Source organism: Streptomyces sp. NPDC046985 (assembly GCF_040644415.1).
GTDB lineage: Bacteria > Actinomycetota > Actinomycetes > Streptomycetales > Streptomycetaceae > Streptomyces.
On record NZ_JBEYWK010000005.1, the window covers coordinates 1 to 230,686 of the forward strand.

Consider the following 230,686-nt stretch of genomic DNA (forward strand, 5'->3'; position numbering starts at 1 on the left):
CGCCCGGTCACATTCCGAACCCGGAAGCTAAGCCTCACAGCGCCGATGGTACTGCAGGGGGGACCCTGTGGGAGAGTAGGACACCGCCGAACAATATTTGGAGGACCCCTGGTCCCAGCGTTCACGCTGGGACCAGGGGTCCTTTTGTTTTTCCGGAGCGCGCCGGGTACTCGGCTGCGCGAGAACGAATTTGCGGTACCGAAGACAGGAGTCACCGATGTCCACCAACTCTCCCGATGAGCGCCCGGAGCGCGATCAGCGCCGCCGGGACGGTGGTGACCGCGGTGACCGTGGCGGCTACCGCGGAGGCCCGCGCCGTAGCACCGACCGTGGCGGCTTCGGTCGTCGCGACGACGACCGTGGCGGTTTCCGTCGTGATGACCGGGGTGGTTTCGGTCGTCGTGACGACCGGCCCGAGCGTTCTGACCGGCCCGACCGTGGCGGCTTCCGTCGCGACGACCGCAGGGACGACCGTCGTGACGACCGCCGTGACGACCGCAAGGATGATCGCCGTGACGACCGTCGCGACGACCGGCGTGAGGGCGACCGTGGCGGGTTCGTCCGGCGGGACGACCGCGACCGTGGCGGGTTCCGTCGTGACCACAACCGCCCCGCCTACCGCCGCGATGACCGTCGCGAAGGCGATCGACGCGAGGGCGACCGTCGAGAGGAGCGCCGTGACGACCGCGGCGCCCGCCCCGGCGGCTTCCGCAGGGACGACCGGCGCGACGACCGCCGCGATGACCGTAGGGACGACCGCCGTGACGACCGGCGCGGCTTCCGTCGCGACGACGACCGCGGTGGCTTCGGCCGCCGTGACGATGACCGCGGTGGATTCGGCCGTCGCAATGACGACCGCGGTGGCTTCCGTCGTGACGACCGGCCCGAGCGTTCCGACCGGCCCGACCGTGGCGGCTTCCGTCGCGACGACCGCAGGGACGACCGTCGCGATGATCGCCGTGACGACCGCCGTGACGACCGGCGTGAGGGCGACCGTGGCGGGTTCGTCCGGCGGGACGACCGCGACCGTGGCGGGTTCCGTCGTGACCACGACCGCCCCGCCTACCGCCGCGACGACCGTCGCGAAGGCGATCGACGCGAGGGCGACCGTCGAGAGGAGCGCCGTGACGACCGCGGCGCCCGCCCCGGCGGCTTCCGCAGGGACGACCGGCGCGACGACCGCCGCGATGACCGTAGGGACGACCGCCGTGACGACCGGCGCGGCTTCCGTCGCGACGACGACCGCGGTGGCTTCGGCCGCCGCGATGACGACCGCGGTGGCTACGTCCGTCGCGACGACGACCGCGGTGGCTTCCGGCGTGACGACCGCGGCGGACGTCCGGGCGGTTTCCGTGGGCGTGACGACCGCAGGGACGACCGTCGCGATGACCGGCGTGACGACCGCCGGGGAGGCGGCCGCTTCCGCGACGACCGGGAGCGCGACCGCGACCGCGAGCCGATCAAGCGGCTGCCGATCCCCGAGGACGTCACCGGCGACGAGATCGACAAGGACGTGCGGCAGGAGCTTCAGAGCCTGCCCAAGACGCTCGCCGAGGACGTCGCCAGGAACCTGGTGATGGTCGCGCGGCTCCTCGACGAGGACCCCGAGGGCGCCTACGGCTACTCCCGGGTCGCCCTGCGGCTGGCGTCCCGTGTCGCCGCGGTGCGGGAGGCGGCCGGTTTCGCCGCGTACGCGACCCAGAAGTACAGCGAGGCGCTGGCCGAGTTCCGGGCCGCCCGGCGGATGACCGGGAACGTGGAGCTGTGGCCCGTCATGGCCGACTGCGAGCGCGGGCTCGGGCGGCCGGAGAAGGCGCTGGACATGGCCGGAGCGTCGGAGGTGCACAAGCTCGACAAGGCCGGCCAGGTGGAGATGCGGCTGGTCGCGGCGGGCGCGCGGCGCGACATGGGGCAGTTGGACGCGGCGATCGTGACGTTGCAGAGTCCCGAGCTGGCCGCCAGCTCGGTGCAGCCGTGGACGGCCCGGCTGCGCTACGCCTACGCGGACGCGCTGCTCGCCGCCCACCGGGAGAGCGAGGCGCGGGAGTGGTTCGCCAAGGCCGTGGAGGCCGACCGCGACGGCAGCACCGACGCCTCCGACCGGCTGGCCGAGCTGGACGGCGTCGAGTTCACCGACGCGCTGGACGAGGAGGGTGACGAGGACGCCCCCCAGGGCGCCGCCCAGCACCGCGACGACGACCGCGGCGAAGACCGCAGTGCAGACCACGGCGAAAGCCGTAGTGCAGACCGCGGCGATGACCGAGGTGAACAGCGCGGCGAGGACCGCGACGACGACCGCACTGGAGACCACGGCGAAAGCCGCAGTGCAGGCCACGGCGAAAGCCGTAGTGCAGACTGCGGCGACGACCGCGGAGAACAGCGCGGCGAGGACCGCGACGAGGACCGCAGTGCAGGCCGCGGCGAAAGCCGCAGTGCAGACCGCGGCGACGACCGCGGAGACGACGGCGACGAGCACTGACCCGAGCCGGGTGACGGAGGGCGGCCCCGAGGGGGGTCGCCCTCCGTTCGTGTGCGGCGGATCGCCGGTCCGGCCGTCCGCTCAGAGGTCCAGGGCCCTGAACACCAGTCCCGAGGCCGGCTTCGGCCCGAAGGACGTCGACTTGCGGGGCATCGTGACGCCTTGACGGGCCAGGTCCCGCACGACCTCCTCGCGCACCGGGTGCATCAGGACGGCCGTGCCGCCGTCCTGCTCGGCCTTCGCCACGGTGGCGGCCGCGTCGTGGATGTAGGCGATGCGGGCCGGGTCGTCCTCGGGGATGCGCCAGACGTGTCGCAGCAGCGCGGCGTGCAGGACCGTCGCGTCGAGCGTGCGCCAGGCGTCCGGGCGCCCGGCGGGGACCGTACGGGCCAGCAGGGACGGGTCGGGCCGGTCCAGGAGGTGGAAGGCGCCGTCCCCGGCGAGCAGGAACGCGTTGCCCTCCTCGGCCGCGTCCGCCAGTTGCTCCAGGGCCTTGGTCAGGCACAGTTCCAGGCGCCGCACGCGGAACAGGCCGCCCAGCGGGGACAGCGCGTCGGCCACCGGCAGGCCGTGCAGGAGCCGGTGGATGGCGCGGACGCGCAGCGGATAGCGGGCGGTGTCGACCAGCAGGACGAGTCCGTGGTCCCAGGCGCTGGGGGAGGGGTGCTCGGCGCGCAGCCGCCGGTAGGTGGCCCAGCGGTGGTGGCCGTCGGCGATCAGCGCCTGGTGCTGGGCCAGGTCCGCCCGGACGGCGGCCAGGTCGGCGGGGGCGGTGATGGCCCACAGGCGGTGGCAGAAGCCGTCCTCGGTGGTCGTGGACAGCAGCGGAGGCTGTTCGGCGGTGCGTTCGAGGATCACGGTGGTGGCCGCGTCGGCGCCGTCGCCGCGGTAGGTGAGCAGCAGCGGCTCCAGGTTGGCGCGGGTGGCGCGCATCAGTGCGGCCCGGTCGGCGACGACGAGCGGCATCACGTCCTCGTGCGGCAGCACCACGCCCTCCGCCGGCTCGGACAGCCGCAACGCGCCGATCAGGCCGCGTTGCAGCAGGCCCGCGTCGTCGCGCTGCTCGTAGACGTACAGGCCGGGATCGGGGTCGGCGGTCAGGACGCCCTCGGACAGCCATCGGCGCAGGGTGTCGGCCGCCTGCTCGTTGCGGGCGTCGGGCGTGCCCGCCTGCGGCAGGATCAGCCGGACGATGTTGTGCGGGTCGGCCGACTCGAGGTGGTGCAGGCCGTCCGGGCGCACGACGACGTCGTAGGGCGGCGACGTCACGGCGGCCAGGCTGCCGACGCGGTCGGGGTCGTAGCGAAGGCCCCGGAACGGGGCGAGGTCGAGGCCACGGCGCGTGGCGACCGGCGAGTGACCTGCTGTCTTCATCTCGGCATCGTACGTCGCCGAGGGCATGAGGGATGATCGGGGAAAACCGGTTTCACGAGGAGCGATGCGCGATGAGCCAGGGTGTGCGGACCAGTCCCGAGGGCAGCGGACGGCCCCTGAACGAGGCGTACGACACGGCGCTGCTCGACCTGGACGGTGTGGTGTACACGGGCGGCGAGGCCGTCGCGCACGCCGTCGACTCGCTGAAGACCGCCCGGACGGACGGCATGCATCTGGCGTACGTCACCAACAACGCGCTGCGCACTCCGGAGGAGGTGGCGGCGCACCTCACCGAGCTGGGCGTGCCGGCGCGGCCGTCCGACGTGGTGACGTCGGCGCAGGCGGTGGCCCGGCTGATCGCCGACCGTGTGCCGGCCGGGGCGCGGGTGCTGGTGATCGGCGGCGAGGGGCTGCGGGCGGCGCTGCGCGAGCGCGGGCTGGCCCCGGTGGAGTCGGCCGACGACGACCCGGCCGCGGTGGTGCAGGGCTACGGTGGCCCGGAGCTGCCGTGGGGCCGGTTCGCGGAGGCGTGTTACGCCATCGCCCGGGGGGTGCCGTGGTTCGCGTCCAACACCGATCTGACGATCCCGAGCGCGCGGGGGATCGCGCCGGGCAACGGCGCGGCGGTGGAGGTGGTCCGGATCGCCACGGGCGCCGAGCCGGAGGCGGCGGGCAAGCCGCTGCCGCCGATGCACCGCGAGACGATCCTGCGCACCGGCGCCGAGCGTCCCCTGGTGGTGGGGGACCGGCTGGACACGGACATCGAGGGCGCGTTCAACGGCGAGGTCGACTCGCTGCTCGTGCTGACCGGGGTGACGGACGGCGCGCAGCTCCTGGCCGCGCCGCCGCGGCGCCGGCCCACGTATGTGGACGCCGATCTGCGCGGGCTGCTCACCGGGCAGCCCGAGGTCGCGGCGGAGGGCGACGGGTTCGGCTGCGGCGGGTGGACGGCGCGGGCCGGTTCCGGGGAGCTGGAGCTGACGGGCGACGGCGGGGCCCTGGACGGGCTGCGCGCGCTGTGCGCGGCGGCGTGGACGGCGGGCGGCGAGGAGGCGTGCGCTCTGGACGGCGCCAAGGCACTGGCGCGGCTGGGTCTGTGAGGTCGTTCCGGACACCCGGTCGAGCCGAGAAGAGAGGGTAGGCTAACCTAACTGCGTGTTGGTCGACAGTCCTCCCGAAGAACGCGCGGCGGCGGCCGCGGCGCCCCCGACGCGTCGGGCGGCGCGCTCCGCCGGGCTGCTGCTCTCCGCCGTGATCCTCGTCCTCGTCGCCCTGGCGAGCATCGCCGTCGGCGCCAAGGGTCTCTCCCCGGAGCAGGTCCTGCACGGGCTGTTCCAGGACTCGGGCACCTACGGCGACGCGGTGGTCGGCCAGCGGCTCTCCCGCACGGTGCTCGGCCTGCTGGCCGGGGCCGCGCTCGGCCTGTCCGGGGCCGTGTTGCAGGCGCTGACCCGCAATCCGCTGGCCGATCCGGGCGTCCTCGGCATCAACGCGGGCGCGTCGGCCGCCGTGGTCACCGCGATCACCTACCTCGGCGTGACCAGCCTGAGCGGCTACGTCTGGTTCGCCTTCCTGGGCGCCGCCGCGGTGGGCGCGCTGGTGTGGTTCCTCGGCGGCGCCCGCAGCGCCACGCCGGTGCGCCTGGCCCTGGCCGGAACCGCGATCAGCGCGGCCCTCTACGGCTACCTCCAGGCCGTGATGATCACGGACGGCGCGGCGCTGGGCAGGATGCGCTTCTGGACCGTGGGGTCCCTGGCCTCGGCCACCGACGCGACCATCGCCCAGGTACTGCCGTTCTGCGCGGTCGGCGCCGTCCTCGCCCTGCTGCTCGCCCGCCCGCTGAACGCCGTGGCGATGGGCGACGACACCGCCCGCGCGCTGGGCGCCCGCCTGAACCGCACCCGGGCGCTGGCCATGCTCGCCGCGACCCTGCTGTGCGGGGCGGCCACCGCCGCCTGCGGGCCGATCGTGTTCGTGGGCCTGATGGTCCCGCACGCCGTCCGCTCCTTCACCGGCCCCGACCTGCGCTGGATCCTGCCCTACGCCACGATCCTGTCGCCCGTGCTGCTGCTCGGCGCCGACGTGATCGGGCGGGTGGCCGCCCGGCCCGCCGAGGTCCAGGTCGGCGTCGTCACCGCGCTCATCGGCGGCCCGGTGTTCATCCTGCTCGTACGGCGGCGGAGGTCGGCCCAGCTATGAAGACCGCCCACGCCTCCCGGCCCGGCTCGCCCGCCGGGCCCGCCCGCGCCCCGCGCCCGCCGCGGACCGTGCGCGCCCCGGGCGGCCTCGCCCTCCGGCTCGACGGCCGGGCGCTGGCCGTCGTCGCCCTGCTGACGCTGGTCGCGCTCGCCGCGAGCGTCGCCCTGATCGGCGCCGGCGACTTCCCGGTCTCCGCCTCCGACGTGCTGCGCACGCTGCTCGGGCAGGGCGACCGGGGCCAGGAGTTCGTCGTCCGCGAACTGCGCCTGCCGCGCGCCCTGGTGGGACTGCTCGTCGGGGCCTGCCTCGGACTGGGCGGCGCGCTGTTCCAGTCCGTCTCCCGCAACCCGCTGGGCAGCCCGGACGTGCTCGGCCTGTCCCAGGGCGCGACCGCCGGCGCCCTGACCGTGATCGTGCTGCTCTCCGGCGGCGCCGCCGCCGTCACCCTCGGCGCGCTCGTCGGCGGCCTGGCGACCGGGCTCTGTCTCTACCTCCTCGCCTGGAAGCGAGGCGTGCACGGCTACCGGCTGGTGCTGGTCGGCATCGGCGTCAACGCGGTCGTCACCGCCGTCGACGGCTACCTCGTCACCAAGGCCGACTTCGTGGACGCCGCCCGCGCCGTCGTCTGGATGACCGGCTCGCTCAGCGGCCGGGACTGGACGCAGGTGTGGCCGCTGCTCGCGGTGTGCGCCGTGCTCCTGCCGCTCGTGCTCGGCAACGCGCGCGGCCTGCGGATGCTGGAGATGGGCGACGACACGGCGTACGCCCTCGGGGTGCGCGTGGAGCGCGTACGGCTGCTGACGACGGCCGCCGCCGTGCTGCTCACCGCCGCCGCCACCGCCGCGGCCGGCCCCGTCTCCTTCGTCGCGCTGATCGCCCCGCAGCTCGCCCGGCGGCTGACCCGCTCGCCCGGCCCGAACCTGGCGCCCTCCCTGTGCATGGGCGCCGTGCTGCTGGTCACCGCCGACTGGGCCGCGCAGCGCGCCTTCGGCGCCGACCAGTTGCCGGTCGGCGTGGTCACCGGTGTGCTCGGCGGGGTCTACCTGCTCTGGCTGCTGGTCACCGAGCGCAGGAAGGGCCGGATATGAGCGACCGCCACCCGCACGACCGTCAGAGGAGCACCGTGAACCGCCTGTCCGCCGACGACGTCACCCTCGCCTACGACCAGCGGGTCATCGCCGAACACCTGTCGGTGGAGATCCCCGACCAGTCCTTCACCGTGATCGTCGGCCCCAACGCGTGCGGCAAGTCCACGCTGCTGCGCGCGCTGTCGCGGATGCTGAGGCCCAGCGAGGGCCGGGTGCTGCTGGACGGGCAGGTCATCCAGTCGATCCCGGCCAAGAAGGCGGCCCGCACGCTCGGGCTGCTGCCGCAGACGTCGATCGCGCCGGACGGGATCACCGTCGGCGACCTGGTGAGCCGCGGCCGCTACCCGCACCAGGGCATCCTGCGGCAGTGGTCCGCCGAGGACGAGCGGGTGGTGCGCGCGTCCATGGAGCAGACCGGCGTGGCCGAACTGGCCGACCGGCACGTGGACGAACTCTCCGGCGGTCAGCGCCAGCGCGTGTGGATCGCCATGGCCCTGGCCCAGCAGACGCCGCTGCTGCTGCTCGACGAGCCGACGACGTACCTGGACATCCAGCACCAGATCGACGTCCTCGACCTGTGCGCCGAACTGCACGAGGAGCAGGGGCGCACCCTGGTCGCCGTGCTGCACGACCTCAACCACGCCGCCCGCTACGCCACCCATCTGATCGCCCTGCGCGAGGGCGAGGTCGTCGCCGAGGGCGCGCCGCACGACGTCGTCACCGCCGAGCTGGTGGAGCACGTCTTCGGGCTGCGCTGCCAGGTCATCGAGGACCCGGAGACGGGGACGCCCCTGGTGGTGCCGGCGGCGCGGGCCGCGCGCCGGACCGCCGCGCGGGCGACGGCCGCTGCCGAAGCCCTGGCCGCCACAGAAGCCTAGGCCGCTACAGAAGCTTTCTGAGCTGGAAAAGGTCCACCAGCCCGGCCTCCAGCTTGATCCGTCCCGAGCCCCAGGCCGTGGCGAAGTTCAGCTCGCCGCTGACCAGGGCGATCAGGTCGGGGGCGGTCATCGCGAGCCGGATCCGGGCGCGGTCCGGCGGCGGTCCCGGCACGGTGTCGAGCACCTCGATGCGGCCGCCGGTCAGGCGGCCCACGAAGGTGACGTCGAGATCCGTGAGGTGACACGTCACCGACCGGTCCAGTGCGGCGGCCTTCCGGACGTCGCCGTCGGCGGTCGCCATGCTGTCCGAGAGCTTCTCCAGTGCGCGGCGGCACTCCTCGATCGTGGCCATCGCGGACGACGGTACCCCAGGGCGGCGCGGTAGCGTCGGGGCATGAGCGACTCAGTGCCCGAGACGGAGGTACCGGCGCCCCGTCAGGAGGACGCCGAGGCCGCCGCGGATCCGGCGTACGACCCCGCCGTGGATCCGGCGCACGACCGTGCAGTGGATCCGGCGCACGCCCCCGCCGGGGATCCGGCGCACGCCCCCGCCGCCCCGGCCCCGCTGCACGTCCCCCGCACGCCCACCGGCGAGTCCGCCGTGGACGCGGCCCTGGAGCGGCTCGGCGACGTCGACCGCCTCGCCGCGGACGGGCACGCCGCGGTGTACGAGGATGTGCACCGAGGGCTGCGCGACGCGCTCACCGCGCTGGACGAGCGGCCGGGACCGCCGCCCCCGGCGCCCGCGCCGGCGCGCCCTCACCAGGCGCCGTGACCCCCGTCCCAGGCGCCGCACCACCCGTCGAACCGACCCAGGAGCTGAACCGAACGTGGTAGGAGTCGCACGCCGCCGTCTCGACGCGGAGCTGGTCCGCCGGAAGCTCGCGCGCTCGCGCGAGCACGCCGGCCAGCTCATCGCCGCCGGGCGGGTCACCGTCGGCAGGAACGTCGCGACCAAGTCCGCCACGCAGGTGGAGACCGCCGCCGCCATCGTGGTCGCCGCCGACGACGGCGATCCCGAGTACGTCTCCCGGGGCGGCCACAAGCTGGCCGGCGCGCTGGCGGCGTTCGCTCCGCTGGGGCTGGCCGTCGAGGGGCGCCGCGCCCTGGACGCCGGCGCCTCCACCGGAGGCTTCACCGACGTGCTGCTGCGGGCCGGCGCCGCGCACGTCGTCGCCGTCGACGTCGGCTACGGACAGCTCGCCTGGTCGCTGCGGAGCGATGAACGCGTCACCGTCAAGGACCGTACGAACGTACGTGAGTTGACGCTGGAGTCGATCGACGGGGAACCTGTGGACCTCGTCGTCGGAGACCTGTCCTTCATCCCGCTCGGCCTGGTCCTGCCCGCTCTGGCGGGCTGCGCGCGACCGGACGCCGACCTGGTGATGATGGTCAAACCGCAGTTCGAGGTGGGGAAGGAGCGGCTGGGCAGCGGGGGCGTCGTACGGAGTCCGCAGCTTCGGGCGGAGGCCGTGCGGGGCGTGGCCGGCCGGGCGTGGGAGCTGGGGCTCGGGGTGAAGGGCGTCACCGCCAGTCCGCTGCCGGGGCCGTCCGGGAACGTCGAGTACTTTCTGTGGCTGCGTGCCGGGGCGCCCGCCCTGGACCCGGCCGACGTTGACCGTGCAGTGGCGGAGGGGCCGCGTTGACACAGACCCAAGCTCGTACCGTTTTCCTGCTGGCCCACACCGGCCGGCCGGCCGCCGTCCGCAGCGCCGAGCTGGTCGTCAAGGGGCTGCTGCGCTCCGGGATCGGCGTCCGCGTGCTGGAGGCGGAGGCGTGCGACCTGCCGCTGCCGGGCGAGGTCGAGCTGATCGCCGAGGCCACCGCGGAGTGCCTGGACGGGTGCGAGCTGCTGATCGTGCTGGGCGGCGACGGCACCCTGCTGCGCGGCGCCGAGTTCGCCCGCGCCTCCGGCGTGCCCATGCTCGGCGTGAACCTCGGACGCGTCGGCTTCCTCGCCGAGGCCGAGCGCGACGACCTGGACAAGGTCGTCGACCGGGTGGTGTCCCGGTCCTACGAGGTCGAGGAGCGCATGACCCTCGACGTGGTCGTGCACCGCAACGGCGACATCGTGCACACCGACTGGGCGCTGAACGAGGCGGCCGTGCAGAAGATCTCCGCCGAACGGATGCTCGAAGTCGTGCTGGAGATCGACGGGCGGCCGGTGACCGCGTTCGGCTGCGACGGCATCGTGTGCGCCACGCCCACCGGATCGACCGCGTACGCGTTCTCCGCGGGCGGCCCGGTGGTGTGGCCCGAGGTCGAGGCGCTGCTGATGGTGCCGATCAGCGCGCACGCCCTGTTCGCCAAGCCGCTGGTCACCTCGCCCGACTCGGTGCTCGCGGTGGAGGTGCTGCCGCACGTGCCGCCGGGCGTGCTGTGGTGCGACGGGCGGCGCACGGTGGAGCTGCCGCCGGGCGCCCGCGTGCAGGTGCGGCGCGGCGCCGTGCCGGTGCGGCTGGCCCGGCTGCACCACGCCTCGTTCACCGACCGGCTGGTGGCCAAGTTCGCACTGCCGGTCTCGGGCTGGCGCGGGGCGCCGCACTGACCCGGACGCCGCACTGACCCGGACGCCGTACTGATCCAGGCGCCGCACTGACCCGGCCGCCGCTCGTCCGGCGGGCGGCGGACACGCGTCGTGGAGCGGCGATCCGCACCCCGCGGGCGGCCCGCCGCGGCCGCGGTCGAGTGGGGCGCGTCGCACAGCGCGGGCAAAACCTCGTATGGTCGGGTTCGTGTTGGAGGAGATGCGGATACGGTCGCTCGGAGTGATCGACGACGCGGTCGTCGAGCTGTCACCCGGCTTCACCGCCGTCACGGGTGAGACGGGCGCGGGCAAGACCATGGTCGTCACCAGCCTGGGACTGCTGCTGGGCGGACGCGCGGACCCGGCGCTCGTGCGGATCGGGGCGGGCAAGGCGGTCGTCGAGGGGCGGGTCTCCGTGCCCCCGGGCGCCGCCGCGGTCGTCCGGGCCGAGGAGGCGGGCGCCGACCTGGACGACGGCGCGCTGCTGATCAGCCGCACCGTCTCCGCCGAAGGGCGCTCCCGGGCGCACCTGGGCGGCCGGAGCGTGCCGGTGGGACTGCTCGCCGAACTGGCCGACGACCTGGTGGCCGTGCACGGACAGACCGACCAGCAGGGCCTGATGAAGCCGTCCCGGCAGCGGCAGGCGCTCGACCGGTACGCGGGCGACGCCGTCGCCGTGCCGCTGGCCAAGTACACCGGGGCCTACCGGCGGCTGCGGGCCGTCTCCGCCGAGCTGGAGGAGATCACCGCCCGCGCGCGGGAGCGGGCCCAGGAGGCCGACCTGCTCCGCTACGGCCTGGAAGAGGTCGCCGCCGTCGCGCCGCGGGCGGGCGAGGACGCGGAACTGGCCGAGGAGGCGGAGCGGCTGGGGCACGCCGAGGCCCTGGCCTCGGCCGCGACGGCCGCGCACGCCGCCGTGGCGGGCAACCCCGAGGACCCCGAGAGCATCGACGCGGGCGCCCTGGTCGCGGGCGCCCAGCGGGCCCTGGAGGCCGTGCGCGCCCACGATCCGGCGCTGGCCGCGCTCGCCGACCGGATCGGCGAGGTCGGCATCCTGCTCGCCGACGCGGCCGGGGACCTCGCCGGATACGCCGACGACCTGGACGCCGACCCGCTGCGGCTGGCGGCGGTCGAGGAGCGGCGGGCCGCGCTGACCGCGCTGACCCGCAAGTACGGTGACAGCGTCGACGCGGTGATCGGGTGGGCCGAGCAGGGCGCCGTCCGGCTCACCGAGCTGGAGGGCGACGACGAGCGGATCGGGGAGCTGACCGCCGAGCGGGACGCGCTGCGCGCCGAGCTGGGCGGCCTCGCCGAGGCGCTGACCGACGCGCGGACCGAGGCCGCCGAGCGGTTCGCGGGCGCCGTGACCGCCGAGCTGGCCTCGCTGGCAATGCCGCACGCGCGCGTGTCGTTCGACGTACGGCAGACCGAGGACCCGGACGGCGTGGAGGTCGGCGGCCGCGCGGTCGCCTACGCCGCGTGGGGCGCCGACGAGGTGGAGCTGCTGCTCGCCCCGCACCCCGGGGCGCCCCCGCGGCCCATCGCCAAGGGCGCCTCCGGCGGTGAGCTGTCGCGCGTGATGCTGGCCGTCGAGGTGGTCTTCGCGGGCACCGACCCGGTCCCCACGTACCTGTTCGACGAGGTCGACGCGGGCGTCGGCGGCAAGGCGGCGGTGGAGATCGGCCGAAGGCTGGCGAAGCTCGCGAAGACCGCCCAGGTCGTCGTGGTCACGCACCTGCCGCAAGTGGCGGCGTTCGCCGACCGGCAGCTCCTGGTGGAGAAGACCGACGACGGCTCGGTGACCCGGTCGGGCGTGAAGGTCCTGGAGGGCGAGGAGCGGGTCCGCGAGCTGTCGCGGATGCTGGCCGGTCAGGAGGACTCCGAGACGGCCCGCGCGCACGCCGAGGAACTGCTCGCCACCGCCCGCGCGGACGAGTGACCGTACCGCCGGGCCTGGCGGTACGGTCGCTGATCCGCGCCGCCGGGCCTGGCGGTACGGTCGCTGATCCGCGCCGCCGGGCCTGGCCGGGCCGCAGGACGCTCGTCCGGCCGCCCGCCCGGCCCCGTATTCACTCGTGATTCACTCGTATGAGTGGTGTCGGTGCACCGTTCGGACCCCCTCCGCCGTCCCTGCCGCACCCGCGGACGCCCGGAACACCCGTGCGCCCTGGCATCCTTGGTGCGGGGGCGGCGCGCGGAGCGGGCGCGCGCACTCCGGCTCCCGGCCCGGCGCCCGCCGCACGCACTCCGGTACGTTTTCCGTGATTCCCGACGTGAACCAGGAGCAACGGCCGCGTGAGCCCCGTGACCAGCCGCGTATCGCACGGTCAGTCGCCGCTGCGCACCGTGCAGGTGCTGGGCGGGGGCGACGCCGGCAGCGGCGCGCACGTGCGGTCGCTGACCGCCGGACTGGTCGCGCGGGGCGTGCGGGTCACGGTGTGCGCCCCCGTCGAGGCCGACCGCGCCTACGGGTTCACCGCCGCCGGCGCCGAGCACGTCCCCGTGCCGCGCAGCAGCGACCCGGTCTCCGTGGCCGCGCTGCGCGGGGCCTGCGCCGGCGCCGACCTGGTGCACGCGCACGGGCTGCACGCCTCGTTCCGGGCGGCGCTGGCGCTCAGCGGACGCGGCGCCCCGCTCGTCGCCACCTGGCACACCCACGTCCACGCCGACGGCCCGCGCGCCCACCTGCTGCGCGCACTGGAGCGGCGCGCGGCCAGGGCGGCCACCGTGGTCCTGGGCGCCACCTCCGAACTGGTCGACCGGGCCCGCCTGCGCGGCGCGCGGGACGCCCGGCTCGCCGCCGTCGCCGTGCCGGCGCCGCGCCCGGGACACGAGCCCTCCGACCGTGCGCACACCAAAGTGCGGGCGGACCTGGGGGTCATGGGGCGTCCGCTGCTCGTCGCCGTCGGCGCCCTGGACGCGCGCCGGGGCCACGATCTGCTGCTGGACGCCGCCCGCCGCTGGCGCCCGCTGGACCCCGCGCCGCTGGTCGTGCTCGCCGGGGAGGGGCCGCTGCGCGCCCGGCTCCAGCGGCGGATCGAGGACGAGGGGCTGCCGGTCCGGCTGGTCGGCCGGCGCGACGACGTGGGGGAGCTGCTGGCCGCCGCCGATCTCGCGCTGCTGCCCGGCAGCGCGGAGGCCCGCTCGGTGCTCGCGCAGGAGGCCCTGCACGCGCGGGCGCCGCTGGTCGCCGTGCGCACCGCGGGCATCCGCGAACTCGTCGGTGAGGCGGCCGAACTCGTGCCCCCGTCCGACCCGGCCGCGTTCGCCGCCGCCGTGATCCGGCTGCTCGGCGACCCCGAACGCCGCCGCACGCTGCGGGAGCTGGGCGCCCGCCAGGCCGCTGCCTGGCCCACCGAGGAGGAGACGGTCGCCCAAGTGCTCAGCGTCTACGACGAGCTGACCCAGCCCCGACCGCTCAGCCGGAGTTGAGAGCGGGGCTCAGGAACCACCGAGTCCCTGGGCCACGTGCCGGCGGGCGCGCAGCGCGAGGCTCAACGCCAGCACCGTCTGCGGGTCGTCGAGGTCGGTGCCGAGCAACTCCCCGATGCGGGCCAGGCGGTTGTAGAGCGTCTGCCGGTTCAGATGCAGCTCGCGGGCCGTCTCCGCCTTGCGGCCCGCGTGCGCCAGATACGTCTGCAGGGTGGGCAGCAGCGGCGGCTTGGAGCGCTGGTCGTGAGCGCGCAGCGGGCCGATCGCGCGGTCCACGAAGGCCGCCAGGTCCGGGTGGTCGCGCAGCCGCCACAGCAGCAGGTCGATGTCGAGCCTGCGGGCGTCGTACCAGTCCTGCTCGGGCAGGCCCTGGGCCGCCGTCGCCGTCTCGGCCGCGTGCCGCAGGCCCGCCGAGGCCGCGGCCCAGCCGCCCGCCACCCCGACCACCACCACCGGCGGCTGCCCGCCCGGCCGCCGCATGCCCGCCCGCTCCGCCCCGGCGCGCAGGCCGAGCGCCACCCGGTCCGCGACCGCCGCCCGCTCCGCCTCCGCGCGCAGCCCGACCAGCAGCGGCACCCGGCCTTCGAGCGGACGCACGCCCAGCAGCACCGGCACGCCCACCGCCGCCAGCTCCTCGGCGACCGCGCGGGCCAGCACCGCCCAGCCGCCGGCCCCGCCGTCCGGCGCCAGCGCGTCGCCCAGCCGCATGACCACCGGCAGCAGCGGACTGCGGCCCGGCTTGAACCCGAGGACCCGGGCCTGCGCGGGGGCGTCCTCGGCGCTGACGCGGCCCTCGGCGAGATCGGTGAGGAAGTCACCGCGGCCGCGGGCCGCCAGCTCCTCCTCCTGCCGGGCCTGCATCAGCACCACGGCCAGGATCCCGGCCGCCCGCTCCACGGCCATCCGGTGCACTGGGGCCAGCGGCCCGCGCACCGGCAGCAGCACCAGCCGGGCACGGACCGAGCCCGCCCCCGGTCCGCCGCCGGGCACGTCCACCAGCACCGAGCCCGCCAGGGGCGCGGCGCCCTTGTGCGATCCGCGCAGCCCCTCCCAGACCTGGAGCGGGTCGGCGCCCTCCGGCCCGGCGCCGGCCGCGTACAGCAGGCGGCCCTCCGGGGTCTCCAGGAAGACGGGGTTGCCGCAGAAGTCGGCCAGGATGCCGAGCACCTGCGGCGTCCCGCCGCCGCCGAGCAGCGCTCCGGTGCACCGGCGGTGCACCTCCTCGGCGCGCTGGAGCAGCGCGTAGTGGCCGTTGACGATCTCTGTGTGGATCTCCTCGGTGACCGTCACGAACGGCACCTCGCGGTGGAGCTGGACCAGCGGCAGACCGGCGGCGCGGGCGGTCTCGACCAGGGCGGCGGGCAGCCGCGCGAAGCGGGGGCCCAGCTCCACCACGAGGGCGGCGATGCCGCGCTCGGCGAGGGCGCGCACGAACGCCCGCTGCTCGGCCGGGCGGGCGCCCAGACCGTAGCCGGTGGTCAGCAGGAGTTCGCCGCCCTTGAGCAGGGAGGCGATGTTGGGGACCTCGCCCGCGTGCACCCAGCGGACGGTGCGCGTCAGCCGGTCCGCGCCGGCGAGGACCTCCGGGAGGCCGCTGCGCAGGCCGGGCAGTTCGAGGGCGCGCCGCACGGTGATGCCGGCGCCCTCGGTGTCGGCTCCGCGGTCCATGGACTCCATGAATCCGGACGCTACCTGGGGAAACGGCGCCGGGACAGTGCCGGGCGCCCGGCGCGCGCTCCCCGCGGCCGTGGGTTCCCTTCAGGCCGTCCCGTTCACTCGGTCTCCGCAGGCTGTGTGAGGGACAGGCGGGCGCCCACGTGGTCATCGGCTCGCGCGACGCGGAAGCGTGCGCTCTGCCGCGCGGTGGACGTCGCCGGTGGGAGAAGGGCACGGGATCCGGGATCCCCCAGCGGCTCAGCCTCCGTACGCTCCGCTGGCCGTGAGCCGCAGCGCCGTGTCGATCAGCGGCACGTGGCTGAAGGCCTGCGGGAAGTTGCCCACCTGCCGCTGGAGGCGCGGGTCCCACTCCTCGGCGAGCAGGCCGACGTCGTTGCGCAGCGCGAGGAGCCTTTCGAACAGATTGCGGGCCTCGTCCACCCGGCCGATCATCGCCAGGTCGTCGGCCATCCAGAACGAGCAGGCCAGGAAGGCGCCCTCGTCGCCGGGCAGGCCGTCCACGCCCGCGTGCGAGCCGTCGGTGGGGTAGCGCAGGATGAAGCCGTCCGACGTGGACAGCTCGCGCTGGATCGCCTCGATGGTGCCGATCACCCGCTTGTCGTCCGGCGGCAGGAAGCCCATCTGCGGGATCAGCAGCAGCGAGGCGTCCAGCTCCTGGGAGCCGTAGTACTGGGTGAAGGTGTTGCGCTCCTTGTCGTAGCCCTTCTCGCACACCTGGCGGTGGATCTCCTCGCGCAGGTCCTCCAGTTCCTCCAGCGGGCCCTCGACGTCGCCGGACTGCATGAGCTTGATCGTGCGGTCCACGGCGACCCAGGCCATGACCTTGGAGTGCACGAACTGGCGGCGCGGTCCGCGCACCTCCCAGATGCCCTCGTCCGGCTCCTGCCAGTGCTGCTCCAGGTAGCGCAGCAGCTTGAGCTGGAGCAGCGAGGCGTAGTCGTTGCGGGCCAGGCCGGTCATGTGGGCCAGGTGCAGCGCCTCGATGACCTCGCCGTAGACGTCGAGCTGGAGCTGGTGCGCCGCGCCGTTGCCGACCCGCACCGGGCGGGAGTTCTCGTACCCGGACAGCCAGTCCAGTTCGGCCTCGCCCAGCTCGCGCTCGCCGGCGATGCCGTACATGATCTGGAGGTTGTCCGGGTCGCCGGCGACCGCCCTCAGCAGCCACTCGCGCCAGGCGCGGGCCTCCTCGCGGTAGCCGGTGCGCAGCAGCGAGGACAGGGTGATCGCCGCGTCCCGCAGCCAGGTGTAGCGGTAGTCCCAGTTGCGCACCCCGCCGATGTCCTCGGGCAGGGAGGTGGTGGGCGCCGCGACGATGCCGCCGGTGGGGGCGTAGGTGAGCGCCTTCAGCGTGATCAGGGAGCGGACCACCGCCTCGCGGTAGGGGCCGTGGTAGGTGCAGTGCCCCACCCACTCGCGCCAGAAGTCCTCCGTCGCCTCCAGCGACTGCTCCGGCTCCGGCTCCGGCGGCGGCTCCTTGTGCGAGGGCTGCCAGGAGATGGTGAACGCCACCTTCTCGCCGGGTTCGACCGTGAAGTCCGCGTAGGTGGTCAGGTCCTCGCCGTAGGTCTCCGCGGTGGTGTCCACCCACACGGAGTCCGGGCCGGCCACGGCCACCGTCCGCCCCTCGTGGCGGTGCACCCAGGGCACCACCCGGCCGTAGGAGAAGCGCATGCGCAGGGTCGAGCGCATCGGGACGCGGCCGGAGACGCCCTCCACGATCCGGATGAGCTGGGGAGCGCCGTCGCGCGGGGGCATGAAGTCGGTCACACGGACGGTGCCGTGCGGGGTGTCCCACTCCGACTCCAGGATCAGGGAGTCGCCGCGGTAGCCGCGCCGGGCGGCGCTGGGCGGCTCGGTTCCCTCCTCGTGGGCGGGTCCGACCCGCCAGAAGCCGTTCTCCTCCGTGCCCAGCAGGCCGGCGAAGACGGCGTGCGAGTCGAAGCGCGGCAGGCACAGCCAGTCGGCCGTGCCGTCCCGGCAGACCAGGGCGGCGGTCTGCATGTCTCCGATGAGTGCGTAGTCTTCGATGCGCCCGGCCACGTGCAACTCCAGTCGAACGGCCACGTCACACCCCGCTGAAAGGGGCTGTCGCTAGTGCGGTCAAGGGATCGTTGTAAAGCGTCGTCGATGAAACTACCGCCGGTCGGCCGCGTGGGCAGAACGACGATCTTCACCCGACGGACTGACGAGCTCTCGTTGTTCCGGTCTGCACGGACTGGGGTGGCGCCGTGTCGCAGACCGGGCTCGGCAGTGAGTGTCCGAGCAGGATACGACGCACGCAGATGATCTGCGTGCCGCTCCGGGCAACCCGCGTGTGCCGAACGGGTGAGCCATGGGTGAGGGAACCGCAGCCGGTGCGCGCCCGTGCCCGCCCGTGCGCGGAGCGTGGCCGGAAGCCGCCGCCCCACGGCGCTGATACCCTGGTAGCCCGTGGACCGGTGGGCTCGAAACCCCCGAACCGCAGCGACGGCGCCCCAGCCGGACCATCCGGGTTCCCCGGACCGGACCGCCGTACCGCACGACAGACCGCGACCACGGGAGCCCCCTCTTGGCCATGACGCCCAAATCCACGACGACCAAGCACATCTTCGTCACCGGGGGTGTCGCCTCCTCGCTCGGCAAGGGCCTCACCGCCTCCAGCCTGGGCATGCTGCTCAAGGCGCGGGGCCTGCGGGTCGTGATGCAGAAGCTCGACCCCTACCTGAACGTCGACCCGGGCACGATGAACCCGTTCCAGCACGGTGAGGTGTTCGTCACCAACGACGGCGCCGAGACGGACCTGGACATCGGCCACTACGAGCGCTTCCTCGACCGCGATCTGGACGGCTCGGCCAACGTCACCACCGGCCAGGTCTACTCCACCGTCATCGCCAAGGAGCGGCGCGGCGAGTACCTGGGCGACACGGTGCAGGTCATCCCGCACATCACCAACGAGATCAAGCACCGCATCCGCCGCATGGCCACCGACGAGGTGGACGTCGTGATCACCGAGGTCGGCGGCACGGTCGGCGACATCGAGTCGCTGCCGTTCCTGGAGACCGTCCGCCAGGTGCGCCACGAGGTCGGCCGGGACAACGTGTTCGTGGTCCACATCTCCCTGCTGCCCTACATCGGCCCCTCCGGCGAGCTGAAGACCAAGCCGACCCAGCACTCGGTCGCCGCGCTGCGCAACATCGGCATCCAGCCCGACGCGATCGTGCTGCGCTGCGACCGCGAGGTGCCCACCGCCATCAAGCGCAAGATCTCGCTGATGTGCGACGTGGACGACGCCGCCGTGGTCGCCTGCCCGGACGCCCGCTCGATCTACGACATCCCGAAGGTCGTGCACACCGAGGGCCTGGACGCCTACGTGGTGCGCAAGCTCGACCTGCCCTTCCGCGACGTGGACTGGACCACCTGGGACGACCTGCTCGACCGCGTCCACCAGCCCGACCAGGAGGTCACCCTGGCCCTGGTCGGCAAGTACATCGACCTGCCCGACGCCTACCTGTCGGTCATCGAGGCGCTGCGCGCCGGCGGCTTCGCCAACCGGGCCCGCGTGAAGATCAAGTGGGTCACCTCCGACGACTGCAAGACCCCGGCCGGCGCCGAGGCGCAGCTCGCGGACGTCGACGGCATCTGCATCCCGGGCGGCTTCGGCGACCGCGGCGTGCGCGGCAAGGTCGGCGCGATCCGCTACGCCCGGGAGAACGGGATCCCGCTGCTGGGCCTCTGCCTGGGCCTCCAGTGCATCGTGATCGAGGCCGCGCGCAACCTCGCCGGCGTCTCGGACGCCAACTCCACCGAGTTCGACCCGGCCACCGCCCACCCGGTCATCTCCACCATGGCCGAGCAGATGGACATCGTCGCCGGAGAGGGCGACATGGGCGGCACCATGCGTCTGGGCATGTACCCGGCGAAGCTGGCCGAGGGCTCGATCGTGCGCGAGGTCTACGACGGCAAGGAGTACGTCGAGGAGCGCCACCGCCACCGCTACGAGGTCAACAACGCCTACCGGGCGGAGCTGGAGAAGAAGGCCGGCATCCTCTTCTCCGGCACCTCCCCGGACGGCAAGCTCGTCGAGTACGTCGAGTACCCGCGCGACGTGCACCCCTACCTGGTCGCCACCCAGGCCCATCCCGAGCTGCGCTCGCGCCCGACCCGGCCGCACCCGCTGTTCGCCGGGCTGGTGAAGGCCGCGGTCGCGCGGAAGATCGCGGAGTAGGAAGCGAGTTGTACGGTGGCCGGGGCGCCCCCTCCCGCGCGGGAGCGGGCGCCCCGGGCTCATCCGCGCACGGGGAAGGACAGGGCATGACCATCGAGGACACCCGCGAGGAGTGGGAGATCCGGGCGACCGCGACCCCGTTCACGGGCAAGAAGACCTCCGTCCGCACGGACGACGTGGTCATGCCCGACGGGTCGGTGGCCCGCCGCGACTACCAGGTGCACCCCGGCTCGGTCGCCGTCCTCGCGCTGGACGAGGAGGACCGGGTCCTGCTCGTCAACCAGTACCGCCACCCGGTCCGGCACAAGCTGTGGGAGATCCCGGCCGGCCTGCTCGACGTGCCCGGCGAGAACCCGCTGCACGCCGCCCGGCGGGAGCTGTACGAGGAGGCGCACGTCAAGGCCGAGGACTGGCGGGTGCTGATCGACGTCTACACCACCCCCGGCGGCTGCGACGAGGCCGTCCGCGTCTTCCTCGCCCGCGGCCTGTCCGACGCCGAGGGGGAGCGCTTCGCGGCAGAGGACGAGGAGAGCGACATGCAGCACGCCCGGGTGCCGGTCGACGAGCTGGTGCGCGGGGTGCTCGCGGGCGACCTGCACAACAACTGCCTCGCGGTCGGCGTCCTGGCGCTGACGGCGGCCCGGCGGGGCGACGGCCTGGACGCCCTCCGCCCAGCCGAGGCGCCCTGGCCGGCCCGGCCCTTCCCGGCCTAGTGCGGCGCTCCGGAAGGCGTGCCGGCACGCCTCCCGGACCACCCGCACCAGGCCGGGTCCGACTCGTCCGCAGGCCGGTGTGACCATCGCTTGATCCGATCGGGCGAAGCGTCCGCCCTGCCCCGCCGCGCTCCTCACGGATCGTCGCAGAGCGTGAACTAGGCTCGGGAAGACGCCCGTTCCGGAGTCCCGGCGGGCTTGCGCGTGCGGTGGGACGGGAGCGTGGCCCGTGACGGATCAGGCGGTGGACGCGGCGACCCTCATCGTGGGCCGCTCGCGGGAGTTGAAGGAGCTGCGGGCCGACATCGAGCGCGCCGGGCTCGACACCCTCTCCGGCCGCAAGGCGCCGCGCGCCCGCGTGCTGCTCATCGCGGGACGGCCCGGCTCCGGCCGCAGCGCGCTCGCCGAGGAACTGGTCCGGCAGGTCGCGGACCGCTACCCCGACGGCGTGCTGCGGGCCCGGCTCACCGAACCCGACGGCGCCCCCGTGCCGGTCGGCCGCGCGGCCCGCGACCTGCTCACCGCGCTCAGCCTGCCCACCCCGCCCGGCGCCGCCGACAACGAGCTGACCGCCGCCCTGCGCGGCGCCCTCGCCGAGCGCCGCTCGCTGCTGCTGCTCGACGACGCGGCCGACGCCGCCCAGGTCGACGCCCTGCTGCCGGACAACGCCGACAGCCTGCTCGTGGCGGTCGCCCGGGGCCCGCTCACCGGCATCCCCGACGTCCGCCCCTGCACCCTGGGCGGGCTGCACACCAAGTCCGGGGTGGAGATGCTGGCCCAGCGCATCGACCCGGTGCGCATCACCGTCGACCCGCGCTCCGCCGAGAGCCTGGTCGAGGTCTGCGAGGGCCATCCCGCCGCCCTCGCCCTGGCCGGAGGCTGGCTCGCCGCCCACCCCACGGCGGCCGTCTCCGACCTCGCCAAGCGGCTGCACGCCGACCTGGACGAGGACAGCGCGCTCGGCCGCGTGCTGCGGCTCGTCCACGACGGCCTGCCGGGCGCCGCGGCCCGGATGCTGCGCCTGCTCTCCCTCGCCCCGGCCGGGGACGTGGACGCGCACACCGCCTCCGCGCTGGCCGGCTGCTCGGTGGACGCCGCCCGCACGCTGCTCGACGACTTCGCCGCCCTCGGCCTGCTGCGCCCCGTCCCCGGACCGGCGCCGCGTCACCTGGTCCCCGGCTGCCTGCACCCGATGCTCAAGCGGCTCGCGGAACGCCGGGACCGCCCCGCCGAACTCCAGCTCGCCCGAGCCCGGATGCTGGAGCGGACCGTGCGGCTGCTCCACGCCTGCCGCGCGGCCGCCGAGGCCGACGGCCCCGAGACCGGAGAACGGCCGGGCGGCGGCCCGCCCCCCGCGCTGCGCTTCGCCGACGCCCAGGCCGGCGCGGACTGGCTGCGCGCCCGCCGGCCCGCCCTGCTCGCCTCCGCACGCCTCGCGGTCGCGGACGGCGAGCTGGACACCCTGGCCCGCCGCCTGATGTCCCAGCTCGTCCGCGCCATGGTCGCCCACCTCGGCACCCAGGCCGCCGCCGGGGATCTGTACGGGGTCCACCGGCTGGTCCTGGACGTGGCCGAGCGGCGGAACCTGCCCCGCGAGCAGGCCGCCGCCCTGCTGAACCTCGCCGACCTCGACGCCCGCACCGGCCGCTCCGTCCAGGCGCTGACCCGCTACCGGGCCGCGCTGGACGCCGGACGCGCGGCGAACGACCCCTACGCCACCGGCCGCGCGATGGAGTCCGTGGGCGGCGCCCACCAGGAGCTGGGCGACTACGAGCGGGCGGCCGACTGGTACGGCCGCGCCCTCGTCGAGCGGCAGGCGCGCGGCGAACACGGCGACGCCGCCCGGCTGTACGGCCGGATCGCCACCGCGCACACCTACGCCGGGCGCTACGGCGAGGCGCTGCGCAACTGGCGGGCCGCCGTCGCCGCGCACCGCAGGACGGACGACGTCGCCGCCCACGCGCGGGCGCTGAGCGAACTGGCGCGCGTCCAGGAGTACGCGGGACGTCCCGAGGAGTGCCTGCGCACCTGCCAGGAGGCCGTCGAGTGGGCCCGGCGGGCCGAGGACGAGCGGCTTCAGGCCGCCCTGCAACTGCGGCTCGCCGACACCCTGGACCGGCTGGGCGATCCGGCGGCCGCCGGGCTGCACCGGAGCGCGGCCGAGCGCATGCTCGCGGACGGGGACCGTCCGGCCGAGGCGGCTCCGCCGGGCGGGGACGGCCCGGCCGGGACCGCTGCGTCGGGCGGGGAGGGTTCGACCGACGCCGCTCCGGTCGGCGGCGCGACGGTGACCTCGGACGACACATCACGGGAACACGGCTCTGACGCCTGCGAAACCCGCAGCACATCTCGTGAAGATTGATGCAATGAAAGGCTAGACACCGAGAACGCCTTCCTTAGACTGGCTTTACCGCTCGTTCTCCCGCGGTGTCTCCTGGTATGCCCCGGCGTGCCGGGGTACGTCTTCATTGCCCCACCATCCCTGAGTCAAGGACCGTGATCGACGTGAAGGTCGGCATCCCCCGCGAGGTCAAGAACAACGAGTTCCGGGTGGCCATCACCCCCGCCGGCGTGCACGAGCTGGTGCGCTTCGGTCACCAGGTCGTCGTGGAGCGGAACGCCGGCGTCGGCTCCTCGATCCCCGACGAGGAGTACGTGACGGCCGGCGCCGAGATCCTGGACACCGCCGACGAGGTCTGGGCCGTCGCCGACCTGCTGCTCAAGGTCAAGGAGCCGGTCGCCGAGGAGTACCACCGCCTGCGCAAGGACCAGATCCTCTTCACCTACCTGCACCTGGCCGCGTCCAAGGAGTGCACGAACGCCCTGCTGGAGTCCGGCGCCACGGCGATCGCGTACGAGACGGTCGAGCTGCCCGGCCGCGCGCTGCCGCTGCTCGCCCCGATGTCCGAGGTGGCCGGCCGGCTGGCCCCGCAGGTCGGCGCCTACCAGCTCATGGCCGCCAACGGCGGCCGCGGCGTGCTGCCCGGCGGCGTCCCGGGCGTGCCGGCCGGCAAGGCCGTCGTCATCGGCGGCGGCGTCTCCGGCTGGAACGCCGCGCAGATCGCCATCGGCCTGGGCTTCCACGTCACTCTGCTCGACAAGGACATCAACAAACTCAAGGAAGCCGACAAGATCTTCGGGACGAAGATCCAGACCGTCGTCTCCAACGCCTTCGAGCTGGAGAAGGCGTGCCTGGACGCCGACCTCGTCGTCGGCGCCGTCCTCATCCCCGGCGCCAAGGCGCCCAAGCTGGTCACCAACGAGCTGGTGTCCCGGATGAAGGCGGGAAGTGTTCTTGTCGACATCGCGATCGACCAGGGCGGCTGCTTCGAGGACTCCCGCCCGACCACGCACGCCGAGCCGACCTTCCGGGTGCACGACTCGGTCTTCTACTGCGTCGCCAACATGCCCGGCGCGGTGCCCAACACCTCCACCTACGCGCTGACCAACGCGACGCTGCCGTACATCGTCTCGCTGGCCAACAACGGCTGGGTCGAGGCGCTGCGCCGCGACGCCGCTCTCGCCAAGGGCCTCAACACCCATGACGGCAAGGTCGTTTACCGGGAGGTAGCCGAGGCCCACGGCCTGGAGCACCTCGACCTGGAGACCCTGCTCGGCTGAGCCTTCCGCCGCGCGACCTGCCAAGTCTCCGTGAGGGACAAGGCGATACGTCAACATGTGCCGTCAACGCGGCGCATTCGGCCGGACCTTGTCCACAAGGTCCGGCCGGATGTGTGTATGGTCACTTCGCCGCACTCGGTCAACTCGCCTCGAACGCAACCATTCGACCGATTCACGCACCGGTGAAACCTGTTGTGCGACGGTCGTACGCCCTTGACAGAGGGGCGGTTCATTGCCGACACATCCGGTCGGGTACGGCGGATTGTGTTGCTGCGGACCGCCGACACGCCATAGAGTCGCCAATCGTCGGCATGGCGCCACGCTGACCTGTCTAGAAGGTTCCTGGTCACCAAGGAGGTAAGACGACTTGTGAATGAGTCGACATTTACTCCCGGGGGTGGTCAACCAGGAACGCCTGCGCGGGGTCAGAGCCCCACGGGGCGCGAGGCTGTCGGCTCCGTCGCTGTGCGCACCTTCGCAGCCCACCAGGGTCACCAGAACGCAGCCCACCAGGGTCACCGGAATCCCGGGGTGACCCCGCCAGTACACCAGAGCATGGATGGCCATCACGTGAACGCCATGACCGGCGACGGAAGTGGCGCGCCCCGCAACCACTTCGCCGACTACGACGAACTGCCCGAGGGGCACTTCTACGACCCCGACGCCGAGTACGAGCCCGATCCGGAGTACGCGGCCACGCTCGCGCCCGACGCGGCCCGCCAGCGCCGTGAGCGCATCGGCCCGACCGGGCGCCCGCTGCCGTACTTCCCGATCCCGGGACCGCTGACCGACCACGGCCCCGCGAAGATCATCGCGATGTGCAACCAGAAGGGCGGCGTCGGCAAGACGACGTCGACCATCAACCTGGGCGCCGCGCTCGCGGAGTACGGGCGGCGGGTGCTGCTCGTGGACTTCGACCCGCAGGGCGCCCTGTCCGTGGGCCTCGGCGTCAACCCCATGGAGCTGGACCTCACCGTCTACAACCTGCTCATGGAGCGGGGCATGTCCGCGGACGAGGTCCTGCTGAAGACCGCGGTCCCCAACATGGACCTGCTGCCCAGCAACATCGACCTGTCGGCCGCCGAGGTCCAGCTCGTGAGCGAGGTCGCGCGCGAGTCGACGCTCCAGCGCGCCCTGAAGCCGCTGATGGACGACTACGACTACGTCGTCATCGACTGCCAGCCCTCGCTCGGCCTGCTCACCGTGAACGCGCTCACCGCCGCCCACAAGGTGATCGTGCCGCTGGAGTGCGAGTTCTTCGCGCTGCGCGGCGTCGCGCTGCTGACCGAGACCATCGAGAAGGTCCAGGAGCGCCTCAACCCGGATCTGGAGCTGGACGGCATCCTCGCCACGATGTACGACTCGCGCACCGTGCACAGCCGCGAGGTGCTCGCCCGCGTCGTCGAGGCGTTCGACGACCACGTGTACCACACGGTCATCGGGCGCACGGTCCGCTTCCCGGAGACCACCGTCGCCGGCGAGCCGATCACCACCTACGCCTCCAACTCCGTCGGCGCCGCCGCCTACCGCCAGCTCGCCAGGGAGGTGCTCGCCCGGTGTCACGCCGAGTGAGTCTGCCGGGGGCCGACGAACTGTTCCGTACCACAGGGGGGACGGCGCTCCAGGCGTCCACTCCCCGCCGCCAGACGGGCGGCGAAGCCCGGGTGCCGCCTCCCGCGGGCGAGGGCGACGCGCTGGCGTCCGGGCCGGAGGACGCCCCGCAGTCGGTGCCCGCGCGGGGCGGCGACGGCGAGGGCGCCGAGCACGTGGCCGCCGACGCCGCGCCGGCCGAGGCGGGCGAGTCCCGCAGCCGGGGCACGGCGAACGCGGCGGCCGACGGCGCCGGGCGCCGCCAGGCGCCGCCGGAGGCCACCGCCCCGGGCGGCGCGCAGCAGCGCAAGCGGAACCGTGCCCCGGCACGACGGCCCAGCGGCCGGGAGCGGCACGACGAGAAGATCACGGTCTACGTCTCCGCCGAGGAGCTGATGGACCTGGAGCACGCCCGCCTGGTGCTGCGCGGCGAGCACGGGCTTGCCGTCGACCGGGGCCGGATCGTCCGCGAGGCGGTCGCCGTCGTCCTCGCCGACCTGGAGTCGCGCGGGGACGCCAGCATCCTCGTGCGCCGGCTGCGCGGGCGGTAGCGGTAGCCTGCGGGGGCCATGACCTCGAACGACGGATCCGCTCCCGGCCCGCACGCCGGTCACCGGCGTGCGTTGGGGCGCGGCCCCGGCGCCGCCCCCGCCCCGCCGGCGCCGACGTCGGCACAGCCGTCACCGGCCCGTGCCGCGCCCCCGGAGCCGACTCCCGAGGACGTCGCAGCACCGCCGCCTGCCGCGCCCGCTGAGACGCCGCGCCCGGCGCCCGGGGGAGCCGAGGCGGCCGACGCCTGGGCGCCCGGCGCCGCTGTCACGGCCGGAGGAGTCGACGCGCCCGAAGCCGGGGCGCTCGGGGACGCCGTAGAGCCCGGAGGACTCCGGGCGGCCGGAGGAGTCGGGGCGCCTGGGGACACCGCACAGCCCGCAGGAGTCCGGGCGGCCGGGGGAGTCGGGGCGCCCGGGGACACCGCACAGCCCGGAAGAGTCCCGGCCGCCGGGGGAGTCGGGGCGTTCGCGGACGCCGAGGCGCCCCAAGGCGTCGTCGGGGACGGTGTCTTCACGGTGCGGCTGTCCAACTTCGAGGGGCCCTTCGACCTGCTGCTCCAGCTCATCTCCAAGCACAAGCTGGACGTCACCGAGGTCGCCCTGTCCAAGGTGACCGACGAGTTCATGGCGCACATCCGGGCCATGGGGCCGGACTGGGACCTGGACCAGACGACCGAGTTCCTCGTCGTGGCCGCCACGCTGCTCGACCTCAAGGCCGCCCGGCTGCTGCCCGCCGCCGAGGTGGAGGACGAGGCCGACCTCGCGCTGCTGGAGGCCCGTGACCTGCTGTTCGCGCGGCTGCTCCAGTACCGCGCGTACAAGCAGATCGCCGACATCTTCAACCGGCGACTGGACGAGGAGGGCCGCCGCTACCCCCGTACCGTCGGCCTGGAGCCCGAGTACGCCGAGCTGCTGCCCGAGGTCGTCATCAGCATCGGACCCGAGGGGTTCGCCCGGCTCGCGGTCAAGGCGATGCAGCCCAGACCGAAGCCGCAGGTGTACGTCGACCACATCCACGCGCCGCTGGTCAGCGTGCAGGAGCAGGCCGGGATCATGGTGGCGCGGCTGCGGGAGCTGGGCGAGGCCGATTTCCGCACTCTGGTCGAGGACACCGACGACACCCTCACGATCGTGGCCCGCTTCCTCGCCCTGCTGGAGCTGTACCGCGAGAAGGCCGTCGCCCTCGAACAGGAGACGGCGCTCGGCGAGCTGACCGTGCGCTGGACCGGCGGGGAGGGGAACGCGGCGCCGGTGGTCACCGACGAGTTCGACCGGCCGCCCGAGGACCCGAAGAAGCCCGAAGATCCGAAGAAGCCCGAGGACCCGAAGGAGAAGGAGACGAGGAAGCCGTGAGCGAGCAGACCGCCCAGGCCCCTGCGGCCGTAGCCGCCCTCGACCTCAGACCCGCCCTGGAGGCCGTCCTCATGGTCGTGGACGAACCCGCGACCGAGGAGCAGTTGGCGAAGACGCTCCAGCGGCCCCGGCGGCAGGTCGCCGACGCGTTGCGCGCGCTGGCCGACGAGTACACCGCTCAGGGGCGCGGCTTCGAGCTGCGGCTGATCGCGGGCGGCTGGCGCTACTACACCCGCCCCGCGTACGCGGCGGCCGTCGAGGGCTTCGCGCTGGACGGCCAGCAGGCCCGGCTGACCCAGGCCGCGCTGGAGACCCTGGCGGTGGTCGCCTACCGGCAGCCGGTCAGCCGCAGTCGGGTCTCGGCGGTGCGCGGAGTCAACTGCGACGGCGTGATGCGCACCCTGCTCCAGCGCGGCCTGGTCGAGGAGGCGGGCGCGGAACCTGAAACAGGTGCGATCCTGTACAGGACGACGAACCACTTCCTGGAGCGGATGGGCCTGCGCGGTCTGGACGAGCTCCCGGAGCTCGCGCCCTTCCTCCCGGAGGCGGAGGCGATCGAGGCCGAGACCCAGGAGGGGGTGCCGTCGTTCGACCCGGACGCACCCGATGACGGCCCGGGGGGCCCCGGCACCGTCCGGGGATTCGACGACGCAGACGATCAGACGGACATGTGATGCGAAGCAGCGGCAGGAACGGCGGACAGGGCGGGCGCGGCGACTACCGCGGCGGCAGCGGCAGCGGCAGCGGCGGCAGCGGCGGTGGGAGGGCCGACAAGCAGGGGCAGAAGGGGCAGGAACGCCCCCGCAAGCCCCGCCCCGAGGAGCGCCGCTACGACGTGGGCCCCGGCGCCACGGCGGACGGACCGAAGTCGGGGCGCGGCGGCGCGGCCCGCGGCGGCGCCAAGGGCGGCCCGAAGCGCGGCCAGCCCCAGGGCGGCCGCACGGCGCCCGCGCGCTCCCGCGAGTACGAGGCGCGCGCCGAGGAGCGCAACCGCGAGCGGTACGCGGAGAAGAAGGACGTCAAGCCGCCCAAGACCTTCCCGGGCGCCGAGCAGGAGGGCGAGCGGCTCCAGAAGGTGCTCGCCCGCGCCGGTTACGGCTCGCGCCGCGCCTGCGAGGAGCTGATCGAGCAGGCCCGGGTCGAGATCAACGGCGAGATCGTGCTGGAGCAGGGCCGCCGCGTCGACCCGGAGAAGGACGAGGTCAAGGTCGACGGCCTGACCGTGGCGACGCAGTCGTTCCAGTTCTTCTCGCTGAACAAGCCCCCGGGCGTCGTCTCCACCATGGAGGACCCGGAGGGCCGGCAGTGCCTGGGCGACTACGTCACCAACCGGGAGACCCGGCTCTTCCACGTCGGCCGGCTGGACACCGAGACCGAGGGCGTCATCCTGCTCACCAACCACGGCGAGCTGGCGCACCGCCTCACCCACCCCAGGTACGGCGTGAAGAAGACCTACCTCGCGCACATCGTCGGGCCGATCCCGCGCGACCTCGGCAAGCGCCTCAAGGACGGCATCCAGCTCGAGGACGGCTACGCGCGCGCGGACCACTTCCGGGTCGTGGAGCAGACCGGCAAGAACTACCTGGTCGAGGTCACGCTGCACGAGGGCCGCAAGCACATCGTGCGCCGCATGCTGGCCGAGGCCGGCTTCCCGGTCGACAAGCTGGTCCGCACCGCCTTCGGGCCGATCACCCTCGGCGACCAGAAGTCCGGCTGGCTGCGCCGCCTGTCCAACACCGAGGTCGGCATGCTGATGCAGGAAGTCGAACTCTGAGCGCTGAGTTCTGAGCCCTGCCGCCGGGCCTCTGCCGTCAGGCCCCGGTGCGGCCGGGACGCGTACCGCCCGGGGCCGGGCGGTACGCGTCCCGACCGCACCGGGGCGCAGGCCCTGTACGTCCCCGTACCGGGCCCAGGACCCCAGGGCCCGGTGCCCCCGGCGGGCCGGGCGGCGGGCTCGCGGGGCTGGCGCCGCGACCCGGTCCGGGCCCCGAACCAGGTCCGCAGACCGTGGTCCGTGGTCCGTGGGCCGCGTCCGCGTGCTGTGGGCCGTAGGGGAGCGTGCGGGGAGGCTCAGGCCAGGCGGATGGACGTGCCCTGCACCGTGATCTTCCGCTCGGCCAGCGGCCGTTCCGCCGGGCCGTTCGCCACCGAGCCGTCGGTGATGTGGTAGCGGCTGCCGTGGCAGGGGCAGTCGATGGTGCCGTCGGCGACCTCGGCCACCGTGCAGCCCTGGTGGGTGCAGATCGCCGAGAACGCCTTGAACCGGCCCTTCGCCGGCTGGGTCACCACGACCTTCTGGTCCGCGAAGACCTTGCCGCCGCCCTCCGGGATGTCGGAGACGTCCGCCAGCTTCTTCGCCGCGCCCGAGGCGGCCGCCGAGGCGCCGGCGGACGGGACGGTCCCGGCGGCGGACGTCCCGGCGGGGGACGGTTCGGAGGAGGCCGCGGCGGAGTTCTGGGCGCCGCCGTCCGTGCTGCCGCATCCCGCCGCCGCGAGTGCCACCGCACTCGTGGCCAGAACCGTGCGTCGCGTCGAACCGTGGGTCATGGGGTCGCTCCGTGGGTGACGAGAGAAAGACGCTGAAGAGAGCAATCGAGCACCCGTATCTTCGCATTCCGGGCATGCAGGACGAAGTAAATCGGATGCAAGTGCCACAAAAGGGCTACGCGCGGTCGCCGCGGGCCGTCTCAGCGAGCGGGCGGCCGCGCGCCCCTCACGGGCGGCCTGACTAGGCTGGACGCCCGAGAGTCGACACACCTCAGCAAGGAGCAGCGCCGTGGCGGTACGAGCGGTCCGGGGGGCCGTCCCACTGGAGCGGGACGAGGCCGGTCACATGAAAGAGCAGGTGGAGGCCCTGCTCACCGCCGTCCTGGAGCGCGACGACCTCACCGTCGACGACCTGATCAGCATCTGGTTCACGGCCACGCCCGACCTGCACAGCGAGTTCCCGGCCGCCGCCGCCCGCGGGCTGGGCATCGTCGACGTGCCGCTGATCTGCGCGGCGGAACTGGACGTCGGGGGGGCGATGCCCCGCGTGGTGCGCGTCCTCGCGCACGTCGAGTCCGACCGGCCGCGCACCGGGATCGCCCACGTCTGCCTCGGCGCCGCGGCCGCCCCGCGCGAGGACGTCGCCCCGTGAGGACCGCGCTCGTCATCGGCACCGGCCTGATCGGCACCTCCGCCGCCCTCGCCCTGACCCGGCGCGGGGTGCGCGTGCACCTGGCCGACCACGACCCTGAGCAGGCCCGGACCGCGGCGGCGCTGGGCGCCGGCACCGACGAGGCGCCGGAGGGGCCCGTCGACCTCGCGATCGTGGCCGCCCCCCCGGCGCACGTGGCCGAAGCGCTCGCCGACGCCCTGCGCCGGGGCCTGGCCCGTGGCTACCTGGACGTCGCCAGCGTCAAGGGCGGCCCGCGCCGGGAACTCCAGGCGCTCGGCCTGGACCTCGCCCGCTACATCGGCACCCACCCCATGGCGGGCCGCGAGAAGTCCGGCCCGCTGGCCGCCACCGCCGACCTGTTCGAGGGCCGCCCCTGGGTGCTCACCCCGACCCGCGACACCGACACCGAGGTGCTCAACCTCGCCCTGGAACTGGTCTCGCACTGCCGGGCGGTCCCGGTCGTCATGGACGCCGACGCCCACGACCGCGCCGTGGCGCTGGTCTCCCACATGCCGCACCTGGTCTCCAGCATGGTCGCCGCGCGCCTGGAGCACGCCGAGGAGGCGGCGGTGCGGCTGAGCGGCCAGGGCATCAGGGACGTGACCCGGATCGCCGCCTCGGACCCGCGGATGTGGATCGACATCCTGTCCGCGAACCCCGGCCCGGTCGCCGACCTGCTCTCCGACGTCGCCGCCGACCTGGAGGACGCCGTCCGCGCCCTGCGCGCGCTCCAGTCCTCCGACGAGGACAAGCGCCGCGAGGGCAGCGCGGGCATCGAGGACGTGCTGCGGCGGGGCAACGCGGGCCAGGTCCGGGTCCCCGGCAAGCACGGGTCCGCGCCCCGGACGTATGAGGTGGTGACCGTGCTCATCGACGACCAGCCCGGCCAGCTCGCCCGGATCTTCGCGGACGCCGGGACGGCCGGGGTCAACATCGAGGACGTGCGCATCGAGCACGCCACCGGGCAGCAGGCGGGCCTGATGCAGCTCACGGTCGAGCCGACGGCGGCGCCGGTGCTCACGGCGGCCCTGCGGGAGCGGGGCTGGGCGATCCGCCAGTAGCACGGGCGGCCCGGCCGCGGGGAGGGCATCCGGCCGCAAGAAGGGCCTCGGGGAGCCAGTAACCTTGTGTCGGGGCGTTTCCGCTCCCCGACACCCGCCCCTCACCCTTCACCAGGAAGGTGCCCCGCTGTGGAAAACGGCGCCGCCCGGACCGCCCCGCCCGTCATCGTCGCCATCGACGGCCCCTCGGGCACGGGCAAGTCCAGCACGTCCAAGGCCGTGGCCGCGCAGCTCGGCCTGAGCTACCTGGACACCGGCGCCCAGTACCGGGCGATCACCTGGTGGATGGTGACCAACGGGATCGACATAGACGACCCCACGGCGATCGCCGCCGTGGCAGGCAAGGCCGAGATCGTCTCCGGCACCGACCCCGCCGCGCCGACGATCACCGTCGACGGCGTGGACGTGGCCGCCGCGATCCGCACCCAGGAGGTCACCGGCCAGGTCAGCGCGGTCAGCGCCGTGCCCGAGGTGCGGGCCCGGATCACCGAGTTGCAGCGCTCCCTTGCCTCCGGCGCCGAGGACGGCATCGTCGTCGAGGGCCGCGACATCGGCACCACGGTGCTCCCGGACGCCGACCTGAAGGTCTTCCTCACCGCCTCCCCGGAGGCCCGCGCGGCCCGCCGCAGCGGCGAGCTGAAGGGCGCCGACGTCGCCGCGACCCGCGAGGCCCTGATCAAGCGGGACGCGGCCGACTCCGGCCGCAAGACCTCCCCGCTGGCCAAGGCCCGTGACGCGGTCGAGGTGGACACCACCGACCTCACGCTGGCCCAGGTCATCGAGTGCGTCGTCACCCTCGTCGAGGAGAAGCGGGCCGCGAAGTGAGCCTTCCGTCCGAGCGGGGCGCCGAGGTCGGGCGGCGCATCGGCGTCGGCCTGATGTACGGGCTGTGGCGTCCGCGCGTGCTCGGCGCCTGGAGGACGCCGGCCGCCGGCCCGGTGATCTTCGCCGTGAACCACTCGCACAACATCGACGGCCCGATGGTCATGGGCGTGGCGCCCCGGCCGACGCACTTCCTGATCAAGAAGGAGGCGTTCGTCGGCCCGCTGAACCCCTTCCTGACCGGCATCGGCCAGCTCAAGGTGGACCGCCGGGCCGTCGACCGCACGGCGATCTCCCAGGCGCTCGGCGTCCTGGAGCAGGGCGGGGCGCTGGGCATCTTCCCGGAGGGCACCCGCGGCGAGGGCGACTTCGCCTCGCTGCGCGCCGGACTCGCCTACTTCGCGGTGCGCAGCGGGGCGCCGATCGTGCCGGTCGCCGTGCTGGGCAGCGCCGAGCGGCCCGGACGGCTGATCAAGGCGCTGCCGCCGCTGCGCTCGCGGGTGGACGTCGTCTTCGGCGACCCGTTCGAGGCGGGCGACGGCAGCGGCCGGCGCACCCGCGCGGCGCTGGACGAGGCGACCGAGCGGATCCGCAAGCAGCTCGCCGGCCACCTGGAAAACGCCAGGCGCCTCACCGGGCGCTAAGCGACACTTGAGTAGTGGAACCGCCCGAGCAGGGAGTTCCACCGATCACCACGATGAACGACGAGGTACGGACTTCATGAACGACCAGAACCAGCCCGACGGCTCGGCCGAGCACGAGTACGAGCACGGGGCGCTCGGCGACGCCGAGTACGCGGAGTTCATGGAGCTAGCCGCGGAGGAGGGCTTCGACCCCGAGGACGTGGAAGGCGCCATCGAGGCCGCCGGACACGGCCCGCTCCCCGTGCTCGCCGTCGTCGGCCGCCCCAACGTCGGCAAGTCGACTCTGGTGAACCGCATCATCGGCCGCCGCGAGGCGGTCGTCGAGGACAAGCCGGGCGTCACCCGGGACCGGGTCACCTACGAGGCCGAGTGGGCGGGCCGGCGCTTCAAGGTCGTCGACACCGGCGGCTGGGAGCAGGACGTCCTCGGCATCGACGCCTCCGTGGCCGCCCAGGCCGAGTACGCCATCGAGGCCGCCGACGCCGTGGTCTTCGTCGTCGACGCCAAGGTCGGCGCCACCGACACCGACGAGGCGGTGGTCCGGCTGCTGCGCAAGGCCGGCAAGCCCGTGGTGCTGGCCGCCAACAAGGTGGACGGCCTGAGCGGCGAGGCCGACGCCGCCTCCCTGTGGTCGCTGGGCCTCGGCGAGCCGCACCCGGTCTCCGCGCTGCACGGCCGGGGCACCGGCGACATGCTGGACCGCGTCCTGGAGGCGCTGCCGGAGGCCCCGCGCGAGACGTTCGGCGGGGTCGGCGTCGGCGGCCCGCGCCGGGTGGCCCTCATCGGCCGCCCGAACGTCGGCAAGTCCTCCCTGCTCAACAAGGTGGCCGGCGAGGAGCGCGTCGTCGTCGACAAGCTGGCCGGCACCACCCGCGACCCGGTGGACGAGCTGATCGAGCTGGGCGGCAAGACCTGGAAGTTCGTCGACACCGCAGGCATCCGCAAGCGCGTCCACCTCCAGCAGGGCGCCGACTACTACGCCTCGCTGCGCACCGCGGCCGCCGTGGAGAAGGCCGAGGTCGCCGTCATCCTGATCGACGCCTCCGAGTCGGTCTCCGTGCAGGACCAGCGGATCATCACCATGGCCGTGGAGGCCGGCCGCGCGCTGGTCGTCGCCTACAACAAGTGGGACACCCTCGACGAGGAGCGCCGCTACTACCTGGAGCGGGAGATCGAGACCGAGCTGGCGCAGATCGCCTGGGCGCCGCGGGTGAACGTCTCGGCGCGCACCGGGCGGCACATGGAGAAGCTGGTCCCGGCGATCGAGACGGCCCTGGAGGGCTGGGAGACCCGGGTGCCCACCGGCCGCCTCAACGCCTTCCTGGGCGAGCTGGTCTCCGCCCACCCGCACCCGGTCCGGGGCGGCAAGCAGCCGCGCATCCTGTTCGGCACCCAGGCGGGCACCAAGCCGCCGCGGTTCGTGCTGTTCGCCTCCGGCTTCATCGAGGCGGGCTACCGGCGCTTCATCGAGCGCCGGCTGCGCGAGGAGTTCAGCTTCGAGGGCACGCCGATCCACCTCTCGGTGCGGGTGCGCGAGAAGCGCGGCGCGAAGAAGAAGTAGCCCACGACGGCGCCGGGCACGGCGAAGGGCGGCCCCCACTCTGCGGGGGCCGCCCTTCGCCGTTCACCTGCCGCGCGCCTCACACGCCGCGACGCGGGGCGGGCGGCAGCGCCGCCGGGACGTGCTGCGGCCCGTTCCCCTGCCGCCCGACGACGCCGATGCGCTGCCACTGGGCGTGCTGCTGCCCGGCGCCGTGCCGCAGGCCGTAGGCGCCGACGCTGTAGGCGACGTACGCGTGCGAGCCGGTGCTGTGCGGGAGGTTGCCGAACGCGACGAAACCCAGGTCCTCCTCGCCGGTGCGGTCGCCCGGCGGCGTGCGGTACGACTGCACGTACTCGGCGTAGAGCGCGTCGAAGATCGGCGTGGCCGAGGGGCCGCCCTGGGGGTTCTGGACCGGCCGCACGGACCGGATCGGCGGGTAGGACGGGCGGCGGGAGACGTCGTATGCGTGCACGTATGTCCAAACGAACCCGGACCGGAAGGGATGCGGCTCAGGTCCCGGCCAGCGGCAGCACGGCCCCCACCAGCCTGCCCGCCGCCGCGGCCCTGTCCAGGGCGTCGCGCAGCAGGTCCTCGCGCGGCTGGCGTCCGATGGAGCCCACCGGCGCCGCGCACAGCAGCACCTGCTGGTGCTTGTTGGCGGCGGCCCGCCAGCCGTCGCTGACCTGGAGCGGCTGGTGCGCCTGCCACCAGGCCGCCGACTGGCCGCCGTTCGCGTGCGGCTGGAGGACGGCGTGCAGTTGGCCCATGGCGAGCAGCACCGACCAGCCGTGCAGCACGGGCGGCACGGAGTCGAGGTGCGCCATGGGCTGGTAGCCCTGCTCGACGAGCAGCGTCAGGAACTCGTCGTGGGACCCGGTCGATCCCGGGCGCACGATGGGCGCGGTCGGCTCGACGACCAGCGCGGGGTGCAGCTCGCCGGCGATCAGGATGAGTCCGCTGGTCACGCCGAGGACGGCCTGCTCGGTCGCCGCCCGCGGCTGGGGCGCCTGCTGCTGGGGCACGCCCTGCGCGGGCGGGGCGCCGGGGGCGTCGGCGTTGATGGAGCGGACCGCGCCCCGCAACTGGTCCTCGGTGACCTGGACGACCTGCGAGGGCAGGCAGGTGGCGTGGGCGAAGGCCAGGACGGCGGTCTCGTCCCCCACGAACAGGACGGTGCTGGTCCGCTCCTGTGCGGAGTCGCCGGGGGTGCGGCAGGACGTGCAGTCGTAACTGCCCGGGGCGTTCTCTCCGGCGACCAGCCGGTCTGCTTCTTCGTCGCCGATCTCGGCGCGGACGGCGTCGCTGACGTCGAGCATGCGCGGCACGGGCGGGCTCCCTCGGGATGCGTGCGTGGCGGCGCCGGGTGGCTCCCGGCCCCGGGAGCCGGGGAGGTCCCCGGCTCATGAAGAAGACAACGGGCGATCTGTGGCGGGAGTCACGCCCTGCGGGATACGGAATCGAACCATCCTGCGCACACGGTCACGAGCGCGCCGGAATCCGGCACTCACCGTCAACTCGGCGGATGTCAAGAGGTGTTGGTCAGGTGAAGTGAGTCACACGGACATCGTGCTCTTGGTCGACAAATCAGGAAATCAGGCAATGAAGTGGGTGGCCGGAAAAAGACGATACCTGCGGTAACCGTCAACTGGCCTGCTGCGAAGGGGCGTTGCTTGATCCGTGCTCCACAAGTTCCTTACATTCCTCCGCCGTGTGCACCGAGCACCGCCCGGGAACGCCCGCCGACCGCACTGCCCAGCACGTCCAGCACGACCCCAGCCGGCGGGCGGGGCGAGCGCGCCGACCGCGTCTCCGCGCGGCAGGCGCGTCCCGTCCTGGGGGACCCCGGGTCCTCAGAAGGGGATCTTCATGTCCGATTGTGCCCATACCCACGCCGCTGCCCGCACCGGCGCCCCGCGCGACGGCGTCCGCAGGACGCGCGGCGCCGCGGTCCTCGCCGGAGCGGCCCTGCTCGCCCCGCTCGGGCTGCTGGCCGCGTCCGGCGACGCCCAGGCCGCCGACGGCGGCGTGTGGGACCGCATCGCCCGGTGCGAGAGCGGCGGCGACTGGCACATCAACACCGGCAACGGCTACTACGGCGGACTCCAGTTCGCCGCCGGCACCTGGCGCGCCTACGGCGGCGCCGCCTACGCGGGCCGCGCCGACCTGGCCACCCGGTCCCAGCAGATCGCCGTGGCCGCCCGGGTCCAGCAGGCCCAGGGCTGGGGCGCGTGGCCGGTCTGCTCGGCGCGGGCGGGGGCGTCCGGGACCGCCCCGGCGGCGCGCCCGGCCTCGTCCGGGACGGCGCACGCCTCGCAGCAGCGGGAGAAGACCTACAAGTCCCGCACGTCGTACGAGTCGGCGCGCCGGGCGGCGCACGAGCAGCCCCTGCGCTCCGCGCGGCACGCGGCCCCGGTCCGGCAGGCGGGCGGCACGGACCGCGGCGCCTCCCACGGCGTGTACACCGTGCGCGCCGGCGACACCCTCAGCCGCATCGCCGCCCGGCACGGCAGCACCTGGCAGCGGCTCTTCGCCGCCAACAGGGCCGTCATCGGCGACGATCCCGACCTGATCGTGCCGGGACAGCGCCTGGCGCTCTGAGCCGTCGCGGTCCCCGCCCGTCACCGGACCGGGCGGGGACCGCCCGCCCACACCCGCGTGGCCGCCCCCGCACCCGCCTTCAGGGCCGCGCGGCGGGCAGGCCGCGTGCGGAAACGGTGAATTTCCTGTGACGCGCCGGGCTGCTCCCGCCCCGCCGAATGACGGCCGCGCCGCGGCGCAATGGCCCGCCGCTCGCGCCCGGCGGAGGGAAAGGCTTCCGCTCTCCGAAACTTTCCAGCGAACTATTCCGCGCGCTGTGCCGGTGCACGGCAATTGAGTTCGAATACCCGCGAAAGGGGGAGGGAACACGCCTTGAAACTGACGGAGTTCGGCCATCGTGGGCGCTCGCGCTCCTGTGACGGACGTGTGACGGAGCGAACTCGCCCCCAGCCTGGTCCGGCGCCCGGCCGACGGGCTTTCGCGCTACCGGGACCAGGGCCTAGCGTGGCGGTATGGCCCCGATTCCCACTCCGCCCGCGGAGCCCCAGGACAGTCCGGAAGCGTACGTCGGCCTGGAGGCCGAGCGGGCCGAACAGCTCGCCCGCGAACAAGGCTGGTCCACGGTCCGGTCACTGCCGCCGGGCACGGTCATCACCATGGAGTACCGGACCGGCCGGATGAACTTCGAGGTCAGGGACGGCCGGGTGGCGCGCGCCTGGAAGGGCTGACCTGACCCCGGCCGATCCCTGACCCCTTGTCGCTGATCCTTGATCGCTCCAGGTCGTCTTCCGAGATCCCGGACGGCCCCCGGCGCGCCCCGAACCGTCCCAGAGCCGCCGTCCGGCGGCCCGCCCGTCAGGAGCGGGCTCCGTCCGTCAGGACCGGGCCGCGGAGGTGGCGCCGCGCACCACGCGGTCGGGCGGCTGCGGCCGGCGGCTTCCGGTCGGGGTGACGGGAGTGCGCTCGGATCGGGCCGTGTGCCCCTGCGCGAAGTGGAACGGACTCCGGGACGCGCGGGCGGCGCCGACCGTCTCGCGGACGGTGGACGCCGCCTCCGCGGCGGCCGCCGAAGGCGCGAGCGCCGCGGACGACCCCACCGGGGCGGCGGCGGGCGCGGGCGCCGGCGCGCGTACGGGCGCACGGCGGCCGAGGCGGTCGCGCCCCCGGTCGCGCAGCTCGAAGAGGGCCTGCTCGACCCGTGCGATCAGCGGCTCGCACCAGGGCAGCGCCAGCATGATCAGCACACCGGCGGCCCAGCCGAGCAGCACGTCGCTGAGCCAGTGCGTCCCCAGGTAGACGGTGGTGAGGCCGACCCCGAGCGCGGTCATCGCGGACAGCGCCGACAGCCAGCGCCGAGCCCTCGGGGTAGAGGCCAGATAAGCCAGGATGCCCCAGGTGACCACGGCGTTCGCGGTGTGGCCGCTGGGAAATATATCGCCGCCCAGCCCCATCTCGTTCGAGCCGATGACGGTGGCGTAGTGCGGTCCGAGGCGTCCCATGCCGAGTTTCGCGGCGCCGACCGTCGCGTTCAGCAGCAGCAGCGCGGTCGCGAGGGTGAGCAGGGGGCGCAGGGTGTGCTGCCGCCAGGAGCGCCAGCCCAGCCAGGAGGCGATCATCACGGCGGTGGGGCCGCGCTGGCCCAGCACCACGTAGTAGTCGAGGAACGCGTGGATCTGCGGCCACTGCTGGTACGGGCGGAAGAACATGACCTGCCAGTCCAGCCGGACCAGCCAGGAGGTCGTCACCACGGCCCAGACGATCGCCAGGTAGAAGGCCAGGGTCGACGAGAACAGCACGACCCGGTGCCGGCTCATGGTCGGCATGTCGAGGTGCGCCGGCCGGTGCCGCTCACGGTCCAGCCTGGCGAACACCCGGTCCAGGCGGGCGAGGGTTCCTTCGATACGCACCTAATCGACGTTACAGCGAGTGAGCTGTGTTCCCGGACGAATCACAGGGTTTGTGATGACGATGTGATGTGGGATTGCTCTCAACGGGCCTTTATTTCCACGGATTCCGTAATCCGCGCGCCCTCCGGCCTGCATTTACTTTGATCATTCCGTCAGGTTCTTATCTCGCGCTTATCAATACGGCGACGCGAACGCGCGCCCCGAATTCACCGCGTGTACACGGCGAGTCCGGGCCCGCTCCAGGCGCCGGTCAGGGCGGCCCCGAACCGTTCAGCCAGAACGCCCCGTACACCGCCGAGGCCGCCGCGACGCCCCCCACCGTCAGCGCCGCCCGCCCCACCCGGGCCCGGCCCAGCGTCGCCGCGAGGGGCAGCAGCAGCGGGAAGGCGGGCAGCAGCAGACGCGGCTTGGAGCCGAAGTAGCTGGACGCGCACAGCGCCAGCGCGGTCACCGCGCCGGTGTACACGAGCAGCGGCAGCGGCTGTCCCTGCCGCACTCCGAGGACGTACAGCCAGATCACCAGGCCGACCCCGAGCAGCAGCGCGAGCCCGGCCAGGGCCGAGGGGAAGGCGGTGAGACGGGCGGCGACGAAGCGGGCGAACGCGTAGCCGCCGTCGAAGCCGTTGCGCCAGCCCGCCTGGACGTCGAGATAGCCGAAGAGGCCCCCGCCCGTGCGCCGGCCCACCCACAGGACGTAGCCGACGGCGCCGAGCGGGGCGAGCAGCACGCCGAGGAGGCGACGGGCGAGGAGGCGGCGGGCGAGGGGGCCCGCCGGGACCTCGGCGGCGCCCGCGCCGTTCGCGCCGCACGGAGGCGCCGCGACGGCAGGGCGGCCGCAGAGCTTCCCGGCGCCGCGCGCGGACAGCTTCCCGGCGCCCGGGGAGGAGACGAGGGCCGCCGTCCAGACGGCGGCGACCACGGCGAGTCCGGCCGGCCGGGTCAGCCCGGCGAGCACGGCCACCGCGCCCGCGCTCACCCAGCGGCCGGTCAGCGCGCAGTACAGCGACCAGGCGGCGAGCGCGGTGAACAGCGACTCGCTGTACGCCATCGACTGCACGATCCCCACCGGCAGCGCCGCCCACAGCAGCACGGCCCACACCCCGACGCGCCCGTCCGCCGCCGCCCGGCCCAGGCCGCGTCCCGCCCCCGAGTCCTCCGGTCCCGTCGGCTCTCCCGGCCGTCCCGGCTGCCTCGGCCGTCCCCCCGGCCGACCCCCTCTTCTGTAGACGTGATCGACCACCGCGAAGATCCCCCACGCCGCGGCCGGCGAGGCGAGCGCGGAGACGGCGAAGCCCGCGTCCGCGTACGACAGCGGGCCCACCGAGGCGAGCAGCCGCTCCAGCCGCGGCAGCAGCGGAAAGAACGCCAGGTCGGAGTGGACGTCGCCGCTGGGCAGCCGCACCTCGTAGCCGTAGCCGCCCGCGGCGACCCGGGCGTACCAGAGGGAGTCCCAGCGGGCGGTCAGCAGGGTGTACGCGCTCCTGCCGCGCGCGGCGCTCCAGACGGCTAGGACCGCCAGGCCCAGGGCGCGGACGGCCGCGTACCCCAGCAGCGCGGGAGCGGCCCGGCGCAGGGCGGTGGGACGGACCGCCGCCGCGCGTGTCGCAAGATCGGTCACGGCCCCGATTATCGACCGGCGGTCCCCTCGCGCGGGCATCCGGACGGCGCGAGCGGGCAAGAGGAGTGGCATACGCCACACGGGCCGGGCCAGGAGTCTGAGAGGTGGGCCACAGGGGCCCGGCCGCTCCCTCGCGTACGCTGACGTGTCACTCACGCATCGCCGCGCGGCCGGAGACCACCGCTTCTCTCCCGCCGAGCCCCGGGGACGTCCCCCGCCCCGCGGGCCCGCCGATGGCGAGGGATCACCTGGGAGGTGCCTACATGTCCGGGACGACCACGGCCGCCGCACGCCTGCGCCGCTGGGCGGCCGGGGCCGGTGCGAACCGCTGGATCGTCCTGGTCGTGCTCTGCGCCAGCCTGCTGCTCGTCGCGGTGGACGCGACCGTGCTGCACGTGGCGGCGCCCGCCGTCACCGAGGACCTGCGGCCCAGCGGCATCGAACTCCTCTGGATCGTCGACACCTACCCTTTGGTCTGCGCGGCGCTGCTGATCCTCTTCGGCACGCTGGGCGACCGGGTGGGCCGCAGACGGATCCTGCTCCTCGGCTACGCACTCTTCGGCGTCGCCTCCGCCGTGGCCGCCTTCGCGCCCGACCCCCGCACGCTGATCCTCGCGCGAGGACTGCTCGGGGCCGGCGGCGCCATGATCATGCCGGCCACGCTGTCGATCCTGCGGCAGGTCTTCCCCGACCGGCGCGAGCGCGCGCTCGCGATCGGCGTGTGGAGCGCGGTCGCCGCGGTGGGCGCGGCGATCGGGCCGCTGCTCGGCGGGTTCCTCCTGGAGCACTTCTGGTGGGGGTCGGTCTTCCTCGTCAACATTCCGCTGATGCTGGTCAGCCTGCCGGTGGGCCGGCTGCTGCTGCCGGAGTCGACGGGGGAGCGGGACGGGCCCTGGGACGTGGCCGGCGCGCTGATGGCGGCGATCGGGCTGTTCTCCGCGGTGCTGGGCGTCAAGCAGCTCGGCGGCGGCCGGTTCGGCCCGCTCGCCGCCGCGTCGCTGCTGGTGGGCGCGGTGCTGCTGACGGCGTTCGTCCGGCGGCAGCGGCGCCGCGCGCATCCGCTGGTGGACCTCGGGATGTTCGCGCGGCCCGCGTTCGGCACGGCGGTGGGCTGCATCGTGCTGGCGATGCTGGCGCTGGTCGGCTTGGAGCTGATCGCCGCGCAGTACCTTCAGCTCGTGCTCGGGCTGTCGCCGCTGGACACGGGGCTGCGGCTGCTCCCGCTGACCCTCGCCGCGATGGCCGCGGGACTGGCGGGGGCCCGGGTGCTGCGCCGGTGGGGGCCGCGGCGGATGGTGTGCGCCGGCTTCTGCGTGACGGCCGCCGCCGTGGCGCTGCTGACCGCGATGGGCGGCAGGGACGACGAGCGGCTGCTGCTGTCCGGCTTCGTGCTGCTCGGCTTCGGCCTGGAGACCACGCTGTTCGGCGCCTACGAGTCGATGCTGAGCGAGGCGCCGGCCGCGTCGGCGGGCGGGGCGGCGGCGATCGGCGAGACCTCGTACCAGCTCGGCGGCGGCCTGGGCATCGCCCTGCTCGGCTCGGTGATGAACGCCGCCTACGCCCCCGGTGTCGCCGGGGTCCCCGGCGTCCCGGCGGGGGCGTCGGCCCAGGCGTCGCGTTCGCTGGGGGAGGCGTACGACGCGGCTCGGCGCCTGGGCGGACCCGCGGGCCAGGCGCTGCGCCGGGCCGCCCGCGACTCCTTCGTGCACGGGCTGCACGTGACGCTGCTGGTGAGCGCGGGACTGCTGCTCCTCGGCGCGCTGGCGGCGCTGCGGCTGCCCCGGACGATGCAGTGCGAGGACGCCGGGGACGGCGGGGGGAGCGGTGAGCCCGAGGCCGGGAAGGCCGGGGACGCCGGGAAGGCCGGTGGCACCGGGAAAGCCGGTGGCGCCGGGGGCCTCAAGGAGACCGGTGGCGTCGGGAAGGCCAGGGACGCCGGGGACCCCGAGGAGACCGGTGTCGCCGAGAAGACCGGGCGTCTGGAGGCTCACGAGGCGCAGGAGGGCGGCGGAGGCCGCGGCCGGGAGGACGGGGCGGCGGGGCTGTCCGTGCCGCGGGAGTCCGGGCGACCGCGCGTGTCCGCGTGAGGCCGGTCGGCGCAGCCATGCACGTGAGCCGGTCGAGGTGACCAGGCGCGTGCGGCCGGTCGAGGTGAGCGGGCGCGGGCGCGTCCGGTTGCGCGGCCGGTCGGGGTGGACGTGGGCGGCGCCGCGTCGTACCGTCGGGCCAGAGTCGCGTAACTAGCGGTGCTAGTTTAAGTCGCCGTCCCGGAGGGTGCCCCGCATGTCCTCGTCGTCGAAGCCGTCCCCGCCCCCGTTCGACCCCGCCGACCCCCTCGGGATCGACGACCTGCTGGAGCCGGAGGACCTCGCCGTCCGCGCCACCGTGCGCGGCTGGGCCGCGGACCGGGTGCTCCCGCACATCGCCGAGTGGTACGAGAACGGCGAGCTGCCCTCCGTGCGGGAGCTGGCGCGCGAACTGGGCTCTCTCGGCGCCCTCGGGATGTCGCTCGACGGGTACGGCTGCGCCGGGGCCAGCGCCGTGCAGTACGGGCTCGCCTGCCTGGAGCTGGAGGCGGCCGACTCCGGCATCCGCTCCCTGGTCTCGGTGCAGGGCTCCCTCGCCATGTACGCCGTCCACCGTTTCGGCAGCGAGGAGCAGAAGCAGCAGTGGCTGCCGCGTATGGCCGCGGGCGAGGTGATCGGCTGCTTCGGCCTCACCGAGCCCGACCACGGCTCGGACCCGGCGGCGATGACCACCCGCGCCAAGCGCGACGGCGGCGACTGGATCCTCGACGGCCGCAAGATGTGGATCACCAACGGCTCGGTGGCCGGGATGGCGGTCGTCTGGGCGCGCACCGACGACGGCGTGCGCGGGTTCCTCGTACCGGCCGGAACGCCCGGGTTCTCCGCCCCGGAGATCAAGCACAAGTGGTCCCTGCGGGCCTCGGTCACCAGCGAACTCGTGCTCGACGACGTCCGGCTGCCCGCCGACGCCGTGCTGCCCGGCGTGACCGGGCTGCGCGGACCGCTGAGCTGCCTCTCCCACGCCCGTTACGGCATCGTCTGGGGCGCCATGGGCGCGGCCCGCTCCTGCTTCGAGACGGCCGTCGACTACGCCAAGGGGCGCGAGCAGTTCGGCAGGCCCATCGGCGGATTCCAGCTCACCCAGGCCAAGCTCGCCGACATGGCGGTCGAGCTGCACAAGGGGATCCTGCTCGCGCACCACCTGGGGCGGCGCATGGACGCGGGACGCCTGCGTCCCGAGCAGGTCAGCTTCGGCAAGCTCAACAACGTGCGGGAGGCGATCGAGATCTGCCGCACGGCCCGCACCGTTCTGGGCGCGAACGGCATCTCGCTCGAATACCCCGTGATGCGGCACGCGACCAACCTGGAGTCGGTCCTCACCTACGAGGGCACCGTCGAGATGCACCAGCTCGTGCTGGGCAAGGCGCTCACCGGCCTCGACGCCTTCCGGTGAGCCCCAGGCGAGGCAGGGCCGGCGAGCGGCCCTGCCTCAGCTCTGGTTGAAGAAGCCGTCCGAGCGGTGCGCCCCCGGGTCGCCGCTGACGATCTCGGTGTCGGCGGGGGAGAGCAGGAACACCCGGGTGGACACCCGGTCGATCGAGCCGCGCAGCCCGAAGACCAGCCCGGCGGCGAAGTCCACCACGCGCTTGGCGTCCGTGGCCTCCATCGCGGTCAGGTTCATGATCACGGGCACGCCCTCGCGGAACAGCTCGCCGATGGCGCGCGCGTCGCGGAAGCTGTCCGGGGTCACCGTGCCGATCCGGCGGCCCTTGTCCTCGGCGGTGTCCGTCGCCACCTTGACCCGCGGGTCGGTGACCCAGGCGTCCCCGGACTCGGTGCCCTCGGAGTAGTCGTCGTCGTAGTAACGCTCGTCTTCGTTGTCGTCGACGAGGCCGAGCCACGCACTCGCCTTGCGTACCGATCCCATGGACGCCTCCTCTCACAGCGGTCTTTCTTGCTTTCCGCATCCCTATGGTCATCCATGATGCGGACGTCGCGCCAAGTGGATAGACGCCGCGCGGGGGGTTTGTGACGGTACTGGTGCACAGCCGATCCGTCGAGGGCCTTGTGCCCCAAGGGCTCTTTCCCACACCGCTACTGACTGTGAGTGAAATATGATTGTCCACGGCACACGGGTGAGTGACGGGGCGTACGGGTGAACGAGAGGTCTCCGCCGTGCCGCGGCACACGTCGTACGCACCGCGTGAGAGCGCATTGTGAGGAACCGTCAGGCTGTGCCGCCCACCGGCGCGGGGCGAGGCGACGGCGCATGGCGCGGGGCGACGGCGCATGGCGCGGGGTGACGGCGTACGGCATGAGGCGGCGGCGTACGGCGGGACGGCGTCGGTCCTCCCGGCGGCGCCCGACCGAAAGGCGCCCTTGCGCCGACCGGTCGTTCGGCCGAATACTCCCCCCACAGCGCTTGTCAGGGACACAACGTTTCTGGATCCGGATGGACGGGACGCTCCCTGGCTGCGCCTCACGGCCCCCGACCCCACGCGGGCCCCCGACTTCCTTTGTGGAGGAACGAAACGTGAGGATCAAGCGCACTTCCCCGCACCACGGCATCGCGAGACGGACTCGGCTGATCGCCGTCGCCTCCGGCCTCGTGGCCGCCGCCGCGTTCGCCGTCCCCAGCGCGAACGCGTCCGACAACAGCGCCTTCAGCGCCGCGCAGCTCACCGGCGCGAGCGCCTCGGTGCTCAAGGCGGACGTCCCCGGCACCGCCTGGGTGGTCGACAGCAGCACCCACCATGTGGTCGTCACCGCCGACAGCACGGTCAGCAAGGCCGAGATCGCCGCCATCAAGCGGCAGGCGGGCGCCGACGCCGGCGCTCTGACCATCAAGCGCACGTCCGGCCAGTTCAAGAAGCTGATCTCCGGCGGCGACGCGATCTACGCGGACAACTGGCGCTGCTCGCTGGGCTTCAACGTCCAGGACTCCAGCGGGAACTACTACTTCCTGACCGCCGGTCACTGCACCGACGGAGCGGGCTCCTGGTGGACGAGCACCTCGCACTCCACCACGCTCGGCACCACCGCCGGCTCCTCCTTCCCCGGCAACGACTACGGCATCGTGCGCTACACCAACGGCTCGGTGGCCAAGCCCGGCGCCGTGGGCAGCGTGGACATCAAGAGCGCCGCCACGCCTTCCGTCGGCACCACGGTCACCCGCCGCGGCTCCACGAGCGGCATCCACAGCGGCAAGGTCACCGCGCTCAACGCCACGGTCAACTACGGCAACGGCGACGTCGTGAGCGGCCTCATCCAGACCACGGTCTGCGCCGAGCCCGGCGACTCCGGCGGTCCGCTGTACTCCAACAGCGGCGTCGCCTACGGTCTCACCTCCGGCGGCAGCGGCGACTGCACCTCCGGCGGCACGACCTTCTTCCAGCCGGTGACCGAGGCGCTGAGCGCCTACGGGGTGCACGTCTACTGACGCACCCTCCCGGCGCCGGGCCGCGGGCACGGTCCGAACCGTGTGAACCGCCCCTGCGGCCCTCGCGGTCGAAGAGCCCCCGCACGCGACCAGCGTGCGGGGGCTCTGCCGTTGTCTGTGCCTTCGTCCCGCTCCGCGCGGTTCGCGGCTCCGCTCTGGAGGGGCGAGAACAAGACAGGACTAGACCTCACAGAGCGCACAACGGCTACTCGCGCGTAGTGTTTGCTGCGCGAACAACGACGTGGTGACCTCGGAAGGTCAAAGTGCCGCGGAGGCAACCGAGTTGTCGTACGCCCGTCCAGAACTCGACCTTGTGTGCCGACTGTGGGCCTCGGAATAGTGGGCGCTGTTCAACCCGCCTTCCGGTCCGTGAGGTCCCCACAACCTCCCGGATCGATCCCCCACAGGAGGACGTCAGTTGAAGCACCGACGCATACCCAGGCGCCGTGTGACCGTGGCCGCCGCGGGCGTCGCCGCCCTCGTCGCCGCTGGAGTCACCTTCCAGAGTGCGAACGCCAGTGAGCCCGCGAAGACCCCGACGGCGCGCACCCTGTCGGCGCCCGAGGCCGGAAACCTCGCCTCGACGCTGCTCGGGCGCCTCGGCGGCGACGCCGCGGGCACGTACTACGACGCGAAGGCCAAGGCCCTCGTGGTCAACGTGGTCGACCAGAACGCGGCGCACTCGGTCGAGCAGGCCGGAGCGAAGGCCAGACTCGTCGAGAACACGCTCGCCGAACTGGACGGCGCCCGTGCTGCCCTGAAGAAGGACGCGACCATCCCGGGCACCTCGTGGTCGACCGACCCGGTCTCCGACAAGGTCGTCGTGACCGCCGACAAGACGGTCTCCAAGGACGGCTGGGCCAAGCTGTCCAAGGTCGTCGACGGACTCGGCGGCAAGGCCGAACTCAAGCGCGCGAAGACGGAGTTCAAGCCCTTCATCGCGGGCGGCGACGCCATCAGCGGCTCGGGCGGCCGCTGCTCGCTCGGGTTCAACGTGGTCAAGGACGGCCAGCCGTACTTCCTGACCGCCGGCCACTGCACGCACGCGATCTCGAGCTGGTCGGACTCCAGCGGCAACGTGATCGGCGAGAACGCCGACTCGCAGTTCCCGGACAACGACTTCGGTCTGGTCAAGTACACCGCGAGCACCGACCACCCGAGCGCGGTCGACCTCTACAACGGCTCCACCCAGGCGATCACCCGGGCCGGGGACGCGACCGTCGGGGAGAAGGTGACCCGCAGCGGCTCCACCACCCAGGTGCACGGCGGCACGGTCACCGGCCTGAACGCCACGGTGAACTACTCCGAGGGCACGGTCAACGGCCTGATCCAGACCGACGTGTGCGCCGAGCCCGGGGACAGCGGCGGCTCGCTGTTCGACGGCGACACCGCGATCGGCCTCACCTCCGGCGGCAGCGGCGACTGCACCTCCGGCGGCGAGACCTTCTTCCAGCCGGTGACCGAGGCGCTGTCGGCGACCGGTTCCCAGCTCGGCTGACCGTCCGGTCGCGCACATCCCCCACACATCCCCCCACGGGATCTCCGAGCCCCGCCCTCGCGCACGAGAGGGCGGGGCTCGGCTGTGTGCGGGTGCGGGTGCGGGTGCGGGTGCGGGACGCGACGTGTCCTCACGCTGCGTGGCGGGAGGTGTTTGCGCAGGTGGGACGGGCCCGTACGGCTTTCGTACGCACGTTCGAGAATGGAGTTATGGTGGGGATGAGCGAGCAGTGAACTGATGTTCGAAAGCCGTCGCCGTCCGTCCCCGTGCGGACGGGGCACGAGCGCGGGAGGTGCGGATGCCGGGCTTCACGCATCTGCATACCGTCTCCGGGTTCTCCCTGCGCCATGGCGCCTCGCACCCGGAGCGGCTGGCCGAGCGCGCCGCCGAGCGGGGCATGGACGCCCTCGCGCTCACCGACCGCGACACCGTCGCCGGCGCGGTCCGCTTCGCCAAGGCATGCGCGGCGCAGAGGGTCCGCCCGCTGTTCGGCGCGGACCTGGCGGTCGCCACGCCCGCACGGCCGGACGCGTCCGCACGGCCGGACGCGTCCGCACGGCCGGACGCGTCCGCACGGCCCGGCGCGCCCGGCCGATCCGGCGGCGCGGCGGGGCGGGAGCGGCGCCGGGCGCCGGTGCGCGGCGGCGCCTTCGTCGACGAGTCGGCGCCCCGCGTCACCTTCCTCGCCCGGGACGGCGCCCGCGGCTGGGCCGACCTGTGCCGCCTGGTCACCGCCGCCCACCGCGCCGAGGACCCGGTCCCGCACGGGCGAGAGGCGCCGCTGCCTCCGGGCGCCCCCCTGCTGCCCTGGCCCGACAACCGCGCCGACGGCCTGACCGTGCTGCTCGGCCCCGCCTCCGACGTGGGCCGGGCGCTGGCCGCGGGCCGCCCCGACCGGGCCGCGAGGCTCCTCGCCCCCTGGCGCGAGGTCTACGGCGACGCCCTGCGCCTGGAGGCCGTATGGCACGGCCGCGAGGGCGCCGGACCCGGCTCCCTGCGCCTGGCCGCACGCACCGTGGGCTTCGCCGCCGAGCAGCGCATCCGGCCCGTGCTCAGCAACGCCGTCCGCTACGCCGACCCCGGTCAGGGCCCGGTCGCCGACATATTGGACGCCGCCCGCCGCCTGGTCCCGCTCGCCGCCGCCGGGGAACCGGACTCCGGCGAGGCGTGGCTGAAGGACCCGGCCGCCATGCTGCGCGCGGCCGAGCGGATCGTCGAGGCCGCGGGCTTCCGGCGGGACACCGCCCACCGCCTGCTGGAGCAGACGCGGGCCACGGCCGCCGAGTGCCGGGTGGACCCCGTGGACGACCTCGGCATGGGCGTCGTCCACTTCCCCGAGCCGCGCCTCGTGGGCGCCGCCCGGCGCACCGCGCAGCGCACCCTCGCCTCCAAGGCGGCGGCGGGCATGGTGCTGCGCGGCTACACGGGCCGGCGCCGCTACTGGGAGCGGATGCACGAGGAACTGGACGTCATCGCGTACCACGGTTTCGCCTCCTACTTCCTCACCGTCGCCCAGGTGGTGGACGACGTGCGCAGGACGGGCATCCGGGTCGCGGCCCGGGGCTCGGGCGCGGGCTCCCTCGTCAACCACCTCCTCGGCATCGCCCACGCCGACCCGGTCGCGCACGGACTGCTGATGGAGCGCTTCCTGTCCAGGCAGCGGTTCGTCCTGCCCGACATCGACGTCGACGTGGAGTCCGCGCGCCGGCTGGAGGTCTACCGCGCGATCATCGGCCGGTTCGGCGCCGAGCGGGTCGCGACGGTCGCCATGCCGGAGACGTACCGCGTCCGGCACGCCGTGCGCGACGTGGGCGCCGCGCTGTCCATGGACCCCGCCGAGATCGACCGCATCGCCAAGTCCTTCCCGCACGTCCGCGCCCGCGACGCCCGCGCGGCGCTCCGTGAGCTGCCCGAACTGCGGGCGCTGGCAGGGGAGTCCGAGCGGGGCGGCGCGCGCTACGACAGGTTCTGGGAGCTGGTCGAGGCGCTGGACGCCCTCCCGCGCGGGGTCGCCATGCACCCCTGCGGCGTGCTCCTGTCCGACGCCTCGCTGCTCGCCCGCACCCCGGTCGTGCCCACCGGCGGCGAGGGGCTGCCGATGTCCCAGTTCGACAAGGAGGACGTGGAGGACCTGGGGCTGCTCAAGCTGGACGTGCTGGGCGTGCGGATGCAGTCGGCGATGGCGCACGCCGTGGCGGAGACGGAGCGCGCCGCGGGGGAGCGGATCGACCTGGACGCCCTGCCCGAGGGCGACCCGGCGACGTACCGGCTGATCCGGTCCACCGAGACGCTGGGCTGCTTCCAGATCGAGTCGCCGGGCCAGCGGGACCTGGTGGGGCGGCTGGCGCCGGAGAACTTCCACGATCTGGTGGTCGACATATCCCTGTTCCGGCCCGGACCGGTCGCCGCCGACATGGTGCGGCCGTTCATCGAGGCCCGGCACGGGCGGGCGCCGGTGCGCTATCCGCACCGGGACCTGCGGGAGGCGCTGCGCGAGACGTACGGGGTGGTCGTCTTCCACGAGCAGATCATCCACATCGTCCACGTCATGACCGGCTGCGAGCGCGACGAGGCGGACCGGGTGCGGCGCGGGCTGTCCGACCCGGAGTCGCAGGGGCGGATCAAGGTGTGGTTCGCCCAGCGGGCGGCGGCGAAGGGGTACGACGCGGAGACGATCCAGCAGACCTGGCGGATCGTCGAGGCGTTCGGCTCCTACGGCTTCTGCAAGGCGCACGCGGTCGCCTTCGCGGTGCCGACGTACCAGTCGGCGTGGCTGAAAGCCCACCACCCGGCCGCCTTCTACGCGGGACTGCTCACGCACGATCCGGGGATGTACCCCAAGCGGCTGCTGCTGGCGGACGCGCGGCGGCGCGGGGTGCCGATCCTGCCGCTGGACGTGAACCGGTCGGGCGTCGCCTATCGCATCGAACTGGTGTCTGATGCGGAGTCCGGTTCGCCGGACGTGTGGGGACTTCGGCTGGCCCTGGACGACGTATACGGCATCAGCGGCGCCGAGGCGGCGCGGATCGCGGACGGACAGCCGTACGCCTCGCTGCTCGACTTCTGGGAGCGGGCCCGCCCGAGCCGCCCCGTCGCCGGACGACTCGCCCAGGTGGGCGCGCTGGACGCGTTCGGCGCCAACCGCCGCGACCTGCGACTGCACCTGGCCGAAATGCACCGGGGCGTCCGGGGCGCCGGCGGCGGCCAACTGCCGTTGACCGGAGGGAGGGAGACGGCTGCGGCCGGGCTGCCCGACCTGTCCGACGCCGAGCGGCTCAGCGCCGAGCTGGGAGTGCTGTCCATGGACGTCTCGCGCAACCTGATGGACGATCACCACGGCTTCCTCAAGGAGTTGGGCGTGGTCTCCGCGCGCCGCCTGCGCGAGGTCCGGCACGGGGAGACGGTGCTGGTCGCGGGCGCCAAGGCGGCCACCCAGACGCCGCCGATCCTTCACCGCACCAAGTCAAGCCCGTACGGGGAGGCGACCGCGCGGGAGCCGCAGCGGATCATCTTCGTCACCCTCGACGACTCGACCGGCCTGACAGACCTGGCTTTCTTCAACGACAGCCAGGCCGACTGCGCGCACACGATCTTTCATAGCTGGCTGCTGCTGGTCCGCGGGAAAGTCCAACGCCGTGGACCGCGTTCGCTCAGTGTCGTCGGCTCTGCCGCGTGGGATCTGACGGAACTGGCGGAGTTGCGTCGGTCCGGAGGTCTCGATGCTGTGGCGGACCGATTGGCGGAGCGTCAGGAGCGCCCTGGCCCTGAGACGGGAAGGCGTGGCCGAACGATTCAAGTGGCCGACGGCGTCGAAATGAATGCATGGGCGGATATCAAGCCCGCAGGCGGTGACTCCAAGGAAAGCCGCAAGTTCTGGCACTCCAGTCCCGGAAGCGCAGGGTGATCGAGATGGCCGTCATCTATGTCCAGGCGCCAGGACCGCCTCGGGAGACGTGGCAGGCGCTTCTTCAGGTCCTGGGCGACATCACCCCGGTCGTCGAGGCCCTTCCCCCCGACGCCGCATTGGCGGATGTGGGCGGGAGCGTTCGCTATTTCGATTGCGACGCCGTTGAGATTGCGCGACGTGTGCGTGTGCGTGTGCTGGCGTTGTACGGCCTTGACTGTGCTGTCGGCGTGGCTCCCAATCCCATGCTCGCCAAGATGGTCGGGCGTCACGGACCGCCAGGCGCCGTTCGCTGCATCCCGGATACCCCACAGGGAATCTCCGGCTTCCTGAATCAAAAACCAGTAGCGGTCTTGTACGGAGTGGGGCCGAAGACGGCTCGGGTGCTCTGCGAGTACGGGTTGGACAGTATCGGCAAGGTGGCAAGAACTTCTGAGGTCACCCTACAAAGGATCCTGGGCGCGAAAATGGGGCGTCTTGTGCGGGAACGGGCCCATGGCATCGACCGGACCCGTGTGGTGTCACACGCTCCGCCCAGGTCGGCCAGCGCTGAACTGCGATTCGACAGGCATGAGGTCGATGAATCCGTACGCCGCGGCGCACTGCTTGGACTTGCCGTTGACGTCGGGAGGCAATTGAGAACGGACGGCCAGGTGGCCCGCGCGCTTACGCTCACAGTTCATTACGCGGATCGGTCTACGACCACCCGGACGCGAGTGCTTCCAGAACCCACGGCTCACACTCCAGTACTGACGGGCGCCGCACAAGCGCTGCACGACGCCTTGGGACTTCAGCGGGCACGGGTGACAGCCCTCTCCCTGAGAGCCGAGGATCTGACGAACGTTCGGCTCTCCAGCCAGCAGCTCACCTTCGATCGGCAGACGGAAAGCGCCCGTCGCCTTGAACCGGTTCTCGATCGTATTGCCGCAAGATGGCCTGGCTCGGTGGGGCCGGCGACCCTCGTCCGATCGTGACAGTGTCTGCCACGCCAACTCGTATCAAGGCTGTCCCGAAGTCGGTCGGGTCAGGCTCAGGAGCCTTCCGAGGCAACGGTGCGACTCATTGCCTTCTGGACGGCGGGGATCAGGTCTGCGATCCGTTCGAGCTGGTCGCGCTGGGAGCGCAGGTCCAGGGCGCCGAGTCGGGCGACGATGTGCTGGGCGCCGGCGGCGACGTACTGTCCCAGGCGCTGGAGCACTTGGTCGGCGGAGCCGGTGACAACCGCCTGGATCCTCTCCAGCTCCTCCAGTGGCATGCCGTATGTGGCGCGTGCGTAGGCGTCCAGTGCGCGACGTCCGCTCTCGGTGTCGTCGTCGATCCGGACCGAGACGAACAGTGCGGGGGTGATGCCCTCGGCCGCACGCCCGGCGTCGGCCGCGGCCTGGCGGACATCGCGGAGGCCGGATGCGTAGTCGGCGGGGTCGGGCGGGTAAGGAAGCCATCCGTCGTACGTCCGGCCGGTGCGGGCCAGCGCTGAGGGGGTCGCGCCGCCGAGCCAGAGGGGCGGGCCACCGGCTTGGGACGGTCTGGTCGTGGGCGGGATGTCATCGAACCGGAGGATCTCGCCGTGGAAGGAGTCGGCGCCGTCCCATAGGGCCCGCCACAGCGCGACAGTCTCGTCCAGGCGGGCGAAGCGCCTTTCCCACGGCAACTCGGACAGCGTGTAGAGAGGGCGTCCGAACGGGCCGGGGAAACCGGCGCCGACGGCCACGGTGAGTCGGCCACCAGACAGCACGTCGATCGACCCGAGTGACTGCGCGGCCTGGACCGGCCGACGCAGGAACGGCATCAGTGCGGCCGTGCCCAGTGTCACGGTCTCGGTCGCCGGAGCGAGCGCGGCCAGCATGGTGAGCGCCTCGATGCGCGGGCTGATCAGGGAGTCGTTGACGAAGAGCGAGGAGAAGCCCAGGCGTTCGGCCTGGCGGCCGAAGGCGACCAGCTCGCGGGGGTCGTCGGCCGGGCCCCACTGCGCGGTTCCGGTCGGAAGCAGTACACCGATGTCCATGTCGGCGATGTTCACGACCGGCGCGGGTGGCGCCAATTCCCCGCGGGGAATGGCCTGGGGCCCCCGCCGCCGTTACAACAGGTCCGTGGACTTCCCCCGTGTGCTTCGCGAACGGCGTACCCGCCGTCATCTCAGCCAACTCGACCTCGCGCTTCGGGCGGGCACCACGCAGCGCCATCTCAGCTTCATCGAATCGGGCAGGTCCGCCCCCGGTCGGAACATGGTCGTGCGCCTGGCCGAGTCGCTGGAACTGCCGCTGCGGGAGCGCAACGAGCTGCTGTTGGCCGCGGGATACGCACCCGCCTACCCCGAGAGCGCACTCGACGACCCGGTGCTGGCTCCCGTGCGCACGGCGATCGGCCACATCCTCCGCGGGCATCTGCCGTATCCGGCGTTGGTCGTGGACCGTGGCGGTGACCTGATCGCCGCGAACACCGCGTTCGACCTGATCACCGAGGGGGCGGCCCCCGAGCTGGTCGGCCCGGGTACGAACGTTTACCGTCTTGCGCTGCATCCCGACGGCCTGGCTCCCCGCATCCGCAATCTCGCCGAATGGGCCCGCCACATCCTGGCCCGCCTCGGCTGTCTGGAAGAGTTGCGTGCCGAGCTGACTCGGTACGTTCCCCATCTGGATCCGTCTGCCGGGCTACTCGGTTTCGCGGTTCCGCTCCGACTTCAGTCCTCGTACGGCGAGCTGCACTTGATGACGACCGTGACCACCTTCGCCACCGCCGTCGACGTAACGCTCGCCGAGCTGAAGCTGGAGGCGTTCCTGCCGGCCGATGCGGCGACAGCCGCGGCGCTCTCGGCGGCTGCCGGGCCGATGGTCGCCGTTGCCGCTGCGGATCAGGCCTCCGGGAACAGGTAATCGGCCTTGATCCTGCCGCAGCTCGCTCGCGGTCCTGTGGCAGCCCTGATCAGGGACGAGGTTACGAAGGAAGGGATCCCGAGGCCGACCGAGCGGCCCGGTTGCTCGGACCTCAGAGCTTGCGCTAACTGCACCTGCTCAAACGGCGGTTGGCGCACCTCGTGTCGCGCGGGCCGGTGAGCGCGGATGCAATGACGATGCGCCGGTTCGCTTATCACGTGCCCCGGACGCCTTCGGGCGTCCCGGGGATTTTTTACTGACGCGTAACTTCCCACGCGGGCCTACTCGCCCGTAACTTGACGAGTGAACAGCATCCTGGTGATCCGGATCACAGGGCGCAGTGCCGTCGCACCTCCCTTGAGCCGCAAGGAGACCACACGATGCTGCCCTTCCCGCGTGCCCGGAGACACCTGGCCGCCTTGTTCCTCGCCGCCGTCGCCGTCGCCACTGTCCCCGCTGCCACCGCCGCTGCCGCAGGCGCACCCAGCAGCGGCTGGAACGACTTCGGCTGCAGACCGTCCGCGTCCCACCCCCGCCCCGTCGTCCTGGTCCACGGAACCTTCGCCAACTCCGTCGACAACTGGCTGTCCCTCGCTCCCTACCTGAAGGACCGCGGGTACTGCGTCTTCTCCTTCGACTACGGCCGACTGCCGGGCGTCCCCGTCTTCTACGGCCTCGGCCCCATCGACGAGTCGGCCGGCCAGCTCTCCGCCTTCGTCGACAAGGTGCTCGCCGCCACCGGCGCCGCCAAGACCGACCTCGTCGGCCACTCGCAGGGCGGGATGATGCCCCGCTACTACCTGAAGTTCCTCGGCGGCGCCGCCAAGGTGAACACCCTCGTCGGCATCGCCCCCGACAACCACGGCACCACTCTCGACGGCCTGGCCAACCTGCTGCCGTACTTCCCGGGCGCGGGCTACCTGCTCTCCACCGCCACCCCCGGCCTCGCCGACCAGGTCGCCGGATCCGCTTTCATGAACCGGCTCAACGCCGGCGGCGACACCGTGCCCGGCGTGCACTACACGGTCATCGCCACCCAGTTCGACGAGGTGGTCACCCCCTGGCGCAGCCAGTACCTCACCGGCCCCGACGTGCACAACGTCCAGTTGCAGGACCTGTGCGCGGCCGACCTGTCCGAGCACGTGGCCATCGGCACGGTCGACCGCATCGCCTTCCACGAGACGGCCAACGCACTCGACCCCGCGCACGCCACCGCCACCACCTGCGCGTCCGTGTTCGACTGAGGCGAACCGTCTCGGGGACCTGTCCGGCCTGAGCCGCCGGACAGGCCCCGGCCGCTTCTCACCCCTCCTGGAGGGGCGTCTCCTCGAGGAACGGTCCGGATCCCCCGGTCCGGACCGTCCCGCTGCGGGTGCGGATCCCGTGGGGTGCTCAGACGCTAGCCCGGCCGGAACGCGCGCACGCCCGCCGAGGGCGGTCGCGGGACATCCTTATGCCGGCGTTAAGGCCGCGCTGAGGCTGCGCACAGGCGGCCGTGACCCGCACGGCCCGCACGGGGGTGATTCCGGCCCCGCACGACTCGTCCCGCACGACCCGCCTCACGGTGACCGGCCCGGCACGACTCGCCTCGCGGTGAATGATCCGGCGGCGCCACGTCCGGCACCCGGTCCGGCCCGCCGGTCAACCCTCGGGCCACCATGTGCGCGCGATGTCCTTGCGGACCTCCGGCCGCACGGCGGGACGTTCGTCCGTTTCCTCACGGACCCGGCGCGTGTCCGTCTTTCTCAGGGGCTTCTGCACTGTCACACGGCGCATCTGTGCCTCCTTCAACGCCTACCGGGTTCCGTGATGTCACGGAGGTAGACCTTTCGGGCGAGAGTTCCTCATCGGTGCGGGTCTGTCTGTGGCGGCTGTCACGATCCGAGTGTCAGTGGGGGGTGTCACTCTGGGACGCATGAGTGAACAGACCATGACCGACGGTGACACGGCGAGCGGGGTTACGGCCCCGGTGGACTGGGACGCGCAGGCGGCCGTCTTCGACGACGAGCCCGATCACGGACTGCGCGACCCGCAGGTGCGCGCGGCCTGGGCGAAGCGGCTGCGCGCCTGGCTGCCCGAGGGCCCCGCCGAGATCCTCGACCTCGGCTGCGGCACGGGCAGCCTGGCGCTGCTCGCCGCCGAGCAGGGACACCGGGTGACCGGCGTCGACCTCTCCAGGAACATGGTCGACCGGGCCCGCGCCAAGCTCGCGGGCCGCGCCGCGGTCTTCCTGGTCGGCGACGCGGCGAGCCCGCCGGTGGGCGAGCGCCGCTTCGACGCCGTCCTCGTCCGCCACGTGCTGTGGGCGCTGCCCGACCCCGCCCGCGCCCTACGGCGCTGGCGGGAGCTGCTGCGGCCCTCGGGGCGGCTGGTCCTCGTCGAGGGCGTCTGGGGGACGGTCACGCCGGTCGGCATACCCAGCGAGCGGCTTCTCACTCTCCTCGCCCCTCTCACGGACCACACACGCGTGGAACGGCTGTCAGCGGACGCCCCCCTGTGGGGCAAGGAGGTGCGGGACGAGCGGTATGCGGTAGTGGCGACCGTGTGAGTCCCGGAGAGCGGCCCCGGGGTCAGCCGCCCGCGTCGCCTAGTGCTGTGGCGGGAAGGAATGCGCCCGGGAAGCCGCCTGGCGTCGCGAGCCGGTGAACCCTTCCGGTCACAGGTCCAGCAGCGCGGTGAAGCCGTCCGTGCGGGCCAGCGCCTCCAGCTCGTCGAGCGCGGCCACGGCCGCCGCGGGATCGCGCTCGGCCAGGCCGCTCGCCGCGAACTCGTCCTCGTCCAGACGGAGCACGTCGGCGCCGTCCGCCGAGCGCCACAGGTCCAGGTCGAGATCCTCGACGACCAGCTCCGCGCCCGTGCGGACCGCCGGACGGGTGACGTCGCCGTACCAGCCCTTCAGGCGGCCGTCCGCGTCGCGGACCTCCTTCACCGCGTACCAGCGGTCCCGCCAGCAGTGCTCGGTGAAGACGTCGCCCGGCTCGAAGCGCGCGAAGCCGAAGTCGCGCCCGCCGTCGCCCGCCCAGGCAGCCCGGACGGCGATCCGCGTGCCGTCGTCGGCGACGAGCGCGCTCGGGTAACGGATCTTCACGCGGTCCCCCTTGACGAGGACGACGTCCACCGTCCCCGTCGTGTCAGCCGAGTTCGCGGACATACCGCACCTCGGTGGCGCACACCTCGTACCCGAACCACTCGTTGATCGCGAGCATCGGTCCGTTGCCGGTGTCGTTGCCCGTGAACGCCTCGGTGCACCCGGCGGCGCGGGCGCGGTGCAGCGACTCGTTCTTGGCCAGCTTGGCCAGTCCTCGGCCGCGGTACGCGCGGGCGGTGCCCGTCGCGGAGGTGCTGTACCGGGAGGCGCCGTCCGTGTGAGCCGCGGAGAACGCCGCGGGACGGCCGTCGACCACGGCCACCGAGGTCAGCGCGGGATCGTGCAGCGGGTGGCGCCAGATCTCCTCCAGCCACGCCTCGTAGTCGGTCAGCTCAACGTCCACGTCGCTCGGCTCGTCCGCCGCGGCCTCCGCGTCCAGGGCGAACAGCGGACGCAGGTCGCCGGCGAAGTCCGAGCCCTGGCGCAGCTCGACGCCAGGCGGCGGGTCCTGCCGCGGCGGGAGCGCGCCGTGCGCCAGGTCCAGGCGCAGGAAGTGCGCGGAACGGCTCGGGCGGTACCCGCGGCGCTCGGCGAAGGCGCGGTTGTCCGGCGCGTCCAGCACCCAGGAGTGCAGCCTGACCGCCTGGTGCGCGGTCAGATGCTCCTCGGCGGCCCGCACGAGCAGGGCGCCGGCGCCGCGGCGCGTGTGGTCGGGGTCCACGTACACGTTCACATGGCCCTGGCCCGGTTCGGCGGAGTCGTGGGACAGGCGCACCTGGGCGGTGCCGATCACCTCGCCGTCCGCCACGGCGACGAGCGGGCGGTAGCGGGCCTCGGGAGGCAGGTGGGCCAGGTCGTGGGCGACGGAGTCGGCGGTGAGCACCAGGAAGGGGAGCGCGCGATGCCGGACCCGGGCGAAGCCCTCCAGGTCGGCGGGCGCGTCGGGGCGCAGATCACGTACGGTCACGTTCATGGGCGGGCACGCTACGGGAGCGGCGGGGCAGGTCGCCTCCCCATTTCCGCCGGGCCGTCGGCTCTGGCCGCCGGGCCGTCCCGGGCCGGGGTTCGTCCGGGTCCGGGGCGGGGGGCGCCGCAGGTGCGGGAGAATCAGCCGGTGACCTTGCAGATCCACATCGACGACGGCACGCCTCCCTATGAGCAGGTGCGGGCGCAGATCTCCGAGCAGGCACGGGCGGGGGAGCTGCCGGTGGGCTACCGGCTGCCCACCGTGCGCGGCCTGGCCGAGTCGCTCGGGCTCGCGGCGAACACGATCGCCAAGGCGTACCGGGCCCTGGAGGCGGACGGGGTGATCGAGACCCGGGGGCGCAACGGCACGTTCGTGGCCGCCTCGGGCCCGGCGGCCGAGCGCGAGGCGGCGGCCGCCGCGCGGGCCTACGCCGAGCGGGTCCAGCGGCTCGGACTCACCAGGGACACCGCACTCGACGCCGTACGAGACGCACTGCGCGCGGCCTACGGGAACTGAGCCGCCCCCGGCGCGACGCCCTCTCCGGCGAGGCGCCAGTCTGGTGCGGCGCCCTTCCGGCGCGGCGGCCCTCCGGTGTGAGGCACCCGCCTGGCGAGGCGCCCCCTCCGGCGGTGCGGTCCCCCTGGCGCGGCGCTCTCCGGTGCGGCGCCCTTCCGGCGCGGCGGCCCTCCGGTGTGAGGCGTCTGTCCGGCGGCGCCCGTCTGGCTGGGCGCTCGTCTGGCGAGGCGCCCCCTCCGGCGGTGCGGCTCCTCCAGTGCGGCACCCTTCCCGCGCGGCGCTCCTCCAGTGCGGTGCCCCTCTAGTGAGGCACGGCTCCGGCGGGCACCCCTTCAGGCGAGGCGCCCGGCCGGTGCGGCGCCCCTTCCGTGAGGCGCCCGGCTCGGCTGCGCTCAGCCCGGGAGCGGCAGCGGCAGCCGCCCCGGCGTGCGCGTCGTCGTCAGGCCCGCGCGCCGCGCCGCCCCGGCGAACGCCATCGCGTCCTCGACCGCCGCCCCCGTCGGGTCGTTGTTGAAGTAGGCGTACACGTCCGCGTCCCGCCCGCTCGGCCAGGCCGTCGCGATCCGGTCGGCCCAGGTCTCCAGGGACCGTCGCCCGTAGTGCGGCCAGGCCCGCGCGCGGCCGTGGTGGAAGCGGACGTAGCCCCAGTCGGCGGTGGCCCACAGGGGCGTGACCGGGCGGCCGCCCGCGTCCGCCCAGCACAGCGCCGCGCCCCGCCGCTCCAGGACCTCGCGGACCTCCCGCGTCCACCACGACGCGTGGCGCGGTTCGACCGCGACCCGGATGCCGGGCGGGAAGCACGCGAGGCAGTCGTCCAGCAGCGCCGCGTCGGCCCGCAGCGTGGGCGGCAACTGGAGCAGCACCGGGCCGAGCCGGTCGCCGAGGCCCGCCGCGTGCGACATCAGCCGGCGCACCGGCTCGGCGGGCTCCCGCAGCCGTCTTACGTGCGACAGGTAGCGGCTCGCCTTGACCGCGACCGTGAAGTCCGGCGGCACCCGCTCCCGCCAGACGGCGAAGGTCTCCCGCGACGGCAGCCGGTAGAAGGCGTTGTTCACCTCCACCGTGGCGAACGCGGCCGCGTACTCCTCCAGCCACCGCCGCACCGGGCAGCCCTCCGGGTACAGCACCCCGCGCCAGTCCGCGTACTGCCAGCCGGACGTCCCCACGTACAGGGTCATACGCCCATCAAAGCACCGTGCACCGCACGCGTCAGGGCGCAGAGCCTCAGAGGCGGCTCAGAGGTACAGGCCCGCCTCGGCGCCCTCCCGGGGCTCGGGCAGCGCCGTCGGGGAGACGCCCCGGCGCAGCGCGTACAACTCGGCCAGGGTCGCGCCCTCGCGGCCCACCCCTTCGTCCGTGCCCAGCCAGTTCACCGCCTCCGGCCGGGTCAGCCGGCCCACCTCGACGCGGGCCAGGCAGCGTCCGGGCCGGACCACGGCCGGGTGCAGGCGCTCCAGGTCCTCGTTGGTGGTCACGCCGACCAGGACGTTGCGGCCCTGGCCGAGCAGGCCGTCGGTCAGGTTCAGCAGGCGCGAGAGCGCCTGGCCCGCCGTGTGCTTGGCCTCGCCGCGGATCAGCTCGTCGCAGTCCTCCAGCAGCAGCAGCCGCCAGCGGCCCTTGCCCGAGGGGTCCTCCTCGCCGATGGCGATGTCCATCAGATAGCCCACGTCGCTGAACAGCCGCTCGGGGTCCAGCACGCAGTCCACCTGGCACCAGTCCCGCCAGGACCGGGCCAGCGTGCGCAGCGCGGAGGTCTTGCCGGTGCCCGGCGGCCCGTGCAGGAACAGCAGCCGGCCCGCGATGTCCTGCGGCGTCGTCTTCATCAGCCGGTCCATCGCCTCGGCGACCGGCGCCGTGTAGTTCGCCCGGACGTCCTCCCAGGCGCCCGCCGAGATCTGCCGCGTGGTGCGGTACGGACCCCGCCGAGGGGAGACGTACCAGAAGCCCATCGTCACGTTGTCCGGCTGCGGCGCCGGTTCGTCCGCGGCGCCGTCCGTGGCCCTGCCCAGCACGTCCTGGGCCAGTTCGGCGCTGGTCGCCGTGACCGTGACGTCCGCGCCCCGGTTCCAGCGGGAGACCAGCAGGGTCCAGCCGTCGCCCTCGGCGAGCGTCGCGCTGCGGTCGTCGTCGCGGGCCGCCCGCAGCACCCGGGCGCCGTCCGGCAGCAGGGTGGCGCCGGAGCGCACCCGGTCGATGTTGGCCGCGTGGGCGTACGGCTGCTCGCCCGTCGCGAAGCGGCCGAGGAACAGCGCGTCGACGACGTCGGACGGCGAGTCGGAGTCGTCGACGTTGAGCCGGATCGGCAGCGCGTCGTGTGGGTTCGCAGACATGCCGCCATGATCTGCCACCCGACCCCCGTACGCACCCCGTTTCCGGCGGGAACGTCCCGTGTCGCCCCGGGCGAACCTGCCCGAATCGCGCCCGGCGCGCGCATCCCGCCCGTACTGTGGTCCTTGATGGGACGTCATCAGCGTTTCTCAGCGGCGGCGCGGTGGCGGTTCACCGCGCTGTTCGGCGTGGCCGCGGTCGTCGTGGCCCTGGTGGCGGCCCTGATGCACGCGACGCCCGACGGCGCCGCCGCCGAGGGCACGACCCGGAACGGCGACGCGGTGCACGGCACGCCCGCGGTCCCGCGCCACCCGGACCAGCCCTCCGTCGGCTGGGGCTTCACGCACACCCAGTTCAGCGCCGACGAGGGCGGCGGCGCCGCCGTGGACCGCGCGCGCACGCTGCTGGCGCGGGACGGCGGACTCCCGCAGGACCAGGCCGTCATGGGCTGGGGCGCCGACAACCCCGAGCCCGTCCAGAGCCGTTACGACTTCGCCGCCCTGGACCGCCGCGTCGACTTCATCCGCGCCTCCGGCGGCACGCCGGTGATCACCCTGTGCTGCGCCCCGGACTGGATGAAGGGCGGACGGGCGGGCGTGGACAGCACCGACTGGAGCCAGTCCGCGCTGGAGACCGCCCCGCTGCCCGGCCACTACGCGGACTACGCCGCGCTCGCCGCGACCGTCGCCCGCCGCTACCCGGACGTACGCCACTTCATCGTCTGGAACGAGTTCAAGGGCTTCTGGAACGACTCCAAGGCCCGCTGGGACTACGAGGGCTACACCGAGCTGTACAACCTGGTCTACCGGGCCCTGAAGAAGGTCGACCCCACGATCATGGTGGGCGGCCCGTACCTGTCCATGGACAGCGTCGACCCGCGGCAGGACAACGCCTCCACCGTCCTGCGGGGCCCCTGGGGCGCCATGGACCAGCGGGTCCTGGACGCCTTCTCCTACTGGAACGCGCACAAGGCGGGCGCCGACTTCGCCGTCGTGGACGGCTCCAGCTACACCAAGGACGACGAACTGCTGCCCGACGAATTCGCGGCCGCGGACAAGTTCACGGCCGTCGGCCGCTGGGTGCGGCGGGAGACCGGCGGCCTGCCGCTGTGGTGGGCCGAGTACTACGTAGAAACCGCGGCGAGCGCGGCGACCGCGGCGTCCGCCGACGGGCACGCGGACCGCACGGGCTGGTCCGAGGCGCACCGCGTCGCCGTCCAGGCCGCCGGGATGATCGCCATGGTCCGCGGCGGCGCCTCCTCCGGTTTTTACTGGAACCCGGAGACGCGGAAGGGCCCGGACTGCCCCGGCTGCCTGTGGACGCCGACCGGGGACGACGACGGGGGCAAGGCCCTGCCCATGTACGGCCTGGTCTCGCGGTTCGCACGGGCGTTCCCGCCCGGCAGCCGGTACGAGACCGTGGCCGTGGCCCCGGACTCCGCGCCCCGGGTGCGCGTCCTGGCCACCGCCGCGGTCGCCGTGGTGGTCAACGCCTCCGACCGGCCGCTCAGCGCCGAGGTCGACGGGAAGCGGTTCGGCATGCGGGCCTACGAGGTGAAGTGGCTCGCCCGGTGAGCCGCTGCCGCCGCCCCGCGGCGACCGGTCGCGCCAGTCGCCACGAGGCGGTCACTTCAGGGTGAGGAACCGCAGCGCCAGCGAGGCGGCCAGCACCGCCAGCAGCGGCAGCGAGAACCAGAAGCTGCCCTGAAGCCACCGCAGTCGCCGCACGCTCGGCGGCAGCGCCACCCGCACGACCTCACGGGCGGTCAGCAGCACGGTCAGCGCCAGCGCCGCGAGGGCGCCCACCACCGACCACGGCGTCCAGGTCACCTGCGGCCCGATCGGCCCCGGACGCGGTGCGGGAACCGCGCCCGCGGGCTGCTCGCGCAGTCGGTACAGGACCGCGTCCCCGTCGCCGAAGACCTTCCGCAGCTCCCGCCGGCCGTCGAGGCCGCGCACGAGCCGCGCCTGGTAGGAGGCCGGATAGCCCGCGTCCATCCGCAGATACGTCGACTGGCTCTCGCCCGCCATCAGATACGAGTTCGGGCCCGCGTCCCTCAACGCCTTGACCAGGCCGGCCACCAGCGCCGGGTCGGCCGGCGCCAGGGTGGGCACGTAGTCGACGCGCTCCATGTCCCGTGCGCCCCACGGCATGGCCGGGGTGACGTCGTTCACCGGGTCGTCGCTCAGCCACAGCAGCCGCACGGTCGGCCGGTCGTGGGCGTACACGTAGTCCATGGCCGCGACCTCGCCCGTGCGGGTCCGCTCGAACGGCTCGTTGCCCCACCGGGCCACCAGGAAGCCGCCCGTCAGCACCAGCCCCGCGAGCAGCGCCGCCGCCGGGGCCAGGGCTCTGCCGCGGCCCGTCCGGGCCGGGCCGCCGCGCGTGCCGCCCTCCGCGGGGCCGTCCTCCGCGGGGCGGTCCTCGCCGCCTCCCGCCGCGCTGTCCGGGCGCGGGAAGAACGCGAGGGCGGCGAGCAGGGCGGCGCCGGGCAGGGCGAACATGAAGACGCGCAGCGCCATTTCGCCGCCGTAGGACTGCATGCCGAAGCCGAGGAACGGGACGAGGGCGAGCACCGGCAGGGACCGCTCGCGGTAGCCGCGCCGGCGCCGCCGCAGCCAGCCCCAGCCGCCCAGGGCCAGCACCGAGCCCGCCATCGCCACCCGGGTGTAGAGCACCAGCCGGTGCGTGGGGTCGCCGCCGTCCTGGATGCGGCCCGACACGGACGTCGTGACGTTGCCGCCGACCCCGCCGACCCCGCCGAACAGCTCGTCGAAGTGCCCGGACCAGTACGGCTCGGCCATGAAGCCCAGCCAGAACACGACGAGCACCGCGCACAGCACGGGCAGGCCGCGCAGTTCGCAGCGGCCGGTCAGGACGAGCACGGCCAGCACGCCCAGCATCATGAACGGCGTGAGCTGATGCGCCGGGACGCTGGCGGCGAACAGGCCGATCACCACCGCCAGCAGCACGGCCCGCTGCCGTCGGCCTGCCGGTTCGACCTCCGCCTCCCCGGGGCGGCCCGCGCCCCACAGCATGCGCGGCGCCCGGAACCAGACCAGCAGGACGGCGACGAAGACCAGGTAGAGCAGGTAGGTGAAGCCCTGCGGGGAGAAGTAGTCCTGGCCCACCCAGCCGCCGAGCACGAAGAACCACACGCCGGTCCACCGGGCCCGCCAGCCCGCCCGTAGCGAGCGGGTCAGCAGGAACATCGGGGGCAGATACAGCAGTTGGACGGTCAGCGGCCACCAGCGGATGACCTCGGTGAAGTCGGTCGCCCCGCAGGCGCGGGCGGCGAACGCCGCCACGGCGAAGAAGCCGGGCCAGCTCCAGCGCGCGTCCAGGTCGGGCACGGCCGAACCGGTCCGGTCGACGTAGTCGATGAACCCGAGGTGCTGCCAAGCCGTCGCGAACCGCGGCTCGTTCTCGATCACCGCGGGCAGGGCGTGCAGGGAGACGACGGTCGCCAGCAGGGTGACCAGCAGCAGCGTCCGGTGCTCGCGGCGCCGCCCCAGCAGCGCGGCGAACACCGCGACCAGCAGCGCCGCGCCGGCCAGGGTCGGCAGCGGCAGCACCGAGACCAGGCCGAGGCCGCCCATCCGGTCCAGGCGGCCGTCGTCGAGCCGCAGCGCGGGCAGCCAGTACAGCAGCAGCGCGCCGACCAGCAGCCCGCCCAGCACAGCCCCGTGCCGGGTCGGGCCCCGGCGCTTGCGCGGGGGTGCGTCCGGCGCCCCGTCCTCGCCGCCCCGCGCGAGCGAGGTGCGCCCGGCCGCGACGGCGGCCTTCCCGGCCTCCGGCCGCGCCGCCGCCTCACCGCGCGGAACCGCGCGCCCGGCCGCGACCGCGGGGTTCTCCGTTTCCGGCCACGCCGTCTTCTCACCGTGCGGGAGCGCGGACCCGACCGCGGACTTTCCGGTCTCCGGCCACCTCGTCTCCTCGCCGTGCGAGAGCGCGGTCCCGGCGCCGGCCGTGGGTTTCTCCGCCTCCGGCCGCGCCGCCGCCTCCTCCGTCGGCGCGGGCACTCCCGATGCGGCCAGCAGGGACGCTCCCGTCGCGGCGCCGGTGTCCGGCTGCCGTGCCCCGGGCAGCGGCCCCACGGCGGCGCCTCCCGGTGGGGCGCCGGGACCGGGGCGTACGTCGGGGCGGCGTTCCGCGTGGTCGAAGTCGACGTGCACGCCCAGCGGCAGCGTGGCGGAGTCCAGCGCCCACGTGGGCCGCCTGCGGGCCCCGGAGGGACCCGAGGACGCAGAGGACGCCGAGGCCGCGGACGACGCCGAGGACCGCGAGGACGGCGGGAATCCCGACGCTCTCGAAGACCCGCCCGCCGTCAGGCCGGCGAGGTCCGCGAGGTCTCCGTCGGGGGCCACGTCGTCCGGGACGCCTGCGGCGGGCGCGGCCCTGATCGTCCGGTACAGCCGGGGCGCGGCGACGGCGACGATCACGGCGAGGCTGGAGATCTCCGCGACCCCCGCCCCGGTCAGCCCCATCCGGGGCAGCAGCAGCAGCGTCAGGCCGAGCACCAGCGCGCACAGCAGCCCCTGGAGCCAGGCCAGCCCGGCGGTGCGGCTCTGCGCGCGCAGCACCGCGAAGTAGGTCTCCATCACCACCCGCAGCAGCGCGCCGACCGCGAACCAGCGCAGCAGCCCGGTGGCCGCGTGCGCGTAGCCCGCGCCGAAGACGTGCAGGATGCGCGGCGCGAGCAGGAACAGCAGCCCGCAGACCGGCACCATGATCCGGGCCATCCGGCCCAGCGCGGCCCGGGTGTCGGAGGCCAGCCGCGCCGGGTCGTGCGCGCCTTCGACGGTGAGCGAGGCGCCCATGTTGATGGCGAGCAGGTTGACCGTCCCGCCGATGGTGGTGGTGACGTAGAAGTAGGCGTTGTCCGCCGAGCTGACCTGCGAGGCGATGATCACCGGGACCAGGTAGACCACGGCGAGCGAGAACAGCGAGCCGGTGTAGTCCCCGGCCAGGAAGCGCCCCAGCTCCTTCGCCGACGGCGGCCTGGCCTGCCCCTCGGTCTCCCGCATGTGCCGGGGCGCCAGGCGGCGGAACACCAGCCAGCCCAGCGGCAGGATCGAGAAGCCGATCGCCAGCACCCAGGAGACGAAGACGCCGGCGACGGGCGCCGCCGCGGCCAGCCCCACCAGCAGGGCCAGCTTCACCGCCGAGAACACCGTGTTGCCGACCGGCACCCAGGGCGCGCTGCGCAGCCCGGTCAGCACCCCGTCCTGGAGGGTGAGCAGGTTCCAGGCCATCACGGCGGCCAGGAAGCCCAGTCCGTGGCCCAGGCCGTGCAGGAAGCCGTACGACGGCCCCCAGGTGCGCAGGGTGAGCAGGAAGACCGCCGCGGCGCACGCCACGACCAGTGAACTGCCCGCGTACGTCCGGGCGATCAGCCGTCTGGTGGCCGCTCCGGCGACCGGGATGAAACGGGCCAGGGCGCCGGTCAGCGTGACCGCGGTCAGTCCGGCGAGGAACTTCATCGCGGCGATGGCGGCGGAGCCTTGGCCGACGGCGGAGGCGGTGTAGTAGCGGGCGGCGATCAGCCAGAAGCCGAGGCCCAGCACCGCGGAGATCCCGGTGTTGAGCATCAGCGCGTAGGCGTTGCGGAAGAGCTGGCTGCCGCCGGGGGAGCGGTCCCGCCGGGGGAGGCGCAGCCGGCGCCCCGGCCGCGCGGGCGCCTCGGGTGCGTCGGTCGTCGCCTCGGTGGCGGTGGTCGTGTCAGACACGGGCAAGGATGGCCTTTCGGCGGACCTGTCGGGCTCTGCGGACCAGGGCGTAGCCGCGGGTGAGGGCTCGGTCCCGGGCGAAGTCCCGGGCGAGCGAGCGGCCCTGGACCATCCGCCGGAACTGCTCGGCGGTGGTGGAGCGGCGCACGGTGAGCCGCCGCAGCGCGTACGGTCCCTGGTCGCGGCGGGCGAGGGCGTTGCCGACGGCGAGCGCCTGCGCGAAGCCCGCCGCCCGCACCCGGGCCCGGACACGGCTGCTGGAGTAGCCGTACGGGTAGGCGAACGAGGCGGGCGCGCAGCCCAGTTCGTCGGCGGCGATCTCCTGGCAGCGGATCAGCTCCGCCCACAGCCGCTCGTCGTCGAGCTGGTCGAGCTGCGGATGGGTGTGGCTGTGCCCGCCGATCTCGACTCCGGCGGAGGCCAGTTCGCGCACCTGGTCCCAGTCGAGCATGGAGTCCAGACCGCCTCCGGTGTCGTAGGGCCCGCGGATCCAGCCGGTGGAGACGAACAGCGTGGCCGGGAAGCCGTGTGCGGCCAGCACCGGCAGGGCGTGCCGGTGGACGCCCTCGTAGCCGTCGTCGAAGGTGATCAGGACCGGGTCGGGGGGCAGCGGGCGAAAGCCCTCCGTGCGCCAGTGGGCGGCGAGTTCTGCGGTGGTGACCGGGCGCAGGCCCAGGTCCGCGAGGATCGCCATCTGCTCGGCGAACGCCTCGGGCGACACGGACAGCGCGTGTACGGCCCGGTTCGGCGCCCAGGCCACGGCGTGATACATGAGCACCGGCACGGACGCGTTCACGCGCTGACCTCCTGATCCGTCGCCTCGTCGCGCACCGCGCCCGCCTCCCGCTCGGGAGCCGCGGCCGCGAGCGGCGCCACGTGGAAGCGGGCGCCGCCCCGGCGGGCCCGGAGGCTGCCGACGGCGTAGCCGCCCGCCGCGGTGAGCACCCCGGCGACGATCGCCCCGGCCCGGCCCGCGCCGCCCGGCCGGCCCAGCAGCGCGTCGCGCAGCCCGCGCGCCACCCCGGCGGGCAGCACCCGGGTGGCGTAGCGGCGTTCGGACTCCAGGCCCTTGGCCGCGCCGACGCTGCGCGCCACCAGCGCCTTGGACAGGCCCTCGGCGTAGGCCCGGACGCGGAAGTAGCCGAAGCGCTCGCGGGCCCTGGGCACCCGGTGATGGATCACCGCGCGGTCGTCGATCAGCAGGACCGCGTCCGGCCGTGCCCGGGTGAGCCGGATGCACAGCTCCGTCTCCTCGCAGCCCAGCGGGCGCCTGTCGCCGTCCCGGCCGATGCCGGTGGCGAAGCCGCCCGCCGCGTCGAACGCCGTGCGCCGGAAGGAGGCGTTGCCGCCCAGCACGTTGCGCACCCGGACCCGGCCGGGCGGCAGGCCGCGGTAGGTGCAGCCCACCACCCAGTCGAACTCCTCGGGGAACCAGGCGGGTCGACGCCCGGACGCCCAGACGGGGACCGTCCGCCCGCCCACCGCCAGCACCCGCGGGTCGGCGTACGCCTCGGCGAAGCGGCGCAGCCAGTCCCGCTCGGCGACCGCGTCGTCGTCGAGGAAGGCGACGACCTCGCCCCGGGAGGCGGCGATCCCGGTGTTGCGGCCGGCCGACAGGCCGCGCGGGCCCGCGTTGGCCAGCACCCGTACGTCGCCGGCCCCCCGGTACTCGCCGGCGAGCCGCTCCAGCAGCGCCGGGTTGTGGTCGACGACCAGCAGGGTCTCCAGTGCGGGCCGTGCCTGCGCCCGCACCGAGGAGACCGCCGCGCGCACGTCCTCCCAGCGGTCCTCGGTGTAGGCGCAGATCACGACCGAGACGCCGGGACCGGTCAAGACAGCTCTCCCGGGTACGAGCCGAGCAGCCGGGCGTCCCGTGCCCGGCGCCGCGTCCGCCGGGTGGAGCGCTCGTCGAGGATCACCCTCAGCACGCGCAGCCCGTCTCGCACGGCCCGCAGGTTGCTGGTTCCGTGGATGCGCAGGTACTCGTGGCTGGGGATCTCCTGCACCCTGAGCCCGGCCTTGACCACTCTGATGTTCATCAGCGTCTCGACCTCGAAGCCGGTGCAGTCCAGCTCGATCTTGTCCAGGCAGTGCCGCCAGAACGCGTTGTAGCCGTAGCACAGGTCGGTGTAGCGGGCCCCGAACTTGCGGTTGACGACCGCGCACAGCACCCGGTTGCCGAGTCTGCGGACGAACGTCATGTCGTCGGTGCCGCCGCCGTTGGCGAAGCGGGAGCCCTTGGCGAAGTCCGCGCCGGAGACCAGGGCGGAGACGTAGCTGACGATCTCACCGCCGTCGGCCGAGCCGTCCGCGTCGACCATCACGATGATCTCGCCGGTGCACGCCTCGAATCCGGCGATCAGCGCGTCGCCCTTGCCCCTGCCCCGCTGCGGCACGACCCGCACGTCCGGCCGCAGCCCGCGGGCCACCTCGACGGTGGCGTCGGTGGAGTTGCCGTCCACGAGGACGACCTCGTGGATCCAGTCCGGAAGCGTCTTGAAGACGTACGGAAGGTTCTCCGCCTCGTTCATGGCCGGGATCACCACGCTCACCGGCGGCGCGATGGCCAGGTGCGAGGAGATCGGCCGGTACTGGGCGTCTACCGACGGGTCAGGGCCCGAGGACGGCGGATGAAGCGCGGAGCTCATGAGATGTGTCCCTCTCGTCCGGCGGGACCGCCACCCCCGGCGGCCCGGCTCTGTATCCGGTTCGAAAGGGGGGTTCTCACCCGGGGCGCGGAGCACGAGCGGTCTCCGAGCATGCCGGGTGAGCTGGCGAAGCTGGCCGGACTGCCGGAACGAGGCAGCCGGTCGCGGCACGGCCCGGTCGCCTGAGCGGCCACCGGGCACGGCACCCCCCTACCGCGTCCCGCGCCGGAACGTCCCGGTTCAATGCCCTCCCCCTGAACCACGTGCGGACGGACCGATGCGGGTGAGATGTACGACGGTATTGATGATTGAACCACTATGGCAAGGCGGGCATCGGTTCCTCGCGTTTTCGTCGGTTGTGCGGTAAAGGGGACTTGATCCGGTAATTCACCGTGTCGAACGTATTTTTCCCATTCGTCTGAGCACGCCGTCCGCCGGTCCGAACAGTTCCGGCCGGGACAGCACCGCATTGCGCAGGGCCCGGACCGGGGCACGGTGCGCCCGATGGCCGTACGCGACCGGGTGACGCCGGGTCACCCATCCCTCCGACACGCTCAGCTCGCGCGTCTTGAAGGAGTCCTTGTAGTCCTTCTGGCCCCGGCCGAGGTCCAGGTACGCGATGCCGTCGGCGGCGGCCGCCTCGGCCATCCGCAGATGCAGCACCAGGCCGGGGGAGTACTTCGCGAACTCCGGGTCGTACGCCGGGAACCAGCACGCCAGCACCCGCTCGGTGCGCAGCCCGAAGTGCGCGGCGACCGGCCGCCCGTCCGCGTACAGCACCGACAGGACGCCCGCGAACGGCTCGGACCGGGTGTGGAACAGCCGGGTGACCAGCCGGGTGATCCACGCGTGCGCGAAGCGGTCGCTGCGTCCGGTGCGCCGGTACTGCGCGGACTTCCAGGCGATCAGCGTCCTGAGCGCGGCCGGGTCGCGCTCGTCGTGCACGTACGTCACGGGGCCCGCGTCGCGGCCCAGCCGGCGCTCCTTGGCCAGCGTGGTCCGGGTGAACTTCGGCGAGCGCTCGCGCAGTTCGCGCAGGAAGACGGTGTAGCCCCGGTCGAGGTCCATGACCGGGGACGGGAACGCGCCGGACGCCTGCGCCTGGAACGGCTCCTGGCCCGCGGCCAGGTGGTCGAACTCCCATACGGCGAGCCCGCAGGCGCGCAGCAGCCGGCGGGCGTCCCAGGTGAAGCCGGGGCGGTGCACCAGCCCCTGGCAGTCGGAGACGCCGAGCCCGACGGCCCGCCCGACGCCCGCGGCCGTGCGCTGGAACGGGAAGAACGCGGCCGGTTCGCCGTCCTCGCGCACCACCGCGATCCGCACTCCGCGGCGGCACCGGCCCACCGCGAGCGCGAACTCGGGGGACAGGAAGGGGTTCGCCAGTTCCTCGGCGCCGTGCAGATGGGCCTTGGACTGCATCGCCGTCCAGGCCGCCCGGTCGGCGGCGCTCAGCTCGCCCGGCCGGTACACGCTGATGTCCACGTCAGGTGCCCTGTCTTCCCGCCTCGCGGGCGCGCGGCCGCCGCGCGTGAACGAGCGTCAGACCCAGGCCCAGGCAGCTCAGCGCGGTCACGGCGGCGATCCCGCCGGGCACGGACCACCGGTGCACGGCCAGCATGCCCTGGGCGACCAGCATGTCGAGCACGACGGCGCCCGCCAGCGAGACGAGGACGCGGGCGAAGGGGTCCAGGCCGCGCAGGCCGCTCGCGACGGCCGCGGCCGGGGCCGCGAGCAGGAAGAACAGCGTGAGGGGGCCGCGCAGCGGCGAGCCCGAGTCAGTGAGCGCGAGCACGGCGCCGACCGCCGCGACGGCCGTCGCGGCGCCTGCGGACAGCGGCGCCAGGTCCCTCCCCGGCCCTGGCCGCGCCCGCGCGGCGCCGTCCGTCCCCGCGGTCTTGCTGCGTGCAGTCTGCATGGGCGACTTGCCCCCCGAAGCGCCGGATGCCGGGCTTCAATGTCGCGCAGCCGCCCGGCGGGCGTCAAGACGGCGAATTCACCCGTACGGGTTCTCGTTTGTCCTTGGATGTCCTCGGGCCCACCGCAGAAACTGAAGTGACGGTCCGTCGGAACGTCATCGAATACGTGCTGATCTAGTTGAAGACCAAAAGATTTCTTGGCATGGACACTTCCGGTCAACACGCGTAGCTGATACCACAGTCGCAGCAGAGACGCAGCTAAGAGAGGGTTCCATGAGACGTTCCCGAATGACCGCATACATCGGTTCTCTTCTGCTGGCCGTCGGACTCGCCCTCACCGGGGCGTCCTCCGCGCAGGCGTCCTCGTCCTCCGGCGGCTACGTGGCCCTCGGAGACTCCTACTCCTCCGGCGTCGGCGCGGGCAGCTACATCAGCTCCAGCGGCGACTGCAAACGCAGCACGAACGCCTACCCCTACCTGTGGAACGCCTCCCACTCGCCGTCCTCGTTCGCCTTCAACGCCTGCTCGGGCGCCACGACGGACGACGTGCTGGCCAACCAGCTCGGCTCCCTCAACTCCTCCACGACGCTCGTCTCGATCACCATCGGCGGCAACGACGCGGGATTCTCCGACGTCATGACCACCTGTGTGCTCCAGTCGGACAGCGCCTGCCTGTCCCGCATCGACACCGCTCGCGCCTACGTCGGCTCCACGCTGCCGGGCAAGCTCGACAACCTCTACTCGACGATCCACGGCAAGGCGCCCTCCGCGCACGTCGTCGTGCTCGGCTACCCCCGCTTCTACCTGCTCGGGCAGACCTGCCTCGGCCTGTCGGATACCAAGCGCTCCGCCATCAACGGCGCGTCCGACTACATGGACTCCACCATCGCCAAGATCGCCGCCAACCACGGCTTCACCTTCGGGGATGTCCGCACCACCTTCAGCGGACACGAGATCTGCTCCAGCGACTCCTGGCTGCACAGCGTCAACTGGACCAACATCGGCGAGTCCTACCACCCCACGGCCGCCGGTCACTCGGGCGGCTACCTGCCGGTGTTCGTCAACGCCGCCTGACCCACCAGCAGAGGCCGCGCACGGCCGCGGCAGCAGCGGAGGCCCCGCCCGGCGGCGGGGCCTCCACCGCGTCCGGCGTCGGGCTACCGGCGCGTCCGGCGTTCGGCGCTCGGTGACTGGCGGCGGGCGACCGGGCTTCCGCAGGGCACGCCCCGCCCCCGCCGCGCCGCGCCACAAGACATTCCCGCCGCCCGGCCCGCGCTTTCGGGGCGCGTATCCGTATTCCGTCCCGGGGGCGCGCGCCGTGCACGCCCCGCGCGACGGCGCGGAACGCTCCGGGCGGCACGCGGCACGCGGCACGGCGGCCGAGAGGGGGGCGAGTGGAGGCGGACGACCTGCTGGTGCGCGTGGCGGACGGCGATCACACCGCGTTCGAGCAGTTGTACGGCCTGGTCTCGGGGCCCCTGTTCGCACTGGTGCGGCGCGTGGTCCGCGATCCCGCGCAGGCGGAGGAGGTGACGCAGGAGGTGCTGCTCGAACTGTGGCGCTGCGCCGCGCGGTTCGACCCCGGCCGGGGCAGCGCCCTGGCCTGGATCCTCACCGTGGCCCACCGCCGCGCGGTCGACCGGGTGCGCAGCGTCCGCGCCGCGGGCGAACGCGAGCGGCGGGAGGCGGCGCGCTCGGCGCCGCTCGCCTTCGACCAGGTCACCGAGGAAGTAGAGGCCGCCCTGGAACGGGAGTCGGTGCGTCGCTGCCTGCACCGCCTGACCGCGTTGCAGCGCCAGTCCGTCACCCTGGCCTACTACGACGGCTACACCTACCGCGAGGTGGCCGAGCGGCTCTCCCTCCCGCTGGGCACGGTCAAGACCCGGATGCGCGACGGACTCACCCGGCTGCGCGCGTGCCTGGGAGGCGCCGCATGAGGCGCGCCGGGCGCCTCACGCGCCGCGGCGACCCGCACTCCCTGGCCGCTCCCTACGCCCTCGACGCCCTGGACGGCGCCGAACTCGCCGGGTTCGAGAGGCATCTGGGCGGCTGCGCGCGCTGCACGACCGAGGTGCGGGCGCTGCGCGAGGACGCCGTACGGCTGGCCTGGTCCGCCGCCGAGCCGCCGCCCGGCCTGCGCGACCGGGTGCTGGCCGCCGTGCGCGACACCCCGCAGGAGCACGCGCCCGCCGCCCGGCGGGCCGCCGCCGACCGCGCGCCCCGGCCGGCCGCCCACGCCCACGCCCGCGGCGGCGAGCCGCCGTCGGCGCGCGGCCGCGCCGCCCGCCCGCGCGCGTCGTTCCTCCCGCTCGACCGGTTCGCCTGGCTGGTCCCGTTCGCCACGGCGACCGCCGCCGCGGCCCTCGTCGTCGCCGCGCTCTTCGCCGTCCAGGCCGAGCGGACCCGGGACCGGCTCGACGCCCTGCGGGACCGGGTGCGTGAGATCGCCCACGTTCTCGCCGCCCCCGACGCCCGGACGGCCGGCGGGCGCGACGGGCGCGGGCGCGGCATCGCGGTGGTCGCCTCCGCCGCCCAGGGCCGGGCCGTCGTCACCCTGAGCGGATACCCGGCGCCGCCGCGCGGGCGGGTGCGCCAGCTCTGGCTGCTGCGCCCCGGCGCGGCGCCCCGGTCCCTGGGCCTGCTGGACGGTGACACGCCCTTGCTCGCCGCCGGTCTCGGCCCGTCGGCGTCGTCACTCGCCGTCACTGTGGAGCCGAACGGGGGATCGACGCGTCCCACCGGCCAGCCGATTGTCCAACTCGCCCTGAAAGCGGCTGGATTCAGAGAGTGATCGTCAACACCCTTACGGGGAAGGTGAATCCTGTGACCGTGATACCCGAGAGCCCGGGTGGGGCGATAGGGTTAGTCTGCCCGCGCCGGGTGGAATCGTACGGGTGGGGAGTGACATGGAGCAGATAACGATGCGCAGCAGGGCCAGGGTTCCTGCGATCACCTGCGGGAGCAGCGCGACCAGCTCGCGCCTCGACCGCCATCTGTCGGTGCTGGGCGGTCCCGCCGTCCCGCAGCGGGAGACGGCCGAGGCGACGTCGCTGATGCGCGAGCTGACCGCGCGTGCCCCGCACGACCGCACCGGACGAGGCGCGCGCGTGCGCCGCGTGTCGCTGTTCGCGCCGCTGCGCCGGCTGCGCCGCTCGCTGTTCGGCGGCCACTAGGCGGACCGCGTTCCCGGAAGGCTTCGCCGCCTCCCCGGAGCGCGTCCGCCGGGGCCCGCGCTCAGGCCACCACGCCGTCCCGGCGCAGCGCCGCGATCTCGTCGTCCGTCATCCCCATGGCTCGCAGCAGCGCCCCGGTGTGCTGCCCGAGCGCGGGGACGTCTCCCATCCGCGCCCCGGCCCCGCCCGGCAGAGTGATCGGCGGCAGCAGCGCCTTCAACGGCCCCACCGGGGTGCCCACCTCGCGCCACCGCTCCCGGGCCGCGAGCTGCGGATGCGCGGCCAGCTCGTGCACGTCCCGCAGCCGCGCGCAGGCGATGCCCGCCTCCTCCAGCCGGATCAGCGCCTCGTCGGCGTCCAGCGCGCCCAGCGCCTTCGCCACCAGCGCGTCGGTGCGCTCCCGGTGCTCCACCCGCGCCGCGTTCGTCGCGAACGCCGGGTCCGTGCCCAACGCGGGCTGGTCCAGCACCTGTTCGGCCAGCCTCCGCCACTCCCGGTCGTTCTGCACGGACAGCAGCACCCGTCCGCCGTCCGCCGTGCGGTAGGCGTCGTAGGGGGCGATGACGGCGTGCGCGAGGCCGGTGCGCGCCGGCGCCGTCCCGCCGTGCAGGGCGTGGTGCAGCGGATGCCCCATCCACTCGGCCAGCGCCTCCAGCATCGACACCTCCACCGGCCCGCCGCGCCCGGTCGCGCCGCGCCGCACGAGGGCGGCCAGCACACCGGAGAAGGCGTACATGGCCGCCGCGATGTCCGCCGCCGGGATCCCCGCCTTCACCGGCTGCTCCGGCGTCCCCGACACCGACACCAGCCCCGCCTCGCACTGCACGAGCATGTCGTAGGCCCGCTTGTCCGCGTACGGGCCGCCGGCGCCGTAGCCCGAGACGTCGACGGCGATCAGCCTCGGGTGCGCGGCGCACAGCGCGGCCGCGTCGAGGCCGAGGCGGGCCGCGGCCCCCTGCGCGAGGTTCTGCACGAACACGTCGGCGTCCGCCGCCAGCCGCCGCACCACGGCCAGCCCGCGCGGGTCCTTCAGGTCCACCGCGATCGACTCCTTGCCCCGGTTGCACCACACGAAGTGCGAGGCGAGCCCGGCGGCGGCGGTGTCGTAGGCGCGCGCGAAGTCGCCGCCGTCGATCCGCTCGACCTTGATCACCCGGGCGCCGAGATCGGCGAGCTGGCGAGTGGCGAAGGGGGCCGACACGGCCTGCTCGACGGCGACGACGGTGATGCCCTCCAGGGGCGGCGGGAGATGCTCCATGGGACGGATCATGACCCGCGGGCGTCCCGCTTGTCAGCAGCAGGACCGCCTGCGCCCCGATCCCGCCGGGCCCTAGAGCAGCGCGAACTGGCCCTCCGGGCCCTCCTCCGGGTGGTCCAGGACCGAGGCGGGCCGGCGGGCCGCGGCCGCGACCGGGAGGACGCCCGCCGCGCGCAGGTCCGCGGCGGTGACCTGCGGGCCGGCCGGCGGCTCAGGCCGGCGCCCGGCCGGTTCGGCCAGCAGGGCGAGGACCGTGATCAGTTCCAGCAGCTCCGAGGTCCACGCCTGCGGCCAGGCCGCCGGGCGGATCGCCGCCAGCGTGCCCGGCGGCGCCTCGGCGGTGCGCGCCGCGAACCACTGCTCCAGGACCCGGCCCGCCCCGGCCGTGAACTCCCAGGCCGCCGCGGGCACCGGCGAGATCCGGCCCTCGTCGAGGTGCAGGGTCTCCTCGTCGTGGTCGTAGCGCAGGGTGAGCGGGCGGCCCGGCAGCGGGGCGCGGACGTAGGGGCGCCGGCCGCCCGGGAGCCTGGGGCGCTCGCCGTCGCGGAGCATCAGCCAGAGCGTCCGGCGGCCCGCCCGCACGCCCCGCGCCCACAGCGCGGCGTCCGCGGTGAGCGGGACGGCGGGACCGTGCGGGCCGGGACGGGCCGCCGCCAGCGTCCAGGCGAGCACGTCCACCGGTTCGGGGGCCTGCCCGAGGCGGGCGGCCAGGTGCTCCAGCAGCCCGGGGGCCAGGTTCGGCTCAGCGCCGCCCGGACGCCGGTACAGGGGGCGGATCCGCCCCGGACGCGTCAGCGGGAGCAGCGACGTCGCCAGCAGGGGCGGTTCCGCGCCGCCGGGGGCGGCGCCCGTCTCCACCGCGAAGACCTGCCGTTCGTCCGCCACCCGCCACAACTCCGGCCGGGCCGCGTCGATCAGCCGGTGGTCGGGGATCAGCCACTGCTCGTCGAAGGGCGCCGCCAGCACCCGCACCGGCTCCGGACACGGTCCCGCGGCGCGCACCAGCCGCTCGGTGCCGCCGGCGCCGCCCGGCAACTGCCCGACCGCCATGGACGGCGTGCGCGAGCGCGTCGGTTGGAACAGGGCCGCCCGGTCCGGGCCCTCGGCCGCGAGCAGGGCGTGCCAGCGGGCCTTCAGGCTGGCCGCGTCGGGCGCCGCCGGCCAGCCGCGGCCCAGTCGCGGCGGTGCGACGGACCACGGCATGAGGTCCGCGAGCAGCGGAGCGTCGTCGAGCGTCACGCCGGGCATCGTACGGCCTTCGCGCCCGCTCCCGGCCGGGGCGTCAGTTGGCATCGAGCGTGACGGAGAAGGAGAACCGGTCCCCGCGATAGTGGATGACCACCGCGTCCAGCGGCCGTCCCGCGGTGTCGTAGGTGACGCCCGTGTAGTGCAGGATCGGGCTGAGCAGCGGCACGTCGAGCAGGCGCGCGGTCTCCGGGTCGGCCAGCCGCGCCTCCACCGTGTCGGTGATCCGGCCGATGTCCGCGCCCACCACGTCCCGCAGCACCTTGGTCATCGGCCAGCGCGCCAGATCCTCCGGGCGCACCCGCCGGGCTATCTCGGGACGGACGTAGTTGCGGGCGTGGTTGGTCGGCTCGCCGGTCCTCTCGTCGCTCCGCAGCCGGTGGTACGTCGCCACCTCCTCCAAGTCCGGAAAGAAGTCCACGAGTTCAGCGGGGACGGCGGTCGTGCCGTGCTCCAGCAGCGCGGTCCTCATCCCCGACTGCTGGGCCACGATCGCGTCCACCGAGCCCAGCAGCCGCACCGGGGCGCCGCGCCGGGCGTCCGGCTCGATGAAGGTGCCGCGCCGCCGGTGGCGGGTGATCAGCCCCTCGTCCTCCAGCTCCTTCAGCGCCTGCCGCATGGTCAGCACGCTCACCCCGTAGTGCCCCGCCAACTGCTCCTCGGTGGGCAGCCGGAGCGGGTCCCGGGGCGAGCGGCCGAGGATCGAGGCGCGCAGCGACTGCGACACCTGGTACCACAGCGGCAGCTTGCGGTTCAGGACGATCGAGTCCGGGGCGAAGGAGGTCACGGGCTATCCGTACCGGTCGCCCCCGCTCAGCGCAACGGCCTGAAGTGACGCTCCAGGCCGCGCCAGACGTCGTCGTAGCTCTGCTGGAGGTGCTCCGCGCGGGTCGCCTGCGGGGTGAGCGTCACCGGCCAGCGCGTCTCGAACATGAACGCCAGCCCGTCGTCGACCTTGTGCGGCGCCAGCTCGGCCGCGCTCGCCCGGTCGAAGGTCTCCCGGTCCGGGCCGTGCGCCGACATCATGTTGTGCAGCGAGCCGCCGCCCGGCACGAAGCCCTCCGCCTTCGCGTCGTACGCGCCCGCGATCAGGCCCATGTACTCGCTCATCACGTTGCGGTGGAAGTACGGCGGCCGGAAGGTGTCCTCGCCCACCAGCCAGCGCGGCGCGAACACCACGAAGTCCACGCCCGCCAGGCCCGGGGTGTCCGAGGGCGACGTCAGCACCGTGAAGACGGACGGGTCCGGGTGGTCGTAGGAGATTGTCCCGATCACGTTGAACCGGCGCAGGTCGTAGACGTACGGCACATGGTTGCCGTGCCAGGCCACCACGTCGAGGGGGGAGTGGTCGTAGACGGCCGTCCAGAGGTTGCCGCAGAACTTGTTCACCGTCTCCACCGGGCCCTCGACGTCCTCGAAGGCGGCGACCGGCGCGCGGAAGTCCCGCGGGTTGGCGAGGCCGTTGGCGCCGATCGGGCCGAGGTCGGGCAGCCGGAAGGGGGCGCCGTAGTTCTCGCAGACGTAGCCGCGGGCGTCGGCGTCGAGCAGTTCCACCCGGAAGCGCACGCCGCGCGGGATCAGCGCCACATGGCCCGGCTCGGCGTGCAGCAGCCCGAACTCCGTGCGCAGCAGCAGCCCGCCGCGCTCCGGCACGATCAGCAGCTCCCCGTCGGCGTCGCTGAACACGCGCTCCATCGAGGAGTTGGCGTGGTAGAGGTGCACGGCCATGCCGCTGCGCTGGGCGGCGTCGCCGTTGCCGCCGAGGGTCCACAGGCCGTCCAGGAAGTCCGTCTCCGGCCCCGGTGCCGGCAGCGGGTTCCAGCGCAGCCGGTTCGGGTCGGGCACCGCCTGGTCGAACGGGGCCGTGCGCAGCGCGCCGTTGGCGACGCGGGTGAACGCGGGGTGCGCGGCCGAGGGCCGGATGCGGTACAGCCACGAGCGGCGGTTGTGCGCCCGCGGCTCGGTGAACGCCGTGCCGCTCACCTGCTCCGAGTACAGTCCCAGCGGGGCGCGCTGCGGGGAGTTGCGGCCCTCGGGCAGCGCGCCCGGAACCGCCTCCGAGGCGTGCTCGTTGCCGAAGCCGGAGAGATAGGCCAGTCCTTCGGCGGTCTTGCGTGCGTCCCCGCTCATCGTCGCTCCCTTGCGCACAGCCGGCGTCACACCTGACTCCTCACACCTGATTCCTATGCGTCACCGTAGGATTGCGGCGACCTCGGGCGCAAGGGAGCCGGGCCCGGTGATCGGGCCGTCGGGCCGGGCGGGCGCGACCTTCACCGGAAGGCGGCGGACCGGCATCATGAGATCCGTGCCCCACTCCACCCCGCTGCGCCGCGCGCCCGTGCAGCGGCGCAGCGCCGAACGGCTGGCCCGCATCCTGGACGCCTGCGCCGACCTGCTCGACGAACTCGGCTACGAGGCGCTGAGCACCCGCGCGGTCGCGCAGCGCGTCGGCGTGCCGATCGGCTCGGTCTACCGCTTCTTCGGCGACAAGCGGGCCATGGTCGAGGCGCTCGCCCAGCGCAACCTGGAGCGCTACGGCGAGCGCGTCGCACAGCGCCTGGCGGGGACCGGGGGCGGCGGCTGGCGCACCGCCATGGACGCCGTGCTCGACGAGTACCTCACGATGAAGCGGACCGCCCCCGGCTTCGCCTTCGTCGACTTCGGCAACCAGATCCCCCTCGGCGCCCGGCAGGCCGAGCCCAACCACCGTGTCGCCGACCGCCTCACCCACCTGCTCGCCGGCCACCTGGGCCGTGAACCGGACGACCGCCTGCGCCGCGTCTTCCTGGTGGCCGTCGAGGCCGCCGACGCCCTGGTCCAACTCGCCTTCCGCGCCGACCCCGGGGGCGACGAGAGGATCATCGAGGAGACCCGGGAGCTGCTGCACGCCTACTTGGCGCGCGTGCTGGACTAGGCCGGAGGCGTCCGCGCCTGCGCCCGCCGTGTCGCTCCCCCCCCGCCCGGCCCCGGCGGTCGGGGGCCGCTGCCGCCGGGGTGCGGCCCGGCGGTCCGCGGTTGCGCCGGACGGGGGAGTGCTGACGGCGCGTCGGGGAGAGGAGACGGCCCAGTGGCGGGGGATGTGGAAAAGAGTCAGAGGAGAGAGCGGTTTATGTGAAAATCATCTGACGTAGAGGAGCACATATGCCCACCCTGACACTCCCCGGCAGTACCGGCGCCCGATCGTGGGCCGCCGCGGCTCTCACGGCGTCGGCGGCGGTGACGGCGGTGGGCGCCACGTGGCTGGCCGCGCCGGCCGCCATGGCCCAGGGGGAAGCCGGCGACATCAAGATCCACCGGGTGGGCGTGTCCTACGGCGCCGCGCAGGACGACCCCATGGTCTGCCGCTTCTACCTGGACGCCACCGGCTTCGGCGCCCTGCGGACGATCGGCTACCGCGTCCAGGCCATGCCCTCGCCGCCCGCCGGCGCCGCCGTCAAGGGCGCCGTCCCGCTGGCCGCCGGCACCGGGCACACCGGCCAACTGAGCCTGGCCGACGGTCAGTACAAGCTGGTGCTGGCCGTCGCCGGGCCGCCCAGGGAGAAGATCTTCCGCGTCGACTGCCGTGACGCCGGGCGGCAGAACGGCGCTCAGGGTCCGAACGGCAAGGCACAGGGTCCGAACGGCAAGGCGCAGGACCCGGGCCGGGGCCAGGGCGGCGGTCCGGGCGCGCACCGCGCGCAGGGCGGCCCGTTGGGCGGCGTATACGCGGGCGGCGGCGGTCTCGCCGACGCGGCACAGGCATTCTCCGCGGTCGCCGGCGCCGGGGCCGTGGCGCTCGTCATGGTCAGCGCGGTCATGTATCTCCGGATGATCCGCCGGCGCTCCCATGGCGCCGCGTAGGCGCGGACGCAGGCCCCCGCGCCGGACCCGCGCCTACCGCCTCGCCAGGACGGCGGTGCTCGCCGCCGTCCTGGTCACGGTCGGGGTCCGGTGCGGGGGAGACCACGGGCCCGGCGGACCGGACCGCGCCGCCGCGCAGCCCGACCGGGCGGGCGGCGACGGCCCCCCGCCCGCGCCGCTGCCCCGCTCCCCGGCGGTCTCCCTGCGCATCCCCTCGCTCGGCGTCGACGCCCCCGTCACCGGGGTCGGCCTCGACGCGGACCGGCGACTGCGGACCCCGCCGGTCGACCAGCCGCGGCTCGTCGGCTGGTACGCCGCTGGGCCCACGCCGGGGGAGCCGGGCGCCGCCGTCGCCGTCGGGCACCGCGACACCAGGACGGGCGCCGCCGTCTTCGCCGCGCTCGCGCAACTCGCCCCGGGCCGCCACATCGAGGCGCGCCGCGCGGACGGCCGGACCGCCGTCTACACCGTGGACAGGGTGCGGGTCTTCGACAAGTCACGCTTCCCCGACCGGGAGGTCTACGGCCCCTCCCGCCGCCCCGAACTGCACGTCATCACCTGCGGCGGCCTCTACACCCGCCGCACCGGATACTCCGGCAACGTCGTGGTCTTCGCCCATCTGTCGGCGACGCGGTGAGCCGGGCGCGGCCCGGGGCGGCACGACCGGCCGTCCGGCCCCCGGACCCGGCCGTCTGGATCTCCGCCCCGGCGGGGGCCTCCCCGGCGTCGTCCGGCCCCCGCCCCGGCCGCGCCTCCCTGGCGCGCGAAAACTATCGGCGCTAGTTTGTGTGGCTGTCGGTAGTTGTGACGCGGACGACGCCGGCGGGACGGCGACCCGGCCGCGCGGTCGCGGAGCGCCCCGCCCCGGAGGAGCACCATGAAGGCACACGACGGCATGTACATCGACGGCGCCTGGCGCCCCGCCGCGGGACCGGACGTCATCGAGGTGGTGAACCCGGCCGACGAACAGGTCATCGCCACCGTCCCCGCGGGCGGCCCCGAGGACGTCGACGCGGCGGTGCGCGCCGCCCGCGCCGCCCTGCCGGGCTGGGCCGCCGCCCCGCCCGCCGAGCGCGCGGCTCGCCTGGCCGCCCTGCGCGACGCGCTGGCGGCCCGTGAGGACGAGATCGCCGAGACCGTCACGGCCGAGCTGGGCTCGCCGCCGCAGTTCGCCCAAGCCGTCCAGACGGCCATGCCGATCGCCGTCGCCGGCTCCTACGCCGAGCTGGCGGCGACGTACGCCTTCGAGGAGAAGGTCGGCAACTCGACCGTGTACCACGAGCCGGTGGGCGTGGTCGGCGCGATCACCCCGTGGAACTACCCGCTGCACCAGATCGTGGCCAAGGCCGCCCCGGCGCTCGCGGCCGGCTGCACCCTGGTCCTCAAGCCCGCCGAGAACACCCCGCTCACCGCCCGGCTGTTCGCCGAGGCGGTGCACGAGGCCGGGATCCCGGCCGGCGTCGTCAACGTGGTCACCGGCCTCGGCCCGGTCGCCGGGCAGGCCCTCGCCGAGCACCCGGACGTCGACCTGGTCTCCTTCACCGGCTCCACCGCCGTCGGGAAGCGGATCGGCGCCCTCGCGGGGGCCGCCGTCAAGAAGGTCGCCCTGGAACTGGGCGGCAAGTCCGCCAACGTCATCCTGCCCAGCGCCGACCTGGCCCGCGCGGTCCACGTCGGCGTCGCCAACGTCATGTCCAACTCCGGTCAGACGTGCAGCGCCTGGACCCGCATGCTGGTCCACCGCGACCAGTGCGCCGAGGCGGTCGAGCTGGCCGCGGCCGCCGCCGCCAAGTACGCCGACCGCATCGGCCCCGTCGTCAGCGCACACCAGCGCGAGCGCGTGCGCGGCTACATCGAGAAGGGCGTCGCCGAAGGCGCGCGCCTGGTCGCCGGCGGCCCCGAAGCCCCGCGCGAGCGCGGCTACTTCGTCAGCCCGACCGTCTTCGCCGACGTCACCCCCGACATGACCGTCGCCCAGGAGGAGATCTTCGGCCCGGTCCTGACGATCCTGAGCTACGACGACGAGGACGACGCCCTGCGCATCGCCAACGGCACCGTCTACGGCCTGGCCGGCGCCGTCTGGGCGGGCGACGAGGCCGAGGCGGTCGCCTTCGCCCGCCGCATGGACACCGGCCAAGTCGACGTCAACGGCGGCCGGTTCAACCCCCTCGCGCCCTTCGGCGGCTACAAGCAGTCCGGGGTCGGCCGGGAACTCGGCAGCCACGGACTGGCCGAATACCTCCAGACCAAGTCCCTCCAGTTCTAGAGGAGTCAGCGAGCCATGGCCGTACGAGCCGCCGTCCTGCCCGCCGTCGGCGCCCCCTTGGAGATCACCGGCATCGAGCTGCCCGAGCCCGGCCCCGGACAGGTGCGGGTCCGCCTCGCCGCCGCCGGGGTGTGCCACTCGGACCTGTCGCTGACCGACGGCACCCTGCGGGTGCCGGTCCCCGCCGTCCTCGGCCACGAGGGCGCGGGCACGGTCGTCGCCGTCGGCGAGGGCGTCGCCCACCTCGCGCCCGGCGCCCCCGTCGTCCTCAACTGGGCCCCGTCCTGCGGCGCCTGCCACGCCTGCTCGCTCGGCGAGGTCTGGCTCTGCGCCAACGCCCTCAACGGCGCCGCCGCCGTGCACGCCCGCACCGCCGACGGCGCCGACCTGCATCCCGGGCTCAACGTCGCCGCGTTCGCGGAGGAGACGGTGGTCGCCGCCTCCTGCGCGCTGCCCCTGCCGGACGGCGTCCCGCTCGCCGACGCCGCCCTCCTCGGCTGCGCCGTCCTCACCGGCTACGGCGCCGTCCACCACTCGGCCCGGGTGCGGCCCGGCGAGACGGTCGCCGTGTTCGGCGTCGGCGGGGTCGGTCTGGCCGCACTCCAGGCGGCCCGGATCGCGGGCGCCTCCCGCGTCGTCGCCGTAGACGTCTCCCCGGCGAAGGAGGAACTGGCCCGGACCGCGGGCGCCACCGACTACGTCCTCGCCTCCGCGGACACGCCCCGCGAGATCCGCGCCCTCACCGGCAAGCAGGGCGTGGACGCCGCCGTGGAGTGCGTGGGCCGCGCGGTCAGCATCCGCGCCGCCTGGGAGTCCACCCGGCGCGGCGGCCGCACCACGGTCGTCGGCATCGGCGGCAAGGACCAGCAGGTCGTCTTCAACGCCCTGGAGCTGTTCCACTGGGGCCGCACCCTCTCCGGCTGCGTCTACGGCAACTCGGATCCGGCCGCCGACCTGCCGGTGCTCGCCGCGCACGTCCGCGCCGGGCGCCTCGACCTCGGCGCGCTGGTCACCGAGCGGATCGCCCTGGACGGCATCCCGGCCGCCTTCGAGAACATGAAGGCCGGCAAGGGCGGCCGGGCCCTGGTCGTCTTCTGACCGACGGTTCGCGCGAAGAGGCCGGCTCAGGGCCGAGGCGAAGGCGCTGACTCGGGTCCGGACGCGGAGGCCGGTTCGGCCGCGGGGGTCGGTCCGGACGTGGACGCCGGTTGGGACGTGGCCGGTTCGGGCGACGGCGCCGGTTCGGCCGCAGACACGGGTTCTGGCGACGGGGCCGGTTCGGCGGCAGACACGGGTTCGGCCGCCGACACCGGTTCGGCGCCCGACACCGATTCGGTCGCAGACGCCGGTTCGGCCGTGGACGCCGGTTCGGGCGTAGACGCCCCCTCCGGCCGTTCGGGCCGCGACGCGACGGCCGCCGGGCTGTCGGCCGTCCGCCGCCGCGGGCGGGACCGGGACACCGCCACACCCGCCAGGCACAGCACCCCGCCGCCGAGCGTCAGCGGCCCAGGCGCCTCGCCGAGCGCCAGCCACGACATCAGCACCACCAGGGCGGGCACGGCGTAGGTCGTCGCGCCCATCCGGCTGGCGGTCGTCCGGGCCAGGGCGTACGCCCAGGTGGTGAACGCGAGAGCGGTCGGGAACACCCCGAGATAGACCATGTTGAGCGTGGCCGACAGCGGCGCGCGGGCGGCCTCGTGGACCAACTGACCGGCGAACGGCAGGCAGGCCGCCGCCCCGATCGCGCACCCGAACGTCGTCGCCTGAAGCGCGCTGGCCCGTGCCAGCGCGGGCTTCTGCGTGACCACCCCGGAGGCGTAGGCCGCCGCGGCGAGCAGGCACAGCGCCACGCCGAGCACCGAGGCGCCGCCCCCGCCGGACATCGACAGCCCCACGGCCACCGCGCCCGCGAACGACACCGCCATGCCCGCCAGCAGGCGCGGCGGCATCGGGTCCCCGAGCAGCCGCGCCCCGAGCAGGGCGATGAGCAGCGGGCCCGTGTTCACGACCAGGGCGGCGGTCCCGGCGTCCACCTGCTGCTCGCCCCAGTTGAGGACGACCATGTAGCAGCCGAACCACAGCACGCCGGACAGCGCGATCCCGCGCCATGCCTCGCGCGGCGGCCGCCCCTCGCGCCGTATGAGGCAGATCGCGCCCAGCGTCACCGCTCCGGCCAGCAGCCGGCCGAGCGCCAGCGCGCCGGGCGAGTACGCGGCGCCCGCGCTGCGGATGGAGACGAAGGCGGACGCCCACAGCACCACGGTGACCGTGGCCGCGCCGGCCGCCAGCCGGGAGGGAGAAAGGGTTGTCATGTCATCGGAGGCTAGAGGGACGGGGCGGGGCGGCGCTGGCGAATTTCCGACGGGGTCCCGGACGTCAGACGGAGTTCCGCACGTCAGACGGCGCCCCGGAAGAGCGAGCCCGGGAGGGCTCACCGAAACGTCCTCCGTCCTCCGCACCCCGCCCCGCACACTCGGCACCCCGCCCCGCACACCCCGCGCCCGCACGGACGTCCTCTAGGCGCCGGGCGCGCTCCGTACGTCCCGTTCGTACTGCTGGGCCAGCCCGTCCAGCAGTGCGGCCAGTCCGGTCTCGAAGGCCCGCTCGTCGATCTTCTCCTGCCGGTCGGCCAGCAGATGCGCCTGGCCGAGGTGCGGGTAGTCGGCCGGGTCGTAGGCGTCGGCGTCCCCCACGAAGCCCCCGGCGAAGGAGCCCAGCGCCGACCCCATGACGAAGAACCGGATCAGCGCGCCGATGGAGGTGGCCTGCGCCGGCGGCCAGCCCGCGTCGACCATCGCGCCGTAGACGGCGTCGGCCAGCCGCAGCGCGGCCGGGCGGCGGCCGGGGCCGCGGGCGAGGACGGGCACGATGTTCGGGTGGTCGCGCAGCGCGGTCCGGTAGGAGACCGCCCAGGCGTGCAGCGCGGCCCGCCAGTCGCGGCCGTCCTCGAACATCGACAGGTCGACTTGACCGCTCACCGAGTCCGCGACCGCCTCCAGGATCTCGTCCTTGGTGCGGAAGTGGTTGTAGAGCGAGGGCCCGCTCACCCCGAGTTCGGCGGCGAGGCGGCGGGTGGAGACGGCCGCCAGACCTTCGGCGTCCACCAGGTCGCGGGCCGTCGCGACGATCCGGCCGGTGCTCAGGAGGGGCTTGCGTGGTCGGGCCATGGCGCACATAGTAGGGCTGCGAGCTAAAACTAGCAGTGGTAATTTAAAGGTACGTGTTCCAAGAACCGTGTGCGTGGGGTGGTCGTGGTGAACCTGGAGCTGAGCGAGGAGCAGAACGCGGTCCGGCGGCTCGCGCGGGACTTCGTCGAGCGGGAGATCGCCCCGCACGCCACGGCCTGGGACCGGGCCGAGGAGGTGGACCGGGGCATCGTCGAGAAGCTCGGCGAGGTCGGCTTCCTCGGCCTCACCGTGGACGAGGAGTACGGCGGCTCCGGCGGCGACCACCTCGCCTACTGCCTGGTCACCGAGGAGCTTGGCCGCGGCGACTCCTCCGTGCGGGGCATCGTGTCCGTCTCGCTCGGACTGGTCGCCAAGTCGATCGCCGCCTGGGGGGACGAGGAGCAGAAGCGGCGCTGGCTGCCGGGCCTGACCTCCGGCGCGTACGTCGGCTGCTTCGGCCTGACCGAGCCCGGCACCGGCTCGGACGCGGGCAACCTCGCCACCCGCGCGGTGCGCGACGGCGACGACTACGTGATCAACGGCGCCAAGATGTTCATCACCAACGGCACCTGGGCCGACGTCGTCCTGCTCTTCGCCCGCTCCACCGACGCCCCCGGCCACCAGGGCGTCTCCGCCTTCCTGGTCCCCGCCGACGCCCCCGGCCTCACCCGCCGCACCATCCACGGCAAGCTCGGCCTGCGCGGCCAGGCCACCGCCGAACTGGTCCTACAGGACGTGCGGGTGCCGGCCTCCGCCCTGCTGGGCCCGGAGGGCAAGGGCTTCTCGGTCGCCATGTCGGCGCTGGCCAAGGGCCGCATGTCGGTGGCGGCCGGCTGCGTCGGCATAGCCCAGGCCGCGCTGGACGCCGCGGTGCGGCACGCGGGCGAGCGCGAGCAGTTCGGCAGGAGCATCGCCCACCACCAACTCGTCCAGGAGCTGATCAGCGACATCGCCGTCGACGTGGACGCCGCCCGCCTGCTCACTTGGCGGGTGGCCGACCTGATCGACCGCGGGCAGCCCTTCGCGGTGGAGTCTTCCAAGGCCAAGCTGTTCGCCTCGGAGGCCGCCGTGCGCGCCGCCAACAACGCCCTCCAGGTCTTCGGCGGCTACGGCTACATCGACGAGTACCCGGCGGGCAAGCTGCTGCGCGACGCCCGCGTGATGACCCTCTACGAGGGCACCAGCCAGATCCAGAAACTGGTCATCGGCCGCGCCTTGACGGGCGTCTCGGCCTTCTGACGGACGTCCGGGCCGCTGAGCGACCGGGGCTCGCGGCAGCCGAGCGCACGGCGGACCCGCGCCCGAACCGCGCCTCGCGCCGGAACCCCGCTCCGGGGCAGGCCGCGACGGCTGCGCGCACCGGCCGAGCGCACGCCAGGCCCGCGCACGGGCAGGCGCACGCCGTGCGCGCGCCCGGCTGAGTACGCGGACTGAGTATCCGGGCGGATGCGGCGGCGGCCGCGTCGGCCGACGCTGGTCGGCATGAGTGACACACAGGTCAAGCAGCAGAACACGGCCGCCTTCTACGGCCAAGCCGTCGCCTCCTTCGCCGTCGCGCTGGCGGCCGTCGCGATCGGCGTCTTCCGGCTGAACGCCGACGCCTGGGTGCGGGCCTTCCTCGGCATCGCCGTCCTCTACCTCGTCACCTCCGCCTTCACGCTGTCCAAGGTGATCCGCGACCGGCAGGAGGCGGGGCAGATCGTCAGCCGGGTCGACCAGGCCCGGCTGGAGAAGCTGCTCGCCGAGCACGACCCCTTTGAGAAGATGTGACGCTGCGAAGCCGTAGAGCTGTGAAGCCGCGAACCTGAGACGCCGTGGACCCGTGCTGCGGCGATCCCCCTCGGCGCGGTCGCGACCGGCGATGCTAAGCGCTCGCTCAGCTTGAGCGGTATCGTAGGCCCACTGACCCGGAGAGCTGATCCGACGAGGGGCGAACGAGCGATGACGACGGCGCAGGAGACGGCGGGCGGCGACGCGCAGCCGTGGGGCGAGGTCACCCCGGACGCGGCCCGGCGGCTGCTGGTGGCCGCGGTGGAGGCGTTCGCCGAGCGGGGCTATCACGCGACGACGACCCGCGACATCGCGGGCCGCGCCGGCATGAGCCCCGCCGCGCTCTACATCCACTACAAGACCAAGGAAGAGCTGCTGCACCGGATCAGCCGGATCGGCCACGAGAAGGCCGTGCAGATCCTGCGCACGGCGGCCCGCGGGGAGGGCGGCGCCGCCGAGCGGCTGGCCGGCGCCGTCAGCTCCTTCGTCCGCTGGCACGCGGGCGGCCGGACCACCGCCCGCGTCGTGCAGTACGAGCTGGAGTCCCTCGGTCCGGACGCCCGTTCCGAGATCCTCGCGCTGCGCCGCCAGGTCGACGCCGAGGTGCGCGGGATCATCGAGGACGGCGTGGCGTCCGGCGAGTTCGACGTGCCGGACGTGCACGGGACCACCCTCGCGGTGCTCTCGCTGTGCATCGACGTCGCCCGCTGGTTCAACGTCGACGGCCCCCAGACCCCCGACGAGGTCGGCGCGCTCTACGCCGACCTCGTCCTGCGGATGGTGGGCGCGGCGCGGAGGCGGGCGGCCCGCTGACGCGCGGCACGCGCCGCCGGGGGCGGCCCGGCGGCGCTCAGAGGTAGTACCGCGACACCGACTCCGCCACGCACACCGGCTTGTCGCCGCCCTCGCGCTCCACGGTGAAGGCGACGGAGACCTGCACGCCGCCCGGCACGTCCTGCACGCCGGTGATCGCGGCGGTGGCCCGCAGCCGGGAGCCGACCGGGACGGGGGCGGGGAAGCGGACCTTCTCGGTCCCGTAGTTGACCCCCATCCGCACGCCCTCGACCCCGATGAGCTGCGGCCCGAACAGCGGGAGCAGCGACAGGGTCAGGTAGCCGTGGGCGATCGTGGTCCCGAAGGGGCCCTCGGCGGCCTTCTCGGGGTCCACGTGGATCCACTGGTGGTCGCCGGTCGCCTCGGCGAACAGGTCGATCCGCTTCTGGTCGATCTCCAGCCAGTCGGTGTACCCCAGCCGCTCGCCGACCGCCGCCTTCAGCTCGTCGACGGAGGTGAAGATCCTCGGCTCTGCCATGTGCCCGGCCTCCCGCATCGCACGTCATGTCTAAGCAACTGCTTAGCATGGTCGGAGCGACGGCACCTGTCAACGGACGCGGGGCGCGACGCGGCCGATAACGTGCGGTCGGTGACGTAGGGGAGTGCCCCAGATCCCCGAGGAGACGCCCACAGCGAGCGCCTGGTGGGATCGCGTCTGCTGGAGGAGCGGCGCACGGCGCCCGAGCCGTCGTGACCCAGCCGACCGCAGCCCCCGGCACGGGCCTGCGCGCCGAACCGGGCCGCCTGCACCGACCCGGCGGCAAGCCGCGCCGGACACCGCTCCCGGCTCACGCCCCCGCCGCGCCTCGCGGCGCGCACCCGTTCGCCGAGGGGTGCGGCGCCCGCGGCGCACCCCCCCGACCGTGCTTGGCGCCCCGTGCGCACCGGGGCGCCGTCGTCAGGCGGACATCATCAGCCGCCCCCGCCTGGCGAAGGCCATGGCCTCGGGGGTGAGGACCGGCCGCGGGACCAGGATGCCGCAGTGCGCGCAGACCGGGCCCGTCGACGGCTCGTGGTCCAGGCCGTACTTCCAGGCCAGCCGGTTCCCGTCGCACACCGGGCAGACGGCGCCCGGTGCGCGCTCCAGCGCGGCGATCAGCCGGCGCAGCACCTCGGCCAGCGGCTCGGACGGGTGCACCCCCGGGTCGTCGCACCAGGCGACCCCGAACCCGCCCCAGGTCCGGCGGTGCCAGTCGTCCACGCTGCCCGGCCGGCGCAGCCCGTCGTGCTTCTCCTTCCTGCGGCGCCGGGCGAACTCGACCTCGTAGTCGAGCCACACCGAACGCGCCTCTTCCAGCTCCTCCAGCGCGGCCACGAGCCGCACTGGATCAGGGGACCTGTCCTCGGGTCCGAAGCCGGCCCGGGAGCACAGATGCTCCCAGGTCGCCCTGTGCCCGTAAGGAGCGAAGCGCTCAAGGCACTTGCGCAGTGAATAGCGCCGCAGCGCCAGGTCGCACCGAGGGTCTCGCGCCTGTCTCGCCAGACTCCGGAAACCGGCCATCGCCCTGCACCTCCGTCACACCTCAACCTGTACTTCGGTCACTTCGGCTGTACTTCGGCTCTCCCGCTCTCACTTTCGCGTCCTCGCACGTCGGCATCGTGCCGAGCCGTCGTCCGGACGTCGCCGGATAGACGCGCCGACCCGCGGTCCGGCTCCATCCGTTCTCCGATGACTGCCATCACCCGGCCCTGGTTGACCGTCATGTCCGACGCGAGCCCCTCCCGTAAAAGTGACGTGTGTTCATCTTCCAACTCGGGGATACCGGCGGTAGCGTGCCGCCCCACCCCCGTCGGGAGGAGCTGCCGTGCTACGGCGAACCCCACACCACGCGCTCGACGAAGTGAGAACTCCCCGTACCTTCAACGGGTTCCTGAAGACCGCCTCCGTATGCGTCCTCCTGGCCGGTCTTTTGTCACCTTTTTCCCAAGCGGCGGCGTCCGACGCGGCGCCGCGGACCCCGGATGCGGCCGCGAACGACTACTGCGGCGGCCGGTGTTCGGACATCCTGCCGCCCGGTGAGAACGGCAACGCCACCCTCGCCCAGATCCTGCTCAACCAGGGCTTCGGCGCCCAGCCGAGCCACGCCGAGGACCAGCTCGGGCCGTACGCCGCCCTGGCCTCCGGCTACCCCGCGCTCACCGACGACACCCTCAACGGCTTCTTCGACGACGCCTCCTTCGGCGTCCCGGCCGGCCAGGTCGCCTCCACCGAGAGGCCCGCCGGACGCGGTGACGTCACGATCGTCCGGGACAAGAAGACCGGCGTGCCGCACATCACCGGCGTCACCCGCTACGGCGCCGAGTTCGGCGCGGGCTACGCCGCCGCCGAGGACCGGCTGTGGCTGATGGACGTCTTCCGGCACGTCGGCCGCGGACAGTTGACCTCCTTCGCGGGCGGCGCGGCCGCCAACCAGGGCCTGGAACAGCAGTTCTACCGCAACGCCCCCTACACCGAGGCCGACCTCCAGACGCAGATCGACAGCGCCGTGGCGAAGGGCGGCGCCCGCGGGCAGCAAGTGCTCGCCGACGTCACCGCCTACATCGCCGGGATCAACTCCTACATCGACGCCTCCGACTCCGGCCGCTACTTCCCCGGCGAGTACGTCCTCACCGGCCACAAGGACGCCGTCACCAACGCGGGGACCATCGCGCACTTCAAGGTCACCGACCTCGTCGCGCTGGCCTCCGTCGTCGGCTCGCTGTTCGGCTCCGGCGGAGGCGGCGAGGTGAACAACGCGCTGTCGCTGCTGGCCGCGCAGGCCCGCTACGGGACCGAGGAGGGGACCCGGGTGTGGGAGTCCTTCCGTGAGCGCAACGACCCCGAGGCCGTCCTCACCCTGCACGACGGCCGCAGCTTCCCGTACGCAGTGAAACCGGCCAGCCCGCAGGGCGAGGCGCTGCCCGACGCCGGCTCGGTGACCGAGGAGCCGCTGGTGTACGACCGCACCGGCAGCGCGGCCGGCCAGGCCGCCCGGGGCGCCTCCGCCACCGCCGCGAAGACCGCGCTGTCCTCGGCGCGCCGGGGCATGTCCAACGCCCTCGTCGTCAGCGGCGCGCACACCGCCAGCGGCGACCCGGTCGCCGTCTTCGGCCCGCAGACCGGCTACTTCGCCCCGCAGTTGCTGATGCTCCAGGAGATCCAGGGCCCCGGCATCAGCGCCCGCGGCGCCTCCTTCGCGGGCCTGAGCATGTACGTCGAACTCGGCCGCGGCCAGGACTACTCGTGGAGCGCCACGACCTCCGGCCAGGACGTCATCGACGCCTACGCCGTCGAGCTGTGCCAGGACGACCGCCACTACCTGTACCACGGCGCCTGCACGGCCATGGACCAGGTGCAGCAGTCCAACGCCTGGAAGCCCACCGTCGCCGACGGCACGGCGGCCGGTTCCTACACGATGCGCGTGTGGCGCACCGACTACGGCCCCGTGCAGTACCGCGCCACCGTCGGCGGCAAGAAGGTCGCCTACACCACGCTGCGCTCGTCCTACCTGCACGAGGCCGACTCCATCATCGGCTTCCAGATGCTCAACGACCCCGGCTTCGTCCAGAGCCCGCAGGACTTCCAGCAGGCCGCGCAGCACATCAACTTCACCTTCAACTGGTTCTACGCCGACGCGCGGCACACCGCCTACTACAACAGCGGCGACAACCCGGTGCGGGCGGACGGCGTGGACGCCGAGTTCCCGGTGTGGGCGCGGCCCGCCTACGAATGGCGGAACTGGGACCCGGCTGCCAACACCGCCGACTACACCCCGCCCTCCGCCCACCCCAACTCCGTCGACCAGGACTACTACGTCTCCTGGAACAACAAGCAGGCCCAGGACTACACGGCCGCGCCCTGGGGCGACGGGTCGGTGCACCGCGGGAACCTGCTGGACGACCGGGTGAAGAAGCTGGTCGCGGCCGGCGGGGTGACCCGCGCCGCGCTGACCAAGGCGATGGCGGAAGCGGCCCTGACCGACCTGCGCGCCGAGGACGTGCTGCCCGAGCTGCTGAAGGTGATCGACACCGCGCGGGTCGACGATCCGTCCGCCGCCGCTGCCGTCTCCACGCTGCGGGCCTGGCTGGCCGCGGGCGCCCGGCGCACCGAGACCTCGCCCGGATCCAAGACGTACGCCGACGCCGACGCCGTCCGGATCCTGGACGCCTGGTGGCCGCTGCTGGTGAAGGCCGAGTTCGAACCGGGCCTCGGCAGCGGCCTGTACGCGGCCTTCGGCGCCGACCTGCCGATCGACGAGGCGCCGTCGGCCGGGCACGGCCCCACCGGCGCGCACGCCGGCAGCTCCTTCCAGTACGGCTGGTGGAGCTATGTCGACAAGGACGTCCGGGCGGTGCTCGGCGAGCCGGTGAAGGGACCGCTGGCGCACCCGTACTGCGGCGGCGGCAGCCTCACCGCCTGCCGTGACGTCCTGCTCGGCGCCCTGAAGCAGGCGGCCGCGCTGACCCCGGCCCAGGTCTACCCCGGCGACGACCAGTGCGCGGCGGGCGACCAGTGGTGCGCCGACTCGATCGTCCAGCGCCCCCTGGGCGGGATCAAGCACGGCCGGATCGGCTGGCAGAACCGGCCCACCTACCAGCAGGTGGTCGAGTACGCCGCGCACCGGTAGTACCGCGCACCGGCAGCGCCGTGCACCAGAAGCACTGCGCGCCGGCGGCACCGCACACCGGCAGCACCGCGCGCCCGGTGATCCGGGCGGCGGCGGGCCGCGTCAACGGATGCGGCCCGCCGCGAGCACCAGCCGGGCCAGTTCCGGGTGCAGGATGTCGTTGTGCGCGCCGCTCGGCGGCCCGCCGCGCCGGACCACCTCCGACACGTCGACGTTGACGCACCCGGACGCGGGCAGCGCCCCGCTCAGCGCGGCGGCGAGGTCGCACGCCCGGGTGCCGGGCACCGCCTGCACCCCGTCGTGGCCCAGGGCGCCCCACCGGGATCCCAGCAGGGCCCCGACGTCCACGCCCAGCGCGGACCGGTCGTCGTCCGCCATGCGGGAGGCCAGCGGGTAGAACGTGCCCAGGGCGGAGTCGTGGCGGGAGTGGCAGCACACCAACGGGCCGTCGACGCGGTGCTCCTGGCCCTGGAGCACCCCTCCGGCGCGCGGGTCCTTCGGCAGCCGGGCGGCGAACGCGTAGTGCGAGAAGGCCGCTTGCAGCAGCGTCACGGACTTCACCGCCCGTACCCCGGCGGGCAGTCCGCGCAGCGCGAACGACACCAGCCGGCCGCCGAAGCTGTGCCCGGCCAGATGGACCCGCAGCCCCGGCACGGCCTCCGCGAGCCGCCCCACCGCCGGTCCGAGCCCGCGCTCGCCGACCGTGCCCGCCCGCCGCTTCATCGCGTAGTACGTCGCCTGCCGCAGCAGCTCCTTCGCGCCGTCCCAGGGATCGGGCGGCGAGAACGGCTCGCGGTCCTCCGCCTCCAGCCGCGCGGCGGCCTGCGCGAACTCGGCGCAGACCTGCGCGGCGGGCCGCGAGAACATCCCCGGCTCGTCCTGCGGCACCCCCTCCGCTTCGGTGTCCGCCGCGAAGTGCGCCTGCGGCCCCGGCGGCGGCGCCTCGACCAGCAGGCGCACCAGCCGCCCGAACTCCGCGAGCCCGGCGTCCTCGCGCGGACGCTGCTCCAGCATCCGCCCGAGCCGGTCGACCACCATGGCCCGCCCCGGGAACGCCTCCAGGAGCGCGTGCCGCGTGACGTCGTCGAGGGCGAGCCGCGCCGCCGGACCGGCCGCGGCGTGCGGGAAGTCCGGGATCGGCTCGTCGGCGAACCGCATCGAGGGCCACATCACGCCCGCATACCCGATCCGCGCGGCCGGCGCGAGGCCGGGGACGGGGGCGAAGAAGCGGCTGAACAGGCGGGCCGCGTCCGGGCGGTCCTCGTTCCAGCCGTGGGCGAGGACGATCAGGTCGCGCACGCCCCGCTCGGCGGCCTGCGCGAGCAGCCGGTCCCGCTCGGCGGGGTCCGCGTCGCCGTCCGCGTCGAAGGTCAGCTCCCAGTAGGGAGCCACGCTCATCCCCGGATCCGCCATGGCCGGTCCCTTCGTCCCCCGAAGCGGTGCGCTGTGCTCTGCATCGTCGCGCCGCCGGGGGGACTTGGCCATACGTCACGGCTCATCATCAGCGGGGCGCCGCCCGCGGCCGGGGCGGCTCAGCGGTAGCGGAGGTAGCGCTCGCGCAGCCCGCGGAACGCGGCCAGCTCCTCCTGCCAGCTCGCCGCGACCTCGTCGGCGTCCGCCCCGGCGTCGATCATCGTGCGCACCCGCGCCGACCCGGTGAGCTTGTCGATCCAGTCGTCCGGGCGCCAGGCGAAGCCGCTCCACACCCGTTTGGCGGTCACCAGCAGCGCGATCCCGGTGCGCACCGGGTCGAAGGCGTCCCGGTCGCAGACGTGGACCTGCACCCCGCCGACCGTGGCGCCCTGGAACTTGGAGAACGTCGGCGCGAAGTACGCCTCCCTGAAGCGCACCCCCGGCAGGCCGAGCGCGTTCGCGGCGGCGGCCCAGCCACCGTCCACGCCCGGCGCGCCCAGCAGTTCGAAGGGCCGCGTGGTGCCCCGGCCCTCCGACACATTGGTGCCCTCGAACAGGCATGTGCCGGAGTAGACCAGGGCCGTGTCCGGGGTGGGCATGTTCGGGCTCGGCGGCACCCAGGGCAGCCCGGAGGCGTCGTAGAAGCGCGAGCGCCGCCACCCGGTCATGAGGACGGTCTCCAGCTCCGCCGGGGCGGTCAGGAACTCCCCGTTGAACAGCAGCGCCAGCTCGGCGACCGTCATGCCGTGCGCCTGCGCGATCGGCTGCCGTCCGACGAACGAGGCGAACTCCCGGTGCAGCACCGGCCCCAGCGCCTGCCGCCCGGACACCGGATTGGGCCGGTCCAGCACCACGAACCGCTTGCCGGCCAGCGCGGCGGCCTCCATGCAGTCGTACAGCGTCCAGATATAGGTGTAGAAGCGGGCGCCCGCGTCCTGGACGTCGAAGACCACCGTGTCCACGCCGGAGGCGGTGAAGACGTCGGCCAGCGGCTGCCCGCTCTTGAGGTACGTGTCGTACACGGGCAGCCCCGTCGCCGGGTCGTCGTAGCGGCCCTCGGCGCCGCCCGCCTGCGCGGTGCCGCGGAAGCCGTGCTCCGGGCCGAAGACGGCGACCAGGTTCACCCGGCGGTCGGCGTGCAGGACGTCGACGACATGGCGCACGTCCCGGGTGACGCCGGTCGGATTGGTGACGACGCCGACCCGCTGGCCGCCGAGCGCCCGGTAGCCGTCCGCGGCCAGGCGCTCGAAGCCGGTGCGCAGCTCCCGGCCGCCGTGGTCTCGGGGGTCCCCGGGCCGGCCGCCCGCCCGCGCGGCGGGGACCCCCGAGACCACGGCGGCGGCCGAGCCGCCCAGCAGACTCCGTCGGGACAGCTTCATGCGGCGACCTCCGTGACCGAGACACGTGGCAGGGGCACGCACGCTAGCGCGCACAGGGGCCAGGCGGAACGAGCCGGACCGGTCGGCGTGCCCGGCGCCCGCGGAAACAGCCCTTCCACTCGACATACCGACCGGTTAGTGTGGCGCGGCAGAGCCAGTCGCGTCGTGCCGAAGGAGACCGATCGTGGAAGCCGTGCAGGGTGCGAAAGTGGTCGTCACCGGCGCCGGAGGCGGGATCGGCGCGGCGCTGGCCCGCCGGTTCGCCGCCCACGGCGCCCGCGTCGTGGTCAACGACCTGGACGCCGCGCGGGCGCGGGAGGTGGCGGACGAGATCGGCGGCATCGCGCTGCCGGGCGACGCCGCCGCGATCGTCGCCGAGGCCCGCGACGCGCTCGACGGCGCGATCGACGTCTACTGCGCCAACGCGGGCGTCGCCTCCGGCGGCTCCGAGGCGGCCGGGGAAGAGGTCTGGGCCCGCGCCTGGGACGTCAACGTCATGGCGCACGTCCGCGCCGCCGAGGCGCTGCTCCCCGACTGGCTGGAGCGCGGCGCCGGCCGCTTCGTCGCCACCGTCTCCGCCGCCGGACTGCTCACCATGATCGGCGCCGCCCCCTACAGCGTCACCAAGCACGCCGCCTACGCCTTCGCCGAATGGCTGTCCCTGACCTACCGGCACCGCGGGATCACCGTCCACGCCGTCTGCCCGCAGGGCGTGCGCACCGACATGCTGGCCGCCACCGGCAGTGCGGGCGACCTCGTCCTCCAGCCCACCGCCATCGAACCGGAGGAGGTGGCCGACGCCCTGTTCCAGGGCATGGCGGAGGACCGCTTCCTGATCCTGCCGCACCCCGAGGTCGCGGACTTCTTCCAGGCCCGCGCCGCTGCTCCGGACCGCTGGCTGACCGGCATGAACCACCTCCAGCAGAAGTGGGAGGCGACCCGGTGACCGCCGCCCCCGCCTCCCGCTACGCGGCCAAACCCTGGCTGGCCCTGCTCGACGACCGCCAGCGCGCCCCCGTCGCCCCCGCCGACTCCCTGGTGCACGCCCTGCGCCGGGCGGCGGCCGAGAACCCCGACCGCACCTTCCTCGCCTACTTCGACGGCCGCCTCAGCTACCGCGAGGCCGACGCGCTCAGCGACTCCGTCGCCGGCCTCCTCGCCGCGCGCGGCCTGCGCCGCGGCGACCGCGTCGCCGTCGTCCTCCAGAACTCCCCGCACTTCGCGCTCGCCGTGCTCGGCGCCTGGAAGGCGGGCGCGACCGTCGTCCCGGTCAACCCCATGTACAAGTCCGCCGAGGTCGCCCACGTGCTGGCCGACGCCGAGGCCGCCGCGCTGATCTGCACCGACCGCGCCTGGGAGTCCTACCTGCGGCAGACCGCCGCCGCCTCGCCGGTGCGCGTCGTGCTCACCGCGTGCGAGCGGGACTTCCAGACCAGGAACGACCCGCGGGTCCTCGCCTTCGAGCGGCTGCCCCAGGCGGCGGACGCCGAGGACCTGGCGGCCGTCGCCCGCGCCGGCTGGCCGCCGCCGCGGGACCGCGACCCGGCCCCGGACGACATCGCCCTGATCAGCTACACCTCGGGCACCAGCGGCGCCCCCAAAGGCGCGACCAACACCCACGGCAACATCATGTACAACGCCGAACGGCAGCGCACCGGCCTCGGCCTGCCCGAGGCGCCGGTGTACTTCGCGCTGGCGCCGCTGTTCCACATCACCGGCATGGTCTGCCAGTTCGGCGCCTGCCTGAACAGCGCCGGCACGCTGGTGCTCGCCTACCGCTTCGAGCCCGGCGCCGTCCTCGACGCGTTCGCCGAGCACCGCCCGCACTACACCGTCGGCCCGGCCACCGCCTTCATGGCGCTGGCCGCCCACCCCGACGCTGCCCCGGACCACTTCTCCTCCTTCCAGGTGATCTCCTCCGGCGGCGCGCCCCTGCCGCCCGCCCTGGTGGAGAGGTTCCGGGCCGGCTTCGGACCGTACCTGCGCAACGGCTACGGCCTCACCGAGTGCACCGCCCCCTGCGCCTCCGTGCCGCCCGGCCGGGAGGCCCCCGTCGACCCCGCCTCCGGCACCCTCGCGGTCGGCCTGCCCGGACCCGACACCGTGGTGCGGATCGTCGACGAGGCCGGACGCGAAGCGCCCTTCGGCGAGCAGGGCGAGATCGTCGTGCGCGGCCCCCAGGTCGTGCCCGGCTACTGGCGGCGCCCCGACGCCACCGCCGAGACCTTCCCCGGCGGCGAACTGCGCACCGGCGACATCGGCTTCATGGACGAGCAGGGCTGGCTGTACGTCGTCGACCGCAAGAAGGACATGATCAACGCGTCCGGCTTCAAGGTGTGGCCGCGCGAGGTCGAGGACGTGCTGCACACGCATCCGGCGGTGCGCGAGGCCGCCGTGGTCGGAGCGCCCGACGGCTACCGTGGGGAGACCGTCAAGGCGTACGTCAGCCTGCGGCCCGGCGCCGACGCGGACCCGGCGGAACTCGCCGCCCACTGCGCGGAGCGGCTGGCCGCGTACAAGTACCCGCGGCAGGTCGAGATCCTGCCCGACCTGCCGAAGACCGCGAGTGGGAAGATCCTCCGGCGGGAACTGCGCTCCCGCGCACAGGACGGCGCGCAGGACAATCGGTAGCGTCCCGCCGTTGCGGCGGGACGCGAGGAAAGGCAGGTGGCGGCAGTGCCCAGGACGACGGACCCGACCGGGACCCCCGTGCCGCAGCGGCTCCTGGCCGCCGCCACCCGGCTCTTCGCCGATCAGGGCTACGACCGCACCTCGGTGCAGGAGATCGTCGAGGCGGCCGGCGTCACCAAGGGGGCGCTCTACCACTACTTCGGCTCCAAGGACGACCTGCTGCACGAGGTGTACGCGCGCGTGCTGCGCGTCCAGCAGGAGCGGCTGGACGCCTTCGCGGGCGCCGACGAGCCCGTGGAGAAGCGGGTGCGGGACGCCGCCGCCGACGTCGTCGTCACCACGATCGACAACCTCGACGACGCGATGATCTTCTTCCGGTCGATGCACCACCTCAGCACGGAGAAGCACAAGCAGGTGCGCGCCGAGCGCCGCCGCTACCACGAACGCTTCCGCGCGCTGATCGAGGAAGGCCAGGAACAGGGCGTCTTCTCCAAGCGGACCCCGGCCGACCTGGTGGTCGACTACCACTTCGGCTCCGTGCACCACCTGTCCACCTGGTACCGCCCGCACGGCCCGCTCACCCCGCAGGAGGTCGCCGACCACCTGGCCGACCTGCTGCTGCGCGCGCTGCGCCCCTGAACCCCGCCGCGCGACGCGGGGTTGCGCGCACGCCGTCCACCCGTGAGGGTCGGTGCCATGAAGGCCATCAGCTACAGCCGTTACGGCAGTCCCGAGGTCCTGGAGCACGGAGAGGTCCCCGACCCGAAGGTCGGCCCCGACTCGGTACTGATCAAGGTCCGAGCCGTCGCCGTCAACCCGGTCGACTGGAAGTGCCGCGAGGGATATCTGGACGGCATCCTGGAACCGGTCTTCCCGGTGATCCCGGGCTGGGACGTCTCCGGGGTGGTGGTGCGGCCGGGCCCGGCCGTCACCGAGTACGACGTCGGCGACGAGGTCATCGGCTACGTGCGCGAGGACTTCCTCTCCCGGGGGACGTTCGCCCAGTACGTCGCCGCCCCGCTGCGCACGCTGGCCCGCAAGCCGCGCAACCTCAGCTTCGAGGAAGCGGCCGGACTGCCGCTGGCCGGCCTCACCGCCTACCAGGTGCTGGTCAAGGCGCTCGGCGTCCGGCGCGGCGAGACGGTCCTCGTGCAGGCCGCCGCGGGCGGCGTCGGCACCTTCGCCGTCCAGATCGCCGCGCACCTCGGCGCCCGCGTCATCGGCGCCGCGAGCGAACGCAACCACGACTACGTGCGCGCACTCGGCGGCGAACCGGTCTCCTACGGCGACGGGCTCGCCGAACGGGTGCGCGCCCTGGCCCCCGACGGGGTGGACGCCGTGTTCGACATGATGGGCGGCGAGACGGCCAGGACCTGCGCGGACCTGCTCGCGCCGGAAGGCCGCCTGGCCTCCATCGCGGACCCCGGGGTCGTCGACTACGGCGGCCGGTACTGCTTCGTCACGCCCGACGCCGAGGATCTGACCCGGCTGTCCGAACTGGCCGAGCAGGGCGTGGTGTCCGTGCACGTGGAGCGCACGTTCCCGCTGGAGGAGACGGCTCAGGCGCACCAGCTCAGCCAGAAGGGACGCACCCGCGGCAAGATCGTGGTGACGGTGGACTGGGACGAGGAGGAATCGGCGGCGCGGTAGGGGCCGGAGGTCCGGCGGGGACTCGGATACGGCGGGACCCGGAGACGGCGGGGGCGCCGAGGCGCCGTGGGTGCGAAGGCCCCGAGATCCCCGAGGCGCGAAGGCCCCGAGGCCCCCGAGGCGCCGTGGGTGCCAAGACCCCAGGGGCCCCAAGGCCCCAAGGCCCCAAGGCCCCAAGATCCCCGAGGCCCCGAGGCCCCGAGGCCCCGAGGCCCCGAGGCCCCGAGGCCCCGAGGCCCCGAGATCCCCGAGGCGCGAAGGCCCCGAGGCCCCCACACCCCCGGGACTCAGGGGCCTGTGGGGCCCGAGACCTTTGGGACCCCAGGGCCCGAGACCCTTGAGGATCTGGAGGCCCCATGGATCCCGGGGCCCGTCGGGCCGAGCGGCGACGGACGGCTGTAGGCGGGACCGGTGCCGGTGGCCGGTGCCGGGCCGCGCCCGGTCACATGGCTCGCGTTCCGGCCCGGGGTGGCCGGTGCCGGTGCCGGGCCGCGCCCGGTCACATGGCTCGCGTTCCGGCCCGCCGTCGCGGCCGTCCGACCGCCCCGGCGGCCGGCGCGGTCATGGGCGCCCTGCGCCTTGACGCACGGTCCGGCGAGCACCCACCGCCTCCGCGGACGCGGTCGTGCGCGCGGTCGTATCGCCCAGACCCGGGCTACCCGATCAGGGCCGCCGCGCAGGCGGCCAATGCCACTGTGGACAGGGCCGCCGCCGCGGCCAGTCGCGGGGAGAGCGCCGGGGGAGCGGGCGTCTGGGCAAGGGCCCGAACGCGGAACTGGGCGACCAGCAGGAAGGCCGCCCACAGGGCGCCGCACAGGGCGCAGACCGCCCACTGGGACGGGGACGCGCCGCCGTACAGCGTCGCCCGTACGGCCAGCACGGCGGCCACCGTGCTGGACAGCGTGGTGCGTCGCCACGCCAGCCGCGTCCGCTCCGGCTGCAACCCGGGGTCCCGAGCCGTCCGCCCGTCGCCGCCCGCCGGGGCCCGCGCGCTCACCCCGCCCACCCGCCGACGACCACCACGACCATCGCCACGGCGACCACCCCGACGACCAGCCCCAGCACGGCCGGGAACTGCGACGCCGGCAGATCCTCGCCACGGCGCATCGCCCGCTCGCACCGCACCCAGTGGTCGACCGCGCGCAGCGCGCACAGCACGCCCACGACGAGCAGCGCGAGCGCGAGCCCCACCCGCCAGCTCCGGTGCAGATCCGGCAGGAACTGGTCCACCGCGAACCCGCCGCCGATCAGCGCGAGGGCGGTGCGCAGCCAGGCCAGGAAGGTGCGCTCGTTGGCCAGCGAGAAGCGGTAGTCCGGCGTGCGGCCCTCCCTCCTGACCGCCTCGGGGGCGAACCACAGACGGACATTGCGCACGAAGTCGATCACATCAGGGACCCTACCCACGCGCGGCGCCGGGCGGCGGCCGCCTCAGCCCGCCGGCCGGTGCGCCCTGAGCCGTTCGTAGGCCGCCAGGCCGTCCGGCACCCACTCCCAGTCGGCCAGCCGGCGCCGTACCTCCTCCTCGGGGAGGAAGGCGTGCCAGGCGACCTCCTCCGCCTGCGGCCGCACCGGCAGCTCGCAGCGCACCCGGTACACCGACGACCACCAGCTACGGCCGGCGCCGTCGTCGTAGAGGAACTTGAAGAGGTACTCCGGGCGGGGCAGCCCGCTCACCCCGAGTTCCTCCTCGGCCTCGCGCAGCGCCGCGTCGTCGTAGCTCTCGCCCGCGCCGACCACCCCGCCGACGAACATGTCGTGCAGCGAGGGGAAGACCAGTTTGGTCGCGGTGCGCCGGTGCACGAAGAGCCGGTTCTCGGCGTCCCGGGCCTGGACGAAGACGCAGCGGTGCCGCAGCCCCCGGTCGTACACCTCGCCGCGCGGGTACCGGCCGACGACCCGGTCGTGGGCGTCGACGACGTCGAGGATCTCGTCTTCAGCGCGCGTGCCGTCCATGCCGTCCATGCCGTCCATCCAAGCAGTCCGCGCCCACGGCCGGGGCGCCGACCGGCCGTCAGCCGGGCTGGAGGTCGCGTTCCTCGGCGGGGGCCGTCGTGCCGTAGGGCATGGCCGGGTGCAGGCCGAGCAGGACGATGCCCGCCACGATCGCCGCGAGCCCGGCCGCCTCCCAGGTCAGCGCGCCGACGTCGGTGCGCAGCCGGTCCCCGAGGAAGCCGACTCCGCAGGCGATCCCGGCCAGCGGCTCGGCTGCGGTCAGCGCGGGCAGGGACATGCGCAGCGGCGCCGTCTCGAAGGCGCTCTGCACCAGGATCAGGCCGGTGAAGCCGATGATCAGCAGCCCGTACGGCTGCCAGCCGGTGAGCAGTTCCAGCCAGCCGCCCTCGGTGAACCGCTGCCCGCTCACCCGGGTCAGCGCGTCCTGCACGCCGTACAGCAGCCCCGCGGCGACCGCGAGCAACACCGGACCCCAGCTCAGCCGGGAGCGCTTGGCGCAGGCGGTCAGCAGCAGGGCCGCGCCCACCATCGTCCCGATGATCAGCCAGTGCCGCAGCGGATCGGTGACGGCGGCGCCCGCGCGCGGCTGGCCGCCCAGGATGAACGCCGTCACGCCGCCCGCCAGTAGCGCGAGCCCCAGCCAGCCCTGCCGGCCCAGCGGCTGCCGGGTCTGCCGCCGGGACAGGGCCAGGGCGAACAGCAGGTTCGTCGCCAGCAGCGGTTCCACCAGCGAGATCTCGCCGCGGCTCAGGGCGACCGCGCCCAGCGCCATGCCCACCACCATCAGCCCGAGGCCCCCGAGCCAGCGGGGCACTCTCATGAGGTCCAGCAGCAGCCGGGGGGAGAGGAAGTCGCTGAGCGGGGCCCGTTGCGCGGCGTTCTGCTGGAGCACGAATCCGAGGCCCACGCAGCAGGCGGCGCTCACGGCGAGAGTCAGAACCAGAACCGACACGCTGCGTACCTCGATCATCCGGTCGGGCCACGGGGTGCGTAATGACCGACTGTAGCGTCCCGGCGCACCGCCCGCTGGCGGGGACGCCCGGACGCGGGCCCCGGGCCGGGCCGCGGCGCCCCGCGCGTCACGGGAGGGAACGGCCGCACCGCGCGGACGGGACGGCCGTCGCCACCGCGCCGTGCAGTACGCCATACGGGGCGAGGGACGGCCCGCGTCTCGGAGGACGACGGGCGGACCGGCGAGCAGGCGGGCGGTCCCTGGGGAGTCCACGTGAAGGGGCAGCCAGGGGGGCCTGGGGAACCGGGGAAGACGGAGAAAAGATGACGAACCGCGGACGGGCGCCCGTCAGCCCTGGTCTCGGGGTGGGCACGAGTGCTCGAATGGGGACCGTGAACCCCGAACCATCCGACGCGGATCCCGAGTCCCCCGAGGAGCAGGGCCGCCCCCTCGGGCGCCGGCTCTTCCTCGGCACCCTGGGCCTGGGCGCCCTCGGTCTGGCCGCCGCGCCCGTCCTGCAACGCGGCCTGGACGGCATCCTCGGGGCCGTCTCCGGCGCCGATCCCACCGGCCTGACCGGGCTGCTCCCCAACGGCGGCGGCTTCCGCTACTACTCGGTGACCGCCTCCGTACCGCACCGGAGCGCGGCCGACTACCGTCTGACCGTCGACGGCCTGGTCGACCGCCCGACGACCTACACGCTCGCCGACCTCCACGCGCTGCCCCAGAACCGCATGGTCCGCGACGTCCAGTGCGTCACCGGCTGGCGGGTGCCCCATACCCCGTTCGAGGGCGTGCGGCTGTCCCGGCTGCTGGACGCGGCCGGGGTCCGCGGGTCCGCGAAGGCGCTGCGCTTCACCTGCTTCGACGGCGCGTACACCGAGAGCCTCACCCTCGAACAGGCCCGGCGCCCCGACGTCATGGTGGCCCTGCGCATGCAGGACAAGGACATCGGCCACGACCACGGCGGCCCGGTCCGCCTCTACGTCGCCCCGATGTACTTCTACAAGTCCGCCAAATGGCTCTCCGGCATCACCGTCACCGACGAGGTGCGGCCCGGCTACTGGGAGGACCGGGGCTACGACGTCGACGCCTGGGTCGGCCGATCGAACGGACGCGGCGATGACCCCACGACCTGACGCCCAGGCCCCGGACGGCGAGGTCCGCCGCTTCACCCCGGGCGAACGGTGGGTGCACCGCGGCACCGCCGCGCTGATGGGCGTGTGCGTGGTCACCGCGGCCTGCCTCTACATCCCGCAGCTCGCCGTGCTCGTAGGCCGCCGTGACCTGGTCGTCCGCGTCCACGAGTACGCCGGCCTCGCGCTGCCCGCGCCGTTCCTGCTCGGCCTGGCGTCCCGGGCGTTCCGCGCCGACCTGCGCCTGCTGGACCGCTTCGGCCCGCACGACAAGCTGTGGCTGCGCGCCGCCCTGCGCCGCGACCGGCGGCGCGCCGTGCGGCCGGCGGGCAAGTTCAACGCCGGTCAGAAGGTCTGGGCCTCCTGGATCGCCGGGGCGGCGCTGGTCATGCTCGGCACGGGCCTGCTGATGTGGTTCACCCACCTGGCGCCGCTGAGGTGGCGCATCAGCGCCACCTTCGTCCACGACTGGCTCGCTCTGACCGTCGGGATCGTCCTGGCCGGCCATATCGGCATGGCCTACAACGACCCCGAGGCCCGCCGCGGCATGCGCACCGGCTTCGTCTCCCGCGTCTGGGCGGACAGCGAACACCCGCTGTGGCGCCCTCGGCCCGAGGCGCCGACACCCGCCGCCCGCCCGCACGCGGACGCGGCGGGCGGACCACGGGGCGACGACCAGACGTAACCAGACTTAACAAGACATAACCAGACGTAAGGGGAACTGCAGGATCAGGGACAGCGGCACTAGACGACCAGGGACAGCAGCAGGATCAGGGCGCCCGCCACCACCGAGATGATCGTCTCCATCAGCGACCACGTCTTGACGGTCTGTCCGACGCTCAGCCCGAAGTACTCCTTCACCAGCCAGAACCCGGCGTCGTTGACATGGCTGAAGAAGAGCGAGCCGGCCCCGACGGCCAGCACCAGCAGGGCGGTGTGCGCCGTCGACATGTCGGCGGCCAGCGGGGCGACGAGACCGGCCGCCGAGACGGTCGCCACGGTCGCCGAACCGGTCGCGAGCCGGATCACCACCGCGATCAGCCAGGCCAGCAGCAGCGCCGGTATGGACCAGTCCTTGGACACGTCCAGGACCATCTGGCCTACACCGCAGTCGATCAGCGTCTGCTTGAAGCCGCCGCCCGCGCCGACGATCAGCAGGATGCCCGCGATGGGCGCCAGGCCCTTCTCCGCGGTGGAGGTGATCCGCTCCCTGCTGAACCCGGCGGCCCGGCCCAGCGTGACCATGCCGACCAGCACCGCCGCGAGCAGCGCGATCAGCGGGGAGCCGACGACGTCGAAGACGCGCTGGACGAGGGCGGCCGGATCGTCGACGACGATGTCCACCAGCGCTTTGGCCAGCATCAGCGCCACCGGCAGCAGCACGGTGGCCAGCGTCGCGCCGAAGCCCGGACGGCGCTCCAGCTCGTCGGAGGCGCGCTGCGGGAGCATCCGGTCGGGGACCGGCACGTCCGCCCAGCGGGCCGCGACCTTCGAGAACAGCGGACCGGCGACGATCACCGTCGGGACGGCGACCACGATGCCCAGCGCCAGCGTCACGCCCAGGTTGGCCTTGACCGCGTCGATCGCCACCAGCGGTCCGGGGTGCGGCGGGATCAGCCCGTGCATCACGGACAGACCGGCCAGCGCCGGGACGCCGATGCGCATCAGCGAGTAGTTGCCGCGCCGGGCGACCATCAGCACCACCGGGATCAGCAGCACGATGCCGACCTCGAAGAACAGCGGCAGACCGACCAGGGAGGCGATCAGCACCATCGCCCACGGCATCGCCCGGCCACCGGCCTTGGCCAGGATCGTGTCGACGATCTGGTCGGCGCCCCCGGAGTCGGCGAGCAGCCGGCCCAGGATTGCGCCGAGGGCGATCAGCACGCCCACGCTCGCGACCGTCGTGCCCAGCCCGGTGGTGAAGCTGGCGATGGCCTTGTCCAGCGGCGCCCCGGCGACCGCGCCGAGCACCAGCGAGCCGATGGTCAGCGACAGGAAGGCGTGCAGTTTGAACTTCGTGATGAGCAGGACGATGACGGCGATGCCCGCCAGGACGGCGATGCCGAGCTGAGCGTGTCCGGCCGAGGTGATCGGCGGGGGCGCGTCCGCTGCCAGCATCTCGACGCTGAGTCTGGTCACGGGGGTTCCCTTGTGGGTAGGGAGAGACGACGGGAAGGGGGAGGAGAGATGCGCGAGGGCGCCGCAGCGGCCAACGGCTTTGACGCTGCGGCGTGTTACCGCGCGGTCGGCGCCGCCGGGGCGGCCCGCGGGGCGCCGTCGAGCCCGTCGAGCGCCGCCGCGGCTCGCGCGGCGATCTCCTCGGGCGAGCCGGAGACGTCCACCGCGACGCCGCGTTCGTCCTCTTCGAGCGGCTGAAGCGTCGCGAACTGGGAGTCCAGCAGCGCCGTCGGCATGAAGTGGCCCTGACGCCGCGTCATCCGGTCCTCGATGAGCCCGCGGTCGCCCGTCAGGTGCACGAAGACGATCCCGGGCGCCGCCGCCCGGAGCCGATCGCGGTACGACCGCTTCAGCGCCGAGCCGCTCACCACCCCGCCGAGCCCCGCGCGCCCGTGCGCCCAGCCGCCGATGGCGTCCAGCCACGGCCACCGGTCGTCGTCGTCGAGCGGAACGCCGGCCGACATCTTGGCGACGTTGGCCCGCGGGTGGAAGTCGTCGCCCTCGGCGTACGGGACGCCGAGCCGGCCCGCGAGCAGGGGACCGACCGTGGTCTTGCCCGTGCCGGCGACGCCCATCACCACGACGACCGGAGGGGTGCGCATCGCTGCCTCGCTGTCTTCGCTGTCGTCCTCGACTGCGACGCCGACCTCCGGCGTCCGCCACACTGAAACCCATTAGGTACGACGAATTCAATAGTCTGTGACATATAAGTCTGACTTTTTGACGTGTGATCCACCCCGTACGCTGAGTGCATGAGCACACCGGGCCGGGGGCTGCACGGCCGCGTCCTGGACGCCCTGGGCCCCGCGATCACCGCGGGCGAGTACTCGACGGGCAGCGTCCTGCGCACCGACGAGCTGGCGCAGAGCTTCGACGTGTCGCGCTCCGTGATGCGCGAGGCGGTCCGCGTGCTGGAGTCGATGCACCTGGTGGCCTCGCGCCGCCGGGTCGGCGTGACGGTCCTGCCCCCGGCGCAGTGGAACGTCTACGATCCCCAGGTCATCCGCTGGCGGCTGGCCGGCGCCGACCGCCCGCGCCAGCTCCGCTCGCTGACCGTGCTGCGCTCGGCCGTCGAACCCGCCGCCGCCGCGCTGGCCGCCCGGCACGCCACTCCCGCGCAGTGCGCCGAGCTGACCGAGTGCGCGCTCGGCATGGTGGCCAACTCGCGCGGCCACCGACTGGAGCAGTACCTCCTGCATGACGTGGCCTTCCACCGCGTGATCCTCAACGCCTCCGGCAACGAGATGTTCGCCCGCCTCGGGGACGTCGTCGCCGAGGTCCTGACCGGCCGCACCCAGCACCAGGTCATGTTCGAGGACCCCGACCCGGCCGCCGTCACCCTCCACGTCCAGGTCGCCGAGGCGGTCCGCCAGGGCGACGCCGAACGGGCCGAGCTGCTGACCCGCGAGATCACCGTCGGCGCGCTCCAGGAACTCGACGTCCTCGCGCCGTGACGGGGGCGCGCCCGCCGGGGCGCGAGGACGTACCGGGGAAGCGTCCGCTGCGGCGCGAGGCGTGTCGGGATAGCGCCCGCTGCGGCGCGAGGCGCGCCGGAAAGCGCACGTCACGGCGCGTGGACGTATCGGGAAAGCGCCGTCCTACTCCAGGAAGTCCCCGTCCACGTACGCCCACGCCCCGTCGACTCGTTCGAACCGGCTGCGCTCGTGCAGCGAGCCGCCCCGCCAGGACGCCCGGAAGGTCACCGTCCCCGCGCTGTGGAAGGCGGAGCCGCCCGACGCGCCCAGGATCTCCAGGCCCGTCCAGCGCGTCCCCGGGTCCAGGTCCAGCCGGCCCGGCCGGGTCCGCGGATGCCAGGTGCGCAGCAGGTATGCCGCGTCCCGCCGGACGAAGGCCGCGTACCGCGACCGCATCAGCGCCTCGGCGGTCGGCGCGGCGGCGCCGCGGTGACAGCGGCCGCAGCACGCCTCGTACGGCTCGGGCAGCCCGCAGGGACAGGACGGGGAAGGCGTGGTCATGTCCCGCATTCTGCCTGCCTGGGACCGGCCCCGAGCCCCCGCCCCGGCGCCCGCACGGCTCGCTCCCGCACGAGGCGGCGGCTCGCCTCCGTACGAGGCACAGTGGAAGGGGCAGACGACACGGGTGCCCGCACCCGAGCAGAGGAGAGACGGAGATGACGCGACCCGTCGACGGCCGGCCTCCCGCCGTCAAGGAATGGCGGCTGAACCTATATCTGTCCGAGCGCGACCCGGACACCACCGCACGGATCATCCTGGACACCGGCGACAACGTCCTGGAGACCTGCGCGGAGGCCCGCCGCAACCCCTACGACGCGGCGGCGCCCGAGATCGGCGACGAGCTCGCCGCCGGACGCGCTCTGGTCGCACTGGGCCGCGACCTGCTGCGGGCCGCCGCGGGCGGCATCGAGGAGATGGGCGCCCCAGAGGCCGTGCCGCCCGCTCCGCTGTGGACGCCCGCGGAGTGAGGGAGCGGCACGGTGCTCTTCGCGGACCGTGAGGAAGCGGGCCGACGGCTCGGGGCCCGCTTGGCGCACCTCGCCGGAGAGGACGTCGTCGTTCTCGGTCTGCCCCGCGGCGGACTGCCCGTCGCCGCGGGCGTGGCGGCGGCGCTCGGCGCGCCGCTCGATCTGTGCCTGGTACGCAAACTCGGGGTGCCCGCGCAGCCGGAGCTGGGCATGGGGGCCATCGGAGAGGACGGCGTGCGCGTCGTCGACGAGGGCGTCCTCAGGCAGTCGGGCGTGACCGCGGACGTGCTGGCGCGCGTCGAGGAACGCGAGCGCAGGGAGCTGCGCAGGCGGGCACGGCGCTACCGGAGCGGCCGTCCGCCGGTCGGCGTCGCGGGCCGCACGGTCGTCCTGGTCGACGACGGGGTGGCCACCGGCTCGACGGCGCGCGCCGCCTGCCGCACGGTCCGGGCCAGGGGCGCCGCGCGGACCGTCCTCGCGGTGCCCGTCGCACCGCCGGACTGGACGCGCCGCCTCGCGGGCGAGGCAGACGAACTGATCGCCCTGGCCACTCCCGCCGGATTCCTCGCGGTCGGCCAGTTCTACGCCGACTTCGCCCAACTCGACGACGAGGACGCGGTCGCCTTCCTGCGGCCCACGCCCATCGGCGCCGACGAGGACCGGGGCGCCCGCGATGACCGGGGTGCGAGCGAGGACCACGGCGCCCGCGACGACTACGGCGCCCGCGCCGAGCAGAGTGCAAGCGCCGACCACGACGCTAGCGAAGACCACGGGGCCCGCGCCGACCACGGTGTCCACGCTGACCACGGGGCACGCGCTGAACACGGGGTCCGCCGCCCTGACCACGGGGCACGCGTCGAGCACGGAACCCGCGCCGAGCACGGGGCCCGCGTCGAGCACGGAACCCGCGCCGAGCACGGGGCCCGCGTCGAGCGCGGCCGCTCGTACGCTCGCGGTGCGGAGGATCGCGAGGCGGAGGTCGCGGTCGGCGCCCTGCGACTCGGCGGACGGCTGTCCGTGCCCGAGAACGCGTCCGGCGTCGTGCTCTTCGCCCACGGCAGCGGCAGCGGGCGCCACAGCCCGCGCAACCAGTTCGTCGCCGCCGGCCTGCACCGCGCCGGGCTCGCCACCCTGCTGTTCGACCTGCTCACCGAGGAGGAGGCGGCGGACCGGGACAACGTGTTCGACACCGCGCTGCTGGCCGCCCGGCTCACCGCCGCCACCCGCTGGCTGCGCGGCCAGCGCGCCGCCGAAGGGCTGCCCGTCGGCTACTTCGGCGCCAGCACCGGCGCCGCGGCCGCCCTGCGAGCGGCCGCCGAACCGCACGCCGACATCGCCGCCGTCGTCTCCCGCGGCGGCCGCCCGGACCTCGCCGAAGCCGCCCTGACCGCCGTGACGGCCCCCACCCTGCTCATCGTCGGCGGCGCCGACGGCACGGTCCTGGACCTCAACCGCCGCGCCCAGTCCAGACTGACCTGCGAAAGCCGCCTGGCGGTCGTCCCGGGCGCCACCCACCTCTTCGAGGAACCCGGCGCACTGGAAACGGTGACCGCCCTGGCCCGTGACTGGTTCACCGACCACATGGCAGCGGCGCACGTGTGACGCCCCAGCCCGAGCATCAGCCCATGAGTCCCATGAGTCCGCTGACGACGTTTCCAAGGCGTTCCAGACGACGCCTGGGCGCGCGGTGACGGCAAGCGGCCCGACGCGCAGCCGCTCCGGTTCACCGCCAAGACGGAAGCTCGCCGCCTCCGGTGCTGGCCGACTCGGCCTGTCAGCCCTGGTCTGACCTGGGGATTGTCGGGACCGTTAGGCACGTCGCAGCCGGATGAACAGAAAGACCCCAGGTCGACTGGGGTCTTAGCTGGTGTCCGAGGGGGGACTTGAACCCCCACGCCCGATAAAGGGCACTAGCACCTCAAGCTAGCGCGTCTGCCATTCCGCCACCCGGACAGGGTGTGTGTCGTGCGAGGTCTCTCACGCGGCGACGGAGGAAACATTACCAGGCTTTCCGGACTGGCCGATCACGGCCGCCTTGGGGCGGAACGGGGGCAGGGGAGAGGATGAGGGGACCACCGGCACACGGGTGGACCACCAGCGCACAGCGGGAGGAAGCAGCGTGAGCGAGACGGACACGACCAGGGGCGTCACCGGCGAGGACGAGGTCGTGGACCTCTGCCGCGACCTGATCCGGATCGACACCAGCAACTACGGCGACCACTCGGGACCGGGCGAGCGCAAGGCGGCCGAGTACGTCGCCGAGAAGCTCGCCGAGGTGGGGCTGGAGCCGCAGATCTTCGAGTCGCACCCGGGGCGCGCCTCGACCGTGGCCCGGATCGCGGGCGAGGACCCGTCCCGGCCCGCCCTGCTGATCCACGGCCACACCGACGTCGTACCGGCCCAGGCCGACGACTGGACCCACCACCCCTTCTCCGGCGAGATCGCGGACGGCTGCGTGTGGGGCCGCGGCGCGGTCGACATGAAGGACATGGACGCGATGACGCTGGCGGTCGTCCGCGACCGGCTGCGCAGCGGGCGCAGGCCGCCGCGGGACATCGTGCTGGCCTTTCTCGCCGACGAGGAGGCGGGCGGCACGTACGGCGCCCGTCACCTCGTCGACCGCCACCCCGAGCTGTTCGAGGGCGTCACCGAGGCGATCAGCGAGGTCGGCGGCTTCTCCTTCACGGTCAGCGAGGAGCGGCGGCTCTACCTGATCCAGACGGCCGAGAAGGGCATGCACTGGATGAAGCTGACCGTGGCCGGCACCGCCGGGCACGGTTCGATGATCCACCGGGACAACGCCATCACCGAGCTGTCGGAGGCCGTCGCCCGGCTCGGACGGCACACCTTCCCGGTGCGGGTGACCGCGACCACCCGGGCCTTCCTCGACGAACTCGGCGACGCGCTCGGCACGAAGCTCGACCCCGAGGACATGCAGGGGACGCTCGCCAAGCTCGGCGGCATCGCCAAGCTCATCGGCGCGACCCTGAGCAACACCGCCAACCCCACCCAGTTGGGCGCCGGCTACAAGGTCAACGTCATCCCGGGCGAGGCCACGGCGCACGTGGACGGCCGCTTCCTGCCCGGGTTCGAGGAGGAGTTCCTCGCCGACCTCGACCGCCTCCTCGGGCCGCACGTGAAGCGCGAGGACGTGCACGCCGACAAGGCCGTCGAGACGTCCTTCGACGGGGAGCTGGTGGCGGCGATGCAGTCCGCCCTGGTGGCCGAGGACCCGGCCGCCAAGGCGATCCCCTACATGCTCTCCGGCGGCACCGACGCCAAGTCCTTCGACGACCTCGGCATCCGCGGCTTCGGCTTCGCGCCGCTGAAGCTGCCCCCGGAGCTGGACTTCGCGGGCATGTTCCACGGCGTGGACGAGCGGGTGCCGGTGGACGGGCTCCGATTCGGCGTCCGCGTGCTCGACCGGTTCATCGACGCCTCCTGAACGCGCCCGCCGGGCAGACCGCCCAGCAGTGGACGCCGGAATTCGAGCGGGCGTGCGGACATAACCGGGACGAGTGAATGTGACGATCAGCTCGTAGCCCCATTACTCCCTCCTCGTTACAGGTGATGCGATCGGCACCATGAGATCGCGTTGTCATCTAGGAGGAATAATGATCAAGAAGGTCGTCGCCACCGCTGTCGCCACCGGTGGGCTCGTCCTCGCGGGCGCGGGCCTGGCCGCCGCCGACTCCGGTGCTCAGGGCGCTGCGGTGCAGTCCCCGGGCGTCGCGTCCGGCAACGTCGTCCAGGTCCCCGTGCACGTGCCGGTGAACGTCTGCGGCAACACCATCTCGGTGATCGGTCTGCTGAACCCCGCCTTCGGCAATAGCTGCGTCAACGGCTGACGCCGCGCACCGCGCCCCGTAAGGGGCCGACTCCATCGACTCCGTGGGGGGTCTGAGCCCGTCAGCCCCCGGAGCGCGCGTCACGCGCTCCGGGCCGACGGGGTTCGCGCGCGGCGCGACGGCGTGATGTCCGCCCTTATTTCGCGCGCGCGGTCCAGAAGGTTCGTAAATGTCGAAGGCAGGAAGTCAGCGATATGCGAGAACTCACCCGCAAGGGCCTGTTGACCATGGCGGCCGCCACCGGCGTGCTCGCCGCGGCGGGCGGCGCCGCCCACGCCGACGCGGGAGCGGCCGGGACGGCGTCCGGTTCGCCGGGCGTGCTGTCCGGCAACACAGTGCAGGTGCCGGTGCACGTCCCGGTGAACGTCTGCGGCAACACCGTCAACGTCGTCGGGCTGCTCAACCCGGCGGTGGGGAACCGGTGCGCCAATCAGGGCGGCGGCTCGGGCGGCGGCTCGCACGCCGTCGGACGCACCAGCGGTTCGCCCGGCGTCGGCTCGGGCAACACGGTGCAGGCGCCGGTGGACGTGCCGGTGAACGTGTGCGGCAACAGCGTCAACGTCGTGGGGCTGCTCAACCCGGCGGTGGGCAACACGTGCAGCAACACGGGCGGCACCCCCGGGACCCCGGGCACCCCTGGGACCCCGGGCACCCCTGGGACCCCGGGCACGCCCGGGACTCCGGGCACGCCCGGGACCCCGGGCACTCCGGGCACCCCCGGGATTCCGGGCACGCCTGGGACGCCGGGCACCCCCGGTACCCCCGGCACTCCGGGCACCCCTGGGACGCCGGGCACTCCTGGTACTCCCGGGACTCCGGGCACCCCTGGGACTCCGGGCACTCCCGGTACCCCTGGGACTCCGGGCACGCCTGGGACTCCGGGCACGCCTGGGACTCCGGGCACCCCTGGGACTCCGGGAACCCCCGGGACCCACGGCCATCCCGGAACGCCCACCACGCCGGCCGCCACCGGCGGCAAGACGCCCGCCGCTGTGGTGCAGGCCAGCCAGCCGCAGACGCAGAACGTGACCGCGCCCGGCAGCGGGTCGCAGCTCGCCCACACCGGCAGCGACGTGCCGCTGGGCCTCGCCCTCCCGGTGGGCGCGGGCGCGCTGCTGGCGGGCGCCGTGCTGTTCCGCAAGGCGCGCGCCTCGGTCTAGTGCTGTGACCGGAGAGGTTCACCGGCGCGCGACGCCCACAGCGTGAGCGGCGACGTGCGCATGACACAGCGGGCCCCGCACGTGCGGGGCCCGCTGGGTTCGATCCGTCCGCCTCAGCTCACCACGTGGCGCGCACCTGGCGGATGATCCGCCGGCGCAAACGCACTCTGCGGCTGCCATCGCGCATCAGGCTGAGGCGGTGCAACTCCCAGTGTCCGTACTCGGCGTGGTCCGTCAGCAAGCGCGTCGTCTCCTTGCGGGACACCCCGCGCGGTACGAACACGTCGACAAATTCGTATTCCGGCATCGCATCTATTGTGCGGGCTGGGCCCCGGTACGGATAGCGTCTGCACTATGTCTGATGCTGCGCAGCCCACCGCTGCCGAGGTACGCGCCGCCGCCGAGGCGGTCAAGACCGCGCTCGACCGCCATCTGGCCGCGGTCGAACGCAGGTCGGGGGAGGAGGACCCGGCCGTCTACGAGGCGTTCAACCAGTTGGCCGCGGCCGCAGAAACGTACGACGAGCTGCTTTACGACCGTTACGACGAGGTCACTCCCTTCGAGATCCCCGGCGACGACTCGCTGCCGCCCTACACGGGCCCCGAGGAGCCCCACGCGATCAGCGTGCTGATCCGCCGCGACTACGCCGTGGCCGAGCCGCAGCGCCTGCTGGCGCAGGCCCGCCGGGTGGAGGCCGCGGACGCCGAGGCCGGTGCGGGCCTCGGCGAGGGCGTCTCCGGGACGATGCACGGGGCGCTCGGCGTCCTGTTCGGCGAGTTCGAACCGGACGAGATCGCCTCCCGGCACAAGGAGTTCGGGCTGGAGGAGGGCGACTCCACGCTCTGGGTCACGGCCTCGGAAGAGCCGGCGGACCCCGGCGAGTGGCTCGAGTCGCCCTTCGACCACGTCGACCCGGAGGCGGTGGTCTGCCGCTTCGACGTCAGCGCCGTCTTCGACGAGGAAGACGATGAGGACGGCGAGGACGATGAGGACGGCCGCGATCACGGTGATCACGGCGATCACGGCGCGGCGGACAGCGACCTCGACGAGGACGACGACGCGGAGCCCCTGAACGTCAGGGACCGGTAGCGAAGCCGGGTCCGCAGCGCGGGCGAGTCCACAACTCGGGCCGGTTCACAGCGAGGGCGGTGGAGCGGAGGCGGCAGACGACCGCCTCCGCTCCACTGCCCTCCCACGTCCGGGAAACACATGGCGGCGACGGGCGCCCTCGCGCTGCCCCGGCAGCGCAGGACCGCCCAGGTCGTCCGGCCCCTCCCTTTCGCCAGGCACCGCCGCGTTCGTCAGCCACCGCCCCGGGCCGCCGGATGCCGCCCCGACCGCCGGGTGCCGCCGCGTTCGTCAGGCACCGCCCTGGCCGCTGAGTGCCGCCCCGCCTGTCAGGCACCGCCCTGGCCGTCAGGCACCGCCGCGTTCGTCAGCCACCGCCCCGGGCCGCCGGATGCCGCCCCGGCCGCCGGGTGTCGCCGCGTTCGTCAGGCACCGCCCCGGCCGCTGAGTGCCGCCCCGCCCGTCAGGCACCGCCCTGGCCGCCGCCGAGTGCCGCCCGGCCGCCAGACACCGTCTCGGCCGCCCCCTGCCGCCGACCGCCTGGCACAGGGCGGCGGCAGCCCCGTGCCGGTTCAGTCGTGTGCCGCCGTCTGGTCCCGGGTGTCCCGGGCCTGCGTGGTGAGCAGGGCCGGGAGGCGGGTCGTACGGGGTCGGGCGGACACCTCGGCCACCGCGCGCGGCAGCGCTTGCTCCACGCCCTGCACCACGGACAGATGACGGCTCGCCCGGCCGAACGCCGTGTAGACCCACGGCCGGCTCAGCGCCTGCGCGGCGTCACCGGGAAGCACCACGACCGCGGCGGGCCACCGGCCGCCCACCGCCTGGTGCGCGGTCAGCGCCCAGCCGTGCCGCACGCACGCCTCCACCCGCTCCCGGGGAACGACCACGGGAACGCCCGCGCACGACAGGTGCAGCCCGTCGGCGTCGGCCTTCACCACTTCACTGGGCAGTGCGCGCCCCGCAGTGGGGGAGTAGACGACCCGGTCGCCCGGGTCGAAGCCGCCGAACCGCCCGGGGCCGGGATTGAGGCGTTCCTTCAATGCCGTGTTGAGCGCGCGCGTGCCCGCCGCACCGCCGTGTCCCGGGGTGATCACCACGGTCTGGTCGGCCGGGACGCCGATCGCCCGGGGCACGGAGTCGGCGACGAGCTGCACGGTCCGGTGCACCGCGTCCCCGGCGTCCCGCACCGGGACGATCACGACCTCCTTGCCCGGCGCCTCCACCTGGTTCAGCTCACCGATCCCGATGCCGGAGACCAACTCGCCGAGCGGGCCCGGGTCCGGGACCCGGGAGGCGACGTGCGGACAGACCCGAGCCGCCAGCAGGTCCGCGAAGACCCGCCCGGGGCCCACGGACCACAGCACACCGGGATCTCCGGTCAGCACCAGACGCGCCCCGTCCGCCAGCGCCTCCACGAGCAGGGCCGCCGTCTCCACGTCCAGTTGGGGAGCGTCGAGCACGATGAGCAGGTCTGCCTCCAACGCACCGTCGGCGTCCCGGCCCGGCCCCTCGGCGCCGGACAGCAGCCCGGCGACCGTGGCGACGGGAGGCGCCGCCGCGGCGGCATCCGGGGAGGCCGGCTCACGGGAGGCGTCAGACTCCCGCCGCGACAGCAGCTCGGCGAAGCCGTCCCGGCCGAGGGTGGAGTGCGCGGCGGCCCAGGCGCGCAGCCCGAGCCCGCGCGCCTCGTGCAGCAGCCGCGCCGGGTCGACGCGGGACGCCTCGCCGCCCGTGTGCAGCACCAGGCCGTGAGCGGCGACCGCGCGGATCAGCTCGGCCGCCGAACCCCGGGCGGAGGCGGCGGCACGCTCCCATGCCTCGGCCGGACCGCCCTGCTCGGGCGCGGAGTTGATCAGGCGGCCGAGCCCGTCGGCCAGGCTCTCCTCGGCGAGCGCGTACCGCTCCAGGCCGACGAGGAGCCGCACCGGGCGCTGCGCGTCCGCCTCGTCGCCGTCCGCTCCCGCCGCGTCGTCCTGCGTGTCCGCGCCGGGCTCGTCGCGCCCACGGTGTTCGGCGCCGCCGCGGGCTGCGGGGGCGCCGCCTCCGGGCGCCTCCAAGGCGTCCTGGAACACCAGGGCGTCGCCCTCTGCCAGTGCGCCTTGGAGCGCCGCGTCGGGGTCGGGCACCCCTCGCTGCTCCAGCGCGGCGGTGAGGGCCGGGGCGTCCAGCGCCGTATGACCGGCCAAGGCGGCCTGCTCCAGCAGCCAGACGGTGAAGGCCCGGCCGCGCCGCTCGTCGTCAGGGCCGCACTCCGCGCCGAGCAGGGCGCGCGCGAAGCCGTCGGCCTGCTCCGGCCGGACGCCGGGGACGTGCAGCAACTGCCAGGGGTCGGACCGCAGCCGCTCCTCCGCGCCCTCGCCGAGCGCCGCCGCGGCCGGGAACGCCAGCGCCTCCGGAGCGCCGCCCTCGCCCAGCACCCGGCCCACGGCCTGGACGGTCTGCGGCGCGGGACCGGCGGGTGCGGCGGCGGCCTCGGCGGACACGGGACCGGGTCGGCGCGCGGGCTCGGGCGCGGGCCTGCGCCGGGCGGGCTCTTCCTCGGCCGCGGCGAAGGCGCTGGCCGCAGGCTTCGCGCCGCCCTCCACGGCCCGCACCGCCGCGAGCAGATCGGCCGCCGTGCCGCTGAGCTTGCCCCCGGCCTCGATCGGGCCCTTCTTCTCCGCCTTCCGCCGGTCGATCCGCTCCCGCTCCAGCCGCTGCGCGGCCAACTCGGCCTCCGCCTCGGACCGCTTACCCGAGGCATCGTCCCCCTCGGCGGCGGGCTCCCCGGCTGCTGCTTCTCCGTCAGCGGCAGGCTCTCCGGCATCCGCCTCTCCGCCGGCGGCGGGCTCTCCGGCTTCCGCCTCCCCACCACCGGCCGAACGACCGCTCCCCGTCACCGCTCCCGACTTGTCCTCGTCTGCATCCTCATCCCCGGCCGACGAGTGCTCCGCCGGGTCGGCGCCCCGCGCCGGTTCTTTAACTTCCGCAGACGCGCCACCGTCCCCAGACCTGCCACCGTCCCTAGGCATACCGCCCTCCCCAGATGCGCCGCCCCCCGCGGACGTGCCGCCCCCCGCGGACGTGCCACCCTCCGCGGGCGAGGCGCCCCCCGCCGCTGCTGCCGCTGCCGCCGCAGCGCCCTCCGCGCGGCCCCCGCCCTCTCCCGACGTCGTGTCCTCCGCCCGGATGTCCGGGGCCCCCGGCTCCGCGTTCTCCGTGGTGTCCGGCTCCGTGCTCACAGCGTGCTCCAGTCGTGATCGGGATAGCGGTGCACGGGCGCCGACACGTCGTCGAGAGCCCGGCAGATCTCGTCAGGAAGACTAAGCGCCTCCACTGACAACGCCGCCGCGAGCTGCGGCGCGGTGCGCGCGCCGACGATCGGGGCGGTCACGCCGGGCCGGTCCCGGACCCACGCGAGGGCGACCTGGAGCGGGGTGACCGCCAGGCCGTCCGCCGCCGTCGTCACGGCGTCGACGATGCGGCCGGCGGTGTCGTCGAGGTACGGCTCGACGAACGGCGCCAGATGCTCCGACGCGCCCCGCGAGTCCGGCGGCGTGGCGCCCCGGTACTTGCCGGTCAGCACACCCCGGCCGAGCGGCGAGGAGGGCAGCATGCCGACGCCCAGGTCGAGCGCGGCCGGAAGCACCTCGCGCTCCACTCCCCGTTGCAGCAGCGAGTACTCCATCTGGGTGCTCGCCAGCCGGGTCCGCAGGCCCGGGGCCGCCAACTGCCAGGTCGCGGCCTTGGCGAGCTGCCAGCCGCAGAAATTGGAGACCCCGGCGTAGCGCGCCCGGCCGCTGTTCACGGCCAGGTCGAGGGCCTGAAGAGTCTCCTCCAGGGGGGTCGAGTGGTCGTAGGCGTGCACGTGCCACACGTCGACGTGGTCCGTGCCGAGCCGGTCGAGCGAGGCGTCCAGGGCCGCCAGCAGATGGCCGCGGGACCCGTCGAACCGCCGGTCCGGGTCGGGAACGCTGCCCGCCTTGGTCGAGATCACCAGGTCGCGCCGGGGCACCAGGCCCTCCATCAGGCGTCCGAGCAGGTACTCGGCCTCGCCGTCGCCGTACACGTCGGCCGTGTCGACGAGGGTGCCGCCCGCCTCCCAGAACGCCTTCAGCATGTCCGCGGCGTCGTGCTCGTCGACGTCCCGGCCCCAGGTGAGGGTGCCGAGGCCGATGCGGGACACGCGCAGGCCCGTGCGGCCGAGATGCCTCTGCTCCATGAACGCCGAGATTACTGGCCAGGGATGGCTCGTGGGCGACCTGTGGATAACCCCGCCGAGGCCCACCGATCCCCGTTCACCACCGTCGGACCCCCGGCCGCCGGCCTCGGAACCCGCGCCCACACAATCGCCCGCTCGGCGCGTCGCGGACGCCGCCAGCCGGCCGCCGCCCGCCGCCCGTCGTCCCCGGCTCCGAGGACCGCGGACCACCCCGTTGGCCCTCAGCCCCCAGCCCCCAGCCAACGGGCCCCGGCCCCCGCGTCGGACAGCTCGGACGCCCGGGGAAACGGCGGCCGTCACACCCGTCGCAGCCTGCCGCGCCCCCCGCCCCCGCGCTAGGGTTCCCGTCACAGGCACGTTACTCATCGGTAAGGGGATCGGCATGCGACTCGGCATCAACCTCGGCTACTGGGGTGCCGGAATGGACGCGGACAATCTGGCCGTCGCGCAGGAGGCGGACCGGCTCGGCTACGCCGTGTGCTGGGCGGCCGAGGCGTACGGCTCGGACGCGGCGACCGTGCTCTCCTGGGTCGCCGCGCAGACCGAGCGCATCGACGTCGGCTCGGCCATCTTCCAGATCCCCGCCCGGCAGCCCGCGATGACGGCGATGACGGCCGCCACCCTCGACTCGCTCTCCGGGGGCCGGTTCCGGCTCGGCATCGGCGTCTCGGGCCCGCAGGTCTCCGAGGGGTGGTACGGCGTCAGGTTCGACAAGCCGCTGGCCCGCACCCGCGAATACGTCGAGATCGTCCGCAAGGCCCTGTCCCGCGAGCGCCTGAGCTACGAGGGAGCGCACTGGACGCTGCCGCTGCCCGGCGGCCCCGGCAAGCCGATCAAGCTGACCGTGCACCCGCAGCGCGAGCAGATCCCCCTCTACATCGCCGCCATCGGCCCGAAGAACCTGGAGCAGACGGGCGAGATCGCGGACGGCGCGCTGCTGATCTTCCCCTCCGCCGACCACCTGGAGGAGACGGCGGTCGGGCACCTGCGGGCCGGGCGGGAGAAGGCGGGGCTGACCATGGACGGGTTCGACGTCTGCCCGACCCTGCCGCTGGCCGTCGGCGACGACCAGGACGTCCCCCGCCTCGCCGACGCCTTCCGCCCCTACACCGCGCTGTACGTCGGCGGCATGGGCAGCCGCAAGCAGAACTTCTACAACCAGCTCGCCCAGCGCATGGGCTACGAGAAGGAAGCCGCCGAGATCCAGGACAAGTACCTGGCCGGCGACAAGCAAGGCGCCGCCGACGCCGTGCCGCACCGGCTCATCGACCAGACCACGCTGCTCGGCTCCGTCGAGCGGATCGCCGACCGGATGAAGCAGTACGCCGCGGCCGGGGTCACCACGCTCACCCTCGCTCCGGCCGGCCTCACCCTGGAGGAGCGGCTCGCCTCGCTGCGCGCCGGCACCGAGGCCCTGGAGCGCGCCGGGCTGGCCTGACCCGACACGGAACGCGCCCACGCGCCAGCGCCGTGACCGGAGAGGTTGTGACCGGCTCGCCTTCCCGGCCACGGCATCAAGACACGTGCCAGAGGCCGCATGGGGCGGCGCGTCGCGCCCGTGAGGTTCTCGCGGCCGTGGTGGGGGCTCGGGGGATCTTCCCCGCCACGGCCGTCACGGAGAACAACGCCCGAGGGGGCCGCCCGGTTACGGGCCCCTCCGCCGCCGCACCCTCCTCCGCTACAGCCAGCCCCGCCGTTTGAACAGCCGGTACAGCAGCACCTCCAGCACGGCCATCACCGCGATCACCGTCGGATACGACCACACCCAGTGCAACTCGGGCATGTGCTGGAAGTTCATGCCGTAGATGCCCGCGATCATCGTGGGGATGGCCGCCATGGCCGCCCACGCGGAGATCTTCCGCATGTCGTCGTTCTGCTGCACGCTGGTCTGCGCGAGGTGCGCCGACAGGATGTCCGAGACCAGGCGGTCCAGGCTCTCCACGGACTCGTTGACCCGCGTGAGGTGGTCGCTGACGTCCCGGAAGAAGGGCCGCGCCGCGTCGTCCACGAAGGGCACCGCCGTCGCGAAGGCGCTCTGCCCGGTGCCGCTGAGCCGGGACATCGGCGGCGCCAGCGGGCCCGTCGCCCGCCGGAACTCGGTGATCTGGCGCTTGAAGTTGTAGATCCGCGACGCGGTGTGCCGCGAACCGCCCCGCTCGGGCGAGAACACCTCGCCCTCCAGCTCCTCCAGGTCCGTCTGGAGTTCGACCGCCACGTCCAGATAGTGGTCGACGACCATGTCGGCGATGGCGTACATCACCGCGGTGGGGCCCTTGCGCAGCGTCTCCGGATCCTGCTCCAGGCGGTGCCGCAGGTCGGTCAGCGCGTCGCCCTCGCCGTGCCGCACGGTCACCACGAACGAGTCGCCCAGGAAGATCATCAGCTCGCCGGTGGAGACGGCGTCGCTGCGCGGCTCGTACATCACCGGCTTCAGGACCAGGAACAGCGAGTCGTCGTAGACCTCCAGCTTCGGCCGCTGGTGCGCCTTCAGGGCGTCCTCCACGGCCAGCGGGTGCAGGGCGAACTCCTCGCTGACCCGGTCGAACTCCTTCTCGCTCGGCTCGTGCATGCCCAGCCACACGAAACCCTGGGAGGCGCGCGCCTTGGCCAGGGCGTCGGAGAAGTCCTCCGGGCCCGGCTCGCGCCGCCCGTCGCGATAGATGCCACAGTCCACGATCACAGGTGCTGCCTCTCTCCTTCCGCCCGGCCGACGCCGCGGCCGTGCATACGCCTACCCTGGCCGCATGCCCACGCTGATCCTTGTCAGGCACGGACGCTCCACCGCCAACACCGCGGGACTGCTCGCCGGCTGGACCCCCGGAGTCCGTCTCGACGAACGCGGCGCCGCGCAGGCCGCCGCGCTGCCCGGCCGGCTCGACGGGCTGCCGATCGCCGAGGTCGTCAGCAGCCCGCTCCAGCGTTGCCAGGAGACGGTACAACCCCTCCTCGACGCCCGTCCCGGGCTGGGCGCCCACACCGACGACCGGATCGGGGAGTGCCACTACGGCGACTGGTCCGGCCGCAAGCTCTCCGAACTCACGGACGAGCCGCTGATGGAGGTGGTGCAGGCGCACCCCTCGGCGGCCACGTTCCCCGGCGGCGAGTCGATGCGCGCCATGCAGACCCGCGCCGCCGAGGCGGTCCGCGAGTGGAACGCGCGCGTGGAGCGCGACCACGGCCCGGACGCGGTGTACCTGATGTGCTCCCACGGCGACGTCATCAAGTCCCTGGTGGCCGACGCGCTCGGGCTCCACCTGGACCTCTTCCAGCGGATCTCGGTCGAACCGTGCTCCGTCACCGCGATCCGCTACACCCGGCTGCGGCCCTTCCTCGTGCGCCTGGGCGACACCGGCGACTTCGCCTCGCTGGCGCCGCGCGAGGAGCCGGCGGGCGGCGACGCACCGGTCGGGGGCGACGCGGGCGCACCGTGATCGTCGGCCGCAGTAGGGTGAAGCGGTCGCCGCCGACTCCCGCTCCCGCCGACGTCGCGTCCCGACGTCGTCCCGGTACGCGATCCCGACGCGCGACGGCCGGGTCGCCGGCAGCCGATACCCGATTTCCGATACCCGATTTCCCGATTCCATGGAGATGGAGACAGGACGTGTCCCGTCAGGTGTTCCTCTACGACCCCCCGGACCGCTTCGTGGCCGGCACGGTCGGGCTGCCCGGACGCCGTACGTTCTTCCTCCAGGCCGTCGCCGGCGCCCGGGTGACCAGCGTGGCCCTGGAGAAGACCCAGGTCGCCGCGCTCGCCGAACGCATGGAAGAACTGCTCGACGAGGTCGTGCGGCGCAGCGGGGGCAACGCGTCCGTGCCCGCCGTGGCGCCCACCGAGATCGCCGACACCGGTCCGCTGGACACCCCCATCGAGGAGGAGTTCCGCGTCGGCACCATGGCGCTCGCCTGGGACGGCGACGAGCAGCGCATGATCGTCGAGGCGCAGGCCCTGGTGGAACTCGACGCCGAGTCCGAGGAGGACCTGGCCGAGGCGGAGGAGCTGCTGCTCCAGGACGAGGAGAACGGGCCGCCGATGCTGCGGGTCCGGCTCACCGGCGTCCAGGCGAGAGCCTTCGCCAAACGCGCCCTCGACGTCGTCAGCGCGGGCCGGCCGCCGTGCCCGCTGTGCAGCCTCCCGCTCGACCCGGAAGGACACGTATGCCCGCGTCAGAACGGATACCGGCGAGGGGCATGACGTCCCACCCGGCCGACGCCGACCTGCTGGCCCACGGCGGGCTGACCGTGCGTGGGCGGATCCGCGACGCCTCCAACGCGGCGCTGTTCTGCACCGTCGTCCACGACGGGCGCGAGGCGTCCTGCGTCTACAAGCCGGTCGCCGGGGAGCGCCCGCTGTGGGACTTCCCCGACGGCACGCTCGCCGCGCGCGAAGCAGCCGCCTACGAGGTCTCCGAGGCGACCGGCTGGGGCCTGGTGCCGCCCACCGTCCTGCGCGACGGGCCCCACGGCGAGGGCATGGTGCAGCTCTGGATCGACGCGGCCCCCGAGGCCGAGCTGCTCGCCCTCGTGGACGGCGAGGAACCCGGACCCGGCTGGAAGGCGATCGGCTTCGCGGACGTCGGCGAGGACCGCACCGCGCTGCTCGTGCACGCCGACGACGAGCGGCTGCGGCGGCTGGCCGTGCTCGACGCGGTGATCAACAACGCCGACCGCAAGGGCGGCCACCTGCTGCCCACCGCGGACGGCCGGCTGTACGGCATCGACCACGGCGTCGCCTTCCACACCGACGACAAGCTGCGCACGCTGCTGTGGGGCTGGGCGGGCGAGCCGCTGCCCCAGGAGTGCCTCGGCGTCCTCAAGGGGCTCCAGGACGCCCTGCGCGACGGCGGCGCCCTCGCCGCCCGGCTGGCCGACCTGATCACCCCGGCCGAGCAGCAGGCCCTCCGCGCGCGGGTCGACGGCCTCCTCGCCTCCGGCGTCCACCCGGCGCCGGCCGGCGACTGGCCCGCGATCCCCTGGCCGCCGGTGTAGCCGCTCCCGCACCGGACGCCTCCCACGGCGCCCACCGGCTCACGGCGCCCACCGGCTCACGGCGCCCACCGGCTCGCGGCGCCCACCGGCTCACCGCGCCCACCGGCCCGCGAGGCCGGTCCGGGGCGACCGGGGGCCGATCCGGTTCGTAGAGGGGACCACGGTCCGGTTACGCTCATGACATGCATGCCTGGCCCGCTTCCGAGGTCCCCGCCCTGCCTGGTCAGGGTCGCGACCTGAGGATCCACGACACCGCGACCGGTGGCCTGGTCACCCTCACCCCCGGTCCCGTCGCCCGCCTCTACGTCTGCGGCATCACGCCGTACGACGCGACCCACATAGGTCACGCGGCGACCTACAACGCCTTCGACCTCGTACAGCGCGTCTGGCTCGACACCAAGCGGCAGGTTCACTACGTCCAGAACGTCACGGACGTCGACGACCCCCTCCTGGAGCGCGCGCAGCGCGACGGCGTCGACTGGGCGGGCCTCGCCGAGCAGGAGACCGCCCTCTTCCGCGAGGACATGACCGCCCTGCGGATGCTGCCGCCCCGGCACTACATCGGCGCCGTCGAGGCGATACCCGGCATCGTGCCGCTCGTCGAGCGCCTGCGCGACGCGGGCGCCGCCTACGAACTCGACGGCGACGTCTACTTCTCCGTCGAGGCCGACCCCGACTTCGGCTCGGTCGCGGGCCTGGACGCGGCCGCGATGCGGGCGCTGTCCGCCGAGCGCGGCGGCGACCCGGACCGCCCCGGCAAGAAGAACCCGCTGGACCCGATGCTGTGGATGGCCGCCCGCGACGGCGAGCCGAGCTGGGACGGCGGTTCCCTCGGCCGCGGCCGGCCCGGCTGGCACATCGAGTGCGTGGCCATCGCGCTGGACCACCTCGGCATGGGCTTCGACGTCCAGGGCGGCGGCTCCGACCTGGCCTTCCCGCACCACGAGATGGGCGCCTCGCACGCCCAGGTCCTCACCGGCGAGTTCCCCATGGCCAAGGCGTACGTGCACGCCGGCATGGTCGCGCTGGACGGCGAGAAGATGTCCAAGTCCAAGGGCAACCTGGTGTTCGTCTCCCGGCTGCGGTACGACGGCGTCGATCCCGCCGCCATCCGGCTGGCGCTGCTCGCCCACCACTACCGCTCCGACTGGGAGTGGACCGACCAGGCGCTGCGGGGCGCCGTCGCCCGCCTGGACCGCTGGCGCTCCGCCGTCTCCCGGCCCGACGGACCCGGCGCCGACGCGCTGGTGGAGGAAATCCGCGAGGCCCTGGCCGACGATCTCGACGCCCCGGCCGCCCTGACCGCCGTGGACCGCTGGGCGACGCTCCAGGAGGAGAGCGGCGGCGCGGACACCGGCGCCCCGGGCGTGGTCTCGCGGGCGGTGGACGCCCTGCTCGGCGTCGCTCTCTGAGCGTTCCGGCCCGCCACGCGCGAGGGGCGGTGCGCCACGCGGCGCACCGCCCCTGAGCGCGGACCCGGCTCAGCCCCGTCGGCGCGGACCCGCATCCGTCCTGTCGAGGCGCGCCCGGACCAGCCTTGTCGAGGCGCGCCCGGACGAGTCCTGTCGACGCGCGTCCGGACCAGCCCTGTCGACGCGCGTCCGGACCAGCCTTGTCGAGGCGCGCCCGGATGAGTCCTGTCGAGGCGCGCCCGGACCAGTCCCGTCGGCGCGGACGCGGATCAGTCTTGCGAGCCGTCCCCGTCGTCGGGGTCGGTCTCCGCGTCCCGTCCGGCGCCCGGCCCCTTGTCCGGTCCCTTGTCCGTCCCCGCGTCCCTCTCCGGCCTCGGCGGCTTCGGCGGACGCGTACGGCCGCCCGGGGCGTCGCGCAGGAACGAGCCGCCCTCGCCGCCGTCCGCCGTCGCGTGCCCGCCGGACGACGGGCCGCCGTCCCGGCGCCGCAGATACCGCTCGAACTCACGGGCGATGGCCTCGCCCGACGCCTCCGGCAGCTCGGCGGTGTCCCGGGCCTCCTCCAGCGTCTGGACGTACTCGGCGACCTCGCTGTCCTCGGAGGCGAGCTGGTCCACTCCCACCTGCCAGGCGCGCGCGTCCTCGGCCAGCTCGCCGAGCGGCAGACGCAGGTCGAGCAGGTCTTCCAGGCGGTTGAGCAGGGCCAGCGTCGCCTTGGGGTTGGGCGGCTGCGAGACGTAGTGCGGGACGGCCGCCCACAGGGACACCGCCGGCACTCCGGCGTGCGCGCACGCCTCCTGGAGGACGCCCACGATGCCCGTCGGGCCCTCGTACTTGGTCTCCTCCACGTCCATCCGGCGGGCCAGGTCGGCGTCCGACGTGGTGCCGCTGATCGGGACCGGACGGGTGTGCGGGGTGTCGCCGAGCAGGGCGCCGAGGATGACCACCAGTTCCACGCCCAGCTCGTGCGCGAACCCGAGCAGTTCGTTGCAGAACGAGCGCCAGCGCATGGACGGTTCGATCCCGCGGACCAGCACCAGGTCACGCGGCTTGTCGCCGCCGACCCGGACGACGGACAGTCTGGTCGTCGGCCAGGTGATCTTGCGCACGCCGCCGTCCATGAACACCGTGGGGCGGTTCACCTGGAAGTCGTAGTAGTCCTCGGCGTCCAGCGCCGCGAACACCTCGCCCTTCCACTCCCGCTCCAGATGCGCGACCGCGGTCGAGGCGGCGTCGCCGGCGTCGTTCCAGCCCTCGAACGCGGCCACCATGACCGGGTCGATCAGCTCGGGAACCCCCTCGAGCTCGATCACCCAGTGCCTCCTTCCGACGTGCTCTCGCTTGACCCACCAACCTTACGGCGTGCGGCGGGGGCGCCAGCAGCCCCCTCGCACGGGGGAGTGAACGCATCACTGCCCCGTCCGGACCCCTCGAACACCCAAGATCGAGCGGCCCGGACGGGCACGGCGGCGCACCGGACGGCGGGGGCGGTCTACCGGTCGTCGAGCAGCTTCTGCACGCCCGCGCGGACCTCGTCCGTGGCCAGGCCGCGGATGGTCAGCGTCGTGCGGCGGCGCAGCACGTCGTCCGTCGTCTCGGCCCACTCGTGGTCCCGGGCCCAGACGACCTGCGCCCAGATCTCCGGGGCGTCCGCGTGCACCCGCTCGCCCAGCGCCGGGTTCTCGTTGGCCAGCCGCGCGATGTCGAAGGCGAGCGAACCGTAGTGCGTCGCCAGGTGCCTGGCGGTGTCGGCGGCCATCCGGGGGCCGGGCGCCGGACGGTCCGACAGCAGCCGGTGGGCGACCGCGCGCGGATTGGCGATGCCCGGCAGCGGCAGCCTCTTCGGCAGCGTCGCGATCGGCTCGAAGTCCTCGCCCAACGGCTGTCCGGGCAGCTCCTGGAGCTTGCGCATCACCGTGCGGCCGATGTGCCGGAAGGTGGTCCACTTGCCGCCCGCGACGGACAGCATGCCGCCCCGGCCCTCGGTGACGACCGTCTCCCGCTTCGCCTTGGCGGTGTCGCCGGGACCGCCCGGCAGCACCCGCAGCCCGGCGAACGCATAGGTGATCAGATCCCGGTCGAGCTGCTGGTCGCGCACCGAGAACGCGGCCTCGTCGAGTATCTGCGCCACGTCCTTGTCGTCGACCGCGACCTCGCCCGGATCGCCCTCGTACGGCTCGTCGGTGGTGCCCAGCAGCAGCATGTCCTCCCAGGGGAGGGCGAAGGTGATGCGGTACTTGTCGATCGGGGTGGCCAGCGCGGCCCGCCAGGGCGAGGTGCGCTTGAGCACCAGGTGCGCGCCCTTGGACAGCCGGATGGACGGCGCCGCGTGCGCGTCCTCCATGCGGCGCAGGCGGTCCACCCACGGCCCGGTGGCGTTGAGCACCAGGCGGGCGTCCACGCCGAACTCGTCGCCGGAGAGGCGGTCGCGCACCTCGGCGCCGGTGACCCGGCCCCGGGTGAAGCGCAGCCCGGTGACCTCGGCGTGGTTGAGGACGGCCGCGCCCGCCTCGACGGCCGCGCGGACCGTCATCAGCGCCATCCGCGCGTCGTTCATCTGGTCGTCGCCGTAGACGGCCACCGCCCGGAGGTTCTCGGTGCGCAGCTCGGGCACGTCCTGCGCGGCCTTCGCCGGGCTGAGCAGGTGGCCCACGCCGTCGCCGAACGCGGACAGCGCGGAGTAGGCGAACACGCCCGCCCCGAGCTTCGCCGCGCCGTGCGGCCCGCCCTTGTAGACGGGCAGGTAGAAGGTGAGCGGGTTCGCCAGGTGGGGTGCCACCTGGCGGGAGACCGCACGGCGCTCGAAGTGGTTCTCCGCCACCAGCTTCACCGCGCCGGTCTGCAGATAGCGCAGCCCGCCGTGGAGCAGCTTGGAGGAGGCGGAGGAGGTGGCGCCGGCGAAGTCGCCGGCGTCGACCAGGGCCACCCTGAGTCCGGACTGCGCGGCGTGCCAGGCGGTGGAGATGCCCAGGATGCCGCCGCCGATCACCAGGAGGTCGTACGCCGCCCTGGAGAGCTGCTCCCGGGTCTCGGCGCGGCTCGGGAGCGAGCCGGAGGCCGGGTGCGTGCCCAGGGCGGGCACGGACTGGAGGGTGGACTGACTGGTCATTGCGCTCAACTACTCCTCGTCAGCTCTCGCGGGCCTTCGCCGGCCCGCGACAGCTCTCGTCTTCCGTCAGCTCTCGTCGTCGAGCCAGCCCATGGTCCGCTCGACGGCCTTGAGCCAGCTCTTGTACTCACGGTCGCGGGCGTCCGCGTCCATGCGGGGGGTCCACTCGGCGGCCCGGCGCCAGTTCTGCCGCAGGTCCTCGGTGGAAGCCCAGAAGCCGACGGCGAGACCGGCGGCGTAGGCGGCGCCGAGGCAGGTGGTCTCGGCGACCATCGGGCGCACCACGGGGGCGTCCAGGAAGTCCGAGAGCGTCTGCATCAGCAGGTTGTTGGAGGTCATGCCGCCGTCGACCTTGAGCGCCGTCAGCTCGACGCCGGAGTCCTTGGTCATGGCGTCCGCGATCTCCCGCGTCTGCCAGGCGGTGGCCTCCAGGACGGCGCGCGCGAGGTGCGCCTTGGTCACGTACCGGGTCAGGCCGGCGATCACGCCGCGGGCGTCGGAGCGCCAGTACGGGGCGAACAGGCCGGAGAAGGCCGGCACGAAGTAGGCGCCGCCGTTGTCCTCCACCGACAGGGCCAGCGTCTCGATCTCGGCGGCGGTGGAGATCAGCCCCATCTGGTCGCGCATCCACTGCACCAGGGAGCCGGTGACGGCGATCGAGCCCTCCAGCGCGTAGACCGGCTTGTCGTCGCCGATCTGGTAGCCGACGGTGGTCAGCAGCCCGCTGTAGGAGTTGATGAGCTTGTCGCCGGTGTTCATCACCATGAAGGTGCCGGTGCCGTACGTCGACTTGGTCTCGCCCTCGGCGAAGCAGGTCTGGCCGAACAGGGCCGCCTGCTGGTCGCCGAGCGCGGAGGCGACCGGGATGCCGCCGAGCAGCTCGCCGAGCCGGCCGCCCGTGATCTCGCCGTAGACCTCGGCGGAGGAGCGGATCTCGGGCAGGATCTCCTTCGGGACGCCGATGGACTCGCAGATCCGCTCGTCCCACGCCATGGTGTGCAGGTTCATCAGCATGGTGCGGGAGGCGTTGGTGACGTCGGTGACGTGCCGGCCGCCGTCGACGCCGCCGGTCAGGTTCCAGATGACCCAGGTGTCCATGGTGCCGAAGAGGATGTCGCCCGCCTCGGCGCGCTCGCGCAGGCCCTCGACGTTGTCGAGCAGCCAGCGGGCCTTGGGACCGGCGAAGTACGACGCCAGCGGCAGGCCGGTCTCGCGGCGGAAGCGGTCCTGGCCGACGTTGCGCCCCAGATCCCGGCACAGCGCGTCGGTGCGGGTGTCCTGCCAGACGATGGCGTGGTGCACCGGCTCACCGGTCCTGCGGTCCCACAGCACGGTGGTCTCACGCTGGTTGGTGATGCCGATGGCCTTGATGTCGTCGCGGGTGATGCCGGCCTTGTCGACGGCGCCGGCGACGACCTCCTGGACGTTGGTCCAGATCTCGGCGGCGTCGTGTTCGACCCAGCCCGGCTTGGGGAAGATCTGCTCGTGCTCCTTCTGGTCGACGGAGACGATGCGGCCGTCCCGGTCGAAGACGATGCAGCGCGAGGAGGTGGTGCCCTGGTCGATGGCGGCGATGAACGGCCCCTGGCCGTGCGAGGCGATGGCGTCGGTGCGGGCGTCGTCGGTCACTGTGTGCTCCTGGAGATCCGTGGTGGTTCGGTGCGGGCTGTCAGTACGGCGGGCGTGTCGCGGCGCGCGTCAGGCGAACGCGACGTTGTAGAGGCCCGCTCCGAGCGCGGCGCCGATCAGCGGGCCGACCACCGGTATCCAGGCGTAGCCCCAGTCGGAGCCGCCCTTGTTGGGCAGCGGCAGCAGCGCGTGCACGATGCGCGGGCCCAGGTCACGGGCCGGGTTGATGGCGTAGCCCGTGGGGCCGCCGAGCGACAGGCCGACGGCCGCGACCACGAGCGCGGTGATCAGACCGCCCAGGACGCCCAGGCCGTTGCCCTTGTCGTTCAGGCCCTGTGTGAGGACCGCCAGGATCAGCACCAGGGTGCCGATGATCTCCGTGGCCAGGTTCTGCGCAGCGTTGCGGATCTCCGGACCGGTGGAGAAGATGCCGAGGACGGGCCCGGCGGCCGGCTCCTGCGCCTCGACCGCCTTCTCGGGAGCGGCCTGCGCGCCCGGAGCGCCGAGGACTTCCTCGTCGGTCAGGTGAGCGTGGAACTGGCCGTAGTAGGCGATCCACACCAGGGTCGCGCCGATCATCGCGCCGAGCATCTGGCCCGCGATGTAGGTGGGAACGTTCGTCCAGTCGCCGCTCTTGACGGCGAGGGCCACCGTCACGGCCGGGTTGAGCTGGGCCCCGGAGAGCGGGTTGGACACGTACACGGCCGTCATCACGGCGAAGCCCCACCCGAAGGCGATGGCCAGCCAGCCGGTGTTGCGAGCCTTGGAACCCTTCAGAGTGACGGCGGCGCAGACGCCGCCGCCCAGCAGGATGAGTACGGCGGTCCCGATGGTCTCGCCGATGAAGATGTCGGAGCTGGACACCCGCGACTCCTTTGTCCTCGTCGTCCAGGGGTGGCCCCCGGGTCCCTCCGGGGGTCTGCCGCCCTCGGGGATGAGAGCGATGCCGGCCCTTGGCGTCGTCACACCCTAACTCCTCTTTCCGTAAAGTGTTCGACAATGCCGACCGGTGGACGCGAGTCTCACCTCGCCGTCGTGGGGGCGTCAAGTGTTCTGTCGCCGAAAACGCGATCGTTACTGATCGCCCGCCGCGGCCATCGGCAGCCGGTGCGGGGAACGCCCGGGGGCGGGGCGGGAAGCGTCTGCGGGGTGTGCGGGGAGCGTCTGCGAACAGCGCGAGGGATCCCCCGCCGAAGGGCCCGAGGGGGCCCTCAGAACCGTCCGGCGCCCAGATCCCGGGAGACCGCGCGGGCGCAGTCCCGCACCGCCGCGATCAGCTCATGGCGCAGCTCGCCGTCCCGGCGCACCCGCTCCACGGCGCCCGTGATGCCCACGGCCCCGACCGGCATCCTGCGCCGGTCGTGGATGGGCGCCGCGATGGAGGCCACGCCGTCCCAGGTCTCCTCCACGTCGGCGGCGTACCCCCGCGCGCGCGTGAGGTCGAGGACGTGCTCGAAGTCGTCCGCGGCGCTGACGGTGCGGTCCGTGAAGACCCTGCGCTCGGTCTCCAGCGCCTCGCTGTGCGCGACCGGGTCGTAGGCGGAGAGCACCTTGCCCAGCGCCGTGGAGTGCAGCGGCTGCATGGCGCCGATCTCCAGCACCTGCCGGCTGTCGTCCGGGCGGAAGACGTGGTGCACGATCAGCACGCCCTGCTGGTGCAGCACGCCCAGGTAGACGCTCTCCCCGCTGGAGCGCGCCAGGTCGTCGGCCCACACCAGCGCCCGCGCGCGCAGTTCGTGCACGTCGAGATACGTGGTGCCCAGGCGCAGCAGCTCCGCGCCGAGCTGGTAGCGGCCCGAGGCGTCGTCCTGCTCGACGAAGCCCTCCTGCTGGAGGGTGCGCAGTATGCCGTGCGCGGTTCCCTTGGCGAGGCCGAGCGAGGAGGCGATGTCCGACAGGCCGAGCCGCCGCTCGCCGCCCGCGAGCAGGCGCAGCATCGCGGCCGCCCGTTCGAGCGACTGGATGTTCCGTGCCATCGCCGTGCTGCCTCCGTCCCCTTCGACCGCTGACGGGCCGAACCGGTCACCGCCATTCGGCAATGCCGAACACTACCGGTCTATGGCGACTGTCCGCTAACGGTCGGACGACACCGGTCACCAGCCCGGCCCTCGCCGGCTCGCCCGGGTCCTCGCAGGCGCGCCCGGGTCCTCGCCGTCTCGCACAGGCGCGGCGCTGGCGCGGCGCCTGCCAGGGAGGCCGTGCAGGGGGCCATCCGGTCGGCATCCGGGTCCGCGTCGTGGACGCTCTGACGCTTCCGCGCCCGTCCCGGCTACGCTGGCCGCGTGCGTCCTCCGCGGGACGCCGTCGGCGTGCGCCGCCGACCGGCCTCCGTGGGAGACGCGAAGCCGACAGCCGTCGCACTCTGAGGGAGCCCTTTCATGGCCTCGTCGCCGCCGACCCCTTCTGCCGACAGCCGGACGCGCGCGTCCGCCCTCCGTGAGGCACTGGCCACCCGCGTGGTGGTCGCCGACGGAGCGATGGGCACCATGCTCCAGGCCCAGGAGCCCACTCTGGAGGACTTCCAGCACCTTGAGGGCTGCAACGAGATCCTCAACCTGACCCGGCCGGACATCGTCCGCTCCGTGCACGACGCGTACTTCGACGTCGGCGTCGACTGCGTGGAGACCAACACCTTCGGCGCCAACCTCACCGCCCTGGGCGAGTACGACGTCCCCGAGCGCGTCGCCGAGCTGTCCGAGGCGGGCGCCCGCCTCGGACGCGAGAGCGCCGACGCCTTCACCGCCCGCGACGGCCGCCCCCGCTGGGTCCTCGGCTCGATGGGGCCCGGCACCAAGCTGCCCACCCTCGGCCACACCACCTTCGCCGCGATCCGCGACGCCTACCGGCACAACGCCGAGGGCCTGCTCGCAGGCGGCGCGGACGCGCTGCTGGTGGAGACCACCCAGGACCTGCTCCAGACCAAGGCCGCCGTCATCGCCGCCCGCCGCGCCATGGCCGCCGCCGGATACGACGTGCCGCTGATCGTGTCGGTCACCGTGGAGACGACCGGCACCATGCTGCTGGGCTCGGAGATCGGCGCCGCCCTCACCGCGCTGGAGCCGCTGGGCATCGACATGATCGGGCTGAACTGCGCGACCGGCCCGGCGGAGATGAGCGAGCACCTCCGGCACCTGTCCCGGCACGCGCGCGTGCCGCTGGCCTGCATGCCCAACGCCGGACTGCCCGTGCTCACCAAGGACGGCGCGCACTACCCGCTGACCCCGCCCGAGCTGGCGGACGCCCAGGAGGGCTTCGTCGGCGACTACGGCCTGTCCCTGGTGGGCGGCTGCTGCGGCACCACCCCGGAGCACCTGCGCCAGGTGGTGGAGCGGGTCCGCGCGCTGTCCCCGGCCCCGCGCGACCCCCGCCCCGAGCCGGGCGCCGCGTCGCTGTACCAGGCCGTCCCGTTCCGGCAGGACACCGCGTACCTGGCCATCGGCGAGCGGACGAACGCCAACGGGTCGAAGAAGTTCCGCGAGGCCATGCTGGAGGCCCGCTGGGACGACTGCGTGGAGATGGCCCGGGAACAGATCCGCGAGGGCGCGCACATGCTCGACCTGTGCGTGGACTACGTCGGCCGGGACGGCGTGGCCGACATGGCGGAGCTGGCCGGACGGTTCGCGACCGCGTCCACGCTGCCGATCGTTCTGGACTCCACCGAGGTGCCGGTGGTCCGCGCGGGTCTGGAGAAGCTGGGCGGCCGCGCGGTGATCAACTCGGTGAACTACGAGGACGGCGACGGACCGGAGTCCCGGTTCGCGCAGGTCACCGGCCTGGCGCGGGAGCACGGCGCGGCGCTGATCGCGCTGACCATCGACGAGGAGGGCCAGGCCCGTACCGCGGAGAAGAAGGTCGAGATCGCCGAACGGCTGATCGCGGACCTGACCGGGAACTGGGGGATCGACGAGGCGGACATCCTCGTCGACTGCCTGACGTTCACCATCTGCACCGGCCAGGAGGAGTCCCGCGGCGACGGCATCGCCACCATCGAGGGCATCCGCGAGCTGAAGCGGCGGCATCCGAGGGTGCAGACCACGCTCGGCCTGTCGAACATCTCCTTCGGTCTGAACCCGGCCGCCAGGATCCTGCTGAACAGTGTCTTCCTGGACGAGTGCGTCAAGGCCGGTCTGGACTCCGCGATCGTGCACGCCTCCAAGATCCTGCCGATCGCCCGGTTCGACGAGGAGCAGGTCAGCACCGCCCTGGACCTGATCCACGACCGCCGCCGCGAGGGCTACGACCCGCTCCAGAAGCTCATGCGGCTCTTCGAAGGGGCCACGGCCAAGTCGCTGAAGGCCGGCAAGGCCGAGGAGCTGGCCGCGCTGCCGCTGGAGGAGCGGCTCAAGCGGCGCATCGTCGACGGCGAGCGCAACGGCCTGGAAGCCGACCTCGACGCCGCGCTGGAGGAGCGCCCGGCCCTGGCGATCGTCAACGACACCCTGCTGGACGGCATGAAGGTCGTCGGAGAGCTGTTCGGCTCCGGCCAGATGCAGCTCCCGTTCGTGCTCCAGTCGGCCGAGGTGATGAAGACGGCCGTGGCTCACCTGGAGCCGCACATGGACAAGTCCGACGAGGCCGGCAAGGGCACCATCGTGCTGGCCACGGTCCGCGGCGACGTGCACGACATCGGCAAGAACCTGGTCGACATCATCCTGTCGAACAACGGCTACAACGTGGTCAACCTGGGGATCAAGCAGCCGGTCTCCGCGATCCTGGAGGCCGCCGACGAGCACCGCGCCGACGTGATCGGCATGTCGGGCCTGCTGGTGAAGTCCACGGTGATCATGAAGGAGAACCTGGAGGAGCTGAACGCCCGCGGCCTGGCCGCCGAATACCCGGTCATCCTCGGCGGCGCCGCGCTGACCCGCGCTTATGTCGAGCAGGACCTGCACGAGCTGTACGAGGGCGAGGTCCGCTACGCCCGGGACGCCTTCGAGGGGCTGCGGCTGATGGACGCGCTGGTCGGGGTCAAGCGCGGCGTCCCCGGCGCCACGCTGCCCGAGCTGCGCCAGCGCAGGGTGCGGGCGGACGCCCCGGCCGCGACCGCCGAGCCGCGGCCGGAGGAGGGGCATGTGCGCTCCGACGTGTCCGTCGACAACCCGGTCCCCGAGCCCCCGTTCTGGGGCACCCGCGTCGTCAAGGGCGTCCAGCTCAAGGAGTACGCCTCCTGGCTCGACGAGGGGGCCCTGTTCAAGGGCCAGTGGGGGCTGCGCCAGTCTCGCACCGGCGAGGGGCCGACGTACGAGGAACTGGTCGAGATCGAGGGACGGCCGCGGCTGCGCGGCCTGCTGGACCGGCTGCAGACGGAGAACCTGCTGGAGGCGGCCGTGGTGCACGGCTACTTCCCCTGCGTGTCCAAGGACGACGACCTGATCATCCTGGACGAGCGGGGCAATGAGCGCACCCGGTTCACCTTCCCGCGCCAGCGCCGCGGCCGCCGCCTGTGCCTGGCCGACTTCTTCCGCCCGGAGGAGTCGGGGGAGCGGGACGTGGTCGGCTTCCAGGTCGTCACCGTCGGATCGCGGATCGGCGAGGAGACCGCACGGCTGTTCGCATCCGACTCCTACCGCGACTACCTCGAACTGCACGGCCTGTCCGTCCAGCTCGCCGAGGCCCTCGCCGAGTACTGGCACGCCCGCGTCCGGGCCGAACTCGGCTTCGCGGGCGAGGACCCCGAGGCCGTGGAGGACATGTTCGCCCTGAAGTACCGCGGCGCCCGCTTCTCCCTCGGCTATGGCGCCTGCCCTGACCTGGAGGACCGCGCCAAGATCGCGGACCTGCTCCGGCCGGAGCGCATCGGCGTCCAGCTCTCGGAGGAGTTCCAGCTCCACCCCGAGCAGTCCACCGACGCCATCGTCATCCACCACCCCGAGGCGAAGTACTTCAACGCGCGCTGACCCGCGCCCGCGCCGCGGACGCGGTGTCCGCGAGGCGTTCGCCGCCTCGACGAACTACACTGGTCGGTCCACTGCAGGCCGGTTCCCGGACGGGAACCGGCCTGCTCGTCCCTCAAGGAGGTACGTCCGGATGACCAGTACGGTCCCTGCGCTCGGCACCCGTTCGGCCGAAGGCTCCGCCCTGCAAGCCGTGCTTCTCGACATGGACGGCACCCTGGTGGACACGGAGGGGTTCTGGTGGGACGTCGAAGTGGAGGTGTTCGCCGCCCTCGGGCACACGCTCGAAGAAAGCTGGAAACACGTGGTCGTGGGCGGCCCCATGACCCGCAGCGCCGGCTTCCTCATCGAGGCCACCGGCGCCGCCGTCACCCTCGCCGAGATCACCCTGCTGCTCAACCAGGGCTTCGAGAGCCGCATCGACCGCACCCTGCCGCTGATGCCGGGCGCCGCCCGGCTGCTCTCCGAGCTGTCCGCGCACGAGATCCCCACCGCCCTGGTCTCCGCCTCCCACCGGCGCATCATCGACCGCGTCCTCGCCTCGCTCGGCCCCCAGCACTTCACCTTCTCCGTCGCCGGAGACGAGGTCGCCCGCACCAAGCCGCACCCGGACCCCTACCTCCTGGCCGCCTCCCGGCTCGGCGCCGATCCGGCCCGGTGCGCGGTGATCGAGGACACCGCGACCGGCGTCGCGGCGGCCGAGGCGGCGGGGTGCCGCGTGGTCGCCGTGCCCTCCGTCGCCCCCATCGCCCCGGCGCCCGGACGCACCGTCGTCGCCTCCCTCGAAGAGGTCGATCTGCCCTTCCTGAACGGGCTGGTCGCCTCGCCGAACTGACGGGATCGCGGCAAGGGGCGCTCCACGCCGCACATGTGACGTTCGCCACCGGGCGGGGGGTCGACAGACAGGGTGGAATGTGCGCCCTTTTCCACCCGGGGCAGCGGCAGCGCGTCCTTGTGTCCCGATTGGTGAGAGGGTGCACGAATCATTCCAGTGGCACGTTTTCGGTGCGTCCACACCTGATTCCACTGCGTGATGGGGGCTCAACTCCAGCCGCCGCCAACCCTCCTGCGGGCGCGGACTAGGGTCGTCGCGAGACCATCGCCACCACCCCGTGAACGGCCGCACCACCCCTGCATGCCGAGTACACGGACATGACAGCCCTGGAGAAACTCGAGCATGAACCGTAAGACTCTGGTGCTGCCGGCCCTCGCCGGCCTGCTCGCACCGGTCCTCGCCGCATGCGGCGGATCCGACGGCGGCAGCAAGGGCGGCGGCACCATCGTCGTCGGCACCACGGACCGGTTCACCGTATCCTCGGACGCCCCCGCGCCGCTCGACCCGGCCTACGCCTACGACGTCGAGACCTGGAACGTCCTGCACCAGTCGGTGCAGACCCTGATGTCCCTGCCCAAGGGCGACGGCGAGCCGGTCGCCGACGCGGCCGAGAAGTGCGCCTTCACCGACAGCGGCAACGAGCGCTACGCCTGCACCCTGCGCGACGGCCTGGAGTTCGCCGACGGCGACGCCGTCACCGCCGCCGACGTGAAGTACTCCTTCGACCGGGCTCGCGCCATCAACGCCGACAGCGGCGTCTCCGGCCTGCTGTCCACCATCGACACCGTCGAGACCCAGGGCGACCGCGAGGTCATCTTCCACCTCAACACCGCGGACGCGACCTTCCCGTACAAGCTGACGACGCCCGTCGCGGGCATCGTCAGCCCCAAGTTCTACGCCAAGAAGACGCTGCGCAACGGCTTCTCGGTGGACGGCTCCGGCCCGTACACCATGAAGGCCCGGGTGCGGAACGACGAGATGGTCGACGCCGTCTTCACCAGGAACCCCCACTACAAGGGGACGGCGACGCTCAACAACGACAAGGTGGAGATGCGGTCCTTCGCGGACGCCGACGCGATGGGCGCCGCGCTGAGCAAGGGCGCCATCGACGTCATGACCCGCACCATGTCGCCGGACCAGATCCGCAAGCTCTCCAACGACACCGGCGGCAACGTCGACCTCGTGGAGATGCCCGGTCTGGAAATCCGCTACCTGGCCTTCAACACCGACGCCCCCTCGGTGAAGGACAAGGCCGTCCGCCAGGCCATGGCCCAGGTCGTCAACCGCAGTGACCTCGTCTCCAGGGTGTACGGCACCCAGGCCGAGCCGCTCTACTCGCTGGTCCCGGCCACCGTCACCGGCCACTCCAACTCGTTCTTCAACAAGTACGGCGACCCGAACACGGCCAAGGCCAAGGCGCTGCTCGCCAAGGCCGGCGTCACCGCCCCGGTGAAACTGACGCTGCACTACACCACCGACCACTACGGCTCGGCGAGCAAGAAGGAGTTCGACATCCTTCAGCAGCAGCTCAACTCCAGCGGCCTGTTCGACGTGGACGTCCAGGGCACGCCCTGGGCCAAGTTCCGCCCCGCGGAGAAGAAGGGCCAGTACGAGGTCTACGGCATGGGCTGGTTCCCCGACTTCCCGGACGCCGACAACTTCCTCGCGCCGTTCCTGGACAAGGGCAACTTCCTCAGCTCGCCCTACACCAACAACCAGATCCGGCACTCCCTGATCCCGCAGTCCCGGCGCGAAGCCGACCGCGGCTCCAGCAGCCTGACGACCATCCAGGACATCGTCGCCAACGACGTCCCGGTGCTGCCCCTGTGGCAGGGCAAGCAGTACGTCGCCGCCCGCGACGACATCACGGGCACCGCGTACGCCCTCAACTCCACCTCCAGCCTCCAGTTGTGGGAGCTGGGCCGCGGAGTCAGCGACTGACGCCCGCCCCTTGACGACGAGGCGCCCCTCACCGGTACAGGTGAGGGGCGCCTCGTCGTCAGCGGTCTTCAGGGGGCGGAGCGCTCAGCGCACACGGGGCTCCCGGCACGCCTGGCTCACCGCACGCCGGGCTCACTGCGAGCCAGGCCGCACCAGCCCGCTCTCGTAGGCGTACACCGCCGCCTGCACCCGGTCGCGCAGCCCCAGCTTGGTCAGCACATGCCCGACGTGCGTCTTGACCGTCGTCTCGCTGACGAACAGATCGGCGGCGATCTCCGCGTTGGACAGCCCCCGCGCCACCAGCTTCAGCACCTCCACCTCACGCTCGGTCAGCGTGTGCAGCGTGTCCGGCACCGGCTCGTCTCCGGAGGGCAGATGCGTCGCGTACTTGTCCAGCAGCCGGCGCGTGATGCTCGGCGCCAGCATCGCCTCACCGGCCGCCACCACCCTGATGGCCTGCACCAGCTCGTCGGCCGGGGCGTCCTTCAGCATGAAACCGCTCGCGCCCGCGCGCAGCGCCTCCACCACGTACTCGTCCAGGTCGAAGGTCGTCAGCACCAGCACCTTCGCCGGGCCGTCGCGCTCCGGGCCGGTGATCTGCCGGGTCGCCTCCACGCCGTCCATCCGCGGCATCCGGATGTCCATCAGCACCACGTCGGGCTGGAGAGCGCGCACCCGCTCCAGGGCCTGGAGCCCGTCGCCCGCCTCGCCCACGACCGCGATGTCCTGCTCCGCCTCCAGAATCATCCGGAACCCGGTGCGCAGCAGCGGCTGGTCGTCCACCAGTAGGACGCGGATGGCCACGTGAGTCTCCTTCGCTGGGCCTCGGGCCCCTCGTCTGGATCAAGGCCCGGCCTGATCCAGACGACAGACCCTAGTCCGGGCCCATTGTGCCCTGCGCCGGTGCGCCCTCACGGGTCAGGGGCAGCGGGTAGGGCGGGGGAGTGCCGCCGAACTCCGGGCAGTGGGCCCGGTGGTCGCACCAGCCGCACAGCTTCGTCGGCCGCGGCCGCCAGTCGCCGGTCCGGGTGGCCAGCCCGATCGCCTCCCACAGCGCCAGCAGCTTGCGCTCCACCCGCTCCAGGTCGGCCGGGACCGGGTCGTAGGTCAGCACGTCGCCGCTGCCCAGGTACACCAACTGAAGCCGCCTCGGCACCACGCCCTTCAGCCGCCACACCACCAGGGCGTAGAACTTCATCTGGAACAGCGCGCCCTCGGCGTACTCCGGCCGGGGGGCCTTGCCCGTCTTGTAGTCGACGATGCGCACCTCGCCCGTGGGCGCCACGTCCACCCGGTCGATGATCCCGCGCAGCCGGAGCCCCGAGTCCAGCTCCGCCTCGACGAACAGCTCCCGCTCGGCGGGCTCCAGCCGGGTCGGATCCTCCAGCGTGAACCAGCGCTCCACCAGCCGCTCGGCCTCCGCCAGCCAGCGGGCCAGCCGCTCCGCACCGACGCGCTCGGGGTCGTCGCCCGCGGCCGCGTCGGCGCGCTCGGGACCGCCACCCGCGGCCGCGTCGGCGGCGCGTTCACCACCGGCGGCGGCTGCGCTGTCGCCGTCGGCGGCACTGGCCGCGGTCGCCGCGTCGGCGAACAGCTCCTCCAGCTCCGGGCGGGACGCCCGCAGCCGGTCCCACTGGCCCGGGATCAGCGCCTTCGCCCGGGGCGCGGTCCGCTCCGCCGCGGGAGCGTCGAACAGCCGCTCCAGCACGGCGTGCACCAGGGTCCCCCGGGTGGCGGCCTCACTCGGCTTCTCCGGCAGCCGGTCGATCACCCGGAACCGGTACAGCAACGGGCACTGCATGAAGTCCCCGGCCCGCGAGGGCGAGAGGGAGGCCGGCGCGGCTGCCGCACGCACCCCCGGCCGCGCCTCCCGGCCCGCCCGCTCGCCGCCGCCCCGCTCGGCTCCGCCGGACCCCGTCGCGGCGCCGTCCGCGTACGCACCCACGGCCGCGGGCCGCTGGTCGCCCGGCGTCTGCGCGGGCACGGGCGCGCCCTCCCTGCTGGTCTCCATGCCACAGACCATACGGCCCGCCACCGACAGTGACCCCGGCGCCGTGCCCCCGGCCACGGTTGACTGAGCGCATCGCCGTAGGGCAGAACTCAGGGGTGCCGGGCGGAACCCTCCGCCACGGACGCATACCATCGACCCGAGACGTCCCGGCCGTCCGGCACGGGAGACGCGCTTCGAACGAGGGGACACCGTGGACGTGAGCGGCGGGAGCGGGCAGCCACGGCCCGGCAACGAGCCGACCGACCCGGGCAAGGACCCCTCGGCGCCCACGCCGCCCGACCGGACTCCCGGGCGGTCTGGGGAAGGCGCCTCGAACGAGCACGCCCCGAACGGCGACCGCCCCCTGGACACGGCCCGCGCGGCCTCCGGCGCGGACGAGCACAAGAGCGACGAGCACAAGAGCGACGACGACCGCGAGGGCGAGCAGCCCGGCCGTCCGGACGGCGAACCGTCCGCCGCCCCGGCCGCTCCCGCCGCCCGCCCGCAGCCCCACGCCGGGGAGGAAACCCACCCCGGCCACGAAGCGAACCCGGGCCGCGAAGCCGACCCCGCCCACAACCCCGATCCAGGCCACGGCGCCCGCCCCGCCCCCAGCGCAGCCGCAAGCCACGACACCCACCCCGCCCACGCGCACGCCCACTCCGGCGCGGTCCCCCCGCCCTCGCCCCGTCGTCCTCGGGACCCCGGAGGCGGGCTGCTCATGGGGCGGCCCTTCGGCGTGCCCGTCTACGTCGGCCCGAGCTGGTTCCTCGTCGCCGCCCTGATCACCTGGGTCTTCGGCGGACAGCTCGACCGCGTGCTGCCCCAACTGGGCGCCGCCCGCTACCTCGTCTCCCTGTTCTTCGCCGTCGCCTTCTACGCCTCCGTGCTCGTCCACGAACTCGCCCACACCCTCGCCGCGCTCCGCTTCGAACTCCCCGTCCGCCGCATCCACCTCCAGTTCTTCGGCGGCGTCTCCGAGATCGAGAAGGAAGCCGAGACCCCCGGCCGCGAGTTCGTCCTCGCCTTCGTCGGCCCCCTGCTCTCCCTGGTCCTCGCCGGCGTCTTCTACCTCGCCCTCCTGCCCGTGCAGCGCGGCACCGTCGTCGGCGTCCTGCTGGCCTCCCTGATGATCTCCAACCTGATCGTCGCCGTCTTCAACCTGCTCCCCGGGCTGCCCCTGGACGGCGGCCGGATGCTCCGCGCCGTCGTCTGGAAGCTCACCGGCCGCCCGATGCACGGCACCGTCGCCGCCGCCTGGGTCGGCCGGTTCCTCGCCGTCTCCGTCCTCATCGGGCTCCCGCTGGTCACCCACACCGGTGCGCTCGGCGCCACCGCCGCGGACGGCGGCGGCATGGACACCGTCACCGACGCCCTGCTCGCCGCCATCATCGCCGCGATCATCTGGACCGGCGCCGGCAACAGTCTGCGCATGGCCCGCCTGCGCGAACACCTCCCGGAACTGCGCGCCCGCGCCCTCACCCGGCGCGCGGTCCCCGTCGAGACGGCCACCTCCCTCGCCGAGGCCCTGCGCCGCGCCAACGCCGCGGGCGCCCGCGCCCTCGTCGTCGTCGACGGCCACGGCGCCCCCCTCGCCCTCGTCCGGGAGTCCGCCATCGCCGGCGTCCCCGAGCACCGCCGCCCCTGGGTCAGCGCCAGCGAACTCGCCCAGGACCTCACCGAGGGCATGCGCGTCTCCGCCGAGCTGGCCGGTGAAGACCTCTTGGACGTGCTGAGGGCCACCCCCGCCACCGAGTACCTGGTGGTCGAGGAGACCGGCGAGATCTACGGCGTGCTGTCCGCCGCCGACGTCGAGCGCGCCTTCGTGAAGGCCATGGCCCGCCCCTCGGCTTCCTAGGGCCGTGACCGGGGAGGCCCACCGTCTCGCGGAGACCTTTCCGGCCACGGCACTGACAAGGGCCCGTACACCGTCCCCCAGCCTCGCGGGAGAGCGCCGGGCACAGACAGGAGTGGTCGGCGGCCTCTCCGGGTGCCGGTAGGCTGGTCACATGTCCGAACCGACCGGTGCCGCCCGCCGTCGCGGGCCCTTCAAGGTCGGGGACCAGGTACAGCTCACCGACCCCAAGGGTCGCCACTACACGTTCACGCTCGAAGCCGGGAAGAATTTCCACACCCACAAGGGCTCCTTCCCGCACGACGAACTGATCGGCGCACCCGAGGGCAGCGTTGTCCGCACCACCGGAAACGTCGCCTACCTCGCGCTGCGTCCCCTGCTCCCCGACTACGTCCTGTCCATGCCCCGCGGGGCGGCCGTCGTCTATCCCAAGGACGCGGGGCAGATCCTCGCCTTCGCCGACATCTTCTCCGGCGCCCGCGTCGTGGAGGCCGGCGTCGGCTCCGGGTCGCTCAGCAGCTTCCTGCTGCGCGCCATCGGCGACCAGGGAATGCTGCACAGCTACGAGCGCCGCGCCGACTTCGCCGAGATCGCCCAGGCCAACGTGGAGCGCTACTTCGGCGGCCCCCATCCCGCCTGGCAGCTCACCGTCGGCGACCTCCAGGACAACCTGTCCGACACCGACGTCGACCGGGTCATCCTCGACATGCTCGCCCCCTGGGAGTGCCTGGACGCCGTCTCCAAGGCCCTCGTCCCCGGCGGCATCCTGTGCTGCTACGTGGCCACCACCACCCAGCTCGCGCGGACCGTGGAGTCCATCCGCGAGATCGGCTGCTTCAACGAGCCGACCGCCTGGGAGACCATGATCCGCAACTGGCATATCGAGGGCCTGGCCGTCCGCCCCGACCACCGCATGATCGGCCACACCGGCTTCCTGCTCACCGCCCGTCGCCTCGCGGACGGCGTCGAGCCGCCCATGCGCCGCCGCCGCCCCGCCAAGGGCGCCTACGGCGAGGACTACGAGGGCCCCAACGCGCCCGGCGGCGCCGACCGCTGACCCCCCGGCCTCCCGCCGCCTCAACGCACGGGCGCGGCGGCGCAGTTCCCCACCGGAACCGGGAACTGCGCCGCCGCGCCCTCACGTTGACCTCCGTGTCGCCGGTCCCCGCGGGGGTCGATCCGAATCGGGTTCCCACCCCGCCGTTCCCCCACACTGTGACCTGTGGCACGATGCATGCCATCCCGCCGGCACAGCCCTCACGGAGACCCACCTCGTGCAGCACTCCGCCGTTCCGGAACTGGCCCACACGCACACCAGCCCCCTTCACTGGATGGCGACCGCCACCGCCGTCGCCGGGATGGTCGCGCTCTCCTCGGCGCTCCAGCCCGCCGCCGCCGCCCCGTCCACCGGCGTCCGCGGCGCCTCCGCGGCCGTCGCGGCCCCCAGCGCGGCGGGCGCGGCCTTCCCGATCCGGTGCGCCCCCCGCAAGGCCGTGGTCGTCCACCAGGCCGCCGGCGACCTCGACCACGACGGCCGTCCCGAGACCGTGGCCGTCGTGCACTGCGACACCGCCATGGGCACCCCGCCCGACGGCGTCTACGTCCTCACCCGTTCCGCGAACAGCGCGGCGCCGCGGGTCGTGGCGACCCTCGTCGACCCCCAGGACCGGTACACCGTCACCGACTTCGCGGTGCGCGACGGCGCGGTGACCGCCACCCTGCTCGGCTACTCCTCGCCCGACGTGCCCAATTGCTGCCCCGACCTCAAAGAGGGCGTGAAATGGCAGTGGCGGCACGGGGCGTTCGTCCGCACCGCGCCCGCCGCGTCGCACACCGTCTGACCCGGGCGCCGTCTGACCCGAGCCGACCGGTCACAGCCGCCCGCGGCCGCCGGACCCGGCGGCGGCGTGAGAAATCAGACAAGCGTGACGGTCGGCACGGCGTCCGTCACTCCGCGTCAGGGCCGAACACCTCGACCTTGTCCGAAACGCGGCGCACATGGATGCACTCGCCCGGACACTCCTTCGCCGAGTCGACCACGTCCGTGAGAAGCGGCAGCGGCACGGGCGTTGCCGCCCCGCTCGCCTGGAGCAGCTCGTCGTCCTCGCCCTTGACGTAGGCGAGACCGTCGATGTCCAGCTCGAACACCTCCGGCGCGTACTGCGCGCAGATGCCGTCGCCGGTGCACAGATCCTGATCGATCCAGACCTCCAGAGCCTCGCCGCCGTCTCCGGTCCGCTGCTGCACGTTCATGTCTCCTGCCGTATCACGTCGAGCCGCGCGGGAATCCGGCCAGCTCTGACGGGTGTTGAACATCCCGACCCTACCTCCGCCCGCTTTCCAATCATGTTCGGTGGGTATTCCCCTGGCGTGAGGGAGAGCGCAAGGGTGAAGATCGGACACACCCCGACCGTCTTTGTGATCTAGGGGTTTCAATCGACACCCACCCAGGTAGGGTCTGGAAGCGTCCAGCTCCCCTTGGAGGAGGTGAGGACCGTGGCAGCCCACGACGACGACATGAACCGCGGCATCCGCCCGGGACGAGGGTCTGACGACCCTGCCGGGCAGATTGCCTACCTTGAGCAGGAGATCGCCGTCCTGCGACGTAAGCTCGCCGACTCTCCGCGGCACACGAGGATTCTCGAAGAGCGGATCGTCGAGCTGCAGACCAACCTGGCCGGTGTGTCCGCGCAGAACGAGCGTCTCGCGAACACGCTCCGCGAGGCCCGCGACCAGATCGTGGCCCTCAAAGAAGAGGTCGACCGGCTCGCCCAGCCGCCCGCAGGCTTCGGCGTCTTCCTTCAGGCCAACGAGGACGGCACCGCCGACATCTTCACCGGCGGCCGCAAGCTCAGGGTGAACGTCAGCCCCAGCGTCGAGGTCGACGACCTCCGGCGCGGCCAGGAAGTCATGCTCAACGAAGCGCTCAATGTGGTCGACGCCATGGCGTTCGAGCGCGTCGGCGACATCGTCACCCTCAAGGAGATCCTTGAGGACGGCGAGCGCGCCCTCGTGCTCGGGCACACCGACGAGGAACGGGTGGTCCGGCTCGCCGAGCCGCTGCTCGGCGTCACCATCCGGCCCGGCGACGCTCTCCTGCTCGAGCCCCGGTCCGGCTACGTCTACGAGGTCGTGCCCAAGAGCGAGGTCGAGGAACTCGTCCTCGAAGAGGTGCCCGACATCGGCTACGAGCAGATCGGCGGACTCGGCAACCAGATCGAGATGATCCGGGACGCCGTCGAGCTGCCGTACCTGTACCCGGACCTGTTCAAGGAGCACGAACTGCGCCCGCCCAAGGGCGTCCTGCTCTACGGCCCCCCCGGATGCGGCAAGACGCTCATCGCCAAGGCCGTCGCCAACTCGCTGGCCAAGAAGGTCGCCGAAGTCACCGGCCAGGCCTCCGGCAAGAGCTTCTTCCTCAACATCAAGGGCCCCGAGCTGCTCAACAAGTACGTCGGCGAGACCGAGCGGCAGATCCGCCTCGTCTTCCAGCGCGCCCGGGAGAAGGCCAGCGAGGGCACCCCTGTCATCGTCTTCTTCGACGAGATGGAGTCCCTCTTCCGCACCCGCGGCTCCGGCGTCAGCTCCGACGTGGAGAACACCATCGTCCCGCAGCTCCTCGCCGAGATCGACGGCGTGGAGGGCCTGCAGAACGTCGTGGTGATCGGCGCCTCCAACCGCGAGGACATGATCGACCCCGCCATCCTGCGCCCCGGCCGCCTCGACGTGAAGATCAAGATCGAGCGTCCGGACGCCGAAGCGGCCAAGGACATCTTCGGGAAGTACCTCACCGAGCGCCTGCCGCTGCACGCGGAGGATCTCACCGAGCACGGCTCCGACAAGAGCGCCACCGTGCACGCGATGATCCAGACCGCCGTCGAGCAGATGTACGCGGAATCCGAGGAGAACCGCTTCCTGGAGGTCACCTACGCCAACGGCGACAAGGAAGTCCTCTACTTCAAGGACTTCAATTCCGGCGCCATGATCGAGAACATCGTCGGACGCGCCAAGAAAATGGCCATCAAGGACTTCCTCGACAAGAGCCAGAAGGGCCTGCGCGTCTCCCACCTCCTCCAGGCGTGCGTGGACGAGTTCAAGGAGAACGAAGACCTCCCCAACACCACGAACCCGGACGACTGGGCCCGGATCTCCGGAAAGAAGGGCGAGCGGATCGTCTACATCCGCACCCTCATCACCGGAAAGCAGGGCGCGGACACCGGACGCTCCATCGACACGGTGGCGAACACCGGTCAGTACCTGTAAAAACAGGGCGGCTGCGGGTGCCCTCAGCGGGTACCCGCAGCCGACTGCTTTTGCGGGCCGTGCACGCAGCAGGCAATTGACGCAATTGATCTCCCCACCAGCGCAAAGGCGTTCTAGGCTCTTTCGTACCGCCGGGTCGCGCAGTGCGGGGACGGGCACCGCACAGGCGACCGAACACCAGCGGTACTTGAGCGCCGTCCCCGACCGGGGGCGCCGCCGGGCAAGGAGGGCCGCATGACCGTACGGCGAGTAATGGGCATCGAGACGGAGTACGGGATCTCCGTCCCCGGCCACCCCAACGCCAATGCCATGCTCACCTCGTCCCAGATCGTCAACGCCTACGCGGCGGCGATGCACCGGGCCCGCCGGGCCCGCTGGGACTTCGAGGAGGAGAACCCGCTGCGGGACGCCCGAGGCTTCGACCTCGCCCGCGAGGCCGCCGACGCCAGCCAGCTCACCGACGAGGACATCGGCCTGGCCAACGTCATCCTCACCAACGGCGCACGGCTCTACGTCGACCACGCCCACCCCGAGTACAGCGCCCCCGAGGTGACCAATCCCCGCGACGCGGTGCTCTGGGACAAGGCGGGCGAGCGGATCATGGCGGAGGCCGCGGAGCGGGCCGCCCAGCTCCCCGGCGCCCAGCCGATCCACCTTTACAAGAACAACACCGACAACAAGGGCGCCTCCTACGGCACCCACGAGAACTACCTGATGAGGCGGGAGACCGCCTTCTCCGACATCGTGCGCCACCTCACGCCCTTCTTCGTCTCCCGCCAGGTCGTCACCGGCGCCGGCCGCGTCGGCATCGGTCAGGACGGCCGTGAACACGGCTTCCAGCTCAGCCAGCGCGCCGACTACTTCGAGGTCGAGGTCGGCCTGGAGACCACGCTGAAGCGCCCCATCATCAACACCCGCGACGAGCCGCACGCGGACGCCGAGAAGTACCGCCGGCTGCATGTGATCATCGGCGACGCGAACCTCTCCGAGATCTCCACCTATCTCAAGCTGGGCGCGACCGCCCTGGTCCTGTCCATGATCGAGGACGGCTTCATCGCCGTCGACCTGGCCGTCGACCAGCCCGTCCGCACCCTCCACCAGGTCTCGCACGACCCGGGTCTCAAGCGCCTGATCACGCTGCGCAGCGGCCGGACGCTCACCGCGGTCCAGCTCCAGATGGAGTACTACGAGCTGTCGCGCAAGTACGTCGAGGAGCGCTACGGCGCCGACGCCGACGAGCAGACCAAGGACGTCCTGGTCCGCTGGGAGGACACCCTCAACCGCCTGGAGAACGACCCGATGAGTCTGGCCGGCGAGCTGGACTGGGTCGCCAAGCGGGAGCTGATGGAGGGCTACCGGCGCCGCGACGGCCTCGACTGGGACGCCGCCCGGCTGCACCTCGTCGACCTCCAGTACGCCGACGTCCGGCCCGAGAAGGGCCTGTACAACCGCCTGGCGGCCCGCGGGCGCTTCAAGCGGCTGCTGGACGAGGCGGAGGTCGAGCGGGCCCGCACGAAGCCGCCGGAGGACACCCGCGCCTACTTCCGCGGCCGCTGCCTGGAGCAGTACGCCGACGACGTCGCCGCGGCCTCCTGGGACTCGGTGATCTTCGACCTGCCCGGCCGCGACTCGCTCCAGCGCGTCCCCACCCTGGAGCCGCTTCGCGGAACGCGTAATCACGTCAAGGAGCTGCTGGACCGATGCCGCACGGCGGAAGACCTGGTCAAGGTCCTGTCGGGCGCCTGAACGGGGTACCCGGACCGGGCAGGTCAGCGCAGGCCGGAACAGCCCGGACCGGCGGACCGGGGTGGAAACGCCGCGGTCCGGGAATCATCGAGATGGCCCCCGTGCGTTGCGCTGACTGCGGGGCCGATGTCGGACCCGGCTTGTAGGGTCTGATCATCACCGATCGGCCGTGATGCCGACATGTCGGGCTAACTGAGCGGGGTGAGGGTGTATGGCAACCAAGGACACCGGCGGCGGGCAGCAGAAGGCCACCCACTCGACCGAGGAGGTCGAGGAACAGGCGCAGGACGCGCAGGGCTCGGAGGACCTCAAGGACCGCCACGAGAAGCTGAGCGACGACGTGGACTCCGTCCTGGACGAGATCGACGACGTGCTCGAGGAGAACGCCGAGGACTTCGTGCGCTCGTTCGTGCAAAAGGGCGGAGAGTAAAGGCCGGCAGTCGGCTTTCCCTTCAGATCTGAGGGCTTCGGGGGTGGGTGTGGCTGGCGAGCCGAACGCGCGGCGCCGCACGACGGGTCGGCGGGAGACCACGAGGACGTCCGTCCGGGACAGGACGGGCGTCCCCGCGGGCCGCGGGGACCCTTCCGGGCGTGCGCCGAGGCGAGGCCGCGCGGCCCGCGGCCTCGCCAGACCGCCGCTTCCAGGGGTCGCCTCGCGGCGCCGCCCGCACATGTGGATCAACGCCCCAGGGCGGGTAGGGTCCGTGACGTACCGTGCTCCGGCGGCGACGCCGCACCGGGGCAGTTCAAGGATCAGCCCGAGGCCGTCAGGCGGGCTGCCGCATACCTGGAGGGAAACGCGTGGAAGCCAACACTCGTAGCACCGGGCGTCTGCCCGCTCCCTTCCTGACGCCGGGATCCTCCTCGTTCCTGGACTTCCTCTCCGAGCACCAGCCGGAGCTGCTGCCCGGCAAGCGGCGGCTGCCGCCCACGCAGGGCGTCCTGGAGGCGCCGCACGGCACCACGATCGTGGCGGCGGCGTTCCCCGGGGGCGTCGTGCTGGCCGGCGACCGGCGGGCGACCATGGGGAACGTCATCGCGCAGCGGGACATCGAGAAGGTGTTCCCGGCGGACGAGTACTCGGCGGTCGGGATCGCCGGCACGGCGGGGCTGGCCGTGGAGATGGTGAAGCTGTTCCAGTTGGAGCTGGAGCACTTCGAGAAGGTGGAGGGGACGCGGCTCTCGCTGGAGGGCAAGGCGAACCGGCTGTCCACCATGATCCGGTCCAATCTGGGCATGGCCATGCAGGGTCTGGCCGTGGTGCCGCTCTTCGCGGGGTACGACGTGGACCGGGACAAGGGCCGCATCTTCTCCTACGACGTCACCGGCGGCCGCTCGGAGGAGCACGGCTTCGCGGCGACGGGCTCCGGCTCGGTCTTCGCGCGCGGCGCCATGAAGAAGCTCTTCCGGGACGATCTGAGCGAGGCCGAGGCGACCACGCTGGTGGTGCAGGCGCTCTACGACGCGGCAGACGACGACTCGGCGACCGGCGGTCCCGACGTCGCCCGCCGGATCTACCCGATCGTCACCGTGATCACCGAGGACGGTTTCCGCAGGCTCACCGAGGAGGAGTCCTCCGAGATCGCCCGGACGGTGCTCCAGCGGCGGCTGGAGCAGCCGGACGGTCCGCGGGCGGCGCTTCTGTAGGGCCCGGCCGCGCTCGTTCGAGGGTGATCCAGTGACTTCCACAGAAAGGGACGGATAGCCGGTGTCGACGCCGTTCTATGTCTCACCTCAGCAGGCGATGGCGGACCGTGCGGAGTACGCCCGCAAGGGCATCGCCCGCGGCCGCAGCCTGGTCGTGCTCCAGTACGCCGACGGGATCGTGTTCGTCGGCGAGAACCCGTCCCGCGCGCTGCACAAGTTCAGCGAGATCTACGACCGGATCGGCTTCGCGGCGGCCGGCAAGTACAACGAGTACGAGAACCTGCGGATCGGCGGGGTCCGGTACGCGGACCTGCGCGGTTACACCTACGACCGCGACGACGTCACGGCCCGCGGCCTGGCGAACGTCTACGCCCAGACGCTGGGCACGATCTTCTCCAGTGCGGCGGAGAAGCCGTACGAGGTGGAGCTGGTGGTGGCCGAGGTGGGGGAGACCCCGGAGGGCGACCAGATCTACCGGCTGCCGCACGACGGATCGATCGTGGACGAGCACGGCTCGGTCGCGGTCGGCGGCAACGCGGAGCAGATCAGCACCTACCTGGACCAGCGCCACCGGGACGGGATGACGCTGGCGGAGGCGCTGAAGCTGGCGGTGCAGGCGCTGTCCCGGGACACCAACGGCACCGAGCGGGAGATCCCGGCCGAGCGCCTGGAGGTGGCGGTGCTGGACCGGACGCGTCCGCAGGCGCGCAAGTTCAAGCGCATCGTGGGCCGCCAGCTCTCCCGGCTGCTGGACGGCGCCGACGCGGGCGCCGCGCAGGACGCCGAGGACGCCGAGGGCGCTGACGGCGCGGGGGACTCCGAGGACGAGTGATCCGCCGCGTGCGCTGCCCCGGCCGGTGCGACCGGCCGGGGCAGCGGCGTGTCAGGAGGCGCTGGGCGGTGCCGTGGAGCCCCGGACGACCAGGTGCACGGGGATGTCGCCGCGGTCGGGTGCGCGGCCGTCCAGGACGGCCAGGAGGGCGTGCATGCCGCGTTCGCCGAACAGTTCGGCGTCCAGTCGCACGGTGGTCAGCTCGGGGTCGAGGGCGGTGGCCAGAGCGAGGTCGTCGAGGCCGGTGACGGAGACGTCGTCGGGCACGCGCAGGCCCAGGCGGCGCAGAGCCTTGTAGGCGCCCGCGGCGAGCTTGTCGTCGTCGCAGACCAGGGCGGTGGGGCGGGGGCCTGGGCGGCTGAGGGCGGTCTCGGTGGCCGCGCGGGCGTCTTCGATGGCCAGGGCGGCGGCCGCGGTGCTGAGGACGGTGCCGGGCACGGCGGCGACGCGGGCGGCGAGTGCGCGGGCGCGCACGTCGAAGGTCCAGGAGGCGACGTCGGCGGCCAGGTGCAGGATGCGCCGGTGGCCGAGGCCCAGCAGGTGGTCGGCGATCTGCCGGACGCCGTCGGCGATGTCCAGGTTGACGGTGGCGGCGCCGAGGCTGCCGGCGGGGTCGCTGTCCAGCATGACGAGGGGGAGCTGGTCGCCGCGGAGGGCGGTGAGGGCGTCGGCGGCCATGGAGGAGGCGAGGACGCCGTCCAGGGCGGCCTGGGCGGAGGCGAACGGGTTGCGGGCCGGGCCGATGCCCTCGGGGGAGGGGTAGAGGACGACGCCGAAGCCGTGTTCGGCGGCGACGCGGGCGGCCCCGGTGTAGACGCCGGCGAAGAACTCGGTGGTGAGGGCGGGGACGACGAGAAGGACCGTCCGGGTGCGGCCGAGGCGCAGGTTGCGGGCGGCGAGGTTGGGGCGGTAGCCGAGGTCGCGGGCGGCGTCGCGGACGCGGGCCGCGGTGGCCTCGGAGACCCGGCCCCGCCATTTGCCGCCGAGGACGAGGGAGACGGCGGCCTGGGACACCCCGGCGGCCTGGGCGACGTCCCGGCTGGTGGGGCGCGTGGTTCCTGGTGCCACCGTGCGGCCGCTCCTTCGTCTGGACTGGCGAACAGCGCACATGGTACGTATGGCGGAGGAAGTTATACGTAACACTGGTTCCGGCGACGGTCCGGCGCCGAGGCAGGGAGGGCGTGCGATGACCGCGGGACTCGCGGGATACAGGGAGGTGCTCGGGGCGCGACACGCCGCGCGGCTGCTGGCGGGGACGCTGGTGGGGCGGCTGCCGAACGCGACCGCGGCGATCGGGATCGTGCTGTTCACCCGGGCGGAGGGCGGCTCGTACAGCCTCGCGGGCATGCTGGCGGCGGTGTACGGGGTGGCCAACGCGGTGGGGCAGCCCGTGCTCGGGCGCCTCACAGACCTGCACGGTCAGCCTCGGGTGCAGTTGCCGGCGGCGGTGGCGGCGGCCCTGGCGATGACCGTCTTCGCCGTGGCCGGCGCCGAGTCGTCCGTGCTCGCCTGGACGGCGGTGGCGGCGGCCGGGCTGTTCACGCCGCCGCTGGAGGGCGGCCTGCGGGCCCTGTGGCCCTCGGTGCTGCGCGGGGAGGGCCAGGTGCACACCGCGTACGCCCTGGACGCGGTGGCGCAGGAGGTGATGTTCACGGTCGGGCCGCTGCTGGTGACCCTGTGCGTGTCGCTGTGGTCGGCGCGGGCGGCGCTGGTCGTGCTCAACGCGGTGGGGGTGCTGGGCGCGCTGTCGGTGGTGCTCTCGCGTCCCTCGCGGGCGTGGCGCTCGGCGCCGCGGGAGGCGCACTGGCTGGGGGCGCTGCGCTCGCCGGGCCTGCTGGCGCTGCTGGGCGCGTTCCTGTTCGTGGGGGTCGCGCTCGGTTCCCTCACGGTGGCGGCGGTGCCGTACGCGGACGGGCACGGCGGGCAGGCGGTGTACGGCTGGCTGATGGCGGCGCTGGGCCTCGGCGCCCTGGTCGGCGGGTCCGTCTACGGGGCGCGGCGGTGGGCCGGGCCGCCGGAGCGGCGACTGCGGGCGCTGGTCGGGCTTCTGGCGGTGTGTTACCTGCCGCTGACGCTGATGCCGGGCGCGGCGGCGATGGCGAGCCTGTCGGCGCTGGCCGGGGTGTTCCTCGCGCCCTGCATCGCCTGCGCGTTCGTCCTCGTGGACCGGCACGCGCCGGCCGGGACGGTGACCGAGGCGTTCTCGTGGCTGGTGACGACGTTCACGGTGGGCGCGTCGGTCGGAACAGGGCTCGCGGGGGAGGCGGTCCAGAGGGGCGGCGCGCTGTGGGGATTCGCCGTTCCGGGGGCGGCGGGGGCCGTGTCGTTGCTGGTGCTGCTGGCCACGGGACGGGTCCTCGCAGCTCCCGCCAGGGGGGCGGTCGTTGCGGCTTCATCGGAAAATGATCCAAATCGTGCCGTCGAACCCCGTTTCAGCTCGGGTGATCGGGCGTAATGTTCAGTCATGGACCGCCGCATTTTCGGGCTGGAGAACGAGTACGGCGTCACGTGCACGTTCAGGGGACAGCGCCGGCTGTCGCCTGACGAGGTGGCGCGGTACCTCTTCCGCCGTGTCGTGTCATGGGGCCGCAGCAGCAATGTCTTTCTGCGCAACGGCGCCCGGCTCTATCTCGACGTGGGATCACATCCGGAATACGCGACACCCGAGTGTGACAATGTGATCGAACTGGTCACCCACGACAAGGCCGGCGAGCGCATTCTCGAAGGACTCCTGGTGGACGCGGAACGACGCCTGCACGAGGAGGGCATCGCGGGCGACGTCTACCTGTTCAAGAACAACACGGACTCGGCGGGCAACTCCTACGGCTGCCACGAGAACTATCTGGTGGCCCGGCACGGGGAGTTCTCCCGGCTCGCGGACATCCTCATCCCGTTCCTGGTCACCCGGCAGTTGCTGTGCGGCGCGGGCAAGGTGCTCCAGACGCCGCGCGGCGCCGTGTACTGCGTGAGCCAGCGGGCCGAGCACATCTGGGAGGGCGTCTCCTCGGCGACGACCCGCTCCCGGCCCATCATCAACACCCGCGACGAGCCGCACGCCGACGCCGAGCGCTACCGCCGCCTGCACGTCATCGTGGGCGACTCGAACATGTCCGAGACCACCATGCTGCTCAAGGTCGGCGCCACCGACCTGGTGCTGCGCATGATCGAGGCGGGCACCGTGATGCGGGACCTGACCCTGGAGAACCCGATCCGGGCGATCCGCGAGGTCAGCCACGACATCACCGGCCGCCGCAAGGTGCGCCTGGCCAGCGGGCGGGAGGCGTCCGCGCTGGAGGTGCAGCGGGAGTACTACGAGAAGGCCGTGGACTTCTGCGAGCGGCGCGGCATCCGCACCGGCACCGTGGAGCGGGTGCTGGAGCTGTGGGGCCGCACGCTGGACGCGATCGAGGCCGAGGATCTGGACCGGATCGGCACCGAGATCGACTGGGTGATGAAGTACCAGCTCATCGAGCGGTACCGCGCCAAGCACAACATGACGATGTCGCATCCGCGGGTCGCCCAGATAGACCTCGCCTACCACGACATCCACCGCCGGCGCGGGCTGTACTACCTGCTGGAGAAGAAGGGCCAAGCGACCAGGATCTGCAACGACTTGAAGATCTTCGAGGGCAAGTCGGTGCCGCCCCAGACCACTCGGGCGCGGCTGCGCGGCGACTTCATCCGGCGGGCCCAGGAGCAGCGGCGCGACTTCACCGTCGACTGGGTGCACCTGAAGCTCAACGACCAGGCGCAGCGCACCGTGTTGTGCAAGGACCCGTTCCGGGCGGTGGACGACCGGGTGGAGAAGCTGATCGCCGGAATGTGAGTCACGTGGGCCGGCCGGCCGATCCGCACGCGCGGTCGGAACGCCACACGGGCGTCGTACGTTTCCCGTACGGCGCCCTTCCCACGTCGTAGAGTTGCGCGCACGTCATCAGCAGACCGATCGATTACGAGGCCTCCACCGTGCGCCGACGTTCTCTTCTCCTTTCCGTTCCCGCGGGCCTCGCGGGCATGGGCACGCTCTCCGCCTGCGGCGGCGGCACGTCCGGGTCGGGCAGCGGCAGCGCGTCGCCCTCGCCGTCCGCCTCGGCCTCGGCGCCGTCCGCCCCGCCGCCGCCGAAGATCGTCTCCGGGCCGCTGCCGGCGATCACGGCGGGGACGAAGTTCGGTGAGAAGCCGACCGTGGCCAAGGGCGGCGTCGCGCCGTCGAAGGACGTCGCGGTCAAGACGGTGATCGCGGGCGGCGGCCGCACGGTGGCGGAGAACGACTACGTCCAGGCGAACTACCTGGGCCAGGTCTGGGAGACCGGGAAGGTCTTCGACAACTCCTACGACCGCAAGGCGCCGCTGATCATCCAGCTCGCCCGAGGCTCCATCATCGACGGCTGGCGCTACGCCCTGACGGGCAAGAAGGCCGGCAGCCGGGTGCTGTTCTCGGTGCCGCCGACCTGGGCGTACGGCAAGCAGGGCAACGCGCAGGCGGGGATCAAGGGCACCGACACGCTGGTGTTCGCCGTCGACGTGCAGAACGTCTTCAACGCCTCCAGCTCGGCCCAGGGCAAGAGCGTGCCGCAGAGCGACGCCGCGCTGCCGAAGGTGGGGGACAACGCCGACGGCAAGGCGCCCTCGATCGACGTGCCGAAGTCGGCGCCCCCCGGCAAGCTCGTCTCCGGCTACGTCATCGAGGGCGACGGCCCGGCGGTCCGTGCGGACCAGACCGTGCTGGTGCAGTACAAGGGCGTGCTCTGGGACAGCGGCAAGGAGTTCGACTCGACGTACGGCAGGAAGGCGCTGACGTCGTTCTCCCTCCAGCAGGTCGTCAAGGGCTGGTCGCAGGGCATGACCGGCAAGAAGGTGGGCAGCCGGGTGTTCATCGTGATTCCCCCGTCGCTGGGCTACGGCGACAACCCGCCGCCGAACAGCGGCATCAAGAAGGACTCCACGATGGTGTTCTCCGTGGACATCCTCGCGGCGATGTAGGCGGCCCCGCGCTGCGGGCCGCCGGACGGGCGCAGAGCCGCGGGGATGACAGACTGTCCGTGATCGTTGTCGTACACAAGCAGGAGCTGCACACGTGAGCATCGAGAAGCCCGAGATCGACTTCCCGGGCGGCGAGCCCCCGGCGGACCTCGAGATCAAGGACATCTGGGAGGGCGACGGACCGGAGGCCAAGGCGGGCGACACCGTCTCGGTCCACTACGTGGGCGTGGCCTTCTCCAGCGGCGAGGAGTTCGACGCGTCCTGGAACCGCGGCACGCCGCTGAAGTTCCAGCTCGGCGTCGGCCAGGTCATCTCCGGCTGGGACCAGGGCGTGCAGGGCATGAAGGTCGGCGGCCGCCGCCAGCTCACCATCCCGCCGCACCTGGCCTACGGCGACCGCGGCGCGGGCGCCCGGATCAAGCCGGGCGAGACGCTGATCTTCGTCTGCGACCTGGTCGGCGTCTGATCCGTCCGGTCGGCCTCTGACCGTCGCCGCGGTCAGATGGCCGCAGGCCGGTCGCCACGGACCGGTCGCGGTAGATCGATCGCCGCCGACCGGTCGCCACGGACCGCGGGCGTATTCCCGCGGAATCCGATCACTGAGGGTCCACGCCTGTTCGGGCGTGGGCCCTCGGCTTTTGCCCGCGCCCCGCGGGGCGGTACGGTCGTCGATCGTAAGCACCATCGGGAAGGCGAAGGGCGTCGATGGCCATTGCCAAGGCAGAGCGGCTGATGAACCTGGCGCTGTGCCTGCTCGGGACGCGGCGGCCGCTGAGCAAGCGCGAGCTGCGCGACTCCATCGAGGCATACGTCGAGGCCGCGGCGGCGGCGACCACCGCTCCGGGCGCGACGGCGTCCGACGAGGCGTTCAACCGCATGTTCGAGCGGGACAAGGACGACCTGCGCGAGCTGGGGCTGGTCATCGAGACCGTCGAGTCGCTGGACGGCGAGGTCGGCTACCTGGCCCGCCGGGACAGCAACCGGCTGCCGCCGATCACCCTGGACGCCGAGGAGGCCGCCGCGCTGGGCCTGGCCGCCAAGGTGTGGCAGCAGGCCCGGCTGGCCGGCGCCGCCAGCGGCGCGCTGGGCAAGCTGCGCGCCGCCGGACTGCCCGAGGACGTCGACCCCTACGAGGCGCACGGCGCCCTGGAGCCGCGCATCCCGGTGCACGAGGCCGCCTTCGAGCCGCTGATGCTGGCCTGCCGCGACCGCCGTCCGGTCGTCTTCGACTACCGCAAGGCCAACGCCGCGCGCCCCGAGACCCGCACCGTCGAGCCGTGGGCGCTGGAGTGCTGGCGCGGGCACTGGTACCTGGCGGGCTACGACCGCGACCGGGGCGCCGAGCGGGTGTTCCGGCTGTCGCGGATCACCGGGAGGGTCCGCTCCCGCGCCGCCGGGTTCACCGTGCCGGCGCCGGACGTCGTCACCGTGCGCGAGACCGTCGCGAGCTGGGCGGGCGAGATCGCCGACCGCTCCGCGCGGATCCGGCTGCGCGCGGGCGCCGGATACCCGCTGCGGGCGAAGGCCACGGCGGTGCGGGACCTCGGCGACGGCTGGGACGAGCTGGACGTCCCCTACGGGCACGGGCTGGACGCCTGGCTGGTGGAGTTCGGGCCGGACGTCGTGGTGCTGGAGCCCGCCGAGCTGCGGGCCGACGTGGTGGACCGGCTGCGTGCCGTGGCCAAGGGCTGAGGGGGAGCGAGCGACACAGTGGCAGGCAAACCGGTCAGGCCCGTGAACGCCCTGGACCAGACCCGACGGATGCTCTCCCTGGTGACGTACCTGCGGGAGCGCCCCGGGGCCCGGATCGAGGACGTGGCGCGCGCCTTCGGCATCACCGAGGACGAGCTGGTCTCGGACCTCGACGTGCTGCCCATGTGCGGCACCAGTTTCCGCGGCGGCGATCTGCTGGACATCGACACCGACGGCGAGCGCATCTGGTGGCACAACCCGGCCGCGCTCGGCGCGGACGCGGCCGAGCCGCTGCGCCTGGCCGCCGACGAGGCGACCGCGCTGCTGGTCGCGGCCCGCGCCGTGGCCACCCTGCCGGGGCTGCGCGAGAGCGACCGGCAGGCGCTGCTGCGCGCGACGGCCAAGGTGGAGGCCGCGGCCGGCGAGGCGGCGGGCGCCAGCGCGCGCCTGTCGGTGACCTTCGAGTCCGAGGGCGGTGTCTTCGCCGACGTGGACCGGGCGATCTCCGAGCGCCGCCGCCTGTGGATCCGCTACTACTCGCCCGCGCGCGACGAGGTCACCGCCCGCGAGATCGATCCCATCCGCCTGGTCAGCGTCGGCCACACCTACGTGGAGGCGTGGTGCCGCCGCTCCGAGGCGCGCCGCACCTTCCGGCTCGACCGGGTCGCGGAGATCAGGATCCTCGACGAGCCGTCCGCGCCGCCCGAGGTGGAGCTGCGGGACCTGTCCGAGGCGCTCGTGCAGCCCGCCGCGGAGGATCCCGAGGTCGTCGTCGAGGTGGGCCCCGGCGGCCGCTGGGTCGCCGAGTACTACCCGCACGACAGTGCCGACGAACTGCCCGACGGCGGGCTGCGGATCACCCTGCGCACCCCCGATCCGGCGTCGCTGCGGCGGCTGGCGCTGCGCCTGGGCGGGGACGGCCGCATCGTCGCGCCCCGCGAGCTGGCAGAGGCGGCGCGCACCGCGGCGTCCGACGCGCTGGCGGCCTACGACGCCCTCCCTCCGGCGCCGGAGGGCGCGGCCACGCCCGGAGCGGACGCGTCTGGGACGGTCCCGCCCGGCGCGGTCACGCCCGGCGCGGTCACGCCCGGGACGGTCCCGTCCGGCGCGGTCACGCCCGGGACGGTCTCGCCCGGCGCGCCGGGCGGCGGGGACGGGCGGAACGACCGGCGGGAGCCGGGGCTGTGAGCGAGTCGGCGGCGGGCGTGCGGGAGATGTCGGCGGCGACGGCGTTCGCCGGGATGCGGAACGTGGCGCCGGTGGTGTTCCGGGCGGGCTGCCCGGACTGCCGCAGCCGTTTCGAGCTGGCCGCGGACGCGCTGCTGCTGGCCGTCGGCGCCAGCAGCCGGACCACCTTCTACGCGTTCACCTGCCCCGAGTGCGGCGCCGCGGTGCGCAAGCCCGCTGGCGAGCGGATCGTCGAGCTGCTCACCGGCGGCGGGGTCAGGACACTGCGCCTGCACTCGACCCTCTAGGCTCAGGGCATGTTCTGGCCGATGTTCGCGGTAGCCGCGGGATTCCTGGGTCTTGCCGTCCTCGGCGTGCTCGCCGTGCGGGTGTTCGTGGAGGCGCGCAGGCTCGGCACGCAGGTCTCGGAGTCGGCGCGCCGGATCAGCCGCGCCGCGGAGGACCTGGAGCGGGCGAGCGCGAGCGCCGCGCGGGCGGCGGACTCGCTCTGAGAGTGGTTCCTCACACCGGGCGCTTCGGCGAGGGGCACGCGAGCGCGGCGCCGATGGGACGGCATGGGGCGTGCGGGGTCCCTCGGGCGGGGCGGTCGGCCGTGCGGCACGCGCCCGGTTCCCAGGCGGGGAGGCCCGCCGTGCGGCACGCGCCGGAGAAGGTCTCGCCCTGTCATGCTTCCGGTCCGGACAGGTAGGCTTCTGGACGCGGTGCGGAGAACGAGGCCCGGACCGCGGACGGGAGTACGCGCGGGGATTGCCCCCTGTTCACCCCCGAGCGTTACGATCGCTGGCAGAACGGTCCGTCGGGCGCATGTCCGACTGATCGGACAACAGCACCCCACCCCCCAGCCGCCTCGGTGAGAAGGTAAAGACTTATGTTCGGAAGGCTCGGAGCCCCCGAGATCATTCTCATCCTCGTCGTCATCGTCCTTCTGTTCGGCGCGAAGAAGCTTCCGGACATGGCGCGCTCGCTGGGCAAGTCCGCACGGATCCTCAAGAGCGAGGCCAAGGCGATGAAGGAGGACGGCCACAGCCACAGCGCCGGCCCCTACGCCGGTGAAGAGCAGCCCGCGGCGCAGCAGCGCACCATCAAGGCCGCCCCCGGCGACGTGACGGGCGCCCGCCCGGTCAACGAGCCGACGGACACCACCCAGCGCTGACACACGGCCGGAGACATCCGGCCGGCCGCACGAGATGAGGACGTGGGTTGCTCAACTCCGCCCGCAAAAAGGAGAAGGATCCCGAGGGGCGGATGCCCCTCGCGGATCACCTTCGTGAGCTCCGCAACCGGCTCGCCAAAGCGCTGCTGGCCGTCGTCGTGGTGACGGTCGTGGCCGCCTTCTTCTACAACGACATCATCAGCTTCCTCACCAAGCCGATCCTCGACTCGATCGGCTGTAACCAGAGCTTCGCGGAACTCGCCCGGTCGACCCACAACGGCCACAAGTGCGCGCGGATCACCATCAACGGCCTCCTCGCCCCGTTCACCCTGGCCCTCCAGGTCTCGTTGACGGCCGGCGTCGTGTTCGCCTCGCCCGTCTGGCTCTACCAGGTGTGGGCCTTCGTCGCCCCGGGCCTGCACCGGCACGAGAAGAAGTACGCCTACGGCTTCGTCTTCACCGGCGCGCCGCTGTTCCTGGCCGGCGCCTTCTTCGCCTACAAGGTGCTGCCCACCACCGCGTCGGTGCTGATCGACTTCACGCCGAACAACGACATCGACAACCTGCTGCCGCTCGACGACCTGCTCCAGCTCGTCACCCGCATGGTGCTCGTCTTCGGTCTCTCCTTCGAGCTGCCGCTGCTGCTGATCATGTTGAACCTCACCGGGGTGCTCAGCGCTCAGCGGATGCTCGGCTGGTGGCGCGGCATGATCCTCGGCATCACGGTGTTCGCGGCCGTCGCCACGCCCAGCACCGACCCGCTGTCGATGACGGCGCTCGCCGGGCCGATCTGCGTGCTGTACTTCGGCGCGGTGCTCTTCTCCCTGCTCAACGACCGCCGCAAGCGCCGCCGCGAGGAGGCGGGCCCGGCCGACGACGAGGCGTCCGACCTGGACCTCACGCCGCAGGACGTCGCAGCGGTGGAGCCGGTCCGTACGGGGCGCTCGGTGCCCGGCCAGGGCGAGGCGTCCCATGACCGGGTCAACGGCTACGACGACGTCACCTGACCGTCGCCCCCTCCTCGCCGCCGAGGCAGTACGACCGGCCGCCCGCACCAGCGGGCGGCCGGTCCGCGTCCGTCGTGCACGCCACGTACGCCGCGGGCGCCGCACAGGCCGCGTACGTCACGGCGGGCGGGTGGCCTGCGACGTCGCCCGCGGGCGATCGGGATAATGATCGTCCTGTTGTCGGTGCGGCCCGGTACGCTCGAAAGCACGATGACAGAGGATCTCTCACCGGCCGAGCGGTACGCGGCAGCGCGCAGGCGAGCTGCCGAGCAGGCCACCGCGCTCGCGGGCTTCCGCGAGATGTACGACTTCGGCCTCGACCCGTTCCAGATCGAGGCCTGCCAGGCACTCGAGGCGGGCAAGGGCGTGCTGGTCGCCGCGCCCACCGGCTCCGGCAAGACGATCGTGGGCGAGTTCGCCGTCCACCTGGCCCTCCAGCAGGGCCGCAAGTGCTTCTACACGACTCCCATCAAGGCGTTGTCGAACCAGAAGTACTCCGATCTGTGCCGCCGCTACGGCAGCGACAAGGTCGGCCTCCTGACCGGCGACAACAGCGTCAACGCGGACGCTCCGGTGGTCGTGATGACCACCGAGGTGCTGCGGAACATGCTGTACGCCGGCTCGCAGACCCTGCGCGGCCTGGGCTACGTGGTCATGGACGAGGTGCACTACCTCTCCGACCGCTTCCGCGGCGCCGTCTGGGAGGAAGTGATCATCCACCTGCCGGAGTCGGTGACGCTGGTGTCGCTGTCGGCGACCGTGTCCAACGCCGAGGAGTTCGGCGACTGGCTGGACACCGTCCGCGGCGACACCGAGGTCATCGTCTCCGAGCACCGCCCGGTCCCGCTGTTCCAGCACGTGCTGGCCGGACGCCGGATGTACGACCTGTTCGAGGAGGGCGAGGGCCGCAAGAAGGCCGTCAACCCCGACCTGACGCGCATGGCCCGCCTGGAGGCCAGCCGCCCGTCCTACGGCGACCGCCGCCGCGGCCGCTCGATGCGCGAGGCCGACCGCGAGCGCGAGCGCCGCCAGCGGTCGCGGATCTGGACGCCCAGCCGCCCCGAGGTGATCGAGCGGCTGGACGCCGAGGGCCTGCTCCCGGCCATCACGTTCATCTTCAGCCGCGCCGCCTGCGAGGCCGCCGTCCAGCAGTGCCTGTACGCGGGCCTGCGGCTCAACGACGAGGAGGCGCGGGAAGAGGTCCGCGCCCTGGTCGAGGAGCGCACCGCCTCCATCCCCCGGGAGGACCTGCACGTCCTCGGGTACTACGAGTGGCTGGAGGGCCTGGAGCGCGGCATCGCCGCCCACCACGCGGGCATGCTGCCGACCTTCAAGGAGGTCGTGGAGGAGCTGTTCGTGCGGGGCCTGGTCAAGGCGGTCTTCGCCACCGAGACCCTCGCCCTCGGCATCAACATGCCCGCCCGCTCGGTGATCCTGGAGAAGCTCGTCAAGTGGAACGGCGAGCAGCACGCCGACATCACCCCCGGCGAGTACACCCAGCTCACCGGCCGGGCCGGGCGGCGCGGCATCGACGTCGAGGGCCACGCGGTGGTGCTGTGGCAGCGCGGGATGAACCCCGAGCACCTGGCGGGCCTGGCCGGCACCCGCACGTATCCGCTGCGCTCCAGCTTCAGGCCGTCGTACAACATGGCGGTCAACCTGGTCGAGCAGTTCGGCCGGCACCGCTCCCGGGAGCTGCTGGAGACCTCCTTCGCCCAGTTCCAGGCCGACAAGTCGGTGGTCGGCATCTCCCGGCAGGTGCAGCGCAACGAGGAGGGTCTGGACGGCTACAAGGAGTCCATGACCTGCCACCTCGGCGACTTCGAGGAGTACGCGCGGCTGCGCCGGGAGCTGAAGGACCGCGAGACCGAGCTGGCCCGCCAGGGCGTCGCCCATCGGCGCAGCGAGGCCGCCGTGGCCCTGGAGAAGCTGAAGCCCGGCGACGTCATCCATGTGCCCACCGGCAAGTACGCCGGACTGGCCCTGGTGCTGGACCCGGGCCTGGCGGCCGGCCGGACCAACGGGCACCGCGGCTTCGAGCACCACGACGGCCCGCGCCCCCTGGTGCTGACCGCCGACCGGCAGGTCAAGCGGCTGGCCGCGATCGACTTCCCGGTGCCGGTGGAGGCGCTGGACCGGATGCGCATCCCGAAGACCTTCAACCCGCGCTCGCCGCAGTCCCGCCGGGACCTGGCCTCCGCGCTGCGCACCAAGGCCGGGCACATCGAGCCCGAGCGGCACCGCAAGAGGCGCTCCCAGGCGGCCGACGACCGGGAGATCGCCCGACTGCGCGCCGCCCTGCGCGCCCACCCCTGCCACGGGTGCAACGACCGCGAGGACCACGCCCGCTGGGCCGAGCGCCACCACCGGCTGATGCGCGACACCCGGCAGCTAGAGCACCGCATCGAGGGCCGCACCAACACCATCGCCCGCACCTTCGACCGGATCGTCGCCCTGCTCACCGAACTCGACTACCTGCGCGGCGACGAGGTCACCGAGCACGGCAAGCGCCTGGCCCGGCTCTACGGCGAACTCGACCTGCTCGCCAGCGAATGCCTGCGCGAGGGCGTCTGGGAGAGCCTGAGTCCGGCCGAACTCGCGGCCTGCGCGTCGGCGCTGGTCTACGAGGCGCGGGTCAGCGACGACGCGGTGGCGCCCAAGCTGCCCTCCGGCCAGGCCAGGGCCGCGCTCGGCGAGATGGTGCGCATCTGGGGTCGGCTGGACGCCCTGGAGGAGGACTTCCGGATCAACCAGACCGAGGGCGTCGGCCAGCGCGAGCCCGACCTCGGGTTCGCCTGGGCGGCCTACATGTGGGCGTCGGGCAAGGGCCTGGACGAGGTGCTGCGCGAGGCGGAGATGCCGGCCGGCGACTTCGTGCGCTGGTGCAAGCAGGTCATCGACGTGCTGGGCCAGATCTCGGCCGCGGCGCCCGCCCGGGAGGGCTCGACGGTGGCGAAGAACGCGCGCAAGGCGGTCGAGGGGCTGCTGCGCGGAGTGGTGGCCTACTCCTCGGTGGGCTGACGCCGACCGGAGGCGTGCGCGGGGCGTGACGGTGAGCGGCTGAGCCGCCGCGGTCACGCCCCGCGGTGCTTCCCGGAGCGTCCCGGGCCGTCCCAGCCGACCCCGTCATGGGGACGCCCCGCACCCGTCGCGCCGGGCGGAATTCGCATGCCTGTGCGCCGTGACGTTGCGTGTTCGAGGGGTGTCACGGTGTGCAAACCGCCTGACAGTACTCTCGTCGCGCACTCGGTTTCAGGTGCTTGCGGAATATGACATAGCGATGATCCGGTCGGACTAGGCTCGCCCGCAGCGCACCGAGTTGAGGGGTGTTCAGGTGTTCGGCACCCCATGCGGCATGGCGGCGGAGATGCGAGAGACCTCCCGCCGGCCGCCCTGCGTACGCCTGGCGTACCCCCTTGAAAGCTGCCCCGAACCCAGTCGATTCGTCTCAGAGGGCTTACATGGTGAGTGTCCAATCGCCCCCCGGCGGCCGTGAACGTCCCGACGCCCGCGTGCTGGTGCTGCCGGCCGTGCTGATGGCGGCGGTCTGCTGCGGCGCCGTCGCGCTGGTGGCGGACCCGGCCCGCCTGGCCGTCGGCTGCTGCGGCGCCGTCGCCACCCTGCTCGTCGTCCTCGCGGGCGCCGAAGCGGTCCGCCGCGGACGCGCCGTGCGCGACCAGCGGGCCGAGTACGCCCGCCGCACCGCGTATCTGGAGCAGCGCGTCGCCTCCCACGACGAGCAGGTCGCCTACCTCGGCGCCGAGATCATCCCAGCGGCCGTCGGCTACCTGCGCGCCGGTCACACCCCCCGGGAGGTGCTGCGCGACGTCATCGACGGCGACCCCGAATGGGGCCGGATCCCCGAGTCGCAGCGCGCCGTGGTCCGCATGATCCTCACGATCGTGGACCAGGAGGAGACGACGCGCGACTCCACGCAGCGCTCCGTCGTCAGCATCGCCCGGCGCGTCCAGGCGATCGTGCACCAACAGGCCAGGGAACTACGGGAGATGGAGGAAGACCACGGACGCAGCCCGGAGGTCTTCGACGACCTGCTGCGCATCGACCACGGCACCGCGCTGATCGGGCGGCTCGCCGACTCCGTCTCCGTCCTCGGCGGCGGCCGCCCCGGACGCCAGTGGCCCAACCCGGTCACCCTCTACAGCGTGCTGCGCGGCGCGATGTCCCGGATCCTGGACTACCGCCGCGTCGAGCTGCACTCCATCGCCAAGGTCAACATCCGGGGCACCGACGTCGAGCCGGTCATCCACGCCGTGGCCGAACTGCTGGACAACGCCGCCCGCTACTCGCCGCCGCAGACCAAGGTGCACGTCACCGCGGTCGAGGTGCAGAGCGGCGTCGCCATCGAGATCGAGGACGGCGGCGTCAGCCTCACCGAGGAGTCCCGCGCCCGGATCGAGGGCATGCTGGAGGCCGCCCAAGCCGGCGTCGACCTCCAGGAACTCGGCGAGAGCCCGCGCCTGGGCCTGGCGGTGGTCGGCCGCCTCTGCACGGCGTACCGCATGCAGGTCTCCCTGCGGGCCTCCGCGTACGGCGGCGTCCGCGCCGTGCTGATCGTGCCCGGCGCCATGATGACCGCCGAACCGGCCCCCGGCCTCGCCCACGGCATCGGCGCCACGTCCCTCCCGCAGCCCGGCGAGGACGCGGTGGCGGGCCCCCAGCGCGTCCCCAAGAGCCGCCGCCCCACCAGTCCCCGCGTGGCCGCCGCCGCGGCCCTGGAGGACGAGACCCCCGAGGTCTCCGAATGGACGGCGAACGGCCTGCCGCAGCGCCGCAGCCGGGTCAAGGTCCCGCTCAGCCAGCGCTATGCCGAACAGGCCGCCGCCGAACGCGCTGAGCTGGAGAACCGGCCGCCGCGCACCGCGCCGGAGCCCGCCGCCGCGCCCGAGCCCGCGCCCGCCGCGCGAGAGCGCGAGCCCGGCCTGTGGGTCGACGCCTTCTGGGACGGCCTGAAGAAGGACAACCCCGGCGCCGACCCGACCGCGTTCACCCAGGACCCGACCGCCTACCTGCACCTGATCGAGAAGCCCGCCCGGGACGGGGCCGACGACGAGGGGGACCTCACGTGATCCAGCAGCGAGCCAACTTCGACTGGATGCTCAAGGAGCTGGACGACGGCGTCCCGGGCATCGAGATGATCGTGGTGCTCTCCGCGGACGGCCTGCGCATCGCCCGCTACGGCGGCGACCCCGACGCCGCCGACCGGGTCGCGGCGGCCTGCGCGGGACTCCAGAGCCTGGCGGGCGCCGTCGCCGTGGAGATCCCGGGCAGCGACGGCCGGATGAAACTGGTGATCATCGAGATCGACGGCGGCTACTTCTACCTCATGTCCGCCGGCGCCAACGCCTACCTCGCCGTGCTCGCCGACGTCCGCACCGAGCCCGGCATGATGAGCGCCCGCATGCGCGACCTCGTGGTCCGCATCGGCGCCCATCTGACCAGCCCGCCCCGGCATTCCGGGCAGACCGTATGACATCTCCCCGAGGCCGGCGGGGCGACCCCGCGCGCAAGCCGCCCGAGCGCCCCGACCAGCCCGCGCGGCCGGGCGAGGGGAAGAACCCCGAGCGGCTGTACGTGGTGGCCGGCGCGGACGGCGCCCGCGCCGCGCTCGACCTGGTGACCCTGATCGTCGCCCGCGCCGAGGCGCCCCCGTCCGCCACCCCGGAGCAGACCGCGCTGCTGCGGCTGTGCGCCGCCCCGCTGTCCGTGGCCGAGCTGTCGGCCTACCTCGGTCTGCCGTTCAGCGCGGTCACCGTCCTGGTCACCGATCTGCTGACGGCCGAGACGGTGCAGGCGCGCGCCCCGATCGTCCGCCAGGCGCTCCCCGACCGTTCCCTCCTCGAAGCGGTGATGCATGGACTCCAACGGCTCTGACACCCTCCCCGGCCCGCGCGTCGAGGACCATCTGCCGCCCACCGCCCAGGCCGCGGTGAAGATCGTGATCGTCGGCGGGTTCGGGGTGGGCAAGACGACGATGGTCGGCTCGGTCAGCGAGATCAGGCCGCTGACCACCGAGGAGACCATGACCCAGGCGGGCGTCGGAGTGGACGACGACTACGGCTCCGCGTCCAAGACGGCCACCACCGTGGCGATGGACTTCGGCCGCATCGGCATCACCGAGCGGCTGGTGCTCTACCTGTTCGGCACGCCCGGCCAGGAACGCTTCTGGTTCCTGTGGAACGGCTTGTTCGAGGGCGCGCTCGGCGCGGTGGTGCTGGTCGACCCCCGGCGACTGGAGGTCAGCTTCGACGTCATGGGCCGCCTGGAGGAACGCGGCGTGCCCTTCGTGGTGGCCGTCAACTCCTTCCCCGGCGGGCCGCGTCACCCGATCGCCGAGCTGCGCGCCGCGCTCGACCTGGCCGAGGAGGTCCCGATGGTCGAGTGCGACGTGCGCCGCCGCGCCTCCAGCCGGGACGTCCTGCTGACCCTGATGCGCTTCCTGCACTCCCTCGCCCTGACCGGCTCGCTGCGCTGACCGGCTCGCTGCGCTGACCCGGGCGTCCCGCCGCCCCCGAACCGTCCCGTCCTCCGCCGCAGAAAGCGACCGCCGTGACCCGTGAACCCCACCCCGTGACCGGTTCTCCCGCCCGCGCCCTCGATCCGCCCCCCGGCTGCCCGGCGCACGGCGCCGGGCTCGGCGGGCTGCACCGGCTGCACGAGGCGCCCGACCTGAGAGCCCTGTACGAGCGGCTGCGCGAGCAGCACGGCCCGGTGGCGCCCGTGCTGCTGCACGACGACGTCCCGATGTGGGTGGTCCTCGGCCACGCCGAGAACCTGCACATGGTGCGCACGCCCTCGCACTTCACCCGGGACAGCCGCGTCTGGACCCCGTTGCGCAACGGCATGGTCCGGGCCGACCACCCGCTCATGCCGCACATCGCCTGGCAGCCGATCTGCTCGCACGCCGAGGGCGACGAGCACCAGCGGCTGCGCGGCGCGGTCAACGCCGCCATCGCGACCATCGATCACCGCGGGCTGCGCCGCCACATCGGCCGGGCCACCCAGCGCCTGGTCAACCGCTTCTGCGAGTCGGGCCGCGCCGAACTCGTCGACCAGTTCGCCGAGCACCTGCCGATGGCGGTGATGTGCGAGATCCTCGGCATGCCGGAGGAGTACGACGAGCGGATCGTGCAGGCCGCCCGCGACATGCTCAGGGGCACCGAGACCGCCATCGCCAGCAACGAGTACATCATGGGCTGCCTGCGCCGCCTGGCCGCCCGCCGCCGCGCCCGGCCCGAGGACGACTTCGCCAGCCACCTCGTCGGCCATCCGGCCGGCCTCGACGACGACGAGGTGGGCCAGCACCTGCGGCTGGTGCTCATCGCCGCCTACGAGGCCACCGCCAATCTGCTGGCCAACACCATCCGCCGGGTGCTCACCGACCCCGGTTTCCGCGCCCAGCTCAACGGCGGCCAGATGACCGTGCCGGAGGCGGTGGAGCAGTCGCTGTGGGACGAGCCGCCGTTCAGCACGATCTTCGCCTACTTCGCCAAGCAGGACACGGAACTGGGCGGGCAGCGCATCCGCGCGGGCGACGGGCTGCTGCTCGGCATCGCGCCGGCGAACGTCGACCCCCGGGTGCGGCCCGACCGGTCCGCCGACATGCGGGGCAACCGCTCCCACCTCGCCTTCAGCGGCGGCCCGCACGAGTGCCCCGGTCAGGACATCGGCCGCGCCATCGCCGACGTCGGCGTCGACGCCCTGCTCATGCGGCTGCCGGACATCCGCCTCGACTGCGCCGAGGAGGAGCTGCGCTGGACGGAGTCGATCGCCTCCCAGCACCTGGTGGAGCTGCCGGTGCGCTTCACCCCGAGGTCGCAGCAGGACGTACGGTCGCAGCCGCGCCACACCCCGAAGCCGGTCCCGCAGGCGCGCCCCGCCTGGGAGATCGGCACCGCGTCGGCGTCCCGCGGCGCCCCGGCGACGTATCCCGGCGCTCCGGCGGGCGAGGTGCTGGACGGCGACGGACCGGGGGCCGCCGCGCGTCCTCACCGCCGGCCCGCTCCCTATCCGGCCGGGGTGGCGACGGCGGACGCCGAGACCGGTGTGCGCGGGCCGTCGGCCCCGGACGCCGGGGCGGGCGGCGCCGCGCCGGGGCTGTGGCGGCGGCTGGTGCGCTGGTGGCGCGGCGAGTGACCCGGCGGGGCGCCCCGTACCGCGGTCAGCGGCCCGCCCACTGCGCGGGGGAGGACCAGGCGCCCAGCGTCCGGCGGCTGCGGAACCGGTGCGCGGCGCCGGTGACCGGATCGGTGAACTCCAGCGCGCGGGCGAGCAGTTGCAGCGGGCGGCGGAAGTCGCCCGGCGCGGGATCGGTCACCGCCGGGTAGAGCGGATCGCCGAGGATCGGCAGCCCGAGCGCGCTCATGTGCACGCGGAGCTGATGGGTCTGCCCGGTGCCGGGCGTCAGCCGGTACCGGGCGAGGCCGTCGGCCCGGTGCTCCATCAGCTCCACCCGCGTGACCGCGTTCGGCTCGCCCGGCGCCTCGCGCGCGGCCGGCACGCCGCGTTCCTTCACGATCCGGCTGCGCACGGTACGGGGCAGCGCGAGGTCCGGGTCGTACCGGGCGACGGCCTCGTACTCCTTGCGCACCCGGCGGTCGCGGAACAGCGCCTGGTACGCGCCGCGCTCCTCGGGGCGCACCGTGAACAGCAGCAGCCCCGCGGTGAGCCGGTCTAGGCGGTGGGCCGCGCCGAGCGCCGGAAGGCCCAGGTCGCGCCGGAGCCGGGCGAGCGCGGTCTCGGCGACGTGGCTGCCGCGCGGGGTGGTGGCGAGGAAGTGCGGCTTGTCGACGACGACGAGGTGGTCGTCCCGGTGGACCACCTCCAGCGGGAACGGCACCGGGACCTCCTCGGGCAGTTGCCGGTGGAACCACACGAACATCCCGGGCGCGTACGGTGCGTCGGGTGCGACCGGCCGCCCGTCGGCCGCCACGACCGCGCCGTCCGCGAACATCGCCTCGACGGCGCCCGGTCCGGCGCCCGTCAGCCGCTCGACCAGGTGCTCGCGGACGGTGGCCCACCGCCCGGCCGCGGGCAGCCGCACACGCACCGGGTCCACCCCGCGGAGCTGGGGGAGGGGAGCGGGCGGCACGGGGGTCTTGCGTCTCACCCGCTGAAGCCTAGTGCGGTGACCGGCCGCGGTGACCGGCCGGGCTCGCACGGGCTCGCGCCCTCCGCGGCGCGCTGCGGCCTTCTACGGGCTCGGCGCCCGCTGCAACGGGGCGTCCGGCCCTCTTTCGGGCTCGGCGCCCGCTGCTACGGGGCGTCCGGCCCCCTACGGGCTCGACGCCCGCTGCCGTTACGGAGGCTCCCCGCCGCCGTCGCCCCGCGCCCGCAGCGCCGTCCGTCGCCTGGCCCCGCGCTCGCAGCGTCGCCTCGCGTCAGGCACCCCGCCGCGCCGTCCGCCGCGCCCGCCGCACTGTCCGACGTCCGCCGCGCCGCCCCGCGTCAGGCACCCCGCCATGCCATCCGACGTCCGCCGCGCCGCCCGCAACGTCGCCCCGCGTCAACCACCCCGCCGCGCCGCACCGCGTCAGTCGCCCCGCCACGACATCCCGCGGCGACATCCCGCCGCGACTTACGCGGCGGCGGCCGTCGTGCTCTCCTGCTCGGCCTCGATCCGGGCGTTCCACTCCCGCTTGGACGCCTGCCAGCCGTCCTCGTTGTGGCCGAGGCGCCAGTAGCCGGAGATCGACATCTCCTCGCGGGCGACGCCGCGGTCCACGCGCAGCAGCTTGCGCAGCTCCTTCACGAAGCCGGCCTCGCCGTGCACGAAGGCGTGCACCCGGCCCTCGGGGAACGCGAGGGCCCGGACCGCCTCCACCAGCGCCTCGCCGACGGGACGCTCGCCGCGGTGCAGCCAGACGACCTCCACGTCGGAGTCGGTCTTCTGCTCCTCCTCGGGGCCGGAGACCTCGACGAAGGCGTACGCCTTGGCCCCGGCGGGCAGCGCCTCCAGGGAGCGGGAGATCGCGGGCAGCGCGCTCTCGTCGCCGGCGAGCAGGTGCCAGTCCGCGGTCGGGTCGGGGGCGTACGCGCCGCCGGGGCCCATGAAGTGCACGGACTCGCCGGGCTGGGCGAGCAGCGCCCAGGGGCCTGCCAGGCCCGCGTCGCCGTGCACGACGAAGTCCAGGGTCAGCTCGCGCTGCTCGGGGTCCCAGGCGCGCACGGTGTAGGTCCGGGTCACCGGCCACTGCTCGCGGGGGAGTTCGGCGCGGACGCGCTCCATGTCGAAGGGCTCGGGGTAGACGGCGCCCTCGGCGGGGAAGAGCAGCTTGACGTAGTGGTCCGTGCAGGTGTCGGCGGAGAAGTCGGCGAGGCCGTCGCCGCCGAGCACGACGCGCTGCATGTGCGGGGTCAGGCGTTCGGTGCGGATCACCTGCGCGGTGTGCGTCTTCCGAGGCTTACGCGCCGGACGATCTGCCATGTCGGGCTCCCTATCACTATGCTTAGGTTTACCTAAGCTAGCACCTTCCCGGGGCCCGGCGCCCGCTCCGCGGGGTCTCGCCCGCCCGGCGGTCCGCCGCGTCTCACTCCGCGAGAGTGGCGAGCAGCCGTTGGAGAGAGCCTCCCAGTCCCCAGCGGGCGGCCAGCTCGTGCAGGGCCGCCGGGTCGCGCGGTGCGCGCGGCAGGGCGGTGCCGGTGTCCGGCAGCGGGACGTCGGCGGCGACCCGGACCACGGTGGGCGCCACCGCCAGGTAAGGGCGCGCCTCGTCGAGCCGCTTGCGCTGCGACGGGGTGAGCTTCGCCTTCGGGTCGTCGACCGCCGCGAGGATCCCCGCCAGGTCGCCGAACTCGGCGAGCAGCCGGGCCGCCGTCTTCTCCCCGACGCCGGGCACGCCCGGCAGTCCGTCGCTCGGGTCGCCGCGCAGCAGCGCCAGATCCGCGTACCCGCTGCCGTCCACCCCGTACTTCTCGCGCAGCGTCGACTCGTCGGTGATCTGGAGCGTCCCGACCCCCTTGACCGGGTACAGCACCCGCACGCCGCGCGCGTCGTCCACGAGCTGGTAGAGGTCCCGGTCGCCGGTGACGATGTCCACCGGGCCGTCCGCCCGCGTGGCGTAGCCGCCGATCACGTCGTCCGCCTCGTAGCCGGGGACGCCCACGCGGGCGATGCCGACGGCGTCGAGGACCGCCTCGATCACCGGGACCTGCGGGGTGAGGGCGTCGGGCGCCTCCTCCCGGTCGGGGGCGCCGGTGTGCTCCTCGGCGACGCGGTGCGCCTTGTAGGAGGGGATCAGCTCGACCCGCCACGCGGGCCGCCAGTCCGCGTCCATGCAGGCCACCAGACGGTCGGGCCGGTGATCCCTGACCAGGCGGTCGATGAAGTCGAGCAGCCCGCGCACAGCGTTCACCGGGGCGCCGTCCGGGGCCCGGACCGACTCCGGGACGCCGAAGAAGGCGCGGAAGTACAGGGATGCGGTGTCGAGGAGCATCAGTCGTCCGGTCACGCCTCGCATCATGCCGCACGGCGCCGACAGCGACCGGTGGGCAGCCTGGAGAGCGCGATCAACCAGCGCGGCCAGGGATACGAGGACGACGCGGTCTCCGCCTGGTTGAAGCAGCACCCCGACGTGGCCGGGCGGATGACCTCGTAACCGTCGCCGCGCCGCAGCCGCCCGAGGGGCGGGCCCGGTCCCGCGGTCCTGACGCCGTGGGCTCCGGGCCCGCCCCTCGGCCGTTTCCCGGGGCCCCGTCGTGCCGGGCGGCCGCGCGCACCGGGCCGCCGGGGCACGGTCCCACCCATACCGGTACGCTCATCCGTCACCACCCGGGTACGGGGGTACTCGGCAGTCCGGTACTCCACGCTGGAGAAACGGCCGTACCATCGCCGCGAACCGCGAGGGCGGACTTCGGCGAACCTCGCGGGGATGCGACGACGGCATGAAACGGTTCGCTGAACCTGCGTAGGGTGCAGAGTGGTCATCGTCAGCGGTGCGCCCCGAGGCGGGCCCCGGACGGCGGACGGAACGGCGGACGGCGGACTGACCGACGGGCGAAGGAGGGAGCCGGAGCGATGGGCGATCACAAAGAACAGCCCCTTCGGGTGGGCGCCGCCGTGCGGCGCCGCCGCCGGGCGCTCGACCTCACCCTCGCCGTCGTGGCCGAGCGCAGCGGCCTGTCGGTGCCCTTCCTGAGCCAGGTCGAGAACGACAGGGCCCGCCCCAGCCGAAGCTCCCTGGAGAAGGTCGCCGACGCCCTGCGCACCACCGCGGTGGAGCTGCTGGCGGCGGCCGACCCGGCGTGCAGCGTCGACGTCGTGCGCGCCGAGCTGACCGAGCTGGCGCCCGAGCCGCGGGTGCGCTCCCTGGTGCGCGGCCACCACCAGCTCCACGCCTCGGAGTTCACCGGCGACCACGACGCCGGCCGGGAGTTCCAGCACCGCAACGACGAGCTGATGTACGTCGCCGACGGGGCGGTGGAGATCGAGGCGGAGGGCCGGGCCTACCGGCTGGCGCGCGGCGACACCATGTACCTGACCGGCGGCGTGCGCCACCGCTGGCGGGCCACCGTGCCCGACACCCGGGTCGTGGTGGTGGCCGTGGCCGAGCACATCGAGGCGGTGCAGGACCGGACGCGCTGATGCGGGTGGTCTCCCTGGTGCCGTCGCTGACCGAGGCGGTCGCCGTGTCGCTGCCCGGCGCCTTGGTGGGCGCCACCGCCTGGTGCAGCCACCCGCCGGACCTAGACGCGGTGCGGGTCGGCGGCACCAAGAACCCCGACGTCGACCGGATCGCCGCCCTCGCCCCCGACCTCGTCCTCGCCAACGAGGAGGAGAACCGCGCGCCCGACCTGGACGCCCTGCGCGCGGCCGGCGTCGAGGTCATGGTGACCGAGGTGCGCGACGTGCCGCAGGCGTTCTCCGAGCTGGCGCGGGTGCTGGAGGCGTGCGGAGCGACGGGGCGCCCGAGCTGGCTGGACCGGGCGGAGTCCGCCTGGTCAGCGCTCCCGGCGCACCCGGCGCTCCCGGCGCTCTCCGCCCCCGGGCGCCCGGTGAGCGCCGTCGTGCCGATCTGGCGCCGCCCCTGGATGGTGCTGGGCCGGGACACCTTCGCCGGGGACGTCCTGGCCCGCCTCGGCGTCGAGCACGTCCACGCGCGGCACGCCGAACGCTATCCGCGCATCCCGGTGGAGGAACTGCGGGCGGCGTCGCCGGACGTCGTGGTGCTGCCCGACGAGCCCTACCGCTTCACCGCCGACGACGGGCCGGAGGCTTTTCCCGGGCTGGCCTGCGCGCTGGTCAGCGGACGGCACCTGACCTGGTACGGACCGTCGCTGGCCGAGGCCCCGCGGGTGCTGGGCGAGGCGCTGCGAGCAGCGCTCCGCTGAGCAGGCCGCGGACGGTGTGCGCGGCCGCCGCGAGCCACGCGGCCGCCAGCACCGCGTACAGGGCGAGCGCCAGGCCCTCGTAGGCGGCGAGACGGGTGTGCCGGGCGAGCGCCGAGGCGCCGGTCACGCAGGTGCCCACGGGGAAGGTGAAGGCCCACCACGTCATCGCGAAGCCCATGCCCCGCCGGGCGGCGCGCGCCGTCTGGGCCGCGGCGAAGGCGAACCACAGCAGGGCGAAGCCGGTCACCGGGACCCCGTACAGCACGGCGCACACCCCGAGCGCGGAGGCCCAGGGCGCGGGCACGGCGCCGGGGGCCGCGTCGGCGAGGGCGGCGACGGCGGTGGTGGACTGCCCGAGCGGTCCGAGGACGAGGAACAGGGTCGGGGTGAGCGCGAGGGGCAGCGGTCCTGCCAGAAGCAGCCGTCCCATGATCAGCGGCAGCAGAGCGAGTACCGCCAGCAGGCTCAGCCCGAACAGCGCCGCACACCCGAGCAGCAGCGTCTCGCGGGCCTGCCCGGCCGGGAGACGCCGGACCAGGGCCGGTCCCAGCGCCGCCGAGACCATCGGCGCGACCAGGGGAAGCAGCCACACCGGCGTCACCTGCCGCGGCTCGATCCGGTGGTGCACCGTCATGAGGTACGGCACCGCCACGGCGGCCACAAGGCTCACCGCCGTGCCCGCGGTGAACAGCACGGCGTCCAGGGCGAGGGCCGCCGGGCCCCCGATCCAGTCCCGTCCCACCGCCAGGGCGCCGCCGCCGACGGCCAGCAGGGCCATCGACGCGCAGCCGTAGAACGGGGCCGCCCCGGGGTCGCGCAGATGGGCCCGCGCCTGGTCGCTGTGATGGGTCCAGTGCAGGACGCGAGCGGTCAGCAGCACGGCCAGCAGCACCAGGGAGAGGGCCCAGACGGCGGCGCACACCGTGCGCAGTCCGGGCACGTGCACCGGCAGCGCGGCGCCCGCCGTGCCGACGGCGGCGGTGCCCATGACGGAGCCGTACCAGTTCGGGCCGAGATGGCGGACGGCGGTGAACCGGGGGCGGGGCGCGTGGGGCCGCGCCGGGGCGGACAGGGGCGGGGCTGCGGTGACCATGATGCGAGGTTCGCGCAGGTCCACCGCGCTCGCCAGGGGCTTTCTGTCTCTCAGGGCATAAGCTGGATTTATGAGGAGAACCGAGGGCGAGCGCGACGCGGGCCGCCGAGGCCCCGGCGGGGGTCCGGAGGGCCGGGCGCCCGGCGGCCGCGCGGACGGGCGCCCGGCCGGGGCGTCGCTGGCGCACCGGGTGCCCGACCTCGGCGCGCTGGAGCTGCTGCTCGCGGTGGCCCGCCTGGGCAGCCTGGGCGGCGCGTCCAGGGAACTCGGCATCACCCAGCCCGCGGCGAGCAGCCGCGTCCGCGCCATGGAACGGCGGCTCGGCGTGGCGCTGGTGGACCGTTCGCCGCGCGGGTCCCGGCTCACGGAGGCGGGCGCCCTGGTGACGGACTGGGCGCGGCGGGTCGTGGCGGCGGCGGAGGCGTTCGACGCGGGGGCGCAGGCGCTGCGCGACCGGCGCGACTCGCGGCTGCGGGTGGCGGCGAGCATGACCATCGCCGAGTACCTGCTGCCCGGCTGGCTGATCGCGCTGCGCGCCCGGCGTCCGGACACCGCGGTGTCGCTGCTCGCGGGCAACTCGGCGGCGGTCGCCGAGCGGCTGCTGGCGGACGAGGCGGACCTCGGGTTCGTGGAGGGGCTGTCGGCGCCGTCCGGCCTGGACTCGGCGGTGATCGCCCACGACCGCCTGATCGTGGTGACCGCCCCCGCTCACCCGTGGGCCCGCCGCCGGCGCCCGCTGGACGCGGCGGAACTCGCGGCGACGCCGCTGATCCTCCGCGAGGAGGGCTCCGGCACGCGGCAGGTGCTGGACGCGGCGCTGGGCGGCCTCGCGCGCCCGCTGATCGAGGTGTCCACGACCACGGCGGTCAAGGCGTCGGCGGTCAGCGGCGCGGGACCGGCGGTGCTGAGCGAACTCGCGGTCGGCGACGAGCTGTCCCTGCGCCGCCTGGTGACCGTCCCGGTCGACGGCGTCACCCTGCGCCGCGCCCTGCGCGCGGTCTGGCCCACCGGCCACCGCCCGGCGGGCCCGGCCCGCGACCTCCTCTCCCTGACCCGCCACGGCGCCCCGGGCTCCGGTCCTACGGCTCCGGTCTGACAGGGCGGCGCTCGCAACGGCGGCAGCACTGCGGGGGCCCGTAGGGGCGCGGCGGGTGCCGCCACGGGCACCTTCGCGTGTGTGTGGGCGGACGGTCCGTGGCGGTGGCGGTGCGGTGGCGGTGTGCTGACAGGGCGGCCCGGAGCAGCCGGGGGTGGCGCGCTCCTCCGTCACTCCGACGTCCGTGCCACCGCCGCCTGGACCAGGGCGCGCATCACGCGGGTGTCCTCGGCCATCTCCGGGTGCCACTGGACGCCCAGGGTCCACGGGGCGGCAGCGGGCGGCTCGATGGCCTCGATCGTGCCGTCGGCCGCGTGGGCCGAGGCGAGCAGGTCGCGGCCGAGACGGTCGACGGCCTGGTGGTGGTAGGCCGGGACGGTCGTCGTCTCGGGAACGGCCGCCGCGTACCGGGTGCCGGGCACCGGCGTGACCGGGTGCTCCCCGAAGACCCCGACGACCTCGGCGTGCCCGTCCAGGTGCTGGACCAGGGTGCCGCCGAGGGCGACGTTCAGCAGTTGCATGCCCCGGCAGACGCCGAGCAGCGGGACGCGCGCGGCCAGGGCGGCCCGGATCAGGGCGAGTTCCCAAGCGTCGCGGGCGTGGGCGGGCGGTCCCGTAAGGGGTTCGCGCGCGGCGCCGTAGTGGGCGGGCTCCACGTCCGGGCCGCCCGCGATCACCAGCCCGTCGAGCCGGGCCACGGCGCCGGGCGCGCTCTCCGGCGCGTCGGGCGGCAGCATCGCGGCGAGCCCTCCGGCCCGCTGCACCAGCCGCGGGTAGCCCGCGGGCAGCAGCGCCGCCTCCAGCTCCCAGACCCCCCACCTGGCGCCGGTCTCCAGGTACGTGCTGATGCCGATCAGCGGCCGCCCCGGCGCTCGTCGTACGGTCATCCGCCCCTCCCTGCCTACGGTAATGGTGTGACCCTGCACCTTTGAGCGCGGCGTGCCGCCCGGCGGCCTTGCTACGCGCCTCCGCCTCGGACGCGCCTCCGCCTCGGACGCGCCTCCGCCTCAGACGCGCCTCCGCCTCGCGACGCGCCTTCGCCCCTCGGGCTGAGCGGGGCCCACGCGCTCACGTCAGGAATCCCCGCAGCAGGGCCGCCGTGCCCGCGCAGTGCTCCCGCATGATCTCCCGCGCCGCGTCCGCGTCCCCCTCCACGACGGCCTCCACCAGCGCGCCGTGCTGACGCTGCGAGTGCTCCAGGTTGCGCACCAGCAGGGGTATGCAGTCGAGCAGGTCGTTGACCGAGGCGCGTACCGCCGCGTACTGCGCGGTGAGGCGGGGGGAGCCGGACAACTCGGCGAGGGTGAGGTGCAGCAGCGTGTCCAGCCGGCGGTACTCGCCGAGCGGCGCGTCGCGGGTGCGCTCCAGCGCCCGGCGCAGCCGCGCCGCGCCGTCGCCGGTCAGGCCGTGCGCCGCGCACAGCCCCGCCGCCCCCACGTCCAGCACCTCGCGGAACCGCAGCACGTCCTCGACGTCCACCCCGGCGACCCGGCGCCGCAGCGCGTCCTCGCCGCCCCCGTCCCCGCGCGGGAGCACGAACGCGCCGCCGTAGCGCCCGCGCCGCGACTCCACCAGGCCCTGCTGGTGGAGCACCCGCAGCACCTCGCGCAGCGTCACCCTGCTGATCCCCAGCCGCTCCGCCAGATCCCGCTCGGCGGGCAGCCGCTCGCCGGCCGGCACCAGGCCGAGCCGCACCACCTGGAGGATCTGCTCCAGCGCCTCCTCGAAGCCGTTGCCCGCCCGCACCGGCCGCAGCACCGCCGCGAGCCGGTCCCGCGGACCTCCCGCCCGCGCCTCTCGCGCTTCCCGCGCCTGCGCGTCCCGCGGATCTCCCGCCCGCGCCTGCGGTTTCTGCGGACCTTCCGCCCGCGCGTCCCCCGCCGTCCGCGCCTCCCCGTCCGGCGGACCGCCCGGTTCCGTGTCCCGCGCCATCCGGCCACGCACCTTCCCAACCAATGGTCTTCGCCTATACCTTAGAGCCGCCGTCCCGCGGCTCCACGGCCGGCCGGGCGGCGACGACTCCCGGCCGGCGCAGCACAGCCCATAGGAGGCTCGCCCGTGGCAGACCGCACACCCCCGCTCGCCGTCGAGGAACTGCACGCCCTGGTCGCCGGCGGAGAGATCGACACCGTGGTGCTCGCCTTCCCCGACATGCAGGGACGGCTCCAGGGCAAGCGGTTCGCCGCCCGCTTCTTCCTCGACGAGGTGCTGCACCACGGCAGCGAGGGCTGCAACTACCTCCTCGCGGTCGACACCGAGATGAACACCGTCGACGGCTACGCCATGTCCTCCTGGGACAGCGGCTACGGCGACTTCGCCATGCGCCCGGACCTGTGCACGCTGCGCCGCCTCCCCTGGCACCCCGGCACCGCCCTGGCCGTCGCCGACCTCGCCTGGAACGACGGCGCCCCGGTGGCCGCCGCGCCCCGGCAGATCCTGCGCCGGCAACTGGACCGGCTGGCCGCGCACGGCTGGACCGCCCAGGTCGGCACCGAGCTGGAGTTCATCGCCTTCCAGGACACCTACGAACAGGCCTGGGACCGCGGCTACCAGGGGCTGACCCCGGTCAACCGGTACAACGTCGACTACTCCATCCTCGGCACCGGCCGCGTCGAGCCGCTGCTGCGCAGGCTGCGCAACGACATGGCCGACGCCGGGCTCACCGTCGAGTCAGCCAAGGGCGAGTGCAACCCGGGCCAGCACGAGATCGCCTTCCGCTACGCCGAAGCCCTCGTCACCTGCGACCAGCACGCCGTCTACAAGACCGGCGCCAAGGAGATCGCCGCCCAGGAGGGCGTCTCGCTCACCTTCATGGCCAAGTACAACGAGCGCGAGGGCAACTCCTGCCACATCCACCTCTCGCTCACCGACGCCGACGGCACCAACGTCATGGCGGCCGCCTCCCCGGACGGCCGGCGCGCATCAGGCGACCCCGGCGCCCCGGGCGGCATGTCCGAGGTCATGCGGCACTTCCTCGCCGGACAGCTCGCCGCCCTGCGCGACTTCTCCCTGCTCTACGCGCCCAACGTCAACTCCTACAAGCGCTTCCAGCCCGGCTCCTTCGCCCCCACCGCCGTCGCCTGGGGCCACGACAACCGGACCTGCGCGCTGCGCGTCGTCGGCCGCGGCCGGTCCCTGCGCTTCGAGAACCGGCTGCCCGGCGGCGACGTCAACCCGTACCTGGCGGTCGCCGGACTGATCGCGGCCGGCCTGCACGGCGTCGAGCACAAGCTCCCGCTGCCCGACCCCTGTCCCGGCAACGCCTACGCCGCCGCGTACGAGCACGTCCCCACCACCCTGCGCGAGGCCGCCGCGCTCTGGGAGAGCAGCGAGATCGCCCAGGCCGCCTTCGGGGACGAGGTCGTCGCCCACTACCGCAACATGGCCCGCGTCGAACTCGACGCCTTCGACGCGGCGGTCACCGACTGGGAGCTGCGCCGCTCCTTCGAGCGCCTGTGAAGGGTCCCGCCGTGCCCCACCCGAACGAGCACGAACTGTCCGTCGTCAATCCCGCCACCGAAGAACTCCTCGCCACCGTGCCGGCCGTCGGCGCCGCCGACGTGGACCGCGCCGTCGCCCGCGCGGGCGACGTCCAGCGCACCTGGGCGGCCGCCGCCCCCGCCGACCGGGCCCGGCTGCTGCGCCGGTTCGCCGACGAGGTCGACGCGCACGCCGAGGAACTGGCCCGGCTGGAGGTCCGCGAGGCCGGCCACCTGCTGGGCGACGCCCGCTGGGAGGCCGGCAACGCCCGCGACCTGCTGCTCTACGCGGCCGGCGGCGCCGAACGCCTGCTGGGCCGGCAGATCCCGGTCCCCGGCGGCTGGGACGTCACCTTCCTCGAACCCCTCGGCGTGGTCGGCGTCATCGCCCCCTGGAACTTCCCGATGCCCATCGCCGCCTGGGGCGCCTTCCCGGCCCTCGCCGCGGGCAACGCGGTCCTCCTCAAACCGGCCGAGGCCACCCCGCTCACCGCCCTGCGCCTCGCCGAACTCGCCCTGGCGGCCGACCTGCCCGAGCACCTCTTCCAAGTGCTGCCCGGCCACGGCCATATCACCGGCCGCGCTCTGGTCGACCACCCCGGCGTGGCGAAGATCGTGTTCACCGGCTCCACCCGCACCGGCCGCGAGGTCATGGAGCGCTGCGCCCGGCACACCAAGCCCGTCACCCTCGAACTCGGCGGCAAGAGCCCGAACATCGTCTTCGCCGACGCCGATCTCGCCGCCGCCGTCGACCCGTTCTCCTTCCTGGACAACTCCGGGCAGGACTGCTGCGCCCGCACCCGCATCCTGGTCCAGCGGTCCGTCTACGACGAGGTGCGCGACCTGCTCGCCGAGGCGCTGGCCGCCGTCGTCGTCGGCGACCCCGCCGACGACACGACCCAGATGGGCCCGCTGATCTCCCGTCAGCAGGTCGAGCGCGTGCGGTCGTACGTCCCCGAGGACGCTCCCGCGCTGCGCGGCGCCGCGCCCGACGGACCCGGATTCTGGTTCCCGCCGACCGTGCTGACCGGGGAGCGGCCGGACGGTCCGGCCGCCTGCGAGGAGATCTTCGGCCCGGTCGCCGTCCTGCTGCCCTTCACCGACGAACAGGACGCCGTCCGCCTGGCCAACGCCACCCCCTACGGCCTCGCCGGCTCCGTGTGGACCCGGGACCTCGGCCGCGCCCTGCGCGTCGCCCAGGGGGTGCGCGCCGGCAACCTGTCCGTCAACTCCCACTCCAGCGTCCGCTACTGGACCCCGTTCGGCGGCTTCAAGCAGTCCGGCGTCGGCCGCGAACTCGGGCCGGACGCGCTGGCCGCCTTCACCGAGACCAAGAACGTCTTCATCAGCACGGAGGGCCCCGCACAGTGAGCGCACCCCGTCCCGGCGCCCCGAGCGCCGTCTGCCGCCGCCTCGTCGGCCGCACCGCCGTCGTCACCGGCGCCGGCAGCGGCATCGGCCTCGCCTCCGCACGCCGGCTCGCCGCCGAGGGCGCGCACGTCGTCTGCGGCGACGTCGACGAGACCAGCGGCACGGCCGCCGCCGACGAGGTCGGCGGACTCTTCGTCAAGGTCGACGTCACCGACCCCGCCCAGGTGGAGGCGCTGTTCCAGACCGCCTACGACGCCTACGGCAGCGTCGACGTCGCCTTCAACAACGCCGGCGTCTCGCCGCCCGACGACGACTCGATCCTGGACACCGGACTGGAGGCGTGGAAGCGGGTCCAGGAGGTCAACCTCACCTCCGTCTACCTGTGCTGCAAGGCCGCCCTGCCCTACATGCGGCGCCAGGGCCGCGGCTCCATCATCAACACCGCCTCCTTCGTGGCCCGGATGGGCGCCGCCACCTCGCAGATCTCCTACACCGCGTCCAAGGGCGGCGTCCTCGCCATGTCCCGTGAACTGGGCGTGCAGTTCGCCCGCGAGGGCATCCGGGTCAACGCCCTGTGCCCGGGGCCGGTCAACACCCCGTTGCTGCGGGAGCTGTTCGCCAAGGACCCGGAGCGGGCCGCGCGCCGGCTCGTGCACATCCCCCTCGGGCGGTTCGCGGAGGCCGAGGAGATCGCCGCCGCCGTCGCCTTCCTCGCCAGCGACGACTCCTCCTTCGTCAACGCCGCCGACTTCCTGGTGGACGGAGGGATCTCCGGGGCGTACGTCACTCCGCTGTAGCCGGGGCGGACGGGCCGCCGCTGGGCGACATCGAGAAGGTCACCGGGGGCGTCCGGGCCGTCACCGGGGCGCGCGGCGCATGCCGGGCCGTCACCGGGGCGCGCGGCGCATGCCGGGACGGGTCCGCCGCCGGACCGTCACAGGAACGTGCGCCCCTCGCCCCGGTACGTCGGCACGGCCGCCGTCACCCGGTCGCCCTCGACCAGGTGCAGGGTGTCGAACCGCTCGCACAACTCGCCCGCCTTGGCGTGCCGGAACCACACCTTGTCGCCGATCAGCAGGTCGTCGGCGGGGGGACCGAGCAGCGGGGTCTGCACCTCGCCCGGCCCCTCCCGGGAGTCGTAGCGCAGCCCCTCGGGCAGATACGGCTGCGGCAGCCGGTCGGCGCCCGCCGCGCCCGAGGCCGGATAGCCGCCGCCCAGCACCGTGACCGTACCCACCCCGGGGCGGCGCACCACGGGCTGCGCGAAGAGCGCCGCCGGACGGCCGCGGAAGGACGTGTAGTCGTCGAACAGGCGCGGCACGTACAGCCCCGAGCCGGCGGCGATCTCGGTGACGGCGTCCTCCGCCGCGGTGTGCTGGACGCTGCCCGTGCCGCCGCCGTTGACGAACTCCAGGTCCGGCGCCACCTCCCGGACCGCCCGCACCACTGCCGCGCGCCGCTCCGCCAGCTCCCGCCGCGCGGCCGACTGCATCAGCCGGATCGCCCGCGACCGCAGCGGCCGCCCCGCCACCGCGTCGCCCACGCCCGCCACATGACCCTCGTACGCCATGATCCCCACCAGCCGGAAGCCCGGCCGCCGGGCCACTGCCTTCGCCAGGTCGGCGACTTGACCGGGGGAGTGCAGCGGGGAGCGCAGCGCGCCCACCCGGACCCGTCCGCCCAGCAGCCGCAGCGAGGTGTCCCACTCCACGCAGACGCGCACTGTTTCGCGGCCGCCCTCGCGTGCGGCGTCGATCAGGTCGAGTTGGGCCGGGTCGTCCGCCATCACCGTGACGGCGGCGGCCAGCTTGGGGTCCGCGGTCAGTTCCGCGAAGCCGACCCGGTCGGCGGACGGGTAGGCGAGCAGCACGTCCTCGAAGCCGGAGCGGGCCAGCCACAGCGACTCGGCGAGCGTGAACGACATGACGCCCGCGAACCCCTCCTTGGCGAGCACCCGTTCGAGCAGGGCGCGGCAGCGGACGGACTTGCTGGCGACCCGCACCGGCTTCCCGGCCGCCCGGCGGACGAGGTCGTCGGCGTTGGCGTCGAAAGCGTCCAGGTCGACGATCGCCAGCGGGGCGTCGAGACGGGCGGCAGCCCGGTCGTAACGGGCCCGGTCGGCGGCGCGCGCAGTCATGGACGCAGCCTGCCAGACGGGATTACCGCAGGGTAGGGGGACGTTCCGGGCAGAAGCCCTGCCGCGGCCGCCGACCGGTTCCCGTCCCGTCGCCTTCAGCCCGTAGAGTGACGCGACGTACGCCGGAACGGCGGAACGCTCCCGGCCGTTCGGTTGAGCCGGGATGGCACTTCGTGCGTACGGGTATGCAAGCCCGGTGACGACGCGTCGGCGCCGGCACGGCGACGAGGACGGCCGCGCCCGGAGCGACGGCCCGGCACGAGGAAACGGGGGGTGCATGAGCACGGACGCGCGCCACGCCCCGGTTCCGCCGCGTCCTCAGCGGCCCCCGCATCCTCCGCGGCCCCCGCGGCCGTCGCGCCCCCCGCAGCCGTCCGCCGCGCCCGCGGGCGAGCCCTCCGGGGAATCTCCGCCCGGGGAACCTCCGTCTGGGCAACTGCGTTTCGCCGCACCGGACTTCGGCCCGTCCCCCCGCCTCGCCGAGCCGCCGGAGACCGCGCCGAGCACTCCGCCTCCGCCCCCCGCCTCGGCCCGCTTCCCCGACACCCCGCCCCGCATCGGCCGTCCGGCCGGGGCGCGGCCGGGGGCGGTGAGGGCGCGTGAAGACGGCGAGGAAGGTTGGCCGTCCGCGCCTGGCACCAAAGCACGACCCCTTGGGGCACAGTTTGTTGAGGCGGCTTCTGCCGGGGCGCCTCGCGAGGGTGAGCGCTCGGCCGCTGAGACGTTTGCCGCTGCTGAGCGCTCGGCCGCGGGGGCGCCCGGTGTCGTAGAGGCGCGCGGCGGCGGTGCGGACGGCACTCCTGGGACGCCAACTGCCCCCGGGAGCGCCCCCAGTCACAATCCCGGGCGGCGCGGGCCGGCGCCGCTGCCGCCAAACGGCGCTGATCCCGGGCTCGCGCCCCGGCCTCGATACGACGCCGATTCCGAGCCCGCGCCTCGGACCCAATTCGGCTCTGATCCCGGGCCCGCGCCCCGGATCCGATACGGCGCTGGCACCGAACCCGCACCCCGGCCCCGATACGGGGTCGACCCCGATCCCGCACCGCTGCCGCGAAACGGCGCCGATTCCGGGCTCGCGCCCCGGCCTCGATACGGCGCCGATTCCGAGCCCGCGCCCCAGGCCCGATACGGCGCCGACGCCGAGCTCGTCCCGCCACCGCCGTACGGCGCCGACGCGAGGGAACGGCGGGGCTCCCGGCAGGCGTTGCTCCGCGCGGCCGTACGCCGCCGCACCGACGTGCCCGCGGAAGGCGTGTCCGCGCCCACCGTGCGGCTGCGTCCCCTCTCCGCGCCGCGGCCGCCGACCGTGTTCGGCGCGGGACGGGCGGCCCCCGCGGGCCCGTTGTCCGGCGCCCCGGGCGTTCCGGCCGCCGCGGGCGGCGCCGTCGTGTCGCCCGACCCGGCGCTGTCCTGGGGAGCGCCGACGGTGACCGGCGCGTTTCCCGGGCCGACCGGGACCTCTCTCCCGCACGGCGAGCCGGACAACCGCTACCCCGCGTTCGGCCGGGACCGTGTTCCCGGCGGGCGGACGCGGCCGCGGATGGCCGCGGCCGCCGCCTGCCTCGTCCTCGGCCTCGGACTCATCGGCGGCGCCGTGACCGGGAGCTGGCTCACGGCGGACCCCGCGCGGGCAGGCGCCGCCGGCGCCTTCGCCACGGCAGGCGCCCTGTGGCACAGCATCCCCGTCGACCGGCTCTTCCCGCCCACGGTGCAGGGCCGCGGCGCCGGACCCGGCGGCGCCGACCGCACCTGGACCCGTATCGCCGTCGCCCCCGACGGCGGCTGCGCGAACGCCTTCGACCCGCTGCTGGCCAAGGCCCTCGCCCCGGTCGGCTGCGAACGCCTGCTGCGCGCCACCTACACGGACGCCACCCAGACCTACGTCACCACGGTCGGCATGCTCTTCACCAAGGCCGACGCGACCGCGATGGGCTCGCTGGCCGCCCGGTTCCAGCGCGAGGGCCTGGACCGGCGCACCGACCTGGTGCCGCGCCTGTACCCGGCCAAGGGCACCGTCGCCGCCGCGTTCGGGGACCGGCAGCGCGCCGCCTGGACCGTCTCCGTGCTGACCGAGGCCCCCGTGGTCGTCTACGCCGTCACCGGCTGGGCCGACGGCCGCTCCGTGGACGCCCCCGCGCCCGCCGCCGACGCGCTGCGCGCCGGCGCCTCCTCGGCCGCCGCGCAGGCCGGACTGGGCAACGAGGCCCAGGGCCTGGCCGACCGCGTCGAACGCGGCCTGCGCACGACCGCCGGCGCCGCCACGGAGACGCCCTCGTGACCGCCGCCCCCGCCCGCAGGAGCGCCGCCCTGAGCCTGCTCCTCGCCGCCGCCCTCGCCCTGGCGCCGGCCACCGCCGCCCGCGCCGACGGCATCCGCGCCCAGCAGTGGGCGCTGGACGCCCTGCACACCCAGCAGATCTGGCGGACCACCCAGGGCAAGGGCGTCACCGTGGCCGTCCTGGACACCGGCGTCGAGACCGACCACCCCGACCTCGCCGGGAACGTCCTGCCCACGAAGGACCTGATCGGCTTCGGCGCCCGGCAGGGCGAGCGCACGTGGGCCCGCCACGGCACCGCGATGGCGAGCATCATCGCCGGGCACGGCCACGGGCCCGGCGGCGCCGACGGCGTCATGGGCGTCGCGCCCGAGGCGAAGATCCTGCCGGTGCGCGTGATCCTGGAGGACGGCGACCCGGCCCGCTCCCGGGCCCGCACCAGCCGGGGCGGCGCCCTCGCGGACGGCATCCGCTGGGCGGCCGACCACGGCGCCGACGTCATCAACCTCTCCCTGGGCGACGACTCCGACTCCGCGCACCCCGAGCCCGCCGAGGACGAGGCGGTGCAGTACGCGCTGAGCAAGGGCGCCGTCGTGGTCGCCTCCGCGGGCAACGGCGGCGGCCTGGGCGACCACGTCTCCTACCCGGCCGCCTACCCGGGCGTGATCGCCGCGACCGCGGTGGACCGCTACGGCGCCCGTGCCGCGTTCTCCACCCGCCGCTGGTACGCCGCCGTCAGCGCGCCCGGCGTGGACATCATCATCGCCGACCCGGACCACCGGTACTACGAGGGCTGGGGCACCAGCGCGGCGTCCGCCTTCGTCTCCGGCGCCGTCGCCCTCATCAAGGCCGCCCACCCCGGCCTGACGCCCGCGCAGATCAAGAAGCTCCTGGAGACCACGGCCCGCAATCCTCCGGCGGGCGGCCGGGACGACTCCCGGGGCTTCGGCATGATCGACCCCGCAGCCGCCGTCGAGGCCGCGGACCGCCTCACACCGGACGGCCTGCACGTGGCGGCGTACGGCGACCGCTACTTCGGCCCCGGCCCCGACACCGCCGAGGCGGCCCACACCGCCGACGACTGGGCCGGCCCCCTCGCCGGCGGCGCCGGGGGAGTGCTGCTGGTCGCGGCGGTCGTGCTGTGGCGGGGCCGCCGGAAGGACGACGCCGCGGACCGCACCGGACGGCAGGCGCCCCCGCCGCCCGGTTGACGGCCGCTGACCGCCCGCCGCCCCTCAGCCGCCCTCGGCCCGGCCGCCCGCCGCCGCTCAGCCGCCCTTGGCCCGGCCTCCCGCCGCTCCTCGGCGGCTGGTGGCCGCTGGCCGCACGTCATCCGCCGCCGGTATCCGTCGCCTGCTGCCAGCATCCGTCGCCTGCCGCCTGCCGCCTGCCGCCTGCCGCCTGCCGCCTGCCGCCTGCCGCCTGCCGCCTGCCGCCGGTCGTCCGTCGCCTGCCGCCGGCCAGCCCCCCCGGCCGGGCGTGCCGCTGACGGCTGCCGTCCACCGCCTGCCGATCATCCGAGCCCCTGCGACCCACGCTCCGTCTTGCCGGTCACGTCCCTCACCGCCGTCGGCTGGACACCCGCCCCGAACACCGACACCGCCGCTCGGGCCGCGCGCTCCACCAGGTCGACGCCCGCCTCCTTGGACGTGTTGCCGTGCGACAGGACCGCCACCAGGCAGTCGTCGCCGCCCGCCGTCACGCGACCCATGCTGTTGACCACCCACAGTCCGGTCGTGCTGCGCGGCAGCCAGCCGTTCTTCAGAGCCCACTTGGAGTCGTCGGCCGCGGCGGACACGCCCCAGTCCTGACCCGCGGCGACCCGCCCCATCAGCCCTTGGACGTACGCCCGCGAAGCCGCGCCCAGAGCCGACGACGCCGCGGCGCCGAACACCTGCGTGAGCAGGGCGAGCCGGTCGGCGGCCGTGGTGCGCGTCAGGCCCCACAGGCCGTCGCGGCCGCCGCAGGTGTCCGTCAGCCCGAGCCGCCGGTTCGCCGCGTCCAGGCCGTCGGCGCCGCCGACGGTCCGCCACAGCGCCGACGCCGCGTCGTTGTCGCTCTCCTCGATCATGGCGGCGGCGTCCGTCCGCTCCCGCGCGGTCAGCCGCCGGCCGGCGTCCTGCGCGCGGAGCAGCAGGGCCGCCAGGATGTCGACCTTCACGACGCTCGCCGTCTCGAAGGCGCCGTGCCCGTAGACGGCGCACTCCCCGGAGGCCAGGGAGCGGACCGCCACTGACACGGCGGCGCGGGGGGACACCGCGACCGGCGCCATCGCCGCGGCCAGCAGCGCCGACCGGCCGCCCGTCCGCTCCGTCGCCCCGCCCACCGCCGCCCTCCCGCTCACCGATCCCGCATCCGACACCCGCTCACGCCCCCGAAGCCGTCACACCGCCTGCGTCGACGCTCTCCGCCCCGCCCCGCCGACGTTCCCGACGATACGAGCGGCCGCCGCCGCTGCGGGCAGCCGCCCGCCCGACCGGGTCCGTACCGCCCGCCCGCGGGGCGGGACCGGCGGGAGGAACGTGTCCGCGGCGCTGAGGGGAGCGGCCCCTCACGGGCCCGGAATCCTCACGGGCCCGGACCCCTCACGGGCCCGGCGCGGAGCCCAGGCGCCGTGAGAAGCGGCTGTGCGGCCCGGATAGGGTCGTGAACCGTGGCGAACAAGAACATCCCCGACCCCGGCTTCTCCGACGACGACGGCTCCGCCGACCCCCGGCTGAGCGCGGCGCTCGCCGCCTGGGCCGAGGACCGCACCGCCGTGGGAGCCGTCCTGGCGGCCCTGAAGGACGCCCGGCTGCTCGTCCCCGTCGTGGCCGTGCTCGGCGAGGTCGAGGAGGACGAGAACGGGCTGCGCCGCGAGAAGACCAGCGACATGGCGGTGCCGACCCTGAAGGCGGGGGACCGCACGGCCCTGCCCGCCTTCACCTCCACCGGCGCCCTCGCCCGCTGGGACCCGGCGGCCCGCCCGGTCGCCGTGCCGCTGCACCAGGCACTCCAGGCCGCCGCGCACGAGAAGGCGGACACCGTCGTGCTCGACCTGGCCGGACCGGTGCCCTTCGAACTGACCGGCCCCGCGCTCCTCGCGCTCGCCGAGGGCCGCACCAGCGCCGACCCGCTCGCCGACCCGGCGGTCGTGGCGGCCGTGCGGGAGGCGGTGGCCGCCGAGCCCGCCGTGCTGCGCGCCCACCTCGGACCGGGGCGGGCCGACGGCGCCCTCGCCCTCGTCCTGGACCCGTCCGCCGCGACGGACCCGGCCGACGTCGCCCGCGCCGTCGCGGCACGGCTGGCCGCCAGCGACACACTGAGGGCCCGCCTGCTGCGCGGCCTCGACCTGGCCTTGCTGCCGGTCGGGGCGACGCCTCCGGGCGAGCCCTTGTACGTGAAGGAGCGGTGACGCCGTACGTGAAGGAGCGGTGACGTCATACGCGAAGGAGCGGTGACGTCGTACGCGAAGGAGCGGCGACGTCAGCCGTAGACCGGGCCCGTGTACTTCTCGCCCGGTCCCTGGCCCGGCTCGTCCGGCGCCACCGACGCCTCGCGGAACGCGAGCTGGAGCGACTTCAGACCGTCGCGCAACGGCGCCGCGTGGAAGGAGCTGATCTCGGTGGCGCTCGCGTCCAGCAGGCCGGCCAGCGCGGTCACCAGCTTGCGGGCCTCGTCGAGGTCCTTGTAGGTGTCGCCCTCCTCGGTCAGCCCGAGCTTCACGGCGGCCGCGCTCATCAGGTTGACGGCGACCGTCACGATCACCTCGACCGCGGGAACCTCCGCGATGTCGCGGGTCATGGCGTCGAAGTCGGGGTTCTCAGAAGAGGTCTCACTCATGCCCTCACGATAGGCGGTCGCCTCCGTCGCTCCCCCATTCGCCCTTGTCAAGCGATCCTGCTAATCTGATGGGCGACCGGTCGGACACGTATGCCCCACGGCTCACGCATCCGGCCCACAAGTGGAGGCTTCGAACTCCCACCTGACCGCTCTCCGGGCGGCGGGTCACCGGTCAGGCGGTCCCGCCCCTCGGCGGCGACCCGCCCGAAAAGCGCGCCCCGCGGCCATCGCGGCGGTCGCTCCGGTAGTTCGAGGAGCCCGCCTGTGATCGTCCGGGGCGTTTTTGCTGCTACGGCGCGGTTAGGTCTTATGAACACAGACATACGCGGCAGACCGTCGCGTGGTGCTACCGAGGAGGATCCATCAGCGCCGAGCCCCGCATCAACGACCGGATTCGCGTTCCCGAGGTGCGACTTGTCGGTCCCAGCGGCGAGCAGGTCGGGATTGTCCCGCTTGCCAAGGCCCTGGAGCTTGCGCAGGAGTACGACCTCGACCTGGTCGAAGTCGCGGCGAACGCCCGTCCGCCCGTGTGCAAGCTCATGGACTACGGGAAGTTCAAGTACGAGTCGGCCATGAAGGCCCGTGAGGCGCGCAAGAACCAGGCGCACACGGTCATCAAGGAGATGAAGCTCCGGCCGAAGATCGACCCGCACGATTACGACACCAAAAAGGGTCACGTCGTCCGGTTCCTCAAGCAGGGCGACAAGGTCAAGATCACGATCATGTTCCGCGGTCGTGAGCAGTCCCGCCCCGAGCTGGGCTACCGACTGCTCCAGCGCCTCGCGGAGGACGTCCAGGACCTCGGTTTCGTGGAGTCGAACCCGAAGCAGGACGGCCGCAACATGATCATGGTTCTCGGTCCGCACAAGAAGAAGACCGAGGCGATGGCCGAGGCCCGCCAGGCGCAGGAAGCCCGCAAGGCCGACGCGAAGGCCAACCCCGGCCGCTCGCAGAACGCCGCGGACGTAGCGGACGACGAGGCGGAGGCGTCGGCGGAGGCGTCGGCCGAAGCGTCGGCGGAGGCGCCGGCGGAGGCGTCGGCCGAAGCGTGACCCCCGGGGACCCGCGTCCCAGGATGTAACCGAAACAAGAGCGACGCTCCTACCGTGCCCGGTTCCGCGACCGGGCATCGGAGCGCCACCGACGAGGAGAGAACGGCGCTATGCCGAAGAACAAGTCGCACAGCGGTTCCAGCAAGCGCTTCAAGGTCACCGGCTCCGGCAAGGTGCTCCGCGAGCGCGCCGGCAAGCGCCACCTGCTCGAGCACAAGTCGTCCCGTGTGACGCGTCGCCTCACCGGCAACGCCGAGATGGCCCCGGGCGACGCCAAGAAGATCAAGAAGCTTCTCGGCAAGTGACGCGCCGGCGCGGACCGGCCGGGCGCCGCGCCCGGCTGAACCCCGACGCCGTACGTCAGGACCGGGACCCAATCGTTTCCGGGCCGTGTGAGGACACCCACGGCCCCGCTACAAGGAGTTAATCAAGTGGCACGCGTCAAGCGGGCAGTCAACGCCCACAAGAAGCGCCGGGCGATCCTCGAGCAGGCCTCCGGCTACCGCGGTCAGCGCTCGCGTCTGTACCGCAAGGCCAAGGAGCAGGTCACCCACTCGCTGGTCTACAACTACAACGACCGCAAGAAGCGCAAGGGCGACTTCCGCCAGCTCTGGATCCAGCGGATCAACGCCGCGGCCCGCGCCAACGGCATCACGTACAACCGCTTCATCCAGGGTCTGAAGGCCGCCAACGTCGAGGTGGACCGCAAGATCCTGGCCGAGCTGGCCGTCCACGACGCCGGTGCGTTCGCCGCGCTCGTCGAGGTCGCCCAGAAGGCTCTGCCGAGCGACGTCAACGCGCCGAAGGCTGCGTGACGCCCCGTCGGCCAGGGCGACAGGCCCCAGGCCGACGTGACCGGACGGACCCGCGGGCACTGCCCGCGGGTCCGTTCTGTGTGTCCGCGGGCCCGTTCTGTGTATACGCGGGCCCGTGTCCCGTGTCCCGCACCTGCCCGACCGAAGGTGAAGCTCCATGCCCCCCGCTCCCCCCGACCTCGTCTCTCCCCGCTCGCCCCGGGTGTCGGCCGCCCGGCGGCTCGCCCGGCGGAACGTCCGGGGCAAGGAGCGGCTGTTCCTCGCCGAGGGGCCGCAGGCCGTGCGGGAGGCCGCCGCGCACCGGACGGCCGGCGGTGACGGCGCCCTGATGGAGCTGTTCGCGACCCTCGACGCCGCCGACCGCTACGCCGACATCGTGGGCGAGGCCCGGGACGCCGGCGCCCGCGTCCACCTCGCCTCCGACGCGGTCGTCGACGACATCTCCACCACCGTCACCCCGCAGGGCCTGGTCGGGGTGTGCCGGTTCCTCGACACGCCGTTCGAGCGGATCCTGGCCGCCCGTCCGCGCCTGGTCGCCGTCCTCGCGCACGTGCGCGACCCCGGCAACGCGGGCACGGTGCTGCGCTGCGCGGACGCCGCGGGCGCCGACGCCGTGGTCCTCACCGACGCCTCCGTGGACCTCTACAACCCCAAGGCCGTGCGCGCCTCCGTCGGCTCGCTGTTCCATCTGCCGGTCGCCGTGGGCGTCCCCGTCGACGCGGCGGTCGCCGGGCTGCGGGAGGCGGGGGTGCGGATCCTGGCCGCCGACGGCGCGGGCGAGCGCGACCTCGACGCCGAACTCGACGCGGGCGCCATGGGCGGCCCCACCGCCTGGGTCTTCGGCAACGAGGCGTGGGGCCTGCCCGAGGAGACCCGCGCCCTCGCCGACTCCGCGGTCCGCGTCCCGATCCACGGGCGGGCCGAGAGCCTGAACCTCGCGACCGCCGCCGCCGTCTGCCTGTACGCGTCGGCCCGCGCACAGCGTGCTTCCGGAGGATGCCGTTCCGTGACGGGAGCCTAGTAAGGTGACCGGCCCGGGGGCCTACGGCGCCGGTGGAGAAGCGGGGTACGGGGATGGGTGGCGGCACCAGCAGCGCAGCGGGCGGACGCGACGCCCGACGCCCGATCCCGCCCTGGACGGCCGATGAATCGATACAGCCGGCGCCCGCGAACGCGCCCGCACCCCCGGGCGTACCCGGCCCCCCGTTAACGGACGTAGCCACACCGGCGCCCGCGGGGGTACCCGTGCCTGCACCGGCCTTCGCGGGCGCACCCCAACCCGAACTGGCGCGCGCACCCGAAGCCGCACCCGCACCCGATCCGGCGCGCGCACCCGATCCGGCGCGCGCACCCGAAGCCGCCCCCGCCCCTGAAGCCGCCCCCGCCCCTGAAGCCGCCCCCGCCCCTGAAGCCACACCCGCACCCACGCCCGCCCCCGTCCGCAGCGCCGATCCCGCCGCGCTCGGCGTCGGCCCCGACGACCTGCCGGACGGCCTGGTCGTCGCCGACGAGCACGGCCGGGTGATCGGCTTCAACGCCGCCGCCGCCCGCATCACCGCCGTCCCCGCGCAGCGCGCCCTCGGCCGCCGTCTGGAGGAGGCGCTGCCGCTGGAGGACCTGGAGGGGCGGCGCTGGTGGCAGCTCACCGACCCCTACGGCGGCCTCGCCGTCCGGAGCCGCCAGCCCGAGCGCAACCTCCTGCTGCCCGGGGGCCGGGAGGTGCTGGTGTCCGCGACCTACGTCCGCGACCGCCCCGCCGGGCCGGTGCGCCGCGTGGTCGTCTCGCTGCGCGACACCGAGGCGCGCCGCCGCACCGAGCGCAGCCACGCCGAGCTGATCGCCACCGTCGCCCACGAGCTGCGCTCCCCGCTGACCTCGGTCAAGGGCTTCACCGCCACCCTGCTCGCCAAGTGGGAGCGGTTCACCGACGACCAGAAGCGGCTGATGCTGGAGACCGTCGACGCCGACGCCGACCGCGTCACCCGGCTGATCGCCGAACTGCTCGACATCTCCCGCATCGACTCCGGCCGCCTGGAGGTGCGCCGCCAGCTCGTCGACATAGCGGCCGCCGTCGGCCGCCACGTCCAGGCGTACGTCGCCGCGGGGCAGCCCGCCGACCGCTTCCTGGTCCGCACCGAGCAGCCGCTGCCCGATCTGTGGGCCGACCCCGACAAGATCGACCAGGTGCTGAGCAACCTCATCGAAAACGCCGTGCGCCACGGGGAGGGAACTGTCACCATCGACGTCATGCCCGCGGCGTCGCCTCGCGAGAGGGAGGACGCCGGCACGTCGGTCACGGTGAGCGACGAGGGGCCCGGCATCCCGGAGGAGTCCATGAACCGCGTCTTCACCCGCTTCTGGCGGGGCAGCAAGCGCGGCGGCACGGGTCTCGGGCTCTACATCGTCAAGGGCATCGTCGAGGCGCACGGCGGCGCCGTCACGGTCGGCCGCGCCCCCGAGGGCGGCGCCCGGTTCCGCTTCACCCTGCCCGTGGGCACCCCGGCGCACCTGCTCTAGCGGCCGTCCGCCGGACCGAGCCGGGGACCCACGGGCGCCGCCGCGTTCCCCAGCCCCGTTAGACTCGGCCTTTGGCACCTTTGTGTCCCACCACTGGAGACGGAATGTCCACGAGTCGGTGACGGGGACCGTCAGCCAGCCAATCGGAAGCACGGGAAGACATGTCGGCACCCAATAAGTCGTACGACCCTGTCGAGGTCGAGGCGTTGAAACCGGAAGAGATCGAGCGCATGCGGGACGGGGCGCTCGCCGCCTTCGCCGCCGCGGACTCCCTCGACGCGCTCCACGAGGCCAAGGTCGCGCACACCGGCCCGGCCTCCCCGCTGGCCCTCGCCAACCGCGAGATCGGCGCGCTGCCCCCGCACGCCAAGGCGGACGCCGGCAAGCGCGTGGGCATGGCCCGCGGCGCGGTCAGCAAGGCCCTCGCCGCCCGCCAGGGCGAGCTGGAGGCCGACCGCGACGCCCGCGTCCTGGTCGAGGAGGCCGTCGACGTCACGCTGCCCTACGACCGGACGCCGTCCGGCGCCCGGCACCCGCTGACCACCATGATGGAGCGGGTCTCGGACGTCTTCACGGCCATGGGCTACGAGATCGCCGAGGGCCCCGAGGTCGAGGCCGAGTGGTTCAACTTCGACGCGCTCAACATCGCGCCCGACCACCCCGCCCGCACCATGCAGGACACCTTCTTCGTCCGGGCGGCCGCGAAGGGCGCCGACGGCGCCGGCGCCGTCGACGGCGAGGACAGCGGCGTCGTGCTGCGCACCCACACCTCGCCCGTGCAGATCCGCTCCCTGCTGCACCGCGAGCCCCCGGTCTACGTGGTCTGCCCCGGCCGGGTGTACCGCACCGACGAGCTGGACGCCACGCACACGCCGGTCTTCCACCAGATCGAGCTGCTCGCCGTCGACGAGGGCCTGACCATGGCGGATCTGCGGGGCACCCTGGACCACATGGTCCAGTCGCTCTTCGGCGCCGACATGAAGACCCGGCTCCGCCCGAACTACTTCCCCTTCACCGAGCCGAGCGCCGAGATGGACATGCTCTGCTACGTGTGCAAGGGCGCGTCCGTGGGCGACCCCGACCGGCCCTGCCGCACCTGCTCGTCCGAGGGCTGGATCGAGCTGGGCGGCTGCGGCATGGTCAACCCGCGGGTGCTCGCCGCCTGCGGCGTCGACCCGGAGAAGTACAGCGGCTTCGCCTTCGGGTTCGGCATCGAGCGGATGCTGATGTTCCGCCACAACGTCGAGGACATGCGAGACATGGTCGAGGGTGACGTCCGGTTCACCCGGCCGTTCGGGATGGAGATCTGATGCGGGTCCCGCTTTCTTGGCTGCGGGAGTACGTCGACCTGCCGGCGACGGAGACCGGGCGCGACGTGCAGGCCAAGCTCATCGCCGCCGGCCTGGAGGTCGAGGCCGTCGAGCAGCTCGGCGCCGACCTCAAGGGGCCGCTCGTCGTCGGCCAGGTGCTGACCGTCGAGGAGCTGGAGGGCTTCAAGAAGCCCATCCGGTTCTGCACCGTCGACGTCGGCCAGGCCAACGGCACCGGCGAGCCCCAGGAGATCGTCTGCGGCGCCCGCAACTTCGCGGTCGGCGACAAGGTCGTCGTCGTGCTGCCCGGCGCGGTGCTGCCCGGCGGCTTCTCGATCGCCGCGCGCAAGACCTACGGCAGGGTCTCGCACGGCATGATCTGCTCCGGCGACGAGCTGGGCATGGGCGACGACGGCTCCCACGGCATCATCGTGCTGCCCCCGGAGCACGAGGCCGGCGCCGACGCCGTCGAGCTGCTCCAGCTCGTCGACGAGGTGCTCGACATCGCCGTCACCCCCGACCGCGGCTACTGCCTGTCCCTGCGCGGCGTCGCCCGCGAGGCCGCCATCGCCTACGGCCGCCCGCTGCTCGACCCGGCGCTGCTCGACGTCCCGGGGCCCAACGCCTTCGGCCACCCGGTGCAGATCGCGGACCCCTTCGGCTGCGACCGCTTCACCGCCCGCACCGTCACCGGCCTCGACCCCGAGGCCCGCTCGCCGATCTGGCTCCAGCGCCGGCTCCAGAAGGCGGGCATGCGCCCGATCTCGCTCGCCGTCGACGTCACCAACTACGTGATGCTGGAGCTGGGCCAGCCGCTGCACGCCTACGACCGCGCCCGCGTCCAGGGCACGATCGGCGTGCGCCGGGCCGAGCCGGGCGAGCAGCTCACCACGCTGGACGGCGTCAGCCGCACGCTGTCCGACGAGGACCTGGTCATCACCGACGACCGCGGTCCCATCGGCCTGGCGGGCGTGATGGGCGGTGCCCACACCGAGATCGACGACACCGAGGGCACCACCACCGAGGTCGTCGTCGAGGCCGCCCACTTCGACCCGCTCTCCATCGCGCGCACCGCCCGTCGGCACAAGCTGTCCTCCGAGGCGTCCCGCCGCTTCGAGCGCGGCGTCGACCCGCAGGCCGCCGCCGCGGCCGCGCAGCGCACCGTCGACCTGCTGGTGCTGCTCGCCGGCGGCAGCGCCGACGGGGGCGTCACCCAGGTCGTCGCGCCGTCCGCGCCGCACACCATCGCCCTCCCGGCCGACCACCCCGACAAGGTCGCCGGCGTCGTCTACGGCCGCGAGACCGTCGTACGGCGGCTCCAGCAGATCGGCTGCGACGTCTACGGGCAGGACGAGCTGATCGTCACCGTCCCGTCCTGGCGGCCCGATCTGACCGACCCCAACGACCTGGCGGAGGAGGTCATCCGGCTGGAGGGCTACGAGAACCTGCCCTCCACGCTGCCCCGGCCGCTGCCCGGCCGCGGCCTGACCGACCGCCAGCGGCTGCACCGCAGGGTCGGCCGCGCGCTGGCCGGCGCCGGGTACGTCGAGGCGCTGAACTACCCGTTCCTCGGCGAGGCCGCCCTCGACCAGCTCGGCCTGGACGCCGACGACCCGCGCCGCACCGTGGTCACGCTGGTCAACCCGCTCTCCGACGAGGAGCCGGCGCTGCGCACGACGCTGCTGCCGGGCCTGCTCGGCGCGCTGCGCCGCAACCACGGGCGCGGCGGACACGACCTGGCGCTGTTCGAGACCGGCCAGGTCTTCCGGCCCACCGGCGACGAGAAGGTCCCGGCCCGGCTGCCCGCCGACCGCCGGCCCACCGAGGAGCAGCTCGCCGCCCTCGACGCGGCGCTGCCGCACCAGCCCCGCATGGCCGCCGCCGTCCTGGCCGGCGCCCGCGAGCAGACCGGCTGGTGGGGCGCGGGCCGTCCGTCCGACTGGGCCGACGCGATCGAGGCGGCCCGCGCCGTGGCGCGCGAGGCCGGCGCCGAGCTGACCGTCCGCGCCGACCAGCGCGCCCCCTGGCACCCGGGCCGGTGCGCCGCGCTGTACGTCAAGGGGGACGACGCGGACGGCGAGCAGATCCTCGTCGGCCACGCGGGCGAACTCCACCCGCGCGTCGTCGCGGCGATGCACCTGCCGGAGCGCTCCTGCGCGATGGAGATCGACCTCGACCTGCTCCAGCGGGCCGGGGACGGCATCGCGCGGGCGCCGCGGATCTCCGCGTTCCCGGTCGCCACGCAGGACGTCGCCCTCGTCGTCGACAAGCCGGTCCCGGCCGCCGACGTGGAGGCCGCGCTGCGCGAGGGCGCCGGCGACCTCCTGGAGTCGCTGCGCCTGTTCGACGTCTACGAGAACGCCGAGCACCTCGGCGAGGGCCGCAAGTCGCTGGCGTACGCGCTGCGCTTCCGCGCCCCCGACCGCACGCTGACGGTGGACGAGGCGACCGCCGCACGCGACGCGGCGGTGGCCCTGGCCGCCGCGCGCACGGGTGCGGCGCTGCGGAGCTGAGCACGGCGTACGAGGGGCGGGTCCGCGGCGCCGGACCTGCCCCTCTGCGGTGACCTGCGCCCCTGCACACGGGACCGTTCTCACTCGTTCGGGTGAGAAGGCAGGGTGATCCCGTCCACGCGCGGCGATCTCTGGACACAATCAGACCGGCCCTGCGGGGTCGGCCCGTGCTGCGCCGCGGACCGGCTGTTCCGGGGCCGATCCGCGCTGTCGGGGGCCTGATGGGGGGTCGTGGCCATGATGATCCGCACCAGGGCTGGAACTCCGTGCCGTATGCGCCCCGGCGCCCTCGCCCTGGCCGTGGGCACCGGACTCTTCCTGCACGCCCGGCGGTCGATGCTGCACGAGCTGCGCCAGGCCCGCGCGGTCGCCGGGGCGGCCCAGAGCGCGCTGCTGCGCCCGCTGCCCCCGCGGCTCGCCGGACTCTGCCTGGCGGCCGCCCAGTGCTCCGCCGACCAGGGCGCGGCCGTCGGCGGCGACCTGTACGAGGCGGTCGCCACCGAGCACGGCGTACGGGTCGTCATCGGCGACGTCCGCGGCCACGGGCTCGCCGCCCTCGGCACCGTCGCCGCCGTGCTCGGCAGCTTCCGCGAGGCCGCGCACGACGAGGCCGAGCTGACGGGCGTGCTGCGCCGCCTGGACCGGGCGCTGGCCCGGCATCTGCGCACCCGGCACCCGGAGCGCCCAGCGGCCGGGGACGCCGAGGACGCCGAGGACTTCGTCACCGTGCTCCTGCTGGAGATCGCCGCCGACGGCGCCCTGCGCGCCCTCAACTGCGGCCACCCCTGGCCGTACCGGCTGGCCGGCGGCAAGGCGGCGCCGGTGGCGCGCACCGAGCCGCTGCCGCCGCTGGGCCTCTTCCCGCTGCCGTCCGACCTGGCCGCCGAGAACCTGGGCGGCTTCCGTCCCGGGCAGACGCTGGTGCTGTACACGGACGGCGTCGAGGACGCCCGGGACGCCCGCGGCCGGTTCTTCCCTCTCGGCGCGGTCCTGTCCCGGGCCGCCCGGCGCGGCCCCGTCTCCTCCGCGGCGGTGCTGCGCGCCGTCTTCGCTCCGCTGCTGCGGCACACCGGCCACCGTCTCGCGGACGACGCGGCGGTCCTGGTGCTGCACAACGACCGGCAGCCCGCCGACGACCGCGACCCGACCGGAGACCGGGAGCCCGCGTACCGCCGGGCGCCCACCGACGGCGGCGGCGGAACCGGGAGCGACCCAGAGGGCACTGAAGCCCGGGACGCCGCAGGCGCCCGCGGTCCCGTCGATGTCCAGGGACCCGCTTCCCCCTCACCGCCCGCTCCGGCGCGCCCGCCCGCCCCGCCGCGGAGCGTCGGGCAGGCGGCGGAGCGGGCGGCGCGGTTGCGGGCCGCCGTACTGTTCGAGGGGGAGCCGGCGGCCCGGCCGGCCTCGTGACGAGGCGCCTCAGTCAACCGCCCGACCACGCTCGGCGACAGCGCGCGCACGCCGTCCCCGCGCGCACTCCGTTCACACCCCGTGTGAATCCGCCCGCACTACGCTGTCCGCACCGAGCCGTCGGGGGGCCGTCATGCCGCACAACGCACTGCTCGACGCGATCCTGGACGAGGCCGGGGTCTCGCACGCCGGGCTCGCCGCGCACGTCAACCAGGCGGGACGCGCCCGGGGTCTCGCCCTGCGCTACGAGCACACGGCGGTGGCCCGCTGGCTGAAGGGGCAGCGGCCGCGCGGCCAGGTGCCCGACCTGATCTGCGAGGTGCTGGCCGCCCGGCTGGACCGTCCGGTCACCCTCGACGACATCGGCCTCGGCGTGCCCGGCGAACCGGCCGCCGAGCACACCACCTCGCTGTCCGGCTTCGTCGAGCGGGCCACCGCGCTGTGGCGCTCCGACGAGCAGCAGCGTCCGCACGTCCTGGGCGCTCCCGCGATGACGGGCACGCCCGCGGTGATGCCGGTGTGGGAGTGGGAGAACCCGCCCGAGGACGTGGACGTCTCCCGCGGCGGCCGCCGCCCGGTCACCCCGGCCGACATCGAGATGCTGCGCGCGGCCCGCACGCACTACGAGCAGATGTACCGCAAGGCCGGCGGCGTGGCGACCCGCGGCCGCGTCGTCGGCTTCCTCAACGCCGAGGCGGCCCCGCTGCTGCGCGGCAGCTATCCGGACGCCACCGGGCGCCAACTGCACCGGGCCACCGGAGGTCTGGTCGCCATCGCGGGCATCTGCGCCTACGACTCCGACGCCCACGGGCTCGCCCAGCGCTACTTCCACCAGGCGCTGCGGCTCGCCAAGGCCAGCGGGGACCGGGGGCTGGGGGCCTATGTCATCGCACTGCTGGTCAACCAGTCGCTGTTCCTGCGCGAGCACCGGCAGGCGGTCGCCTTCGCCGAGGCCGCGCTGCGCGCCGCCGGACGGCACCTCACCGACGCCCTCGCCTCGGACCTGTACGCGATGCAGGCCAAGGCGTACGCCCACCTCGGCGACGGCGCGAGCGCGCTCTCCGGCATCCGCCGGGCCGAGGCGGCGGCCGAGCGCATCCGGCGCGGCCACGAGCCCGACGAGACCGGTTACGTGCAGCCCGGACTGGTCAACGTCCAGGTGGCGGAGGCCCTGTTGAGCCTCGGTGAGCTGGCCGCCGCCGAGGAGCACGCCGTCGCCGCGGTGGACATACCGGCGCACGACCGCGGCCGGGTGCACCGGCTCGCCATGCTGAGCACCGTGGAACTGCGCCGGGGCAACGCGGACCAGGCGGTGGCCACCGCCGTGCGGATGGCCGAGCAGGCGCGGGGGATGGAGTCGCAGCGGCTGCGGGACAGACTGCGGGCGGTGCGCGAGCACCTGGTGCGCAGCGGCTGCGCGGGGACCGCCGAGGCGGCCGAACTCATCGACGGAGCGTTGCGCGTGCCGCTGTGACGCATGGCGCGGCAGGCGCCTCATCGTGCGCCTGCTGCCGGGCCGTCACGACTGCGATATTGCCACTGACCCGACGGAAGGTGGCAGAACCGTGCAGTGGACGAAACAGAACGAACAAACTGTGTACGCGAATCGCTGGTTCGCGGTCAACCTGGCGGATGTGAGGCTGCCGGACGGCCGGCGTCTGGACCACTTCCTGATACGGCTGCGGCCCGTCGCCGCGGCCACCGTGGTCAACGAGGCCGGCGAGGTGCTGCTCCTGTGGCGGCACCGGTTCATCACCGACACCTGGGGCTGGGAACTGGCGGCGGGCGTCGTCGAGGACGGCGAGGACGTCGCGAGCGCGGCGGCCCGGGAACTGGAGGAGGAGACGGGCTGGCGGCCGGGACCGCTGCGCCACCTCATGAGCGCGGAGCCGTCCAACGGCCTCACCGACGCCCGGCACCACGTCTACTGGGCGGACGAGGGCGAGTACCTCGGGCACCCCGTCGACGACTTCGAGTCCGACCGCCGCGAGTGGGTCCCGCTCAAGCTCGTGCCCGATCTGATCGCCCGCGGCGAGGTCCCGGCCGCCACCATGGCCGCGGCGCTCCTGCTCCTGCACCACCACCGGCTCGGCCAGGACGCTTCACGCTGAAACCGCGTCGGCAGGGACGCCGGGGTGCAGCCCCTCCCGGCCGGACGCGCCGGTCTTCCCGGGAGGACGGCGCCGGAGCCCCGCGCCTCCCGGGACGACCGGCGGCCGTCAGATCGCGGCGGCGGCGGACGCGGGGACGGAGTCCAGGAACTCCAGGAGCGCCGCGGTCACTTCCGCCGGGCGCTCCTGCTGCGTCCAGTGCCCGCAGCCCTCCAGCACCAGGGGCGCGCGCCACAGGCTGGGCATGCGGTCGGGCAGGCTCTCGATGAACTCGGGGGCGCCCGGGAAGGCGGGCACGGGGTCGCGGTCGCCGTACACGTAGAGCGCCGGCACGGTGACCGCGGCGCCGGCCCACGGCGCGGTCAGCTCCCAGTTGCGGTCGAGGTTGCGGTACCAGTTGAGCGCGCCGGTGAAGCCCTGCGAGAAGCTCTCGGCGAGCGCGTCGAGGTCGTCCTCGGTGCACCAGTCGGGCAGCACGCCGGGGTCGGGCATGGCGGCCAGCCAGCCGCGCTCCGGGTCGACCAGCGGCTGCTTGACCGCGCCGGGAGCGTCGCCGGAGGCCGAGTAGAGGAACTTGCGCAACGCGGTGCGCGGATCCCTGCCGAACTCGGCGTCGGCGACACCGGGGCGGTTGAAGTAGTTCCAGTAGAAGCGGCCGCCGAACTGCCGCTCCATGGCGGCCAGCGGCGGCTCCTTGCCCCGGGTCGGCGGCGGCACGCTCAGGCCGGCCACGCTGAGGACGAGGTCGGGGCGCAGCAGCGCGGTGTGCCAGGCGACCGGCGCCCCCCAGTCGTGCCCCACGACGTGCGCCTTCTCCTCGCCCAGGGCCTCGATCAGCCCGACGACGTCGCCGACCAGGTGGAGGATGGTGTACGCGTCGACGTCCGCGGGATGGTCGCTGCGCCCGTAGCCGCGCTGGTCCGGGGCGACCACGCGGTAGCCCGCGTCGGCCAGCGGGCCGAACTGGTGGCGCCAGGAGTGCCAGGACTCGGGGAAGCCGTGCAGGAGGATCACCAGCGGGCCTTCGCCCTGCTCGGCGATGTGCAGACGGATCCCGTTCACGTTGACCATGCGATGCTCGACCATGGAAACGAGCGTACGCGTCGTGATCTTCGCGGCCGCCGGTCTGCTCGGCCGTCCGCGCGGGGCGTACCGGTGCGGGCGGCCGCCGTACCCGCTCCGGCGAGCGGGGCGGGGCAGCGCGGGGCACGTCCCCCGCGGTCAGCCTTGGTCGGCCGCCCTCGCGGTCAGCCGTACGTGTAGAAGCCCGAGCCGCTCTTGCGGCCCATGCGGCCGGCGTCCACCATCCGCTGGAGCAGCGGGGGAGCGGCGTACAGCGGCTCCTTGAACTCGTCGTACATCGAGTACGCCACGGAGGCGACGGTGTCCAGGCCGATCAGGTCGGCCAGCTTCAGCGGGCCCATCGGGTGGGCGCAGCCCATCTCCATGCCGTTGTCGATGTCCTCGCGGCTGGCGATGCCCGACTCGAACATCCGGATCGCGGAGAGCAGGTAGGGGATCAGCAGCGCGTTCACCACGAAACCGGAGCGGTCCTGGGCGCGGATGGCGTGCTTGCCGAGCACCTTCTCGGTGAAGAGCTGCGTCCGGCTCAGCGTCTCCTCGGAGGTGGTGAGCGCCGGGATCAGCTCGACCAGCTTCTGCACCGGGGCCGGGTTGAAGAAGTGGATGCCGATCACCTGGTCCGGGCGCGCGGTGGCGACCGCCAGCTTCACCAGCGGGATGGAGGAGGTGTTGGACGCCAAAATGGCGTCCGGCCGGGTCACCACCTGGTCGAGGACCTGGAAGATCTGCGTCTTCACCTGCTCGTTCTCCACCACGGCCTCGATCACCAGGTCGCGGTCCGCGAACTCGCCGAGGTCGGTGGTGAAGCTGAGGCGGCCCTGGGTGGCGTCCCGTTCCTCCTCGCTGATCTTGCCGCGTTCGGCCGCCTTTGCCAGCGAGCTGAACAGCCGGGTGCGGCCGATCTCCAGAGCCTCGCCGGTGGTCTCGGCGACCTTGACCTCCAGGCCGGCGCGGGCGCACACCTCGGCGATGCCCGCGCCCATCTGGCCGCAGCCCACCACTCCGACGCGTTCGATGTCGCTCACATCGTCCCTTTCGCTGTGCTTCCGCTCGCTGTCTCGGCGCGGGGCAGGCGGCGCCTGTGCGCGGCGCCTGCTCCAATCGTGCACGTTACCCCTTGTGGCGACGGTGATCGATCGCCCGGGTCGGGCATGCTGAGCCGGTGCACGATCCGTGACGAAACGGATCCACGGCGTACTGGGGGCGACCGGATGGGCCGCGTGACACGACGGGTGTTCACCGCGGCCGCCCTGTCCGCGCTGGCGGCCTCGCCCAGCGCCTTCGCGCTCCCGGACGCGGCGCCCTGGCCGCCGGACGCGTCGCCCCAGCCGCCGGGCGCAGTGCCCGAACCGCCGAGCGCGGCCGGTCCGTACGGCCGCAGCGGGGCCGCCGAGATGCGGGGCATGTGGCTGGCGACGGTGGCGAACCGCGACTGGCCCTCGCGCCCCGGGCTCGACGCGGCCCGCCAGCGCGCCGAGCTGACCGCCCTGCTCGACGCCGCGGTGCGCCGCCGGCTCAACACGGTGATCTTCCAGGCGCGCCCCTCGGCCGACGCCCTGTGGCCCTCGCCGTACGAGCCGTGGTCCCAGTGGCTCACCGGCGTCCAGGGCGAGGACCCCGGCTGGGACCCGCTGGGCACGGCGGTGCGGGAGGCGCACACGCGGGGCCTGGAGCTGCACGTCTGGTTCAACCCCTACCGGGTGGCCCTGCACGACGACCCGTCTCTGCTCGCCGCCTCGCACCCGGCCCGCAAGCACCCCGACTGGGTCGTCCGCTACGGCGGGCAGCTCTCCTACGACCCGGGCCTGCCGGAGGTGCGGACCTTCGTGCAGCGGGCGATGCTGCACGCGGTGCGCGCCTACCCGGTGGACGCCGTCCACTTCGACGACTACTTCTACCCGTACCCGGCGCCCGGCCACGCCTTCCCCGACGACGCGTCCTTCGCCCGCCACGGGGGCGGCTTCGCGAGCCGGGCCGCCTGGCGGCGCGACAACATCGACCGCCTGGTACGCGAGACGGCCGCCGGGATCAGGGCGGTCCGGCCCGGCGCGCGGTTCGGCGTCAGCCCGTTCGGAGTGTGGCGCAACGCCGAGACCGACCCCCGCGGCTCGGCCACCCGGGCCGGGGCGCAGGCGTACGACGACCTGTACGCGGACACCCGCACCTGGGTGCGCGAGGGCTGGATCGACTACGTCGTCCCGCAGGTGTACTGGAGCATCGGCAAGGGCGCCGTCGACTACGCGGACCTGGTGGCCTGGTGGGCCGGGGTCGCGCACGGCAGCCGCACCCGCCTCTACATCGGCGAGGCGCTGTACCGGCAGGGCGCCGCGGGCGAGGGCGCGGCCTGGAGATCCCCGGACGAGCTGTCCCGCCATCTCACCTTGGCCGGTAAGCACCCGGAGGTCCGCGGACACGTCTTCTTCGCGGCGAAGGACGTGGCCGCGGACCCCTCGGGGGCCATGGCGCGGGTGGTCGCCGACCACTACGGCAAGCTGGCCGGGCCCCCGCGCTGACGCCGACCGGCGGCCCCGGGCCCTCCCGACCGGCAGCGCTGGGGCCCGACCGACTGGCGGCCCGGCGGCTCCGCCGGGCGGCGGACAGGGCCAGGCCGGCGGTGTCTACTGCGGCGGGCCCTGTTCCTTCCTGTGCCGGATCTGGCAGTCGGGGCCGGGGGACATCACGGCCTCGTGCCCGTCCGGGAAGCGGACGCGGTAGGGCGGGCTGCCCTCCGAGCCCATCACCTCGACGACTTCGCTGACCTGGTCGTGCTGGCCGACCACCCGGCCGTGCTGCACGATCTGGTCGCCTTTGGCTGCGCGCATCTGCGGGGCCTCCTCACCACGTGGGGGAGCAGCGATCCTCGGCTCTGGGAGCCGGTGGGCGTGTGCGGCGCGGAGCGCGGCCGGAACCGGACCGCGGCCGGAACCGGGTGTGCGGTCGGCACCGGTGCGATGCCGGTCGGCCGCGCGCCCGCTGGGCGACGGCGCTGCACGCGAGAGCGGCGGCGGCCGTCAGCGGACGGCCGACGTCAGGCGCCCGCTGGGGAGCAGCACCGACCCCACCAGTGTGGGCAGCGGGTGCGCCGACTGCAACCGGCTCGCTCCGGGGACGCCCGCGGCCGCCCCAGGATCTGTCCGGCCGATCATTCGACTGCCCCGCGTCCACTGACTGCTCTTTGTCCACCTGCGGCACGCGCCCCTCGCCGGCCGCGGGGACGCGCTCCCGGCTGCTGGGTGCGCCCGCCGACGCCGCGGTGTCCCGCCCACGGCGACCGGACCGCGGTTCAATCGTTGGTCAAGAGACGGTGAGGCGCAGCCCAAGTCGTCGTATGGGTTCTGCATACGGTCGCGGCCGCAAAAGGACAACGGGGCAGCACGGCCGCATTTGCCCCACCCTCGGCTGACTACGGTGTGCGAGTCCGGCCGTTCGCACGACGTTCGCACGACACACGGGGGAGAGGGGCGACGGTGGAGGCGCCGAGCCGTTCGCGCAGAGGGGACCACGCCGAGCCGGGGCCGCCCTCGCCGCCGGGCCGGGATCCGGGCCCGGAGGGAGAGCGGCACGCGCCGCGGTCCCGGCTGAGGGACCTGGTCGACGCGGCGCCGCCCGCCGCGCCCGACGACGGACGCCCCGGCCCGAAGCCCGGCGTCCCCGCCTACCGCACACCGGTGTTCGTGCCGGCCCATCCTCGCTCCGTGGCGGCGGCGGGCGCGCACGGCGCTCCCGTCCGCGTGCCCTTCGTCGTCTTCGAGCTGTTCGAGCGCCCCGCGCACGGCACGGTGGCGTTCGCCTTCACCTCGCCCGAGAGGCTCGCACAGGCGCTGGGCGAGGCGCAGCCGTGGGTCGCCACCGCCCTCGGCCCGCTCGCCGAGAGCACGGCCGAACGGGGGATCACGGTCCTTCTCGACCCCCGGGTCGCGCCCGGACAGCACAACTGGCAGCCGGCCGACCTGGCCGCGTACGCGGGGGAGACGCGCGGATGACCGCGGACTTCACCGTCGTCTACGACGACCTGTCCGCGCTGGCGAAGACCTTCCACGAGCAGGCCGGCGACTACCGCGAGCTGCACGCCGCCGTGGCCCCGCCCGTGGCCGACGGCGGCGACCCGGGGCTTGACCACTCGATCAAGGCCATGGCCGATCTGCTCATCAGCCTGCACACGGGCCTGGCGGACCGCATGGACGACCACGGCGACAAGGCCGCCTACGCCCGGGACTCCTTTCACCGGCACGACGTGGACGTGCACGGCGTTTTCGAGGATCTGACGGCGGGCGACGACTGATGGCGGACAGTTGGGTCGGCGGCGACATCGGCGGGCTGCGCACGATGGCCGACACGTACAAGAACGCCGAGGGAAAGCTCGACGACGTGGTCACGCCCTTGACCCGTGCGGTCGACAAGCTGGTCCGGGACGCGAGCTGGAAGGGGGAGGCGGCGGAGGCGTTCCGCGCCAAGTGGACGAAGGACGCGATCACGGCCGGCGCCTTCGCCGTCCTCGTGCACGCCGCGGGCGATGTCCTGGGCGACCTCGCCGACGCGCTCTCCACCTGCGAGAGCGCCCTCCAGAACGCCGAGCACATCGCGGCCCGCAAGGGGGTCCCGATGGCCGCGAAGGGCGTTCCGGCGCCGCTCGTCACGTCGCACCCCGAGGTCGTCTCCGCTCTGCGCGACTACCGGACCGCGCGGACGGAGATCCTGCACACCGCGCAGCACGCGCGGCTGACGGCGGCGGACCGGCTGCAAGGGCTCTACCACGAGGTCACCGAGCCCGGCGCGGGAGTCTCCGCGGGCGACAAGATCACCCTCGTGGACGCGCTGCGCGGCCTGTACGCCTACGACGCCGAGGACGCCCGCGCGTCCGGCGCGAAGGCCCGCACGCTGATCGACGGCGCGAAGGACGAGGCGACGGCGGCCAAGAAGGAGCTGCGCGTGGAGCGCAGGGCCTACCAGAAGGCGGGCAGGGCGCTGCCCAAGGACCTGCCCGCCAGGAGCGCGTACCGTGACGCGGTCTCCCGGGTCGAGTCCCTGGAGGACGACATCGCCCGAGCCGACCACGGCAGCACCGAGCTGCCCTACGACCGCCAGTTGAACGTCAAGCTGGCCGACGCCGCGGAAGCGCTGCGGCTGGGCAAGGGACTGGAGAGGCTCCCGGAGTTCCTGCGGGAGGTGCCCGTCCTGGACGTCGCCGCGGCCGGCGCCTACGGGCTCCTGGAGGCGAAGGACGACCACGACAAAGGCTGGTCGTGGCAGCACTCCGTCGTCGTCGACGGCGGCGCCGCCCTCGGCGGCCTGGCCGTTGGAGCGCTCATCACGGCCGCGGCCCCCGTGGAGGGCGCGGCGGCCGTGGCGGCGGTCGGCGTCGGGTCGGTCGTCCTCGCCAGCGACGTCCTCGACCACGCCTTCCACGAACACTGGCGCGAAGACATCCACGACCACGGAGTGGTCGGCGGCCTCCTGCACGGCGGCGGCGACGTCCTCGCGGAGACGGGGGACGACGTGGTCCGACTGAAAGACGACGTCTGGCATGGCATCAAAAGCATCTTCTGAGGCGGCCACGGCCGCGCGGGCCGCCGAGATCCCGAAGCTGCCCGGACTGGGCAGGTCCTGGTACCGGCGCGGGGCGCTCTACTGGTCGCGCCGCGTCCTCACCGGCGTTCTCTGGCTCCTGCTGCTGGGGGTCGTCGGCTACCTCGTGATCCGCCTCTACCAGTCGTTCCGGACCGAGCTGCCGCCCGCCGCCCGCCTGGCGTGGGACTGCGTGCAGGGCGCCGCGGCCTGTGCCGCCCTGGTGTGGGGCTGGACGGCGGAGCGCCGACGGCACGCCGAGCGGCTCCTGGATCCGCCCACTCCCGACGAGTCCCGTGCGCGGCGCCGGGAGCGGGCACACCGGAACCGGGGGGTGACGGCGGCGGCCCGCGTCCTGTGGCTGATCGTGCTCCCCGTCATGCCGTCGGTGTTCGCCTACGGCGTCGGCGCGTTCCTCTCCGCGCTGACCGTCGGGGAGTCCGCGGCCGAAGTCGGCGCCCGCCGATGGCTGGAGGACCGGCGGACGGGCCGTCGAGGCGAGTGACGCGGCAAGGGAACCGGCGGCTCAGTCCCCGTCCGCGCCGTCCCGCGTGTAGTCCGTGACCAGCAGCAGGTCCTTCGCCGGGCCGCCCACGCGCCACACCGTCCGCCAGCGGTGCGCGTCGCGGACGGTGAACTCGCCGCGGTAGAGGTCGGCCGCGCAGGGGTGGTCCGCGACGCAGCGGCCCGACGTCAGGTCCAGGTCGTGGAAGGGCCGCCCGTCCGCGAACCGCACCTCGGCCGAGCCCGGCCCGGCGCCGGGCAGGAAGCGCAGCGTGCGCTCGGCGGGACGGGCCGCGCCCCGCCAGACGAACGTCCCGGACTCGCGGTGCACCAGCCCGGCGCCCGCCGACCGCTCGAACACCGTCACGCCGGTGAACTCGCCCTCCTCGCCGCTCGACAGGTCCCGGACGGCCCGTGCCACCCGCCACCGTCCGGCCAGATACGCCAGCGCGTCCGGCACCGGCCAGAACTCGTCCATCGCCGCCCCTGCATCCGTGGCTCCGGGCACGCCCTGCCGCCGTGCCCCCGCCCATCCTGCCCCACCCGGCCGGCCCGGCGCCGAATTCATTAACCCGCGGATAACGCCGAATACGGCTCTCGTTTCCCTGTCGGTCACGGAATTCACGAAAACCGCGACAGAAGGCTTTCATTCATGCATTGTTCACGGGCAGCGATACAACTAACGTCAAAGACCGCCCGTCTAATCGGTGCACAGCGGCGCGCGGGGAGTCGATTTCCCGTACCGGGCGCCGACATTCCTCATCCGACCGGGGACTTGCCGAGAAATGGACCGATCCACCCTGCGGAGCAGACCGCGGCCCGCCGCCGCGCTGCTCGCCGCGGCCCTCACCTTCGCCGCGTTCTGCACCGGCGACGCCCTCGCGGGCAGCTATCCCTTCGGGCCGCGCACCCGCAGCGTCAACGACCTGGGCAACCAGTACGTGCCCTTCCACGCCCACCTGTGGGACCTGCTGCACGGCCGGGCCCAGGGCGGCCTGCTCGTCAACTGGCAGTCCGGTTACGGCGCCAGCTTCCTGCCGGACCTCGGGACGTATCTGAGCAGCCCGTTCGCGCTACTCGTGGCGCTGTTCCCGCGAGACCGGATCGACCTCGCCGTCTACGCGGTCACCGTCGCGAAGACGGCGACCGCCGGGGCCGCCATGGCCTGTCTGCTGCTGTGCCTGCGCCCCGGACGCTGGTGGGCGGCCGGACTCCTCGGCGCCGCCTACGCCCTGTGCGGCTGGTCCGTCGCCGAGGCGTCGTACAACCCGATGTGGCTCGACGGCCTGATCGCGCTGCCCCTGCTCTGCCTGGTCGGCGAGTGGGCGCGCACCGGACGGCGCCTGCCGCTGGGCGTGCTGATCGTCGCGGGCGCCTGGATCGCCAACTTCTACACCGCCTACATGGCCACGATCGGCGCCGCGCTGCTGCTGCTGCTGCGGCTGTGGCTCACCGGCACGCCGCGCCGTCGGGCGCTGGCCGTCGCGGGCCGGGCCGCCACCGCCGTCGCCCTCGGCGTGGGCCTGGCCGCGCCCCTGGTCGTGGTGGTCTACTTCGGCACCCGCCACGCCTACCCCGGCCGCGTCACGCACTTCGCCCCGGTGTCCGCCGAGGACTGGCTGGCCCGCCTGCTGCCCACCACGTACGGCTTCGCCTCACCGGCGGTCTTCGTGGGCACCACGGCGCTGCTGCTCGCCCTCGCCCTGCCCTTCCACCGGGCCGTCCCCCCGCGGGTGCGCGCCGGATGGACGCTCCTGGCGGTCGCGGTGGCCCTGTCGATGCAGTGGAAGCCGACGCACCTGGCCTGGCACGCCTTCGCCACGCCCAACGGCAGCCCGTACCGCCAGACGTTCGTGCTGTGCGCGCTGCTGGTGATCGCCGCCTGGCACTCGCTCTCCTACGGCCTGCCCGACCTGCGCGCGCTGGGGCCGGCGGCCGCGCTGCTGGCGCTGATCGCCGCCGTGGCCGGCGGCAGCCCGCTGGTGCGCTCCTTCGCCTGGCCGGTGCTGCTGCTGGCCGCGGCCGGCGCGCTGACCGGACTGCTCCTGCTCCGCCGCGCCGAGCGAGACGAGGCCGGGGGCGCCCGCCTTCCGGCCGACCGCGCCCACCAAGCTGATCAAGCCGACCGCGCCAGCCGCGCCGACTCCGCCGACCGTGCCGGTCGGCGCGCGGTGCTCGGCGGCCGGCTCACCGCGCTCGCCGGGCGACGCACCGCGCTCGCCGGGCTCGCCGCCGTTCTGCTGGTGGGCACGCAGCTCGGCGAGGCCGCCGCCACCTACGGCGTGGCCGACCGGCTGCGCCTGGCCCACCTGGACGACTACGCCCCCTGGGGCGCCCGCCAGCAGCGGCAGGCGGACGCCGTCGCGCGGGCCGACGACTGGCCGCGGAGCCGCACCGACCCGGGCCGGGAGCAGACCGTCGGCAACGACCCGCTGATGGTGGGCGGCGAGGGCGCGCAGTACTACAGCAGCCTCACCGCCGACGTGCTGAGCCGGATGCTCACCGGACTCGGCGGCGGCTGGACCTCGCGCGGCCGGAGCGTGCAGAGCCTGGACAACGCCGTCACCGACGCGGTCTTCTCGGTGGGCGCCCGGGTGCACTCCCCGCCGGACCCTCACCAGCGCTGGAACCCGCAGGGCGGCGGCCCGGTCACGGTGTCCCGGCAGGACGTGCCGCCCCTGGTCACCGTGCGCCCGGCCGTCCCCGCGCACACGCCGACCGGCCTCGCCGCCTTCGGCCCCTCGCCCTACCGCAACCAGGAGCTGCTGCTGGGCGCCCGCGTCTACACCGTGCCCCGGATCACCGTGCGCACCGCCGCCGGCCGGCCGCCTCAGCGCAGCCGCGACGACCGGCCGGGCCTGCTCGTCGACGGCCCGCGCCACGGCGCTCCCGCCGCGCGCCAGCCGTCGATCACGGCCCGATGCACCGCCGGCAGCGAGGTCTACCTGTGGGCGCCGCACTTCGCGGGCACGGCGCGGCTCACCGGCGACGCGGGGGCGGGACCGGGGCCGGGGCCGGTCGGACGGTTCCGGTCCGACCACCCGGTCACCAAGATCGCCGCCATGGAGCCGCTCGGCGCCGTCCCGCCCTCCGGGCGGCTGCGGATCGAGCTGTTCCCGTCCGGGACCGGCACGATCCCGGACGGCGCGGTCGGCTGCCTGGACACCGCACGGCTGCGCGCCGCCGTCCAGCGGCTGAAGACCACCGGCGCCACGTCGGTCAGCGTCTCGGACGGCGAGGTCCGGGCGACGCTCCCGGCCGGCGCCCGGGGGACTGCGGTCCTCGCGGCGCCCCGGATCGCCGGCTGGCGGTGCGCGGCGGGCGACGCCCCGGTCGTCCCCGCCGGGCAGCGGTACGGGCTCATCGCCGTGCCGCTGCCCTCCGGATCCACCGCGCCGACCACCCTCACCTGCACGTTCCGCCCGCCCGGCCTGCGCCTGGGCCTGGCCGTGGGCGGCGCCTCGCTGCTCGGCTTCCTCTCGCTCGTCCTGCTCGGCGCCCTCGCCGCCCTCCGCGCCCGGCGGGCCGGGCGGCGCCCCGAACACCCGCCGACGACCACACGCCCACGCGAGCGCGCGACCAGCGCTCTCTGACCGCCCCCGGGAATCACCATGCTCATCTCGATCGTCGCGCCCTGCTACAACGAGGAAGACGTCATCGAACGCTTCCACGCCGAGGTGCAGAAGGTCGCCGAAGCCCTCCTGCCGCTCGGCCACGACATGGAGTTCGTCTACGTCGACGACGGCAGCCGCGACCGGACGCTCACCCTGCTGGAGCGGCTCGCCGACCGCGACCCGCGCGTCCGCTACGTCTCCTTCAGCCGCAACTTCGGCAAGGAGGCCGCCCTCCTCGCCGGACTGCGCCACTCCTCCGGTGACTCCGTCGTCGTCATGGACGCCGACCTCCAGCACCCGCCGGAGCTGATCGCCCGCATGGTCGAGCTGCGCGCACAGGGCTGGGACCAGGTCCTCGCCCGGCGCAGCCGACGCGGCGACCGGATCACCCGCACTCTCACCGCCCGCCTGTACTACCGGATGGTCAACCGGCTCGTCGACGTCGAACTCGTCGACGGCGTGGGCGACTTCCGGCTGCTCTCCCGGCGCGTGGTGGACGCCGTGCTGGACCTGACCGAGTACAACCGCTTCTCCAAGGGCCTGTTCGCCTGGGTCGGCTTCCCCAGCACGACCTTCGAGTACGAGAACGCCGTGCGGGAGCACGGCAGCAGCTCCTGGACCCTGAAGTCGCTGCTCAACTACGGACTCGACGGGCTGCTGTCGTTCAACAACAGGCCGCTGCGCGCCGCGCTCCACCTGGGCATGACCCTGCTGCTGTGCGCCGGGCTCTACACCGCGTGGATCGTGGGCGCGGCGCTCGTCAACGGAGTCGAGACCCCCGGCTATGTCACCATCATCACCGCGGTCACGGCGCTCGCGGGGGTGCAGATGGTGATGCTCGGCGTCATCGGGGAGTACACCGGCCGGATCTACTACGAGGTCAAGGGCCGCCCGCACTTCCTGGTGAAGGCCACCAACGTGGATCGGACGAAGGACCTCATCCCCTGATGCTCACCGCCCCGCCCCCCGCGCCGCCGCGCCCGATGCCGCGGCAGATCGCGACGTTCGCCGCCGTCGGCGTCGTGAACACCGCCACCTATTACGCTCTTTACCTTCTGTTCCTCACGCGTTTCCCCTATCTTCTCGCGCACGTCCTGGCATTTCTGCTCAGCATGACCGGATCCTTTTTCCTGAACGCGCGATTCACCTACCGGACGCGGCCGACATGGCGGAAATTCCTGCTGTTCCCGCTGACGAACGCGGCCAATTTCGTCCTCACCACGGCGGGCGTCTACGTGATCGTCGACGTGCTGCACGCCGGGAGCAGGTTCGCCCCGCTGCTGGCGTCCGCGGCGGCGATCCCGGTGACCTTCGTCATCTCCCGCCGGATCATGCAGTGACGAAGGCCGGCTGAGGGCTCTCGCCCGCACGGTCGTGGACGAGAGTGTCGTCCGGGCGCCCGCCGACGGCGCCGGACGATCACCTCGCACACGGCCCAGGTGTCACCACCGATACGTCACAGGCGGCGCCGGGGCCCGTCCCTCGTAGGAGCGGAGCAGTTCGCTGAGCAGGCGCCCGCTGGTCACGTCGTCGGCCGCTCCGGCGGGCGGTTCCACGCCCAGCGCGCGGTAGAGGCCGCCCCGGTGGAGCAGCACCGCGCAGTGCACCTCCTCCGCGAACCTGCGGCTCTCCGCCACCGTCGAGAGATAGAAGACCACCGTGCCGACCGCGCAGCAGGCCAGCCAGATCCCGGCGTAACGCCAGGGCAGCAGCCCGGCCAGCGGGGCGGCGGCGAGCGCCGCCACCAGGTGCCGGCACCGGTTGAGGACCGTGGTGCTACAGGCGGACAGCCGGGCCGTGGCGTCCTCCGGGAGGGTGGCCACCAGCGGGCGCCACACCACGGTCAGATCGAGGCCGAGGTGGTGTTCGAGCCGCTCGCTCACGGCCGCCAGCGCGTTCCCGCAGGCGGTGAGCCGCGTCATGCGCGCGGAGGGCCAGCGCCGGCTCCCGGCGGCGCTCCCCTGTCCGAGGCGCCGGTCCTCGACGCCGAAGCGCGTCTCGTCCGCGGTGAGGACGAAGGGCCGGCCGATCCGCAGCGCGTAGCGCCGGCGCCGGCCGCTCTGCACGGCCAGCAGCCGGGCGCCCAGCCGGAGCACCGGGCGGCGGCCGCGCACCCAGCCGTCGGAGCACAGCACCGCGAAGAGGAGATCGGCCGCCGCGGAGACCAGGAAGGCCGTGGCCACGACCAGGGCGACCGCGGCGACGATCAGCAGTCCGGGGCCCACGGCGCGGCTCTCCGCGATCCGGCGCCAGGGGGCGGCCGACGCGCAGTGAGCGGAGCACGGGTGGCTGAGCAGGTAGAGCAGGGCCAAGGCCAGCCAGACCAGCGCCGAGGCGCCGAGTGCCGCCTCACGCCAGCGCGAGGTCAGCGGCTCGATGAGAGGCTTGACCAGACTTTCCATCACGGCGCCGACCGCAGTGCCAGGGCCGGGTGGGTCGGGCAGTGGGTCAGGCCCAGGGGCTCCCGGTACGTTCCCGGCACCCGCGTGTCGCAGTCGGCCGACGGGCACTCCCACCAGCGGGCGGCCGGATCCCTCCCCGCGACGGACAGCACCCCGCCGCGCTCCCCCTCCCGTTCCGCCTGTTCGCACGTCTCGACCAGGTCGGCCAACGGGTCGTCACCGTCGATGACGTCGCGCAGCCGATCGACGAACTCCCGCCGCCCGAGGTGCTCGCCCTCCCTCCACAGCAGTTCCAGTGCCTCCTTGGCCTCCGCGCCGACCGCCGCCCAGCCGGGGCGCCGCATGGCCGCGCGTACGTATGCCTCCTCCGCACAGCGGTAGGGTCTCCGGTTCGTTCCACCCGGATCGTCGGAAGACGCCTCGGACGCCGAGGTATCGATGACCCACCTCCGATGGTCGCGGCGGCCGTCGAGGGCGTCGCCGAGTCGGACAAGCACACAAGGATCAATTGGCCGAAAATATGGGGAACATGGTGCCAGGAGATGTCCGACAGTAAAGCCGTTTCGCTCAGATGGCGCGGATCCTGCTCGTAAGGTGAATGATTCGGGTCTGCGGCGTTTCCGCGCGGCTGCGCGCGGACGGCGGGGGTGCGCGGACAGCGGGGGTGCGCGGCGGGGGCGCCGGGGAGGGGGGATCAGTGCTGGGGCAGGAACGCCCGGAGAGCTACCGGGACTTCACCGTCCGCCTGATGTTCGATCCCGACGGGGCGAGCCGGCCGGATATCGTCGCGTACGCGGTGGAGGAGGACGTCCGCGCGAGCGGGGGCCGGCGCCTCCCTGCCACGGCCTCGTTCGGCGCCGGACTCCGGGGCAATCCGCAAGAACCCGCCTCGCTGATCCCCAGCAAGCTGGGGAGACTGCTGCTCCCGGGCGAGGTGGGCAGGCGCTTCGGATCCGTGCACAGCGCCGAGGTGAGCGCGGGACGGGGCGTGCGGCTGCGGATCGAGACGGACGACCCGCGGCTGTCGGCCGTCCCGTGGGAGTTGGCGGGCGTTCCCCTGTCGGAGGAAGCGGCCTCCGAGCGCAGGGAGTTCCTGGTGCGGCGTCCGGGTCTCTCGGTGGTGCGCCACCACCCGGCCGACGGCGCCGCCGTGCCCTGGGCCGCGCGCACCGCGGACGCCGACGGCACGGTGGTGGTGTGCACCGCCCTGGGGCTCTCCGACCCCGGGGGCGACTTCGGCATCGGCGCGGCGGGCCCGTTGTTCAGCGAGAGGGAGACGATCACCGCAGCGCTGGAGTGGGGCTCCTTCGCCCGTCACGAGCTGCCGGACTCACCGTCGTCGACCCAGTTCCGCCGGCATCTCGACACCACGGCCTACGGGTTCTACTTCGGCGGTCACGGATTCCCCGAGGGAATCCTGCTCGCCGGGGAGGGGCCGCGGGGCGCCGCCCGGCCCGAGCTGCTGCCCGCCGCCGAACTCGCCGGGCTGCTGCGTCGGGCGGGGGTGGCGGTGGTGCTGCTCGCCGGGTGCAGCACCTCGGGGCCGGCTGGCGCCGACGGACCCGAGGGCCCGGCCGGGTCCGGCGGGGACAGTTGGAGCGGGCTGGCGGAGACCCTGGTCCGCTCCGGCGTTCCGTGCGTCATCGGCATGCGCGGCATCATCCGCCACCACGAGGCGATGACCCTGGCCGAGGGCTTCTTCAAGGGCCTGGCGGAGCACCGGTCGGTCGAGAACGCCCTGGCCGTCGCCAGGGAGTCCATGACCGGGGGGTGGTGGCTGCCCGTCCTGCACACCTCCGAGCGCGCCGCCGGCCTACGGCTGTCGCCCCGGGCCGAGCCGCAGGACCCGCGGGGACTCAGCGCCTACCCGGTCCCGGCCCCGCTGCCGAGGACCGGCCGGGGGGCGCCGCTCCCGCAGGACGGCGGGCCGGTGCGGCTCGACGTCCTGTGGGGCCTGGACCGCGGGCCGTTCCGGGGGGTGCTGGCCGATCTGGATCCGGCGGCCAATCCGGCGAGCGAACTGGGGGCGGTCGAGAACGGACCGCTGCGCGACCTGACCTGGGACCCGTCCAGCGAGCCCGTCGAACTGCCGCCTAGGCGCCAGTGGTTCAGCATCGCCGGAGACTCACGGCGGATTCCGGGCTCGGTGGCCGAGATACGGCGGCTGGCGCGTCCCCCGGTCCGCTGGGACAGCCATCTGGCGGCGGAGCCGACCGGCTCCGCCATGGGGTTCGTCCTGCGGTTCCCGGTGGAACCGGGGGGAGAGGTGGTCCAGCGGGCGGCGGAACTGGCCGCGGCCGTCCACGCGCGGCTGCCGGGCGCGGCCCTCCTCGTCCATCTCACCGGGGACGACCCGGCCCCGCTGCTCGACGCCACCCGGGAGGCGGGACGGCGGCTGCCGCCGCGGGGCGGGGACGACTCGGGATTCTCCGCGCTGGTGGCGACCCGGGTGCTGCCGGGCCCGCGGCCAGAGCCGGCGCCCGAGGCTCCCGAGGCGTCCGGGCCGTCCGCCGCGTTCAGCCGGGCGCTGGCCGCCGCCGAGGACCGACCGGATCCCCGGGACGAGCGCGCGGAGCGGCGGGAGCGCGAACTGCGCAAGCTCTACGACGAGATCGTCCGCCATGACCTCCCGATGGCGCGGGAGGCGGTCTTCCTCTTCCACTACGCGCGCGACGCCGACAGCGAGGACCCCCTGCCGCTGTACGCCTTGTTCGCCCGGGAACGCGACGAGCCGATGCGCGCGGCCTCGCTGGCCGCCGCCGCGACCCGGGAGGAGCACCTGGACCACTGGCTGGCGGCCGCGGAGGAAGCCGGACGTCCCGTCTCGCCGTCCGCGCTGCCGCCCGCGCTCTTTCCGCGCCGGGTGCTCGACACCCTGGTCCTCGGCCTGCTCCGGCGCGGGCCCTCGGCCCCCCGGGACCCCAAGGCGGCGCTGCCGCCGGCCGGCCTGTGGGACGGGCTGGTCTCACCCGAACTGCGCGCGGTTCTCATGTACTTGCGGTCCGATGCGGTGCCGCTGTGCGCTGCGGACCCGGTGGCTCGGGACGCTGCCGACCGCGCGTACCTGCTCTCGGTCCGCAGCCCGTGCGAGGCGGCGACCGCGCTGCGGGCAGGCGTCGGGGACCGGCTGACGGCGAGCGACCTGGTCGCGGGCGGCGACGGCCGGCTGAGCATGGCCTTCTGGGCGGCCCTGGCCTCCCGGCCGCTCAGGGCCGACGCGGTGAGGCTGCTGTCCGGCCGGCCCGAGGCGCAGCGCCGGGTCGTCGGATTCACCCGGGAACACGCCGAACGGGACGCCCAGCAAGCCGAATGGGCCGCCATCAGAAAGGGGTTGTTCCTGCCGGACGGCATGTCCGGCTGACGCCCGCGTCACCACGCGGCGCACCCGCCCGCCTCCGCCGCCACTCACCTCCGATTCCTCCCGGCTCCGCCGCTCCTCGCCTCCGATTCCACCGGCCTCCGATTCCACTCGCCTCCGCCTTCACTCGCCTCCGCCTTCACTCGGCTCCGCACCACCCGGCCCCGCCGGCCGCGTCACCGCTCACGCTCGAAGCGCTCAGGAGACTCCCATGCTCAGTGACTGGTACTTCTGCACCTGCCTCCAGTTGACGATCCGGCAGACCGCCGACTACCTGGACATCATGGAGATCCTGCGCTCTCCGGACAGCGACTCCATGCAGTACGCGGCGGCCCTGGAACAGCTCACGCTGTGCGAGCCCTCGCTGCGGCTGCGGGCGCTCGACGCCGTCCTGGCCGCCGGTGCGCGCGGCGCCTTCGACGCGACGGCCCTGAGCGCGGCGACCGAGCTGTGCGAGGAACTCGCCCGCTGGGCCGCACCCGACGACGACGCGCTGCGCACCCAGATCGCCGACCTGCTGGCCGACGCGCTGCGCGGCCCCGGTCCGGGATTCGCCACCCGGCTCGGCCGGCTGCTGGAGCAGGGCAGCCCCCACCACGGATCGAGCGAGGGCCTCCCCAGGACCACGAGCAGTCGACTGACGCCCTATCAGGATCTCGCCGACTTCGTGCCGGACACGGTGGCGCTCACCCTCCTCAAACGGCTGGCCGAGGCGGACCAGGACGCCGCGGCCCCGTTCTGTCTGCCGGGCGAGTGGCCGGCGGTGGTGTCACGGGCGCTGGGACACGGGTCGGGGCGGCTCGCCCTGCTGCTGGCCGCCGCCGCGGTGCTGCGGGCGGCCCCCGGCGCGGACGACGAGCAGATCGTGTGCGACTCGCTCATCGGGGCGAGCCGGGGCGCCGCGGACCTCGAACCGGATCTGCTGACAGCCGCCGCCTACGGCCGGTTCGCGCCCCGGACGGACGACGACCCGGGATTCGCCGCCCGGATCGAGGAGGAGATCGCCACCGGGATCGGGCACCGCTCCCTGTTCGGCGGCTTCCGCGAGTCGCCGGCCAGGGAGGTCGTCCGGGCCCGGCTGGGCAGTGGGCAGCACACGCCGGACCGGATCGTCCGCACCTCGCTGTGGCAGCTCGTGCTCTGGGAGTTGTTCGCCGTCCACCGGCCCGCCTCGTGTCTGGAGGTGGCCGGACGCTGGTGGGGGCCGCCGGCCGACCAGCCGGGCAGTGTGGCGGTGCTGGAGTCGCCGGAGCCGACGGAGTCGGAACGGAGCAGGATCACGGAGTGGCTGGCCTGCTGCGCGAACACGCCGACCGGGTCGGCTGGTTCCGGACGGAGGCAGTCCGCCGCGCTCGCCCTGACCCACCAGGGCGATCCCACGGGCATGCCCCCGCACGCGGTGTGCTCGCCGTGGCTGCGCCGGAAGGACGACCGCTTCGCCGTGGGCGCGGTCGAGCCGAAACGCCGCAAGGCGGTCGCCCAGTACCCGGCGGCGGAGGGCATAGGCCTGCTCCGGATCGCGGCCCTGTCCACCACGGCGGTACGGGTCCTGCGGCACGGCACGACGGGACCCGGGCCCACGACGGCCGCCGCGGCGGCCGGAGTGAGCCCGGGAGGGGCGACGGCGGAGGAAGCGGGCCCGAGAGGGGTGACGGCGGCCGGAGTGGGCCCGGGAGGGGCGACGGCGGACGGCGCGGGCCCGGGAGGGGTGACGGCGGACGGCGCGGGCTCGGCACGGGCGACGACGGACGAAGCGGGCCCGGGACGGGCGACCGCGGACGGAGCGGGCCCGGCAACGGCGACAGCGGACGGAGCGGGCCCGGCACGGGCGACGGCGGACGGCGCTGATCCGGCGCCGACAGGGTCGCCCGGCCCTGCCGCCGCAGGCGAAGCGGGCGCCGACAGCACCGCGGAGGAGCAGCCGGCGTCGCCCCACGCCCCCGCCGGGAGCCCCGCCGCCGGAGCGCTCCCCGGCCTGCCGACCGACGCCGCGGTCGCGTTCCTCTTCCACGTCCAGGACGTCTTCAGCGACACGGGCTGCCGGTTCTTCCTCAACGACCTGCGCCGCATCGCGCGCCCGGCGCTCCCGGTGCCGTCGTCGCTGGCGGCACTGGTGTGGCATGCGCACCGCACCGTGCAGAGGGCCGGCAAAGGCATGTACGCGGGGCTCCCGGCGGGGACGTTCGCCGATTTCCTGCTCGACGGTCCCGGTGACGTCGGCGAGGACGCGCCCGGCCACGCGGCACGGGGCAGGCAGTGGGAGCTGCTCTTCCGGCGGCCCGCGCTCAACGGGGCCCGGCTGTGGATCGAGGAGTCGGCCTCCGGGGTCCGGCGCCCGGGAAGCAGCCGTCGGACCGGGGGCGGATGGTTCGACCCCGGCACCGAACACGCCCGCCGGGTGCTCGCCACGGCGGCGGAGCGGCTGCCGGCCGTCGACCTGCGGCCGATGTCCACCGCGAAGCCCGACCCCTCCGGACGTTCGGCGCTCCCCTTCGCGCAGTTGCTGCGGCGCGACCACCCGGGCGTCCAGGTGCGGGTGGACTTCGACTGGATGGCCGACCTGGACGCCGTACGGGCGCAGTACGAGGCGGACAAGGCACGGGCGAAGTCCCAGGGGCGCGAGGCGTTTCCACCGTTGAGCTGGAGGCGGCTGCTGGCCGCACCGCCGTACGAGGCGGCGGACTGGTGGCGCAATGAGGAGGCCGTCGACGACCTGGTGGGCGAGGGGCCGCACGCGATGGCGATGGAGACCCTGCGGCTCACCGCCCTGCTCAGGGCCACCGACCCGCGCGGCCCCGGCGACCAGCCCGCATGGGTGGAGAGCTGGTTCGCCCGGATGGCCCAGATCAACGCCCCCGACGAATGGGCCAGGCACATCCGCGGGGCGGCCGTCGACCTCTTCGCCCTGCCCGACCGGGGGCCCGCCGCGCAGGAGCGGATGCGGCAGATCCTGGAGCGGGTGACCGACAACGTCATCGCGTTCAGCGCCGGCGCGCCCCGCTACTACCAGCGGCTCTTCGACGCGATGCGCCCGCCCGCCGACGGCGCCGGCTCGCAGGCCGCGCTCCCTCCGGCGCAGTTGAACCGGCTCCGGGTGCGCGCCCTGGACACCGTACGGCGCAAGCGGTGGCACGATCCGCGCGGCCACATGCCGGTGAGCGGCCCCTGGGAACTGCTGGACCGGCGGCTGGCCGACGCGGAGATCGACACGGAGGTACGCAACTTCGTCGCCGTCACCGCGCGGACCGACCTCGGCTGGGACCCCGGGGACACCCTCGGCGGGGTCTTCGTGCAGAGCTGGCTGCGGCACGGCCTCAGCCCGGCGGGCCGCCGGATCGAGCTGAACGCGGGCGAGCGCCGCGCCTCCCGGGCGGGCGAGCCCGACCCGCGGACCGTGGTCGCCCAGGGGATGCGCCACGCTTCCGGGGACGAACAGGTGGACCTCGGCGGCTACCTGGTCGCCACCCGTGACGACCAGGCCCGGATCACCGACCTCACCGCGCTGCCGCCCCGGGCGCGGGAGCAGCAGCTCGCCAGGTGGCGGCAGAGCAGCGTGCCGCACAGCGTCTACGGCACCGTGTGCGCGGTGGAGCCGACCGGCGGCTGGATGAACTGGGGCGCCGGGCAGCCGCTGCGGGTGCACGGCGGCGGCAAGGCGCTGCGCCTGGGCGAGCCCTGTGTGGTGCGGGTGTGCTGGCGCGGTCCCGACCGGGGCTGGGAGCAGGAGCGAGGGGACGAGGCCCACGGCGCGGGCCGCCCGGCGCCGGTGGCCGATGAGCTGCGCACGGCCCACGTCCGCTGGGCCGACGGCGAACTCCGGGTGAAGGTGGACGGCGTCCCGGGGGAGGGGCCGAAGGCCGGGCACAGCCTGTCGTCCCGCTGGGAGCCGGACCTGTCCCGGACCGTCGCCCCCGGCGACCGGCCGCGGACCGCCGCGGCGGTCGCGACCCTGGCCCGCTGGGACGCCGACCTCGGACTGTGGGCGCCGGCCGACAGGACCCTGACCGAGCTGATCGCCGACGACCTGCCCTGGGGCGGTCCGGAGCATGCTCCCAGGGCCGCGGTGCTGGTCTACGTCGGTCCGGGCGAGCCGAGCCGGCCCGAGGAGAACGGGGCGTGGCGGTTCTCCACCGGCGCCGGGCGCTCGTACCTGCTGTGGCCGTCCGACTGGGAGGCCGACGGCGAGAGGCTGGCCGAGCTGCTGACCGAGCCCGGCCTGCTGGTGTACGCGGGGCTGGTCGAGGGCGCCGAGCCCCGGCTGACCGTGCTGCCCGACCCCCCGTCCGGCACGGAGGGGCCCTGGCCGGGTCTGCGCCGCGGCGCCGGCCACGACACCCGCAACACGGACTGGCTGAACCTGTTCGCCGACGCGGAGGAGCATCACTGGACGGCGGTGCAGCGCCGCGGGGCGTGGCATGTGGACGTCGGCGTCGCCAAGCGGTTCCCGTTCAACGCGGGCTTCGAACGGTGGCTGCCGGTGGACGCCGCCGGACTGGAGGCGATGAGCGGCGGCAGGCGGGGGTTCCGGCCGGACCAGTGGGACGAGGAGGGGGCCAGGAGCTGCCGGGTGACCGGGGAGGCGCTGCGAGCGCAGCCGCTGCCGAACGCCAGGGTGGCGTCGGCCGAGCGGTTCGCGCAGTTCTGGGACGTCGGACGGGGCCGGCGGTTCCCCGTGAAGCACATCAGGAGCGCCAGGCAGCTACGGGGCAGCATCGTCGAGGCCGTGGTGGAGGACGACTTCACCGTGCTGGTGGAGCGCGACGCCCTGCTCTTCGACCAGGCGCCCCGGTCCGGCGGTCTCCAGGTGGAGATCAGCCGGGTGCACGAGCCCAGGCGCAACCGGCAGCCCGCCGAACTCCGGCCGACCGACGAGGAGATGGCGGGCGTCCTGCGCTGGTCCCAGCCGTTGCCGGAGGTGCTGCAGGGCCTGGTGGTGGCCGTGTACCGCGGCGGCGACCACAAGGTCACCGGCTGCGGGGTGTGGCTGCGCATCGACGGCGCCGTGCGCGCCTGCGACCTGCCGGTGGGTTTCTTCCCTAACCCGCACCGCAAGACCGGCGAGACGTTCACCGCGCGCCGTGCCGACGGCGGATGGGAGTTCGTGCCGCGCCGGCTGTACGCGGCGCCGTTGTACGAGCGGACCACCATGACGGAACGCCCCTCCGCCCCCTGGCAGCACCTCGGCCGGCTGCTGGCGCCCGGGGCCGGGCAGCCCGCGCAGGTCTACGGCCGCGAGGACGAGGCGCGGATCGCGGTCAGCCACGCGACGCCCGGCGAGCGTCGCCCCGCCGGTGTGCTGACCAAGCGGCTGGACGACGTGCGCGAGCGCACCGAACGGCAGTTGGTGCGGGTGATCGCCAGTTTCGGCGGCGCCGAGCTGGTGGGCGCCGTCCCCGTCGAGACGGCCGACCAGGGGCTGGTCGACGGCGTCGGGTTCGCCGTCGAACGGCGGACGGGCGGCCTCGTCCAGCTCCGTCGCCGGTTCTCGGTGCGGGCGGGCGCCAGAGCCACCGCGCGGGAGGTCGAGCGGCGGGCCAGGTCCCGGGAGCAGACCTGGCGTCAGCTCCTCGCGGCCGGTGAGTCACCGCTGGAGACGGGAGAGCTGGGAGACTTCAGGTCCGGGCGGCCGAGGCAGTTCCTGGTGGCGGGCAGCAGGCTGCCGCTCCTGCCCGGCGACGAGCCGTTCGTGGCGGGGAACCCGTATCCGAAGACCGGGGTGCGCGCCGTCGTGGTGGAGGCCGACGCGCGGCTGTACGCGTCGACCCGGTCGGCGCCGCCGGTGCCGGTGGAAGCGCTGGCGGAGGCGGTGGCACAGCTCACCCCGGGAGAGACGGCGTCCCGCCGCCGGCTGAACCCCCCGCTGTACTACGTGGGACTGGAGGAGGCCGACGGCGAGGAGGTACGGCGCTTCGAATGGGGGCACGGCAACACCGTGCTCCTGGGGCAGGACGAGTTGACCCTGTCCGGCGGCCCGTGCGGGCCGGAGAACGGCTTCCCGCTCTTCCACGGCGACCGGCTGGTGCGCGCCGACTTCGTCGCCGACGCGTCGAGCGGCAGACTGCGCGTGAACTTCCTGCCCGACGACGTGGAGATCCGCACCGGGACCCTGGCGTACCGAGAAGCCGGGAAGCACATCCTGCACGAGGTCACCATCCGCCCCGACGCGGCGAACGGCCGGGTGGCGATCAGCCATGTGCGGCTGCGCGGGGACGGCGCGTCCCTCGACGCCCACCAGTCCCTCTCCCGGCCCATCGCCGCCCGACTGCACCCGGACAGCGTGACCGTCGTCCTGCGCCATCTCGCCGACCGGCGGATCCTCGCCGAGGAGCTGCGGATCCTGGCTCGTCTGGACACGGACCAGTACCGCGAGAGCCGGGGCAGGCTCCGGGTGTTCCGCTACGTCGTGCCGCAGTTCATCGGCGCCCACGACTCCGGGGTGGCGGCGGGCGAGCATCTGTTCATGGTCGCGGGGGACATCACCAGGACCGACGACGAGAACGAGACGCTGCTGGAGTTCCGGCTGCCGGACTCCGTGCTCCAGCCCGAGGACGTGCCGCCTCTGGTGGTGCGGGTGTCACGGGACAGGTTCTCGGTCCGCAAGTACCTGCTCGCCCAGCTCTTCGACGAGGGCGCCGACGGCCGGCCCGGCGACCGGGTCGGCCGCCTCCGCGGAAACGTGATGCTGGTCAAAGTGGACCAGGAGAAGAAGACGGGCCGTTGGGTGGCGGACCTCACCGATCCTCCCGTCCGGGACCACCGGACCCTGGTCAGCGCGGTCAGCCACGCGGGCGGACGGGTGTTCGCCGTGCTCGCCGGTCAGGACGGTCGCCGCGTGGAGATCATGCCGGGCGTGGTCTTCGACCTGCCGCCGTACGCCGACCGGACCGTCGCCCGGAGGGCCGGCAGGGGCACGCTGGTGCGGCTGTCCCTGGACGCCGGGAACGACCGGCTGCGACTCGACCTGGTGCAGCGCCCTGACGACACCTACCTTGCGGGTCTTCCCGGCGGCCGCCCGGCGCTGCTGCTGCCCAAGTCCCCGCTGCTGAAGCAGAACAGCTCGCGCAGCCCGCAGGACCCGGGGATGTTCACCGTGGCGGGGCTGCCGGCGCTGTCGGTCGGCGCCGAGGAGCGGTACGGCCGCCCGCTGCTCAACGCCCCGCATCCACGGCTCGCGGTGGTGCGCGGCCGGGGCAGGGACGCCAAGGCCGGACCGCCCGCCGCCGGGGACGGGATCCGGGCGGCCCGGGTCCGCACCCGGGACGCGGAGCCGCTGGCCCGGCCGGTGGCCGCGGTCGGCGGCCCCCCGGCCGAGCCCGAATTCCCGCTGCCCTGGGCTCGGTTGAGCTTCGCGGACGGCTCCGTGGCCGAGATCCGCGGTCGCTGCGCGTCCGTCTGGGGCTACCACGACCGGCGGACCGGACATCCGGTCCGCCACGGCCGCCCCCGGGAGTACCCGATCACCGGCCGCACCCTGGCCAACGAGCCGGTCTTCTTCGACGAAGACGGCACGGGCGCCTGGACCCTGCGCTACCGCCCCGAGCACATCGCCGCCTTCGGCGGTCCGGTGACCGCGCTCACCGAGCGGCCTCGCCCGGCGGGGTCCGCCGGGTCGGCCTGGTACACAGTGGCCGGCCCCGCCGTCGCCTCCCCGGGCGCCGCCCCGCACGGGCTCTGGCTCGAGCTGAGTCCGGGCCGCGTGGTCGAGATGAGCGGCAGGATCGTGGTGGGCCCCTCCGGGATCGCGCTGGACGACCTGGACTGGAGCCGCTTCGGACCCGGGGACCTGGTCCGTCTGGAGATCCTCCAGCGAGAGCTGACCGAGCCGCGCCGGCTGCGGCTCCTCCAATGGCGTCCCGGGCCCCGGGCCGCCTGGTCCGCCAACGGCGCCGACCGCGTCTGGCTCCCGGCCCGGCCCGCCGGCGCGGACGACGAGGCCGGGGTGCGGCTCGGCGACGGCGCCTTCGCGCTGACGTACCCGCTGGCCGGTTTCCGCGAGTCGTACGGCGCGGAGCAGGCGTACCGTCCCGGGGCCGCCGCCCTGCTGGAGCCGACCAACCGGCTCCGCCCGGCGTCCGGGCCCGACGCCCCCGCGCCCGAGCCGGGGGACGTCGCCCTGCTCGGGATCGGCCAGGAGGACCGGCCTGCGCTGCTCGGGCTGCCCGGCCGTTCCGTCGAGCTGACGCCCGACCCCGCCGGGTGGCCCGGCGGCCAGTGGCTGCGGCGGCTCCTGGCGGCCGACGGCGCGGGAACGCTGCGGGCGCTGGGCGGAGCGCTGCCGGTGACCGTCGAGGGGATCGAGGACGCGACCGTCACAGTCTCCCGGCGGCGGCAGCCGGGCGGAGGAATGGGCCGTCGCGGACTGCTGCTCTGCTCCGTGCTGGCCGGTACGGGGAACGCGCTGGTGCTGCGCGACGGCGGCGCGCTGCACTCGCTGCCGGTCCGCCGGGTGGTGTCGGGGCTGCCGGAGGAGTGGGCCGAGGAGGCGGGCCGGTTCCTGGCCGACGGAGGGCATATGGTCTGGTGCTGGCTGTCGGCGCCTGCGCCCGGCGGGGACCCCGCCGGGCGGTCCCCGCGAGGGCGCGACTCCCGGCCCGCCGCCGGCCGGCCGGCGGCCGCCGCGCAGGTCGCCACCCGGCTGCCGCTCGCCTCGCCGTATCCGTACGAGGACGAGCTGGACGCGGTGCCCGTCGGCGTCCTGGGGCCGGCCGAGGCGCCCGCGGGGCTGCTGCTGCGCGCGGAGCACGACCAGGGCTGGCTCTGGATGCCCGCGCGGGAGGCGTCGTGGCTGAGCCGCCCGACGGCGCGGGAACTGCGGGAAGGACTCGTCGCTCCGCGGCGGGCGGTGCGGGTGCGGCGGATGCACGACGGCTCGGTGTCGGTCGTCCAGGTCCGCGAGACGCTGCGGACCCGGCAGGAGTTCCGCCTGGGGAAGCAGTTGCGGGTGGAACCCCTGATGCCGCAGAGCGCCGCGGGCGCCGGGACCGCGGAGGAGGCTCGACTCCAGCAGATGACGGCCCGGCTGATGCCTTCCGGGGTGCTGCTCCGGCTACAGGCCCTGCCCTCCGACCCGCAGCCGGCCGAGTCGCTGGTGACGGAGGTGGCGGCGCTGGGCGCCGCCGAGGCGCCGGCGGCCGTGCAGGTGGTCGTCCACGGCCGCCGCAAGCGCCTGCTCGACCTGCCCGCCCGGATCACGACCGGCGCCGCGGCCGGCGCCGCGGAGCGGCACGCCCAGATCCGCGACACGTACCTGAAGAGGCTGGAGGGCGGCACGGCCGGCGGCGGCGTGGGCCAGGCCGTCTACCTGCTGCTCGGCGACGACTGCGACAGTCAGGCCGATGCCCTGCACAAGTGGCTCCGCGCCCACGGCGAAGCGGCGTTCCATCTGGGCGGCCACCACGAGGCGGAGCTGACGGAGCTGGTCGCGGCCGCGGTGGTCATGGAGTCCGTCGGCCGCACCGACCCGCTCTACGCCCGGGGGGCCGTCCTGCTGGCCCACCAGACCGGACTGCGCGCGATCCGTTCGCTGCATGTGGAGCCGTTGGCACGGGCCTGGGTCGCGGGGGGACCGGCCGAGCCGCGGCCGTCCGACAGCCGCCTGCGCGCGCTGCGCCTTCCCCCGGAGATGGACGACATCGAGCTGCGCGCGGCGCGCGCCTACGGGAACGGGATCCTCGGGCAGATCGGCGACGTCGGACACGACCATCCGTCCGCGCCCGTGGCACGGGCCGTGCTCGCCTCCATCGGCGAGCTGCCGCCCGGCGAGGACCTGGCCGCGGGCGCCGACGTGCTCTCGTCCCTCGCGGCGCTCGGCCGCGCCCTCCATCCGCCGGTCGGCGAGAGCGTCGCGCAGGACGCGCTGACCGAGGCGCAGCGCGACCTGCTCTTCCAGTGCCTGCGCCATGCGCTGGAGGTCCCCCTCCCGCTCCTGCCGGCGGCGCGCCGCATCGACCGCGGCCCGCGGACGCTCGCCGAGCAGGTGCTCGCGGCAGCCGCCGAGCCGGACGGAGGCGAACGAATGTAGGCCGCTCGTCCGCCGACGGAAGCGCTCGGCCGCCGGTGACCGCGTGCCTGAGTCGGCGCCGTCCGCCGACTCCCCTGCTCAGCACTTCGAGGTGATCGTGCCGGCATGCGGCCGCCTCCGCGGTGACCTGAGCCCTGCTTCCCGCCGGGGCGTCCGCGCCGCGCGTCCCGCCTCCGACGCGGCGGCCGAGGCACGTCCTGGCTGTGAGGGGGTAGAAGGGCCCGCGATGGTGGGAGGCTGATGTGGTGGCGCGTGATCTGATCGGGTTGGCCGAGGTACTGGCGGCGGCGGAGACCGCCGCGCCGGTGGAGTCCCTCGACGTCGTGGCGCGCAGCCTGCGCGACCGGTTCGGTGCGCACTACGTGTCGTTCCTGTTCGTCGACGTCGTGGGCCGGCGCTTGCTGCGGGTGAGCGACACGGCGGAGTTCGTGCAGGAGGACCGCGCCGAGCGCGTCCCCCTGGTCGGCAGCAGCGTCTACGACAAGGTGCTGCGCACCCAGGAGCTGGTGGAGGCGTCGGAGGGGGAGCAGGGGGTGCGGGTGCTGGCCCCGGTCAGCCATCGCGGTGACTCCATCGGCGTACTGGAGCTGTTCCTCACCGAGGTCACCGAGGACGCGCTGGACGAGATCGGGCAGGCCGCGCACGCGTTGGCGTACATCATCGTCACGGACCGCCGTTTCACCGACCTGTACCACTGGGGCAACCGCACCACCGCCGTCAGCCTGGCCGCGGAGATCCAGCGCCAGCTCCTGCCGTCGGCCTCCTCCTGCGAAGCCCCCTCGTTCGCCCTCGCCAGCGCGCTGATTCCGGCTTCCGACATCGCCGGCGACACCTACGACTACAGCCTCGACGACGACACCCTGCACCTCTCGATCACCGATGCCATGGGCCACGATGTCGACGCCTCGCTCATCGCCACCCTCGCGGTCAACGCTTCCCGGGGCGCCCGCCGCGCCGGAGCTGACCTCGCCGAACAGGCCCGCCAGGTCCATCACGCCATCCTCGACCACGGGCGACGGACCTTCGTCACCGGCCAACTGCTGCGCATCGCCCTGGACGGGACCGGCGCCCAACTCGTCAACGCCGGCCACCCCTGGCCGCTGAGGCTGCGCGACGGCGAGGTCAGCGAGGTGCGCCTGGCGGTGAACGTGCCGTTCGGAGTCCCCTCATCGAGCCCCTACCTGGTGCAGGACATCGACCTGCGCCCCGGAGACCGTCTCGTGCTCTACACCGACGGCGTGCAGGAACGGGAAGCGGCCACGGTCGATCTGCCGAGCCTGATCCTCGCCACCGCCGCCGAACACCCGCGCGAGGTCGTGGGCACCCTGGTCGCCACGGTCGCCGACGCCTATGACGGCCGGCCGCCGAAGGACGACGCCACCGTCATGTGCCTGGACTGGCGCGGCCCCGTCACCGAAGGCCGCAGGGCGAGCACCTGAGCGCCCGCGGGACGAACGCACTCCGAGCGGACGCACACGACTCGCCGTCGCCTCCCCTCTCCCGGCCGATCACCCAAGGCGCTTGCTCCCCCGCCCCGTGCAC

At 74.0% G+C, this 230,686-nt stretch carries 191 protein-coding genes, 1 tRNA gene, 1 rRNA gene and 2 pseudogenes; 127 read left to right on the forward strand and 68 right to left on the reverse strand.

Going from position 1 to position 230,686, the window contains the following annotated elements; genetic code table 11:
• Positions 1-92: ribosomal RNA gene (rrf, locus tag ABZ861_RS07720) — 5S ribosomal RNA — on the forward strand; the annotation flags it as partial.
• Between the two features lie 119 nt (positions 93-211).
• Here the strand turns inward: rrf and ABZ861_RS07725 are convergent.
• Positions 212-1,051, reverse strand: coding sequence for a hypothetical protein (locus ABZ861_RS07725; RefSeq protein WP_361625366.1), 840 nt, complete (start codon positions 1,049-1,051; stop codon positions 212-214).
• Here ABZ861_RS07725 and ABZ861_RS07730 point away from each other — a divergent pair.
• Complete coding sequence (locus ABZ861_RS07730) at positions 1,044-1,577, forward strand: hypothetical protein (protein ID WP_361625368.1); 534 nt, start codon at positions 1,044-1,046, stop codon at positions 1,575-1,577. The genes ABZ861_RS07725 and ABZ861_RS07730 overlap by 8 nt on opposite strands.
• A pseudogene (locus ABZ861_RS07735) lies at positions 1,514-2,167 on the forward strand (hypothetical protein); the annotation flags it as partial. The gene ABZ861_RS07730 and the pseudogene ABZ861_RS07735, both read left to right, overlap by 64 nt.
• 393 nt (positions 2,168-2,560) lie before the next feature.
• Here the strand turns inward: ABZ861_RS07735 and ABZ861_RS07740 are convergent.
• Positions 2,561-3,853: a DUF1015 domain-containing protein gene (locus ABZ861_RS07740; protein WP_361625371.1), complete on the reverse strand. Its 1,293-nt coding sequence runs from the start codon at positions 3,851-3,853 to the stop codon at positions 2,561-2,563.
• Between the two features lie 71 nt (positions 3,854-3,924).
• Between ABZ861_RS07740 and ABZ861_RS07745 the strand changes: the two genes are divergently transcribed.
• From ABZ861_RS07745 to ABZ861_RS07760, 4 genes are read left to right on the forward strand one after another with little or no spacing between them, the layout of a single operon-like run.
• Positions 3,925-4,953, forward strand: a complete 1,029-nt coding sequence (locus ABZ861_RS07745; RefSeq protein ID WP_361625374.1) for an HAD-IIA family hydrolase — start codon at positions 3,925-3,927, stop codon at positions 4,951-4,953.
• Positions 4,954-5,008: 55 nt separating this feature from the next.
• Positions 5,009-6,052 (forward strand): iron chelate uptake ABC transporter family permease subunit, encoded by a 1,044-nt coding sequence (locus ABZ861_RS07750; protein ID WP_361625376.1) that lies wholly within the window; start codon positions 5,009-5,011, stop codon positions 6,050-6,052.
• Entirely contained in the window at positions 6,049-7,140 is a 1,092-nt protein-coding gene (locus ABZ861_RS07755; RefSeq protein WP_361625379.1) for an iron chelate uptake ABC transporter family permease subunit, read from the forward strand. Before ABZ861_RS07750 ends, ABZ861_RS07755 begins: the two co-directional genes overlap by 4 nt.
• On the forward strand, positions 7,137-8,018 hold the full coding sequence (locus tag ABZ861_RS07760) for an ABC transporter ATP-binding protein (protein WP_361625382.1): 882 nt from the start codon (positions 7,137-7,139) through the stop codon (positions 8,016-8,018). Before ABZ861_RS07755 ends, ABZ861_RS07760 begins: the two co-directional genes overlap by 4 nt.
• A gap of 4 nt (positions 8,019-8,022) precedes the next feature.
• On the opposite strand, the gene ABZ861_RS07765 is transcribed toward ABZ861_RS07760, so the two are convergent.
• Positions 8,023-8,370 carry an SCP2 sterol-binding domain-containing protein gene (locus ABZ861_RS07765; protein ID WP_361625385.1) on the reverse strand — a complete coding sequence of 116 codons (348 nt, stop codon included), beginning with the start codon at positions 8,368-8,370 and terminating at the stop codon, positions 8,023-8,025.
• 42 nt (positions 8,371-8,412) lie between these two features.
• On the opposite strand from ABZ861_RS07765, the gene ABZ861_RS07770 reads away from it, so the two are divergent.
• From ABZ861_RS07770 to ABZ861_RS07790, 5 genes are all read left to right on the forward strand, one after another.
• Positions 8,413-8,793 carry a hypothetical protein gene (locus ABZ861_RS07770; protein WP_361625388.1) on the forward strand — a complete coding sequence of 127 codons (381 nt, stop codon included), beginning with the start codon at positions 8,413-8,415 and terminating at the stop codon, positions 8,791-8,793.
• Positions 8,794-8,848: 55 nt separating this feature from the next.
• The gene (locus ABZ861_RS07775) at positions 8,849-9,664 is read left to right on the forward strand and encodes a TlyA family RNA methyltransferase (protein WP_361625391.1); all 816 of its coding nucleotides are present in this window, start codon (positions 8,849-8,851) and stop codon (positions 9,662-9,664) included.
• Positions 9,661-10,566: an NAD kinase gene (locus ABZ861_RS07780; protein ID WP_361625394.1), complete on the forward strand. Its 906-nt coding sequence runs from the start codon at positions 9,661-9,663 to the stop codon at positions 10,564-10,566. Before ABZ861_RS07775 ends, ABZ861_RS07780 begins: the two co-directional genes overlap by 4 nt.
• A 175-nt stretch (positions 10,567-10,741) precedes the next feature.
• Positions 10,742-12,484, forward strand: coding sequence for a DNA repair protein RecN (gene recN, locus ABZ861_RS07785; RefSeq protein WP_361625397.1), 1,743 nt, complete (start codon positions 10,742-10,744; stop codon positions 12,482-12,484).
• 356 nt (positions 12,485-12,840) lie between these two features.
• Positions 12,841-13,977 (forward strand): glycosyltransferase family 4 protein, encoded by a 1,137-nt coding sequence (locus ABZ861_RS07790; protein ID WP_361625400.1) that lies wholly within the window; start codon positions 12,841-12,843, stop codon positions 13,975-13,977.
• Between the two features lie 9 nt (positions 13,978-13,986).
• Here the strand turns inward: ABZ861_RS07790 and ABZ861_RS07795 are convergent, their stop codons facing one another.
• Positions 13,987-15,654: a PucR family transcriptional regulator gene (locus ABZ861_RS07795; protein ID WP_361625403.1), complete on the reverse strand. Its 1,668-nt coding sequence runs from the start codon at positions 15,652-15,654 to the stop codon at positions 13,987-13,989.
• A 237-nt stretch (positions 15,655-15,891) separates the two neighbouring features.
• The gene (locus ABZ861_RS07800) at positions 15,892-17,694 is read right to left on the reverse strand and encodes a glycoside hydrolase family 15 protein (protein ID WP_361626196.1); all 1,803 of its coding nucleotides are present in this window, start codon (positions 17,692-17,694) and stop codon (positions 15,892-15,894) included.
• A gap of 514 nt (positions 17,695-18,208) precedes the next feature.
• Between ABZ861_RS07800 and ABZ861_RS07805 the strand changes: the two genes are divergently transcribed.
• The 9 genes from ABZ861_RS07805 (at position 18,209) to ABZ861_RS07845 (ending at position 29,460) form a co-directional block, all read left to right on the forward strand.
• Positions 18,209-19,858, forward strand: a complete 1,650-nt coding sequence (locus tag ABZ861_RS07805; RefSeq protein WP_361625406.1) for a CTP synthase — start codon at positions 18,209-18,211, stop codon at positions 19,856-19,858.
• Between the two features lie 86 nt (positions 19,859-19,944).
• A complete protein-coding gene (locus tag ABZ861_RS07810) occupies positions 19,945-20,571 on the forward strand; it encodes an NUDIX hydrolase (protein ID WP_361625409.1) in 627 nt (208 codons plus the stop codon).
• A 229-nt stretch (positions 20,572-20,800) separates the two neighbouring features.
• Positions 20,801-22,933 carry a tetratricopeptide repeat protein gene (locus ABZ861_RS07815; RefSeq protein ID WP_361625412.1) on the forward strand — a complete coding sequence of 711 codons (2,133 nt, stop codon included), beginning with the start codon at positions 20,801-20,803 and terminating at the stop codon, positions 22,931-22,933.
• Between the two features lie 134 nt (positions 22,934-23,067).
• Positions 23,068-24,192 (forward strand): alanine dehydrogenase, encoded by a 1,125-nt coding sequence (ald, locus tag ABZ861_RS07820; protein WP_361625415.1) that lies wholly within the window; start codon positions 23,068-23,070, stop codon positions 24,190-24,192.
• A 369-nt stretch (positions 24,193-24,561) separates the two neighbouring features.
• Entirely contained in the window at positions 24,562-25,764 is a 1,203-nt protein-coding gene (locus tag ABZ861_RS07825) for a ParA family protein (protein WP_361625418.1), read from the forward strand.
• Positions 25,749-26,333 (forward strand): hypothetical protein, encoded by a 585-nt coding sequence (locus ABZ861_RS07830; RefSeq protein ID WP_361625421.1) that lies wholly within the window; start codon positions 25,749-25,751, stop codon positions 26,331-26,333. Before ABZ861_RS07825 ends, ABZ861_RS07830 begins: the two co-directional genes overlap by 16 nt.
• Positions 26,334-26,351: 18 nt before the next feature.
• Positions 26,352-27,686 (forward strand): segregation/condensation protein A, encoded by a 1,335-nt coding sequence (locus ABZ861_RS07835; protein ID WP_361625424.1) that lies wholly within the window; start codon positions 26,352-26,354, stop codon positions 27,684-27,686.
• Positions 27,683-28,360 (forward strand): SMC-Scp complex subunit ScpB, encoded by a 678-nt coding sequence (gene scpB / locus ABZ861_RS07840; protein ID WP_361625427.1) that lies wholly within the window; start codon positions 27,683-27,685, stop codon positions 28,358-28,360. Before ABZ861_RS07835 ends, scpB begins: the two co-directional genes overlap by 4 nt.
• On the forward strand, positions 28,360-29,460 hold the full coding sequence (locus ABZ861_RS07845; RefSeq protein ID WP_361625430.1) for a pseudouridine synthase: 1,101 nt from the start codon (positions 28,360-28,362) through the stop codon (positions 29,458-29,460). The genes scpB and ABZ861_RS07845 overlap by 1 nt, the downstream gene beginning before the upstream one ends.
• Before the next feature lie 296 nt (positions 29,461-29,756).
• Here the strand turns inward: ABZ861_RS07845 and ABZ861_RS07850 are convergent, their stop codons facing one another.
• On the reverse strand, positions 29,757-30,233 hold the full coding sequence (locus ABZ861_RS07850; RefSeq protein ID WP_361625433.1) for a Rieske (2Fe-2S) protein: 477 nt from the start codon (positions 30,231-30,233) through the stop codon (positions 29,757-29,759).
• A 229-nt stretch (positions 30,234-30,462) separates the two neighbouring features.
• Between ABZ861_RS07850 and aroH the strand changes: the two genes are divergently transcribed.
• The 5 genes from aroH to der all read left to right on the forward strand — a co-directional run bounded on the left by aroH (position 30,463) and on the right by der (position 34,934).
• A complete protein-coding gene (gene aroH, locus ABZ861_RS07855; RefSeq protein WP_361625436.1) occupies positions 30,463-30,825 on the forward strand; it encodes a chorismate mutase in 363 nt (120 codons plus the stop codon).
• The gene (locus ABZ861_RS07860) at positions 30,822-31,907 is read left to right on the forward strand and encodes a prephenate dehydrogenase (RefSeq protein WP_361625439.1); all 1,086 of its coding nucleotides are present in this window, start codon (positions 30,822-30,824) and stop codon (positions 31,905-31,907) included. The genes aroH and ABZ861_RS07860 overlap by 4 nt, the downstream gene beginning before the upstream one ends.
• A gap of 129 nt (positions 31,908-32,036) precedes the next feature.
• The gene (gene cmk, locus ABZ861_RS07865; protein WP_361625442.1) at positions 32,037-32,732 is read left to right on the forward strand and encodes a (d)CMP kinase; all 696 of its coding nucleotides are present in this window, start codon (positions 32,037-32,039) and stop codon (positions 32,730-32,732) included.
• Positions 32,733-32,785: 53 nt separating this feature from the next.
• The gene (locus ABZ861_RS07870; protein WP_361626199.1) at positions 32,786-33,373 is read left to right on the forward strand and encodes a lysophospholipid acyltransferase family protein; all 588 of its coding nucleotides are present in this window, start codon (positions 32,786-32,788) and stop codon (positions 33,371-33,373) included.
• Between the two features lie 76 nt (positions 33,374-33,449).
• Positions 33,450-34,934 carry a ribosome biogenesis GTPase Der gene (gene der / locus ABZ861_RS07875; RefSeq protein WP_361625445.1) on the forward strand — a complete coding sequence of 495 codons (1,485 nt, stop codon included), beginning with the start codon at positions 33,450-33,452 and terminating at the stop codon, positions 34,932-34,934.
• Positions 34,935-35,013: 79 nt separating this feature from the next.
• On the opposite strand, the gene ABZ861_RS07880 is transcribed toward der, so the two are convergent.
• Together ABZ861_RS07880 and ABZ861_RS07885 are read right to left on the reverse strand one after the other, a co-directional pair.
• Positions 35,014-35,388 carry a hypothetical protein gene (locus ABZ861_RS07880; RefSeq protein WP_361625448.1) on the reverse strand — a complete coding sequence of 125 codons (375 nt, stop codon included), beginning with the start codon at positions 35,386-35,388 and terminating at the stop codon, positions 35,014-35,016.
• Positions 35,389-35,425: 37 nt separating this feature from the next.
• On the reverse strand, positions 35,426-36,241 hold the full coding sequence (locus ABZ861_RS07885; protein ID WP_361625451.1) for a hypothetical protein: 816 nt from the start codon (positions 36,239-36,241) through the stop codon (positions 35,426-35,428).
• A gap of 541 nt (positions 36,242-36,782) precedes the next feature.
• On the opposite strand from ABZ861_RS07885, the gene ABZ861_RS07890 reads away from it, so the two are divergent.
• On the forward strand, positions 36,783-37,514 hold the full coding sequence (locus tag ABZ861_RS07890; protein WP_361625454.1) for a transglycosylase family protein: 732 nt from the start codon (positions 36,783-36,785) through the stop codon (positions 37,512-37,514).
• A gap of 452 nt (positions 37,515-37,966) precedes the next feature.
• Positions 37,967-38,182 (forward strand): I78 family peptidase inhibitor, encoded by a 216-nt coding sequence (locus ABZ861_RS07895; RefSeq protein WP_361625457.1) that lies wholly within the window; start codon positions 37,967-37,969, stop codon positions 38,180-38,182.
• A gap of 147 nt (positions 38,183-38,329) precedes the next feature.
• Here the strand turns inward: ABZ861_RS07895 and ABZ861_RS07900 are convergent, their stop codons facing one another.
• The gene (locus ABZ861_RS07900) at positions 38,330-39,361 is read right to left on the reverse strand and encodes a phosphatase PAP2 family protein (RefSeq protein ID WP_361625460.1); all 1,032 of its coding nucleotides are present in this window, start codon (positions 39,359-39,361) and stop codon (positions 38,330-38,332) included.
• A 250-nt stretch (positions 39,362-39,611) separates the two neighbouring features.
• Complete coding sequence (locus ABZ861_RS07905) at positions 39,612-40,979, reverse strand: hypothetical protein (protein ID WP_361625463.1); 1,368 nt, start codon at positions 40,977-40,979, stop codon at positions 39,612-39,614.
• 263 nt (positions 40,980-41,242) lie between these two features.
• Between ABZ861_RS07905 and ABZ861_RS07910 the strand changes: the two genes are divergently transcribed.
• Positions 41,243-43,066 carry an MFS transporter gene (locus tag ABZ861_RS07910; protein WP_361625466.1) on the forward strand — a complete coding sequence of 608 codons (1,824 nt, stop codon included), beginning with the start codon at positions 41,243-41,245 and terminating at the stop codon, positions 43,064-43,066.
• A 196-nt stretch (positions 43,067-43,262) separates the two neighbouring features.
• On the forward strand, positions 43,263-44,459 hold the full coding sequence (locus ABZ861_RS07915; protein WP_361625469.1) for an acyl-CoA dehydrogenase family protein: 1,197 nt from the start codon (positions 43,263-43,265) through the stop codon (positions 44,457-44,459).
• Between the two features lie 36 nt (positions 44,460-44,495).
• Here the strand turns inward: ABZ861_RS07915 and ABZ861_RS07920 are convergent, their stop codons facing one another.
• Complete coding sequence (locus ABZ861_RS07920) at positions 44,496-44,933, reverse strand: cell division protein SepF (RefSeq protein ID WP_361625472.1); 438 nt, start codon at positions 44,931-44,933, stop codon at positions 44,496-44,498.
• Between the two features lie 606 nt (positions 44,934-45,539).
• On the opposite strand from ABZ861_RS07920, the gene ABZ861_RS07925 reads away from it, so the two are divergent.
• The 4 genes from ABZ861_RS07925 (at position 45,540) to ABZ861_RS07940 (ending at position 52,821) form a co-directional block, all read left to right on the forward strand.
• Entirely contained in the window at positions 45,540-46,445 is a 906-nt protein-coding gene (locus ABZ861_RS07925) for a S1 family peptidase (RefSeq protein WP_361625475.1), read from the forward strand.
• Positions 46,446-46,863: 418 nt separating this feature from the next.
• Complete coding sequence (locus ABZ861_RS07930; protein WP_361625478.1) at positions 46,864-47,943, forward strand: S1 family peptidase; 1,080 nt, start codon at positions 46,864-46,866, stop codon at positions 47,941-47,943.
• A 298-nt stretch (positions 47,944-48,241) separates the two neighbouring features.
• Positions 48,242-51,847: a DNA polymerase III subunit alpha gene (dnaE, locus tag ABZ861_RS07935; protein WP_361625481.1), complete on the forward strand. Its 3,606-nt coding sequence runs from the start codon at positions 48,242-48,244 to the stop codon at positions 51,845-51,847.
• 5 nt (positions 51,848-51,852) lie between these two features.
• On the forward strand, positions 51,853-52,821 hold the full coding sequence (locus tag ABZ861_RS07940; RefSeq protein WP_361626202.1) for a hypothetical protein: 969 nt from the start codon (positions 51,853-51,855) through the stop codon (positions 52,819-52,821).
• 56 nt (positions 52,822-52,877) lie between these two features.
• Here the strand turns inward: ABZ861_RS07940 and ABZ861_RS07945 are convergent, their stop codons facing one another.
• Positions 52,878-53,852, reverse strand: coding sequence for an LLM class flavin-dependent oxidoreductase (locus ABZ861_RS07945; protein ID WP_361625484.1), 975 nt, complete (start codon positions 53,850-53,852; stop codon positions 52,878-52,880).
• 85 nt (positions 53,853-53,937) lie between these two features.
• Between ABZ861_RS07945 and ABZ861_RS07950 the strand changes: the two genes are divergently transcribed.
• The 3 genes from ABZ861_RS07950 to ABZ861_RS07960 all read left to right on the forward strand — a co-directional run bounded on the left by ABZ861_RS07950 (position 53,938) and on the right by ABZ861_RS07960 (position 57,268).
• Positions 53,938-54,720, forward strand: coding sequence for a helix-turn-helix transcriptional regulator (locus tag ABZ861_RS07950; RefSeq protein WP_361625487.1), 783 nt, complete (start codon positions 53,938-53,940; stop codon positions 54,718-54,720).
• A gap of 380 nt (positions 54,721-55,100) precedes the next feature.
• The gene (locus tag ABZ861_RS07955; protein ID WP_361625490.1) at positions 55,101-55,964 is read left to right on the forward strand and encodes an alpha/beta fold hydrolase; all 864 of its coding nucleotides are present in this window, start codon (positions 55,101-55,103) and stop codon (positions 55,962-55,964) included.
• Positions 55,965-56,635: 671 nt separating this feature from the next.
• Positions 56,636-57,268, forward strand: coding sequence for a class I SAM-dependent methyltransferase (locus tag ABZ861_RS07960; RefSeq protein ID WP_361625493.1), 633 nt, complete (start codon positions 56,636-56,638; stop codon positions 57,266-57,268).
• A 108-nt stretch (positions 57,269-57,376) separates the two neighbouring features.
• On the opposite strand, the gene ABZ861_RS07965 is transcribed toward ABZ861_RS07960, so the two are convergent.
• Both ABZ861_RS07965 and ABZ861_RS07970 read right to left on the reverse strand, forming a co-directional pair.
• Entirely contained in the window at positions 57,377-57,871 is a 495-nt protein-coding gene (locus tag ABZ861_RS07965; RefSeq protein WP_361625496.1) for a DUF402 domain-containing protein, read from the reverse strand.
• On the reverse strand, positions 57,852-58,781 hold the full coding sequence (locus ABZ861_RS07970; RefSeq protein WP_361625499.1) for a GNAT family N-acetyltransferase: 930 nt from the start codon (positions 58,779-58,781) through the stop codon (positions 57,852-57,854). Before ABZ861_RS07970 ends, ABZ861_RS07965 begins: the two co-directional genes overlap by 20 nt.
• Positions 58,782-58,922: 141 nt before the next feature.
• Here ABZ861_RS07970 and ABZ861_RS07975 point away from each other — a divergent pair, with 141 nt between their 5' ends.
• Positions 58,923-59,291 (forward strand): GntR family transcriptional regulator, encoded by a 369-nt coding sequence (locus ABZ861_RS07975; protein ID WP_361625502.1) that lies wholly within the window; start codon positions 58,923-58,925, stop codon positions 59,289-59,291.
• A 392-nt stretch (positions 59,292-59,683) separates the two neighbouring features.
• Here the strand turns inward: ABZ861_RS07975 and ABZ861_RS07980 are convergent, their stop codons facing one another.
• Together ABZ861_RS07980 and ABZ861_RS07985 are read right to left on the reverse strand one after the other, a co-directional pair.
• Positions 59,684-60,469, reverse strand: a complete 786-nt coding sequence (locus tag ABZ861_RS07980) for a DUF72 domain-containing protein (RefSeq protein WP_361625505.1) — start codon at positions 60,467-60,469, stop codon at positions 59,684-59,686.
• 57 nt (positions 60,470-60,526) lie between these two features.
• Entirely contained in the window at positions 60,527-61,621 is a 1,095-nt protein-coding gene (locus ABZ861_RS07985; protein WP_361625508.1) for a DUF5925 domain-containing protein, read from the reverse strand.
• Between the two features lie 126 nt (positions 61,622-61,747).
• Here ABZ861_RS07985 and ABZ861_RS07990 point away from each other — a divergent pair, with 126 nt between their 5' ends.
• Complete coding sequence (locus tag ABZ861_RS07990) at positions 61,748-63,193, forward strand: xylan 1,4-beta-xylosidase (protein ID WP_361625511.1); 1,446 nt, start codon at positions 61,748-61,750, stop codon at positions 63,191-63,193.
• 51 nt (positions 63,194-63,244) lie between these two features.
• Here the strand turns inward: ABZ861_RS07990 and ABZ861_RS07995 are convergent, their stop codons facing one another.
• From ABZ861_RS07995 to ABZ861_RS08020, 6 genes are all read right to left on the reverse strand, one after another.
• Entirely contained in the window at positions 63,245-67,348 is a 4,104-nt protein-coding gene (locus ABZ861_RS07995) for a lipopolysaccharide biosynthesis protein (protein ID WP_361625514.1), read from the reverse strand.
• Positions 67,341-68,120 carry a polysaccharide deacetylase family protein gene (locus ABZ861_RS08000; RefSeq protein ID WP_361626205.1) on the reverse strand — a complete coding sequence of 260 codons (780 nt, stop codon included), beginning with the start codon at positions 68,118-68,120 and terminating at the stop codon, positions 67,341-67,343. The genes ABZ861_RS07995 and ABZ861_RS08000 overlap by 8 nt, the downstream gene beginning before the upstream one ends.
• Before the next feature lie 20 nt (positions 68,121-68,140).
• Complete coding sequence (locus ABZ861_RS08005) at positions 68,141-69,181, reverse strand: glycosyltransferase family 2 protein (RefSeq protein ID WP_361625517.1); 1,041 nt, start codon at positions 69,179-69,181, stop codon at positions 68,141-68,143.
• Complete coding sequence (locus ABZ861_RS08010) at positions 69,178-69,996, reverse strand: glycosyltransferase family 2 protein (RefSeq protein WP_361625520.1); 819 nt, start codon at positions 69,994-69,996, stop codon at positions 69,178-69,180. The genes ABZ861_RS08005 and ABZ861_RS08010 overlap by 4 nt, the downstream gene beginning before the upstream one ends.
• A gap of 387 nt (positions 69,997-70,383) precedes the next feature.
• Positions 70,384-71,478: a GNAT family N-acetyltransferase gene (locus ABZ861_RS08015; protein WP_361625523.1), complete on the reverse strand. Its 1,095-nt coding sequence runs from the start codon at positions 71,476-71,478 to the stop codon at positions 70,384-70,386.
• A 1-nt stretch (position 71,479) separates the two neighbouring features.
• On the reverse strand, positions 71,480-71,911 hold the full coding sequence (locus ABZ861_RS08020; RefSeq protein ID WP_361625526.1) for a hypothetical protein: 432 nt from the start codon (positions 71,909-71,911) through the stop codon (positions 71,480-71,482).
• A 274-nt stretch (positions 71,912-72,185) separates the two neighbouring features.
• Here ABZ861_RS08020 and ABZ861_RS08025 point away from each other — a divergent pair, with 274 nt between their 5' ends.
• The 4 genes from ABZ861_RS08025 to ABZ861_RS08040 all read left to right on the forward strand — a co-directional run bounded on the left by ABZ861_RS08025 (position 72,186) and on the right by ABZ861_RS08040 (position 75,085).
• Complete coding sequence (locus tag ABZ861_RS08025; RefSeq protein WP_361625529.1) at positions 72,186-72,986, forward strand: SGNH/GDSL hydrolase family protein; 801 nt, start codon at positions 72,186-72,188, stop codon at positions 72,984-72,986.
• Between the two features lie 320 nt (positions 72,987-73,306).
• The gene (gene sigK / locus ABZ861_RS08030; protein ID WP_361625532.1) at positions 73,307-73,849 is read left to right on the forward strand and encodes an ECF RNA polymerase sigma factor SigK; all 543 of its coding nucleotides are present in this window, start codon (positions 73,307-73,309) and stop codon (positions 73,847-73,849) included.
• Positions 73,846-74,703, forward strand: a complete 858-nt coding sequence (locus ABZ861_RS08035; protein ID WP_361625535.1) for an anti-sigma factor — start codon at positions 73,846-73,848, stop codon at positions 74,701-74,703. Before sigK ends, ABZ861_RS08035 begins: the two co-directional genes overlap by 4 nt.
• Positions 74,704-74,818: 115 nt before the next feature.
• On the forward strand, positions 74,819-75,085 hold the full coding sequence (locus ABZ861_RS08040) for a hypothetical protein (protein WP_361625538.1): 267 nt from the start codon (positions 74,819-74,821) through the stop codon (positions 75,083-75,085).
• 61 nt (positions 75,086-75,146) lie between these two features.
• On the opposite strand, the gene ABZ861_RS08045 is transcribed toward ABZ861_RS08040, so the two are convergent.
• The 4 genes from ABZ861_RS08045 to hmgA form a co-directional block, all read right to left on the reverse strand.
• On the reverse strand, positions 75,147-76,343 hold the full coding sequence (locus tag ABZ861_RS08045; RefSeq protein ID WP_361625541.1) for a CaiB/BaiF CoA-transferase family protein: 1,197 nt from the start codon (positions 76,341-76,343) through the stop codon (positions 75,147-75,149).
• 72 nt (positions 76,344-76,415) lie between these two features.
• Positions 76,416-77,591 carry a type ISP restriction/modification enzyme gene (locus tag ABZ861_RS08050; RefSeq protein WP_361625544.1) on the reverse strand — a complete coding sequence of 392 codons (1,176 nt, stop codon included), beginning with the start codon at positions 77,589-77,591 and terminating at the stop codon, positions 76,416-76,418.
• A gap of 34 nt (positions 77,592-77,625) precedes the next feature.
• Positions 77,626-78,375: a GntR family transcriptional regulator gene (locus ABZ861_RS08055; RefSeq protein ID WP_361625547.1), complete on the reverse strand. Its 750-nt coding sequence runs from the start codon at positions 78,373-78,375 to the stop codon at positions 77,626-77,628.
• 26 nt (positions 78,376-78,401) lie between these two features.
• Entirely contained in the window at positions 78,402-79,718 is a 1,317-nt protein-coding gene (gene hmgA, locus ABZ861_RS08060; protein WP_361625550.1) for a homogentisate 1,2-dioxygenase, read from the reverse strand.
• Between the two features lie 166 nt (positions 79,719-79,884).
• Here hmgA and ABZ861_RS08065 point away from each other — a divergent pair, with 166 nt between their 5' ends.
• From ABZ861_RS08065 to ABZ861_RS08085, 5 genes are all read left to right on the forward strand, one after another.
• Entirely contained in the window at positions 79,885-80,502 is a 618-nt protein-coding gene (locus tag ABZ861_RS08065; protein WP_361625553.1) for a TetR/AcrR family transcriptional regulator, read from the forward strand.
• Positions 80,503-80,729: 227 nt separating this feature from the next.
• Entirely contained in the window at positions 80,730-81,428 is a 699-nt protein-coding gene (locus ABZ861_RS08070) for a hypothetical protein (protein WP_361625556.1), read from the forward strand.
• The gene (locus tag ABZ861_RS08075; RefSeq protein ID WP_361625559.1) at positions 81,415-82,065 is read left to right on the forward strand and encodes a class F sortase; all 651 of its coding nucleotides are present in this window, start codon (positions 81,415-81,417) and stop codon (positions 82,063-82,065) included. The genes ABZ861_RS08070 and ABZ861_RS08075 overlap by 14 nt, the downstream gene beginning before the upstream one ends.
• Positions 82,066-82,305: 240 nt before the next feature.
• A complete protein-coding gene (locus ABZ861_RS08080; RefSeq protein ID WP_361625562.1) occupies positions 82,306-83,694 on the forward strand; it encodes an aldehyde dehydrogenase family protein in 1,389 nt (462 codons plus the stop codon).
• Between the two features lie 15 nt (positions 83,695-83,709).
• Positions 83,710-84,792, forward strand: coding sequence for a Zn-dependent alcohol dehydrogenase (locus ABZ861_RS08085; protein WP_361625565.1), 1,083 nt, complete (start codon positions 83,710-83,712; stop codon positions 84,790-84,792).
• Positions 84,793-85,133: 341 nt separating this feature from the next.
• On the opposite strand, the pseudogene ABZ861_RS08090 reads toward ABZ861_RS08085, so the two are convergent.
• Together ABZ861_RS08090 and ABZ861_RS08095 are read right to left on the reverse strand one after the other, a co-directional pair.
• Positions 85,134-86,006, reverse strand: a pseudogene (locus ABZ861_RS08090) (DMT family transporter); the annotation flags it as partial.
• A gap of 204 nt (positions 86,007-86,210) precedes the next feature.
• Positions 86,211-86,861 carry a TetR/AcrR family transcriptional regulator gene (locus tag ABZ861_RS08095; protein WP_361625568.1) on the reverse strand — a complete coding sequence of 217 codons (651 nt, stop codon included), beginning with the start codon at positions 86,859-86,861 and terminating at the stop codon, positions 86,211-86,213.
• A gap of 87 nt (positions 86,862-86,948) precedes the next feature.
• Between ABZ861_RS08095 and ABZ861_RS08100 the strand changes: the two genes are divergently transcribed.
• From ABZ861_RS08100 to ABZ861_RS08110, 3 genes are all read left to right on the forward strand, one after another.
• Entirely contained in the window at positions 86,949-88,100 is a 1,152-nt protein-coding gene (locus ABZ861_RS08100; protein ID WP_361626208.1) for an acyl-CoA dehydrogenase family protein, read from the forward strand.
• Positions 88,101-88,343: 243 nt separating this feature from the next.
• Complete coding sequence (locus tag ABZ861_RS08105) at positions 88,344-88,631, forward strand: YiaA/YiaB family inner membrane protein (RefSeq protein ID WP_361625571.1); 288 nt, start codon at positions 88,344-88,346, stop codon at positions 88,629-88,631.
• Between the two features lie 171 nt (positions 88,632-88,802).
• Positions 88,803-89,444 carry a TetR/AcrR family transcriptional regulator gene (locus tag ABZ861_RS08110; protein ID WP_361625574.1) on the forward strand — a complete coding sequence of 214 codons (642 nt, stop codon included), beginning with the start codon at positions 88,803-88,805 and terminating at the stop codon, positions 89,442-89,444.
• Positions 89,445-89,481: 37 nt separating this feature from the next.
• Here ABZ861_RS08110 and ABZ861_RS08115 read toward each other — a convergent pair whose 3' ends face one another.
• On the reverse strand, positions 89,482-89,943 hold the full coding sequence (locus ABZ861_RS08115) for a MaoC family dehydratase (protein ID WP_361625577.1): 462 nt from the start codon (positions 89,941-89,943) through the stop codon (positions 89,482-89,484).
• Between the two features lie 420 nt (positions 89,944-90,363).
• Entirely contained in the window at positions 90,364-90,966 is a 603-nt protein-coding gene (locus ABZ861_RS08120; RefSeq protein WP_361625580.1) for a hypothetical protein, read from the reverse strand.
• A 304-nt stretch (positions 90,967-91,270) separates the two neighbouring features.
• Between ABZ861_RS08120 and ABZ861_RS08125 the strand changes: the two genes are divergently transcribed.
• A complete protein-coding gene (locus ABZ861_RS08125; protein ID WP_361625583.1) occupies positions 91,271-94,072 on the forward strand; it encodes a penicillin acylase family protein in 2,802 nt (933 codons plus the stop codon).
• 102 nt (positions 94,073-94,174) lie between these two features.
• Here ABZ861_RS08125 and ABZ861_RS08130 read toward each other — a convergent pair whose 3' ends face one another.
• Both ABZ861_RS08130 and ABZ861_RS08135 read right to left on the reverse strand, forming a co-directional pair.
• Positions 94,175-95,485 (reverse strand): serine-threonine protein kinase, encoded by a 1,311-nt coding sequence (locus tag ABZ861_RS08130; protein ID WP_361625586.1) that lies wholly within the window; start codon positions 95,483-95,485, stop codon positions 94,175-94,177.
• 119 nt (positions 95,486-95,604) lie between these two features.
• On the reverse strand, positions 95,605-96,864 hold the full coding sequence (locus ABZ861_RS08135; RefSeq protein ID WP_361625589.1) for a DUF1343 domain-containing protein: 1,260 nt from the start codon (positions 96,862-96,864) through the stop codon (positions 95,605-95,607).
• A 181-nt stretch (positions 96,865-97,045) separates the two neighbouring features.
• Between ABZ861_RS08135 and ABZ861_RS08140 the strand changes: the two genes are divergently transcribed.
• From ABZ861_RS08140 to ABZ861_RS08155, 4 genes are read left to right on the forward strand one after another with little or no spacing between them, the layout of a single operon-like run.
• On the forward strand, positions 97,046-97,810 hold the full coding sequence (locus tag ABZ861_RS08140; protein WP_361626211.1) for an SDR family oxidoreductase: 765 nt from the start codon (positions 97,046-97,048) through the stop codon (positions 97,808-97,810).
• Complete coding sequence (locus tag ABZ861_RS08145) at positions 97,807-99,495, forward strand: AMP-binding protein (RefSeq protein ID WP_361625592.1); 1,689 nt, start codon at positions 97,807-97,809, stop codon at positions 99,493-99,495. Before ABZ861_RS08140 ends, ABZ861_RS08145 begins: the two co-directional genes overlap by 4 nt.
• 45 nt (positions 99,496-99,540) lie before the next feature.
• Positions 99,541-100,134, forward strand: coding sequence for a TetR/AcrR family transcriptional regulator (locus tag ABZ861_RS08150; RefSeq protein ID WP_361625595.1), 594 nt, complete (start codon positions 99,541-99,543; stop codon positions 100,132-100,134).
• A gap of 57 nt (positions 100,135-100,191) precedes the next feature.
• Positions 100,192-101,145, forward strand: coding sequence for an NADP-dependent oxidoreductase (locus tag ABZ861_RS08155; RefSeq protein WP_361625598.1), 954 nt, complete (start codon positions 100,192-100,194; stop codon positions 101,143-101,145).
• A gap of 655 nt (positions 101,146-101,800) precedes the next feature.
• On the opposite strand, the gene ABZ861_RS08160 is transcribed toward ABZ861_RS08155, so the two are convergent.
• From ABZ861_RS08160 to ABZ861_RS08175, 4 genes are read right to left on the reverse strand one after another with little or no spacing between them, the layout of a single operon-like run.
• On the reverse strand, positions 101,801-102,142 hold the full coding sequence (locus tag ABZ861_RS08160; RefSeq protein WP_361625601.1) for a DUF202 domain-containing protein: 342 nt from the start codon (positions 102,140-102,142) through the stop codon (positions 101,801-101,803).
• Complete coding sequence (locus tag ABZ861_RS08165; protein ID WP_361625604.1) at positions 102,139-102,531, reverse strand: DUF202 domain-containing protein; 393 nt, start codon at positions 102,529-102,531, stop codon at positions 102,139-102,141. The genes ABZ861_RS08160 and ABZ861_RS08165 overlap by 4 nt, the downstream gene beginning before the upstream one ends.
• Before the next feature lie 42 nt (positions 102,532-102,573).
• On the reverse strand, positions 102,574-103,116 hold the full coding sequence (locus tag ABZ861_RS08170) for an NUDIX domain-containing protein (RefSeq protein WP_361625607.1): 543 nt from the start codon (positions 103,114-103,116) through the stop codon (positions 102,574-102,576).
• Between the two features lie 40 nt (positions 103,117-103,156).
• Positions 103,157-104,050 (reverse strand): DMT family transporter, encoded by an 894-nt coding sequence (locus ABZ861_RS08175; RefSeq protein ID WP_361625611.1) that lies wholly within the window; start codon positions 104,048-104,050, stop codon positions 103,157-103,159.
• Between the two features lie 383 nt (positions 104,051-104,433).
• Here ABZ861_RS08175 and ABZ861_RS08180 point away from each other — a divergent pair, with 383 nt between their 5' ends.
• Together ABZ861_RS08180 and ABZ861_RS08185 are read left to right on the forward strand one after the other, a co-directional pair.
• Positions 104,434-105,189, forward strand: a complete 756-nt coding sequence (locus tag ABZ861_RS08180) for a molybdopterin-dependent oxidoreductase (protein ID WP_361625614.1) — start codon at positions 104,434-104,436, stop codon at positions 105,187-105,189.
• Entirely contained in the window at positions 105,173-105,871 is a 699-nt protein-coding gene (locus tag ABZ861_RS08185) for a cytochrome b/b6 domain-containing protein (RefSeq protein ID WP_361625617.1), read from the forward strand. The genes ABZ861_RS08180 and ABZ861_RS08185 overlap by 17 nt, the downstream gene beginning before the upstream one ends.
• 59 nt (positions 105,872-105,930) lie before the next feature.
• On the opposite strand, the gene ABZ861_RS08190 is transcribed toward ABZ861_RS08185, so the two are convergent.
• Complete coding sequence (locus ABZ861_RS08190; RefSeq protein ID WP_361625620.1) at positions 105,931-107,328, reverse strand: gluconate:H+ symporter; 1,398 nt, start codon at positions 107,326-107,328, stop codon at positions 105,931-105,933.
• 95 nt (positions 107,329-107,423) lie between these two features.
• On the reverse strand, positions 107,424-107,969 hold the full coding sequence (locus ABZ861_RS08195) for a gluconokinase (RefSeq protein WP_361625623.1): 546 nt from the start codon (positions 107,967-107,969) through the stop codon (positions 107,424-107,426).
• A 150-nt stretch (positions 107,970-108,119) separates the two neighbouring features.
• Here ABZ861_RS08195 and ABZ861_RS08200 point away from each other — a divergent pair, with 150 nt between their 5' ends.
• Positions 108,120-108,821 carry an FCD domain-containing protein gene (locus ABZ861_RS08200; RefSeq protein WP_361625626.1) on the forward strand — a complete coding sequence of 234 codons (702 nt, stop codon included), beginning with the start codon at positions 108,120-108,122 and terminating at the stop codon, positions 108,819-108,821.
• A gap of 144 nt (positions 108,822-108,965) precedes the next feature.
• Here the strand turns inward: ABZ861_RS08200 and ABZ861_RS08205 are convergent, their stop codons facing one another.
• A complete protein-coding gene (locus ABZ861_RS08205; protein WP_361625629.1) occupies positions 108,966-109,343 on the reverse strand; it encodes a YchJ family metal-binding protein in 378 nt (125 codons plus the stop codon).
• A gap of 155 nt (positions 109,344-109,498) precedes the next feature.
• Here ABZ861_RS08205 and ABZ861_RS08210 point away from each other — a divergent pair, with 155 nt between their 5' ends.
• Together ABZ861_RS08210 and ABZ861_RS08215 are read left to right on the forward strand one after the other, a co-directional pair.
• The gene (locus ABZ861_RS08210; protein ID WP_361625632.1) at positions 109,499-109,810 is read left to right on the forward strand and encodes a dsRBD fold-containing protein; all 312 of its coding nucleotides are present in this window, start codon (positions 109,499-109,501) and stop codon (positions 109,808-109,810) included.
• A 12-nt stretch (positions 109,811-109,822) separates the two neighbouring features.
• Positions 109,823-111,412, forward strand: a complete 1,590-nt coding sequence (locus ABZ861_RS08215) for a phosphoribosyltransferase family protein (protein ID WP_361625635.1) — start codon at positions 109,823-109,825, stop codon at positions 111,410-111,412.
• A 263-nt stretch (positions 111,413-111,675) separates the two neighbouring features.
• On the opposite strand, the gene ABZ861_RS08220 is transcribed toward ABZ861_RS08215, so the two are convergent.
• Positions 111,676-111,763 (reverse strand) — tRNA-Leu (locus tag ABZ861_RS08220).
• A 166-nt stretch (positions 111,764-111,929) separates the two neighbouring features.
• Here ABZ861_RS08220 and ABZ861_RS08225 point away from each other — a divergent pair.
• The 3 genes from ABZ861_RS08225 (at position 111,930) to ABZ861_RS08235 (ending at position 114,818) form a co-directional block, all read left to right on the forward strand.
• The gene (locus ABZ861_RS08225) at positions 111,930-113,255 is read left to right on the forward strand and encodes a M20/M25/M40 family metallo-hydrolase (protein WP_361625638.1); all 1,326 of its coding nucleotides are present in this window, start codon (positions 111,930-111,932) and stop codon (positions 113,253-113,255) included.
• 169 nt (positions 113,256-113,424) lie between these two features.
• Complete coding sequence (gene chpH / locus ABZ861_RS08230; protein WP_361625641.1) at positions 113,425-113,658, forward strand: chaplin ChpH; 234 nt, start codon at positions 113,425-113,427, stop codon at positions 113,656-113,658.
• A 194-nt stretch (positions 113,659-113,852) separates the two neighbouring features.
• Positions 113,853-114,818 (forward strand): chaplin, encoded by a 966-nt coding sequence (locus ABZ861_RS08235; RefSeq protein WP_361625644.1) that lies wholly within the window; start codon positions 113,853-113,855, stop codon positions 114,816-114,818.
• A 118-nt stretch (positions 114,819-114,936) separates the two neighbouring features.
• Here ABZ861_RS08235 and ABZ861_RS08240 read toward each other — a convergent pair whose 3' ends face one another.
• Positions 114,937-115,125, reverse strand: a complete 189-nt coding sequence (locus ABZ861_RS08240) for a DUF5703 family protein (RefSeq protein ID WP_361625647.1) — start codon at positions 115,123-115,125, stop codon at positions 114,937-114,939.
• Positions 115,126-115,172: 47 nt separating this feature from the next.
• Here ABZ861_RS08240 and ABZ861_RS08245 point away from each other — a divergent pair, with 47 nt between their 5' ends.
• Positions 115,173-115,907 carry a hypothetical protein gene (locus ABZ861_RS08245; RefSeq protein ID WP_361625650.1) on the forward strand — a complete coding sequence of 245 codons (735 nt, stop codon included), beginning with the start codon at positions 115,173-115,175 and terminating at the stop codon, positions 115,905-115,907.
• Positions 115,908-116,458: 551 nt separating this feature from the next.
• On the opposite strand, the gene ABZ861_RS08250 is transcribed toward ABZ861_RS08245, so the two are convergent.
• Entirely contained in the window at positions 116,459-119,107 is a 2,649-nt protein-coding gene (locus tag ABZ861_RS08250; RefSeq protein ID WP_361625653.1) for a helix-hairpin-helix domain-containing protein, read from the reverse strand.
• Positions 119,104-120,087: an aldo/keto reductase gene (locus ABZ861_RS08255; RefSeq protein ID WP_361625656.1), complete on the reverse strand. Its 984-nt coding sequence runs from the start codon at positions 120,085-120,087 to the stop codon at positions 119,104-119,106. Before ABZ861_RS08255 ends, ABZ861_RS08250 begins: the two co-directional genes overlap by 4 nt.
• A gap of 382 nt (positions 120,088-120,469) precedes the next feature.
• Between ABZ861_RS08255 and ABZ861_RS08260 the strand changes: the two genes are divergently transcribed.
• Positions 120,470-121,525, forward strand: coding sequence for an LLM class F420-dependent oxidoreductase (locus ABZ861_RS08260; protein WP_361625659.1), 1,056 nt, complete (start codon positions 120,470-120,472; stop codon positions 121,523-121,525).
• A gap of 240 nt (positions 121,526-121,765) precedes the next feature.
• On the opposite strand, the gene corA is transcribed toward ABZ861_RS08260, so the two are convergent.
• Positions 121,766-122,767, reverse strand: a complete 1,002-nt coding sequence (gene corA / locus ABZ861_RS08265; protein ID WP_361625662.1) for a magnesium/cobalt transporter CorA — start codon at positions 122,765-122,767, stop codon at positions 121,766-121,768.
• 64 nt (positions 122,768-122,831) lie between these two features.
• Here corA and ABZ861_RS08270 point away from each other — a divergent pair, with 64 nt between their 5' ends.
• The 4 genes from ABZ861_RS08270 to mshC all read left to right on the forward strand — a co-directional run bounded on the left by ABZ861_RS08270 (position 122,832) and on the right by mshC (position 126,485).
• Complete coding sequence (locus tag ABZ861_RS08270; protein WP_361625665.1) at positions 122,832-123,518, forward strand: histidine phosphatase family protein; 687 nt, start codon at positions 122,832-122,834, stop codon at positions 123,516-123,518.
• A gap of 170 nt (positions 123,519-123,688) precedes the next feature.
• Positions 123,689-124,279, forward strand: a complete 591-nt coding sequence (locus ABZ861_RS08275; RefSeq protein ID WP_361625668.1) for a DUF3090 domain-containing protein — start codon at positions 123,689-123,691, stop codon at positions 124,277-124,279.
• On the forward strand, positions 124,276-125,073 hold the full coding sequence (locus tag ABZ861_RS08280) for an SCO1664 family protein (RefSeq protein WP_361625671.1): 798 nt from the start codon (positions 124,276-124,278) through the stop codon (positions 125,071-125,073). The genes ABZ861_RS08275 and ABZ861_RS08280 overlap by 4 nt, the downstream gene beginning before the upstream one ends.
• 182 nt (positions 125,074-125,255) lie before the next feature.
• Positions 125,256-126,485: a cysteine--1-D-myo-inosityl 2-amino-2-deoxy-alpha-D-glucopyranoside ligase gene (gene mshC, locus ABZ861_RS08285; protein WP_361625674.1), complete on the forward strand. Its 1,230-nt coding sequence runs from the start codon at positions 125,256-125,258 to the stop codon at positions 126,483-126,485.
• 269 nt (positions 126,486-126,754) lie between these two features.
• Here the strand turns inward: mshC and ABZ861_RS08290 are convergent, their stop codons facing one another.
• From ABZ861_RS08290 to ABZ861_RS08310, 5 genes are all read right to left on the reverse strand, one after another.
• Positions 126,755-127,798 carry a PAC2 family protein gene (locus ABZ861_RS08290; protein ID WP_361625677.1) on the reverse strand — a complete coding sequence of 348 codons (1,044 nt, stop codon included), beginning with the start codon at positions 127,796-127,798 and terminating at the stop codon, positions 126,755-126,757.
• A 179-nt stretch (positions 127,799-127,977) separates the two neighbouring features.
• Complete coding sequence (locus ABZ861_RS08295; protein ID WP_361625680.1) at positions 127,978-129,594, reverse strand: glycerol-3-phosphate dehydrogenase/oxidase; 1,617 nt, start codon at positions 129,592-129,594, stop codon at positions 127,978-127,980.
• A gap of 66 nt (positions 129,595-129,660) precedes the next feature.
• A complete protein-coding gene (glpK, locus tag ABZ861_RS08300; RefSeq protein WP_361626214.1) occupies positions 129,661-131,196 on the reverse strand; it encodes a glycerol kinase GlpK in 1,536 nt (511 codons plus the stop codon).
• 96 nt (positions 131,197-131,292) lie between these two features.
• Complete coding sequence (locus ABZ861_RS08305) at positions 131,293-132,087, reverse strand: MIP/aquaporin family protein (protein WP_361625683.1); 795 nt, start codon at positions 132,085-132,087, stop codon at positions 131,293-131,295.
• Positions 132,088-132,434: 347 nt separating this feature from the next.
• The gene (locus tag ABZ861_RS08310; protein ID WP_361625686.1) at positions 132,435-133,199 is read right to left on the reverse strand and encodes an IclR family transcriptional regulator; all 765 of its coding nucleotides are present in this window, start codon (positions 133,197-133,199) and stop codon (positions 132,435-132,437) included.
• Between the two features lie 402 nt (positions 133,200-133,601).
• Here ABZ861_RS08310 and metH point away from each other — a divergent pair, with 402 nt between their 5' ends.
• The 3 genes from metH (at position 133,602) to ABZ861_RS08325 (ending at position 139,893) form a co-directional block, all read left to right on the forward strand.
• Positions 133,602-137,120: a methionine synthase gene (metH, locus tag ABZ861_RS08315; RefSeq protein ID WP_361625689.1), complete on the forward strand. Its 3,519-nt coding sequence runs from the start codon at positions 133,602-133,604 to the stop codon at positions 137,118-137,120.
• A 130-nt stretch (positions 137,121-137,250) separates the two neighbouring features.
• Positions 137,251-137,952: an HAD family phosphatase gene (locus tag ABZ861_RS08320; RefSeq protein WP_361625692.1), complete on the forward strand. Its 702-nt coding sequence runs from the start codon at positions 137,251-137,253 to the stop codon at positions 137,950-137,952.
• 342 nt (positions 137,953-138,294) lie between these two features.
• Positions 138,295-139,893, forward strand: a complete 1,599-nt coding sequence (locus ABZ861_RS08325) for an ABC transporter substrate-binding protein (RefSeq protein ID WP_361625695.1) — start codon at positions 138,295-138,297, stop codon at positions 139,891-139,893.
• Between the two features lie 132 nt (positions 139,894-140,025).
• Here ABZ861_RS08325 and ABZ861_RS08330 read toward each other — a convergent pair whose 3' ends face one another.
• Together ABZ861_RS08330 and ABZ861_RS08335 are read right to left on the reverse strand one after the other, a co-directional pair.
• On the reverse strand, positions 140,026-140,697 hold the full coding sequence (locus ABZ861_RS08330; RefSeq protein ID WP_361625698.1) for a response regulator transcription factor: 672 nt from the start codon (positions 140,695-140,697) through the stop codon (positions 140,026-140,028).
• Positions 140,698-140,767: 70 nt separating this feature from the next.
• Positions 140,768-141,904 carry a PD-(D/E)XK nuclease family protein gene (locus ABZ861_RS08335; protein ID WP_361625701.1) on the reverse strand — a complete coding sequence of 379 codons (1,137 nt, stop codon included), beginning with the start codon at positions 141,902-141,904 and terminating at the stop codon, positions 140,768-140,770.
• A 190-nt stretch (positions 141,905-142,094) separates the two neighbouring features.
• On the opposite strand from ABZ861_RS08335, the gene ABZ861_RS08340 reads away from it, so the two are divergent.
• The 3 genes from ABZ861_RS08340 (at position 142,095) to ABZ861_RS08350 (ending at position 145,579) form a co-directional block, all read left to right on the forward strand.
• Positions 142,095-143,741: a site-2 protease family protein gene (locus ABZ861_RS08340; protein WP_361625704.1), complete on the forward strand. Its 1,647-nt coding sequence runs from the start codon at positions 142,095-142,097 to the stop codon at positions 143,739-143,741.
• Positions 143,742-143,892: 151 nt separating this feature from the next.
• Complete coding sequence (locus tag ABZ861_RS08345) at positions 143,893-144,795, forward strand: tRNA (adenine-N1)-methyltransferase (protein WP_361625707.1); 903 nt, start codon at positions 143,893-143,895, stop codon at positions 144,793-144,795.
• Between the two features lie 217 nt (positions 144,796-145,012).
• Entirely contained in the window at positions 145,013-145,579 is a 567-nt protein-coding gene (locus ABZ861_RS08350; RefSeq protein ID WP_361625710.1) for a hypothetical protein, read from the forward strand.
• A 106-nt stretch (positions 145,580-145,685) separates the two neighbouring features.
• Here the strand turns inward: ABZ861_RS08350 and ABZ861_RS08355 are convergent, their stop codons facing one another.
• Positions 145,686-145,991 (reverse strand): ferredoxin, encoded by a 306-nt coding sequence (locus ABZ861_RS08355; protein WP_361625713.1) that lies wholly within the window; start codon positions 145,989-145,991, stop codon positions 145,686-145,688.
• A 243-nt stretch (positions 145,992-146,234) separates the two neighbouring features.
• Here ABZ861_RS08355 and arc point away from each other — a divergent pair, with 243 nt between their 5' ends.
• The 5 genes from arc to prcA all read left to right on the forward strand — a co-directional run bounded on the left by arc (position 146,235) and on the right by prcA (position 152,226).
• The gene (gene arc, locus ABZ861_RS08360) at positions 146,235-148,001 is read left to right on the forward strand and encodes a proteasome ATPase (protein WP_361625716.1); all 1,767 of its coding nucleotides are present in this window, start codon (positions 146,235-146,237) and stop codon (positions 147,999-148,001) included.
• A gap of 234 nt (positions 148,002-148,235) precedes the next feature.
• A complete protein-coding gene (gene dop, locus ABZ861_RS08365) occupies positions 148,236-149,747 on the forward strand; it encodes a depupylase/deamidase Dop (RefSeq protein WP_361625719.1) in 1,512 nt (503 codons plus the stop codon).
• Between the two features lie 211 nt (positions 149,748-149,958).
• Positions 149,959-150,177, forward strand: coding sequence for a ubiquitin-like protein Pup (locus ABZ861_RS08370; RefSeq protein WP_361625722.1), 219 nt, complete (start codon positions 149,959-149,961; stop codon positions 150,175-150,177).
• A 371-nt stretch (positions 150,178-150,548) separates the two neighbouring features.
• Positions 150,549-151,394, forward strand: a complete 846-nt coding sequence (gene prcB / locus ABZ861_RS08375) for a proteasome subunit beta (protein WP_361625725.1) — start codon at positions 150,549-150,551, stop codon at positions 151,392-151,394.
• Positions 151,395-151,455: 61 nt separating this feature from the next.
• Positions 151,456-152,226, forward strand: a complete 771-nt coding sequence (gene prcA / locus ABZ861_RS08380) for a proteasome subunit alpha (RefSeq protein ID WP_361625728.1) — start codon at positions 151,456-151,458, stop codon at positions 152,224-152,226.
• 51 nt (positions 152,227-152,277) lie between these two features.
• Here prcA and ABZ861_RS08385 read toward each other — a convergent pair whose 3' ends face one another.
• Positions 152,278-153,294, reverse strand: coding sequence for a LacI family DNA-binding transcriptional regulator (locus ABZ861_RS08385; RefSeq protein ID WP_361625731.1), 1,017 nt, complete (start codon positions 153,292-153,294; stop codon positions 152,278-152,280).
• Between the two features lie 118 nt (positions 153,295-153,412).
• Between ABZ861_RS08385 and ABZ861_RS08390 the strand changes: the two genes are divergently transcribed.
• The 16 genes from ABZ861_RS08390 to ABZ861_RS08465 all read left to right on the forward strand — a co-directional run bounded on the left by ABZ861_RS08390 (position 153,413) and on the right by ABZ861_RS08465 (position 170,403).
• Positions 153,413-154,681 (forward strand): MFS transporter, encoded by a 1,269-nt coding sequence (locus tag ABZ861_RS08390; protein WP_361625734.1) that lies wholly within the window; start codon positions 153,413-153,415, stop codon positions 154,679-154,681.
• 9 nt (positions 154,682-154,690) lie between these two features.
• On the forward strand, positions 154,691-156,052 hold the full coding sequence (gene pafA, locus ABZ861_RS08395) for a Pup--protein ligase (protein WP_361625737.1): 1,362 nt from the start codon (positions 154,691-154,693) through the stop codon (positions 156,050-156,052).
• 140 nt (positions 156,053-156,192) lie between these two features.
• The gene (locus ABZ861_RS08400; RefSeq protein ID WP_361625740.1) at positions 156,193-157,209 is read left to right on the forward strand and encodes an FKBP-type peptidyl-prolyl cis-trans isomerase; all 1,017 of its coding nucleotides are present in this window, start codon (positions 156,193-156,195) and stop codon (positions 157,207-157,209) included.
• A gap of 94 nt (positions 157,210-157,303) precedes the next feature.
• Positions 157,304-157,675, forward strand: coding sequence for an FKBP-type peptidyl-prolyl cis-trans isomerase (locus ABZ861_RS08405; protein WP_361625743.1), 372 nt, complete (start codon positions 157,304-157,306; stop codon positions 157,673-157,675).
• A gap of 239 nt (positions 157,676-157,914) precedes the next feature.
• Positions 157,915-158,901, forward strand: a complete 987-nt coding sequence (locus ABZ861_RS08410) for a WYL domain-containing protein (RefSeq protein ID WP_361625746.1) — start codon at positions 157,915-157,917, stop codon at positions 158,899-158,901.
• 18 nt (positions 158,902-158,919) lie between these two features.
• On the forward strand, positions 158,920-160,089 hold the full coding sequence (locus tag ABZ861_RS08415; protein ID WP_361625749.1) for a WYL domain-containing protein: 1,170 nt from the start codon (positions 158,920-158,922) through the stop codon (positions 160,087-160,089).
• Positions 160,086-160,376: a hypothetical protein gene (locus ABZ861_RS08420; RefSeq protein WP_361625752.1), complete on the forward strand. Its 291-nt coding sequence runs from the start codon at positions 160,086-160,088 to the stop codon at positions 160,374-160,376. The genes ABZ861_RS08415 and ABZ861_RS08420 overlap by 4 nt, the downstream gene beginning before the upstream one ends.
• A 9-nt stretch (positions 160,377-160,385) precedes the next feature.
• A complete protein-coding gene (locus tag ABZ861_RS08425; RefSeq protein ID WP_361625755.1) occupies positions 160,386-160,580 on the forward strand; it encodes a hypothetical protein in 195 nt (64 codons plus the stop codon).
• A 377-nt stretch (positions 160,581-160,957) separates the two neighbouring features.
• Positions 160,958-161,242, forward strand: coding sequence for a Sec-independent protein translocase subunit TatA (gene tatA / locus ABZ861_RS08430; protein WP_361625758.1), 285 nt, complete (start codon positions 160,958-160,960; stop codon positions 161,240-161,242).
• 47 nt (positions 161,243-161,289) lie between these two features.
• On the forward strand, positions 161,290-162,249 hold the full coding sequence (gene tatC / locus ABZ861_RS08435; protein ID WP_361625761.1) for a twin-arginine translocase subunit TatC: 960 nt from the start codon (positions 161,290-161,292) through the stop codon (positions 162,247-162,249).
• 165 nt (positions 162,250-162,414) lie between these two features.
• Positions 162,415-165,270 (forward strand): DEAD/DEAH box helicase, encoded by a 2,856-nt coding sequence (locus tag ABZ861_RS08440; protein ID WP_361625764.1) that lies wholly within the window; start codon positions 162,415-162,417, stop codon positions 165,268-165,270.
• 440 nt (positions 165,271-165,710) lie between these two features.
• The gene (locus ABZ861_RS08445; protein ID WP_361625767.1) at positions 165,711-167,336 is read left to right on the forward strand and encodes an ATP-binding protein; all 1,626 of its coding nucleotides are present in this window, start codon (positions 165,711-165,713) and stop codon (positions 167,334-167,336) included.
• Entirely contained in the window at positions 167,333-167,740 is a 408-nt protein-coding gene (locus ABZ861_RS08450) for a roadblock/LC7 domain-containing protein (protein WP_361625770.1), read from the forward strand. The genes ABZ861_RS08445 and ABZ861_RS08450 overlap by 4 nt, the downstream gene beginning before the upstream one ends.
• Positions 167,737-168,141, forward strand: a complete 405-nt coding sequence (locus tag ABZ861_RS08455; protein ID WP_361625773.1) for a DUF742 domain-containing protein — start codon at positions 167,737-167,739, stop codon at positions 168,139-168,141. The genes ABZ861_RS08450 and ABZ861_RS08455 overlap by 4 nt, the downstream gene beginning before the upstream one ends.
• Positions 168,122-168,742: an ATP/GTP-binding protein gene (locus ABZ861_RS08460; RefSeq protein ID WP_361625776.1), complete on the forward strand. Its 621-nt coding sequence runs from the start codon at positions 168,122-168,124 to the stop codon at positions 168,740-168,742. Before ABZ861_RS08455 ends, ABZ861_RS08460 begins: the two co-directional genes overlap by 20 nt.
• A gap of 74 nt (positions 168,743-168,816) precedes the next feature.
• A complete protein-coding gene (locus ABZ861_RS08465; protein ID WP_361625779.1) occupies positions 168,817-170,403 on the forward strand; it encodes a cytochrome P450 in 1,587 nt (528 codons plus the stop codon).
• Positions 170,404-170,428: 25 nt separating this feature from the next.
• Here the strand turns inward: ABZ861_RS08465 and ABZ861_RS08470 are convergent, their stop codons facing one another.
• From ABZ861_RS08470 to ABZ861_RS08480, 3 genes are all read right to left on the reverse strand, one after another.
• Positions 170,429-171,376: an RluA family pseudouridine synthase gene (locus tag ABZ861_RS08470; protein WP_361625782.1), complete on the reverse strand. Its 948-nt coding sequence runs from the start codon at positions 171,374-171,376 to the stop codon at positions 170,429-170,431.
• A gap of 468 nt (positions 171,377-171,844) precedes the next feature.
• Positions 171,845-172,693, reverse strand: coding sequence for a siderophore-interacting protein (locus ABZ861_RS08475; protein WP_361625785.1), 849 nt, complete (start codon positions 172,691-172,693; stop codon positions 171,845-171,847).
• Positions 172,694-172,796: 103 nt separating this feature from the next.
• The gene (locus ABZ861_RS08480) at positions 172,797-173,726 is read right to left on the reverse strand and encodes a 5'-3' exonuclease (RefSeq protein ID WP_361626217.1); all 930 of its coding nucleotides are present in this window, start codon (positions 173,724-173,726) and stop codon (positions 172,797-172,799) included.
• 557 nt (positions 173,727-174,283) lie between these two features.
• Here ABZ861_RS08480 and ABZ861_RS08485 point away from each other — a divergent pair.
• Together ABZ861_RS08485 and ABZ861_RS08490 are read left to right on the forward strand one after the other, a co-directional pair.
• Positions 174,284-174,850, forward strand: a complete 567-nt coding sequence (locus ABZ861_RS08485; protein ID WP_361625788.1) for an XRE family transcriptional regulator — start codon at positions 174,284-174,286, stop codon at positions 174,848-174,850.
• Positions 174,850-175,596: a helical backbone metal receptor gene (locus tag ABZ861_RS08490; protein ID WP_361625791.1), complete on the forward strand. Its 747-nt coding sequence runs from the start codon at positions 174,850-174,852 to the stop codon at positions 175,594-175,596. The genes ABZ861_RS08485 and ABZ861_RS08490 overlap by 1 nt, the downstream gene beginning before the upstream one ends.
• Here ABZ861_RS08490 and ABZ861_RS08495 read toward each other — a convergent pair.
• The gene (locus ABZ861_RS08495) at positions 175,508-176,689 is read right to left on the reverse strand and encodes a C4-dicarboxylate ABC transporter (protein WP_361625794.1); all 1,182 of its coding nucleotides are present in this window, start codon (positions 176,687-176,689) and stop codon (positions 175,508-175,510) included. The two genes, ABZ861_RS08490 and ABZ861_RS08495, sit on opposite strands and share 89 nt — an antisense overlap.
• Before the next feature lie 70 nt (positions 176,690-176,759).
• On the opposite strand from ABZ861_RS08495, the gene ABZ861_RS08500 reads away from it, so the two are divergent.
• Entirely contained in the window at positions 176,760-177,785 is a 1,026-nt protein-coding gene (locus tag ABZ861_RS08500) for a LysR family transcriptional regulator (RefSeq protein ID WP_361625797.1), read from the forward strand.
• 170 nt (positions 177,786-177,955) lie between these two features.
• Here ABZ861_RS08500 and ABZ861_RS08505 read toward each other — a convergent pair whose 3' ends face one another.
• Entirely contained in the window at positions 177,956-178,672 is a 717-nt protein-coding gene (locus ABZ861_RS08505) for a gamma-glutamyl-gamma-aminobutyrate hydrolase family protein (RefSeq protein WP_361625800.1), read from the reverse strand.
• A 181-nt stretch (positions 178,673-178,853) separates the two neighbouring features.
• Entirely contained in the window at positions 178,854-179,717 is an 864-nt protein-coding gene (locus ABZ861_RS08510) for an FCD domain-containing protein (RefSeq protein ID WP_361625803.1), read from the reverse strand.
• Between the two features lie 126 nt (positions 179,718-179,843).
• Here ABZ861_RS08510 and ABZ861_RS08515 point away from each other — a divergent pair, with 126 nt between their 5' ends.
• Genes ABZ861_RS08515 through ABZ861_RS08525 form a run of 3 tightly spaced genes read left to right on the forward strand, consistent with a single transcriptional unit; the run spans position 179,844 to position 183,432 of the window.
• Positions 179,844-181,244: a glutamine synthetase family protein gene (locus ABZ861_RS08515; protein WP_361625806.1), complete on the forward strand. Its 1,401-nt coding sequence runs from the start codon at positions 179,844-179,846 to the stop codon at positions 181,242-181,244.
• A gap of 11 nt (positions 181,245-181,255) precedes the next feature.
• A complete protein-coding gene (locus ABZ861_RS08520) occupies positions 181,256-182,635 on the forward strand; it encodes an aldehyde dehydrogenase family protein (RefSeq protein WP_361625809.1) in 1,380 nt (459 codons plus the stop codon).
• The gene (locus ABZ861_RS08525; protein ID WP_361625812.1) at positions 182,632-183,432 is read left to right on the forward strand and encodes a 3-oxoacyl-ACP reductase; all 801 of its coding nucleotides are present in this window, start codon (positions 182,632-182,634) and stop codon (positions 183,430-183,432) included. The genes ABZ861_RS08520 and ABZ861_RS08525 overlap by 4 nt, the downstream gene beginning before the upstream one ends.
• A gap of 137 nt (positions 183,433-183,569) precedes the next feature.
• Here the strand turns inward: ABZ861_RS08525 and ABZ861_RS08530 are convergent, their stop codons facing one another.
• Positions 183,570-184,772: an amino acid deaminase/aldolase gene (locus tag ABZ861_RS08530; protein WP_361625815.1), complete on the reverse strand. Its 1,203-nt coding sequence runs from the start codon at positions 184,770-184,772 to the stop codon at positions 183,570-183,572.
• 1,252 nt (positions 184,773-186,024) lie between these two features.
• On the opposite strand from ABZ861_RS08530, the gene ABZ861_RS08535 reads away from it, so the two are divergent.
• Both ABZ861_RS08535 and mycP read left to right on the forward strand, forming a co-directional pair.
• Positions 186,025-187,050, forward strand: a complete 1,026-nt coding sequence (locus ABZ861_RS08535; RefSeq protein ID WP_361625818.1) for a hypothetical protein — start codon at positions 186,025-186,027, stop codon at positions 187,048-187,050.
• A complete protein-coding gene (gene mycP / locus ABZ861_RS08540; RefSeq protein WP_361625821.1) occupies positions 187,047-188,258 on the forward strand; it encodes a type VII secretion-associated serine protease mycosin in 1,212 nt (403 codons plus the stop codon). Before ABZ861_RS08535 ends, mycP begins: the two co-directional genes overlap by 4 nt.
• Before the next feature lie 302 nt (positions 188,259-188,560).
• Here mycP and ABZ861_RS08545 read toward each other — a convergent pair whose 3' ends face one another.
• Positions 188,561-189,319, reverse strand: a complete 759-nt coding sequence (locus tag ABZ861_RS08545; RefSeq protein ID WP_361626220.1) for a serine hydrolase — start codon at positions 189,317-189,319, stop codon at positions 188,561-188,563.
• A gap of 381 nt (positions 189,320-189,700) precedes the next feature.
• Between ABZ861_RS08545 and ABZ861_RS08550 the strand changes: the two genes are divergently transcribed.
• Entirely contained in the window at positions 189,701-190,441 is a 741-nt protein-coding gene (locus ABZ861_RS08550; protein WP_361625824.1) for an SseB family protein, read from the forward strand.
• Between the two features lie 71 nt (positions 190,442-190,512).
• Here the strand turns inward: ABZ861_RS08550 and ABZ861_RS08555 are convergent, their stop codons facing one another.
• Positions 190,513-190,869, reverse strand: a complete 357-nt coding sequence (locus ABZ861_RS08555) for a DUF1844 domain-containing protein (protein ID WP_361625827.1) — start codon at positions 190,867-190,869, stop codon at positions 190,513-190,515.
• A 362-nt stretch (positions 190,870-191,231) separates the two neighbouring features.
• Here ABZ861_RS08555 and infC point away from each other — a divergent pair, with 362 nt between their 5' ends.
• From infC to ABZ861_RS08605, 10 genes are all read left to right on the forward strand, one after another.
• Entirely contained in the window at positions 191,232-191,921 is a 690-nt protein-coding gene (infC, locus tag ABZ861_RS08560; RefSeq protein WP_361626223.1) for a translation initiation factor IF-3, read from the forward strand.
• A 110-nt stretch (positions 191,922-192,031) separates the two neighbouring features.
• On the forward strand, positions 192,032-192,226 hold the full coding sequence (gene rpmI / locus ABZ861_RS08565; protein ID WP_003989075.1) for a 50S ribosomal protein L35: 195 nt from the start codon (positions 192,032-192,034) through the stop codon (positions 192,224-192,226).
• 126 nt (positions 192,227-192,352) lie between these two features.
• Positions 192,353-192,736 carry a 50S ribosomal protein L20 gene (gene rplT / locus ABZ861_RS08570; protein ID WP_361625831.1) on the forward strand — a complete coding sequence of 128 codons (384 nt, stop codon included), beginning with the start codon at positions 192,353-192,355 and terminating at the stop codon, positions 192,734-192,736.
• A gap of 157 nt (positions 192,737-192,893) precedes the next feature.
• Positions 192,894-193,757 carry an RNA methyltransferase gene (locus ABZ861_RS08575; protein WP_361625834.1) on the forward strand — a complete coding sequence of 288 codons (864 nt, stop codon included), beginning with the start codon at positions 192,894-192,896 and terminating at the stop codon, positions 193,755-193,757.
• A gap of 224 nt (positions 193,758-193,981) precedes the next feature.
• Positions 193,982-195,253 carry an ATP-binding protein gene (locus tag ABZ861_RS08580; protein WP_361625837.1) on the forward strand — a complete coding sequence of 424 codons (1,272 nt, stop codon included), beginning with the start codon at positions 193,982-193,984 and terminating at the stop codon, positions 195,251-195,253.
• A gap of 161 nt (positions 195,254-195,414) precedes the next feature.
• Entirely contained in the window at positions 195,415-196,563 is a 1,149-nt protein-coding gene (gene pheS / locus ABZ861_RS08585; RefSeq protein WP_361625840.1) for a phenylalanine--tRNA ligase subunit alpha, read from the forward strand.
• A complete protein-coding gene (pheT, locus tag ABZ861_RS08590) occupies positions 196,563-199,076 on the forward strand; it encodes a phenylalanine--tRNA ligase subunit beta (RefSeq protein ID WP_361625843.1) in 2,514 nt (837 codons plus the stop codon). Before pheS ends, pheT begins: the two co-directional genes overlap by 1 nt.
• 237 nt (positions 199,077-199,313) lie before the next feature.
• The gene (locus ABZ861_RS08595; protein ID WP_361626226.1) at positions 199,314-200,486 is read left to right on the forward strand and encodes a PP2C family protein-serine/threonine phosphatase; all 1,173 of its coding nucleotides are present in this window, start codon (positions 199,314-199,316) and stop codon (positions 200,484-200,486) included.
• A gap of 133 nt (positions 200,487-200,619) precedes the next feature.
• Positions 200,620-201,960 (forward strand): transcriptional regulator, encoded by a 1,341-nt coding sequence (locus tag ABZ861_RS08600; protein WP_361625846.1) that lies wholly within the window; start codon positions 200,620-200,622, stop codon positions 201,958-201,960.
• A gap of 91 nt (positions 201,961-202,051) precedes the next feature.
• Entirely contained in the window at positions 202,052-202,597 is a 546-nt protein-coding gene (locus ABZ861_RS08605) for an NUDIX hydrolase (protein ID WP_361625849.1), read from the forward strand.
• 108 nt (positions 202,598-202,705) lie between these two features.
• Here ABZ861_RS08605 and ABZ861_RS08610 read toward each other — a convergent pair whose 3' ends face one another.
• Together ABZ861_RS08610 and ABZ861_RS08615 are read right to left on the reverse strand one after the other, a co-directional pair.
• On the reverse strand, positions 202,706-203,683 hold the full coding sequence (locus ABZ861_RS08610; RefSeq protein ID WP_361625852.1) for an alpha/beta hydrolase: 978 nt from the start codon (positions 203,681-203,683) through the stop codon (positions 202,706-202,708).
• 161 nt (positions 203,684-203,844) lie between these two features.
• The gene (locus tag ABZ861_RS08615) at positions 203,845-204,705 is read right to left on the reverse strand and encodes a 3-hydroxybutyryl-CoA dehydrogenase (protein ID WP_361625855.1); all 861 of its coding nucleotides are present in this window, start codon (positions 204,703-204,705) and stop codon (positions 203,845-203,847) included.
• Between the two features lie 186 nt (positions 204,706-204,891).
• Here ABZ861_RS08615 and ABZ861_RS08620 point away from each other — a divergent pair, with 186 nt between their 5' ends.
• Complete coding sequence (locus tag ABZ861_RS08620; protein WP_361625858.1) at positions 204,892-206,193, forward strand: family 10 glycosylhydrolase; 1,302 nt, start codon at positions 204,892-204,894, stop codon at positions 206,191-206,193.
• A 105-nt stretch (positions 206,194-206,298) separates the two neighbouring features.
• Here the strand turns inward: ABZ861_RS08620 and ABZ861_RS08625 are convergent, their stop codons facing one another.
• The gene (locus tag ABZ861_RS08625) at positions 206,299-206,502 is read right to left on the reverse strand and encodes a DUF1918 domain-containing protein (RefSeq protein ID WP_361625861.1); all 204 of its coding nucleotides are present in this window, start codon (positions 206,500-206,502) and stop codon (positions 206,299-206,301) included.
• A gap of 645 nt (positions 206,503-207,147) precedes the next feature.
• Here ABZ861_RS08625 and ABZ861_RS08630 point away from each other — a divergent pair.
• From ABZ861_RS08630 to ABZ861_RS08645, 4 genes are read left to right on the forward strand one after another with little or no spacing between them, the layout of a single operon-like run.
• Positions 207,148-207,663 (forward strand): SAV_915 family protein, encoded by a 516-nt coding sequence (locus tag ABZ861_RS08630; protein WP_361625864.1) that lies wholly within the window; start codon positions 207,148-207,150, stop codon positions 207,661-207,663.
• On the forward strand, positions 207,660-207,962 hold the full coding sequence (locus ABZ861_RS08635) for a DUF6317 family protein (RefSeq protein ID WP_361625867.1): 303 nt from the start codon (positions 207,660-207,662) through the stop codon (positions 207,960-207,962). Before ABZ861_RS08630 ends, ABZ861_RS08635 begins: the two co-directional genes overlap by 4 nt.
• A complete protein-coding gene (locus ABZ861_RS08640; RefSeq protein ID WP_361625870.1) occupies positions 207,962-209,227 on the forward strand; it encodes a hypothetical protein in 1,266 nt (421 codons plus the stop codon). The genes ABZ861_RS08635 and ABZ861_RS08640 overlap by 1 nt, the downstream gene beginning before the upstream one ends.
• Positions 209,205-209,750, forward strand: a complete 546-nt coding sequence (locus tag ABZ861_RS08645; RefSeq protein ID WP_361625873.1) for a hypothetical protein — start codon at positions 209,205-209,207, stop codon at positions 209,748-209,750. Before ABZ861_RS08640 ends, ABZ861_RS08645 begins: the two co-directional genes overlap by 23 nt.
• A gap of 21 nt (positions 209,751-209,771) precedes the next feature.
• Here the strand turns inward: ABZ861_RS08645 and ABZ861_RS08650 are convergent, their stop codons facing one another.
• Positions 209,772-210,227, reverse strand: coding sequence for a DUF6314 family protein (locus ABZ861_RS08650; protein WP_361625876.1), 456 nt, complete (start codon positions 210,225-210,227; stop codon positions 209,772-209,774).
• A 307-nt stretch (positions 210,228-210,534) separates the two neighbouring features.
• Here ABZ861_RS08650 and ABZ861_RS08655 point away from each other — a divergent pair, with 307 nt between their 5' ends.
• Genes ABZ861_RS08655 through ABZ861_RS08665 form a run of 3 tightly spaced genes read left to right on the forward strand, consistent with a single transcriptional unit; the run spans position 210,535 to position 214,703 of the window.
• Positions 210,535-213,342: a YfhO family protein gene (locus ABZ861_RS08655; protein ID WP_361625879.1), complete on the forward strand. Its 2,808-nt coding sequence runs from the start codon at positions 210,535-210,537 to the stop codon at positions 213,340-213,342.
• An 18-nt stretch (positions 213,343-213,360) separates the two neighbouring features.
• A complete protein-coding gene (locus ABZ861_RS08660) occupies positions 213,361-214,311 on the forward strand; it encodes a glycosyltransferase family 2 protein (RefSeq protein ID WP_361625882.1) in 951 nt (316 codons plus the stop codon).
• Complete coding sequence (locus ABZ861_RS08665) at positions 214,311-214,703, forward strand: GtrA family protein (RefSeq protein WP_361625885.1); 393 nt, start codon at positions 214,311-214,313, stop codon at positions 214,701-214,703. Before ABZ861_RS08660 ends, ABZ861_RS08665 begins: the two co-directional genes overlap by 1 nt.
• Before the next feature lie 102 nt (positions 214,704-214,805).
• On the opposite strand, the gene ABZ861_RS08670 is transcribed toward ABZ861_RS08665, so the two are convergent.
• Positions 214,806-215,768 (reverse strand): hypothetical protein, encoded by a 963-nt coding sequence (locus tag ABZ861_RS08670; protein WP_361625888.1) that lies wholly within the window; start codon positions 215,766-215,768, stop codon positions 214,806-214,808.
• Entirely contained in the window at positions 215,765-216,109 is a 345-nt protein-coding gene (locus ABZ861_RS08675; protein ID WP_361625891.1) for a hypothetical protein, read from the reverse strand. Before ABZ861_RS08675 ends, ABZ861_RS08670 begins: the two co-directional genes overlap by 4 nt.
• A gap of 353 nt (positions 216,110-216,462) precedes the next feature.
• On the opposite strand from ABZ861_RS08675, the gene ABZ861_RS08680 reads away from it, so the two are divergent.
• From ABZ861_RS08680 to ABZ861_RS08690, 3 genes are all read left to right on the forward strand, one after another.
• Positions 216,463-219,126: a CHAT domain-containing protein gene (locus tag ABZ861_RS08680; RefSeq protein ID WP_361625894.1), complete on the forward strand. Its 2,664-nt coding sequence runs from the start codon at positions 216,463-216,465 to the stop codon at positions 219,124-219,126.
• 208 nt (positions 219,127-219,334) lie between these two features.
• A complete protein-coding gene (locus ABZ861_RS08685) occupies positions 219,335-229,144 on the forward strand; it encodes a hypothetical protein (protein ID WP_361625897.1) in 9,810 nt (3,269 codons plus the stop codon).
• Between the two features lie 245 nt (positions 229,145-229,389).
• Positions 229,390-230,583, forward strand: coding sequence for a PP2C family protein-serine/threonine phosphatase (locus ABZ861_RS08690; protein WP_361625900.1), 1,194 nt, complete (start codon positions 229,390-229,392; stop codon positions 230,581-230,583).
• The last annotated feature ends 103 nt before the right edge of the window (positions 230,584-230,686 follow it).

What these genes read in the sequence shown, in the direction of transcription:
- ABZ861_RS07740 (WP_361625371.1), bottom strand. Translation starts at nt 3,853, where the DNA reads ATGAAGACAGCAGGTCACTCGCCGGTCGCCACGCGCCGTGGCCTCGAC.
- ABZ861_RS07745 (WP_361625374.1), top strand. Translation starts at nt 3,925, where the DNA reads ATGAGCCAGGGTGTGCGGACCAGTCCCGAGGGCAGCGGACGGCCCCTG.
- ABZ861_RS07755 (WP_361625379.1), top strand. Translation starts at nt 6,049, where the DNA reads ATGAAGACCGCCCACGCCTCCCGGCCCGGCTCGCCCGCCGGGCCCGCC.
- ABZ861_RS07760 (WP_361625382.1), top strand. Translation starts at nt 7,137, where the DNA reads ATGAGCGACCGCCACCCGCACGACCGTCAGAGGAGCACCGTGAACCGC.
- ABZ861_RS07765 (WP_361625385.1), bottom strand. Translation starts at nt 8,370, where the DNA reads ATGGCCACGATCGAGGAGTGCCGCCGCGCACTGGAGAAGCTCTCGGAC.
- ABZ861_RS07770 (WP_361625388.1), top strand. Translation starts at nt 8,413, where the DNA reads ATGAGCGACTCAGTGCCCGAGACGGAGGTACCGGCGCCCCGTCAGGAG.
- recN (WP_361625397.1), top strand. Translation starts at nt 10,742, where the DNA reads ATGGTCGGGTTCGTGTTGGAGGAGATGCGGATACGGTCGCTCGGAGTG.
- ABZ861_RS07795 (WP_361625403.1), bottom strand. Translation starts at nt 15,654, where the DNA reads ATGGAGTCCATGGACCGCGGAGCCGACACCGAGGGCGCCGGCATCACC.
- ABZ861_RS07805 (WP_361625406.1), top strand. Translation starts at nt 18,209, where the DNA reads ATGACGCCCAAATCCACGACGACCAAGCACATCTTCGTCACCGGGGGT.
- ABZ861_RS07810 (WP_361625409.1), top strand. Translation starts at nt 19,945, where the DNA reads ATGACCATCGAGGACACCCGCGAGGAGTGGGAGATCCGGGCGACCGCG.
- ABZ861_RS07835 (WP_361625424.1), top strand. Translation starts at nt 26,352, where the DNA reads ATGACCTCGAACGACGGATCCGCTCCCGGCCCGCACGCCGGTCACCGG.
- ABZ861_RS07845 (WP_361625430.1), top strand. Translation starts at nt 28,360, where the DNA reads ATGCGAAGCAGCGGCAGGAACGGCGGACAGGGCGGGCGCGGCGACTAC.
- ABZ861_RS07850 (WP_361625433.1), bottom strand. Translation starts at nt 30,233, where the DNA reads ATGACCCACGGTTCGACGCGACGCACGGTTCTGGCCACGAGTGCGGTG.
- ABZ861_RS07870 (WP_361626199.1), top strand. Translation starts at nt 32,786, where the DNA reads ATGTACGGGCTGTGGCGTCCGCGCGTGCTCGGCGCCTGGAGGACGCCG.
- der (WP_361625445.1), top strand. Translation starts at nt 33,450, where the DNA reads ATGAACGACCAGAACCAGCCCGACGGCTCGGCCGAGCACGAGTACGAG.
- ABZ861_RS07890 (WP_361625454.1), top strand. Translation starts at nt 36,783, where the DNA reads ATGTCCGATTGTGCCCATACCCACGCCGCTGCCCGCACCGGCGCCCCG.
- ABZ861_RS07895 (WP_361625457.1), top strand. Translation starts at nt 37,967, where the DNA reads ATGGCCCCGATTCCCACTCCGCCCGCGGAGCCCCAGGACAGTCCGGAA.
- ABZ861_RS07910 (WP_361625466.1), top strand. Translation starts at nt 41,243, where the DNA reads ATGTCCGGGACGACCACGGCCGCCGCACGCCTGCGCCGCTGGGCGGCC.
- ABZ861_RS07915 (WP_361625469.1), top strand. Translation starts at nt 43,263, where the DNA reads ATGTCCTCGTCGTCGAAGCCGTCCCCGCCCCCGTTCGACCCCGCCGAC.
- ABZ861_RS07920 (WP_361625472.1), bottom strand. Translation starts at nt 44,933, where the DNA reads ATGGGATCGGTACGCAAGGCGAGTGCGTGGCTCGGCCTCGTCGACGAC.
- dnaE (WP_361625481.1), top strand. Translation starts at nt 48,242, where the DNA reads ATGCCGGGCTTCACGCATCTGCATACCGTCTCCGGGTTCTCCCTGCGC.
- ABZ861_RS07940 (WP_361626202.1), top strand. Translation starts at nt 51,853, where the DNA reads ATGGCCGTCATCTATGTCCAGGCGCCAGGACCGCCTCGGGAGACGTGG.
- ABZ861_RS07945 (WP_361625484.1), bottom strand. Translation starts at nt 53,852, where the DNA reads ATGGACATCGGTGTACTGCTTCCGACCGGAACCGCGCAGTGGGGCCCG.
- ABZ861_RS07955 (WP_361625490.1), top strand. Translation starts at nt 55,101, where the DNA reads ATGCTGCCCTTCCCGCGTGCCCGGAGACACCTGGCCGCCTTGTTCCTC.
- ABZ861_RS07960 (WP_361625493.1), top strand. Translation starts at nt 56,636, where the DNA reads ATGAGTGAACAGACCATGACCGACGGTGACACGGCGAGCGGGGTTACG.
- ABZ861_RS07965 (WP_361625496.1), bottom strand. Translation starts at nt 57,871, where the DNA reads ATGTCCGCGAACTCGGCTGACACGACGGGGACGGTGGACGTCGTCCTC.
- ABZ861_RS07970 (WP_361625499.1), bottom strand. Translation starts at nt 58,781, where the DNA reads ATGAACGTGACCGTACGTGATCTGCGCCCCGACGCGCCCGCCGACCTG.
- ABZ861_RS07980 (WP_361625505.1), bottom strand. Translation starts at nt 60,469, where the DNA reads ATGACCCTGTACGTGGGGACGTCCGGCTGGCAGTACGCGGACTGGCGC.
- ABZ861_RS07985 (WP_361625508.1), bottom strand. Translation starts at nt 61,621, where the DNA reads ATGTCTGCGAACCCACACGACGCGCTGCCGATCCGGCTCAACGTCGAC.
- ABZ861_RS07990 (WP_361625511.1), top strand. Translation starts at nt 61,748, where the DNA reads ATGGGACGTCATCAGCGTTTCTCAGCGGCGGCGCGGTGGCGGTTCACC.
- ABZ861_RS08000 (WP_361626205.1), bottom strand. Translation starts at nt 68,120, where the DNA reads ATGTATCACGCCGTGGCCTGGGCGCCGAACCGGGCCGTACACGCGCTG.
- ABZ861_RS08010 (WP_361625520.1), bottom strand. Translation starts at nt 69,996, where the DNA reads ATGAGCTCCGCGCTTCATCCGCCGTCCTCGGGCCCTGACCCGTCGGTA.
- ABZ861_RS08020 (WP_361625526.1), bottom strand. Translation starts at nt 71,911, where the DNA reads ATGCAGACTGCACGCAGCAAGACCGCGGGGACGGACGGCGCCGCGCGG.
- ABZ861_RS08025 (WP_361625529.1), top strand. Translation starts at nt 72,186, where the DNA reads ATGAGACGTTCCCGAATGACCGCATACATCGGTTCTCTTCTGCTGGCC.
- ABZ861_RS08035 (WP_361625535.1), top strand. Translation starts at nt 73,846, where the DNA reads ATGAGGCGCGCCGGGCGCCTCACGCGCCGCGGCGACCCGCACTCCCTG.
- ABZ861_RS08040 (WP_361625538.1), top strand. Translation starts at nt 74,819, where the DNA reads ATGGAGCAGATAACGATGCGCAGCAGGGCCAGGGTTCCTGCGATCACC.
- ABZ861_RS08045 (WP_361625541.1), bottom strand. Translation starts at nt 76,343, where the DNA reads ATGGAGCATCTCCCGCCGCCCCTGGAGGGCATCACCGTCGTCGCCGTC.
- ABZ861_RS08050 (WP_361625544.1), bottom strand. Translation starts at nt 77,591, where the DNA reads ATGCCCGGCGTGACGCTCGACGACGCTCCGCTGCTCGCGGACCTCATG.
- hmgA (WP_361625550.1), bottom strand. Translation starts at nt 79,718, where the DNA reads ATGAGCGGGGACGCACGCAAGACCGCCGAAGGACTGGCCTATCTCTCC.
- ABZ861_RS08065 (WP_361625553.1), top strand. Translation starts at nt 79,885, where the DNA reads ATGAGATCCGTGCCCCACTCCACCCCGCTGCGCCGCGCGCCCGTGCAG.
- ABZ861_RS08070 (WP_361625556.1), top strand. Translation starts at nt 80,730, where the DNA reads ATGCCCACCCTGACACTCCCCGGCAGTACCGGCGCCCGATCGTGGGCC.
- ABZ861_RS08075 (WP_361625559.1), top strand. Translation starts at nt 81,415, where the DNA reads ATGGCGCCGCGTAGGCGCGGACGCAGGCCCCCGCGCCGGACCCGCGCC.
- ABZ861_RS08080 (WP_361625562.1), top strand. Translation starts at nt 82,306, where the DNA reads ATGAAGGCACACGACGGCATGTACATCGACGGCGCCTGGCGCCCCGCC.
- ABZ861_RS08085 (WP_361625565.1), top strand. Translation starts at nt 83,710, where the DNA reads ATGGCCGTACGAGCCGCCGTCCTGCCCGCCGTCGGCGCCCCCTTGGAG.
- ABZ861_RS08095 (WP_361625568.1), bottom strand. Translation starts at nt 86,861, where the DNA reads ATGGCCCGACCACGCAAGCCCCTCCTGAGCACCGGCCGGATCGTCGCG.
- ABZ861_RS08105 (WP_361625571.1), top strand. Translation starts at nt 88,344, where the DNA reads ATGAGTGACACACAGGTCAAGCAGCAGAACACGGCCGCCTTCTACGGC.
- ABZ861_RS08110 (WP_361625574.1), top strand. Translation starts at nt 88,803, where the DNA reads ATGACGACGGCGCAGGAGACGGCGGGCGGCGACGCGCAGCCGTGGGGC.
- ABZ861_RS08115 (WP_361625577.1), bottom strand. Translation starts at nt 89,943, where the DNA reads ATGGCAGAGCCGAGGATCTTCACCTCCGTCGACGAGCTGAAGGCGGCG.
- ABZ861_RS08120 (WP_361625580.1), bottom strand. Translation starts at nt 90,966, where the DNA reads ATGGCCGGTTTCCGGAGTCTGGCGAGACAGGCGCGAGACCCTCGGTGC.
- ABZ861_RS08130 (WP_361625586.1), bottom strand. Translation starts at nt 95,485, where the DNA reads ATGGCGGATCCGGGGATGAGCGTGGCTCCCTACTGGGAGCTGACCTTC.
- ABZ861_RS08135 (WP_361625589.1), bottom strand. Translation starts at nt 96,864, where the DNA reads ATGAAGCTGTCCCGACGGAGTCTGCTGGGCGGCTCGGCCGCCGCCGTG.
- ABZ861_RS08155 (WP_361625598.1), top strand. Translation starts at nt 100,192, where the DNA reads ATGAAGGCCATCAGCTACAGCCGTTACGGCAGTCCCGAGGTCCTGGAG.
- ABZ861_RS08170 (WP_361625607.1), bottom strand. Translation starts at nt 103,116, where the DNA reads ATGGACGGCATGGACGGCATGGACGGCACGCGCGCTGAAGACGAGATC.
- ABZ861_RS08180 (WP_361625614.1), top strand. Translation starts at nt 104,434, where the DNA reads ATGGGGACCGTGAACCCCGAACCATCCGACGCGGATCCCGAGTCCCCC.
- ABZ861_RS08185 (WP_361625617.1), top strand. Translation starts at nt 105,173, where the DNA reads ATGACCCCACGACCTGACGCCCAGGCCCCGGACGGCGAGGTCCGCCGC.
- ABZ861_RS08195 (WP_361625623.1), bottom strand. Translation starts at nt 107,969, where the DNA reads ATGCGCACCCCTCCGGTCGTCGTGGTGATGGGCGTCGCCGGCACGGGC.
- ABZ861_RS08200 (WP_361625626.1), top strand. Translation starts at nt 108,120, where the DNA reads ATGAGCACACCGGGCCGGGGGCTGCACGGCCGCGTCCTGGACGCCCTG.
- ABZ861_RS08205 (WP_361625629.1), bottom strand. Translation starts at nt 109,343, where the DNA reads ATGACCACGCCTTCCCCGTCCTGTCCCTGCGGGCTGCCCGAGCCGTAC.
- ABZ861_RS08210 (WP_361625632.1), top strand. Translation starts at nt 109,499, where the DNA reads ATGACGCGACCCGTCGACGGCCGGCCTCCCGCCGTCAAGGAATGGCGG.
- chpH (WP_361625641.1), top strand. Translation starts at nt 113,425, where the DNA reads ATGATCAAGAAGGTCGTCGCCACCGCTGTCGCCACCGGTGGGCTCGTC.
- ABZ861_RS08235 (WP_361625644.1), top strand. Translation starts at nt 113,853, where the DNA reads ATGCGAGAACTCACCCGCAAGGGCCTGTTGACCATGGCGGCCGCCACC.
- ABZ861_RS08240 (WP_361625647.1), bottom strand. Translation starts at nt 115,125, where the DNA reads ATGCCGGAATACGAATTTGTCGACGTGTTCGTACCGCGCGGGGTGTCC.
- ABZ861_RS08245 (WP_361625650.1), top strand. Translation starts at nt 115,173, where the DNA reads ATGTCTGATGCTGCGCAGCCCACCGCTGCCGAGGTACGCGCCGCCGCC.
- ABZ861_RS08255 (WP_361625656.1), bottom strand. Translation starts at nt 120,087, where the DNA reads ATGGAGCAGAGGCATCTCGGCCGCACGGGCCTGCGCGTGTCCCGCATC.
- ABZ861_RS08260 (WP_361625659.1), top strand. Translation starts at nt 120,470, where the DNA reads ATGCGACTCGGCATCAACCTCGGCTACTGGGGTGCCGGAATGGACGCG.
- ABZ861_RS08270 (WP_361625665.1), top strand. Translation starts at nt 122,832, where the DNA reads ATGCCCACGCTGATCCTTGTCAGGCACGGACGCTCCACCGCCAACACC.
- ABZ861_RS08280 (WP_361625671.1), top strand. Translation starts at nt 124,276, where the DNA reads ATGACGTCCCACCCGGCCGACGCCGACCTGCTGGCCCACGGCGGGCTG.
- mshC (WP_361625674.1), top strand. Translation starts at nt 125,256, where the DNA reads ATGCATGCCTGGCCCGCTTCCGAGGTCCCCGCCCTGCCTGGTCAGGGT.
- ABZ861_RS08295 (WP_361625680.1), bottom strand. Translation starts at nt 129,594, where the DNA reads ATGACCAGTCAGTCCACCCTCCAGTCCGTGCCCGCCCTGGGCACGCAC.
- ABZ861_RS08310 (WP_361625686.1), bottom strand. Translation starts at nt 133,199, where the DNA reads ATGGCACGGAACATCCAGTCGCTCGAACGGGCGGCCGCGATGCTGCGC.
- metH (WP_361625689.1), top strand. Translation starts at nt 133,602, where the DNA reads ATGGCCTCGTCGCCGCCGACCCCTTCTGCCGACAGCCGGACGCGCGCG.
- ABZ861_RS08320 (WP_361625692.1), top strand. Translation starts at nt 137,251, where the DNA reads ATGACCAGTACGGTCCCTGCGCTCGGCACCCGTTCGGCCGAAGGCTCC.
- ABZ861_RS08325 (WP_361625695.1), top strand. Translation starts at nt 138,295, where the DNA reads ATGAACCGTAAGACTCTGGTGCTGCCGGCCCTCGCCGGCCTGCTCGCA.
- ABZ861_RS08335 (WP_361625701.1), bottom strand. Translation starts at nt 141,904, where the DNA reads ATGGAGACCAGCAGGGAGGGCGCGCCCGTGCCCGCGCAGACGCCGGGC.
- ABZ861_RS08345 (WP_361625707.1), top strand. Translation starts at nt 143,893, where the DNA reads ATGTCCGAACCGACCGGTGCCGCCCGCCGTCGCGGGCCCTTCAAGGTC.
- ABZ861_RS08355 (WP_361625713.1), bottom strand. Translation starts at nt 145,991, where the DNA reads ATGAACGTGCAGCAGCGGACCGGAGACGGCGGCGAGGCTCTGGAGGTC.
- dop (WP_361625719.1), top strand. Translation starts at nt 148,236, where the DNA reads ATGACCGTACGGCGAGTAATGGGCATCGAGACGGAGTACGGGATCTCC.
- ABZ861_RS08370 (WP_361625722.1), top strand. Translation starts at nt 149,959, where the DNA reads ATGGCAACCAAGGACACCGGCGGCGGGCAGCAGAAGGCCACCCACTCG.
- ABZ861_RS08390 (WP_361625734.1), top strand. Translation starts at nt 153,413, where the DNA reads ATGACCGCGGGACTCGCGGGATACAGGGAGGTGCTCGGGGCGCGACAC.
- pafA (WP_361625737.1), top strand. Translation starts at nt 154,691, where the DNA reads ATGGACCGCCGCATTTTCGGGCTGGAGAACGAGTACGGCGTCACGTGC.
- ABZ861_RS08410 (WP_361625746.1), top strand. Translation starts at nt 157,915, where the DNA reads ATGGCCATTGCCAAGGCAGAGCGGCTGATGAACCTGGCGCTGTGCCTG.
- ABZ861_RS08425 (WP_361625755.1), top strand. Translation starts at nt 160,386, where the DNA reads ATGTTCTGGCCGATGTTCGCGGTAGCCGCGGGATTCCTGGGTCTTGCC.
- tatA (WP_361625758.1), top strand. Translation starts at nt 160,958, where the DNA reads ATGTTCGGAAGGCTCGGAGCCCCCGAGATCATTCTCATCCTCGTCGTC.
- ABZ861_RS08440 (WP_361625764.1), top strand. Translation starts at nt 162,415, where the DNA reads ATGATCGTCCTGTTGTCGGTGCGGCCCGGTACGCTCGAAAGCACGATG.
- ABZ861_RS08445 (WP_361625767.1), top strand. Translation starts at nt 165,711, where the DNA reads ATGGTGAGTGTCCAATCGCCCCCCGGCGGCCGTGAACGTCCCGACGCC.
- ABZ861_RS08455 (WP_361625773.1), top strand. Translation starts at nt 167,737, where the DNA reads ATGACATCTCCCCGAGGCCGGCGGGGCGACCCCGCGCGCAAGCCGCCC.
- ABZ861_RS08460 (WP_361625776.1), top strand. Translation starts at nt 168,122, where the DNA reads ATGGACTCCAACGGCTCTGACACCCTCCCCGGCCCGCGCGTCGAGGAC.
- ABZ861_RS08475 (WP_361625785.1), bottom strand. Translation starts at nt 172,693, where the DNA reads ATGGCAGATCGTCCGGCGCGTAAGCCTCGGAAGACGCACACCGCGCAG.
- ABZ861_RS08480 (WP_361626217.1), bottom strand. Translation starts at nt 173,726, where the DNA reads ATGCGAGGCGTGACCGGACGACTGATGCTCCTCGACACCGCATCCCTG.
- ABZ861_RS08485 (WP_361625788.1), top strand. Translation starts at nt 174,284, where the DNA reads ATGGGCGATCACAAAGAACAGCCCCTTCGGGTGGGCGCCGCCGTGCGG.
- ABZ861_RS08490 (WP_361625791.1), top strand. Translation starts at nt 174,850, where the DNA reads ATGCGGGTGGTCTCCCTGGTGCCGTCGCTGACCGAGGCGGTCGCCGTG.
- ABZ861_RS08495 (WP_361625794.1), bottom strand. Translation starts at nt 176,689, where the DNA reads ATGGTCACCGCAGCCCCGCCCCTGTCCGCCCCGGCGCGGCCCCACGCG.
- ABZ861_RS08500 (WP_361625797.1), top strand. Translation starts at nt 176,760, where the DNA reads ATGAGGAGAACCGAGGGCGAGCGCGACGCGGGCCGCCGAGGCCCCGGC.
- ABZ861_RS08505 (WP_361625800.1), bottom strand. Translation starts at nt 178,672, where the DNA reads ATGACCGTACGACGAGCGCCGGGGCGGCCGCTGATCGGCATCAGCACG.
- ABZ861_RS08510 (WP_361625803.1), bottom strand. Translation starts at nt 179,717, where the DNA reads ATGGCGCGGGACACGGAACCGGGCGGTCCGCCGGACGGGGAGGCGCGG.
- ABZ861_RS08530 (WP_361625815.1), bottom strand. Translation starts at nt 184,772, where the DNA reads ATGACTGCGCGCGCCGCCGACCGGGCCCGTTACGACCGGGCTGCCGCC.
- ABZ861_RS08545 (WP_361626220.1), bottom strand. Translation starts at nt 189,319, where the DNA reads ATGGCGCCGGTCGCGGTGTCCCCCCGCGCCGCCGTGTCAGTGGCGGTC.
- ABZ861_RS08555 (WP_361625827.1), bottom strand. Translation starts at nt 190,869, where the DNA reads ATGAGTGAGACCTCTTCTGAGAACCCCGACTTCGACGCCATGACCCGC.
- rpmI (WP_003989075.1), top strand. Translation starts at nt 192,032, where the DNA reads ATGCCGAAGAACAAGTCGCACAGCGGTTCCAGCAAGCGCTTCAAGGTC.
- ABZ861_RS08575 (WP_361625834.1), top strand. Translation starts at nt 192,894, where the DNA reads ATGCCCCCCGCTCCCCCCGACCTCGTCTCTCCCCGCTCGCCCCGGGTG.
- pheS (WP_361625840.1), top strand. Translation starts at nt 195,415, where the DNA reads ATGTCGGCACCCAATAAGTCGTACGACCCTGTCGAGGTCGAGGCGTTG.
- pheT (WP_361625843.1), top strand. Translation starts at nt 196,563, where the DNA reads ATGCGGGTCCCGCTTTCTTGGCTGCGGGAGTACGTCGACCTGCCGGCG.
- ABZ861_RS08595 (WP_361626226.1), top strand. Translation starts at nt 199,314, where the DNA reads ATGATGATCCGCACCAGGGCTGGAACTCCGTGCCGTATGCGCCCCGGC.
- ABZ861_RS08600 (WP_361625846.1), top strand. Translation starts at nt 200,620, where the DNA reads ATGCCGCACAACGCACTGCTCGACGCGATCCTGGACGAGGCCGGGGTC.
- ABZ861_RS08610 (WP_361625852.1), bottom strand. Translation starts at nt 203,683, where the DNA reads ATGGTCGAGCATCGCATGGTCAACGTGAACGGGATCCGTCTGCACATC.
- ABZ861_RS08620 (WP_361625858.1), top strand. Translation starts at nt 204,892, where the DNA reads ATGGGCCGCGTGACACGACGGGTGTTCACCGCGGCCGCCCTGTCCGCG.
- ABZ861_RS08625 (WP_361625861.1), bottom strand. Translation starts at nt 206,502, where the DNA reads ATGCGCGCAGCCAAAGGCGACCAGATCGTGCAGCACGGCCGGGTGGTC.
- ABZ861_RS08635 (WP_361625867.1), top strand. Translation starts at nt 207,660, where the DNA reads ATGACCGCGGACTTCACCGTCGTCTACGACGACCTGTCCGCGCTGGCG.
- ABZ861_RS08640 (WP_361625870.1), top strand. Translation starts at nt 207,962, where the DNA reads ATGGCGGACAGTTGGGTCGGCGGCGACATCGGCGGGCTGCGCACGATG.
- ABZ861_RS08645 (WP_361625873.1), top strand. Translation starts at nt 209,205, where the DNA reads ATGGCATCAAAAGCATCTTCTGAGGCGGCCACGGCCGCGCGGGCCGCC.
- ABZ861_RS08650 (WP_361625876.1), bottom strand. Translation starts at nt 210,227, where the DNA reads ATGGACGAGTTCTGGCCGGTGCCGGACGCGCTGGCGTATCTGGCCGGA.
- ABZ861_RS08655 (WP_361625879.1), top strand. Translation starts at nt 210,535, where the DNA reads ATGGACCGATCCACCCTGCGGAGCAGACCGCGGCCCGCCGCCGCGCTG.
- ABZ861_RS08660 (WP_361625882.1), top strand. Translation starts at nt 213,361, where the DNA reads ATGCTCATCTCGATCGTCGCGCCCTGCTACAACGAGGAAGACGTCATC.
- ABZ861_RS08665 (WP_361625885.1), top strand. Translation starts at nt 214,311, where the DNA reads ATGCTCACCGCCCCGCCCCCCGCGCCGCCGCGCCCGATGCCGCGGCAG.
- ABZ861_RS08675 (WP_361625891.1), bottom strand. Translation starts at nt 216,109, where the DNA reads ATGCGGCGCCCCGGCTGGGCGGCGGTCGGCGCGGAGGCCAAGGAGGCA.
- ABZ861_RS08685 (WP_361625897.1), top strand. Translation starts at nt 219,335, where the DNA reads ATGCTCAGTGACTGGTACTTCTGCACCTGCCTCCAGTTGACGATCCGG.